Origin of the sequence: Nocardia mexicana NBRC 108244 (assembly GCF_001613165.1) — a bacterium.
Lineage (GTDB): Bacteria > Actinomycetota > Actinomycetes > Mycobacteriales > Mycobacteriaceae > Nocardia > Nocardia mexicana.
The window spans coordinates 1-164995 of the sequence record NZ_BDBV01000045.1; the positions used below are offsets into that span (position 1 = coordinate 1).

Here is a 164995-nt window from a genome sequence, read left to right on the forward strand (position 1 = left end):
CCAGCACGGCCGCGAGCGCCGCCGCGACGAGCACCCGGCACAGGTCGGTCCGCGCCGCCCGAACCAGCCACGCGCCCAGCCCTATTCCGACAACGACCAACCCCGCAGCGAGCACAAGCCCTACCCGCCACCCGCCGACAATCGCCACAATCGTTGCGCCCCAGCACACCACGGCCGACGGCAGCAGCCGCACATCCACCAGCGTCGGGTCGACGATCGGCCCCCGATCACCCGGAAGTTCCGCACCCTCCACCGAATCCCCCATCCGTCGGATCCGCCTTCGCGGAGATCCCGGGCGCTACCCGTCCACAGCGAAGACCCACTCTCGAGTTGCGAAGCCTGCCAACCGTCACGTCAGCCTGTGTCGTCGATGCGAACACGCGAGTCGATCGGGTCCGCCCGCGCCCGTCCAGCGGTGTGGGCGGGATCGGCGGCCCACGGCCGCAACCACTCCGGCGAGCACCAGCAGGTGATAGCGGCGGATGCGCACCCAGCGGATCAGCAGCCACGACACCAGCGCGGTCAGCGGCACGTCGACGCCACACCCGCCGATCGCCGTCTCGCGGCCGTCCTCGCTGCGCACCGGCACCGGCGCGACTGACAGAGTCGGGAGCGACCGACGAATCCGCGCAGCACGACATGCCTGCTGCGCGGCACGGGTGCGGCCGATGTCGTCGCTTCGGGCCCGGCGGCCGATGGAGCGATCCGGCGTATCGGCTTGTCGCAGTGGTCATACCGTCACCAGGTTGCGGAGGCGGGCCAGGCGGGAAGGGCCGATTCCGGTGACCTCGGCCAGTTGGTCGATGCTGGTGAAGCGGCCGTGTTCGGTGCGCCAGGCCAGGATGGCGAGGGCGGTGGTCGGGCCGACTCCGGGGAGGGCATCCAGCTCGGCCTCTGTGGCGGTATTCAGATCGACCTTGGCCGCGGGGCTCGAAGATGCTGGGGCGCCGGGACTTCCGCCGGGCGCCGCGGGCCGCTGCCCGCCCGGGACGACGACGCTGCCCAGCCGCGGCGGGCCCGGTTGCGGACCCGCCGAGCCGACGACGACCTGATCGCCATCGGCCAGGCGTTGAGCCAGATTGAGCCCGCCCAGATCGGCGCCGTCCTGCGCCACCGCGACCGCGAGAGCGTCGGCGACCCGGGAGCCGGGCGGCAGGTACAGCAGTCCGGGATGCTCGACCAGACCGATCACGCTCACCACCAGTTCGGCCGATCGCCCGCTGGGCGGCGCGGGGCTGGGATCACCCGTCGGCGGGGCAGGCGGGACCGGAACGGTCGCCGTAGTCGCGGCCCCGGCGGCGGTCCGGACCGCCGGTAACGGCGGAACAGGTTGTGCCACAGGACTTTCCCTGTGCACCGCGGTCGCCGCGAGCAACAACGCGACCAGCCCCACCACACCGAGCACCAGCAGACCTCTCCGACCGGGATCGAGCCGGGTCCCGCGCAGCCGTTCGGGAATCAGCCGCTCGTGCCACCGCGCATCCCGATCCGGAGGCTCCCGCAGCCAGTGCGGAGTGCGCGGGCCCTCGACCTCCGCGCCCCGGCCACCTACGGTGAAGTTCCGTTTCGGCCCCTCGGCCGTACGAGGCCAGTCGTCCACATCGCGCCCCCGGCCCGGCCACTCCACGTCGCGAACCCGATCACCCGCGTCGTCGCCAACCACACGCCGCTGGTCCCGCCCCTCCCGCTCACGAGCCCAATCGCCCGCACCATCTCCGGCAGAGCGCTCCGGATCGAGCTCCTCCCACCCAGGACCCCGGGGATCCCCATCGTCCCGGCCCGAACGTCCCCCACCGGAATCCACCCACCCGGGACCCCAGCGACCCGCATCATCCCCAGCCGAACGCTCCCCATCGGGATCCACCCGCCCGGGGCCCCAGCGATCTGGATCGTCACGGGCCGATCGACCCGGGTCCACCCCGCCGGGATCCCAGCGACCCGCATCGTCGCCGGCGCGATACTCCCCGTCGGGATGGTCGGCCTCGAGTTCGTCGACGTCCCAGCGGCCGCCGGGGATGGATCGCGTGCTGCGTGGCTCCGATGCGATGGCCCCGAGCCGCTCCCGCATCCGCCGCCGCTCCTCGTTTCGCGCCATGCGGTCACCGTAGGCGCCGAATTCTCCGAGACCTCCCCGCCGACAAGGGCTTTCGACAGACCTGGGGACAACCGAGCGGCTGTGGAGAACCCCGCCCGTGGCATCCCGGGCCTGTCACACCCTCCTGCTATCCGCGCCCATGCGGCGTCAACCGGGCCTGGCAGGCCAGGGAACTTCCATGGACGTTCGGCGCAGCAAGGGCCCCGCCTCGCGAAACAGGTCTCAGTCGGCTGGACGGTGGGCGTAGTGGACCGTCCTGGCGGTCAGCAGGAAGACGTCGGTGCGTTTGTCCACGAACTCCGGGTCCTCAGGATCCAGCAGGCGGTCGAGGGTTGCCAGGTCTTCGGGGTCGAGTGACTCCTCGTGCATGTGGCGGCTGCGCTCGAGCCACTGCCGGACCGAGCGGCGCGGGCCGCCGTCCAAAGGAGCGGGTCGATCCACCAGGAAGCTGCGGCTGTGCGCGTCGACCAGCCCGGCGGCGCGCAGCAGGGCGGGCCAATCCTCGGCCACCGCAACCGAATCGGGTAGTTCGGCACGCATCCGGTCGAAGCGCTGCGCCATGGCCGCGTCCAACCGGACCTGCAGGCCGGGACGGCCGAATCCGAGGTCGCGCGGCAGCCATCGCGCCGGGAGCCCGCCCTCGGTGATGGCCAGCACGCCGCCCGGACGCAGCAGCCCCGCCATCCGGGTGAGCGCGTCCAATTGATCCCCGACGTGGTGCACGACGTTCGCCGACCACACCAGATCCGCCTCGGGCAGTTCCGCCAGCCCCGCCGGGAATTCCGCCGCCCGGGTGTGCAGCCGGACGCCGAGCCGTTCGGCCCGCTGTTCGGCGATCTTCAGCAGCTCCGGGGTTCCGTCCACGGCGATCACCTCGGCGTCGGGGAAGCGCTGCGCCAGCAGGCACGCCGCGACGCCGGGCCCCGAGCCGATGTCCAGGATCCGTTTCGGCTCCAGCTCCGCGATCCGATCGAACGCGGCGTGCAGGTAGGGGCTGTACGCCTCGCCCTCGTCCACCAGCATGTCGGCCATGGCGGCCCAATCGAAGTCGTCGTCGTGGTTCATGATTCGACCATGCCGTCGAACACCCCGGGTGGGCAAACTTTGTTGCCGATTCGGCAAACGTGTCGCGGCGTCAGCCGCAGCCGCCCGGCACGACCAGCACGCCCACCGCGCCCGGCCCCAGGTGCACGGCGAGGGTGGGCCCGAACTCCGCGGTGACCAGCTCGCGGATGTCGGGGATGAGGTCGGTCAGCTGGGCCGTGAGGGTGTCGGCGGCGTCGGGGGCGCCGAGATGCTGGACGGCCACGGTCGCGCCGTCCTCACCCGCCGCATCCACCGCGGCGGCCACGAGTTTCGCGTACGCCTTGGACCGCGTCCGCGCCTTCTCCCGCAGTTCGAGACGGCCGTCGACGATCTGCAGGATGGGCTTGGTGACCAGCTCGGTGCCGAAGAAGGCGGCGGCCGAGCTGAGCCGCCCGCCGCGACGCAGCTGCTCGGTCCGGTTGACCACGATGAACGCGCGGCCGCGGGCGGCGGCCGAGGTGGCGGCGTCGTAGACGATCTCCAGCGCTGCACCCGCCCGGGCTCGGCGCGCGGCCGCCAGCACCGGCAGTCCCGTACCGAGCCCCGCGCTGAGCGAATCCACCAGACGCACCCGGTCCGCGGCGTCCATATCGCGGATCGCCTGCCTGCCCGCCTCCCAGGTGGCCGACAGCTGACGCGAAATATGCACGGCGACAACGCCGTCGCCGCCGCTGCGGGCGAGCGCCCGTTCGTAGGCCGCGCACAGCTCACCCGGTGACGGAGCCGAGGTGGTCACCGTCGAGGACGTGTAGTCGATGGGCTCGTCGTCGACGCCCTCACCGAGCGCGCGATCATCGACCAGCACATGCAGCGGAACCACCAGAATGCCCAGGTCCGCCACGAGCTCGGCGGGCAGGCTGGCGGAGGAATCGGTCACCACCACGACGGCCATCGGCTACCCGGCCTCTCGCGGCCCGCGCCACGACTCGGCAAGCGAGCGCACCGCGATGTCGGCCAGTGGCGGCGCCGCGGGGCCGCCGCGCGGTGCGGAGGCGGGGCGGAGTCGGTTCATGCACCGCCCTCGGGGGCATGGACTTCCGCCAGCACCTTCACCATGGCGCGGGCGACGGCGGTGTGCCCCTCCCAGCCCCAGTGGATGCCGTCGGGGTTGGATTCGCCGGAGAAGATGTTGTCGCGCACGGCGTCTGCCAGATCCACCAGCGGCACACCGGATTTCGCCGACCAGTCGCGCAGGGCGCGGACCGCGGGCTCGCGGCCGGCGTGCACGCGGCCGTAGGCCTCGCAGTCGTGCACCGACGGCAGTACACCGACGAACGGCAGGTCGGGACGCAACTGCGCCACGGCATTGCGGGCCTGCTCCAGGTAGTCGACGCTCACCCGGGGCGGCAGCGCCACGGGCCTGCCCAGCTTCGCCAGCCGCGGCTGCAGCCACTGGTAGCCGCTGCGGACCACGCGCCGCAGCCCGGGCGGGCGCAGGTAGCGGATCTGCTCGCGGAGCGCGGTCGGCAGCGGCGACGGCAGCGAATCCATGCCGCCGGTGGCGAAGACGACCGCGCCCGCGCGCGGCACCGCCGCCCACACCCGCGGGTCGCCGATCAGCGCCCAGTAGCCGTCGCGACAGGTCCAGCCGATCCGGGCAACCAGCTCGACGTCCCAATCCAGCTCGGCCGCAACGAGGTTCGGCCAGATCCGGGGATCGTCGGCGGCCAGCCCGCCCTTCGGGCCGAAGTACGCCAGCGAGTCCGCGATCACCACCAGCACCGGGCGGTCGGAGCCCCGGGTGGTGGTGATTTCGTCGCGGGGCTGCGGATCGGGCGGTGTCGCCCGATCGTCGGCGCCGGAATCGGCTGGGCCGGATGGGGTCACGTCGACTTTCCTCCGAACAGACGTTTCATCGCTCGCTTCAATCGACCACCACCGGCCTCGCCCGGCGCACCGGAATTCGGGGCCGGTGCAACAGGATCCGGCTGTGCCGGTGGCTCGGCCGATGCCGGTGCCGGGGTAACGGGATCGCCGCCTGCCGCAACCGAATCCGCTCCGGTCTGCTCGGGCCGCGCCGCCTCGTCGGCAGCGTCCGCCGCCGAGTCCTGGTCGTCCGCGGCGGAAGTAGCGGTCTCGGTGTCGGCGCTCTCTTGCTGCTCAACCGATTCCACCGGCTCGACCGTTGCCGCCGCACTATGCTCGTCGACCCCGGCATCGGCCGCCTCGGGTGCCGCCGGGGAGGTAGCAGTAGTCTTCTCGGCCGTTGTGGCCTCGGCTTCGGGGGACTTCGCAGCCGACTCTGCCACGTCGGAGGCGGCCACGGCAGCCACTTCGGCGCCGGACTCGGCCCCAGCGTCCGCCTGTCCGTCGACCGACTCGGCAGCACCAGACCGGTTGTCGGCACTGTCCTGCCGAACAACCGATTCCACCGACTCGGCACCCTCGGCGACGCCTGTCTCGCTCCCTGCCGCTTCGGCACCACTGGACTCGGTGTCGGCGCTCTCTTGCTGCTCAACCGATTCCACCGACTCGACCGATGCCGCCGCACTTTGCTCGTCGACCCCGGCGTCGGCCGCCTCGGGTGCCGCCGGGGAGGTAGCAGTAGCCTTCTCGGCCGTTGTGGCCTCGGCTTCGGGGGACTTCGCAGCCGACTCTGCCACGTCGGAGGCGGCCACCTCCCCGGTAGCCGCACCATCAGCAGGCGCCGCATCTTCGCTACCGGCGTCGGGGTCGGTGGACTCCTGTCGCGCAGGCGATTCCGCGGTCGACGCCGCAGCGGCATCCGGCCGCTCGGCCGACGCCTCGGCCCGCGCCGAGTCGCTCTGAGCAACCTCGATAACCTCGGCTGCCTCGGCACCGCTATCGGTCTCGGCGTCGGCCGCCGCAGCACCACCGGTCTCGGCGTCGGCACTGCCTTCCTGCGCAACGGAATCCGTCGTCGCATCCTTTTCGGCGACTTTGGCGCTGCCGGTTTCCTGCTCGACCGGTTCCACCGGGGTCAGCGGGCCGCCGAACAGGACGTCCGGGAGGTGCCGGACCGGCATGTCGGAGGCCTTGCGGAACAGCTCGTCGGGGACCGCCCCGCCACGCTCGAACTCCGGCTCGGCTTCCGGCTCCGATTCCGGCTCAGCCGGTTTCGGCTCAGCCGGTTCCGGCGCCGGACCACCGAACAAGGCATCCGGGAGGTGCCGTACGGGCCCCTCGGACGCCTTGCGGAGCAGTTCGTCGGATACCTGCCGGACCGGTTCGTCCCGGTCGTCGGAGGACTTTTCAGAGGACATCAGGTGCTACCTTTGCCGCCGCGTTCCACACATCCAGCCGCCACCCGGGCTGTTCGATGCTCGGACCGTGGCTGCTCAGCTGCACCCAGCTGGTATTGGCCAGCCCGCCGAGCACGGGCCAATTCCGCTGAGGCAACTCCAGCAGCGCAGCGGTCAGTGCCGCGATCAACCCGCCGTGCGCGACCAGGATGATGGTACGGCCGGGCCAGTCGGCGCGCGCGGCGAACAGCTCACGCACCACCGGCAGCGCGCGGGCGCCGACCTCGAGTTTGCTCTCGCCGCCCGGCGGGGTGAAATCGGCGTTCAGCCGCCAGGTCTGCCGTGCGCCGGGATATCGCTCGTCCACATCGATGTGGGTCAGCCCCTCCCACTCCCCGAGGCTGGTCTCCCGCAACCGGCGGTCGCGCACCACCTCGAGTCCGGAGTGGTCGGCCAGGGCCACGGCGGTGTCGTAGGCGCGCCGCAGATCCGAGGAGACGAGGGCGATGGCGTCGTGGCCGACCAGTTCGCGGGCGGCGTCCTTGGCCTGGCGGCGGCCCAGCTCGCTCAGTTCGGTGTCGGTCTGCCCCTGCATGCGCTCGACGGCATTCCATTCGGTCTGTCCGTGCCGCAACAGGATCAGCCGCCGCACCCCGGCGTGTTTGCCGGTCCGGACATTCGATTCAGCAGGGCGGAGCTCGGTGTCTCCGGGCCCCAGGCTCACTCGGCGGCCTCGGCGCCGTCGCCGCGCGGGCCTCCGATCCCCTCGACCGGAACCTGCGGGCAGTCCTTCCACAGCCGTTCCAGCCCATAGAAATCGCGCTCGTCGCTGTGCTGGATATGCACGACGACCTCGACATAGTCGAGCAGCACCCAGCGCCCCTCCCGGGTGCCCTCGCGCCGCACCGGCTTGTGCCCGGCCAGCCGCAACTTCTCCTCGACATTGTCGACGATCGCGTTGACCTGCCGCTCGTTCGGCGCGGACGCGATCACGAAGCAGTCGGTGATCACCAGCTGATCGGAGACGTCGAGCACCACCACGTCGGAAGCCAGCTTCTCGTCGGCCGCGCGCGCAGCGATCTGCGCCATGTCGACCGCTTCGACAGTTGCTGTCACAGGGCTACCTTCCCGTTCCCTCCCGGCACGTACAGGTGCCGTTTCGATATGTACTGCACGACCCCGTCCGGAACGAGGTACCACACCGGCCGCCCCTCGGCGGCACGGCGACGGCATTCGCTCGACGAGATCGCCAGGGCCGGGATCTCGATGACGGTGACCGCATCGGCCGGCATGTCCCGCAGGTGTTCGGCGAGGTGGTCGATGTTCAACTCGTACCCCGGACGGCTCACCCCGACGAACTTCGCCAGCTCGAACAGTTCCGCCCAATCGTGCCACGTCAGTATGTTGGCCAGCGCATCCGCACCCGTGATGAAGTACAGGTCGGCGTCGGGATGCTGGGCCTGCAGGTCACGCAGGGTATCGACGGTGTGGGTGTCCTTGCCGCGATCGATGTCGACCCGGCTGACCGAGAACCGTGGATTCGAGGCGGTGGCGATGACGGTCATCAGGTACCGGTCCTCGGCGGGGCTGACCTTCTTGCCCGCCTTCTGCCACGACTGCCCGGTCGGAACGAAAACTACTTCATCGAGGTCGAAGCGCTGCGCGACCTCGCTGGCTGCCACCAGGTGCCCGTGGTGGACGGGATCGAACGTCCCGCCCATCACGCCCAGTTTGCGTCGCCCTTTTTCTTGCACGAATGCCGAGCTTACTGGGACGGGTGCACCGTTCCGGTCACCGTGTCCGGGCACGCCGCGCGAGGGCGACGATCACGCGTCGCAGCCCCGCCGATGCGCGGGCGGCGGCCGCGGAGCCGAGCAGGTCGGCACACAGCTCGCGACTTTCGGGGTCATCGGCGACCAGGCGTGCCCCGGCGGTGAATTCCCGTGCCGCCGCGCGATATCGGTGCATGGCCAGCAGGCATTCCCCGAACTGTTCGTGCAGGATGGCGATTTCGGGGGCCGGGTAGGGAATGTCGGGGTGCGCCAGTGCGCGCCGGTAGAGGGCGGCGGCCTCGCGGTGGCGGCCGGCGCGATAGTGGGTGCGGGCGGCGACGAGGGTGTGGTGGGCGGCGTCGGCGACCGACAGGCCGTGCCAGCTGTCGGCGGCGCGGACGGCGGCCGCGGCGAGGTCCAGGTCCCGGCCGGGCTGGGCGGCGACGGCGGTGACGATCAGCGAGTGCAGCCGGGCGAGCTGTTCGACCGGCAGCGCGGCCGGGGCGAGCACCGCCGCACGCCGCAGGGCCGACTCTGCGCTGGCCGGATCGGTGGACAGCCGGGATGTGGCGAATTCGAGCAGTGCCGCTATCTCGGCACACGGATCCTCCCCGGGCGCCGCCGCAATCCGCTGCGGATCGGCTGGACGGTGGGCGGCATCCCGCGGTCGGCTCGGCACGCGCGAATCGTCGCCCCCGGCGCTTGCGGCGCGCTTAACAAGCGCTAATCCTCAGGCCGTGGGGCGCTTCGACTTCGGCAGTTTCGCCACCACCGCGTCGTAGGAGATATCGACCAGCTCCCGCAATTCGTCAACAGGGACCGCGCCACCGGTCTTGACGGAGTTCCAGCCGTAGCGGCCGATGTACGCCGAGGCGGCCACCTCGTCGGGGTAGACGTGCACGAGTTCGTCGGCCTCTTCGCGGTTGCGGCCGCACTTCAGAGTCACCGAGTCCGCGCTCACGAATGCGAAGATCTTGTCCCCCACCTTGGCCACGACATCGCCCTCCCAGGGCTCGTCCTGCCAGGCGCCGGGCTTCGACAGGCAGTACTGCAGCAGATCCATCGCGTCTCCTTCCGCCGGGCCTCGATCACACCACGTCGGGGTGACACATCGGCCGGGAGCGAGGTCGCAGCCTACCGCTCACACCGGCAGCAGGCGGCCGACGACGGCGGTGAGCTGCTTGGCCGAGCGGCACTCGTGCATCTCGATCACCTCGGCATAGCGCTTGGCGGCGGAATCGCCTGTCCCCCACATCTTTTCCGCCTCCGGATTGAGCCAGTAGGCGTGCTTGGCGACCTGGACGAGCTGCCGCAGAGTGTCGAGGGCCGGATCACGGTAGTTGGTGCGGGCGTCGCCGAGGATCAGCAGCGAGGTCCGGCTGGTGACCGCGTCGGGCCAGTTCTCGGCGAAACCCTCCAGGGCCGAACCGTAATCCGAATGGCCCTCGACGCCGACCACCTTCGCCTCGGTGAAGATGCGCCGCGTCACCTGGTCCAGCGGCGTCACCTGGTCGAACAGGTGCGTGACCTCGTCGACGCGGTCCACGAACGCGAAGATGCGGACCCGGGAGAACTGCTCGCGCAGCGCGTCCACCAGCAGCATGGTGAAACTGGAGAAACCGGCCACCGAACCCGAGATATCGCACAGCAGAACGAGATCCGGCCGGCCGGGCCGGGGCTTGCGGGCGGCGAGCTTGATCGGGACGCCGCCGGTCGACATCGATTTGCGCAACGTCTTGCGCAGATCGATCTCCCCGCGGCGCGCGCGGCGGCGGCGCGCGGCCAGCCGGGACGCCAGCACCCGCGCCAGCCGGTGGCTCGAGCGGCGCAGCTCGCCCAGCTCGTTCTCCGAGATGCGCAGGAAGTCGGCGTCCTCGGCCTGACGCTGCACGCCGTAGGTGGCCACGCGGTCGCGGCCGATGCGCTCGGCGACCCGGCGGCGAGTCTCGGCCTCGACGGTGGCCCGGAAGTCCTTGACACGGCGGCGGGCGGCGCGGCGGGCGATCTCGGAGTCGAACTCCGACGGCCCGGCGTCCGAATCGTCGAGTCCCGCGGCCAATCCCGCGAGCAGCTTGCTCACCAGCAGCTCCGGCTGTACCTCCTTGAGCGTCTGGTACGCCGAGAACGAGGGCCCGTTCGCCGACCGGTACTGGCCCATCTGCTCGACCATCTGCGCGGCCAGCTCCTGCAGCTGTCGCGTGCGCTCACCCGACGGATCGGCAACCAGCAGCTCCGCCAGCATCTTCCGCAGCTCGATGATGTCGACCTCGCCGTCCGGCTTGCGCGGGATCTCGACCTCCGCCGCCCCGGCACGCTCGCCCTGCGCCGCCGGGAACCACAGGTCGAACAGCCCGTCGAAGGTGGCGCGCTGGGAGGTGCGGCGCAGCAGCGCGCAGGCCAGGCCCTCGCGCAGCATCTCCCGGTCCATCAGGTCCAGCACCGTGAGAACCTGTCCCGCATCGACGGTTTCCGACGGTCCGACCGGAATCCCCCTGCCGCGCAACGCTTCCACGAAGCCGACGAGGTGACCGGGAATCCCGTGCGGCGCAAGCAGTTCGCCGTCCGGGCCTGCTCCCCCTCCATGTCCCCGGCGTGCTCCCCCTTCATACTCCCGGCGTGCTTTCGGCCGGGATCCATCGGAAGATCCCGGCCGAAAGCGTGCCGGGAATGCGGAGTTGCGTGCCGGGCCGGACGACGGGTCGCGCTTGCCGGACATCGGTCAGGCCAGCTTCAATTCGGCCAGCGCGCGCTGGTGGTCGCTCTGATGCTTGAGTACGACGCCGAGGGTGGCGCGGACGGTCTTGTCGTCGAGATCCTTCAGGCCCAGGGCCAGCAGCGTGCGGCCCCAGTCGATCGATTCCGCGACCGACGGCAGCTTCTTCAGCTGCATCCCGCGCAGCACGTGCACGACCCGCACCAGCTGCGCCGCCACCGCGGGCTTCAGTTCCGGCACCCGACTGGCCAGGATCTTGCGCTCCAGCTCCTCGCCCGGGAAGTCGATGTGCAGGTAGAGGCAGCGGCGCTTGAGCGCCTCGGACAGCTCGCGGGTGGCGTTGGAGGTGAGCACCGTGAACGGGCGGCGCGCGGCGGCGATGGTGCCGAGTTCGGGCACGGTGACGGCGAAGTCGCTGAGCACCTCGAGCATCAGGCCCTCGATCTCGACATCGGCCTTGTCGGCCTCGTCGATCAGCAGCACGGTCGGGTCGGTGCGCCGGATCGCGGTGAGCAGCGGCCGCGACAGCAGGAACTCCTCGCTGAACACGTCGGCCTTCGTATCCTCCCAGCCGTGTTCGCTGGATGCCTGGATGCGCAGGATCTGCTTGGCGTGGTTCCACTCGTACAGCGCCCGCGCCTCGTCGATGCCCTCGTAGCACTGCAGCCGCACCAGCTCGGCCCCCGCGACCTGCGACACCGCGCGCGCCAGCTCGGTCTTGCCGACACCGGCCGGGCCCTCGATGAGCAGCGGCTTGCCGAGCCGATCGGCCAGGAACACCGAGGTGGCGGTGCCCTTGTCGGCCAGGTAGCCGGTCTTCGCCAGTCGCGAGATCACGTCGTCGACCGACGCGAAGATGGGCTCGTGCGTTGCGGTCTGCACCTTTGCGCTCCTTCTCCGGAGCGGTCGGCCGCTCCCGTACAGCTCTACCGGCCCGCAGGCCGCGCGCGCCTATGCACCGTATAGAACACTCGTGATCGACGGTACACAGCCGCAGCCACACCGAGATACCCCACCAGCTCTCGACGCACGCCTTACGTGTTCCCGCACCCGTTGCAAGGCCCTGAACGGGGTGCGCGAACACGTACGGGGTGCGGGATCAGACCGGGCGGGTTTGGCCGTCGCCCCAGACGACCCACTTCGTCGAGGTCAGTTCCGGCAGGCCCATGGGGCCGCGGGCGTGCAGCTTCTGGGTGGAGATGCCGATCTCGGCGCCGAAGCCGAACTGCTCGCCGTCGGTGAAGGCGGTGGACGCGTTGACCATGACCGCGGCCGCATCCACGCGGGCGGTGAATTCGCGCGCCGCCTGCAGGTCGGCGGTGACGATGGCCTCGGTGTGGCCGGTACCCCAGGTGTTGATGTGGTCGACGGCCGCGTCCAGGTCGGCGACCACCTTCAGCGCGATGTCCAGGGTCAGGTACTCCTCACCCCAGTCCGCGTCGTTGGCCGGGGTCAGGCCGGGCAGGTCGCCGTGCACCGTGACGCCGTGCCGCTCCAGCGCCTCGATCAGCCGCGGCACCGCGATGGCGGCGACGGCATCGTCGATGAGCACGGTCTCGGCCGCGTTGCACACGCTGGGCCGCCGCGTCTTGGCGTTGAGCAGGATCGACTCGGCCATGTCCAGGTCGGCGCCGGCGTGCACGTAGACGTGGCAGTTGCCGGTCCCCGTCTCGATGGTCGGCACCTGCGCGTCGCGGACCACGGCATTGATCAGCCCGGCGCCGCCGCGCGGGATCACCACGTCCACCAGCCCGCGCGCCTGGATCAGGTGTGTGACGCTGGAGCGGTCCTCGCTGGGCAGCAGCTGCACCGCGTCCTCGGGAAGGCCTTGTGCGGCAAGCGCTTCCCGCAGCACCGCGACGAGCGCCGCATTGGAGTGGGCGGCCGAGGACGAGCCGCGCAGCAGTGCGGCGTTCCCGGACTTGAGCGCCAGCCCGAAGGCGTCGACGGTGACGTTCGGCCGCGCCTCGTACACCATGCCGACCACGCCCAGCGGCACTCGCACCTGGCGGATGTCCAGGCCGTTCGGCAGCGTCGAGCCCCGCACCACCACGCCGACCGGGTCGGGCAGGCCCGCGACCTGACGCAAGCCGGAGGCGATCCCGTCGATGCGGGCCTCGGTCAGGCGCAGCCGGTCCAGCAGCGAATCCGCGGTACCGGCGGCGCGCGCGGTCTCGATGTCCTCGATATTCGCGTCGAGCACCCGGTCCTTGGCGGCGAGCAGCGCATCGGCGGCGGCGTGCAGCGCGGTGTTCTTCTGTTCGGTGGTGAGCTGGGCGAGCGTCCGCGACGCCACCCGGGCCCGGCGCGCCGAGTCGTGCACCACCGTGCGGACGGTGTCCTGATCGGTGGCAGTGGGAGCAGTCATGGCTGAATCCTAGCTGCGACGCGGGCGTCTCGGTTGAGGGCGGTGGTGGGGACGAGGCGGGCGTACTGACCGGCGGAGTTGCGATCACCACCAGGACTGGACAGGTAATTAGCTAATTTGCATAATGGCTGAATGCTGGATGTGGATCTGGTGAAGGCACTCGCCAGCGACAAGCGACTGCAGGTGCTGCGGTGGCTACGGGATCCGGAGGCACACTTCCGCCCGCAGACCGACGGCGACCTGGTCCGCGACGGCGTCTGCTCGGTATTTCTCGCGGAGAAGCTCGGCGTCAGCCAGCCCACGTGCGCGCAGCACCTGAAGGTGCTCAGCCAGGCGGGCCTGATCCGGGGCACGCGGATCAAGCAGTGGGTGTTCTATCGGCGCGACGAGGAACGGATCGCGCAGGCCAAGGCGATGCTCGGCGGGGAATGGTGAAAATGTCCGGCGCACAGTCGATTACCCCGCACGACATTCGCGACACACTCGCGGTGATCAGGCCGCACGTCCGCCGCACCCCCGTGCTGCGGGTGCCGCTCGCGGATCTGGGCGGGCCCGCCGGTGCGATCACCCTGAAGCTGGAGCAACTGCAGCGCGCGGGCTCGTTCAAGGCGCGGGGCGCCTTCGCCAACCTGCTGCTGCGCGAGGTGCCCGCGGCGGGAGTGGTGGCGGCCTCGGGCGGCAACCACGGTCTGGCGGTCGCGGACGCGGCCGCGAGCCTGGGTGTCCCGGCGAAGATCTTCGTGCCCGTGATCTCGTCACCCGCGAAGATCGCCGGAATCCGTTCCCGCGGTGCGGATCTCGTGGTGGCCGGAGACCGCTACGCCGACGCCCTGGCCGCCGCCGACAACTGGGTCGCCACCACCGGCGCGCTGAGCGTGCATGCCTTCGACCAACGCGAAACCCTGCTCGGTCAGGGCACCCTCGCCGCGGAGCTGGCCGACCAGGAACAGGTGGACACGGTCCTGGTGCCGGTCGGCGGCGGAGGCCTGGTCGGCGGCATCGCGGCATACTGCGCGGGCTCGGTACGGGTGATCGGCGTGGAGCCCACCGGCGCGCCCACGCTGACGGCGGCACTGGCCGCGGGCCGTCCGGCGGATGCGCCGACCGAGAGTATCGCCGCGGATGCGCTCGCCCCGAAACGCGTGGGAGAGTTGGTGTTTCCGCTCGCCCGCGACCATGTCGACCGCGTTCTCCTGGTCGAGGACGGTGATATCCGCCGCGCCCAGCACGCGCTCTGGGACGCCGTCCGGCTCCATGTCGAGCCCGCGGCCGCCACGGCATTGGCTGCCGTGCTCTCGGGAAGCTATCGGCCCGAGCCTGGTGAACGTGTCGCGGTGGTACTCAGCGGAGCCAACACCTCTCGAGGAATCGGCGGCAACGGCGAGGACACGACCCGCAACGATGCGGCGGTCGGCTGCGATACCGGCGCCGAGCCGGAGACCGCGTCGGCGTAGTCGGCGCCTCGACCCCGACGTAATCGGCGGCCCGACCCCGACGTAATCGGCGGCCCGACCCCGGCATAGTCGGCGGCCCGACCCCGACGTAATCGGCGGCCGACCCCGGCATAGTCGGCGGCCCGACCCCGGCGTAGTCGGCGGCCCGACCCCGGCGTAATGGGCGGCTCGACCCCGGCGTAGTCGGCGGCTCGCCCCCCGGTGTGGTCGGCGCTCGACGCAGCGCACACCGGCTGCTCCGCGACGACGCCGGCAATCCCGGGCGTGGTCCGGGGTCGCGGCTACTGTGCTGGCATGGCGCGAATCGTGGTGGTGGGCAGCATCAACATGGATCTGGTGACGACGACCGGGCGGCGGCCGGCGCCCGGGGAGACCGTGCTGGGGCGCGGGTTCGAGATGGTGCCGGGAGGGAAGGGGTCCAATCAGGCGATCGCGGCTCGGCGGGCGGGGGCGGAGGTCGAGTTCGTCGGAGCGGTCGGGGACGATCTGTTCGCCGCCGAGCTGCGCGGGGTACTGGACGATGCCGGTGTCGGGTCGCGGCGGCTGCGGTCGATACCGGGGCCCAGCGGGGTCGCCGCGATCGTGGTGGATGCCGCGGGGGAGAACAGCATCATCGTGGTCGGCGGGGCGAACGCCGCCGTGAGCGAACTCCGCGACGGGGACCTCGAGGCCATCGCCGAGGCCGATATTCTGCTGTGCCAGTTGGAGATACCTGTTCCGACCGTGCTCGCCGCCGCCCGCCACGCACGCGCCCACGACACGGCGGTGCTCCTCAACCCGTCTCCCGCGCAGGATCTTCCGCCCGAGTTCTGGGCCGCGGTCGATATTGCCGTGGTGAACGAAGGCGAAGCGGCACAGCTGGGTTCGGTGCTCGACGACGTCCCCCACCTGGTGGTCACTCGCGGCGCGAAGGGCGCCACCTATCGCGGGCCCGAGGGCGAGACCAGCCATCCCGGCGTCCCGGTCCAGGCGGTCGACACCACGGGTGCCGGAGACACTTTCACCGGCGCATTGGCCGCACGCTGGCACGAGGGACCGGACGCCGCCCTCGCGTGGGCATGCACTGCCGGGGCGCTCGCCACGACCAAACTCGGTGCCAGCGCAGCGATTCCGAGCCGAACCGAGATCGCGGCCGCGCTCTCGGCACGACCATCGGACGAGTAGGCGCCCCGGCGTTCGCCGGGACACGGGCAGCCGCTCCGTTGCGGCCACCGTCATCGGGGCTGCCCACGCAGCGACCGTGGAGCCGTTGCGGCTCAGCGGAACTGGTCGGCGTTCGCGGCGGCCCACTCCGCGAAGGTGGTGGCGGGGCGGCCGGTGAGATCGGCGACGGCGGTCGTCGCGACCTGCGGATTGTCGACCATCGAGGCGAGGCCGTCGACGTACCATTCGGCGAACTCGCCCATCGTCGGCTGCAGCATGCCGATCGCCTCCGCGCGGGACACGGTCAGGAAGGACAGGTCGCGACCCAACGCGGCACCGAGTTGGCGGACACGCTCTGCCCTGGTGAGGGTTTCGGGTCCGGTCAGGGTGTAGGTGACGCCGTCGTGGCCGTCCTGCGTCAGGACCGTCGCGGCGACGCGCGCGATATCGTCCATCGCGATGGGGGCATTCGCCGACTCCGGATACGGTTCGCGCACGGCGCCGGTGGCGCGCACCTGATCCGCCCACATCGCGGTGTTCTCCGTGAATTCACCCGCGTACAGATGCGTCCATGCCAGCCCCGACTTCTCCACGGCCTGCGCGATCGGCTGCCAGTCGGTGCTCTCGTCGCCGGACAGGTCGACGATGCGGCGGATACCGGCCTGCCGCGCCAGGTCGACGACCTCGGTCACGGTTTCCAGCACGGGCGCCAGATACATGCGTTCCACGCCCTCGAATGCCGCGGGTAGCGACGACACCCGGCGTAGGTAGCCGCGCACCACCTCGACGCCCTCGGGTAGCCCGGCCCGCTCCGGGTGATTGGACAGGGCGCGAACATCATCCGCGCCCAGTGCGAGTAGGTGATCGACCACTTTCCGACCGATGTTCCCGGTGGCTCCGGTGACCAGAATCTTCATGGGGCACAGAGTAGTTGCCGACCACCCCGGGAAGCACATACCAAATTCGCCCGACCTGGCGGAAGGTTCAGCGGCACCGGGTTGCCGTGGTGGGTCCGCGCCAGCGTCGCGGGGGCAGGCCGTGGACGCGACGGAACAGTCGGGCGAAGTACCCGGCATCGGAAATTCCTACGCGCCGGGCGATTTCGGCGACGGGCAGATCGGTCTCGGCGAGCAGGCGGCGGGCCTCGGCCATGCGGCGCTCGATAATCCAGTCCTGCACGGTGCGGCCGGTGCGGCGGCGGACCACGGTGGTCAGGTGGCCCGGCGTCAGTCCGACCGCTCCGGCCACGTCGCGCAGCGACAGCGGCTGCCCGTGGCGTTCGTCGATCACCTCGAAGACCTCCGCCAGTAATGGTTCGCCGCTGCGGCGAAGATTTCCCACCACATCCGCAGCCAGCCGTGCCAGGTCGATGAGCAGGAGCGTCACGTGCGCCGAGACCGCCTGCCGGTATCCGTCGCGCCGGTCGGCGAGTTCGGTTTCGATGGCCGCGATGATGGCGCCCCACAGCGTGACGCTGTCCGGCGGCATCGCCAGCTCCAGCACTCCGCTCGTGCGCTCGTGCAGAAACGGGAACAGCAGCGGGTGTGAGCGCCACGCGGGCCACGGCGTCCGACCCTCGCCACCGAGCGCCGCCGGGTCGAAGAAGACACCGACGCCACCTTCGACTATCCGGACGGAGGCGACGTCGACGACCTGTCCGGCACCGATCACGAATACCGCCCCGGCCTCGGCGACGAACCACAGCGCCGGAAATTCGTGGATGTGCGGACGAATTTCGACCTGCATGTGCCGATCGAAACGAAGGATCGACACCGGCGGCGTCACCCCGTCGGCTCGGTAGTCGAACACCGGCACGCCCCGTCGGTGGCGCACCATCCGCGTGACTTCTCCCATCTACCGAAGATAGTCCTGTTTCTGCCGACAATCACCCGACTACGGTGGGACGACGCAGATCACCATGGAGAATATGACCGAACATCGTCCACATTCCGTCACACACGCCATGGGAAACCGGCACGACTACCTGCCCGCGGCCGGCCGCGACGGCCTGCTGCCCGTCTACGACCTGATGAGCCGCGCATTCGGGGCACCCGGGCTGCACAAACGGCTGATCGTGCAGGCCGAACTCCGCGACGACCACAGAATCCTCGAAGTCGGGTGCGGCACGGGCAATCTCACGCTGCGGGCGAAACGCACGCGGCCGGGCGCCGAGGTGATCGGTGCCGATCCCGATCCCCGCGCCCTCGCCCGCGCCGAGCGAAAAGTGCACGGGCTGCGTGGGATTCGCTTCGAGCACGCCTATGTACAACAGCTCCCCCACGAAGACCGAGAGTTCGACCGGGTGCTGTCGTCGCTGATGTTCCATCACCTCGACGCCGACGCCAAGACGGCGATGGCCGCCGAGGTGCTACGGGTGCTGCGTCCCGGCGGGCGGCTGCACCTGGCAGACGTGGGCGGGCCGATGACCCCGGCCGACGGTCCGGCGGCGCGACTCATGTTGCGTACCGGCCACATCGACGACAATCTCGGCGACGCGATCCCCCGGCTGCTGCGCGAGGCGGGCCTCGACTGCACGGTGGTCGCCTCCCACCGGCACCGCCGCCTGGGCCGCGTCACGTACTACCGTGCCACCCGCCCGGAGTGAATCAGAGCCCCGCCCTCCAGTCCCGGCGAAAAGCGCGCCGGGAATGCGAGAAAGTACGCGCGCTGGGAATGCGAGAAAGTACGCGCGCCGGGAATGCGAGGAGGGACGGCCGTGCTATTTGTCGGTGTACTGGCCGACGAGGGCGGACATCTGTTCACCCACCCGTTCGAGGGGGGCGACCGAGCGGGTGGCCAGCGACATCACCACTGCGCCCTCGATCGCGGCGACGATCGTGGTCGCCAGCGACAGCGCGCGATCGGGGGCGACCTGCTCGGCGCGCAATCGCTCGGCGAGGATCTGCTCCCAGTCGGTGAAGGTCTCCCCCGCCGCATCCGCCGCATCCGATGCCTCCGCGCGACCCAGCGCCGCCGCCACAATCGGGCAACCGGCCGTGAAATCGCTGGTCAGCAGGGCCTCACGCCACATCGACGGAAATGCGGCCACGCAGGAGGCCAGGTCGGCGCCCGCCGTGAGGGTGCGAATCATCGCGCTCGCCGCCTGTCCGGCGCTGCGAGTGGCCGCGGCGACCATTTCGGCCTTGCCGTCGGGGAAGTTCAGATACACCGAGCGCCGCGAGATACCACTGTGCGCGAGCAGCTGCGCGATGCCCGTGCCCGCGACGCCGTTGCGGCGCATGAGATCGACGGTGCTGTCGATCAGCCGCTCCCGAGCCCCCATGATGCATCCCTCCTTCCGGTTCGGGTCCAGCCTACCTTGCCCTAGACCGATCGGTATACTAGCCTCCAGCTAAACCGATCGGTTTACTGCGACGGAGGAGCATCACGATGGCGAGCCTGCACGACCCACTGTCCCTGCCCTGCGGTCGGGTATTGCCGAACCGGATCATGAAGTCGGCGCTCAGCGAGGGCCTGGGCGCGGCCGACCTGGGGCCGGACGAGCGGCTGCAGCGGTTGTACCGGCGGTGGGGTGCGGGCGGCTTCGGCCTGATCGTCACCGGCAATGTGATGATCGACCACACCCAGCTCGGCGAGCCCGGCAATGTCGCCATCGAGGACGAGCGGCACCTGGACCGGCTGACCCGATGGGCGAAGGCCGCCAAGGACGGCGGCACCCCGGTTTGGATGCAGCTGAACCACCCCGGGCGGCAGGCCAATCCGCTGGCCACGCGGCGTCGCCCGGTGGCGCCGTCGGCGATCGCGCCCGATATCCCGGGCCTGCCTGCGCCCCGCGCTCTGACCGAGTCCGAGATCGCCGACCTCATCACGCGTTTCGCCACCGCCGCCCGGGTCGCCGAGGCCGCGGGATTCGACGGCGTGCAGATCCACGGTGCGCACGGCTATCTGGTCTCGCAGTTCCTGTCGCCGCGGTCGAATCAGCGCACCGACGGCTGGGGCGGCGACCCGGAGCGGCGCCGCAGATTCGTGATCGCGATCGTGCGGGCGATCCGCGGCGCGGTGAGCCCGGGATTCGCGGTGGGCATCAAGCTCAATTCCGCCGACTTTCAGCGCGGCGGATTCACCGAGGACGAATCGCGCGCGGTGATCGAGGCGCTGTCGGCGGAGCAGCTGGATCTGATCGAAATCAGCGGTGGGAGTTACGAATCCCCCGCGATGATGGGTCGGCCGCGCACGGCCGCGGCGAGCACCCGGGCGCGGGAGGCGTACTTCCTGGAGTACGCCGAGACGGCGCGGCGCTCGGCGGGAGCGGTGCCGCTGGCGGTGACCGGCGGGTTCCGGTCGAGGTCGGCGATGGGCGAGGCCGTCACCTCGGGCGCCTGTGAGATGGTGGGAGTCGGGCGACCCGCCGCCGTCATCCCTTCGGCGGCAAGCGATCTGCTCAGCGGCCGGACCGATGCGCTGCGGCCGCCGATCATCTCCCTCGGGCTGCGCGGGCGGCTGGCGACGAGCGCCGGCCTCAGGGCCTTCGACGGCGCCCTGGACCTGCAGTGGCACACCGACCAGCTGCACCGGCTCGGCGCCGGGAAGGATCCGGACCCGGCCCGCTCACCGTGGCTGACGGCGGCGACCATGGTGCGGCACCACGGATTCGAGGCGTTCCGGCCCAAGCGGAATGCCGGTGGGGCGGCCCGGGCGACGGGGGCGCGCAATGCGGACGCGCAGGCGCGCAAGTTCCGCATCGAGCGGACGGTCGGCCGCTACGTCGCCAACCCGGCCTTCCGGGCCCTGGATCGGCTCGGCGTGCGGTCGACCTTCGCCACCGAACTGGTGACCACCGGACGCAAGTCCGGGCAACCGCGCCGGGTGCCCGTATCCGTGCTGTTCGACGACGAGGGCGCGTGGATCATCTGCCAGCACGGAATGCGTTCGGGCTGGGGCAACAACGTGCGCGCCAACCCGGAAGTCCGCCTGCGGCAAGGTGATCGGTGGCGCACCGGCACCGCCGAACTGCGCCCCGACGACGACGTGGTCGCCCGCGCCCGCGCCTTCGCCCCGCACCCCGCCCTGGCGCCCCTCACCGCCGCCACCTTCGCCACCCTCCAAACCACCCCGGTCTCCGTCCGAATCACCTTCACCGACAACAACTCCGCGGCAGCAAGCTAGCGTCGCGACACCCTCCGCCTTCCGGCATGCTTTTGGCCGGAATCCAGTCGCACGGTGTAGATCCCGGCCAAAAGCGTACCGGGACAATGAGTCACGGCGGGCCGTGAGAGTCACGGCGGGGCGCGCGGGTGGTGGCGGGCGTAAGAGTTCGGGCCTGGGTCAGAGGTGGGGGCGGACGAGGATCTGGATGTGGTCGTCGGGGTGGCGGAGGGAGTCGATGGCGCCTGCTACGCCGTCGAGGCCTACCTCGGCGGTGATGAGGGAGGCGGCGTCGAAGGTGCCCTCGGCTATGCGGTGCAGGGTGCGGGCGTACTCCTCGTGCGGGTAGACCATGCACATCTGGAGCTGGATGTCCTTGTACAGGCCGACGATCGGGCGGATCACGTCATCGGTCATGACCGCGCCGATCTGCAGGATCCTGGTCTCCCGCGGCACTTTGTACATCAGGTCGTTGATCATGCCGGGGACCGCGGCACAGACCCACACGTGCAATCGCTGTCCGGGCGAGGCGAGTTCGCGCCACACCTCGATCGGGTCCTCCACCGCCGGGTCGACCACGCGGTGCGCACCCATGCGCAAGGCCGCCTCCCGCCGCAGTTTCGACGGTTCGGAGGCGACGATCGGCGCCACCCCGCGCTCGGCGAGCGCGGCCACGGCTCCCAGACCGACCGGGCCGCAGCCGATCACCACACCGGTGCCCTCCGGCCCGATACCGGTGCGGGCGACATTGCCGAATCCGACGGCCAGCGGTTCGGTCAGCGCCGCGACGTGGGCGGGCACGTGTTTCGGGATCGGCTCCAACGCCATGGCCTGCAACACCATTCGCTCGCCGAACCCGCCGGGGAACTCGTTCGAGTATCCGACCCCGTGGATACCGCCCGTGGTGTCCACGGCCCACGGCAGTGCCACCACGTTCTGGCCCGGCACGTGCGGGGTGTCCGGCCCGGCAGCGATCACCCGGGCCGAAAGCTCGTGTCCCAGTATCAGATCCCGGCCCGGATCGAACAGGAACGTCGGCACGCCGCTGTCGCGGGAGGCCTGCAGGAACTCGTCGGTGTAGTCGAGGGCCTGCTTGTCCGAGCCGCAGATCCCGCAGGCTATCGTCTCGACCAGCACCTGCCCGGGGCCGGGCACCGGATCCGGCACCTCGTCCACCACGAGGCGGCGATCGCGCATCACGACGGCACGCATCCTCACTCCCCTTTTGTCGGCCGCTCGGCCGAAGCCAGTGCCGCACCGTGCTTTTCGAACGCGGCCTGCACTCCCGCCCGCAGGCCGGTCATCAACCGTTCGCTGTTGGCGTTGGCCCAGTCGAGTGAGGCCGTCCGGTTCCGGTTGGCGCGGGTGAAGTGCGGGACGACGTGTTCGGCGAACAACCGCACCGACCGCCGGGTGGCCTCCGGGTCGGCGACGTTCAGCGCCAGAATCAGGAATGTGCCGAAGCCGCCGGACTTCTCGGCCAGCGCCTCGATGGCGGCGATCGCATCGTCCGGGGTGCCGATGGTGGCGCGGCCGAAGGCCGGGAAGCCAGGGCCGATCCACTGCTCCACGGCCGCCCGGGCGGTGCCACCCCACGGCATGTCCATACCGCTGAGCTTCTCGATGTAGTTCACCAGGTGCCCGATGCCCCACTCCGCCTCGCGCAGCGCCTGTTCCCGGGTTTCGGCGATGTGCAGCGGCGCGACGAGCCGCCACCTGCCGCGGTCGACGACGTGTCCGTTGTCGGCCATGGTCTGCTCGTAGACCTGCCAATTCGGCAGCAGGGCCTCGTATCCGCTGGGATCGGACGCCGCCAGCGACAGCAGGCCCGCCCCGTGCCGACCGGCCAGCACCGCCCCGGACGGCGAGATCGTGGACGCCACCGCCATCTCCAGGCCGTCCTGCTGATACGGCAGCAGTTGCAGGCGAGCGTCGTTCAGCTCGAACCAGTCCGTCTTGGCGGTCACCGTGTCGCCGCGCAGCAGCGGCACGATCACATCCATGGATTCGTGCATCATGTCGCGCTGGCGGGCCGGTGCGACGCCCATCATCGCCGCGTCGGAGGCGAGCTGGCCGGGGCCGACGCCCATCATCACCCGGCCCATGGTGAGGTGATCGAGCAGGGTCAGCCGATCGGCCAGCATCATCGGCTGGTGGTACGGCAGCGAGTTGACGCCCGTGCCGAGCCGGACGCGCCGGGTGCGCTGCGCCGCCGCGGCGAGGAAAACCTCTGGGGCCGAGACGATTTCCAGGCCCGCGGAGTGGTGCTCGCCGATCCACGCCTCCTCGTAGCCGAGTTCGTCGGCCAGCTCCACCAGCGCCAGGTCGCGATGGATCTGCAGGGTCGGGTTGCCGTCCAGCGGGTGGTACGGCGCGATGAAGAATCCGAACCTGGTGGGTCCGGGGACGCTGGGCTGGGTCATGATCGGCGCTCCTTTGCGGGTATTCAGTTGGCGGCGGCGGTCAGCCGCGGTTCCACTCGTGGCCCCAGTAGCTGTCCGCCGTCATCTCCTCGGCCACGTAGTCGTCGCCGACAAGCATTCCCTCGCAGCCGAATTCGAGATCCCAGCCGCCGGGTGTGCGGACGTAGAAGGAGATCATCTTGTCGTTGGTGTGCCGACCGAGGGTCGAGGAGAGGTGGTAGCCCGCCGCGGTCACCCGGTCCAGCGCCCGCCCGACGTCGTCGAGCCGGTCCACCTCGACCATGATGTGCACGATGCCCGGCCCCTCCGCCCGGGTGCCGGGGATCAGCGCGAGGCTGTGATGGCGCGGGTTGACGCCGAGGAACCGGATCCAGATCGGGTGGTCCGGCGGGCCCACCCGGAACGAGCCGCGGGCGTGGAAGTCCAGGACGTCGGTGTAGAACCGGCGGGCCGCTTCCAGATCGGGCACCGGCAGCACCACGTGCCCCAGGCCCAGCTTGCCGGTGACGAACCGGGCGCCGAACTTCGTCAGCACCGGGCTGTGGTCGAGCAGCGGCCCGTGGAACACCTCCACGGTGAACCCGGACGGGTCGGTGAAGCTGATGGCCTCCTCGACGTGGCGCTGCCCGGCCTCCGCGAGAGACAGTGCGGTAACCGCGATTCCGGCCTTCTCGAGCGTCTCGCGCACCAGTGCCAGCGATGCGGCGTCGGCGACCTGCCAGCCGACGGCCAGCACCTCGTCGCGCTCGCCCGGCACGAGTTCCAGGCGGTAGGTGTGCTCGTCGGTGCGCAGGTAGATCGAGTCCGGGTCGGGGCCGGACCCCTCGGCGAAGCCGATGGTGTCGAAGGCGAACGTGCGCCAGGCATCGGCGTCGGCGATCCCGGCGCGCACGTAGCCGAGAGAACTGAAGGCGGGCATGGTGACAACTCCTCGAAATCGTGGATCAGGAATAGGTGACGGAGACGTCGCCGCTCACCGGAATCGACTGGCAGGCGAGCACATACCCGTCGGCCATATCGGCCTCCTCCAGTACCTCGTTGCGCCGCATGCGCACCTCGCCGGAGACGACCCGGCACACGCACGCGCTGCAGGCACCCTCGCGGCAGGAGTACGGCGCCTCGAGCCCCTGGGACAGCAGCACATCCAGCAGGACCTGCTTCCTGGGCCAGTCGAACCGATGCCGCTCGCCGTCGAGTTCGACAGCGACGGTGGCAGTGTCGCCCCCGGGTGTCGAATCCTCGGCGGCCGGATCATCCGGCTCGAACGGATTCCCCTGCAGCGACACGAACTTCTCGATGTGGACGTGCTTGCGGTCGACGCCGAGCACCGCCATCGCGGCACCGACGACGTCCATGAACGGGCCCGGACCGCAGACGAACACCTCACGGCCGCACCAGGGTCGGGTCAGCTCCGCGATCTGCTCGGCCGACGGCAAACCCTGCACGCTCTCGAGCCAGTGCACCACGCGCAGGCGGCCGGGATGGGTGGCCGCCAGCCCGGCCAGCTCGCGGGCGAAGATGACCGACCGCTCGTCGCGGTTGGCGTAGACCAGGGTGCAGTGCCCCGCCCCCCGCGCCAGCACCGATTTCAGGATCGACAGCATGGGCGTGATCCCGGAACCGGCGGCGAACAGCAGCAGATCGGTATCCAGCGAGGCCGGAACGAACAGGCCCGCCGGTGGCAGCGCGTCAAGGCTCATTCCCTCGACCGCGTTGTCGCACAGCCAGTTCGAGCCGTAGCCGTCCCGCGTCCGCTTGACGGTGACCTGCAGCGGCCCGCCCTCGTGCGGCGCGCTCGACAGCGAGTAGCAACGGCTCACCGATCCGGTCCGGTCGCTCGGGATGCGCAGGGTCAGGAATTGCCCTGGCCGGTAGGCGAATCGGTCCGCATGCTCCGAATCGGGAGCGAGTACCAGCGACACCGCATCGGGCGTCTCGCGCACCACGCGAACGATCCGCACGGTGGCGATACCGGCACGCACCGGTTCCGCGACCGTTCCCATTCGATTCACCAGTTCCATTCCTTTGCAATCACTTCCGGGCGTTCAGGTGTGCGCCAAGGTGCGGCCTCGGGTTCGCACGTCCTGCTCGCGGGAGCTGACGGGCAACTCCCCCGACCGCACGGCGGCGTCGATGCTCTCGCGGAGCGCGGGGCACGTATGCTCCCGCTCGCTCGCCGCGGCGAGGCCGGTGCACGCCGCCCGGGCCGCCGCGCTCCACTGCACGCTGGTGTGCTGCGGGCTGTACTTCTCCACGAGCACGCAGGTCCCGCAGCTACGGCACGAAACAGATTCCATGACAGCTACTTTCAGACCTGGGCCGCGGCGCGCTTGGCAAGGTTCTCGGCCACCTCGGCCTCCCACACCGTGACCGCGCGCGTGGTGTCCACCTCGAATTCGAACCGCGCGGTCATCTCCTCGGCGACATCGGCGACATCGGTATAGAACTGCTGGTACCAGCGTCGCAGCTGATAGACCGGGCCGTCCTCCTCGCACAGCAGCGGATTGTTGATGCGGGTCTTGCGCTGCCAGATCGCGATGTCCTGCTCGAATCCGGTGCCCATGCCGCCCGCGAACTTGGCGGCGATCTCCTCGGCCTCGGCCCGCGGACGGTCGGTGGGCAGCTTGACGATCATGCCGTACTGCAGCACGAACCGGTCCGGAGTGACCGGGTAGTGGCAGTTGATCAGGATGCCCTCCACGGTCAGCCCGTCGCTCTCGCTGCGCAGGTGGTCGATCATGTAGGAGGGGCCGTAGTACGAGGCGTCGGAGTGCAGGGTGTTCTTGCCGCCCAGCGCCTTCGCGGTCTCACCCATGGTGTCCTCGCGCGAGACCGACGTCATGTACTGGCTGGCGACATGACCCTCGAAGACGTTCTTGAAGAACGTCGGAAAGCCCAGGTGCACATAGAAGAAGTGCGCCATGTCCACCACGTTGTCGACCACCTCGCGGCAGTTGGAGTCGACGACGATCTGCTTCCAGGTCCAGTCGGTCCACTCGTCGCTGAACGCGCCCTCGATCCGCGGGATGGTGATGTCGGCCGGCGGCGCCTTGCCCTCCGGGTCGTTCCACACGAACAGTTGCCTGTTCTGCTCCAACGTCTTCCACGCCTTGGTGCGTGCCAGCGGCGGTACCCGGCGCGCGTACGGAATACCGGTGCAGCGGCCGTTGCCGCCCCACCGCCAATCGTGGAACGGGCATGCCAGCGAGTTGCCCTTGACGGTACCGTCGGCCAGATTGCCGCCCATGTGCGGGCAGTAGGCGTTGAGCACGTTGAGGTTGCCGTCCTCGCCCGCGAATACCACCAGTTCCGTGCCGAAAGCCGTTATGGTGTGCGGTTTTCCGTCCCGGAAGCTGTCCGCCAGCCCGAGGCAGTGCCAGCCGCGCGCGTACCGCGTGGTCGGCCCGCCCGCATCGATCACTCGCACTTCGCTGTCGCCGGTCATTGTTCCTCCGATCCGATTACCGCCCCTGCGCGCCCGCTCACGTCGCGAGGGCTGTCCTGATTTCGATGCTTGCCGCGGGCCCCGGCGGCCGACATTCGCAGTCCCACTGGCCGGGAGGTCGTCACCGCGCCCCCAGCCGTTCGAATGCCGAGCGGTAGAACAGCAGCGGCGGCGCGTCCGAATGCTCGTCGAGCGCGGTGACGCGGGCGATCACGATGGTGTGGTCGCCGCCGTCGAACTCTCGCTCGAGCTCGCAGTCGATACTGGCCAGCGCGCCGGACAGCCGCGGCGAGCCGTTCGCCGAAGGGGCCCAGTCGATTCCGGCGAACTTGTCGGTGCCGCTGCGGGCCAGCCGTCGACAGACCTCCTCCTGATCGTGAGCGAGAATGTTGACGCAGAATCGCCCGGCCGCGCGGATGCGCGGCCACGACGTGGACGTGCGCGCGGGGCAGAAGCACACCGCGGGCGGTTCCAGCGACAGCGAGGAGAACGACTGGCAGCTGAACCCCACCGGCCGATCGCCGTCCAGGGCGGTGAGCACCGTGACGCCCGTGCAGAATCGGCTCAGCACGGCCTTGAAGGTTGTGTGCGCGACCCCGAGGGTCGGCCCGTCCGCCTGCAGCACCGCGACTCCCTTATTTCGATCAGACATATAGCTGACAGTCATCAGAGCAGGTGAGCCCGCGGACCGGTCAATACGCAGGTCCGGTGACCGGGAAACAGATCGGTAGGACGTACGTAGTTCCACCGATTCGCGACCCGTATGTCACGGGCCACTGTGACTGGTGACACAAATTATGAATCCGAACATGCCTAGTCGAAATACTTCTAGACTGCATATGAACCAACGGAGGAACATATGACCGTCACCGTGCTGCCCTCCGCGGAACGCACCACTCCCGCCCCGCACCACGCGGCGGACACCCGGACGGCGGACCGCGGCGGCGCCATCCCGGTCTCGATGATCGAGCGGATGACCCTGATCCTCGACGCGTTCGATGCCGCCACTCCGACGCTGACCCTACTGGAACTCGTTGAGCGGACGGGACTTCCGCGCTCGACGGTGCACCGCATCCTGGACCAGATGATCCGGCTGCGCTGGCTGGCGCACACCTCCGGTGGCTACCGGCTCGGCATGCGCACCCTGGAGCTGGGCGGACTCACCGCCGACCACAACGAGATTCGCGACGCGGTCGGCCCGCTGCTGCACGAATTGTCCCAGCGCACCGGCATGGTCGGTCACCTCGCGGTGCTCGACGGCCGCGATGTGGTCTACCTGGACAAGGCGGGCGGCCGGTTCGCCGCCGCGCTGCCGACCCGGCTGGGCGGCCGGATGCCCGCGCACGCAACGGCTCTGGGCAAGGCCATGCTGGCCGCCCTGGAGCCCACCATCGCCGAGGCCGCGTTCCGCTCCCGGCTCCCCCGTCTGACGCCGCGCACCCTCTGCGAACCCGACGCGCTGCGCCGCGAGCTGGGCCAGATCCGGCTGCGGCAGGGCGTGGCGGTCGACCGTGAGGAGGCCGTCGCCGGAATCGCCTGTGTGGCAGCGCCGCTGCGGGCCCGCGGCGCCGCCCCGGCCGCCCTGTCGCTGTCCGGGCGGGCCGACGCGATGAGTTTCGACCGGCTCGCCAGGGTCGTGCTGGAGGTGGCGCACGAGGCCGGGCGCACGCTGTTCCCGCGGCGGGCGCGATGGCGCTAGCCCGGTCCCGGAACATGCCCGAGCGATATAGTTCGCCGATGACCTCCGGTCCCGACCTGCCGACGACCTCCTGGGCCGTGCTCGGAATGCTCTCACACGCCGAGGAACTGTCGGGTTACGACCTGAAGAAGTGGGCCGACTGGAGTCTGCAGTTCTTCTACTGGAGTCCCTCGTTCAGCCAGATCTACGCCGAGCTCAAGCGGCTGGAGAAGCACGGCTACGTCACCTCGCGCGCGGTGCTGTCCGAGGACGGCGTGCGCGGCAAGCGGATGTACGCGATCACGGCGAGCGGGCGGGAGGCGGTGGCGCACTGGGTGAATCATTCACCCGTCGAGGCACCGGTGCTCAAACACAGTGTCATGCTGCGGACCTGGCTGGGCCATCTCGCCGAGCCGGATCGCCTGCGCGAAATCCTCACCGAGCACATCGATTACGCCGAGCGGATGCGCCGCCGGGCCCAGGCCGATGCCGAGGGAGCCGACACCAACCCGGACTGGGCGTATCCGAGTGCCGTGCTGCGGTGGTGCGTCCGGCACTACGAGGCCGAGCAGGAGTTCGCCCGGGACCTGCTGGCGGACCTGGGCAAGCTGGAGAAGCGCGGCGGTTCTCGCCGCAAGAAGGGTTAGATCCGTCGAATGCGTGCGAGCCAGGCCACCGTATCGATGATGCCGTCCTCGGATTCCAGGCCGAGCTTGTCGACATCGTCGGCGACCAGTCCGGTGACCCGGCCGCGGTAGGTGCTGGGCCGCAGGTCCTCCAATTCCCATCCGTCGCCGAAGGATTCGCGGATGAGCGTGTCGCTGATGCGGGGACCGATGCCCGGTTCGGCGTTCGACAGGGCCAGCACGTGCACATATCCGCCCGGCTTGCACAGGGCGTGCAGGCCGCGGACGTAGTCGGCGCGCGCCTCGGGATCCTCGCCGAAGACATGGAACAGCGCGCTGTCGACGATGGTGTCGAAGACGCCCAGCACCGTGCCGCTCTCGGGCTCACGACCCACGCGTACCGCGTCGACGACCCGGAATTGCGCTGTGGGGACGCCCTTCTCGGCGGCATTGCGCTGGGCGTAGGCCACGGCGCTGGGTGACAGGTCGACGCCGAGCACGTCGTAGCCGAGCCGGGTGAGCATGATGGTGTGCTCCCCAGCGCCGCTGCCGGGGTCGAGTACCCGGCCGGTGATCCGCCCCTCGCGCTCCAGCGCCACGATCGCGGGCTGCGGTTCCCCGATCACCCAGGGGGCCGTGTCATTGTCGTAGACAGTGTTCCAGAACTCTGCGGTCTGCGTCATGCCCCCACCCAACACCCTCAACCACACTCGAGGTCAAGTCCGGCCCCTCCCGGGGAGGGCGGGTCCCACTGATCGGTACTTCACCTGGCTGTTTTGGTGTCGGCATATTTCTATCAGGCATATAGGAGGTGGTCGCGATGGCCGAGGGCCTGAATTCCGTTCCGGAGGCGGTGGCGGCGCTGGGCGCCGGTGGCGCGGTGCTCGTCGTCGACGATGCGGAGCGGGAGAACGAGGGAGACCTGGTGCTGGCCGCGGAGCGGGCCACGGCGGCGAACGTCGGTTTCCTGGTGCGCCACACCAGCGGGGTGCTGTGCGTTCCGATGGCGGGCGCGGACCTGGACCGGCTGCTGCTGCCGCCGATGACGGCGGTCAACGAGGACCCCAAGGGCACCGCGTACACCGTGTCGGTGGATGCGGCCGAGGGCGTCTCCACCGGCATCTCCGCCGCCGACCGCGCGCGGACGATGCGGCTGCTCGCCGATCCCCGCACCTCCCCCGCCGACCTCACTCGCCCCGGGCACGTGTTCCCGCTGCGCGCCCACCCGCGCGGCGTGCTGGGCCGCCCCGGCCACACCGAGGCCACCGTGGATCTGCTGCGGCTGGCCGGGATGCGGCCCGCGGGCGTCATCGGCGAGGTGGTCAACGACGACGGCTCGATGGCCCGGCTACCCGAACTGCTGACGCTGGCCCGGACGCACGGCATTCCGATCGTGTCGATCGCGGATCTCATCGCGCACCGAAACCGCTTCGAGGACACCGTCACCCGGCTCGCCGAGACCCAGTTGCCCACGCGCTACGGCGAATTCCGGGTGCTCGGATATCGCGACGACGACGAGACGGAACATCTGGCCCTGGTGTTCGGCGCCCCCGCGGGTTCGGGCGCGCTGGCCCGGCTGCATTCGGAATGCCTCACCGGCGACGCCTTCGGCTCGCTGCGCTGCGACTGCGGCGCACAGCTCGACGCGGCGCTGCGCGCGGTGGCCGCCGCGGGCCGGGGCGTGGTGGTGTACCTGCGCGGGCAGGAGGGACGCGGTATCGGTCTGCTGAACAAGCTGCGCGCCTACGAATTACAGGACGAGGGCGCGGATACCGTCGATGCCAATCTCCGGCTCGGGCTGCCGATCGACGCCCGCCGGTACGGCGCCGGCGCCCGGATCCTCGCCGACCTGGGCGTGGAATCGGTACGCCTGCTGAGCAACAACCCCGCCAAGCAATCGGGGCTGGAAGCGCACGGCATCACGGTCGCCGAGCGAATCCCCTTGCAGACCAAGCCAACCGAACACAACGTCCACTACCTCCGCACCAAACGCGACCGCCTCCGCCACCAGTTCGCCGATGCCGACCTCGCCACCGCCAACCGCTAGCGCCCCGGGAGCGCAACATCATTCCCGTGGATTCCGGCCGAAAGTGTGCCGGAAATGCGAAGGGGGCCGCTGCTGTCGGAATGCCGCGGCCCGTCGCTCACGAATCGTGCTCGGCCAGCCACCTTTTCGCTCGGGTGGGCGAGGCGCGCGAAAGCCAGGCGTCCTGCACGACCTCGGTCAGTTCGTCCAGGCCCAGCTCGCCGATCCGGCTGCCTCGCACCAGGACCGACGGGTGGCCGTCGAAGTGCGGGGTGGTGAAGAACGGCGAGTCCGGGTCCTGGACGAGCGCGAGCTTGTCGGATTCCGAGGGGACCCAGAACACGATCACGTCGGCGAATCGCTCACCCGTATCCGGGTCGAACGCGTCCGGGCGCGGAGTCCGGAAGAACACGAACGACTTTCGCCCGACCTGGTAGACCGGGTTGCCCTGCGGGCCGTATTCGACCGTCACATGCGGCATGGCCCCGGCCAGGTCGTGCACATCGTCCACCCGTGCGCGCCGCGCCATCGGCGATCCTCAGTCGGCCAGTCCGGCAAGGAGTTTGCGGGTGCGGGCCGCGGCGTCGCCGCCCGCGAACACGGCACCGTAGAACTCGGTGGCGCCCGCCTCGAAGATCGCCCGCACGCGCGCGGCCACCTGCTCCTCGGTGCCGATGATCGCCAGATCGGCCGGGCCCTCGGCGCCCTCTCGGTCCATCATCGCCCGGTACGACGGCAGCGTGCCGTAGGCGCCGAAGACCTCGGCGGCCTTCTCCCGGGCGGCGTCGGCCTCGTCGGTGACGAGCACCGGCAGCGCGGCCACCACCCGCGGCGCCGGACGGCCCGCCTCGGCAGCGGCGGCGGTGATGGTCGGCGCGATGTGCTCGCGGATGGTCGCCGGGCCGGTCATCCACAGCACGGTGCCGTCGGTGCGGCGGCCGGCCAGTTTCAGCATCTGGGTCCCCATCGCCGCCACCAGCACCGGCACCCGGCCCTCGTTCGGGACCGACAGGGCCAGGTTGGCGCTCAGGGTCTCACCGGAGTAGGAGACCGGCTCGCCGTCCAGCAGCGGCAACAGCGCCGACAGGTACTCCTTCATGTGCCGGGCGGGGCGGCCGAAGTCGTAGCCGAACATGTTCTCGATGACGATCTGGTGCGACAGGCCGATCCCCAGGGTGAGGCGACCGGGCCCGGCCGCCAGCGCGGTCGTGCGCGCGTGCTGGGCCATGGTGCCGGGATGCCGCGGGTAGGTGGGCACGACGGCGGTGCCCAAATCGATACCCGGCACCTGGCTACCCGCGACGGCCAGCGCGGTCAGCGCATCGATGCCGAAGATATGCGACAGCCAGGCCGAGTCGAAGCCCTCCTCGGCGGCCTGCGCCAGGTCGTCGGTGATCCGGCGCAGCGCGTCGGGTCCGGTCGGTTCGTTGAGCAGGATGCCGATCCGCACTGCGAGCCTCCTAGGGTCGGGTGTCCGTTCGATCATCCAGCCTATGCCCGGCGCCGCGGCCGCACGCCGCGTGCCGCCATAGCCGATGTGGTCCGCGCGCGACCCAGGTCACGATAGTGTTACCAACCATGGCGCGGCGTGTCTCCGGAAACCTTCCCGCCGAGGTCACCAGCTTCGTCGGCCGCCGCGACGAACTGGCCACCGCCAAGCGGCTGCTGCCCTCGACGCGGGTGCTGACGCTGCTCGGTCCGGGCGGCGTCGGCAAGACCCGGCTGTCCCGGCAGGTCGGCGAGGTGATGGCGCGCGCCTTCCCGGACGGCGTGTGGTTGGTCGAGCTGGCCGATGTGCACGATCCGGACCTGGTCACGCTCAGCGTGGCCGAGGCCTTGCAACTGCGGGACGACACCACCGCACCGCTGCTGCGGCTCACCGAGTTCCTCGCCGACAAGCGGCTGCTGCTGATCCTCGACAACTGCGAGCACGTGATCGACGCCTGCGCCGAGCTGGTCGGGCGGATCGTCGGCAGCACGCCCCAGGTCCGGGTGCTCGCGACCAGCCGCGAGGTGCTGGGCATACCCGGCGAGCAGGTGATGCCGGTCCCGCCGCTGGCGATCGCCGACCCCGACAGCGACGCGCTGCGCCTGCTGGTGGAGCGGGCCACCGCGGCCAACCCCGGGTTCGAGTTGACGCCCGCCAACCGCACCACCCTCGCTGCCATCTGCCACCGCCTCGACGGCATTCCGCTGGCATTGGAGCTGGCGGCCTTGCGATTTCGGGTGTTCACCCCCGAGCAGATCCTGGACCGGCTCGACGACACCATGGAGCTGCTGACCGCCGGCCCGCGCACCGCACCGCAGCGGCAGCAGACCATCGAGGGCGCCATCCGGTGGAGCTACGAACTCTGCACACCGCTGGAACAGCAGCTGTGGCAGCAGCTTTCGGTGTTCGCCGGTGGGTTCGACATCGATGCCGCACAGGCGGTGGGCGCACTGCCGGGCGGCCCGCCGGTGCTGGTGGACACCCTGACCGGGCTGGTGGACAAGTCCGTGCTGACGCTGCGCTACGACGGCGCGGCCGCCAGATACTCGATGCTGGAACCGATCCGGCAGTTCGGGCACGACCGGCTGACCGAGCGCGGCGACGACCACGCGGTGCGGGCCCGCCACCGCGACCACTTCCGCGAACTGGCACTGCGCGGGCAGCGCGCGTATTGGACGAGCGCGGACCTGGACTGGTTCCGGGAGCTGGCCCGCGAGCACGCGAATCTCCGTTCGGCACTGCAGTTCTCGCTCGTCAACGCGCCGCAGCTGGCGCTCGAGACCGCGACCGTGCTACGGCCGTTCTGGGAGCACTACCGGTTCCTGTCCGAGGGCTACCGCTGGCTCACCGACGCGCTGGCGCGCAACCCCGAACCGACCTGGGAGCGGGCCCGCGCGCTGTCCTCGGCGGCCTCGCTGGCGGCGCTGCTGTCGGACCGGGAACCCGCGGCGCGGCTCGTGGACGAATGCCTGGCGGTGGCCACCGATCTGGGCGCCGACGACATTCTCGCCGAGGCGCGGCTGGACGAGGCGCTGATCGCCTTCACCGACGGCGACGCCGCCACCGCGCTGACGCTGTCCGAGCAGGCCGGGGAGCTGTCGCGGCGGATCGGCCATCACGCCACCGAGATGGACAGTCTCGCCTTCGGTTTCATGTGCGCGACGCTGCTGGAGGACGAGCGCTCCACGGCGATCGCGGAGCGCTTCCGCGCCGTGACCGAGCGGCACGGCCCGCATCTGCTCGGCGGCCTCGCGCTGTGGGTGATCGGCATCGACCACTGGCGGCACGGCAATCAGGAGGCGGCGGCCGACTACATGAGCCGGACCGTCGAGATATTCGCCCAGTTCGACCGATGTGTCTGGCTGGCTTCGGCATTCGACGGGCTGGCGTGGTCCGCGGCGGCGCGCGCGGAGACGGAGCGGGCGGCCCGGCTGATGGGCGCGGCGGAGACGCTGCAGCGCAGCACGGTGCGGCTGGCGCACGCCATCACCAGCGCGGTCGGTGAGAAGGTGCGGGCGCAGGTGCAGGAGTCGCTGGGCGAGAAGGGGTTCCGGGCGGCCTTCGACGGCGGCGCCGCGCTGTCGCTGCCCGCCGCCATCGATTACGCCCTCGACCGCGAGCCCTCGGCACCCGAGCCGGTGCCGGTCGCGCGACGGTCGGCGCCGAGGGACACGGCGGCGCTGGATGTGCTCACCCGCCGCGAGAAGGATGTCGCCCGCCTGGTCGCGGCCGGGCACAGCAATAAGCGCATCGCCGCCGACCTGGTGATCTCGGTGCGCACCGCGGAAACCCACGTCGAGCACATCCTCACCAAGCTCGGCTTCACCTCCCGCACCCAGATCGCGGGGTGGGCACGGGATCACGGGCTGTAGGCGCTCAGGCGCCGGTGCTGCCGTCGATGCGTTCGCGGAGCAGGTCGGCGTGGCCGTTGTGGCGGGCGTACTCCTCGATCATGTGCAGGTATACCCAGCGCAGGCTGATGCCCTGTGCCGAACGAGGGTGGACGAAGGTGTGGTCGAGCGGGAGGTGTGCGACGGACTTGTCGGCCAGTTCGAGTTCGGCGCGGTAGCGCTCGAAATCGGCCTGCGCATCGGCGGTATCGACATCGTCGAACTCACCGTCGATGTTCTCACCGGTGGAGTAGTAGTACCGCAGATCCTCACCGGCGCAACGCTTGCGGAACCAGGAGCGCTCCACGTCTGTCATGTGCCGCACCAGCCCGAGCAGCGACAGTGTCGACGGTTCGACACTGCGCAGCCGCAGCTGCTCGACGGTGAGGTCCTGGCATTTCACCAACAGGGTCTGCCGTTGGAAGTCCAGCCAGGACTGCAGCAATGTGCGTTCGTCGCCGACCTTCACGGTCATATCGCGGGGCCGGTCGATCCGTGGCGCGGTCCAGGTCATGATTCCGACGGTACCTACGGCATCCGAATTACAGGCCGTGGGTGAGGAAGTCGAGAACGGCGCGCTCGAAGGCGTCCTTGCGCTCGACCTGGACCCAGTGTCCGCAGCGGGCGAAGGTGCGCAGGTCGGCGTTGGGGAGTTGGCGTGACGGGAGCAGGCTGCCCTCGACCGGCGTCACCCGGTCGTCGCGGCCCCACAGCATGAGGACCTCGTGCCGGAGCGTGCGCAGGCGCGCCCACAACGGCACCGGGTCGGCCAGCGCCGGATTGTAGAAGGTCGCGTAGGCGTCGGCGAGCGCCTTGGTCTGCTTGGGATCGGTGGCCGCGGCACTGCGGGTGGCGATCAGTTCGTCGGTCAGCACCGACTCGTCGAACACCATGGTCTTCAGCCAGTCGATCGCGCGCTCGCGGGTCGGATCGGCATTGAAATCCAGCAGCCGCCGAATCCCTTCGGACGGTTCGGGTCCCAGCACGTTCACGCCGACACCGCCGGGCGCCATCAGCACCAGCCGATCGGCCCGGCCGGGATGCTCGAGTGCCAGCAGCGCCGCGACCGCGCCACCCATCGAATTGCCCAGCAGGTGCGCCTTCTCCAACCCGAGCTCGTCCAGCAGCCCGAGCACGGCGTCGACCGCGATCCGTAAATAGTTGCGGTCGTAGGTTTCCGGGCGCTCACTCGCACCGAAGCCCGGCTGGTCCAGGATCAGGCAGCGGTAGTGCTCCGACAGCACGGGCAGGTTCGCGCCGAAGTTCGCCCAGCCCGAAACACCGGCCCCGGAACCATGCAGCAACACAAGAGGGGCGCCCGAACCCGCTTCGTGGTAGCGCAATTTCAAGCTTGCCCCGGCACGCTGCGCACCCCCATACTCCCCGGCACGCTCCGCACCCCCATATTCCCCGGCACGCTCCGCACCCCCATACTCCCCGGCACGCTTTTCGCCGGGGACCACCACCCACCGAGTCGTGCTCTCGGCGCTCAATTCGTCACTCCCCGAACCCATCACAGCATCCTGTCCTCGACCTCGAGCCCGAACGCGCCCTTGCCGAACATCGCCAGCGCGCGCTCGACATCATTGATGACGTGCACGCTACCGGCGTGCGCATCGCGCCAATGACGTTCTATCGCATGGGGTTTGCGAATGGCATGCCCGCCGGAGTTCTCGAACAGCAGGTCGATGGCGTAGAGCGCCCGCTCGGTCCCGCGCACCTGGTCGCGGCGGCTGCGCAGCCGCAGCTCGAACGGGATCTCCTCCCCCGCCTCGGCATAGCGCAGCTGCTCGGACATATTGCGCTCCAATTGCAGGACGGCCGCGTCGATTTCGGACGCGGCGCGCGCCACCCGCACGTGCGCGAACGGATCGTCGGCCACCTTCTGCCCGCCGTAGGACAGCCGCACCCGCTCACGCTGGCGCTCGATATGGGCGTCGTAGGCGCCCTGGGCCGCGCCGATGATCGGTGCGGTGATGGTGTTGGAGAACACGCTGCCGAACGAGATCCGGTACAGCGGTGCGGGATTGGCCTCCTGGCCCGGTCCGCGCAGCGCGGCCTGCTCGGCGGCGCTGTAGGCCCGGTGGGCGGGAAGGAACGCCTTGTCGATGACGACGTCGTTGCTGCCGGTGCCAGCCAGGCCGGACACCTCCCAGTTCTCCTCGATCCGGTAGTCGCCGCGCGGCACCAGGATCGTCAGATAGTCCATGCCGCCCTGATCGTTCGGCGTCAGCGCGCCCAGGAACGCCCACTGGGCGTGGTCGCAGCCGGAGGAGAAGTTCCAGCGGCCGCTGACCTCGTAGCCGCCGTCGACGACGGTCAGCTTGCCGGTCGGCGCGTAGGACGACGACACCAGCGTGTCCGAGTCGGCGCCCCAGACGTCCTCCTGCGCCTGCAGCGGGAACAGCGCCAGCTGCCACGGGTGCGCGCCCAGCACCGACGACACCCACGCCGTGGACGGGCAGGCCGTCGCGATCGCGCGGATCACCTCGTAGAAGGCCACCGGCGAGGACTCGTCGCCACCGAACCGCGAGGGCTGCAGCATCCGGAACACGCCGGCCTCGGTCAGCTCCCGAATCGTCTGCTCCGGCACCCGCCGCTGCTCCTCGGCCGTCACGGCCCGCTCCCGGATCGCCGGAAGCAGATCCCGGACCCGATCGAGCACCTTGTTAGTCATTGCGGCTGTTCCTCCTGCGTCCTCCGGGCCACGCCCTCACCGTCCCCCGACGCTATGCCGGTGGTCTCGATCCCCGCTCGCACCAGTCCCGATGATCGGAACCGCCCCGGCCTGGGCGGTCACGGATCCCTCCGCGACGGCAGCTCTTGCCGCGAGTAGTCGAATCGTGTCCATCCAGACCGGAATCCGAATCCATGCACAACCCGACGCTTATCCACACGTCCCCTGTTCGCCCAGTTCGACGTAGCGGGCGACCGAGACCGGTGCGGCAGCCTCGGCGACATGTACGGCATCCGAACTCGCGCACAGCTTCTGGGAGAGGGGATCGCCTCCTCCACCCTCGATGATCGCTCCCGTCGTGGTATCTACACCCGATTGCTGCCCAGGATCTACTGCGTCGACAGGTTGACCACGCTGGCGCGCTGCGCGGCGGTAGTGGCTTGGATACCCTCGGCAACGCTGAGCCACCGCACCGCCGCGTGGATGAGAAGTATGGTTCCCGAGCCGGAGATCATCGAAGCAACGGTGCCGCGCCGCATGCATCGCAGCACACCGGACTGGTTGCGTCTCTACAGACGTGATCTGCCGCCGGGAGCCATCGACGAGTCGTGGGGACTACCGATCACCAGCCGCGCGGTGACGTTGCTGGATTGTGTCGCCGTGCTTCCGAACCTCGCGGCCGATCAGCTGGTGGACAGCTGCTTGGGTCGCACTGTATACCCGGAGGAGGTGCTCGAACTGGTCCGTTGCGGAGCGCACGGTGCGCCTGCGCTGCGTCGGCAGTTGAGAGAAGCCGCCTGCAGAGCGGTGTCGGAACCGGAGCGACTGTTCGCTCGCGCGATGGCCCGCACCCGGATCCGACTGGAGCCGAATCATCCGGTCGGTCCGTATGTATGTGACTTCGTCCACGAACGATCCCGGACGATCATCGAGATCGACGGTCGTGAATTCCACTCCGAACACGATGTATTCCGTCGTGATCGACGCCGTCAAAACTGGCTGGTCCTGCGGGGCTGGCTGGTATTGCGGTACGCCGCATCGGATGTGTTCACCGATATCGATCGGTGCGTGGACGAGGTGGTCGCCGTCATCAGGAACCGACGACGGAAGGCTTGACCGGCCTGGGCGGTCACAGATCTGCTCGAGATGGCACCATCCGTCGCACGGACACGGATCGTGTCCGCCCAGGCCGAGTGCTCAGTTGCCCGGCTTGTCGAGCAGCTTGGTTTTCAGTGCGTCCACCGTTCCACCGTCGACGCCCAGACCGTCGGACAGGAAGCGGTCGAACGAGCCGTAGGACTGTTCGGCCTGGTCGAAGGCGGCGTCGAGGTAGTCGCGCTGTACGCCGAGGATCGGGTCGAACAGCGACGGGTCGGTGACCAGGCCGCGCTGCACGAGGGCGTCCATCGTGGCCTTGTTGCTCGCCGCCAGGTAGTCGTTGGAGGCCAGGTAGTCCTTGTAGATCTGGCCCTTCGGCACGCCGAGCGCCGACATCAGGATCGCGGTCGTCCAGCCGGTGCGGTCCTTACCCGCGGTGCAGTGGTACAGGACCGCGCCGGGCGCGGCGGCGATTTCCTTTATCGCCGTGGCGAATTGGCCACGCGCCGTGGGATCGGTGATCATCCACCGGTAGTAGGTGCGCATGAAGTCGGCGGCCTTGCCGTCGCCGAGCTTCTCCTGCTGCACCGCCGGTCCGCCCGCGACGATATTCGAGACGTACAGGTAGAAGTCGTTGTTCGGATCCCAGATCGGCAACGGGGAGTAGGGAATCGAGGCGGGCAGCTTGTCCGGGTTGGCCTTCACCTCGTTGGGGCTGCGCAGGTCCAGCGCCTTGCCGATGTTCAGCGATGCCAGCCGCTGCTGGTCGGCCGCGGTCAGCTTGTCCAGCGCATCGGTGCGATAGACCAGCCCGTAGCGGATCTTGCCGCCGCCGTGCTGGGTCGGGTACCCGCCGATGTCGCGGGCGTTGGGGGCCGAAATCCCCAGGGACTGCTGCTGTCCCGACTCGGCGGGCGCGGTGTGGACCAGCGGTGCCGCCAGAACGGATCCGGTGGTTGGGAGGACGGCGAGAAATGCGGCGGCCAGCCCGGCCACCGATCCCCGCAGGACATGCGAAATCGCCACTAGCGGTTTTCCTTTCCTCGTCGAGCCGCCGGAATCGGTGCGGCTCGAGGTCATTCGGCGAGCAGGGTGACGGTGCCCGCGGCGCCGTCCACGCGTACCTTCTGCCCGTCCTGCAGCGCGGTGCTGGCGGTCTTGGTGTCCACGACGCACGGAATCCCGAACTCGCGGGCCACGATCGCGGCGTGGGAGGCCGCACCGCCGATATCGGTGACCACGGCCGCCGCGTAGGCGAACATCGCGGTGTGCCCGGTGTCGGTGACGGCGGCGACGAGAATGTCCCCCGGCTCGATATCGTCGTCGAGCGACAGCATCCGCTTCACGGTGCCCTCCACGACGCCGGGGCTCACTCCGAGCCCGCTGAGGCTCGCGCCCACCTCCAGCGCGCCGGTGGCGGCCTCGGGCTCCCAGCGTCCGAGCACCAGATCCGGCATGCGAATCGCCTGCAGCCGGGCCCGCTCCTCGCGGCGACGCGCCACCCGCTCCCGCAAATCCGCTGGTACCCAGAGGATTTCGTCGAGCGTCAGAAAGGCGGCATCGTCGATGTCCGCGAGCTTTCCGGCGCGGGCCAGCCGGGCGGCCCGTTCGCGAGTGGCCATCCGCAGGCAGTTGGTGATGCGCACGACCGCGTCCCGGGCGCGCTCGCGGTACACGGTGGCGCCGACGGCCATCTTCGCGGTGCGGCCGCTCGGCGGCGGCACCGGATCCCGGTGCGGCGCAGGCAGGTCCGCGGCACGGGCGGCGGCGCTGACCAACAACTCCGGCCGGTCGCCGAAGGTCGGGTTGAGCAGTTCGCACTCGCCGGGGCCGCGGTGGCCGACCTTGGCCAGTTCCTCGTCGAGGGCCGCGGCGAATTCCGGCGATTTCTCCCGTGCCGCGCTCACCCGGCCGTCGCGGGCGACCTCGTGCAGCCCGGCGTCCTTGCGGCACAGCGCGGCCAGCCGCTCCACCGCCAGCATCGGCTTCGCCGACTCCAGGCGGTTCAGGTCGATCTTCACCTCGCCCTTGTGCGTGGACGTGGCCGCGCCCGTCATCATCACGCCGATGGACGCGGCCTGCCACGCCTGATTGAGCCGATCACGCCACAGCAGCGCGCGGGCGTGCAGCTGCTCGTCGGTGAGATCGCCGATCTCGGTGCGCGACAGCGCTTCCGCGCGCGAGGCCGCGTTGATCAGCTCGGCGGTCGCGCGATAGTTCAGCGCGGTGGCCAGCACGCGGCCGGTAGCGCGCAGCGTCCCCAGCCGGCCCGCGAGACCGCTCGGCATCGGCGGGCGGCCCTTGGGCTGCAGCGGTACCTCCGGCGGAATGGCGCCGTACACGTCCTTGCGGATGGTCGCCTCGTCCCAGCCCGGCATGTTGTCTGCGGCCAGCACTCCGATGGAGGCGTTGATGTAGAAGCTGTGCCCCAGCACGGTGGTCACGCGGGACACCCAGTGCTCCAAGGCGATTCCCTCGAGGGCGATCATCCGCCCCATCGCCTCGTTGCCCAGCCGGATCGCGCCCGCCTGCAGGTCGATGGTCAGCGGCGTCATCGGGCCGGGCAGCGCCTCGGAGGTGTTGGTCGCCGTGTGCACCGGGATGCGGGCGTCGACGCGATCGTCGAATTCGCCCTCCAGCCCGTCCGGCGCCGCGTTGTCGAGGGCGTGGCCGTCGTAGGTGGTGGCGCGCGCGGGAATCACGTGCGCGGGCAAGGGGATCGCGCCCGTACGGTCGCGGAAGCCGCTGCCGTGCCGCCGTCGCCCGGACAGGCCGCGCGCGATGTCGTCGACCACCTCGCGGGCGGTCCATCCGCAGCGGAATCCCCACTCCGCGTATGCGGCAACCGGTTCCAGCACGGGCGGGCGCGCCGGCTTGTGTCCCGGCAGCCACGGCGCATAGCGCACGCCCGCCGCGCGGAGGATGCGGCGGGCGTCGTCGCCGGATACCGTTCCCGGCGCGGCCAATTCGACGAGGCCGGTGCGCTGCGTCCCGGCGGCCAGCACCAGGAATCGCTCCAGGTCGTCGCTGTGCAGCAGCTGAAAGCCCTGGGACCGACGCGATCCCAGCAGCGTCTCGAGCAGCCGCCAGCTGCCGCGGCGCAGATCCCGGCCCGCGACCAGCGCGGTGCGCACCACCAGGGCATCCGAAGCCGACACCGCGGGCGCGTCGTGGTCCGCCGATACCGGCACCACCAGCCGCACCCCGGCCTCGCGTGCGGCGGTGGCCACGGTCGTGACCGAGGCGGCCGACAGGTGGATCACGCAATCGCACCCGGACAGCGCGCGGGCGAGGGCGGGCGCATCGGCCGGATTCCCGACGATCATGTCGACCCGCGGATCGACGTATCGGTGACGGCGAGCGTCGATGCCCACCACCTCGTGGCCGGCGGCCGACAGCATGCGCGCCACCGCGCGCCCGCTCGGCTCGGTTACTCCGGTGACCAGGACCCGCATCTACTTCTTCCTCCTCCGGGCGCGCACCCATGGAACGTGACGCCGTTCACACACCATCGCCACCGGGTACGCGCCGGACGGGCCCGAGTCCCGGTCAGCGGGAGTGCGGGGTTGTTCATCGGGACCGCCCGGGCGGCGATAATCGCCCGCCTCGGCGAATCGTGACCGCGCGGGCCGGGTGGCATGTCAAAATCGCGATGGTGCACGAGATATGGCGGCTCGATCAGGCGCGTACCCGCTCCATCAGCCCGGAGAACCCCACCGGGGCACCGGGTGCGGGTGGCCGCGCGACCACCGGCACCGGTGCCCATGCGGCCCGTGACCTGGGCATCGGATGGAAGGTCTCCCCGTCGATCGACCTACCGGCGGGGGCCACGGCCACACTCGCCGATGTGGCCGGGCCCGGCATCCTCCGGCATTTCTGGCTCACCACCGATCGCAGCGTCCTACAGCAGCTGACGCTGCGCATGTACTGGGACGCCGACACCGAGCCCGCCATCGAGGTCCCGCTGGGCGCGTTCTTCTGCAACGCCTGGGAGGAACTGGCCCTGGTGAATTCGGAGATGGTGGTGGTCGCGCCCGCGGGCGGGCTGAACAGCTTCTGGCCCATGCCGTTTCGCGCCCGCGCCCGCGTCACGCTGCACAACGGCAGCGACCGGCAGGTGCCGGTGTACTACCAGCTGACCTATCTGGAGCAGGAGGTGCCGCGCACCGCGGGCTATCTGCACGCCCGCTGGGAGCACCGAAACCCGCTGGGCAGCCCCGCGATTCACACCATCCTGGGCGATGTGCCGGGGCCGGGCCGCTACGTCGGCACCTACCTGGCGATCGTGCCGAACGCGCCCGGCTGGTGGGGCGAGGGTGAGGTGAAGTTCTACCTCGACGGCGACACCGAATTCCCGACCATCTGCGGCACCGGCACCGAGGACTACGTGGGCGGCGCCTGGAATTTCGACCTCGGCGGCAGCTACCGCACCTACTCCACCCCGTATCTCGGATTCGTCCAGGCCCTGCCCGCCGACCAGATCTACGAGCCGCACCAGAAATTCGGCATCTACCGCTGGCACGTCCGCGACCCGATCTGCTTCGACCGCAGCCTGCGCGTCACCGTGCAGGCGCTGGGCTGGCGCGACGACGGCCGCTACCTGCCGCTCGAGCAGGCCGATATCGCCACCACCGCGCTGTGGTACCAGCATCGATCGGTCACGGGCCGTCGCCAATCGTCGTGAAACCGGACATCCGCGGGTCCGGTCGAGGCAAGGTGGAGCAATGCGTGCGTTGGTGATCGACAAGCCCGGGCAGTTCTCGGTGACGACGATGCCCGACCCGGCGCCGGGCCCGGGAGAGGTGGTGGTGCAGGTCGGCGCGGTCGGGATCTGCGGAACCGATATGCATATCGTCGCCGGGGAGTTCCCGCCGACGCCGTATCCGATCGTGCCGGGCCACGAATTCGCCGGTGAGGTCGTGGCGCTCGGCGGCGAAGGGACCGACGGCGTACGGGTCGGGGATATGGTCGCGGTCGATCCCTCGCTGTTCTGCGGGCACTGTCACTTCTGCTCGATCGGCCGGGGCAATCTGTGCGAGAACTGGGGCGCCATCGGCGATACCGTCGACGGCGCGATGGCCGACTACGTGAAGGTGCCCGCCGCCAACTGCCATCGCCTGCCCGGCCACGTGTCGGCCGTGCACGGGGCGCTGGTCGAGCCGCTGTCGTGTGCGGTGCACGGCTTCGATGTGCTGCCGCGGCAACTGGGTTCGCACTATCTGATCTACGGCGCGGGCACCATGGGGCTGCTGATGCTGCAGCTGGCCCTCGCCGCCGGGGCGGCATCGGTGTCGATGGTCGACATCAACGCCGCGCGGTTGGAGGTGGCGCGGACGCTGGGCGCCGACGCGGCCGTCGCGGACGCCGACGAACTCGATCGCCCGCAGGGCTGGGAGATCGTGATCGACTGCACGGGTGCGGTACCCGCGATCGAGGACGGGCTGGCGCGGGTCCGGCGCGGTGGCACCTTCCAGCAGTTCGGGGTGGCTCCCGGTGACGCCCGGGCCGCGATCTCGCCGTTCCGCATCTACAACGACGAGATCACCATCGTCGGGTCGATGGCGGTGCTGCACAGCTTCGGCCGGGCCGTCGACCTGCTGGGCGAGGGCGTGATCGACGCCGACACCATGATCACCCACCACTTCCCGCTCACCGAGTTCGCCGAGGCGCTGGAGACGTTCCGATCCGGGGCGGGCCGCAAGATCCAGATCCGGCCGTCGTCGCGGGAGCGTGCCTGATGCTGGTAGCCGGGATCGACAGCTCCACCCAGTCGTGCAAGGTCGTCATCTGCGCCGCCGACAGCGGAAAGGTCCTGCGGCACTGTCGGATTCCGCATCCCGACGGAACCGAGGTGCCCGCCGAGGCGTGGTGGCGCGCGCTGCGGTCGGTCACCGACGGGCTGCTCGACGGGGTCTCCGCCATCGCGGTGGCGGGCCAGCAGCACGGGCTGGTCGCGCTGGACTCCGAGGGTGTGCCGGTGCGAAAAGCGCTGCTGTGGAACGACACCCGATCGGCGGCGGCCGCCGGTGACCTGGTCGCCGAGTTCGGCGGGCCGCAGGCGTGGGCCGAGGCCGTGGGCGTCGTGCCGCTGGCCGCGCACACGGTCGCGAAACTCCGCTGGCTGGCCGATCACGAACCCGAGCACGCGGATCGCGTTTCGCGGGTGCTGCTGCCGCACGACTATCTGACCTGGCGGCTGCGCGGGGGCACCCCCGACGTCGAGCCGACGACCGACCGCGGCGACGCCTCCGGCACCGGGTACTGGTCGCCCGCCACCGGGGAGTACCGCAAAGACCTTGTCGCCCTGGCCTTCCGGGATCGACTTCCGGAACTGCCGCGGGTGCTGGCGCCGTCCGAGGCGGCCGGGCAGACCCCGGACGGGCTGCTGGTGGCGGCCGGTACCGGCGACAATGCCGCCGCCGCACTGGGTTTGGGCATCGGCGACGGCGATGTGGTGGTGTCGCTCGGCACCAGCGGCACGGTCTTCACCCGCAATCCGCGGCCGAGCGCCGACGCCAGCGGTGCGATCAACGGATTCGCCGATGCCACCGGGGCTTTCCTTCCGCTGGTGTGCACGCTGAACGCCGCCCGGGTGCTCGATCGCACCGCGGCGCTCGCGGGAGCCGGGCTCTCCGATCTGGAATCGCTTGCCCGGCAGTCCGTTCCGGGCGCCGGGGGCCTGACCCTGCTGCCCTATCTGGCGGGTGAGCGCACCCCGAACCTGCCCGAGGCCACTGGCTCGCTGCACGGCTTGACCCTCGACAACATGGCCCCGCACCACCTGGCTCGCGCCGGTATCGAGGGAATGCTGTGCAACCTCGCCGAGTCGCTCGATCGCCTGCGCGCCGACGGCGTCGAATCCCGGCGCGTCCTGCTCATCGGCGGCGCCGCCGCCAACCGCCTCGTCGCCGAGATCGCCGCCCAGATCTTCGAGGTCACCGTCGAGGTCCCCGAGCCCCAGGAATACGTCGCCCTCGGCGCCGCCCGCCAGGCCGCCTGGGCCCTCGCGGGCACCCCCGAACCTCCGGTGTGGTCACCACCACCCGCCCGAGGATTCCGCGCACCACCAAACGGCACCGGCCAAGAGATCCGCACCCGATACCACCACGTACAACAACTCATTCACCGGCACTAGCCGCGCCTTGGATGCAGCCGACATCGGTGCCGCCGACCCGGACCGGCCTCAGCGGACATGATTCGGGCACGCGCGGCAGAGAATGCCGAATGGCGGCGATTTATGACCGCACAGGCCGGTGGGCCGCACCTGGAGACGCCACCCTCCCCGTGTGGGTCGTTGCGGTACTAGGTTTATGTACCCGATGAGCACGGACGAAGTGGCGGCGGCCGAGCGGCTGGTGCGCGAGAGATTCCCCGAGGCCCGCGCGGCGTGGCTGGGTGGAAGTACCGCGACCGGAACTGCCACGACGACATCGGATCTGGATATCACCGTGCTGCTCGCGGGGGCACCGGCGCCGTATCGGGAGTCGTTGCATCACGGCGGGCGGCCCGTTGAGTTGTTCGTGCAGACCGAGGCCTCGTTCGAGCACTTCAGGGCCGCCGAATGCCGACGACGCCGACCCAGCTCGCTGCGCCTGATCGGCCAGTCGGTGGTCCTGGTCGACCGCGACGGCAGCGGCACGCGGCTGCGCGAACAATGCCTGCGGCAGCTCGCCGACGGTCCGAAACCATTGGCGGAGGAGGAATTACGCACCGCCCGCTACACGATCACCGACCTGCTCGACGACCTGATCGGCGCCGTGGACGCGAATGAGCGGTTACTGATCGCGGCCACCCTGTGGCCACGCGTGGCCGACCTCCTGCTGACGGGCCACGGCCGATGGAGCGCGGACGGCAAGCGACTGCACCGGGAACTGGCCGCCTTCGACCATGACCGCGGCACCGATTACGCCGGGACACTGGCCGATTCGGTGCGTGCCGTCGCGGGCGGTTCCACGGCACCAATGATCGCCACCGTCACCGAGGTGCTGAACCTGTTCGGCGGCAGACTGTTCGACGGATACCGGCTGTCGGGCCCGGCCTGACGCCTCGACTGCGCTCGAGATCGCGAAAAGGCCGGCGCCGCCACGACATCTCGTATCCGGAGCTACACCTCTTCGCAGCCTTTCATCCGGTCACCACCTCGTGGCGCCCCGCCCGATATGTGCGGCGGTACTCGCTGGGCGCGATACCTACCTCTCGGCCGAAGTGAATGCGGAGGTTGGCGGCGCTGCCCAGGCCGCAGCGGTCGGCGACCAGCTCGACCGGGAAATCGGTGGCCTCCAGTAGTTCCCGGGCCCGCAGGATGCGCTGGGAGTGCAGCCAGCGCAGCGGTGTGACGCCCAGTTCGGCGTGGAAGCGACGGGCCAGAGTGCGTTCGCTCATGCCCGCCTGTTTCGCGAGATCGCCTATCGTCAAAGGCTTCTCGAGGCGTTCCAGCGCCCACTGCAGGGTGGCGGCGAGCCCGGGATCGGTGGCGTCGACCGGAACCGGGGACCGCAGATACTGCGCCTGCCCACCCGCGCGATGCGGCGGCACCACCATGCCGCGGGCGGCGGCATTGGCGGTCTGCGACCCCAGGTCCTTCCGAATCAGATGCAGGCACAGGTCCATTCCTGCCATCGTGCCCGCGCTGGTGAGGATGCGCCCGTCATCGATGTAGAGCACGGCGGGATCCACGTCGAGGTGGGGATAGCGATCCAGCAGGGCACGCACATGTTTCCAGTGCGTGGTCGCCCGCCGCCCATCCAGTAACCCGGCGGCGGCGAGCACGAAGGCGCCCGAACACAGCGCCGCCACCCGCGCTCCGGCCTCGTAGGCGGCCCGCACCGCATCGACCAGATCGGGCGGCGGATCGAGACGGACATCGGGAGTGGCGGGCACGATGACGGTGTCGGCGGCGATCAGGTCGTCGTAGTCGTAGTCGGTCCGCGTGACGAACGGGTCGCGCAGCATCGCGTGCCGGGTCCCCCGCGGACCGCACAGCCGCAGGTCGTACCAGCGCGCGGGCTCCACACCGTACGGGGGCTCGGAGAACACCTGGTAGGGAATGGCCACCTCGAACACCGGCTGCCCCGGCGCCACGGCGACGGCGACAGTTCCCGGACTGCTGTCGGTCATGTCGGAAATCTAGCGCATATTGGCAAACCTGCCACTCGCGGCCCCGATGTCGCGGCCAGATAGTGACAGTCATGACCAGTACCGCGCTCCGGCCACCGCAGTCCCTCCCGGTCACCGCGTCGCAGCGCCGGCGGGTGCTGGCCGTCGCGGGCATCGCCCAATTCCTCGCCATCCTCGACCTCTTCGCGCTCACGGTGGCCTTCCCGACGCTGCAGACCTCGTTCGGCACGGCCTCCCCCAGCGCGGTGTCCTGGGTGCTCAACGCCTACACGATCGTGATGGCGGCCCTGCTCGTGCCCGCCGGGCGACTCGCCGACGACACCAGCCGCAAGCGCGGATTCCTGTTCGGCATAGCGCTTTTCGGGCTGTCGTCGATCGCCTGCGGCGCGGCACCGAGCCTGGGCGTCCTGATCGCCGCGCGCGTGGTGCAGGCGGCGGCCGCGGCACTGCTGGTGCCGACCGGCCTGGGACTGGTGCTCCCGGTCTTCGACAAGAAGGAGCATCCGACCGTCATGGGCATCTGGACGGCGATCGCCGCGGCGGGCGGCGGCAGCGGCCCGGTGATCGGCGGGCTCCTGCTGCAGGCGAGCTGGCGCTGGATCTTCTTCCTCAATGTGCCGTTCACGGTGGTGGCGTTCGTCCTCGGCCTGCGGGTGCTGCCGGAGATCCGCCAGCGGGCCGGTCGGCGCCTGGACCTGGCCGGCGCGGCCCTGATTCTCGCCGCCACCGCGGCCCTCACGACCGCATTCGTGCAGGCCGCGGACTGGGGGTACACCTCGGCCGGCACCGTGGGGGCGCTGCTGGCCGCGATCGGGCTCGGCGTACTGTTCGCGTGGCACGTGCGCCGTCATCCGGATCCGGTGGTGAGCCCGGTCGTGCTGCGGCACAAGATGTTCCGTGTCGCAACGCTCGGAATCTTCTGCTACTACCTGGGTTTCGCGGCGCTGATCCTGGAGGGCACGCTGTTTCTCACCCAGCAGTGGCACTATTCGGAGCTGCGGGCCAGCCTCGGCATCGCCCCGATCCCGATCAGCTGCCTGCTGGCGTCGCCCTTTTCGGGGCGGCTCGTCGCCCGGATCGGCGCCCGGGCCTCCGCCGCGCTCGGCGGCGCCGCCCTGGCCCTCGGCGCGGTGTGGTGGGCGCTGCTGGCGGGCGGCTCGGCCGGATACGCCGTGGCGTTCCTGCCCGGCGCCCTCCTCGCGGGTGTCAGCACGACCCTGCTGCAACCGCCGCTGTTCGGCGCCTCGGCGCTCCTGCCCGCCGATCAGCTGTCACTGGGTTCGGGCACGCTCATGATGGCGCGCCAGACCAGTTCCGCGCTCGGGGTGGCGGTGCTGACGGCCATTCTCGCCCACACCACCGTGCCGGGCCTGGGCGACTACCGCGCGGGGTGGGCCTATACCGCGGTTACCGGCACTCTGGCAGCGGTTGCCGGGCTCGCTTTCCGGACCGAAAAGCGCAGTTCCTGACCGCAATTGCGATCGGATCCCGCCGCGCATGCGCGTACCGCACCGGCGCGGCCCGTCAGCGCACCTTCAACCCCGGCCAGCCATAGCGAATCGGACCACCGGCGAGGCCCGCATGACGCGCGGGCGCGGGCTGCTCCGAGCCGGGGGCGTTCACCGATCCGGGGTTCTGTGCGGCGTGTTCGCGGCGCACGGCGTCCATATCCATCCACTGGATGGTCTGCACGGCGTCTTCCAGTTCCGCGGCGGTCTGGAAGCCGAGTTTCGTGTAGACCAGCAGGCCCTCCCGGAAGCCCAGCAGCGTGGGCAGGCTGGTGATCTGCGCGGCCGCCGCGAGCGCCTGCTGCGCCTCGGTGTCGACCGTGCCGTGCAGGATCTCCGGATGCTGGTTCGACGACTCCTCGTAGATCGGCGCGAACCGGGTACACCAGCCGCACCAATCCGCCCAGAAGTCCACCAGCACGATGGGACTGCGGGCCACGGCCTGGTCGAAGTTCTGCTGCGTCAACGCGTGCGTTGGCATGCGGTCCTCCCGGTGACGCTCGGATTCGCCGACATGTGCCCGGATTCTTCCATGCAGACCCGCGCCGAGTCATCTGCCCTGCGCATTACTCGCGAAAGCGCAGCGGTGCGAGGTGTACGCCACCCTGGTCCCAGCCCGCGTGGGTGACCCACAGCCGCTCCCCGTCGTCCACGACCTCGGCGGCGTGCGCCCGGATATGGCCGGACTGGTCGGCGACCGAGAAGTGCAGCGGATCGTCGCCGCGGAAGACGTCGGTCCCGGTGTAGCGGGGGCGCGGGCCGATGAACAGGTACCAGGAACCGTTGTGCCGCAAGACGAAAGGCGATTCGGTCGGACCGGCGCCGGTACCCGTGCGGGGATCGGTGTAGGCGATGGCGCGGTCGCTCCAGCTCACCAGGTCCGTGCTGGTGCGGTAGGCGACCACGTGGTGACCGCCCTCCGGGTCGCTGGTCGCGCAGTAGTACATGACCCACCGGTCCTCCAGCCACAGCACCATCGGGTCCCGCGCGTCGTAGCCGTCGTGGAACAGCGGACCGTCCGGGTGCCGGGTCCAGGTCGTCAGATCGGTGGAGGTGGCCAGGTTCATGGCGGTGGCGGTGCGGTCGGATCCCCCGCCGTCGTAGAACATGTAGTACCGGTCCTCGGCGCGCAGGACGTACGGGGCCCACAGGTGGGTCTCGCCGTACTCGGGGTCGGCGGTCAGCGCGGGCGGCTGCTTCGTCCACGGGCCGTGCAGCAGATCGGCCGTGGCGTGGGCGAATTCGTTCTCGTCCCAGGGATCGGCCGGTTCGGCATGGGTGATGCCGAACAGATGCCAGCGGCCGGACTCGTCACGAATCAGCGTGTGGTCGTTGATATACCAGGGTTGCGCCTCCCCCACGCTCGGGTCGTAGATGTGATGGAACCGGCCCGCACTCACTTGCATACCGTCAACCGTGCCGCCCCCGGCCGCCCGGCACACTCCGACACGCCGGGATATCCGAGGTTGCGAGGATATCCCCGCGAATCGGGGTACGCCGTCGACATGGGACGCCGCCTGGGAAAACATCCGAAGCGCACGCCGTTCTACGGAGTGCTCATGATGCTGACGGCCATGATCAGCGGGCTGTGGGTGCAGAACATCCCATCACTGCCGCTGCGCGTCGTTATCTATGTGGCGCTGTTCGTCCTCGCCGCGGCGGGGTTCTTGATGACCTTCCGCGACTACTCGTAAGAACCTACCGCCGACGTGGTCCAAGGGCTCGCCACCACAACGAGCATCGGTATTCCCGGCATGCTTTCGGCCGGGATCCATCGACAGCGCGGGGTGGATTCCGGCCAAGAGCACGCCGGAAATACGAGGGTGCGCACGCTAGGGGTGCGGGGCTGCGCACGCCAAGGGAACGAGGCTGCATGCCCGGGTATGAAGCTGCACGCTGGGTATGAGGTTGCACGCCGGGTGCGAGGCTGCACGCCGGGTGCGAGGCTGCACGCCGGGTGCGAGGCTGCACGCCGGGTGCGAGGCTGCACGCCGGGTGCGAGGCTGCACGCCGGGTGCGAGGCTGCACGCCGGGGTACGGGACTGTGGTGGGTCAGCTGGTGGTGAGCACGGCACGCAGCTGCGCAAGGTCTGTGGACGAAAGTCCTTGGGCGCGCAACCATTCCGCTGCTCCTCCGTGGTCGGCGTGCAGGTTGTGCAGGAAGCGCATCATGGTGTCGGCGTCGACGGCGAGGATGCCGGTGCCCGCCGATGGGAGGCCGTGGTACGAGGGGAGGGCGTCGAGCCGGTCCCGCACCCGCTGCATGCGTTCGTTGGTGAGTTCGTAATCGGCGGCGATGGTTTCGGCGGGCACACCCACGGCATCCAGGAGTACCGCGGCCAGCACACCCGTGCGGTCCTTGCCCGCGGCGCAGTGGAAGACCACGGCGTGGCGGTCGGAGTCGGCCATCAGCCGCGCCGCCGCCACGAGTTCGCCCGCGCTGCCCGCCAGCAGCTGTCCGTACAGCTCCACCAGGTCCACCCGTGACTTGTCGGGCACCAGATCGCGTGCGGCCAAGGACGATTGCGGCGACTTGCGCACCGGCAGGTTCGCGACCCGCACCGGCGCAGCGGCCAGCGGTCCGTAGCCCTCGCGTTCCACCTCGTCGGGCAGCCGCAGGTCGATGAGGGTGCGCAGCCCGATCGGCCCCAGCAGCGCGGCCAGATCGGATTCGCTGGCGTGCTGCAGCGTGCTGGACCGGTAGGCGACGCCGAAACGCGTGGCGCCACCGCCGGTTACGGGCAGTCCACCCAGGTCCCGGACATTGTCGATGCCCTCGAAGTCCACCCATCGCCGCGCCGCCGCGGGGCGCCCGGTGTCAGTGCGCACGACCGGCCGCCGCCTCCTCGGCCCGGCTCAGGCCGCACAGCCCGATCAGGTCCTCGTGCAGTTCGAACCACACCGTGTGATAGCTGTCCAGCACCGGACGCGCCACCCACGCGTGGTCTCCGGCGGCGATGCGTTCGACGGCGACCTCCAGCCGCTCCCCGTAGCGGTCGAGGCGCGGCGCGAGGGCGGCGAACCGCCGGGTCAGCGGGCGCACCCGCCGGTGCAGGTCGGTGAGCCGGTCCAGCACGGCCGCATCGTATTCGGTGTCGCCGTGGTCGTTGACCGTGTCCGGGTCCTTCATCTGCCAGGCGGTGACGATCTCCTTCAACTCCGCGTTCACCACACAGAAGTCCTCGTAGGCCGCGGCGACGGCGGCGCGGTCGACGCCCGAACGCTCCTGTGCCAGTTGCCGTTCCAGCTCGCCGCGCCCCTCGGGCGTGAGCCGCACACCGGCGGGCGTGCTCGCGCACAGTCCGCGATCCACCAGATCCGCACAGCGGATCTCCAGTTCGGCCGCGGCGCAACCCAGGCTGGCGGCGGCGGTCTCCTCGCGCACGCGACCCTTCACGCCGATCAACCTCAGCAGGTCCAGCTCGCTGACCTCGCGCGATTGCCGCTGCACCACAGTGGTTTCGGCATCCGTACCGTCGAGCCGGTCGGCCAGCCGCTCCGGATCGACGCCCGCCCACCGCGCCAGCTGCCGCACATCGCCGAGGGTCGCGGGGTCGACGGCCTTCCCCGCGACCTCCCCCGCCCACACCACACCGGCACCGCCGTCGACGGTGACCGTCCGGCCCACCAGGGCCGCAACCACTCCGGCGCCGCAGCCGACCACGCACGGACGCCCGAGCTCACGGCTCACCAGCGCCGCATGCGAGGTCGCGCCCCCGAGTTCGGTGACGACGGCGCGCGCGGCGATCATCCCGTGCAGGTCGTCGGGGCTGGTGGTGGGCCGGGCCAGGATCACGTCCTCGCCCGCCTGCGCGCGGGCCTCCGCCTCCGCCGGATCGGTCATCACGATTCCGGAAGCCAGTCCGGGACAGGCGGATTCGCCGCGCGCCAGGGCCGGGCCGTCGTGGTCGACCGAGGACGGGCGCAGCACCGCGCGAACCTGGTCCGCGGTGATGCGGGCCAGGGCCTGCCGCGGTTCGAGCAGCCCCTCTCCGGCCATCGCGACCGCGGCCCGCAGCGCCGCGCGCGGCGACCGCTTCGCCGGACGCGATTGCAGCAGCCACAGCGTGCCCGATTGCACGGTGAACTCGATGTCCTGGATATCGCGGCCGTCGCGTTCCAGCAGATCGGCCGCCGCGAGCAGCCGCCGGTGCGCCTCGGGCTGGCTATCGCCGAGTTCGGCCAGCGGCCGCGGCGTGACGCGGCCCGACACCACGTCCTCACCCTGCCCGCCGACCAGCCATTCGCCGTAGGCCGGGCCGTCGCCGGTATTGGGGTTGCGGCTGAACAGGACCCCGGTGCCCGAGCGGTCGTCCAGATTTCCGAACACCATGGCCTGCACCGTGACCGCGGTGCCGAGGGTGTCCGGGATATCGCGATTGGCCCGATAGGTCCGGGCCCGCTGGGAATCCCACGACCGGAACACCGCAATGATCGCCGCACGCAGTTGCTGCCAAGGATCGTGCGGTACCGCGCCGTTCGGGTCGCCGAGTACGGTCTCGCGATACTGCGCCAGGAACCGCTCGTGGGTGTCGTCGGCGTAGGCGGGATTTCGAGTCTCCACCGCCAGCGCCTGCGCGACATCGGTATTGATGCCGAGGTTCAGGACGGTATCCATCATGCCCGGCATGCTGACCGCCGCCCCCGAACGCACCGAGACCAGCAGCGGTTTGCGCACCGAGCCGAAGGTGCGCCCGGTGCCGTGCTCGAGCTCCGCGATGCCGTTGCCGATCGCGCGCCAGAGCGCATCCGCGATCTCCCCGCGCTCGGTGAATTCGGCCCACGCGTCCGTGGTCAGCACGAATGCGGGCGGCACGGGCAGCCCGAGGCCGCGCATGTGATTGATGCTCCAGGCCTTGCCGCCGATGTGCTCGCGCGGCAGCGCACACGTGCCGTCGAGCCCGACGACGGTCCCGGCCGCGCTGTCGCGTCGGTGGGCAAGCTCCGCTCCTGCGGTCATATCACTCCTTCGTCGTCGTGGAATCATGGGTTCGCCCAGCGCATCCTTCGGCTGTCAGGCGCCCGCGACGCCGGTCGTAGGACGAGAGTGCCGCGCGATCGCCCGCGGCCAGTACCGAAGGTCCCGCTCAGCAGGATGGGCGGACCCCCTACCGGTCGGCGAAATCCACCCGATCGACGGCCCACCGGCGCCCCGCGCGGCTATGCTCGGGCCGGGTCGGGAGACACGACCGCAGAGGAGCGACGACCATGCGGCGAACGATCAACCGAATTCTGCTGGGCCTCTGTGCCGCCGGACTGGCGAGCGTGGCATTCGCCGGACCCGCTGCCGCGTATCCGGTCGGGCCGTGGGGCGTGGAGGGGCCCTGTAAGGGCCGGGAGCCGAACCAATGTCCGTTCAGCCACTCGGAAGACGGCCTGACCTGGTCCTATCGCGGCGTCAGCTGGAACTACGACAAGTACGGCGACTTCGTGTGCAGCTCGGACCAGTTCTGGTGCGGGCCGCTGATGGTGGTGGTCCGCGCACTGCCACCGACACCGTTCGGAGCGTGGCTGCCCGGCTGAGTCCCGGATCCCGCTGGCCGGGACTCGCCGTGTGAATGGCGCGGTGCCCGGCCCGGCGTGCGGCAGCATGGGGTTCATGGACCGGCCGGAAGCGGTATCGACCGGCGGTGATGGGCCACCGGCCGACGCGCGGACGATTCCGGGACTACTCGCGGACCGGGCGCGGCGATATTCGTCGGCGGTGGCCATTTCCGGGCCGGACGGCCGGATGACCTACGCCGAATTGCACCGGGCGGCAATCGATGTCACCCGCGCGGCCATGGCCGTCGGCCTACGCCCCGGCGATCGAGCGGCGATCTGGGCGCCCAACAGCGCGCGGTGGATCGTGACGGCGCTCGGGTTGCTGGGCGCGGGGGCCGTGCTGGTGCCGGTCGGTACCCGGCTACGCGGGCCGGAGGCGGCCGAGATCCTGGCGCGGACCAGGTGCCGGGCGTTGTTCACGGTGCGCGGATTTCTGGGCATCGACTATCTGCGGATGCTTGACGAAACTGGTTGTGAATTACGCGATCTCGAGACTTGCGTGCTTTTCTCCGACAGCACCGGCGACTCGCCGACACCGGTCGATGGCGGCCGATCACCAGCGGTGCCCAGAGGCACCTTCTTGGTCTCGTGGTCGGAGTTCATCGAGAATGGTTGTGGCACAGCGCTGGACGATGCCGAGGGTCGCGCTTCGTCCGTGGCACCCGAGGCGATCAGCGACATCCTGTTCACCTCCGGCACCACCGGGGCGCCGAAGGGCGTGCTGGCCACCCACCAGCAGACCCTCGCCGTGTTCCACCGGTGGGCGACGGTGGTCACCCTGCGCCATGGCGACCGGTATCTGCTGGTCAACCCGTTCTCACACACCTTCGGCTACAAGGCCGGAATCATCGCCTGCCTGCTGCGCGCGGCGACGATGGTGCCCGTAGACCGCTTCGATCCCCGTCGGTTCGGGCACACGATCGAGCGCGAGCGAATTACCGTCCTGGCGGGCCCGCCAACGCTTTTCGGTGATCTGCTCGAGTCCGGGCAGCGATGGCCGACGGTGCGGCTGGCCGGGACGGGCGGGGCCGCGATCCCGGTCTCACTGGTCGAGCGCATGCGCCGCGACCTGGGAATCCCGCAGGTGTTCACGGCGTACGGCCTCACGGAATCGGTCGGCGTGGTGGCTGTCTGCCCGCCGGACGCACCCGCCGAGCTGGTCGCCACCACGGTGGGAAAACGGCTGCCGGACTCGGAGATTCGCATAGTGGGACCGGACGGCGAGCCGATGCCGCCGGGCACACCGGGCGAGATCGTCGTCCGCGGCCCCAACGTGATGCACGGCTACCTCGACGATCCCGACGCCACCGCGGACGCGATCGACGCCGCGGGCTGGTTGCACACCGGCGATATCGGCGTCCTGGACGGCGACGGCTACCTGAGCATCACCGACCGCCTGAAGGACATGTTCATCGTCGGCGGGTTCAACGCCTACCCGGCCGAGATCGAGCGAATCCTGCTGCGGCATCCCGATATTCGCGATGCCGCCGTGGTCGGAGTCCCCGATCCCCGGCTCGGTGAGGTAGGTGTCGCGTTCCTCGTGCCCGCCGATCCCGCCCGCGTCGACGCGTCCGCGATTCTCGATTGGGCTCGCACCCGATTGGCCGGATACAAGGTCCCGCGCGGGGTCCGCTTCGTCGACGCCCTCCCCCGCAATACCGGAGGAAAGGTCCGCAAGAACGAATTACGTTCCCTGCTGGCGGATTCCGAGCGTCCGGCCGATTGCTGACGGCCGCCCCTAGCCCTCCGGGTAGAAGACGAACAGTGTGCAGCCGGTCGTGGTCGCGGGCACGTGCCAGGACCCGGCCGGAGCGTGCAGGAACGTCCCCGGCGGGTAGTCGCGGGCGCCGTCGTTGAAGGTGCCCGCGACCACGTAGACCTCCTCGGGACCGGGCTCGTGGACGTCGCGGTCCGGCCACGACGTGCCCGGGTCCATCTCCAGCACATTGGCGTGCGCTCCGGAGGCGCCCTGCCACAGCGGACGGACCCGAATCCCCGGGAAGATCTCGCGGACAGGGGCGTCGGTGACGGCGACGGAGGTGTAGCCCTCCTGGTCGAGAATCTCGGATTGCATAGCTGTCACAGTGCCGCACGCCACGACACCCGAACAGTGTCAGGAAAGACGTCATGGGGTACTTTTCTGCCATGCATCGTGTAGTCGCCCTGGTGCGGCCGGTGCAGTCGACGTTCGAACTCGGCTGTGCCGTCGAGGTCTTCGGCACCGAGCGGGCCGGGGTGCCGCAGCACTACGAATTCGAGGTATGCACCGAGACGCCCGGCTTGGTACCGACATCGGCGGGGTACTCGATCTCGGTGCCGAAGGGCCTGTCGGCGCTCGCCTCCGCCGACACCGTACTGATCCCCGGCTGGACCCCGGCGGAGACACCGCTGCCGCCCCGCGTGCACCGCGCGCTGGTGCGGGCGCACGCCCGCGGGGCGCGCCTGGTCACCATCTGCTCCGGCGTGTTCGCGCTGGCCCGCACGGGGCTACTGGACGGCCGCTCCGCCACCACACACTGGGCCCGAGCCGCACAGCTGCAGCGCGAGTTCCCCCGAGTGCGCGTGGAGCCGGACCGGCTCTACGTGGACCACGGCGACGTCGCCACGAGCGCCGGCGCGGGCGCGGGGATCGACCTGTGCCTGCACCTCGTCCGGGAGGACCACGGCGCCGCCCATGCCGCGCTCCTCGCGCGGCACATGGTGCTGCCGCCGCACCGCGAGGGCGGCCAGGTCCAATACGCCACGCCCGTACCGCCCTCGGACGCGCTGGGCGGACTCCTCGACTGGGCCGGGGCACGCCTGGGAACACCGCTGTCGGTGGACGACCTGGCCGCGCACCTCAACGTCTCGTCCCGCACCCTCGCCCGGCGCTTCGCCGATCAGCTCGGCACCAGTCCGGGCGCCTGGCTGCTATCGCGCCGCGTCGCCGAGGCCCGCACGCTCCTGGAACAGACGGACCTGCCGGTCGACGCGATCGCCACCCGGGTCGGCCTCGCCTCGGCGGTCAATCTGCGGCGCCGCTTCCGCGCCCAGGTCGGCACGACCCCGGGCGCGTACCGGCGGGCCTTCCGGACCGCATAACGAAACCGTCCCGCCCGACACTGCCCCGGCGCCTTCGCCGCGTGCCCGGTTTCAGCCAAATTTCCGATCCGCGTACGTGTTCCGGAGAAATAATCGAAGGCCGGGCACCCCCGGGAATATCCGGTGGCATGGCCCACCCGGCGGTACCGTGGCCTCAGTGCCGGATGTTTCGTCGACGCCCGTAACGGCATACGTGCCATACCGTCCGAGAGGGAGTGCCGCCGTGGGGAGACCGCTGACCCAGCTCGAAATGCTCATCGAACTCGAACCGATCGCGGAGCAGAACCTGAACCGCCACCTGTCGCTGGCGAAGGCCTGGCACCCGCACGACTACGTGCCCTGGAACGACGGCCGCAATTTCGCCGCGATGGGCGGGACCGACTGGGACCCGGAGCAATCGCGGCTGTCCGAGGTCGCCAAGGCGGCGATGATCACCAACCTGCTCACCGAGGACAATCTGCCGTCGTACCACCGGGTCATCTCCGAGAACTTCTCCGAGGACGGCGCCTGGGGGACCTGGGTCGGCCGCTGGACCGCCGAGGAGAACCGGCACGGCATCGTGATGCGCGACTACCTCGTCGTCACCCGCGGCGTCGACCCGGTGGAACTCGAGCAGGCCCGAATGCTTTCCATGACAACCGGTTTCGATCCGCTGGCGGCGGTGCAGGAGGCCGATGTCGATCCGGACCGGCTCCACAACGCCGGCTTCCTGCACGCCATGGCGTACGTGACCTTCCAGGAGCTCGCCACCAGGCTCAGCCACCGCAACACCGGCAAGGTCTGCAACGATCCGATCGCCGACAAGATGCTGCAACGCATCGCGGCGGACGAGAACCTGCACATGATCTTCTACCGCAACATGTGCGGCGCCGCCCTGGACCTGGCGCCCGACCAGGCCCTGGACGCAATCACACTGATGCTCACCAACTTCCAGATGCCCGGCGCGGGCAACCCGAACTTCCGCCGCCACGGATCCCTGATGGCCAAGCACGGCATCTACGACATGCGCCAGCATCTGGAGGAGGTCGTTATGCCGGTCCTGCGCATCTGGAAGGTCTTCGAGCGCAACGACTTCACAGCCGAGGGCGAGCAAACCCGTGAGGAGCTTGCCGCCTTCCTCGCCAAGTACGAGAAGGACACGGCCCGATTCGAGGAGCAGAGAGACCGCATCGCCGCCCGCAAGGCGGCAAAGTCCGCGTCGTCCTGAATCCAGCGGCCCGGTCGCCCGAGCAACGGCGACCGGGGCCGAGTCACGACCGGAGCGCTAGGTTCGGAGCGAACCCGCCGGACGGTCGTCATCGAGCACGCTGGTCGCGGTCGAACCGGGGCTCCGGATCGCCCCCACGACAAGGACGGTCACCATCGCCAGCAGGCCCGCGCACACCATCACGGTCGCCGTCGACGAGGCATCGACGACCCGACCGCCCACCAGCGCCCCCATCGCCAGGGTCGCCTGAAACGAGGCTGTGAACAGCACGGATGCCGCCTCCGGGGCGTGCGGCGCCGAGCGGGCGAACCAGGTCTGCGAACAGGCCGGAACGGTGCCGTAGGCCAGCCCCCACACGATCAGCAGCACGAGCGCACCGGCCGGCCAGCGGCCGAGCACCGGCAGCAGCACCGTACCCACCGCGATCAATCCAGCGCTCGCGGCCAGTGTCCCGCGCAGGCTGCGCGCCAGCGTGCGGCTCGTCGCCAGCGTCCCGGCCACGCCCGCCACACCGTAGACGAGCAGGAACCCGCCGACGGTACCGTCGTCCACTCCGGTGGTATCGCGGAGGAACGGCGCGAGGTAGGTGTAGGCCGCGAAGTGCGCGACGACAACGAGCGCGGTCACGACCAGCCCCGTCCGCACCCCGGTCCCCGGCTTCCGCAACAGCCCCAGAAGCACTGCGGCACTGGTCACTTGAAGCGCGGGCAGCCGCGGCAGCGTGCACCGCAACGCGATCGCCCCCGCGACCGACAGACCGCACAGCACCGCGAACGGCAGGCGCCACCCGAACGCCTGGCCCAGCTGCGTGCCCAGCGGCACGCCCAGCACCGATCCGACGGGCACTGCCGCGAAGAAGATCGCGGTCGCCGCCGTCACGGCGCCGGGCGGCACCAGCCGCGGCGACAACCCGGCGCCGATCGACCAGTACCCGCCGATCACCAGCCCGACCAGCGCCCGCCCCACCAGCACCAGCCAGAACGCGGGCGCGGCGAGGCAGAGCAGGTTGGCGAGCGCCAGGATCAGCAGGAATACCACCAGCATGCGGCGGCGATCCAGGCGCCTGGTGGCGACGGTCGCCAGCGGGGCGCTCACCAGCGCGGTCAGCCCCGGCAGGGTCAGCAGCAGCCCGCCGACACCCGAGGATACGGCGTAGTCGGCGACGATCGGATTCAGCAGTCCGACCGGCAGGATCTCGCTGGTGACGATGACGAAGATGCCGAACGACAGGCACCACACACCCGCCCAGCGCGGCGGCGAAAGCCGTTGGTGCCGTGAGCTTTCGATAGTGACGGACACAATGTCCCTTCCGGTTGTCCTGGATTCGTCTGCGTGGCGCCGACATCCAGTACACCGGCGGCATCCGAGTGGATCCGGCGGGTTTCGGTCGTCAATCGTGGACCGCCGTCCCTAGGACACTTCCTTCTTCATCTGCGCGGTGAGCAGCACCTGATACCCGGACCCGAAGATCCTCGGCAGCCAGTCCATCGCCCGCGCATCCGCGCCGACGAGGATCTTGGCCTTGTTCTTGCGGATCCCGGCCAGGATGGCCTCGGCCGCCCGCTCCGGCGTGGTCTTCGCCAGCCGGTCGAAGTTGGCCGCCAGCGCGTCGCGGTCACGGTCGCCGCCCGCGCGCGCCTTCCACGCGATGCCGGTCTTGATCATCCCGGGATGCACGGAGCTGACGCCGACGCGGTGTCCCGCGATCTTCATCTCCTGGCGCAGCGCATCGGTGAAGCCGCGCATAGCGAATTTCGTTGCACTGTACGCACTTTGGCTCGGGCAGGCGGCGAGCCCGAACATGCTGGACACGTTCGCGATATGCCCGTCACCGGAGGCGATCACGTGCGGGAGGAACGCCTTGGTCCCGTGCATCACACCCCAGAAGTTGATGCCGACGATCCACTCGAAATCCTCCCAGCTGAGCTCCTCGACATTCGCCGTCAGCGAGACACCCGCGTTGTTCACCACCAGGTTGACCCGGTCGAAGTCGGCGACCACCTCCTCGGCGTGCCGGTACACCGCCGCGCGGTCGGTGACGTCGAGCCGGTAGGCGCGGGCCCGGGCGCCCTCCTTCTCACACAGCGCCGCGGTCTCGGCGACGTTGTCGAGGTTGCGGCCCGACAGCGCCAGCCGGGCGCCGCGCCGTGCCAGCTCCAGCGCCAGCGCCCGGCCGATTCCCGCGCCCGCGCCGGTGATCACGGCGGTCTTGTCCTGAAATGTCTGCACCGCGAATGTCCTTGTCCTACTCCGGCTCCCGAGAGCGCGGAACTCAGTGGGTGGTGAAGCCGCCGTCGGCGACGAATTCGGAGCCCGTGCTGTAGCCGGACTCGTCGGAAACGAGGAACAGCACCAGATTCGCCAGCTCCTCCGGGGTTCCGGCGCGTGGCAGCGGCTGGTCGTGGAACATCGAGTTCGAGCGGGTCGAATCCGCGGTCATCTCGGTGGCCACCACGCCCGGATGCACCGAATTGACCCGAATACCCAAGGGGCCGAACTCCTGTGCGGCGGCCTTGGTCATGCCCCGCACGGCCCATTTCGACGCCACATAGCCGAGGATGTTGGTGAAGGAGATGATGCCGCCGATCGAGGAGATGTTGACGATCGAGCCGCCTCCGGCCCGGCGCATCGACGGCACAACGGATTTCATGCCGAGGAACACGCCGAGCTGGTTGACGTCGATCACCCGGCGATAGTCCGACTCGGACAGGGTCTCGATCGGGTCGACGTGCACGATTCCGGCGTTGTTCACCAGCCCCGACACCGGACCGAACACCGACTCCGCATGCGCCACGACATCGATCCAGGCGGCCTCGTCGGTGACGTCGTGCGGCAGGAACACCGCCGACGAACCCAGTTCCGCCGCAACGGCTTTACCCTCGTCGACGAGCACGTCGGTCAGCACCACCGACGCGCCCTCCGCGACGAGCCGCCTGGCGAACGCCGCCCCCATCCCCCGCGCCCCGCCGGTCACGATGACCGTCCTGCCGTCGACCCTGCCCATCGTCAGTCCTCACTCTCGTCGTGCTTCGCCGGAGCCGGTGTCGCGCCGCGGGCGAGATGATCGGCGGCGATGTAGCCGAAGGTCATGGCCGGGCCGATGGTGGCGCCCGCACCGGCGTAGTCGTTACCCATGACGGCGGCCGAATTGTTGCCTGCCGCATACAATCCCGCGATCGGCCGACCGTTGTCGTCGAGCACCCGCGCGTATTCGTCGGTGACCAGGCCGCCCTTGGTACCCAGGTCGCCGGGCACCATCTCGACCGCGTAGAACGGGCCGCGCTCGAGCGGCGCCAGGCACGGGTTCGGGCGCACGGTCGGATCCCCGTAGTAGCGGTCGTAAGCGGAGTCGCCGCGGCCGTAGTCCTCGTCGCGCCCGCCGCGGGCGAAGCCGTTGAACCGCTCCACGGTGGTGGCCAGCGCCGCCGCCGGAATCCCGAGCCGCTCGGCCAATCCGGCCAGCGTATCGGCCTGTTTGATGATTCCGGCGTCGAGGTATTTCTTCGGGATCGGCTGCCGGGGGAAGTTGCCCAGGAACAGGTACCGGTCGCGGAAGCGCTGGTCCATGAGGAAGTACGCTGGGATGTGGCCGACACCGGCGGCGTGCTGCTCGTACATGCGGTGCACCACGTTCACATACGGCGCCGATTCGTTGACGAACCGCTCACCGGCGTGATTGACCATGATGCCGCCCGGCTGCGCCCGCTCGGCCAGGCAGAAGAACGGCGGTCCGTCCGGATTGCGCACCGACGGACCCCACCAGGCGTCGTCCATGAGATCGACTGCGCCACCGGCCTTCTGGCCCGCGACGATGCCCTCGCCGACATTCTCGGTGGCGCCGACGGTCCACTCCGTGGACTGCGGACCGGACAGATACTGCCTGCGCATGTCGAGGTTGTGCTCGAAGCCGCCCGCCCCCAGCACGACACCGCGGCGGGCGCGGATGATCACCGGGGCACCTTGATGTTCCGCGCGCACCCCGACCACGGCGTCGCCCTCGACGATCAGTTCGGTGAGCGGGGTACTCAGCCAGACCGGCACCCCGGCGTCGCGCAGCGACAGCCACAGCCGCGCCGCCAGCGCCTTGCCCAGGCTCAGCGGCAGCCGCCCGCGCAGCTTGTTCGCCACCGCCTGCAGGCCGACCTTGACCGCGGTGCGCTTACCCGCCCAGGTGCGGGCGATCATGTTCAGATCGTGGAAATCGCTGACGGTGAAGGCGATTCCCTTCGGACCGGCCATGGTCGGCTGATTGATCTTGTGCAGATCCCCGCCGAGCAGCCGCCCGTCGATCGGCGCCGGTTCGATGCTGCGGCCCTGCGCCAGCCCGCCCGGAAACTCCGGGTGGTAGTCGGAGTAGCCGCGGTCGTAGACGAAATCCCAATACCGGCTACGCGCACCTAGACAGCGCATCATCTCCGGCCCCTGATCCAGGAACGCGCGCTGCTTCACCTCCGGAACACGATCACCCACAACGGCTTTCAAGTACGTGCGGGCCAACTCCGGACTGTCGGGAACGCCCGCCGCCCGCAGCACCGGGTTGTTCGGGATCCAGATGCCGCCGCCCGACCGCGCCGTGGATCCGCCGAAGCTGCGGCTCTTCTCGATCAACGTCACCGACAACCCGCGGTAGGCGGCGGTCAGCGCGGCGGTCATCCCCGCCGCGCCGGAGCCGACCACCACCACATCGAACTCGAATTCCTGTGTCATCCGTCCTTCTTCGCGTCTGTGGGCGCGACCGCGGCCGCCGGGCCCGGAGCGGCACCCGTCTCGACGCTATGGCCGCCCGGCGGCCGCGACATCGAGCGGTCCCGACCAGCGGGACTTCCGGCTGACCTCCACGAATCCGGGACGGACTATTTCGAACAGGAACAAGGAGGCGCGGATGAAGTTCTCGATGATCTTCGAGGCTCAGATGACCGACCCGACGGCCGCGCACGAACGTCAGGTGCTGCACGACTGTGTCGAGCAGGCGGTGCTCGCCGACCGGATGGGGTTCGACACCGTCTGGGCGGTCGAGCACCACGGGTTGAAGTGGTACGCGCACATGAGCGCCCCGGAGATCTTCCTGACCTGGGTCGCGGCCCGCACCGAACGGATCCGCATCGGGCACGGCGTGGTGTGCATGCCGTTCAACTTCAATCATCCGGTGCGCGCGGCCGAGCGGGCCGCCATGCTCGACGTGCTCTCCGGTGGCCGCCTCGAGCTGGGCGCGGGCCGCGGCGCCACACCGGTCGAAACCTCCATGTGCGGAGTGGATCCCGACCGCACCTACCGCGAGGTCGAGGAGGCGCTGCGGCTGATCGGCACGGCCTGGCAGGACCCGGACGGCGAATTCTCCTACCACGGCGAGCTTTTGGATATCGATCCGCACGCGCTGCTGCCACGCCCGGTGCAGCTGCCGCACCCGCCGCTCTATATGGCGTGCACCAAGAAGGACACCCTGAAGCTGGCCGCCGACTACGGAATCGGCGCGCTGGTATTGGGTTTCGCCGGTGTGGAGGAGATCGCGGAGCTGCGTCGGATCTACGACGAGGCGATCGCCGCACGCACCGGCGCGCGTTTCGTCTCCACCGTCGTCAACGATCATTTCGCGGCGCTGTGCCCGACGATCGTGCTCGACGATCGAGACCGGGCGCAGCAGATCGGCGCGCGCGGGCAGCGCTTCTTCGCGCAGGCCATCAAGCACTACTACGGCGCGGGCCCGATGCCGGACGAGGCGGTGGATCCGGCGGTCGACGAACTGGCCGCGATCCGGGCGGCCGCCGATGAGCACGTCGCCTACCTGCACGAAGCCAAGATCCCGGTGAAATCCGGCGCCACCGCGATCTTCAATGCCGAGCACGCCTACGGCAGCCCGGAGAACGCCATCGCCTACGTCGAGCGGCTGCGGGCCGCCGGGGCCGACGAGATCCTGTGCCTGATCCAGATGGGCACCGTGCCGCAGGAAGCGTGCCTGGAGACCATCCGGCACTGGGGCGAGAAGGTCATCCCCCACTTCCGCAACAAGTAAGCGCCACACCATGATTGGACAGAGGAGTTACCAATGACCGACCTGACCGGCAAGGTCGCCATCATCACCGGCGCCGCACGCGGCCAGGGCGCCGCGGAGGCACGGCTGTTCGTCGCACGAGGCGCTCAGGTGGTGCTCACCGACGTGCTCGAGCCCGAGGGCAAGGAGCTCGCCGAATCCCTCGGCGAGACAGCGCGATTCGTGCGCCACGACGTAACTGCCGACGACGACTGGAACGCGGCGGTGTCGGTGGCGCTGTCGGAGTTCGGCCGGTTGGACGTGCTGGTCAACAATGCCGCCGTCTACACCGCGAAACCACTCACCGACACCACCCCCGAGGAGTTCGAGCGAATCCTGCGGGTGAACCTGGTGGGCGCGTTCCGCGGCATCCGCGCGGTGAGCGCGCCGATGGCCGACTCCGGCGGCGGCTCGATCGTCGATATCTCCTCCCAGGCCGGGCTCGAGGGGCTGATGGGCCACAGCGCTTACGGAGCATCAAAATGGGGGCTGCGCGGACTTACCAAGACCGCCGCACTCGAATTGGGCCCCAAGGGAATTCGGGTCAACTCCGTCCATCCGGGACCGATCGCGACGCCGATGGTCCCCTACCTCACCACCGGGCCGGGCAGCTTCCCGACACTGCCGCTGCAGCGCACGGGGCTACCCGCCGAGGTCGCCGACCTGGTCGCCTTCCTCGCCTCCGACGCATCGGCCTACATCACCGGCGCCGAGATCGCCATCGACGGCGGCCTGGCCGCGGGCAAGTTCATCCCACCGGACCTGCGGCAGTAGCAGCCGAAGACACTTGCAGGAGCGCCACAATGCCCATGACACCGCAGACCCGGGCCGTCGTGGACGCCGCAGCGGCGGCGTTTCCCCGGCTCGGCACCGAGGTGGTCGATGCCGCCGAGGCTCGACGCCTGCTGGCGGCCCGACCGGCGCCGCCGAGGGAACCGATTCTCGTTGCGGCGGTGGACAACCGGACCGTGCCCGGACCGGCGGGCGCACCGGCGGTTCCGGTGCGACTGTACCGGCCGCTCGACACCGTGGGTCCCCTGCCGATCGTGGTGTTCTGCCACGGTGGCGGTTTCGTCATCTGCAGCCTCGACAGCCACGACCGGTTCTGCCGGTCGATGGCCAATGCGACCGGCGCACTGGTGATTTCGGTGGACTACCGGCAGGCGCCGGAGCACCGGTTCCCGGCCGCCGCCGAGGACGCCTACGCCGCGCTGTGCTGGGCGGCCGAGCACGCGGAATCCCTCGGCGGCGATCCGGCCCGCATCGCGGTCGCCGGTGACAGCGCGGGCGGCAATCTCGCGACCGTCACGGCACTCATGTCCCGCGACCGGGGCGGCCCGGACATCGCCTTCCAACTGCTGATGTACGCGATGCTCGACCCCGCCTGTGACACCGACTCCTATCGGGACAACGCCGAGGGCTACTTCACCACCGCCGCGCACCTACGCTGGTTCTGGACCCAGTACCTGAACGGCGACCGCGACAACCCATACCTGAACCCGTTGCGCGCCAACGTATCCGGACTTCCACCCGCCCACATGGTCACCGCGGAGTTCGACCCGCTCCGAGACGAGGGCGAGGCCTACGGACAGCTCCTGCGGCGGGCCGGTGTCGAGGCGGACATCCACCGCTACGACGACACGTTCCACGGCTTCATGAGCATGGCCGACCACCTCCCCGCCGCCCGGCGCGCCAACACAACCGCCTTCGCGGCCCTGCGTTCCGCCCTGTCTGCGAATCCTCGCTGACGGACTACACGGTCCGCTGCGATTCCCGAATATCGTTGCGCCCGTTCGGCACCGACAGCATGTTGGTCCGAACGCCTGCTCTTGAATGATGAGAACGACCAGGGGGCTCGCGCGGGCCCGATATTCAGGTGCGCCGCGTATGTCCGATCCCTACCGTGGTTGACGAGAGTCACAAGAGAGGATCGAGACATGTTTCCCGTCGAGCTGTCCGGCACCCGGGCGCGGACGTTGATGTGGGCCCACGAGCACGAGGTCGACCCGGCCGCGCTGCAACAGCTGCGCGCCCTCGCGCGAATGGAATGGGTGCACGGCGTCCGCGTGATGCCGGACGTGCACGTCGGCAAGGGTGCCACGGTCGGCTCGGTCATCGCGATGCGCGACGCGGTCGCACCCGCCGCGGTGGGTGTCGACATCGGCTGCGGCATGGAGTCGGTGCGCACCTCGCTGACCGCCGCCGACCTGCCCGACAGCCTGCACTCGCTGCGGTCGCGGATCGAGGCTGCGGTGCCGGTGGGGTTCTCCGCGCACGAGGGTCCGGTCGATGTCACGCGGTTGCAGGCCGAGCTCGCCGGTCCGCGGGCCTCGCTGCGGACGGGCTGGGAACGGTTCTGGGGTGCGTTCGGCGATCTCGATTCCGGCGTGCAGTCGCGAGAGTCCAAGGCGCACAAGCAGATGGGCACCCTGGGAGGGGGCAATCACTTCGTCGAAGTCTGCCTGGACAGCGAGGATCACGTGTGGATCCTGCTGCACTCCGGTAGCCGCAATATCGGCAAGGAACTGGCCGAGCGGCACATGAAGGTGGCCCGGGCACTGCCGCACAACCGGAACCTGGTCGATCGCGATCTGGCCGTATTCCTTTCCCGCACATCGGAAATGGATGCCTACCGACGCGATCTGACCTGGGCGCAGGAGTACGCGGCCCGCAACCGGGCGGTCATGCTGGCCTTGGTGTGCAAGGCGGTACGCGACGAATTCGCCGCGCTACCCGTGCATTTCGAGCAGCCGATCTCGTGCCACCACAACTACGTGGCGGAGGAGGTCATCGACGGCGTGCCGATGCTGGTGACCCGCAAGGGAGCGGTCCGGGCCGGCGCCGGGGACCTGGCGCTGATCCCCGGGTCCATGGGCACCCGCTCATATGTGGTGCGCGGCAAGGGAAATCCGGCCTCGTTCCAGTCCGCCTCGCACGGGGCGGGGCGCCGGATGAGCCGCAATGCCGCCAAGAAGCAGTTCACGGTGGCCGACCTGGTGGCGCAGACCGAGGGCGTCGAATCCCGCAAGGACGCCGGTGTGATCGATGAGATCCCCGCCGCCTACAAGGATATCGACGAGGTCATCGCGGCCCAGCAGGACCTGGTGGAGGTCGTCGCGACACTGCGGCAGGTGCTGTGTGTGAAGGGGTGAGCCCCGCAGCGGCGAGTCTCGGTCGACATCGGGCACCCCGTCGTTCCGGCGAAAGCAGGGACGACGGGGCCGCCCGGCGGAACGGCGCACGTGAACGACGGGCGGCCTACTTTCGCCGCACCACCCCCACCAGCCCCGCACCCAGCAGCATGAACCCCGAAATGAGCGCGAACCCGTAGGTGACCCACGCGTGCAACGCGACCAGCAGCGCGTCGTTCACCCACGGCAGATCGGCGATGAGGCCGAAGGTCTCGTCCGGGTACAGGATGTGCAGCACGCCGGGGAGAATGCCCCACACCAGGCCCGCGACGGCGGTGCCGAGCGGCGAGTAGGCGGCGAGCACGACCACCAGCATCAGCAACAGCGAACCGCCCACGATCTCCAGGGCGGCCGTCCAGCGGTCGGTGACGGCGCCGACGATCACCCAGTAGCGGATGTCGGCACCGCCCTTGGCGGCGAATGCGATACCGATCGGCGTCAATACGAGCCCGAACAGCACACCTGCCAAGGTGCGACCCGCCCCGCCGCGGTTCTGGAACTGCGCCCCCGGCGGAGCCCAGCCCGCAGGTGACTCGAACTTGTTCGGCATCGCCCCGTCCTCCCTGCATACCCGCGGTGCCACGAGACGTCGTCGTCTCTGCACCGCCCATTGTCCTGCCTGAGTCGGAAATATGTCCGACCGGAGGCGGAAATCGCTCTCGGCGTGGCACTTCCTGCCGTCGTCGCTGGTTAGCATCGGGTATGAGTTCGACCGATGTGACCTCCGAACCGCCTGCCATCGCCGGAGTACGGCGCCGTTTCGTGACCGCGCGCGGCGTCCGGTTCCACGTGACCGAGGCCGGTCCGGCGGACGGGCGGCCGGTGGTCGTGCTGCACGGCTGGCCGCAGCATCACTACGCCTACCGGCACCTGCTCGCCGATCCGCCCGCCGGGCTGCGGATCATCGCCCCGGATCTGCCGGGCTACGGCTGGTCGGGCCCGCCGCCGCACCGCTGGGCGAAGGAGGATGTCGCCCAGGACGTGCTGGCGTTGCTGGACGAGCTGGGTGTGTCGCGGGCGCTGCTGGCGGGGCACGACTGGGGTGGCTACGTCGGCTTTCTGATGGTGCTGCGCGATCCCGGGCGCTTCGACGGCTACCTACCCCTCAATATCGCTCACCCCTGGAACACGGCGCGGACGATGGCACCGCACTTCTGGCGGTTCCTGCTGTATCAGCCGCTGGTGGCGGCCTTCGGGGTGCCGCTGCACCGCCGCACCCGCTTCATCGACCGGGTCTTCCGGCTGAGCGTCAGCGACGGCGGCGAGTTCACCCCCGAGGTGGTCCGCGCCTACAGCGACAGCTTCCGCAACCCCGTCGCCGCCCGCGCCGCCACCGACACCTACCGCACCTTCCTGCTGCGCGAGATCCCCGCGCAGCGCCGCCCCGAGCGCCGCCGCGCCACCCTGCCGATCCGCGCCCTGTTCGGTATCGACGACGGCGCCATCCACCGGTCCCTGGCCGCCGCCGACACCGCGATCGCCGACGACTACACGGTCGAATACGTCTCCGGCTGCGGGCATTTCATCCCGGAGGAACGTCCGGATCTGGTGCGCGCGCGGCTGCTGGAGCTGGCTGCGGCCACCGAGCGCCACAGCGCGTAGCGGCACCGGTGAATTTCGGCTGCCCGAGGCGTCTGGAGTGGTGAACTCGTCATATTCCGAGCGGAGGTCATCATGCAGAAGATCGTCACCAATCTCTGGTACGACACCGAGGCCGAGGAGGCCGCCACCTACTACTGTTCGCTGTTTCCGGATTCGAAGATCACCGACATCCAGTACTACTCCGAGGGTGGTCCCCGCCCGGCCGATCTGGCGATGGTGGTCGACTTCGAACTGGCGGGCCAGCGGTTCACGGCCATCAACGGCGGCGGCGACTACAACTACACCCACGCCATGTCGCTGCTGGTCAACTGCGACAGCCAGGACGAGGTCGACCGCCTCTGGGACGCGCTGCTCGCCGACGGCGGCCAGGAGGTCCAATGCGGCTGGCTCAACGACAAGTACGGCGTGCCGTGGCAGATCTGGCCCGCGGAGGCCAACGACCTGATGAAGGGCGACCCCGCCGCCGTCGAACGCGCCCTGCAGGCCATGTACACCATGAAGAAGATCGACCTCGCGGCCATGCGAAAGGCCTACGAGAACAGCTGACCGCCCCCGAAATCGCACCCCCGCACATGTTCCCGCACCTGTAGGAGACGCACCCAGCGCACACTCGCGCACCCAGGGAAGACGCACCCGCACACATTCCCGCACCCAGGGGAGACGCACCCGCACACATTCCCGCACCCGTTGCACCTCGTGCAGCGGGTGCGGGAACGAATACGGGGTGCGGGAGGCCGTACAGCCTCGCCCGTGTCGGTGGCGTCCGGCACGATGGAGCGCGTGACTACGACCGATCTGCGGGAATCCGCCGAGGGACTGCTGCATGAGCTGGCCGGGCCGCATGCGCGGCTGCGGGAGGACCAGTGGACGGCGATCGAGGCGCTGGTGGTGCACCGGCGCCGGGCGCTGGTGGTGCAGCGCACCGGGTGGGGCAAGTCGGCGGTGTACTTCATCGCCGCCAAACTGCTGCGCGCGGCCGGGCGCGGGCCCACGGTGATCGTGTCGCCGCTGCTGGCGCTGATGCGTAACCAGGTGGCTGCGGCACAGCGCGCCGGCGTGGTCGCGGAGACCATCAACTCCGGCAATGTCACCGACTGGGACGAGATCCACGCCCGGGTGGCCGCGGGCGAGGTCGACGTGCTGCTGGTGAGCCCGGAGCGGTTGAACAATCCGGACTTTCGCGATTCGGTGCTGCCGAAACTGGCCGCCGACGCCGGGCTGGTGGTGATCGACGAGGCGCACTGCGTCTCCGACTGGGGGCACGACTTCCGGCCCGACTACCGCCGCATCCGGACCCTGATCGCCGATCTCGGCAGCGATATCCCGGTGCTGGCCACGACGGCGACCGCGAACGACCGGGTGGTGACCGATGTCGCCACCCAGATCGGCGGCATCCGGGTCGGCGAAGCGAGTGACGACGAGCCGCGCGACGACACCGGCACGCTCGTGCTGCGCGGCACGCTGGACCGCGAATCGCTGCATCTGTCGGTAATCCGCATCGAGGACGCCGTACAGCGCACGGCCTGGCTGAGCAAGCACCTGCACGAGCTGCCCGGCTCCGGCATCATCTACACCCTCACCGTCGCGGCCGCGCACGACCTGGCCGACGTGCTCACCTCGCACGGGCACCGGGTCTCGGCCTACACCGGCCAGACCGACCCCGCCGAGCGGGAGGTGCTCGAGCAGGCATTGCTGGACAACGAGGTGAAGGCGCTGGTCGCCACGTCCGCGCTCGGCATGGGCTTCGACAAGCCGGATCTCGGATTCGTCGTGCACGTCGGCGCCCCGTCCTCCCCGATCGCCTACTACCAGCAGGTCGGCCGCGCCGGTCGCGGCACCGATCGGGCCGAGGTGCTGCTGCTGCCCGGCCCGGAGGACCGGCGGATCTGGAGCTATTTCGCCTCGGTGGCATTCCCCCGCGAGCACATAGTGCGCGCGGTGCTCGACGCGCTCGACCGCGAGCGCCCGCAGTCGACGGCCGCGCTGGAACCACTGGTGGAGCTCAATCGCTCCCGGCTGGAGATGGTGCTGAAGGTGCTCGACGTGGACGGTGCGGTCCGCCGGGTGCGCGGCGGCTGGGTCGCGACCGGCGAGCCGTGGGCCTACGACACCGAGCGCTACGAGCGCCTCGCGGCGGCGCGCGAGGCCGAACAGCAGGCGATGATCGACTACCAGGCGACCACCGGCTGCCGCATGAACTTCCTGCGCGGCCAGCTCGACGATCCGGGCCTGACCGACACAGCGTGCGGCCGGTGCGACAACTGCACGGGCACCCGCCACGACACCGCGGTCGACACCGGAGAGCTGGACGCCACCCGCGCCCGGCTGGACCGTCCGGGCATCGACCTGGCCCCGCGCAAACAGTGGCCGACCGGCATGGCCAAGCTCGGAGTCCCGTTGTCCGGCAAGATTTCCGACGGTGCGGAGACCGGCCGGGTGCTGGGGCGGCTCAGCGATCTCGGCTGGGGTCAACGCCTGCGCACCCTGCTCGACGGCCCCGACGGCCCGGTGCCCGACCAGGTCTTCGACGCGTGCATCGCCATTCTGCGCGAATGGAATTGGGCCGACCGCCCCACCTCGGTCATGGCCCTCGAGTCACCGGCGCGGCCCCGGCTGGCCGCCGACCTGGCCGCTCGGCTGGCGCACGTGGGCCGCCTGCGCGATCTCGGTACCCTGTCGTCGCGCCCCGACCGCCCACCGGTCTCGGCCGCCAACTCCGCCCACCGCGTCGCGGCCCTGTTCGATTCCTGGGAGGTCCCCGACCTCACCGGCCTCGACGGTCCCGTCCTCCTGGTCGACGCGCTCACCGACACCGGCTGGACCATGACCCTGGCCGCCCGCGCCCTGCGCCAGGCCGGGGCGCCTGCCGTACTGCCGTTCGCCCTGGCGACACCGAGCTGATCGTTCGCGTGCCGAAGCATGATCGAGTGGCTATCGTCGGACAGGTGGCCAGCAAGTCTGCGTCGCCCGCGATCGAATTGACCGTCGGCGAGCACACGGTTCGCGTGTCGAATCCGGATCGGGTGTATTTCCCCGAGACCGGGGCGACCAAGCTCGATCTGGTGCAGTACTACCTGAGCGTCGGCGACGGGATCGTCAACGCGCTGCGGGACCGGCCGTGCATGCTGCACAGGTTCCCCAAGGGCCTGCCGGGCGGCAAGGTGCATCAGAAGCGGGTGCCGGCGGGCGCGCCGGACTGGCTCCCGACGGTCCGCGTGTATTTCCCCCGCTACGGCCGCACCGCCGACGAACTGTGCGTGAGCCAGCTCGCCGACGTCATTTGGGCGGCGCAAATGTCGACCGTGGAGTTCCATCCGTGGAACTCGCGCCGGTTCGACACCGAGAAGCCCGACGAATGGCGGATCGACCTGGATCCGATGCCCGATTGCCCGTGGTCACGGGTGCAGCGCGTGGCGGGCGTCGTGCGGGAGGTGCTCGACGAGCTCGGAGCGGTCGGGTGGCCGAAGACCTCGGGCGGCAAGGGTTTACACGTCTACGTGCGCATCGCGCCGGAGTGGGGCTTCCAGGACGTGCGCCGCGCGGCCCTGGCCTTCGCCCGCGAGGTCGAGCGCCGGCTACCCGACGACGTGACCACCACCTGGTGGCGGCGCGATCGGGACCCGAAGCTGCTTTTCATCGACTACAACCAAAATGCCCGCGACCATACGATCGCCGCGGCGTACTCGGTGCGCGGCGTGCCCGAGGCCACCGTGTCGACCCCGGTGCGCTGGGACGAGATCCCCGATATCGAGCCGCGCGACTTCACCATGGCCACCGTGCCCGACCGCTACGCGAAGCTCGGCGACCTGCACGCCGGGATCGACGACGCGGTGTTCGAACTCGACTCCCTGCTGGAGTGGGCCGACCGTGACCAGGTGGAGGTCGACCTGGACGAGGACGCACCCGAGGAATGACGGCATCGGCCCAGGTAGCCGGGCTCGACCAGCGATCACGCCGATGCATCCGGTCGGCCGTCGACGTCTGCCGCCCTCAGAACGATCGGGGAACTTCCACCCGAAAGCAACCCGATACAGTGCACATGGCCCGGGACACCAGGCGTTCGAACCTGATCGCACAGCGGCACCCGGCCCGAACACCCGCTCGACCGCGAAGGAGATCGCTATGACGTCGGTACCGATTGCCCTCGGACCCGCACGGACCACCTTGCTCGAACAGGCGATAGCAGCGGGCGGCGGGACGGTCGCTGATCTGGACTCGGCCCGGGCGCTGGTCTGGGACGGCGAACCCGACGGATTCCCGGAGCGGCTGCCGGACGGCATCGAATGGGTGCAGCTGTTCTCCGCGGGCGTCGAGGAATGGTTCGACTCCGGTGTGTTCGAACGTCATCCCGGCGTCGTGTTCACCTCCGCCGCAGGCGCTTTCGCCAACAGCGTGGCCGAGCACGCCCTGATGCTGCTGTTGGCGGGTGTGCGGTATCTGCCCGAGCACATCCGGGCCCGCAGCTGGCGTCAGGCCGAATTCTTCCCGCACGTGGGCACGCTGCGCGGCGCCACGGTGACCATCGTGGGCGCGGGCGGCATCGGCCGCGAGCTCATCACCCTGCTGCATCCGTTCGGCGTGCGGGTGATCGCCGTGAACAGGTCCGGCACACCCGTTTCCGCGCCCGGAGTGGTGGAAACCGTTCCGGCGCACCGACTGTCGGAGGTGTGGCCGCGCACCGACCACGTCGTGGTGGCCGCGCCCGCCACCGCGGACACCCGCCATCTCGTCGGCAAGGCCGAACTCGCCCAGCTGAAACCGACGTCATGGGTGATCAATATCGCCCGGGGCAGCCTCGTCGACACCGACGCCCTCGTCCAGGCCCTGTGCGACGGCACCATCGGCGGTGCGGGCCTCGACGTCACCGACCCGGAGCCGCTCCCCGACGGCCACCCACTGTGGGATCTTCCGAATGCCATTGTCACCCCGCATGATTCGAATCCGCCGCACCTGCGCACCGCGGCCTTCGCCGACCACGTCACGGAGAACATCCGCCGCTTCGTCTCGGGCCACGACCTGATCGCCCGCATCGACATCGTCGCAGGGTACTGAGCGACGGCCGACCGCCCGGCGACCACCCGGTGCCGCGTCCAGGACGGCGAAACCGCGCTACCTCCCTTCCGCCACACCCCTCCGTCAGTCCGCACGCCCCCTCCGTCATTCCGGCACGCCCCCTCCACCATTCCGGCACACCCCCTCCATCATCCCGGCACACCCCCTCCGTCATTCCGGCACGCTTTTGGCCGAAATCCAGCCACACGGTGTGGATCCCGGCCAAAAGCACGCCGGGATGACGGGGGCGCGTTACGTCATGCCGGAGACGGCGCGCTGGTATCGACCGACGAGGGCGTGCACGGCCTCCACCAGTTCCGGCGAGTCCACTACCTCGAAATCGGCATCCAGCATGCCCAGGTAGAGGGCCAGCAGCTGCGGATTGTCCGAGCCGGGTTCGAAGGCACACCGGTCGTCGCCCAGTGGCTCGATCTCGGCCGGAATCGGCAGCCGCTCCCGCACGTGGGCCGCGGGTGCGTGCACCACCACGCGGGCGCGGAACTGCCATGTGGCCTCGCCGATTCCGCGCACGACGCGGGCGGAGATCTCGTCGTCGGGCGGTAGTTCGCGCGGCGTGAAGCGCGGCCCGGCCGGTGTGCGCGGCCGCATGCGATCGACCCGGAAGGTGCGCCAGTCGCCCCGCTCAGGATCCCAGGACACCAGGTACCACCGCTGCCGGTGATTGACCAGCCGATACGGTTCCACCGACCGGCGGGTCACCGCGCCCGCATACGTCCGATAGTCGAAGCGCAACTGCTCGTGGTCGCGGCACGCACCGGCCACCGTCGTCAGTACATCGGGGTCGACCTGCGGACCGCGAAACGGCACCGGCAGCGCGTGCTGGAACGCCCCCACGCGGTGGCGCAGCCGCGACGGCAGCAGCTGCTGCAGCTTGGTCAGCGCGCGCAGCGAGCTCTCCTCCATACCGGCGACGGAACCGCTTGCGGCCGTGCGCAATCCGATGACCACGGCGACCGCCTCCTCGTCATCGAGCAGCAGCGGCGGCAGCGCGCCGCCGACGCCGAGCCGATAGCCGCCGTCCACTCCCGGCCGGGCCTGCACCGGATAGCCGAGCTCACGCAACCGATCGATGTCCTTGCGGACGGTCCGGGTGGTGACGTGCAGCCGGTGCGCCAGTTCGGTGCCGGTCCAGTCGCGCCGCGCCTGCAGTAGCGACAGCAGTCGCAGCAGTCGCGCCGAGGTCTCCAACATGATTCAAATTTTATCCGGAAACTAGGAACGAACCGTTCCGCAATCCTTCGTATGGTTTCCCCAGTGATCACGACAGGGTTCGTGGTTCGATGCGACAGCCAGAACGGAGTCACCCTCATGAACAACGACATTCGGCCCTTCCGGATCGATATCCCCCAGTCCGAGCTCGAGTACCTGCGCGACCGGCTCACTCACGCGCGCTGGGCCGCCACCCTGCCGGGGGTGGGCGCCGAGCGTGGCATCACCGTGGACCACCTGCGCGACCTGGCGGAGTACTGGAGGAACGAATTCGATTGGCGCGCACAGGAAGCCCGGCTCAACTCCTTTCCCCAGTTCACCACCGAGATCGACGGCCAGCGCATCCACTTCCTGCACGTGCGTTCCGACCGTCCGGACGCCACGCCGCTGGTGCTCACCCACGGCTATCCGAGCTCGTTCGCCGAGTTCGCCGACCTGATCCCGCTGCTCACCGATCCGGCCGACGGCCCGGCGTTCCATGTCGTCGTCCCCTCGCTGCCCGGTTACACGCTGTCGACCCCGTTGAGCGACACCGGATGGACGATGTCGCGCACCGCCCGCGCCTGGGTCGAATTGATGCGCCGGCTCGGGTACGACCGGTACGGCGTGCACGGCGGCGACGTCGGGGCCGGTGTGTCGGGAGCCGTCGCCGGACTGGACGGTGAGCATGTGACCGGCGTGCACGTGGTGACCGATCCGATGACGGCCGCCGCCACCGCCACCTTCCTCCCCGGCATGGCCGACAGCCTCGACGCGAACGATCCGATCGACAAGCTGATCCTGACCCGCATGGAGGAATTCCGGCGCGACGACTCGGGATACCTGGCCATCCAGAACAGCCGCCCGCAGACCATCGGTTACGGCCTGGCCGATTCGCCGCTGCTGCAATTGGCCTGGGTCGCAGAGAAATTCGACGAATGGACCGCGCTGCCGATCGACCGCGACCGGTTGCTGCTCACCACGGTGAGCCTGTACTGGTTCACCGGTTCGGGTGTCGGCGCCGCCCACACCCTCTACGAGCAGGCGCATTCGTCGGACTGGGGCGCCCCGCCCACCGTGCCGCAGGGCTTCGCGGTGTTCGGCGCCGACGAGACCGTGCGCCGCGTGGCCCCCGCCCCCGCAGACGCGCACTGGACCGAATTCGACCACGCCCTGCACTTCCCGGCCATGGAAGCACCCACCGACCTGGCCCAGGACCTGCAAAAGTTCTTCGGCCCCTTGAAATAACGCGCGGGGCAAAAGATCCGGCGGTGCTCCCGGCGCGGGGCACAAGATCCGGCGGTGCTCCCGGCGCGGGGCACAAGATCCGGCGGCGCTCCCGGCGCGGGACAACGGACCGGCCTCGCTCTGTTCGAGCGAGGCCGGTTGGCGTGCCCGGTAGGCTCACGACGACAACTGCTATGCGATAGGCAGGTTCGTGATGAGCCCCGACCGGGAAACGGCTACCTTCGTGTTGATTCATGGCGGGGGCGGCAGTTCGTGGGACTGGCACCTTGTGGTCCCCGAACTGCGAGCGCGTGGACACGACGTTGTCGCCGTGGGTCTGCCGATCGAGGATCCGGCGAAGGGGGTGTCGGAGTACGCCGACTCGGTGATCGCCGATATCGGCGATCGCTCGAATGTCGTTGTGGTCGCGCATTCCTACGGCGCCCTGACCGCGGCGGTGGTGTGCTCGCGGATCGACACCGAGCTACTGGTCCTGGTGAGCGGAATGATCCCGGTGCCGGGCGAGGCGCCCGATGCCTGGTGGTCCGAGGCCGGATACGACGGCCGGGGCGTCGCGATGGACACCCCGGAGCAGATCGTCGATGTCTTCATGCACGATGTCCCGGCCGATCTGGCGGCCGAGGCACTGCGGCGCGAACGCAGCGACGCCGGAACCAAAGGCGGCGAACCGATCCCGCTCGAGGAATGGCCGAAGGTCCCGACGCGCTTCCTGCTCTGCCGCGACGATCGTTTCTTCCCACCGGAATTCATGCGGCCGCTGATCCGCGACCGGCTCGGCATCACCCCCGACGAGATCGAGGGCAGCCACGGCGTCATGCTCAGTCACCCCCGCCCCCTCGCCGAACGTCTACATCGCTACTGGACCGATCTTTAGAAATCCCCTGTCGCACAGCGGATTCTGCTCAACGTGCCAGAATCCAATTCGCCACGTCGGTGACGAGTTCGGGGTCGACGTGTCCCACCGCTTCGTAATCCGCCGGTGTGGATGGCCCGGTGCCGGGGCAGAGCATGTGGTTGAGGGCGTCGTAGATGCGGATCGTCACGTCCGGCCGGTCGGCGAGGCCCCGCTGCCAGCCGATCAGGTCGTCGGCCACGGTGATCTGGTAGTCGCGTCCGCCCTGCACGATGAACATCGGCTTGGCGACCTGCACCGCGGTCGCGACCGGATCGTAGGCACGCAGGTCCAGCCAGTAGGCCCCCGATGCCCCGAACGGCAACTCGGACGGTGGCGTCGTCACCGACAGCTCCGGGCTGTCGACGACCTTCGCCTGCTCGGTGAAGGTCGCCAGAAGCCGTGCCGCTTCCTCGTTTTCGGGATCCAGTGAGACGAGGTATCGCATCACCCGTACGCACGCCACGTGCATCGGCTGCGTGTCCCCGGCCATCACGACCAGACCGGCCACCGACGGAGCCGTCGCCGCGACGCGCGGGGCGAACTTGCCGCCCATGCTGTGCCCGACCACGAAAACCCGTGCGGTGTCCACTTTTTCGTGCCGTTGCAGCAGTTCGACGGCCGCCACCGCATGGGGCACGTACTCGTCGGTCGGAGTGAAGTCCGGCCGCCCGAAGACACCCTGATCCACGAAGGTCGCCTTGTCGAAGCGCAGCACGACGATCCCCCGGGCGGCCAGGCCCCAGGCAATATCCTTGAGCGTCTTGTTCGGGCCCGCCGTCTCGTCGCGATTGAACGGCCCGCCACCGGCCAGCAGCACCACGGCGGGGTGCGGGCCCGGCGTGCGCGGCACGGTCACCGTGCCCGGCACCGCGAACGGTCCGCCGTCGAGCGTCACGTCCCGTTCGTCGAAGGAGTCCGGATCCACGTATCCGGGCGGGCGCCATGCCTCGGACCCTGTGATCGGCTGTTCGATTCGTTCCATCACGCCCTCCCGGCGACACCCAACGTTCTCAACTTTGAGAAAGGTATCACGGATGCGAACATCACTGCATGGACGCGATCGAACTGCTGGCCCATCCGGTGCGGCTGCGCATCGTGCACGCGATGTCGAGCGGGCGGACGCGCACCACCGCCGAGTTGTGCGCCCGGCTGCCCGACGTCTCCAAGGCCACCGTGTACCGGCACGTGGAGCTGCTGGTCGCGGGCGGAATCCTGGAGGTGGCCGAGGAATACCGCGTGCGCGGCGCCGTGGAGCGCCGGTACCGGCTGCGCCGTGAGAACGCGGTGATCGATGCCGAGTCGGCCGCCGCTGCCAGGCCCGACCGGCACCGGCAGATCTTCGCGGTCGCCATGGCGACGCTTCTGGCCGAGTTCAACGCCTATCTCGACCGCGACGGCGCCGACCCGGCCGCCGATCTGGTCGGCTACCGCCAGTCCTCGGTGTGGCTGAGCCGCGACGAGCTCACCGCGCTCATCGCGGATCTGCGCTCGGTCATCGCGCCCCGGATGGCGAACCGATCCGCTCCCGGCCGCTCACAATATCTGCTGAGCCCGGTGCTGTTTCCGATCGGCGACGGCACGGACGACACCGAACCCGACGCGAACCCCTGACGGCACCCGCCGCGGTCACCGCGTCCCCGAATCCTTCGATGCTCGCTCGAAAAGCCGAGCAGCACAGGCGAATCCCAGCGCGGCCAGCGCGACGCACCACAGTACGGCGAACAGCCCGGCGGACCCCACGGGTGTGCCGGTGAGCAGGCCGCGGACGACACCGATCACCGGGGTCGCGGGCTGGTGTTCGGCAAAGCCGCGCAGCCAGCCGGGCATGGTCGCGACCGGGACGAAGGCGCTGCTGATGTAGGGGATGAACATGATGGCGTAGGTGAATCCGCCTGCCGCCTCCGGATTTCGGGCCAGCAGGCCGAGCGCGACGGCGATCCAGGTGACGGCATGAACCAGCAGCACGACCATGCCGAATACCGCGAGCCACGCGAAAAAACCTGCGCGGGGACGGAATCCGAGCATCAGCGCCACGAGGAACAGCACGCCGATCACCCCCAGATTGCGCACCACCCCCTCGCCGACATGCCCGGCCAGCAGCGCCTGGCGAAAGGCGGGCAGCGTCCGGAACCTGTCGATCGCCCCGCCGCGCACGTCCTGCGCGACCGTGGTGGCCGTGATCGAGGCCCCGAATCCCGTGCACAGCAGCACGATTCCCGGCACGACATACGCGATATAGGGCATGTCCACCTCGATCGCGCCGCCGAACACATACACGAACAGCAGCATGATCAGCACCGGCAGCAGCACCGAAATCAGCAGCGTATCCCGGCTGCGCACCGTCCGCCGCAGACACCGCCGCACCATCACCCAGCTGTCGGTGCACACCGTCACCGGGCGGCCGCCTCCACGATGTCGGCCGTGCGGGTCGTCGCGTCCGAGCTCGATTGCAGCCGGGCCGCAAGCTCTTTCACGCGCTGCCCGACCTCGGGCCGCAGAATGTGACGCACCCCCTCCGCGAGCCGCTCGCTGTCGAGCTTCCGGAAGCTCACGTGCGCGCCCACCCCGAGGCGTTCCACCTGTCCGCCCCACATCGGCTGATCGAACGACACCGAGCACACCATGGTCGGCAGCCCGGCGCGCAGGGTCTCGAAGGTGGTCCCGATGCCGCCGTGGTGGACGGCGGCGGCGCACAGCGGGAACACCAGGTCGTGGGCGAGCGGGCCCACCACCCGGATGCCGGGCCCGGTTTCGGCGTTCGCGGCGTCGAGATCGCTCCAACCGGCGCTGACCAGTGCGCGCAACCCCTGCCGATCGCACACCTCGCGCACCATCGCCAGCACGGCGTGGGTATCCCGGATCGGCATGCTGCCGAAGCCGAAATACACCGGCGGCGCGTCCTGCCGCAGCCACGAGACCAGGTCGCTGTGATCGGCCGCCAACTCCCCGATCGCCTCGCGCGCGGACCGCTCCAGCGGCAGGAAACCGACGAACGGCCGCCGCCGATCCCACTGCTCAGGCAGCCCGGGGACCAGCGCCGCATCGTAGATCTGCACCTCGGGTACGCCGTCGCGAGCCAGCTCGGCCGCGGTGCTCGCGGTGCTGCGCGGCAGCCGCAGTTCGGTGCGCAGGCGATTGAGGTAGCGCATGAACACCACGCGCCGCAGATTCTCCGCCAGCGCCCAGGTGGCCCGGTTCACCGCGGCGGGCGGGCGCCACCGCGGCGGCAGCGCACCGGGGAACGGATAGGCGGCGTTGCTGCGGCAGGGAAAGCCGTGCAGCGATACCATCGGCACCCCCATCGCCTCGGCGACCGCGTGCGCCCGATCCTCGGTGAGCATCGTGGCCACGATCAGGTCGGCGTCGGAGCACACCTCGATCACCTCGCGGTTCATCCGGTCGGCGTAGTCGGCCATCTGCTTGCCGACCAGCTGCATGAGCCGGAAGCTGCTGCCCGCGGCCAGCGCCCGCTGCCCCTGCTCCGAGGAATACAGCTGCTGTACGTCGGGCCCGCAGGTGTGCGCGTTCAGCCCGGCCCGGGTGGCGAAGTCGACGAGATTCGGCGGCGTGCCCAGCCGCACCTCGTGACCGCGTCGCCGCAGCTCCAGACCGAGCGCGACCGCTGGCTGCACGTCGCCCCGCGTACCGGTCAGGGGAATCGCCACTCTCATACGCTGTCCTCTCCGGTGCCGGCCCGGCCCCGCGTGATCGAACTTCGCTCCTGCAACCCGCTACCGCCGTAGGGTGAGGCCGTGCACATCGCGATGTTCACCGATTTTCACCCGGCCACGGTGGGCGGGATCCAAACTTCGGTGAATTCACAACGTCGCGCCCTGCAGCGCCTCGGACACCGCGTCACACTGTTCACCGTCCCCGGTCCACCGTCCCACGACCCGGACATGCGATCACTGACCCACGACCCGGACGTCTTTATCTTGTCCGGGTTACGCGGCGTCCTGGTCAACGGCTACCCGATGGTCATACCGACCAAGAGCAACAATCGGTTCATCGACGGCGTGTTCGCCGCGCGCGGCCCGATCGACGTCGTGCACGGGCACACCACCTACGGCGTCGGCATCCTGGGCGTGCGGGCCGCACGACGCCACGGACTGCCCCTGGTGCAGTCGGTACACAGCCGCGACGACGCCTTCATCGAACACACCTCGCCCGCGCCGTACCTCACCGCGCTCACCATGCGCGGGCTGCACGGACTGTTCCTGCGCGGCTCCGCGCGGGCGCCGCGCCTCGACGAGTCCCGCGCCGCGTACCACGCCTGGCGGACGGTGGTCGGCCACGCCGCCGCGGCGGACGCGGTCGTCGTCCCGTCCCACCACTTCGCCCGCCGCCTGCGCGCCCACGGCCTGGATCGCCCGATGCACGTGGTGTCCAACGGAATCGACGACGAACTCCTCGCGAACCTCGGTCCATCGGGTCCCGGCCCGCCGGACAACGCCGAGGATGGCCCCGAGCCGCCGCACGACCCCGAATACGCCGAACACCCTCGGCGGCAAACCTTTTCAACCCTGCGACACCCGGCGACCACGCCGGAGGCGGAGACAACAGTGGACAAGCCCCGAACCGGCGAGCACCCCGCGACCACCGGCGACGCCGCGCCCGCACCGCTGCGCGCACTGTGGTGCGGGCGGCTGTCGGCCGAGAAGCGGCCGCTCGCGGCCGTCGAGGCGGTGGTTCTCGCCGAGAGCTGCGAACTCGACATCTACGGCGGCGGAGCGGAATTCGACAAGGTCCGGGAGATCGCCGACGCGGCGGGCGGACGCATACGACTGCACGGCGAGGTGAGCCAGGCGGAATGTCTCGCGGCCATGCGCGAACACGATGTGCTGCTGTTCCCGTCGAGCGGTTTCGACACCCAGGGCATGGCGCTGCTGGAGGCGGTCGTGGTCGGCCTGCCGGTGGTGTACTGCGATCGCGATCTGGCCGAGTCGATTCCCGAGGGCGGCGGGGTGCGTACGCACGGCCCGTCGCCCACCGCGATCGCCGAGACGCTGCGGGAGCTGGCGACCGACCGGGACCGGCTGGCCGAGATGCGCGAAAAGCTGGCCGTGCAGGCCGATACGGTCCGGCAGTCGCAGCAGACCGAGAAGATGCTCGAGGTCTACGAGGAGGCAAGCGCACGGACGGGGCCGCCCCGCCCCGAATCCGAAATCCCCACCGCCCCGGGCGCACTCCCGCTCCTCGGCCACAGCCTGCACGTCCTGCGCGATGCCCTCGGGTTCGTCACCTCGCTCAGCCCGCTCGGCGAGGTGGTGCGGGTGCAGCTGGGCCCGCGACCCGCCTACGTGGTGACGACCCCGGAGCTGATCCGCGAGGTCGCCTTCGGCGAGGCCGGTGAGTTTCACCGCGAGGAGCTGCGGGAAGCGATGCACGAGATCATCCACGAGGCGTCCAACGTGCTCAGCGGCACACCGCACGAGCTGCGCCGCCGCCTCGTCGCCCCGGCGCTGCGGCAGCGCCGCCTGGTCGAATATGCCGGGGCCGCAGCCGATATCGCCGAGCGGTGGGCGGACGGGCTGCGGGCGGGCCGGTCCGACCTGATGGACGAGGCGCATCGCGTCGTGCTCGACACCATTTCGGCCACCCTGTTCACCGCCGATTTCAGCGCGGACGCGAAAGACACTATCCGCGAGCATATTCCGTGGCTGCTCGGGCAGGTGATCCAGCGCGCCGCCCTGCCCCCGGCGGTGCGCCGCCTGCGGCCGCTGGCCGACCGGCGCTTCCGCACCCGCGCGGAGCGGATGCGCACGGAGATCGGCGCGGTCGTCACCGAATACCGCCGCCGCGACAGCGATTTCCACGATGTGCTGTCCGCGCTCATCGGCCACACCGACCCGGAGACCGGGGCGCGGCTGTCCGACGAGCAGATCATCGACGAACTGCTGCTCATGCTCGCCGCGGGCATCGGCTCGACCGCGTCGACGCTCGGCTGGCTGTGGCACGAGCTCATGCGCAATCAGGAGGTGGCGGCCCGGGTGCGCGCCGAAATGGACGAGGTGGTGGGCGCGGGTCCGGTCCGCCCGGAACATGCCGGGGCCCTGCCCTACCTGCGGCAGGTGCTGCAGGAGACGCTGCGCATGTGGGCGCCGTGGGTCAGCACGCAGACCGCGGCGGCCGAGGTCCGCGTCGGTGCGTTCGCGCTGCCGCCCGGCGCGACGGTGGTGTTCAGCCCGTACATGATTCACCACGACGCACGCTGGTTCCCGGATCCGGAGACCTTCGATCCCGACCGCTGGTCGCCCGGCCGCGCCGAGGCCATCGACCGCGCGGCCGTCCTGCCGTTCTCGGTCGGCCCCCGGCACTGCCCGGGCAGCAACTTCGCGATGATGACCATCATCCTGCAGACGGCGGCACTGCTGACGCGCTGGGAGACGGTGCCCCAGCCCGGTTATCGGGTCCGCCCGTCCAGCCGGGATTTCGTCGCCGCGCCCGCGCGGCTGCCGGTGGCGCTCCTCCGGAGGCAGGCGCCCGGGACGTAGGCTCTACACCGACCGCGAACCACCCCCGACCCAGGGAGTCGTGATGGCGTTCGGCCTCCCCTTCCCGCCGCCGATTCCGGTGGTCCGGGCGGTGGAAGCACTGCGCGACACCCTCGGCCGGGCCTATCGCCGGCTCGCGCCGGGGCCCGCCACCCTGATGGAGCTGCTCGCCGCGGGCTGGCTCACCCAGGCCATCCACGCCGCCGCGGCGCTCGGTATCGCCGATGCGCTCGCCGGGGGGCCGCGCACCCGCGCCGACCTGGCCCGCGCGGTCGGCGCCGACGAGGACGCACTGGCACGCCTGCTGCGGCTGCTCACCTCCTACGGAATCTTCACCCGGCGCCGCGACGGCCGCTACGCGCTCACGCCGGCCGCCCGGGCGCTCTGCCGCGACGCACCGGTCTCGCTGCGCGACGCCGCGCTGTTCTTCGGCTCCGAGACCCACCGCGCACACTGGTCCCGGCTCGCCGACGCGGTGCGCACCGGGACACCGGCGACCGGCACCGCGTCCTTCTTCGAATTCGCCCGCGCCGACCGGGAATTCGGTGCACTGTTCGACCGCGCGATGACCAGCATCGGCTCGCTGACCGCCGAACCCGTCGCCGCCACATACGATTTCGCCCGATTCGGCACCCTCGTCGATATCGGCGGCGGGCAGGGCGCGATGCTGGCCGAGATCCTGTCCCGCGCTCCACGCTCGCGCGGCATCCTGTTCGATCTGCCGGAGGTGCTGGCCGACGCCGCCGCGGGCCTCACCGAAGCCGGTGTGGCGGACCGTGTTTCGCTGCGTGCCGGGTCCTTCTTCGATGCCGTGCCGCCCGGCGGCGACGCTTATCTGCTCCGGCACGTCCTGCACGACTGGCCCGACGAGCGGGCAATGCAGATCCTGCGCACCGTGCGCACCGCGATGTCCGGCGACGCCCGCCTGCTGATCGTGGAACTGCTCCTCCCCCGCGACGGCGGGCCGCATCCGGGGAAATTCGTCGACCTGGAGATGCTGGTCCACAGCGGCGGCCGCGAACGCACCGAGACCGAGTACCGCAACCTGCTGGCCGCCGCCGGATTCGAGGTCGGCCGCGTCGTGCCGACCATCTGCCCGGAGTCGGTCATCGAGGCTCGCCCGAACTGAACGGCGTGGTCAGAGCAGGGAATCGTCCGGATCGACGAATTCGACACCGGTGATGATGTCCGGCTCGATGCGCACGATGTGATCGCGCGGGCCCGGCAGCCATGGTCGCAGCAGCCCGCGGTACCGCTCCAGCTCGTCCGGATCGGTCACCACCTCGGCGGTTCCGGTGACGATGACGCACCAGCCGCGGTGGGTGCGCTCATCGATGGTGTCGGCCTCGTAGGCCACCACCTGCCGGTCCGGGCTCACGGCGGTGCCGCGGTTGGCGTGGATGACGATCGCGTCGTCATCGACGATGTGGTTGACCGGGCGGATGGTGGGTAGCGCATAGCGGGCGAACACGATCCGGCCGAACCGCACGCGCGCCAGCAACCGTAGCGACTCGGCATTGGTCAAGTCGCGCGGAACCTGCTGCGCGGGAGCGCCCATATCCATCATTATCCGTTCGCGCTCGCCGTCGCGCAGGTGTGCGGTGGGAAGGCTCGACGGCCGCTGCTGCCGTGGGTGCTCCTCGGCTCGGCTGGTCATTGCGCTGTATGCCCCGCTCGTCGTGTCCCGTGTGCATGAGGGTCCTAACGACTTTCCCGTAATCCCCCCGGCCCAAACGGAAATGTGCCGAAAAACAGGCTGTCGCGCTCAGCTCGCCCGCACCCCGGTCGTCTGCTGCACCAGGTCGGTCCAGCCGTCGGCCAGCGAGGCCAGCAGGAACCAGGCGGCGTGCACCCGCTCGTCGCCGACATCCTCGACGCTGCGGAGCAGGTGGCTGGCGCGCACCTGGGCGGCGGCCATGGCGTCGACGGCGGCGCCGAGGGACTGCGCGCGCGGGCGGGCGACCGTGTGCGCGGCCACCCAGTCGTCGATGTGTGCGACGAGTTCGCCACGGCGACCGTCGATTTCGTCGGCCCGCCGCGGATCGCGGCGGCGTTCCAGATGGAGTTCGGCGAGGGCGCGCGCACAGCGGGTGACCGCGTGGTCGCCGGGTACGTCGCCGATGTGGCCGAGGAATGCGGACAGCAGTTCGTGCCAGTCCGGTAGGACGGGGGCGGGGCCGTCGGATCGCCATCGCCCCGTGCTGCGGCGGCGAACGACGGCGCGCCCGGCGGAGCGCGCGATCACGGGACCGGCGGACGGCCGTTCCATGCCGTCCGGTTGCGGCACGTACATCTCGGTGTACCTCCAAGCGGCGAACGGGCGCACCCGGCGCCGCACGCGGACGCCGGACCGCGAGCCCGGCGCGGCAAGGGCGGACCGCGCCGGATCCGGCGCGCCGCTCTCTGCGAAGGGGACATCTCCTTGCGGCGCCGGGTGCACTGTCCAGCATGCGCGTTTCGCCCGGCCCTCCCACTGCCCTTTCAGTGGCTCTGCGGTGACCATCGGGTCGGATCAAGACAGCACGAACGCCTGGGTGATCAGGGCGGCGTACAACGTAAGAACAAAGATGACGGCGGGTGCCAGGGGGTACGGCGGGTGCGACGTCTCCCCGCGGTCGCCGCGCGCCGGGGTCCCGGAGGTGAATGCGGCATCCGTGCCTCCGTCCGCGTGCCGGGTCGCGCCACCGTCGGTGCGCAGCAAGGAATCCGCGTTCGGCGAATCACCGCCCGAGGCGAACCTGAACGCGCCCCACAGGGGAAACACCAACAGCACCAAGGGGATCCAGGCAATCACGGCCCTCGGAGCGGAATACTCCCACGGCCGCACCAGGATCAGATCGCATGCCACCGCCAGCACGGCGCACAGCACTCCCGCCACGGCACTTCCGGTGGGGCCCAGCGCATTCGAGTAGAGCATCTCGCCCGGACGTGGCTCGCGCGCGGTCTTGCGGGCGAATTCGAACTGCAGGAAGGCCCCGGCGAAGACCACCGCGACCGCCGCTGCCGCCCAGCCGGATCCGACCTGTCCGGTATCGATCGCCGACGCCACGACATAGCCGATGATGAACAGCTGCACCGGATAGGTGACCGCCAGGTTCACCATGACGGCATCGCGCACCGTGGCCGACAGCCGCTCCAGCCCCCACAGCAGCAGGCCGTAAACCAGTGCGGCGGAGATCATTACGGCCGACCGTACCGACAGGGCCAGCGAGCCGCCTACGGCCACCACCGCGATCACCCCCATCGCGACTCGCAGCTCTCGCGCACTCACCGCACCGGTCACCAAGGGCCGATCCGGGTGGTACTCGCGGTCGTAGTCGAGATCCTTCTGCTCGTCCACCATGCGCAGATACAGCAGCACGATCGCCACCACCGCAATCCGGACGACGGTGGCGCCGCCCGGCCGCCACTGCACGCCCGATGCCAGCGCGGCCGTCCCCTCCACGGCGAGGGTGAACAACACCGCATACAGCAGGTAGTGCGGCTCATACCGCACCCGAGTGAACCTGGCGAGACGCACCACTGCCGAGGCAACGCCCCGGCGGTACCCGGTCGTACCCGTATCACTGTTCATGCGCTGCCCGTTCCACAGCGTCCACCACCGTCATCCCGGCACGAACTCACGACTCCCATCGATCCCACATCGTCACCTCCGCCGCGGGCCGTCGCGGCGGCGCGGTATCACGGCCGGGCCGCAGCCGGGCCACCGGCAGCAGCGCCACCTGGGTGACCTGGTCGAACGGCAGGCCCAGCAGCCCCGCCACCTCCCGCTCGTACGCCAGGTGCGCGGTGGTGAGGCAGGAGCCGAGTCCCCGGGCGTGCAGCGCCAGCTGCAGGTTCCACACCGCCGGGTACACCGAACCGTAGAAGCTCGCCAGCATCCGCTCGTCCGTGCCCGGCGGCCGCCCCATCGCACACACCAGCACCAGCACCGGCACCTCGTGCAGATGCTCGGCGAGATGGCGTGCCGAGGCCAGATCGGCCAGCTGGTCCGGGCGCGGTGTGCGCCCGGACATGTTCTGCTCGAAGCCTTTCCGGTAGTACTGCGCGATCCCCCGGCGGCGCTGTGGATCCTGCACGACCAGGAACCGCCACGGCTGGCGATTCGACCCGCTCGGTGCGCAGACCGCGATGTCCAGGCAGTCCTGTACCTCCTCGCGGTGCACCGGTCGCGACAGATCCAGCCGCCGCCGGAACGACCGCGTCGTCGTCAACAGGTCGGTCACTCGCACGAAAGCTCCTCCCGCCCCGCGAATTCGAGTTCGATTCGCGCGGCCACCGCACCGCTCTGACGAATGTCGCATCGGATAGTGGGCGGCGCCAATTCGATGATCTCCGCGGTGCATTCGGCCCCGCGATCCAACTCCACGAACCTGTCGAAGGCACTGGCGATCCGGCGTAATCGGGGCGGGCGCGGCATCAGCATGGCCGACGCCGTCTGCCGGGCGGCCTCGATGAGCAGGCTCCCGGGCACATGGTCGAGCGGGTGATCGAACAGGAACGGATGCGCGGTGTCGGCGGCGAGGGCGGCCGCGGCGACGGCGCCCCTGCGCCGGACCGGCGCGATCACCACATTGCGCCGGTTCTCCCGCGCCACCGCCGCCGGGGCGGCGCGCTCGGCATGCGCGGGTGCGCCGTGAAATGGTCCCAGGCCCAGGCTTTCCCGGAACTCGGCCCGCAGCCTGTCCCACCGCCGCGGCGGTATCCAGGTGAAGGATCCGTCGACGGTCATCATCGGGACACCGCCGCAGTCGATCTCGAGCACCATGTCCAGCCCGCACACCACGCCCTCGCGCAGATGCCGCCGCGTGATGTCGACGGTCATGACCAGGTCGGCCGGGGTCCGGCCGATCGCCCAGGCATCGCTGTCGGTGGCGGCTCCGTTGAAGGTGCGCACGATGAACGCCATATCCGTTGGTACGCCGAAATATTCGTGCGTTAGCGCGATCGCCGCCTGTCGTGCGGCCTCCATCACCAGCAGCGGATCGTAATGGGCGGCAAGCGGTTCGGCGTGATCGCCGTAGTAGGCGTGCATGCGCGGCAGCTGCGCACCGGCCACGAACTCGTCCGGGGATACGGCGTGCAGCGATGTGACGAAGACCTCCGACACCGCGCAGCGGTGTGCCAGCAGGCGGGAGATGGTGCGCACGTGGCTCGCGGCCTGCACCGTCGCAGTGTCCGTCGTCATGGTCGACCCTCCAACCAATCGTGCGCGCCGACCGGCCGCAGCGTCTGCGGTCCGGTGCCGGTGCGCATGGGAAGTACCTGGGATCCGAGTACGATCACCGACCACGCGTCCATGGCCCGATCGGCCGCCCACGCCCGGCGCAGCAGCCGTGCGCAGTCCTCGTCGGACTCCGGATCGAATCCGTCGGGCGCGCCGCCGAGATCGGCCAGAATCCGATCCAGCGCGCAACGGCGGTCGAAATCGCGTGCGGGCGTGTGGAAGTAGAGGTCGTCGGCCAGCGTCGCCGCATGCTCCGAGCGGTCGATGCCGGTGCACACCTGCGCCAGCACCCGCGAGCGCGTGCGCTCGTCGAAGTAGATCGCGAACTCGCGCAGCACATCTGCCGGATCGTCGGGCGAATGCACCAGATTCAGCAGATAGCTGTCGCGTCCGAGCAGGTGGCGCAGCTCGCCGGGGCGGCGCTTGCGCGGATCGGTGGCGCCCTTCGATGCGGTCAGCCGCACCGGTGTCGGCAGTTCGCGAACGGGGCCGGAGACCACGAGCACCAGCGCATCCGAGATCTCGACCAGCAGGTCGGCCAGCCTGCGGCGCTCCGGCGAGGCGATATTCCACGCGAAGTACCACAGGGCCCGCACGAAATGCCGGTCCGCGGTGAGAGTCCGGGCACTGACGACCCGGAATTCGTTGTCCCGCAGCCAATCCAGGGTCGGTTGAACCGCACGAGCCACGATCGCGTCGGGCTTCACCAGCAACATCGAATGCTCACAGGCGAATTTCGCCGCATCCATCCCGATCTCGTCCAGATGCGCAACGCACTCCTGCACATAGGTGTCGCCGATATACGCATCCGCCTTCTCCGCCGACGGAGTAAGCGACGCCATCAGCTCACGCAGCCCTTCGGTCATGGGCATCCACCCCGATCAGCCCCACTCGGCGCAACACCCGCCACCCAGGCACGCTCCCCACCTACACTCCCGGCACGCTCTCCACTCACATTCCCGGCACGCCGGAATGGCTGGGGCAGGGCTGCCGCATCGGGTCCGGCGTGCGCCGCGAGTACCTCCTCGATCGATGGCAGCGGGGTGCCCAGGTAGCCGGACTCCAGGCAGTAGTCCAGAAGCAGGCGTAGGTAGTCCTTGCCGGTGGCGGGGGCCGGGCGGCCCAGCAGCGCATCGGTATTCGCCGTGTCGAACCGCAGTCGGCGCGCGAAATAGCTCGTGTAGAGCGCACCGATGCGCAGGTAGTACTCGCGCTCGACCGGATCCAGGTCCGCCACCGCGAACGACGCCGCCGGTACGAAGGTCGCCACGTGGAAGGACGGGTACTCGGCGAGCACATCGGAAACCTCCCGCAGCGACAGGGTGTCACGACCGACGGCGTGGAAGGTGCGACCGTGGACCGCGCCGATATCTCGGACGACCGCGGCGACGACATCGGCGACATGGTCGACCGGCGCCAGCGCCAGGGTGGCGTCGTAGCGGCCCGGCAGCGATCGCAGCTTGCCCTCCACGATCAGCTTCACCACCGTGTACAGATTCTTGTAGTCGCGGATCGCGCCGGTGCCGACGGCGCCGGTGACGATGCCGGGGCGCACGATCGCCCACCGCAGCCCCGGAGTCCCGCGCACCAGCCGTTCCGCGCGGAACTTGCTGTCCTCGTAGCCGTTTCCGAATTCCTGTCCGGCGTCGAGATCGCCCTCGGCGACCGTCCCGCCGCGCATGCCGCAGACATAGGCGGTACTCACGTGCACCAGCGGCACGTCCCAGCGCAGCGCCAGGTCGATGGCGTGCGCGGCGCCGCGCACATTGAGTTCCTCGTACTCCTCGGCGGTGGCATCGAATGCGGTGGTGGCCGCGGCGTGCACGACCACTCCCACCCGCCCCGCCAGCTCGGCCTCGGTCTCGGCGGACAGGCCGAAGCGTGGGCGGCGGACATTGCCGGTCACCGACACGACCCGATCGACCGATCCCCCGTCGTTCCGCAGGATCTGCGAGTTCCGGTGCAGCACAGTGGTTACCGGGGTCCCGGCGGCAACCAGCCGGGCCGCCACCTCGGCGCCGACCAGCCCGCTGGCCCCGCTGACGAGCACCTCGCACCGCCCGGTCACCGAGCGCTCTCCTCGATCAGGGCCACCACATCGCCGACCCGCCGGACCCCGGCCAGCTGTTCGGGCCGGTAGCGCGGCAACTCGAAGGCGCGCTCCAGGACCACGGTCAGCTCCATCAGGCGCAGCGAATCGAATCCGAGGTCCTCGACGAGCCGCCGATCGTCCTCCCCGGCGCGCGGTTCGGGGGCCATCGCCTCGATCAGCTGCCGAATCCGGTGCGCCACATCGCCGTCCACGGTGGTCATCGCGGTCCTCCTTCCCGCAGATGCGGTTGCCTACCGCCGGAGGTCAGCAGATCGCGGGCCTCGTCCAGCGGCAGATCGGTATCCAGGTAACCGGCGACGCGCAGCCAGTCGTAGCTGATGTCCAGGGTGCGGCGCCACTGCTCCCGCGAGTCGAAGGAGGCCGGAAAGTCGTTGCCGCCGACGTGGGCGCGCACCCGGGCCACGAGATCGTCCAACCGAGCCAGCTCGGCCAGGGGATCGTCACCGGCCGCGAGCGTCTGCGAAAAGCATACGCGCCCGGCCGCTTCCACCGCCCCGGGCAACTCCGCCCGGCCGCCCGCCGCGTCCGGCAGCAGGCGGGCCAGCGTCCGGGCCGGAGCGACGTCGGCGGGAAGCGGCTGTATTCCATAGGCGGACAACAGCATTCGCACGCACATCGCCACCAGTCGATGGGCCGCGATATCGGCGACCGCGCCCTGGCCGCCCTTCACCGCCCCGACCAGATCCTCCCTCGCGTTCTCCAACACCACGTTCGACCACACCAGGTCGAGCGCACAGGCGGTGAACCGCGAGGCGGGCAGCGGTGACAACGTGGCGATCGGCTCGGCATCCTCCGGCCCCGCCTCGCGGGCGGCTCCCGCCAGCCCGAGCGCGGGCACGGACCGTCCCGGCACCGGGGTGTAGGGCCGCAGCGGCTTGCACATCGCCAGCGCCGGCGTAATCGAACCACCGCCGCGCCACTGCAGGCCCACCAGCCCGAGCCGCACGAATTCGGCCAGCTCGGCCCCGATATCGGTGCGCTCGAGCACCTCGGCCACCGACCGCCGCAGCACCACCGACCGCCAGGCACGCCCACCGCGTTCGGACAGCACGAACACGTCACTGTCCCCGCGGATCACATGCACCCGCTCCCCGATACCCCACGTCGTCACCCCGGGCACCCGGGCCAGCACCACCTGCTCCGGGTCGTCGGCCACATCGACGACACCGAATTCCGCTGCCAGAGCCAATATTTCAGAGAGCGATGCGGACCGCCCCAATGCTCGATACCGAGTGATCAATTCCGAGTTCGGCCCTGCCACCGTGCATTCGGACGTGTTTCCGGACATCGGTTGCGGGTGGGCATCCGCACCGGTCATCCGGGCGGATGCAACAGGATCGGCGATCCGGTCCAATTGCTCGGGCAGCCATTTCGTCTCGACATAGGTTTCGCCCCGGCGGGCCGCCCACGCCTTCACCGCCTGCAGCAGCCCGTCGCGGGCCCACGCGTCGGCTTCTTCCTGCTCCCCCATCGCGTGCAGGGCGACCGCATAGCGCAGCGCCTGTCGGGCCCGCTCGGCCCACCAGTCGCCGAGAATCCGCGCGAACTCGTCCGGCGGGAGCAGCGACCGCAATTCGGTGATGTCGGCGCCCTCCGGACCGCCGCGCAGGGCGGTGCCGTGCAGGAACCGCTGGCAGCGGTTGAGTACGTCCTCGTCCAGCGCCGCCGGGCGCTCGGCCCGGGCCACCCGCTCCAGCTGAGCGCGCAATTGCCCCGCCGACCGGGTGCGCACCTCGACGCGCCGCCCGTCGATGAACAGCACCGTGGGCAGCGTCGGCAGTTCCTCGACGCCGCAGGTGACAACCAGGAAGTCGACGTCCGAGCCCGCGTTGCCGAATCCCTCGGCGAGCGACCCCTCGAGCAGCATCGCCGAATTCTCCGCTACCGCAACCTGGTTCAGGGCCCGGTCGAGCAGCTCTTGTGCGGCTTCCACAGACAGCACCGGCGACTGTTGTGCGCCGCCACGCATCGGGCCGGGCGGCCCGGTTCGGTCCCCCGCGTCCTCGTGCACCTCGGCGCCGTCCAGGCCCCCGTCGCGGAACAGCTGCCACATATGCCTGCGACGGGGCTTGCCGCTCGATGTGCGCCGGATGAACCCGCGCGGCCCGGTGACGATCGTGGCGGTCTGCGCCGGTCCGAGGGCGCCGCGAACGATGCTGCGGGCCTGGGCGATCCAGGGCCCGGGCGCGGTCTCGGCGAACAGCGCGACCCCCTGCGCCCCGGTTTCGGTGAGCGCGACCGCCGCCAGCTTGCCCTTGGTGATCCCGGTTTCGCGCGCCACCCGCGATTCGATGTCCTCCATGAACACCGACCGCCCCCGCACCTTCAGGCTCGACCCCATCCGCCCGAGCACGAAAACCTCGCCGCGATACCGGAATCCGGCGTCGCCGGTAGATAATCGACCGTCCTCGATGCGGGTGCCCCCGCCCGCCGTCCCGGTGTAGCCCAGGGCCACCGAATCGCCGGTCACCACCATCTCGCCGAGCGTTCCGTCCGGCAGCTCCCGCCCGTCCTCGCCGACGACCCGGACGATCGACTCGGCGGTCGAGTATCCGAGCCCGGTGATCCAGCCCGGCCCCGTGACCCAGCGGCCGTCATCGAGGAACGCCTCGTCCACCACCTGGATCGGCCGCCCGAAACGCAGGCTCGCGGTGTCCAGGCGCAGGGCGGTCAGCGGCCGGTTGCGGGCCGAGGAGGTCACCATCAGCGTCGCCTCCGCCAACCCGTAGGCGAGGGTGAACGCGCGGGCGGAAAAACCCTGGGGCCCGGCCAGTTCCGTGAACGAGGCCAGGTCGGCGACCTCGACCGGTTCGGAGCCCACCGCCAGCGCCCGCCACCCGGACAGGTCCAGCTCCGCGATCTGCTCGGGCGAAACCCGGTGCGCCACATAGCCGAGCGCGAACGACGGCGACGGCGAATGCTGCGCGTGGGTCATCGCCCGCAGCCATCGCACCGGATCGCGGATGAACTGGTCGGGGCGCATCAGGTACAGGTCGCCCTGATTGGTGACGGTGGTGAAGAACGCGCCCACCAGCCCCATGTCGTGGTACAGCGGCAGCCAGGACGCCATCGCCTCCCCGGCCCGCCAGTCCACGAGCCGCGTGATCATCGCGACATTGTTGGCCAGATTCCGCCACGACACCCGGACCCCGCGCGGCGTTCCGGTGGATCCGGAGGTGAACTGCAGCAGCGCACACTCGCCCGGAGCACCGAACTCCCGCTCGGCCACCGGTGCCGGTTCGCCGATCAGCACCGGCTCGTCGGCGCGCCCGGCCTCCGACATCGCCCGGCGCACCAGCGCTTCCAGATCCGCCGACGTCACCACGACGTGCGGCCGCGCCTGCCGCAGAATCTCCGCGACATGCGAAATGTATTGTGCGAGATCGCCGAACGTCGGCGGCGCGACCGGCGTGAAGACCCCGCCGCAGGCCCACACCGCGTAGAACGCCGCCACACAGGGGAATCCCGTCGGCATGATCACGCAGGCGCCGGCACCGCCGACGAGCCCGGCCCCGCGCAGCTGCGCCGCCACCGCCCAGGCCAGGTCGGCCAGTTCCCGGTAGGACCGGAACTCCCAGCCGTCCGCCTCGTCGGCGAGGTGGATGCCGGTGCCGTCGGCGGGATCCACCAACCAGCCGCGCACCCTCGCGATGTCGTCGTCACCCTGCATGCGGATCGTCTCCTTCGGCCAGCACGGTGAGAGTTCCACCGGTGCCGTCGACCCGAACCCGCATACCGGTGCGAATCCTGGTGGTGGCATCGGGCACCTGCACGACCGTCGGCACACCCAGTTCCCGGGCGACGATCGCGACATGGGTGAGCGGGCTGCCGCGCTCTATGACCAGCGCCGCGGCCGAGGGCAGCGCCGCCACCCAGCCCGGATCGGTGCGGTAGGTGACCAGCACCCCGCCCGCGACATCCCGCGGTTGATCGACCACGACCGCCGTCCCGGTGGCGACCCCCGGCCCCGACGGCATCCCGGTCAGCACCGCTCCGGCCGTGGCGGCGGGCATGTCGGTGACCGGCACCCAGCCCTGTGCGGCCAGTTCGGCCCGCCCGAACCCCGGGCCGCGAGTGACGAAGCGCGCGGGCGCGACCAGCCGGGAGTCGCTGGCCCGCTGCTGCTTTCGGGCCGCGATCGCCCCGCGCAGCGGCCCGGTGTCCGCGCCCTCGTAGCAGCCGCGGAGCTCCTGCACCGTCAGCTGGAATACGTCGGCGAAGTCGTCGATGACGCCCCGGGCGACCAGATCCCGGCCCATGACCCGGATCATCCGCTTCACCATGCCGAAGGCGCGGGTGCGGCAGAACCGCAGCCGCTCCCGGTGCGCGGCGCAGCGCCCGACCTTGCGGCGCAGCCGCTCGTACAGCACGCGGCGCACGCCGCGCAGATGCGCGTCCAGGTAGGCGTCCGCCTCGCCGCCGCGCCGCGACCGTTCCTGCGGCAGCGCACCGCGCAGCAGGACGAACAGGCTCGCCGGATCCTCGCGCAGATCCGGTGTCTCCAGCTTCAATTCGTCGATGCTGCGGTAGCCGTAACGGTCGACGTAATCGTCCACGAGCGTCAGGAATTCGGCGTGTCCGCCCGCCTGCAGCTCCGCGCGGATGCGCTCGGGCGCCACCTTCTCGACGACCGCGCGCAGCTCCGGATCCGACCGCACCGTCTCCGCCATCGCCGCCATGGCGCGGGCCGGTTCGGCCGATTCCACATCTTCCCCCGGACTCGCGGCCGCGTACAGGAACCATTCCGGCGCCTTGGGCAACAGCAGTCGAGTCAGGACGTACAGCAGGCCGGTGAGGGTCAGCAGGATGGCGTCGAGCACCATCAGCGGGCCCCAGCGCCGGACCAGTTCGCTGTCCAGTTCGCGATAGCGGGCGTAGGCCTGCTCCCCGGTCAGCCCGGCGTCGTCGACGGCGTCGAATTCGTCGTAGACGCGGTAGAACTCGGTCAGGAACCGCCGCATCATGGCGTCGATACCGACGATGCGGCGCAGGTAGGTCGCCGTGGTCACGGTGCGCGACCGCAGTCGCGCCAGCGGATTGGCAAAAGTGAAGGGGCGCAGCGTTTTCGCGATCTCGTCGGGCAGCGGCTCCGCCACGCCGAGCGCCGCCTCCAGCACCCGGCGGTTGAGCGGATAACCGGGCGCGATGCCCACCATCCGATACCAGTGCAGCAGGTTGTAGTACACGCGGCCGTGAAAGGTGCCCAGCAGCACACTCGTCCAGGCGTCGGTCTGGCGCAGCTGTCGCGGCGGCACCCGCAGCGACTCCGCGTAGCCGCGGTAGACCCGGCCGTAGATATCGGCGGCCGTCGTGAACGTCAAGGGTGAGGTGAGACCGTTGAAGCTCTCGATGATGTTGGAGTTGTCCCAGATTCGCAGCTCCCCGGCCTCGAGCTCCTCACCGGCGCCGCGCAGCCGCGCACCCACCGCGGTGGTGATCGGTCGTGCCTGCAGCACCCACGGGCGCTGCTCGTCGATCGCCCATTCGATGTCCTGCGGTGCGCCGAACGCCGACTCGATCCGGCGGCCCAGCTCGACAAGCTCCGCCACCTCGGCGTCCGACAGCGCCGCCCGCGCACCCTGCTCGGCCGCCACCGGCACCGCCGCGCAGCCGTGCTCGCCGTCGGGCCGGTACGCCGTGGCCTTCTCGCCCCGGGTCGATTCCACGACCTGTCCCGAAACCTTGTCCACCACAAGCGAATCGGCGTCGACCGCGCCGGAGACGAGGCCCTCGCCCAGGCCGTAGACGGCGCCGATCACGAGCTCGTCCGGGGCGCCGGTCATCGGGTTGGCCGTGAACAGCACGCCCCCGGCCCGGGCCGCGACCAGCCGTTGCAGCACCACCGCGGGCGCTGCGGGCAACGGCAGGCCGTGCGCGAACGCGTAGCGGATCACGCGCTCCGAGCACGCCGAGGCCCAGCAGGCCAGCACCGCGGCGCCGACCGCCTCCACACCCCGCCGATTCAGCAGCGAATCGAACTGGCCCGCAAACGAATACCCCGCCCCGTCCTCCACCGCCGCCGAGGAGCGGACCGCCACCGCCACATCGCCGAGCCGGGCACAGGCATCCCGGACGCGGTCGGCGACCACCGGCGGCAGCGGCGCCGTCAGGATCCGCTCGCGCAACGCGGCGCCGCGCCGCAGGGCCTGATCGATATCGGTCGATTCGGCGAATTCCGCTGCGGCAGCGACTATTTCGGATCCCATCAGCTGAAAGAGCCCTGATTCCAGGGTCACCCATTCCGGCACCCGGAAGCCCGCGTGCCGCAGCCGTCGCAGCCCGCGCGCCTTACCGCCGTAGGCCTCGGCGTCCTCGGTGTCCTCGGTGTTCGGATCCAGCACGTGCACGGCATCCTCCCGTTACAGGCACGGGCGCCGCCTGCGCGGCGGTTGCGCCGCGGGTTCTGCCACGGTATATCTGAAACATTCAACTTTCGGACGCCCCTCGGCGGGGCAGCCCGGATTACTCTTGGTGCGCAGGCGGTCACCACGGTGTTGTTCGGATATATCGAGTGTCATCCAGGTGCGTTAACGTGCGCACCCCACGGATCGAGGATTTCGGATCGTCTGGCCGCTCGCGTGGCACCCCGCTACGCTACGAGGGGCTTGACGATCGGTGAAGGGTGTTTGTCGGCGTGAGTTGGTCTTTCACACCGGACGAGTTCGCACACATCTGGCGCGAGACCGACCTGGACCGCCATCCGTTCCCGCTCCGAATCCTCGAGACTCCCCGCACCGAAGACGAAGCCGGTACCCTGCGCCGCATCCTGGAGACCCGCCTGCCGCTGCGCTCGGACCCCGACCTGTCCGCCTGCCTGCGCATTCTTGCCGCGCCGCACACCCGGGTGGTGGCGATCGGCGGCCGGCACACACCCGGCAGCGAGATCCGCGCGCTCGGCGCCGCCGTCTTCGACCACGCCGTGCTCGCCGTGCAGGATCCGGGGGGCTGCCCGGGCTTCGGCGGTCGCGTGCACATCTCGATCGGGCACAGCGCCAAGCTCGGCGCCCGGATCGCGGGGCTGCTACCCGACGCGCCACCCGGCCGCGAACCGGCCCGTTCGGCGGCGACCGCCGCGGTGCGCGACGAGGAGTCCGTGGCCACCACCCGGCCGCCGGTCCCGCGCATCCGGCGCCTGCTGCTCAAACCGCACACCGCCGAGGGTCATATACGCATCGAATCGCGCCTGGACCGCGACGATCCGCCGACCCCGGTCTACTACACCTGGATCGACGTCGCCGACGACGGCCGCTACCTGATCCGCGCGGGTGAGGAGGTGCACGTGGTACCCGCATCCGCCCAGCAGATCGCACAGCATCTCCAGAAACGCATACCCCGGTGAGCGCCCGCACGAGCTGACCGGAAACCGGCTAAGCGATTAGGCTGAGTCACGACCGACCGATCCGTAGGGGGTGCGCATGACGATCGAGGCGAGTCAGGCCGACATCGCCAGATTTCTGCAGGCGGCGCAGAGCGGCACCGTCCGATTCGATCCGGACGCGGCGCGGCGCTGCGCCGAGCTCTACGACCAGCAGATCGAGCGCCTGCGCCACCTGCAGCAACGCCTGGAATCGGCCTCCGACCTACACGGCTTCGGGGGATTCTTCTCGGCAGAGCAGCTGCAGGCCGGATTCGCCCGCAAGGCACGGGATACCGTCGCGCTGCTCGACCAGCACATCGCCGCCTCCTACCGGATGAAGGAGGGATTCCTGATCAGCGCCGGACTGTACGACGAGGCCGAGGCCGCCAACGCCGCCGCGCTGCGCGCGCTCCCATCGAGGGCGGCCCGATGACCGCGGAGTTCCGGTACGGACCGCGGCCGCGCGAGACCGACCCGGAATACATCAGCGCGATGGAGCATTTCGAGTCGATGCCGCACGAGCAGATCCACGCCGGCACCCAGCAGATCGACGCCGGGGAGATCCTGCAGGCGTCGCTGGCGTGGCTGGAGGGCGCGGGCACCCTCACCACCTCCATGCCGCTGACCGGCGGCAACGTCGACCGGGCGATCGATGCCGCCGGCTGGGAGGGCGCCGCCGCCGAGGCCGCGCACGCCAGCGGCCGCGCGCTGGCCGAATCGGTCGAGGAACTCGCCGCGGTCATGGGCGAGGTGGGCGCGCGCCTGGGCGCGCTGGCGGCGGCGGCCGAGGCCGTGAAGCTGGCCGTCGTGGCGCCCGGCAACTCGGGCCCGATCGGCGCGATCGCCCGAGTGCTGGAGTCCGCCCATGTCATCGACGCACAGGTGGCGCAGGAGGCGCTGCGCCAGGAGGCGCTGCTGGCGATGAACATGATCTACAAGCCCGCGTATTCGGTTGCGGGCACCGGGGTTCCGGCACTGCCCGACCCCCCGGCGCTGCCCGGCGCGGTGCCCGGTTCGCCGTATCCCGCTGCCCCGCAATCGGTTCCGCCGCCGTCCGGGAACGGTCCGGACCGGTCACAGGATTCCATCCCGGATCAGCAGCCCGCACCCCCGGCGCCCGGACACCCCACGCCGGACAAGCCGCAGCCGCCCACCACTCCGGGGCAACCGCCCGCGACCCCCGAGCAGCCACTATCACCGCCCCCTACGACCCCGGGACAACCACCGACGGCTCCCGGACAGCCCGCGGACCCCGCCCCCGCGCCGAGCCCTGCACCCCAATCCCCCACGCCCGCAACGCCTTCCCCCAGCCAGCCCCCTACCACCACGGCACCTCCCACCCCCGACCACTCCCCGGCGCCCGCACCGAATTCACCCGCCGCACCCCAACCTCCCACCGGCACAACGGTTCCGGCACCTCCACCAGCTCCGGAGTCCTCGGCACCTCCCCCGGCGACACCCGCCCCACCACCTCCCCATTCCCCGACACCCGAACCCTCCACGGCCCCACCACCTCCGGCCCCACCCCCGGACCAACTCCCGCCCGGCCCACCCCTCACCGACGAGGAGGGCCAACCCGGAGTCACCGGCCCCATCCCCGAAGAATCCTCATCCCCCAACACCCCCGACCAACCCGGCGTCAGCCCACCGAGCAAGTGACGCCGCAGCGGCTCCGAGTCCTGGTACCACGACTGGTACCATGATTGGTACCAGTCAGGCGGGAGGAGAATGTGATGGCCTTTGCGGCGCGACTGCCCGAGGATCTCGACCATTGGCTGGACGAAACCGCACAGCACGAGAGGCGTTCCAAGAACGCCATCGTCGTCGCGGCCCTGGAGGAGTACCGGCAGCGTCGAGATATGGCGCACGTCTTGGAACTGGCTCGGAAAACCAATCGTGACCACGCAGGCCTGATCGAGCGTTTGGGTGATGCGTGAGCGTTCGGTACCTGAGCGCCGAGGACATCGTTGCCATCGGTCGCACGACCATCGGTGACCACCTCATAGTCCGCGACCATGGCCTGGTGGCCTCGGCGGCCGCGCGTCCGGCGACCGTCACATTCGGTGTCGATCCGTACCCGTCGCTCCCCGAAAAGGCCGCGGCACTCCTCCATTCGCTGACAACATCGCATCCGTTCGTGGACGGCAACAAGCGCATCGCCTTCGTCGCGACCGATGTCTTCCTGCAGCTGAACGGCATGTGCTTCGACCCCGCAGCCGAAGACGAGCTTTTTGTCATGATGTTGGACATCGCCACACATACGACGGCCGACGTACCGGCCATCGTCAAGCGGATCACACCGCTTCTACGGCCGATCTAGCCGTCTGCGGCCCTACACCTTCACCAGGTCGTCGGCGTGGATCACCGGGCGCTGCATGCCTTCCGGGAGTTCGGTGGTGGAGCGGCCGGTCATGGTCTGTAGTTCGGTGCTGTCGTATTCGACGACGCCGCGGGCGACCACACGGCCGTCGGGGGCCACCAGATCGATGACGTCACCGCCGTAGAAGCGGCCGCGCACGCCCGTGATACCGGCCGCGAGCAGGGAGCGGCGGCGGTGCGCGACGGCCTGCACGGCGCCCTCGTCGAGCAGTACGGCGCCGCGGCTGTCGGCGGCGTGCCGGACCCAGAACTTGCGGGCCGACAGGCGGACCGGGCGCGCGGCGAAGGCGGTGCCGACGGAGGCGCCGGTGAGCGCGGCGGCCGCATCCGAGGCCGCGGCCAGCAGCACGGGGACACCGGCGTCGGCGGCCAGCCGGGCCGCCGACAGCTTCGAGGCCATGCCGCCGGTGCCGAGCGCCCCGCCGCTGCCCGCGATCACGCCGTCGAGGTCGGCGCTGCTGCGCACCTCCGGGATGAACGCCGCCGCACCCTTGCGGGGATCGCCGTCGTAGAGCCCGTCCACATCCGACAGCAGCACCAGCGCATCCGCACCGACCAGGTGCGCGACCAACGCGGCCAGCCGATCGTTGTCACCGAACCGGATCTCCTCGGTGGCGATGGTGTCGTTCTCGTTGACCACGGCGACCGCGTGCAGCGACCGCAGCCGATCCAGCGTCCGCTGCGCATTGCGGTGGTGCTCGCGGCGCGAGAAGTCCCCCGCCGTCAGCAGCACCTGACCGACGGTGCGCTCGTAGCGCGCGAAGGAGGTCCCCCAGGCGTGCGCCAGCGCCAGCTGCCCGACGCTCGCCGCCGCCTGCTTGGTAGCCAAATCCTTTGGCCGAGAAGACAATTTGAGCGGCGCGATACCCGCGCCGATGGCGCCGGAGGACACCACCACGACGTCGGACCCGGCCCGCATCCGCGCCTCGACGGCATCGGCCAGCCTGTCCAGCCGCCCGGTGTCGAGCCCACCCTCCAGACTGGTCAACGCCGACGACCCGATCTTCACAACCACACTGCGCGCCGTAGCGACCGCCCGCCGCGCCTCACTCAACTCGCGCCCCGAATCAACCTGCGTCATACCCGAACTCACTCCCACAAGAACCCCCGCCACGCATTCCCGCACCCCTTGCGCATTCCCGCACCCTCCCCAGGGCCTTGCGAGGGGTGCGGGAACTGGTAGGGGGTGCGGGAATTGGGGCTCACGGCCGGTCCTCGTCCTCCGAGACCAGGCCGCGGCGGACTCGGGAGGCGTGCTTGCGCTCGGCCGCCGAGATCCGCTCGGTCTGGTCGATGCGGGGGTCGGTGCCGCGGCCGGTCATCACGGTGTCGACGCCCGCGGAGATCTGCGGTTCCCAGTCGAAGCTGATGTCGCCGATGGTCACGGGGGCGCCGGGCTCGGCGCCCAACCGCGCCAGCTTCTCCTCCACGCCCAGGCGGGCCAGCCGGTCGGCCAGATAGCCCACGGCCTCGTCGTTGTCGAACTGGGTCTGGCGCACCCAGCGCTCGGGGCGCTCGCCGCGCACGATGAAACCGCCGGGCACGTCGGGATCCACCTCGACGGTGAAACCGCTCTCGCCCTTGACCACCGGCCGGATCACCGGCCGCTTCGGCGCCGCCTTCGGATGCGCCTCGCGGTACTCGCGAACCAGGTCCGCGAGCGCGAAACTCAACTGCCGCAAGCCTTCCCGGCTGACCGCCGAGATCTTGAACACCGGCCAGCCGCGCGCGGCGAACTCCGGGGTCACCATATCGGCGAGCTCGTCGGCATCGGGTATGTCGGTCTTGTTGAGGATCACCACGCGCGGGCGGTCCGCCAGGTCTCCGAGCCCGGCGTCGGCCTTCAGCGCGGGCTTGTACGCGGCCAGTTCGGCCTCCAGCGCGTCCACATCCGAGATCGGATCGCGGCCGGGTTCCAGGGTCGCGCAGTCCACCACGTGCGCCAGCACCGCGCACCGCTCCAGGTGCCGCAGGAAGTCCAGGCCCAGACCGCGGCCGTCGCTCGCCCCGGGGATCAGTCCGGGCACGTCGGCGATGGTGAAGGTGGTGTCCCCGCTGGACACCACGCCCAGGTTCGGCACCAGCGTGGTGAACGGGTAGTCGGCGATCTTCGGCTTGGCCGCGGACAGCACCGAGACCAGCGACGATTTCCCGGCCGACGGGAAGCCCACCAGCCCGACATCGGCGACAGACTTCAGCTCGAGGACGAGATCGCGTTCCTCGCCCTCCTCGCCGAGCAGCGCGAAGCCGGGCGCCTTACGCGCCCGCGACACCAGCGCCGCGTTGCCGAGCCCGCCGCGCCCGCCGCGCGCGGCGACGAACCGGCTGCCGCCGCCGACCATATCGGCCAGCACCTCGCCGTCCGGGCCGATCACCACGGTGCCGTCCGGCACCTTCAGCAGCAGTTCGCCGCCCTGTTTACCGTCCCGGTTGCCGCCCTCGCCGGGCTTTCCGCTGCCCGCCTTGGCGTGCGGGTGGAAGTGGAAGTCCAGCAGGGTGTGCACATTGGGGTCGACCTCGAGGATGACGTCCCCGCCGTTGCCCCCGTTACCGCCGTCGGGACCGCCGAGCGGCTTGAACTTCTCCCGATGGACCGACGCGCACCCGTGGCCGCCCTTCCCGGCGCGGACGTGCAGCACGACGCGATCGATGAACTTGGACATGGACCTGATCATCCTCCTTCTCGAACGGTCGACTGGTCCTGAAGACACGAAAACGGGCCAGGGTGTTCGTCACCCTGACCCGCTTCGAAGTTGTGGAAGGCTCTCCGGCGCGGCTCAGGCCTGCGCCGGCTCCGGAACCACGATGTTGACGGTCTTGCGGCCGCGCTTGCTGCCGAACTGGACCGAGCCCGCCTCGAGGGCGAACAGCGTGTCGTCGCCGCCGCGGCCGACGTTCACGCCCGGGTGGAAGTGGGTGCCGCGCTGGCGGACCAGGATCTCGCCGGCCTTGACCGTCTGGCCGCCGAAGCGCTTGACGCCGAGCCGCTGGGAATTGGAATCGCGACCGTTGCGGGAGCTGGACGCACCCTTCTTGTGTGCCATTGCTGAGACTCCTCCGAGTGGGGGCCGGGCGGCCCGCCTACTTCAAACTTCGGTGCGGTTACTTGATGCCGGTGACCTTCAGGACCGTCAGCTTCTGACGGTGGCCCTGACGCTTGTGGTAGCCGGTCTTGTTCTTGAACTTGTGGATGCGGATCTTCGGGCCCTTGGTCTGCTCGACCACCTCGGCGGACACCGACACCTTGGCCAGCTTGTCCGCATCGGTGGTCAGCTCGGCGCCGTTCACGACCAGCACCGGCGACAGCGACACGGCAGTGCCCGGCTCACCCTCGAGCTTCTCGACCTTCACCAGGTCACCGACCGCGACCTTGTACTGCTTTCCGCCGGTCTTGACGATCGCGTACGTTGCCATCGGTCGGCTACCCTCTTCCTCTACTAGTGCTCGGCACTGTGCTCACGCGGCCGGACTGCCGGATCGCACCGGAGACCGCCGCACGTCTGGTCTGGTAATCACGCCGCCTCGGTGCCTGGTGGGTTCTCGTATGGAACCGGCCCTGCTTTGCAGCAATCAGGCGACACAGCGCAGTGCTGTCACCGGGCAGCGACTGTCCAAGATTACAGGACGCCCACCCGCCCAACCAAACCGGCCCCCGCGCCCTGATCCCCACACGTCCATCACATCGGCCGGACACGACGCAGGCCCGCACCGGGTCGGTGCGGGCCTGCGGTCGGTCTGCGCTCAGTCGGACTGTTCCGGGGCGCCCGCGGCCCTACCGGCCGACCGGCGGCGCGGGCGGCTGCGCGGCGGCACCTCCGGCGCGGGGATGTCGGTGAGGTCGACGGACGGGGCCTGCTGCTCCGTGCTGGACAGCACGAACACCGCGCCCTCGGCATCGGTGCTGGGCGCCGCGGTACTGCGCGCCACCCGGCGCCGCCCACGGCGAGCCGTGTCGGGCGCCTGCTCACCTGTCGAGGCGGCAGTCCCGGATCCACCACTCTCCGCCGGTGCCGTGCTACCCGCTGGCCCGCCGCTGACCGGCGCCGCGGCAGTACTCGATCCCGCACCCGAGGGTTCGGCGCTCGATGATGCGCCAGCGTCCGATGATGCGGCACGGCCTGCCGACACAACCGTGTCCGAAGACGCAGCTGTGCTCGGTGCACCAGCGGCCGAAGTCGCAGCAGGATCCGAAGACGCCGCAGCCTCCGAGGCAGCAGGCGCGCCCGATGTAACTCCCGCTTCCCGGGCGGCAGCAGTGCCGGACGGCGCGGCAGCATCCGAGGAAGCGGTGGTGCCCGACGTTTCAGCAGCCGCGGTATCCGACAGCGCGGCGGTGCTCGACGCGTTGGCGTCGGCCCCGGCAGCAGCGGTCGACGGCACACCCGAATCCGACACGGCAGCAGCGCTCGATGACGCACCTGCATCCGACTCGGCAGCGGTGCTCGATGACACACCCGCGTCCGATGCGGCAGCTGTACTCGATGCCGCGGCAGCGGTATCCGGCAGTGCAGCGGGGCTCGACGCACCGGCTTCCGACCCGGCGGCCGACGGCGCCGAGGCGCTTGCGGAGTCCGCCGATTTACCGGCCACTTCGGCCCGGTCCGCGCTGCGGTCGCTCCCGCGCCGTGCCCGGCGCCGCGAGCGTGTGGCAGTTCCCGAGGACTCGCGGCTCGACGCACGGTCGGTTCCGGCGTCCGGTTCCGCCTGCGTCCCTGCCGAACTCGCCGCGCCGGACTCCGCCGTCACGACCTCGAGCTCGGCCTCGGTGACCCCTTCGGCCTGGTGCGCGGCCATTGCCAGCGCGACCGGATGCGCCCGCTTGGCGGCCGCGTCCTCCTCGTGGTCCCCGTCGACATGGGCGGCCGTGCCGTTGGTGGCGGGCGCCGCGGCGGGCTTGTCCTTGTCCTTCTCTTTGTCCTTGCGGCGGCGTCGGCCCTCGCGACGGCCCGAGCTCTCCTCGGTGGGCGCGGTCTCGACCGGGTAGTTGTGCACGAGGATGCCGCGGCCGTGGCAGTGCTCGCAGACGGTGGAGAACGCCTCCACCAGTCCGGTGCCCAGCTTCTTGCGGGTCATCTGCACCAGGCCCAGCGACGTCACCTCCGACACCTGGTGGCGGGTGCGGTCGCGGCCGAGCGCCTCGGTCAGACGGCGCAGCACCAGATCCCGGTTGGATTCCAGCACCATGTCGATGAAGTCGACGACGATCATGCCGCCGATATCGCGCAGCCGCATCTGCCGCACGATCTCCTCGGCGGCCTCCAGGTTGTTGCGGGTGACCGTCTCTTCCAGGTTGCTGCCGCCCGCACCGGTGAACTTGCCGGTGTTGACGTCGATCACCGTCATCGCCTCGGTGCGCTCGATGATCAGCGTGCCGCCCGAGGGCAGCCACACCTTGCGATCGAGCGCCTTGGCCAGCTGTTCGTCGATGCGGAAGCTGCCGAACACATCGACATTGCCGTTGTCGTACCGCTCGACTCGCGCCAGCAGATCCGGCGCCACCGTGCGGATGTAGCTCTCCACGGTCGTCCAGGACCGGTCGCCCTCGATGACCAGCTTGGAGAAGTCCTCGTTGAACAGGTCGCGGATCACCTTGACCAGGAGATCGGGCTCCTCGTACAGCGTCTTCGGCGCGCCCGAGCCGTTCTTGGACTGGTCCTCGATGGTCTTCCAGGTGGCCTGCAGCCGCTCCACGTCGCGGGCCAGCTCGGTCTCGCTGACGCCTTCGGACGCGGTGCGGATGATGACCCCCGCGTCCTGCGGGACGATATCGCGCAGGATCTCCTTGAGCCGCTTGCGCTCGGTATCGGGCAGCTTGCGGCTGATACCCGTGGAGCTGCCGCCCGGCACGTACACCAGGAAGCGGCCCGCCAGCGAGATCTGCGTGGTCAGCCGGGCGCCCTTGTGCCCCACCGGATCCTTCGACACCTGCACCAGCACCGTGTCACCGGGCTTGAGCGCCTGCTCGATCTTGCGCTCCTTGCCGCCGAGCCCGGCGGCCTCCCAGTTCACCTCGCCGGCGTAGAGCACGCCGTTGCGGCCGCGGCCGATGTCGACGAACGCCGCCTCCATGCTGGGCAGCACGTTCTGCACCTTGCCCAGGTACACGTTGCCCACCATGGACGCTTGGCCGGTGCTGGTCACGAAGTGCTCGACCAGGATGTTGTCCTCGAGCACCGCGACCTGGGTGGTGGCGGACGCGTGGTCGTGCTGGTCGGGGAAGACCTTCTCGCGCACCACCATCACCCGGTCCACCGACTCGCGGCGGGCCAGGAATTCGGATTCGGTCAGGATCGGCGGCCGGCGGCGGCCGGCCTCGCGTCCGTCGCGGCGGCGCTGGCGCTTGGCCTCGAGGCGGGTGGAGCCGCTGATGCCCTGCACCTCGTCGCTGGCCGCGCGGCGCTTATTGCGCGGCTCGCGCTCGTGCACGACGGTATTCGGCGGATCGTCGTCGCTCGGCTCGGTGCCGTCGGCATCGTCGCCCGCCTTGCGCCGCCGCCGACGACGGCGACGACGGCTGGAACCCTCCGGCACGCCGCCCTCGTCCGCGCCGTCCTCGGTGGCGTCGCCGTCCTCGGAGCCGGACTCGGCCGAGTCCCGGTCGGTGTCGTCGGAGTCGTTGTCGTCCGAATCGTCGGAGTCGGCATGCTGTTCGCCGCGTCCCCGGCCACGCCCGCGGCGGCCGCGGCGACGGCGGCGCGAACGGCCACCGTCCTCGCCGTCGTCGCGGGACTGGTCGTCGTCCCACGCGCCGGATTCGGACTCGGTCTCGGCCTCGTCGGCGGCGACGCTGTCCTCCGGCCGCTGCTTGGCGGGCTTGTCCTCGACGGGCTTGTCGGGCTTGTCCTCGACGGGCTTGTCGAGCTTGTCCTCGGTGGTCTGCGACTGCCGCTCGACGCGCCGCTTGCGCCGCATCTCCTGGGCGGCGGTGGCGTCCGGCGGCAGGAACAGCGGGGTGGCCAGCACGGCGGGCGCCTCGAACACCACCGGCTCGGGGGCGGGCGGTTCCGGCGCATGGAAGGGGCTGGTGAACAGCGACTGACTGGGGTGCGGCGGTTCGGCGGAACCGGGCTGCCCGGACGACGCCGCGCCGTGGGCGACAGTCCCGGCGGAGGCCGACACCGCCTCGTCGGCCTCGGCCGCAGTGGTCCGAGCGGGCGCGGCGGCTGCGGCGCCAGAGGTCGCCTCGCCTGCGGCTGTCCCACCGGACGCCTCGGCCGCCCCGGCGCTTTCAGCTGCCGCCGCCCCAGCGGTTGGTTCGGTCGCGGTCGTCCCAGCCGACGCCTTCGCTGTCCCGGCGTTCGCTCCAGCGGCGGACGTCCCCGGGTTCGCTCCGACTTCGGCCGTCCCGGCGTTCGCTCCGGCAGCGGACGTCCCCCGGTTCGCTCCGACTTCGGCCGTCCCGGCGTTCGCTCCAGCTCCGGACGCCCCTGAGTTCGCTCCGGCAGCGCCGGTCGCCGCAGACACTTCGGCTGCGGCCGTTCCGGCGGTCTCCCCAGCGGCAGGCGTCCCCGCAGTCGTCCCGGTTGCGGTCGGCTGCGCCGAAGTCGGCGCAGTCCCGGTAACCCCGGACCCGGCCGTCGCCGCGGCGGGACCGGATGCCCCCGCCTCCTCGTCCGGAACGAGCGCGTCCCGGACCGATTCGGCGACCGTGCGGTCCAGGTTCGACTGCGGGCTGCGGGCCTCGGCCCCCAGTTCGGTCAGGTGGGCCAGGATGCGTCTACTGGTGGTCCCCAGCAGCTTCGCCAGCGCATGGACCCGGATTCGTTCGGGCAACTGCGCCGCCTCCCCTGCCCCGGCCGCCTCGTTCGAGGCGGGTTCACCATTGCTCTGCGACGTATCCTGCGGCTCTTGATCGGCCACGAAATCTCCTCGGGCCCCCGGGCGCGTCCCTCCCGTACGGGGAGTGACGCGGCCGACGCGGGGGCACTGTCCGTTCGCCTCACACCGCGGGGGCGCAAGGTCCTGTGGTCTCGCCCCGCGTGCCCCGTTATCACCTTGTCGTTCGTCGGTCGGGCTAACTGGTCACGCGGCGCCTGGCTGTTGGCTTCGACACCGGGACTCGAGCGCTCATCCAGCGTGCCGCCGGACAGCCGAGTCTTGGAACCGTCCGGGGGCAGCGATGATCGGCGTCGAACCGCGATGCCATCGGGTGCTTTCGCCACCCACCGCAAACGGCGAGCGTCGATCACATCCACTGTCAGTATCCCATACCGTGCGCCGGGCCTCCGCCATCGACGCTCTCCTACGGGGGCTCCGGGCCCGTCCGGCCCAGGCCCGCGGCGCACTGACACGGGTTTGCGCCCCGCCGCCGGAGCGGCCGAATTCGGCGCTCGGCGCGGTATCGCGGACCGGAACCGGGGATTGCTACTGGGTGAGTTCGGGGAACCAGAGCGCGATCTCGCGCTTGGCGGATTCGGGCGAGTCGGAACCGTGGACGAGGTTGAACTGGGTCTCGAGGGCGAAGTCGCCGCGGATGCTGCCCGGCACGGCCTTCTCGACCGGGTCGGTCCCGCCGGCGATCTGGCGGAAGGCGGTGATGGCGCGCGGACCCTCGAGGACCGCCGCGACCACCGGGCCGGAGGTGATGAACTCGATCAGGGAGGCGTAGAACGGCTTTTCGGCATGCTCGGCGTAGTGGGCCGCGGCGACCTCCTCGGAGACCTGCTTCCGCTCCAGTGCCGCGATCTTCAGTCCCTTGCGCTCGATGCGGGTGATGACCTCACCAATCAGGCCCCGGGCCACGCCATCGGGCTTGATGAGTACCAACGTCTGCTCAGTCACGGCGACACTGTAACCGTCCTGCGCACGGTATTCCGAACCGAAGCCGTCAAGAACCCTGCTGCATGCGCTGGCTGGGCAGCATTCCCTGATCCATCCGGCGCTTCACGTCCGAGCGCAGCACCAGGATGAACGCCCAGACTGCGGCGAAGATCACTCCGACGGCCAGCATCGACGCGTGGATGAACCCGCCCAGCAGCACCAGCACCTGCAGGCTCAGGTTGAACGGCACCGCCCACGGCCGCCGCTGCAGTCCGGCACCGACGATCATCAGCACCGCCAGGCCCACCAGGAAGATGATCGACCAGGGGCCGAGCCCGCCACCGACGGCCGCGACCACCGGCAGCGCCAGCAGCACGGTGATGGCCTCGAGAACGAGCGACCCGGCCATGACGCCGCGCAGCCCCTTCCACGGATCGGTGGCGGGGGGCGGTACGGCCTTGTCGGTCATGCGGGATCCTTTCCGAACAGGGAGCGGGCCGCCCCCGCGGTGACGACCGAACCGGTGATCACGATCCCCGCCCCCGACACCGGCTCCCCGGATTCCCCGGCCTCCTCCGCGATGGCGATCGCGGATTCGACGGCGTCGGCGAGGGTGGTGGCGGTGACGACGCGTTCGTCGCCGAAGGTCTGTACGGCCAGGTCGGCGAGGTCGTCGACGGCCAGGGCGCGCGGGGAACCGTTGGTGGTGACGACGATCTCGTCGAACACCGGCTCCAGTGCCCGCAGGATACCGGCGGCGTCCTTGTCCGACAGCACCGCGACCACACCGACCAGCTTGCGGAAGTCGAACTCGTCGGTGAGCGCGGCGGCCAGCGCCCGAGCGCCCGCCGGATTGTGCGCGGCGTCGAGGAAGATGGTCGGCGCGCTGCGCATGCGTTCCATCCGGCCGGGGCTGATCGCGGCCGCGAATCCCGCTCGGACGGCGTCGATGTCGAGCTGCTTCTGCGCGCCCGCGCCGAAGAACGCCTCCACCGCGGCCAGCGCCACCACCGCGTTGCGGGCCTGATGCTCGCCGTGCAGCGGCAGGAAGATCTCGTCGTACACCCCGCCCAGGCCCTGGATCTCGAGCACCTGGCCGCCGACGGCGACGCGCCGCGACAGCAGCCGGAACTCCGCGCCCTCGCGGGCCACCGCGGCGTCGGTCTCGACGGTGCGCCGCAGCAGCACCTCCATCGCCTCGGGCTCCTGCTCGGCGATGATGGCCACGGTCTCGCGCGGGACCAGCGGATCCTCCGTGGCCTTCTTGATGATCCCGGCCTTCTCCCCCGCGATCGAGGTGAGATCCGGGCCCAGGTAGTCGGTGTGGTCCAGCCCGATCGGGGTGATGACCGCGACCTGGCCGTCGATGACGTTGGTGGCGTCCCAGGTGCCGCCCATCCCGGTCTCCACCACCGCGACGTCCACCGGCGCCTCGGCGAAGGCGGCGTAGGCCATGGCGACCAGCACCTCGAACTTGCTCATCCGCGGGCCGCCCGCCGCCTGCGACTGCTGGTCGATCATGTCCAGGTACGGCTGCAGCTCGCGATAGATCTCGACGTAGCGGGCGGGGCTGACGGGCTCGTTGTCGACGGCGATGCGCTCGGTGGCCAGCTGCAGATGCGGGCTGGTGAAGCGGCCGGTGCGCCGGTGCAGCGCGCTCAGCAGCGCGTCGATCATGCGGGTGACCGACGTCTTGCCATTGGTGCCCGCCACGTGGATGGCCGGATACCCGTGCTGCGGAGAGCCGAGCAGATCCATCAGCGTGGCGATGCGAGTCAGCGACGGCTCGATCTTGGTCTCGCCCCAGCGCTGGTCGAGTTCGGCCTCGACCAGCGCCATTTCGGCGAGATCCACCGGAGACGGGCCGGAGTGCAGCCGCTGCTCCCCGCCGCGCTGCCGCTCCGGCTCGGCGTTCGCGCCGTCCTCGCCCGCGCTCACTCGCCCGCCTTGCCGATCTCGTCGAGCCGGGCGCCGATGCGCGCCACTTCGGATTCGGCGACCTCCCGGCGGGCGCGGATCTTGGCCACCACCTCATCGGGCGCCTTGGCCAGGAAAGCCTCGTTGCCGAGCTTCGCCGTGGTGCCCGCCAATTCCTTCTGCGCGGCCGCCAGATCCTTCTCCAGGCGGCGGCGCTCGGCGTCGAGGTCGACCGTGCCGGAGGTGTCGAGTTCCACGGTCACGGTGGTGGCCGACAACCGGACCTCCACCGACGCGGTGGCCGAGAAGCCGTCGCCGGGCTCGGTCAGGCGGGCCAGCGACGCGATCTCGGCGTCGAGCCCGGTCAGGTCGGCGGTGTCGACGCCGATCAGCCGGGCCGCCACCTTCTGCTTGTCGGTGAGGCCCTGATCGCTGCGGAAGCGGCGGATCTCGGTGATCAGCTTCTGGGCGTCGGCGATGCGACGGGCGGCGCGTTCGTCCGCGGCGATGCCGGAGCGCTGCGGCCACGCCGCGACCACCACGGACTCGCCGCCGGTGAGGGCCCGCCACAGGGTCTCGGTGACGAACGGGATCACCGGGTGCAGCATGCGCAGCAGCGCGTCCAGCACGCTGCCGAGCACCACGCGGGTACTCGCCGCCCGCTCCTCGGACTCGGCGAACTGCACCTTCGCCAGCTCCAGGTACCAGTCGCACAGCTCGTCCCACGCGAAGTGGTACAGCGCCTCGCAGCCCTTGCCGAACTCGTAGCGGTCGAAGGCCGAATCCACCTCGGCCCGAACCTCTTCCAGCCGATCCAGGATCCAGTGATCGGCGTCGGTCAGGGTCTCCCGGGCCAATCCCGTTTCCCCGGCATGCTCCGACCCCTTTTCCCCGGCATGCGTTTGGCCGGGGACAGCGCCGTTCATGAGCGCGAACTTCGTCGCGTTGAACAGCTTGGTGACGAAGTTGCGCGACGCCTGCACGTGCGCCGGGCCCACCGACAGGTCGCTGCCGGGCTGCGCGCCGCGGGCGAGGGTGAATCGCGTTGCGTCGGCGCCGTATTCGTCGATCCAGTCCAGCGGATCGATGCCGATGCCCTTCGACTTGGAGTACTTGCGGCCCTGCTCGTCGCGAATCAGGCCGTGCAGGAACACATCCCGGAACGGCACCTGCGCCGACCCCGAATCCTTGCCCGCCGTAATGGCCGGGTCGTCGTCGACGAACGTGCCGAACATCATCATCCGCGCCACCCAGAAGAACAGGATGTCGTAGCCGGTGACGAGGACGCTGGTGGGATAGAACTTCGCCAGCTCGGGGGTGGCGTCGGGCCAGCCCATGGTGGAGAACGGCCACAGGCCGGAGGAGAACCAGGTGTCGAGCACGTCCGGGTCCTGCACGTAGCCCTCCGGCGCCTGCTCGTCCGGTCCGACACAGACGATCTCGCCCTCGGGGCCGTACCAGATCGGAATGCGGTGGCCCCACCACAGCTGGCGCGAGATGCACCAGTCGTGCATGTTGTCGACCCAGGCGAACCAGCGCGGCTCCTGGCTCGCCGGATGAATCACGGTCTCGCCATTGCGAACCGCGTCCCCGGCGGCCTTGGCCAGCGATTCGACCTTCACCCACCACTGCATCGACAGTCGCGGCTCGATCGGCTCGCCGCTGCGTTCGGAGTGGCCGACGCTGTGGATGTAGGGGAACTTGCGGCCGACCACGCGCCCCTCGGCCTCGAGCCGCTCGCGGATCTTCGCGCGCGCCTCGAACCGGTCCATGCCGTCGAATTCGGTTCCGGTACCGGCGATCCGGCCGGTCTCGTCCATGATCGTCGGCATCGGCAGGTTGTGGCGCAGGCCGATCTCGAAGTCGTTGGGGTCGTGCGCCGGGGTGATCTTCAGTGCGCCGGTACCGAATTCGGGATCGGTGTAGTCGTCGGCGATCACCGGGATCTGGCGGCCGGTGATCGGGTGGTAGAGGGTGGTGCCGACGAAATCCTTGTAGCGCTCGTCGTCGGGGTGCACGGCGATGGCGGTGTCGCCGAGCATCGTCTCGACGCGGGTGGTGGCCACGATCACGTGCGGCTCGTCGTCGTTCAGCGAGCCGTAGCGCAGCGACACCAGCTCGCCTTCGCGGTCCTCGTACTTGACCTCGATATCGGAGATGGCGGTGCGCAGTTCCGGCGACCAGTTCACCAGCCGCTCGGCGCGGTAGATCAGCCCGGCGTCGTAGAGCCGCTTGAAGATGGTCTGCACCGCGCGCGAGAGGCCGTCGTCCATGGTGAAGCGGTCGCGGCTCCAGTCCACGCCCTCGCCGAGGCGGCGCATCTGCCCCTGGATGGTGCCGCCGGATTCGCGCTTCCAGTCCCAGACCTTGTCGATGAACAGCTCACGGCCGAAGTCCTCCTTGGACTTGCCGTCGACGGCGAGCTTCTTCTCGACGATGTTCTGGGTGGCGATCCCGGCGTGGTCCATGCCGGGCAGGAACAGCACCTCGCAGCCCTGCATGCGCTTGCGGCGGGTGAGCAGGTCCATGAGGGTGTGGTCGAACGCGTGCCCCATGTGCAGGTTGCCGGTGACGTTCGGCGGGGGCAGCACGATCGAATACGGCGGCTTGCTACTGGTGGCATCCGCGGTGAAGTAACCGGCGCCTACCCAGCCCTCGTACAGGTCTGCCTCCACCTCGCTGGGATTCCAGCTCTTGGGGAGGGCGTCGGCACGATCACGTGGGTTCTCAGAGGCTGTGCTGGTCACCGTGAGATTCTAAGGACTGGGGCTAGACAGTCGAAGAGCGGGGTTTTCGGCGGATGAGGGACACCGAAAACCCCGCCCACGACATTCAGACTACCGCCGATTTCCATGACCCCGGCCAATCCATATGCAATTCTCAGGTTTTGCCCGAATCCGTTGCGTGGGTGCGGCTTTGCCCCTCAGCTCCGGTTCAGGAAACAGCCCGAATCTCCGGTCGCCAGTGTGTGCCGAAGCACAAAAAACAGGCACTGGTTCAGTCGATTGTGGAATCTTCCTCCACCAGGTCCGTATTCAGCGCGATGGCGGCCGCCGAGGCGGCACCGGCGGCCGTGATGACCTGCGCACCCGGATTGGTGACATTGCCCGCGGCCCATACACCGGGGACGGAAGTGCGTCCCGAGGGATCGGTGACCGCCCATCCGGTCTCGGCCACCGCGCAGCCGAGGGCGGACAGCACGGCGTTGTCGGGGACGAAGGTCGGCGCGACGAATACCGCCGCCCGCGGCACCGCGCTGCCGTCGGCCAGTTCGACCCCGCGCAGCCGGTCGTCCTCGACGGCCAGCCGCGCCACCTTGCCGTCGACGATGCGCACACCGCGTCCGGCGATGCGGCGGCGCTCCGCGTCGGTCAGCGCCATGGTGTGCGGGAAGAACACGACGTCGTCGGACCACTGCGGCAGCAGCAGCGCCAGGTGCACCGCGCGGGCCAAGGCACCCGGTTCGTCGCCGCCTATCAGTCCCAGCGGCTGGTCGGCCACCTCGTAGCCGTGGCAGTACGGGCAATGCAGCACGTCACGGCCCCAGCGCTCGCGGACACCCGCAACCTCCGGCAGTTCGTCGCGCAGGCCGGTGGCCACCAGCACTCGCCGCGCCCGCAGCGTCCGGCCACCGGCCAGACGGAGCTCGAACTCCGCACCGGAGCCCGCCGCGCCGATCACCCGATCGTCGACCAGCTCGACCCCGTACCCGGCGACCTCGCGCCGCCCGACGGCCAGCAGCTCGCCCGGCGGCATCCCGTCCCGGGAAAGAAAGCCCTGCATATGCTCGGCCGGGGCGTTGCGCGGCTGTCCCGCGTCGACCACCGCCACCCGCCGGCGCGACCGTCCCAGCACCAGCGCCGCCGACAGCCCGGCCGCGCCGCCACCCACGATCACCACGTCGTATCTCGTCTCACTCATGATCGCAACGGTGCCGAACCGCGGCGGATTCGGCAAAGAACGTTGCCGTTTCCGGGACAACCCCGAATCCGCTCCCGCGCCGCAACTCCGGGCACGAAATCAGGGTCATCCCTGTTGCAGAACGGGATTTCGGCCGGGACGCTGTAAGAGGTGAACCCTCCGCTCGAAGCCGGCCAGCTGCGCTCCCCCGAACCGCATGTCGTCACGCCCGATACGGTGCACGATCTGCGGGGCCGCGACGTCGACGAATTGCGCTATCCCGCAACGGCGGCCGTGATCTTCACCGGGGTTCCGGGCGCGGGCAAGAGCACCGCCCTGCGCAGGCTGTTCGGCGATGTGGGCACGGCGGTGGAGGCGGTCGAGCACAGCGGCGCGACGCTCGTGGACTCGCAGCAGTCACGCAACTGGTGGCACCGCCGCCTGGGGCGGCTGCCCTACGCGCTGTGGTTGCCGATCGTGCACCTCACCCACTACCGCCGCATCCGGCGCGCGCTGCACGAGGCCCGCACCCCGGTGGTGGTGCACGACTGCGGAACTCGCCGCTGGGTTCGCCGCCTGATCGCTGCCTGGGCCGCGCAGGGCGGCCGGGACGTGCACATCATCATGATCGACGTCCCCGCCGAGGCGGCGCGGGCCGGTCAGCGCGCGCGAGGCCGACGCGTGAGCAGGATCAGCTTCGTGCTGCACTACGCCCGCTGGCGGCGGATCGTCGGCCGCGTCACCACCGGCACCGCGCCGCGCCCCCGCCCCGCCTCCGTGGTCGTTCTCGATCGCGCGACGGTCTCCGGGTTGCGGGCGATTTCGTTCATTTCCTGAGTGCCTCGAATCCGAGCCTCGCAGGGCGAGGATTGCGCTGGTCATTCGGCGGAACCCATATTTCCAATGGCCGCGATCGGCGGCCTCGGCGTTGCTATCGTCTCGCCATGTCCGTCCGCGTTGCCCCCGTCACACCGGCGGAGCTGAGCGCGGACGATCAGGAACGGCCCGCGCGACCGCTGTCCGGAATTCCGGAGCGCGTGGTCGCCGTCGGCGCGTTCGCGCTCGCGGTGCTCGCGCTCTGGCAGGTGTTCCGGCCACTGCCCCAGGGCAGCCAGTACTACCTGGTGCTGTTCCTGGCGGGGGCGCTGCCGCTGGTGTTCGTGTCGTACCGGTCCGGGGCGCGGTGGCTGGATCGGCGCGCGGGGCCGGGCCCGCTCGACTGGGCGCTGGCCGTGGTCGCGCTGGTGGTGTGCCTGTATCCGGTGCTGCCGTGGGCGATCGGGACCGGCGGCGGCGGATACGACGCGTTTCTGGACCGGCAGGGGCTGCTCGAGCCGGTCGACGTCGTGATGGGCGCGGTGCTGCTGCTGTTGATTCTGGAGGCGTGCCGCCGCACCACCGGATGGGTGCTGCCCGGGGTGTGCCTGCTGTTCCTGGCCTACGGGTATTACGGCGGCCTGCTCCCGCAGCACTGGACCATCGCCCACGCCGGGCTGAACTTCGATCAGATCGTCGACGCCCTCTACAACTCCGGCAGCGGTTTCTACGGCACGCCGCTGGACGTCGCGGCGACCTACATCGTGCTGTTCACGATCTACGGCGCGGCACTCGAATTCTCCGGTGCCGCGCAGTATTTCGTGGATCTGTCGGTGGCGTTGTTCCGGCGTTCCCGCAGCGCCGCCGGGCGTACCGCGGTCGCCTCGGGATTCCTGCTGGGCACCGTTTCCGGTTCCGGCACCGCGACGGCGGTCAGCGTCGGCGCGGTGACCTGGCCCATTCTCCGGCGGGCCGGATACCGGCCGGAGCAGGGTGCGGGGCTGCTCGCGGCCGCCGGGGTGGGGGCGATCCTCTCGCCGCCGACGCTCGGGGTCGCGGCGTTCATCGTGGCCGAGTACCTGAACGTCTCCTATCTGACCGTGCTGGGCTGGGCCACCATCCCGACGCTGCTGTACTACCTGGGAATTCTGCTGGCGGTGGAGATCGACGCCCGCCGCCTGCTCGCCTCGGGCGCGCTGCGCGATCCCGGCAACGCCGCACCCGCACCGCACTCGGCGCACGAACCCGGCGACACCCCGGGTGCACCGCGATCGGCGCACGACCCCACCACTGCCCCGGCCGCGCCGCGATCGGCGCACGATCCCACCATTGCCCCAGCCGCGCCGCCGCGATCGGCGCACGACCCCACCATTGCCCCAGCCGCACCGCCGCGATCGGCGCACGACCCCATCATTGCCCCAGCCGCGCCGCCGCGATCGGCGCACGACCCCATCATTACCCCAGCCGCGCCGCCGCGATCGGTGTGGAAGCTGCTGGGGCTGTTCGGGTATCACTTCCTGTCGCTGATCGCGATCGTGGTGCTGTTGCTGATCGGTGTCAGCGCGACCCGCGCGGTGGTGTACGCGACCGTGCTCACCTTCGTGCTGGCGGTCGCGGATCGTCTTGTGCGCCGCAGGATCTCCCCCGCCGAGACCCGAATCTCCGTGGGCGGGTTCGGCACCGGGCTGCTGCGGACGCTGTCGGCGGGGGTGCGCTCGGCACTGCCGGTCGTGGCGGTGTGCGCGGCGGCCGGGGTGATCACGGCCATGACCACCAAGACCGGGCTCGGCGCCCAACTCGCCTCGCTGCTGATCGAGGTCGGCTCCGCGCTGTCGGACAATGCGAGCGTGGTACTCGCCTGCACGGTCGTGCTGGCGGCGGTGGCGCTGGCGCTGCTGGGCCTGGCGGTGCCGGTGACGGCCTCATTCGTGATCGGCTGGGCGATCATCGGCCCGGCGCTGATCCAGCTGGGGGTGCCCGCGCCCGCCGTGGCCATGTTCACCTTCTACTACTCGGTGCTGTCGGAGGTGACGCCGCCGACGGCGCTGGCCGCGGTCGGCGCCTCGGCCATCACCGGCGCCCGCGCCGTCGCCGCCATGTGGCAGGCGCTGCGCTACGCGCTGCCCGCGTTCCTGGTTCCCGTGGTGTTCGTGCTGACCGACTCGGGTGAGCACCTGCTCGGGCGCGGTGCGGTGCTCGACGTGCTGGCGGTCTCGGCGGTCACCGCGCTCGCGGTGGCGGCGCTCGCCGTCGCCACGGGCGGGTGGATGTACGGCATCGGACCGGCGGGACCGGCGGCCCGGATCCTCGCCGCCGCGGCCGGGCTGACGCTGCTGTATCCGAGCCCCTTCACCGCCGCCGCCGGATCCGGCCTGCTCGCCGGGTCGGCCGCGGTGGCACTGCTGACGCGGCGCCGGTCGGCGAACCGCGTGTTTCCCGCCGGAGGAGAGTGACATGAGAAGAGCCGCAATCATTGTCGTCGCGGTCGCGGTGTCGGCCGCACTGCTCAGCGGATGCGGTGGCAGGCGCGACAACGCCAGCACCGACTCCGGCGGGACGGTGACCTGTGAGGTGTCGCAGGAGGCGCGGGTCGGCATCGCGACCGGCAATGCCACCGGCGTCTACTTCGCGCTCGGCAACGCCTACGCCGAGCAGCTGGCGGCGGCCACCGACGGCAAGGTCAAGGCCACCGCCGCGGAGACCGGCGCCTCGGTGCAGAACATCCAGCAGCTGGTCGCGGGGACCTATCAGGTCGCGTTCTCGCTCGCCGACACCGCCGCCGACGCCGTGCTCGGCACCGGCAGCTTCGACGGCCGCAAGCAGCCGGTGCAGGCACTGTCACGGATCTACACCAACTACACGCACGTGATCGTGCGCGAGGGCGCCGGTATCAATGCGGTCGCCGACCTGCGGGGCAAGCGGGTGTCCACCGGATCGCCGAAGTCCGGCACCGAGGTGATCGCGAACCGGCTGCTGGCCGCGGCGGGCCTGAACCCGGATACCGATATCGCCGCGCAGCGACTGGATCTCACCAAGACCGTCGACGGGATGAAGGACGGCTCCATCGACGCCATGGTGTGGTCCGGCGGCCTGCCCACGCCCGGCGTGACCGACCTGTTCACCACCGCCCGCGACCGCGTGCGATTCCTCGACATCGCCGGTCAGCTCGGCGAGATGCGCAAGGTCAACCCCGGCTACGAACAGGGCGTGATCCCGGCTGCGGCCTACGGCCTCGCCGCCGACGTCCCGACCATCGTCGTCCCCAACCTGCTCCTGGTCCGCGACGACCTCGACGCCAACCTCGCCTGCGTCCTCACTCGAACCCTGTTCGACCGCAAACCCCAACTGGAGCAAGCCAACCCAGCCGCCAAGGGCATCACCCGCGAAACCGCCCGCAACACCGCCCCGGTCAACCTGCACCGAGGTTCGGAGGTAGCCCTCGGCTGAGGTGTTGGCGAGGACTACGGCACCAGGATCTGTTGGGCGGCGGGCAGGGCGCGGAAGGTCGCGGGTAAAGCTCCAGCCGGGTCGCCGTCTGCGGTGACCGGGGCGTTCGGGGCGGTCAATGTGATTGTGGCGGCTCGGTATTGGGTTACCGCCGGGTGGTCGATGCGCTTGCCGGACGAGAGCGCGGGGAGCATGCGGAGCATTTCCAGGCGGGACATGACGCCGACCACGGTGAGGTCGAGCAGGCCGTCGTCGACGGTGGCGTCCGGGCAGATCATCATGCCGCCGCCGTAGGTGCGGGTATTGCCGACCGCCACCATGACGGCGTCCGTCTCGACCACGGTGTCGCCGGACTCCCCTGGCGCACCGGACAATTCGATCCGGTACGGCACCGCCAGTCCACCCGCGAGCTCGGCGAGGGCGGCGAAGGTGTAGCGCAGCGAGCCCTTGGGGCGGCGCATCCGGTTGGCACGCAATGTCACCCGGGCGTCGAATCCGGTACCGGTCACCGTCGCGAACCGCAGCGGCCCGCCGTACTCGGCTGTCACCATGCCGGATTCGACCGTGCCGAGATCGATCGACCGGGTACGCCCGCCGAGCACGATATCCGCGGCCGCGACCGCGTCGTCGTCGGGAATGCCGAGCTCGCGTGCCAGATCATTACCGGTGCCGCCGGGCACCAGCCCCAGTGGCACATCGGTTCCCGCCAGCGCCTGCAGGATCAGGCAGACCAGACCGTCGCCTCCGGCGCATACCACGGCATCCGGCCGGTTCCCGCCGGAAACCGCCTCGCGCACGAGGCGCGCCGAATCCGCCGCCGTCTCCCCCTGCACTTCGGTCACGTCCACACCGCGCTCGGCGAATCGCGCGCGTGCCGTGGTGGCAGCCGTCAGCCCCCGGCCTTGGCCGGACAGCGGGTTGGTCACCAGCAGCACCGAGTCGATCGCGCTCATGCGGTCTCCTCCGGCGGGATCAGCTTGCCGGGGTTGAGGATTCCGGCCGGGTCGACCGCCTGCTTGACCGCGGTCAGGACCCGCACGCCCAGGTCGCCGATTTCGTCGGGCATCCACGGGCGGTGGTCCTCGCCGATGGCGTGGTGATGGGTGATGGTGCCCGACGCCGCGACGATGGCATCGCCCGCCGCCCGTTTGGCCCCTAGCCACTGGGCGATCGGATCCTCGAGCTGCTTGGCCACCACGGTGAAGTAGAGCGACGCGCCGGTCGGATAGGTGTGCGAGATGTGGCACATCACCAGCGCCGGAGTGCCCTGGGCGGACAGCGAATCCGTCAGCGCCGCCGTCACCTTCGCCTTGAGCTCGGCCAGATTCGACCAGCTGGTCGCGGTTTCCAATGTCTCGCAGAGGATTCCGACGTCCAGCAGCGCGTCGCGCAGATAGGGTGCCGCGAACCGGCCGTGCTCCCACTCCCGCGCCGGTTGCTCACCCAGCGGGGAGCCGCCGGCGGCTTCGAGCAGGGCGCCCGCCTCGGCACCGCGCGCGGCGACATGGGCCGCGGTGCCCTCGAACGTGGTGATCGCCAGGCATCCGGTCACCGGGGCGCCGCCCACGTCGGCGGAGCGGGCCAGGTTGAGCCCGGTCTCGGCCTCGTCGGACAATCGCAGCACGGTCGGCGCGGCGCCCGCCTGCACCACGGCGCGCAGGGCGGACGCGCCGGTGGCGAAGTCCGGGAACGACCAGGCTTGGTACGCAACGGTTTCCGGAGCCGGATGCACCCGCAGCGTCACCTCCGTGATCACGCCCAGCGCGCCCTCCGATCCGGCGAACAGCTCGCGCAGGTCCGGACCGGCCGCCGAGGCGGGGGCGCGGCCGAGATCCAGTGTGCCGCTGGGCGTTGCGATCCGCAGCCGCTGGATCATGTCGTCGAAGCGGCCGTACCCCGCCGACGCCTGCCCGGACGAGCGGGTCGCCGCGAAGCCGCCGATGCTGGCGAACTCGAAGCTCTGCGGGAAGTGGCCGAGCGACAGGCCGTGCCCGGCGAGAAGTTGCTCGGCCTGCGGGCCGGTGAGCCCGGCGCCCAGGGTGACGGTGCCGCTCACCGCGTCGATATCGGTCATCGCGTCGAGCCGCCGGAGATCCACGGCGACAACGGAATCGAAGCGGCCGCGCGCGGGGTCCACGCCGCCGACCACGCTGGTGCCGCCGCCGAAGGGCACCACCGCGATTCCCGCCTCGGCGCATCGGAACAGCAGCGCCTGTACCTCGTCGTGATCGGCGGGGAAGACGACGGCGTCGGGGGCGTCCTGCGGGCCCTCGGCGCGGCGGCGCAGCAGATCGGGGGTGCTCTTGCCACCGGCGTGCAGGAGCCGGTCCCGGTGGTCGACCGACACGTGACCCGCGTCGACCACCGAGGACAACTCCGCGAGCTGGGCCGCCGTCAGCGTCGAGTCGCGAAGCGGCACATCGCCCTCATCGCGACGAGCCACCGGCTCACCGGACACCCCGAAGACCTGCGCCAGCAGCGTGCGGATCCGCTCCGAAAGCGGCGCGTGACCGGCCGGAATGCCCCAGGCGTCCCATACCATACTCGGGCGCGGCGCCGACCCGCCCGGCATTCCCGACGAAGACGTCTGCTGCTGTGTGTCGACCATGCGTTACAGTGTGACATAAGATGTCAAGCAGTAACGAAGGACTCGGCCGACCGGCACGGTCGCGCCCACAACCCGGTGGTGACGTTGCGATGCACACGACCGATGCCGACGAGCTGTCGGCCATCGACCTGGCGATCCTCGACGCGGGACGGGCCTGCGTCGAAGAATTCGGGGTGCGCCGCACCACCCTCACGGAGGTGGCGCGGCGCGCCGGAGTGAGCCGCCCGACGGTGTACCGGCGCTGGCCCGATACCCGCTCGCTGATCGCCCAGCTGCTGGTGCGGGAGATGCGCGGCATCGTCGGACGGACCATCCCCACTGGCGGTAGCGGACGCGCCCGCCTGGTCGAGGGGGTGGTGTCCGGCGCGGCCACACTGCGCGCGAATCCGTTGTTCGCCAAGATCTTCCGCACCGATACCGACCTGATGCTGACCTATGTCTTCGGCCGCCTGGGCCGCAACCAGCGGGAGCTGATCCTGCTGTTCGCCGCCGTGATCCGCGAGGGTCACCGCGACGGCTCGATCCGCGAGGGCGATCCGGAACACCTGGCCACCATGCTCCTGCTGATCGGCCAGTCCGCGGTCCAGTCCGCCGGAATGGTCGGCAACCTCCTCGACGAGCAGCACCTCGACGCCGAACTGGCCCGCGCCGTCGACGGCTACCTCCTCCCCGAAGACGGAGAACGCCTCGCATGAACCGAAAGCCTCGTGAACGGGTGGAAACCAGGTGATGGGAGTACGGAATGAGTAGTGCGCGTGGTGGGTTCGGGGATTCCGCGCTGAATGCGGGGCGGCGGAGTAGAGAGTTGCAGGCGCTCGGGGACGGTGGGGATATCGATGTGCTGGTGGTCGGGGGCGGGGTCACCGGGGCCGGGGTGGCGCTGGACGCGGCGGCGCGGGGGCTGCGAACCGTGTTGGTGGAGAAGCACGATCTGGCGTTCGGGACCAGCCGGTGGAGTTCCAAGCTGGTGCACGGCGGGCTGAGGTACCTGGCCGGCGGCGGGGTCGGCATCGCGCACGAGAGCGCCGTGGAGCGCGATGTCCTGCTCACCACCACCGCACCGCACCTGACACGGTCCATCCCCCAGGTGGTTCCGCTGCTTCCCGAGGTCGGACGGATCCAACGGGCCCTCGTGCGTACAGGTTTCGTGGCCGGAGATGTGCTGCGACGCACGGCCGGCACACCGGCGGCGGTGCTGCCGCGTTCGCGCCGGGTCGCGGCGGCCGAGGCATTGCGGCTGGCACCGACGCTGCGCCGCAACGGTTTACGCGGCGGGCTGCTGGCCTGGGACGGGCAACTGGTGGACGACGCGCGGCTGGTCGTGGCGATCGCCCGCACGGCCGCCGCGTACGGTGCGTCCGTGCTCACCCGGGTGGCGGCGCGGCAGGTCACCGGAGAGTCGGCCCAGCTGTGCGATGCGCTCACCGGCGAAACCCTCACCGTGCGAGCGCGTTCGGTGATCAATGCCGCCGGGGTATGGGCCGACCGGGTCGACGAGAGCATCGAGCTGCGGCCGAGCCGCGGCACCCACCTGGTCTTCGACGCCGCCGCGTTCGGCGGCCTCACCGCCTCGCTGACCGTGCCCATCCCCGGCAGCACGAGCCGCTTCGTCTTCGCCTTCCCCGCCGCACACGGACGGGTCTACCTCGGTCTCACCGACGAGGACGCCCCCGGCCCGGTGCCCGACGAGCCACGGCCGACCGACGGCGAGATCGACTTCCTGCTCGATACGGTGAATACCGTGCTACGGGAACCCTTGCACCGCAGCGATATCCGGGGCAGCTTCGCCGGACTGCGGCCGCTGCTGCGCACGGGCGGCGACGACACCTCCGACATCTCCCGCGAGCACGCCGTACTCCACTCCCCCGGCGGTCCCGTCACCGTCGTCGGCGGCAAGCTCACCACCTACCGGCAGATGGCCGAGGACGCCGTCGATGCCGCCGTGGCCCACTCCGGATTGACTACGACCCCCTGCCGCACCAAGCGAATTCCGCTGGTGGGTGCGGTCTCCGGCGCCGCCCGGGACCGCATCCCGGCCGCGCCGTTGCTCATCGAACGCTACGGCACCGAAGCCACCGGGATCCTCGAACTGATCCAGCGGGATCCGGCGCTCGGCGAGCCGGTGGCACCCGGAATCGACGTGCTCCGTGCCGAATTCGCCTACGCGGTCGCACACGAGGGCGCACTGGACGAGGGCGACCTGCTCGATCGGCGCACCCGCATCGGGCTTATCGAGGACGACCGCGCGGCGGCCCTGCCCGCGGCACGCCTCGCGGTCGCGCCCACCCGCACCTGACATCGCCACCGCCGGAAGGCCGTCATCGAGGGCGCGCGAACATGTCACCGACCGGCGGTATGGTCGGGCCATCGATCAGACGGTGAAAGGAATCCCGATGGCCTCGGTATACAAGGAGATCGTCATCCAGGCGCCGCCGGAGCAGGTCTGGGCGGTGCTGGCGGATTTCGCCGAGGGCCCCGTCCGGATGGCGCCCGGTTTCGTCACCGAAAGCCGGGTGGAGAGCCCCGATACCCGGGTGGTCACCTTCTCCAACGGCACCGTCGTGCACGAACGCCGCATTACGCTCGACGAGGGGGCCCGCCGGTTCGTCTACTCCGTCTACGGCGGGACGGTTCCGATCGAGCACGACAATGCCTCGTGGCAGGTGTTCCCCGAGGGCGAGGGCGGCACCCGGTTCGTATGGTCCCGTGACCTGCTCCCCGACGCGCTCGCCGAACCGTTCGGCGCCAGCATGGAATACGGCATGAAGGTCTTCAAGGAGACGATGGAGTCCCGCCCCGAGTCCTGAGGCCGGTGGGGCCGGGCCAGGAGACCAGTGCCCGGCCCCTTCCGGCTCAGGACTTGTTGCCGCCCAGGCCGAATCGCACCCCGGTGGGGTCGGCGACGACGGCCATCCGGCCGTACGGGGTGTCCTCGGCAGGGTGTTCCACCGAGCCGCCCAGATCGACCACGGTCCGCACCGCGTCGTCGACGTCCTGCACGCCGAAGGAGACCTCCCAGCCGCCCGGCGCCCCGGCGGGCAGGAACCCCGACCCGTCCATCACCCCGGCCAGCATCGGCGTCTCGGAATGGATTGTGGTGTACCGGAATTCCGGCCCATCGGCGACCGTGAACGGGTCCTGCCAGCCGAACACCTCGCCGTAGAACTTCAGCGCGTCCGCGTAGGCGGGAGTCTTCAGCTCGAACCAGGACGCCGCGCCGACATGATCGGTCCAGGTGCCGCCGCCGACGATGCCGATCGCACCGAATCCGGTGTGCACGCCCGGCTGCCACACGCCCACGCCGGCGCCGGTCGGATCGGCCAGGATCGCCATACTGCCCAGGTCCCCCACCTCCATCGGGGGCAGGATCACCCGTCCACCGCGTGCGGCCGCGGCATCGGCGGTGGCCTGTGCGTCGGTGCTGGCGAGGTAGACGGTCCACTGGTCGGGGGCGCCGTCGCTGCCGTCGTTGCGCATACCGCCCGCGACGGCATTGCCGTCCTTGCGGAAGGTGATGTACCCGCCGAACTCCTCGGCCTGCTCATGGGTCCAGCCGAACAGCCGGCCGTAGAAGTCGAAGGCTCGGTCGGGGTCGGAGGTGTACAGCTCGGTCCAGCAGGGATCACCGGGCTTGAAGGTGTAGGACATCGTGGCTCCTCGGTAGGTTTCGGCACGCTCACCACCTCTGACGGCACCGGCCCGGCAAACTCATCGGCCGCGAGACAGCTATCTCGATTCGAACCCGACCCTTGACCTGAACATAGATTGAGGTTCGAGGATGGGGACATGAGCGATACGAGAACGGCTCTCGTCACGGGAGCCTCGGCAGGTCTCGGACGCGCGGTCGCGCTGGCGCTGGCCGCCCGGGGCTGGGACCTCATCATCACCGCCCGCCACCTCGAACCCCTGGCCCAGGTGCGGGATGCGACCGGCGCCGTCGCGGTGGCCGGGGACGTCGCCGATCCCGCACACCGCCGCAGCCTCGCCACCGTGGTCGGCGACGCGCCCCGGCTGGACCTGGTGCTGAACAATGCGAGTGCACTCGGACCGAGTCCGATGCCGCGCCTGGCCGACTATCCGACGGCCGAGCTGGCCTCGGTGCTGGACACCAATGTGATTGCGCCACTGGCGATTCTGCAGCTGGCATTGCCGAAACTCCGCGCGTCGGGAGGCGCCGCCGTCGATATCAGCTCCGATGCCGCGGTCAACGCCTACGAGGGCTGGGGCGGGTACGGCGCCTCGAAGGCGGCCCTGGACCACCTCACCGCGACCTTCGCCGCCGAGCATCCGGACCTGCACGTCTACAGCTTCGACCCGGGCGATATGCGCACGGCCATGCACCAGGCGGCGTTCCCCGGCGAGGACATCTCCGACCGCCCTGAGCCCGAGACCGTCGTCCCCGGGCTGCTGCATCTCATCGATACCCGACCACCGAGCGGGCGTTATGTGGCATCCGAACTACCGGTCGCGCGCTGAATGCCCCAACCCGACGGCACGAACCTGCCGCGCGGCGATTCACGCGCCGAACCGCTCCGGACACGACCGCCGTTCACGCCAGAGGAATCCGGAAGGAACCCCCGGAGGAACCCGGCTACAACCCCCGGCCCGGAGCAATGAAAAGAGGTACAGCACAATGACTGTCACACTCGACGAGTTCACCGTTCCCGCCGAACGCGCGGCCACCGCGCCACCCGAAGCGCGCGGCTCGGCGCGTGACGGGGTCCGGCTGCTGGTGTCCGATCGCGGCGTCCTCACGCACGCCCGCTTCCGGGAACTACCGCGCTTCCTGCGGCCGGGCGACCTTGTCGTGGTGAACAATTCGGCCACACTGGCCGCCGCCGTCGATGCCCGCTACCTCGGACACCCGGCGGTCCTGCACTTCGCGACCCGGCTGGACGACGGTGGTTGGGTCGTGGAGCTGCGGTCGCCGGACGGCGTCCCGTTCACCGCCGCGAATCCGGAACCCGCTGCGCGCGTGGAGCTCCCCGGAGCTACGGCGGTGCTACGCGGACCGTGGCTACCGCCCGCACGCCGCCTGTGGATCGCCGATATCGACGCCGCGGTCCCCCAACTGCTGGCCCGCCACGGTCGCCCGATCACCTACTCCTACGTGACCCAGCGCTGGTCACCGGACTACTACCGCACCGTCTTCGGCCGCGAACCCGGCAGCGCCGAAATGCCCAGTGCCGGAAGACCGTTCACCGACCGCCTCGTGACCGACCTGGTGACAACCGGCGTCACGCTCGCTCCGATCACCCTGCACACCGGCGTCTCCTCCCCCGAGGCGGGCGAGCCGCCGAGTCCCGAACGCTACGCGGTTCCCGAGAACACCGCCCGCCTGGTGAATTCGACGCGCGCCACCGGCGGCCGCGTGATCGCCGTCGGGACCACGGTCACCCGCGCCCTGGAATCCGCCGCCGATCCCTCCGGCCGCTTGCACCCGGCCTCCGGCTGGACCGAAGTCGTCCTCGGCGCCGCCCGCCCGGCCCGCGTGGTCGACGGCCTGATCACCGGCTGGCACGAACCGGGCGCCTCCCACCTCGAGCTGCTGCAAGCCGTCGCCGGGACCGAAACGGTGCGCACCGCCTATCGCACCGCCCTCGACTCCGGCTACCTCTGGCACGAATTCGGCGACACCGCCCTGCTCTTCACCCCCAGTGGGTAGCGTTTGTGAACTTACCGGCGTACGCTCCCCCCATGACGGAGTGGCAGCCCACGGCATGCATCCTGTGCGAGTGCAATTGCGGCATCCAGGTCCTGGTCGGGCCGGACGGCCGATCCTTCGACAAGATCCGGGGCGACAAGCTGCATCCCGCCTCCGCGGGCTACACCTGCAACAAGGCGCTGCAGCTGGATCACTACCAGAACGGGCGCACCGGCCGCCTGACCGCGCCGCTGCGGCGCCGATCCGACGGTAGTTTCGAGGAGATCGACTGGGACACGGCGATTTCCGAGATCTCCGAGCGGCTGACGCGGATCGGGGCCGAATACGGCGGCGAGTCCATCTTCTACTACGGCGGTGGCGGCCAGGGCAATCACCTCGGCGGCGCCTACGCGCCGGCCACCATGGCCGCCTACGGCATGCGCTACCGCTCCAGCGCGCTGGCGCAGGAGAAGACCGGCGACTTCTGGGTGGGCGCCCGGATGGCGGGCCATCCGGTGCGCGCGGATATCGAGCACGCCGAGGTGTCGCTGTTCGTCGGCAAGAATCCCTATCAGTCGCACGGCTTCCCGCGGGCCCGCTCGGTGCTCAAGGAGATCGCCCGCGACCCGGAACGCGCCATGATCGTGCTCGACCCGGTGCGCACCGAGACCGCGGAACTGGCCGACTTCCACCTGCAACTGCGCCCCGGCACCGATGTCTACCTGCTCACCGCCATGGCGGCGATCCTGGTGCGCGACAACCTGGTCGCATTCGACTGGCTCGCCGACCACGCCGACGGACTCGACGAGGTGCTCGCGGTGCTGCGCCAGGTGCCGATCGAAAAGTACTGCGCCACAGCCGATGTCAATCTCGACCTGGTCACCGCCGCGACCCACCGTATCGCCCGTGCGGAGTCGGTGGCCGCGCTCGAGGACCTCGGCGTCCAGATGAACCGCTATTCGACCGTGGTCAGCTACGTCGAGAAACTCGTGTGGCTGCTTACCGGAAACCTCGGCAAACCCGGTACCCAGTACGCCTTCTCGGGCCTGGCCGCGCTCGGCCACGACCGCGGCCACCCGGCCGACTCCGGCCCGCGCAGCCCCGTCGTGGGCGCGCGGATCGTCAGCGGCCTGGTGCCCTGCAATGTGATCAGCGAGGAGATCCTCACCGATCACCCGGCCCGCTACCGCGCCATGTTCGTCGAGAGCGCCAATCCCGCTCACTCCCTGGCGGATTCGGCGCGCATGCGGGAGGCGCTCGCCGCGCTGGACCTGGTGGTCGTCGTCGACGTGGCGATGACCGAGACCGCGCGACTGGCGCACTACGTGCTGCCCGCCCCGACCCAGTTCGAGAAGTACGAGGCCACGTTCTTCAATTTCGAGTTCCCGCGCAACATCTTCCATCTCCGCCACCCCGTGCTCCCCGCCCCGGAGGGGGTGCTGCCGGAGCCGGAGATCCACGCCCGGCTGGCGGAGGCCGCGGGGGCGGTGGGCGAGGACGACTACGCCCCGCTGCGGGAGGCTCTCGCCCAGGGCCGCGAGGCGTTCGCCATGGCCTTCCTGGGCATCCTCGCCGACCGGCGGAAGGCGAAACTCGCACCGGTGCTGCTGTATCGCACGCTGGGCCCGACCCTGCCCGACGGCGCCGACGCGGCGGCGATGCTGTGGGCCGCGGCCTACAACTGCGCCCGCAAGAACCCCAGGGGCGTCGAACGCGCCGGTTACGGAACGGGCCTGGAGGCCGGCGAACGCCTGTTCGAGGCCATCCTGACCGGTAAGCACGGCGTGGTCATCACCGACGACGACGTCGACGAGACGTGGAAACGCCTGCGCGACGGCCGGGTTCAGCTGCACATCCCCGAACTCCTCGAGGTCGTCGCCACCCTGCCCGAACCCGACGACCAGGACGAGTGGCCCTACGTCCTGGCCGCCGGGGAACGCCGCGCCTTCACCGCCAACACGATCATGCGAGATCCGCACTGGCGCAGGCGCGACGGCGGCGGCGCCCTGCGGATCAGCGCAGCCGACGCGCAACGACTGGGCCTGTCCGCGGGCGACCGGGTCCGCGTGACCACCCGCCGCGGCACCACCGAGGTCGAGGTCGAGCCCACCGACCGGATGCGTCCCGGCCACCTGTCGCTGCCGAACGGCCTGGGGCTCACGGTGTTCGATCCCGACGGCACCGTGCTGACCAGTGGCGCGGCCCCCAACGAACTCACCGAGTACGACTCCCGCGACGAGTGGGTCGGCACCCCGTGGCACAAGTACGTCCCCGCCCGGATCGATACCGTAGACGCATGAAACGCACCACCTTCGCCACCTGGCCCTGCTCGGTCGCCCGCACCGTCGATCTGATCGGCGACTGGTGGACGCCGCTGGTGCTGCGCGAGGCCTATTACGGCACAACGCGTTTCGACGACTTCGAGCGGGTGCTCGGGCTCAGCCGCAATGTCCTCACCCAGCGCCTGACCCGGCTGACGGAGGAGGGCATGCTCGACCGGGTGCGGTATCAGGACCGGCCGCCCCGCTACGAGTACCGCCTCACCGACAAGGGCCGCGACTTCTTCCCGGTCCTGCTGGCCGTCATGCGCTGGGGCGACCGCTGGGTCGCCCCGGAGGCCGGGCCGCCGGTCGTGCTGCACCACGACGACTGCGATCACGACACCCACGCCGAGGTGGTGTGCGCCCACTGCCGCGAGCCACTCCGGCACGGTGAGGTGTCCTCGCAGCTGGGCCCCGGCTTCCCCGACCGGCATCGCGAAAGCGCCTTGGCCACCGGACGATTCACGACCTGATCAGTCGTCGTGGCCGTGCGGGCTCTCGTACGGCTGGTTCATGGTGTTCTGGAACTGGATCGCGGCGGCGACGGCCACCGGGACCCCGAGCAGTGCGGCGCCGATGATGGCACCCATGCCGCCGAGCACGGCGGCGCCGGCGAGGCACCCGGCGATGACGGTGAGGCCCCCGGCATCGAGGACGGGCGCACCGAATACCGCACCGGCCACGGCGCCGATGCCACACCCGGCGGCCAGTCCGATCAGGCCGCCGGCCATCGTCCCGACACCGGTCGCCAACCCGAACTCGTTGACGGCCGCTTCGATCGCCTCGTTGAACCGCTCGGTGTGCGGGTCGACGTCGATATCGTCGAGGCCCATATCCGGCGCGGCGGCCGCGGGCGCCGCGGCGGCCTTCAGCGCCGCCGGCTCGACGGCGAAGGCATTGCCGCCCACCACATTTCCGGCCGCGTCCCGGACCTGGAACAGGCCGCCCTGGGTGATCAGGGTCGCCGCCCCCGTCTCGATCACCACGGACTGATCCAGCGTATTGCCGGTGTAGTGCACGCCCGGCATGATTTCGGCGCGCACGGTGTGACCGTCCGGCGCCGAAGGTTCGGCGACCGCCGTCGCCGACCCGATTCCCAACGCGCCGACAACCATCACCGACATGACGGTGGCACGAGTGATCCTGTTCAATTTTTCCCTTGTCTCTGCGGCACTGATTACTTCCGGGGTTTCCCGGGGCAGAAATTTAAGGGAAACGATTGTCATTACCCGCTGTTGGGAAGCGCTGCGCGGCGAACGACGTCAGACCCGATCCTCGAGCTTCGGAACCAGGCGTTCGAGCATCCCCTCCAGCAGCCGCTCCTCCTCCGGAGCCAGCTCCGCCAGCGCCTTGTAGGCGCGGACCTGCGACCCACGGATCTGCGCGGCCAGCTCCCGCCCCTCCTCCGTCGCGGCGAGGTACTTGACCCGCCGGTCGGACGGATTCACCGTGCGCCGGACCAGCCCCCGCGACTCCATCCGGTCCGCGACACCGGTCAGGTTGGACGGATCACACGCCAGCCGCCCGGCCAGCACCCGCATGGGCAGCTCGTCCGGCGGCTCGTTCAGCGCCAGGAGCAGCTTCGCCTGGGTCAGCGTCAGCCCGTGATCCTCTGCGGCGGTGAGGAAGTCGTGCAGGTACGCGGAGACGAATCGCGAGATCAGCAATGCGAGCGTGCTCTGCGCTGTGGTCGAGCTCATAGGGGCGATCCTACCGGTGCGTTTGACAACCGCGATCATTGAATCTTTAGATGCTTGAAGACTTCAAACATATGCGCGTTCAAGCTTCTGGGAGGTATCCGAGATGGAGCGAAAGGGCTCGCTGCTGACCGGCGTCCTGGCATTCGCGGCGATGATCGTGACGGTGATGCAGACCCAGGCGGTCCCGATCCTGGGTCTGATCGCCACCGACCTGCAGGTGTCCACGACCTCGGTGAGCTGGGTGACCACGGCGACGCTGCTGTCGGCGGCAGTGTGCACACCGCTGCTGGGCCGCATCGGCGACCTGTACGGCAAGAAGCCCACGCTGCTGGCGGTGCTGGTGGTGGCCGCCGTCGGCTCGACGGTGTCGGCGCTGGCCGATTCGCTGGGCGTGCTGCTGGTCGGCCGGACCCTGCAGGGCGTCGCGACGGCGATCTTCCCGCTGGCGCTGGCGATGCTGCGCGAGGAGGTCCCCGCCGCACGCCTGCACCACGCGATGGCGATCGTGAGCGGCACGCTGGGCTTCGGCGGCGGCCTCGGCCTGGTGGCGACCGGCCTGCTGACCAAGGGCGCCGATCCCGACTACCACGTCGTGTTCTGGTTCACCGCCGGGCTGGCGGTGCTGGCCCTGATCGCGGCCGTCGTCGCGGTGCCCGCCACCGGGAAGCGGCATCCGGGCAGCGTGGACCTGCCCGGCGCGATCACGCTGGGCGGCTTCCTGATTCTGCTGCTGCTGCCGATCTCGCAGGGTCACGAGTGGGGCTGGACGTCGGCCGCCACGCTGGGCTGCTTCGCCGGGTCGGCCGTGCTCGCGGTGGCGTGGGTGGTCACCGAGCGCAAGGTTGCGGCACCGCTGGTGGACCTGAAGATGTTCACCCACCGCCCGGTCCTGTTCACCAACCTGGCCGGCATGTTCGTCGGCTTCTCGATGTTCCTGCTGTTCATGGGCATCTCGTATCTGGCCCAGATGCCGAAGCACCTGGCCGGGTACGGATTCGAGGCGTCGATCCTGCGCGCCTCCGTGGAGTATCTGCTGCCCACCGCGCTCGCGTCGATGGCCGCGGCCCCGCTCGGCGGCATCCTGGTCGGGCGGTTCGGCGGGCGCTGGGTACTCGCGCTGGCCGGGCTGGTCGGGCTCGCGGGCTTCGCCTGGCTGGCGCTCGCCCACGACGCGACCGCCTCGGTGATCTGGGGCGGCGTGGTGGTCGGCGCGGCGATCAGCCTGGCCTACGCGGCCATGCCCGCCCTCATCGCCGGTGCGGTCCCGCATCACCAGAGCGGCATCGCCAACGGCATCAACTCCATCTCCCGCACCGTCGGCAGCTCGCTGGGCAGCGCCATCATCACCACCCTGCTCACCGCGAAACTGCTTCCGCACCTGCCGATCCCGCAGGAGGGTCAGTTCACGGTCGCCTTCTGGGTCGGCGCGGGCGCCTGTGCCGCAACGATTCTCGCTGCGGTGTTCGGACTTCGCCCCGAAAGCCACACCACGGCAACGAAATCCGCCGATCAGACAGCGAACACGGAGCCTGCGACGGTCGGCTGAGCTCAGCCGATTCCCATCCGCAATGCGCGAATACGCTGCGTCGAACAGAATGCGACGCAGCGTATTCGGGCGCAACGGCTATCACACGGAATTCGAAGCTGCCGGAAAGCCCGGCACCAGCATGCGTTCTGTCTCGAGCTGCCCAGTCATCGCCATTGACCGGGCGCGCCCGGGCCGGGAACACGGTGGTGGAATCGATCGCCCGTGGTCTGCTGCCATCCCGCGGGTGCCGCCGAGACCGATAGACCACCGGCCGCCACATTGCTCGCGGCCAGCCGGTGCGCGCCGTACACGATCAGCGCCCAGGCCAGGCAGGCGAACGCGGCCGTGTGCAGGAGCGCCCGGACGACGTTCCAGACCACCCACTTGGTCTCGAAGGCGTCGCGAATCGCCTGCGGGTCCGCCTGGCTCGGATCCCCCGCCGCGGCGAGCTGATCGTTCAACGGGACGTTGGCGGCGCTGGTCACCACGAAGGCCACCAGGTACAGCACCAGCGCGGCGATGAGCCAGGGCAGCGTGGGCCGACCGTATCCACGCCAGGCCAGGAATGCGGCCAGCGCCAGGAGAGGAATCGAACCCATGAAGGGGATCATGAAGGCCGGATTGATGATGGCCTTGTTGATGCCCTGCATCGCCTCGACGAACGTCCGGTCCGACGAGCGGCCCAGGCCGGGCATGACCGCGTAGGCGAACCCCGCGAACAGCCCGGCCATGAGCCCGGTCGAGACGATGGCGGCCAGCAGCGTGCTCGTCTGAAGGAGTTTCAAGGTTGTCGTCCTTTCCAGGAGGCGACCACACCCTCGGGCGCGCCACCATACACTCTATGTGTAGTGGTTTAAACGTAGTACTACAATTGAAGTGGTGTCAAGATCCCGGCGCAGGACGACGCAACCTGGTCATTCGACAGAGGCGCGGCCCGGTCGGTCGAATCTAGCGTTCTTCTCGGCCGATCCGACCGAGAAGGAGACCGAAATGTCCGAAAATCCCCTGCGCCTGGCCGTGCTCACCGCGAGCATCCGCGACGGCCGCTTCGGCCCGACCGTGGGTACCTGGTTCGCCGCGCACGCCAGCGGTCACGCGGAACTCGAGGTCGACCACATCGACCTGGCCGACCATCCGCTCCCGCCGGTGCTGAGCCAGCGGCCCGATCCCGCGATGGACGAGGTGACCCGCCGGCTCGATGCCGCCGACGCCTTCGTCGTCGTCACCCCCGAGTACAACCACAGCTTCCCGGCCTCGCTGAAGGCGCTGATCGACTGGCACTACACCCAGTGGCAGGCCAAGCCGGTCGGCTTCGTGTCCTACGGCGGCATGGGCGGCGGACTGCGCGCCGTCGAGCAGCTGCGCCTGGTGTTCGCGGAACTGCACGCGACCACGGTGCGTGACACCGTCAGCTTCCACAACGCCTGGGACAAGTTCGGCGACGACGGCGCCCTGCTCGACGGCGGCGCCGAGGGCGCGGCCAAGGGCATGCTCGATCAGCTGGTGTGGTGGGCGCACACGCTGCGCGACGCCCGCGCGACCCGCCCCTACGTGGGCTGACGGAAGCCCTCGGCGTCGAGCACCGCGCGGCGGCGTCGAACGCGGCGCATAGAGTCGATACGTGTTCTACGGTCGCGCCCAGGAAGTCGCCGAACTGGAGGAGTTGCTCAACCGGGCACCGGGAGGCCGTGCCGCCACCGCGGTGGTCCGGGGTGAGGCGGGGATCGGGAAGTCGCAGCTGCTGGACCGGGCGGCGGCCACCGCGGCCGACCAGGGGTATCGAGTGCTGCGGGTGACGGGTACCGAGGCCGAGAGCGAGCTGGCCTACGCCGGGCTGCACCTGCTGCTCGGCCGGGAGCGGGAGCGCCTGGACGCGGTCCCCGAGGCTCAGGCCGAGGCGTTGCGCACGGCGCTCGACACCGGGGCGTCCGGACAGGCCAATCGGTTCCTGGTCGGCGCGGCGGTGCTGGCCCTGCTGGCCGACCTGGCAGACGACCGGCCGCTGCTCTGCGTGATCGACGATGCGCAGTGGCTGGACCGGGCCTCGCTGGAAGCCCTGCTGTTCGCCGCGCGCCGCCTCGACGCCGAACCACTGGTGCTGCTCTTCGCCGTCCGCGACGATCTGCTCCCCGAACTGCACGAACTGCCCGGCGCCCAGCTGGCGCTGTGCGGACTGGAACCCGATGCGGCGGCGGCGTTGCTCGGTGCTCGCCATGCGGACCTACCGGCCGCCGTGGTGCAGTGGACACTGCGCGAGTCGAAGGGGAATCCACTTGCGCTGCAGGTACTTCCGTCTCTGCAGCGCACCGACCAGATGTACTCCTCGCCGTTCACCAGCGCGAAATCGTCCACGCCGCACCGGATTCAGCGGGCCTTCGCGGACCGCATCGCCGCACTGCCGCGTTCGACCCAGGATTTCCTGCTCGTCACCGCCGCCGACGACACCGCGGATCCCACGGTGGTCCTGGCCGCCGCCGCGGCGATCGGCGCCGGGCGGACCGATCAGGACCTCGCCGAGGAGGCCGGACTGCTCCGGCTGCAGGACGGGCGAATCACCTTCGGCCACCCGCTCATTCGCGCCGCCGCCTACGATATCGCCGCCCCCGCCCAGCGCCGCGCCGCACACGGTGTCCTCGCCGCCCAGCTCGACGGCGGCAATGCCGACCGCCGCGCCTGGCACCTGGCCGCGGCCGCCACCGAACCCGACGAACAGGTCGCCGCCGCGCTCGACGACACGGCTCGCCGCTCCCACACGCGCGGTGGCCTCGCCGAGGCCACCGCCGCCTATCGGCGCGCCGCCGAGCTCAGCCCCGCTCCCACCGACCGCTGTCGCCGCCTCGCCGCCGCGGCCGCCGCGGCAATCGACCTCGGCGATCTCGACCATGCGGGAACGCTGGCCGATCAGGCGACGGCGCTGACCACCGACCCGGCGATGCTGGCCGAGCTCACCGGCGTGCAGGCCGAGGTCGCCCGGGAACAGGACCGGCCGCAGGCCGCCTACCGATCACTCGGTGCCGCAGCGTCGTTCGTTGCCACCCAGAATCCGGCCGCGGCCGGGCAGTTGCTGTTCCAGGCGGCGGACGCCGCCTTCGCCGCCGGTGACCTGCCTGCCGTCGAACACACCGCGGAGCGCGCGGAACAGTGGGGGCTGCCGGGCGCCGATCGCGTCCGGGCGCTGGCCGAATTCGTCGCGGGTACCAATCCGGGACTCGGCGACGGGTCGGCCCGGGGCATCACCGCACTGCGCTACCTGCTGGACGGACTGGACCCCGATCGACTACGCGAGCGCGCGACCCTGGCCTATCGGCATCTGCTGATCGCCGACTTCACCACCACGCGCAACCTGTCCGCGGCGCTGGCCGACGAATGCCGCCGCCGCGGCGCGGTCGGCGTCCTGACCCGGGCGCTGTGGGTGCAGGCCCGCGCGGAGTTCATTCTGGGCCGTTTCACCTCGGCCGCCGCGACGGCCACCGAGGGCCGCCGGCTGGCCGCCGAGACCGGGCAGCGCATCATCCACATCAATCAATCGGCCACGCTGGCGATGGTGGCCGCGGCGCGCGGTGACGAGTCCGGCTGCCTGGCGCTCACGGCGGAACCGCTGGCCCGCGACGTCGCCCCGGCCAATATCCACGCCGCCACCGCGCTGAGCCTGCTGGATCTCGGACTCGGTCGCCCCGACGCCGCCGTGGACCGGCTCACCGCCCTGCTGGCCGGTCACAATCGGCACGGCGCCATCGCCGCCATCCCCGACCTGGTCGAGGCGGCGCACCGGACCGGTCGCCCGGACGAGGCACGAACCGCCTTCGACTGGTACCGCACCTGGAGCGAGCACGTCGACCGGCCCTGGTCGCGGGCGCTCGCCCACCGGTGCGCGGCCCTGCTGGCCGACGACGACACCGCCGAAACCCATTACGCCACAGCGCTCGAGCTGCACCACACCATCGCGGACTTCGGCTTCGACCGGGCCCGGACCGAACTCCTGTACGGCGAGTGGCTGCGCCGCGTGCAACGCCGCGCCGACGCCCGCAGTCACCTGCGGGTGGCCGCCGAGACCTTCCGGCAGCTCGGCGCCGCGCCGTGGGCCGACCGCGCCGAGGGCGAACTGCGCGCGACCGGTGAGACCCGGGCCACCAACTCTGCCGGGGACGTCCTGAACCGCCTCACACCCCAGGAGCTGCAGACCGCGCAGCTGGCCGCAACGGGGCTGTCCAACAAGGACATCGGCGCCCAGCTGTTCCTGAGCCCCCGCACCGTCGGCTACCACCTCTCCAACGCCTACCCGAAACTCGGTATCACCTCGCGCCGCGAACTGGCGGCGGTATTCCGCGGCAACGCCTGAGCGGTCAGCCGACCCGCTGCAGCGCCTTCTCGCGGCGCTCGGCCAGCTTCGACCCCGCCTCCCGGCGGGCCATGCGGCGCAACACCATCGGCGCCACGATCATCCCGACGACGGCCCAGGCTCCGAGCACACCGATCGTCTCCAGGTGCCGCCAGGACTCGCCGATCTCGAGGTCGACCGCGCCGTCGGGGAGCAGCGCCGAGCGCATCCCGAGGCCGAGCCAGTAGATCGGGCCGATCTGGGCGATCCACTGCACCCATTCCGGCATTGCCGTGAGGGGGTAGAAGATTCCGGAGATCGCGATCATGCCGAGGATCGGCAGCGTCAGAATTCCCTGGCTGCGTGCGCTGGTGAACACCGATCCGAGGATGGCCCCGAGCGGCAATGTGGCGGCCAGGCCGAGGGCGAGCACCCAGGTCAGGGTCAGCCACGAGCCGGGCCCGCCGATCGTGAGGCCGGAGATGATGAACAGGCCGGGGACCAGGAAGATCGCGAGGTCGATGAGCAGCCCGCCGGACACCGAGATGATCTTGCCGACCAGATACCCCGGCATGCCGTGCGGTGTCGCCTTCGCCCGCAACAGCGTTCCGTCCTCGCGGTCGGCGGTAAGCAGCTGGCTCATGGTGACCATGGCCATCGAGGCGTTCATGCCGAGAATGCTCGGCAGGACGATGGTGCCGAGCGTGAAGTCGCTCTGCCGGAACGACACATCGCGCAGGAAGAACAGGGTGATCAGCATCAGCACCGGCCAGAAGAAATGATTGAACAGGTCCGCACCGTTGGTGACCGACTGCCGCAGCTCGATCACCCCGCGGGACCAGCCGGTGCGCAGGGCCGTGGCGATCGGGTTCATCAGGCCACCTTGCCGAGCTGGTGTGCCGACTCCGCGCGCGGTCCGGATTCGGCTCGGCGCACGAGCGACAGATAGGTGTCCTCCAGCGAGGACCGGTGGATCTCGAGTTCGGTCACCGCCTCGCCGTGCTGCCGGAACAGATCGAAGGCGAATCGGGTCGAATCGGGGGTGGACCGTGTGAAGTGCCGCCCGTCGAGGGCCCAGCGCACCTCGTCGGCGCCCGCGATCTGATGCGCCAGCTCCGCCGCGGTGCCGTCCGCGACGATCCGCCCGCCGTTCAGGATCACGATGCGGTCGGCGAGTTTCTCGGCCTCGACCAGGTCGTGCGTCGTGAGCAGGATCGCCGTCCCGCCGGAACTCGCGAGTTCCTGTATGAGGTCGTGGAATTCGCGCCGGGCCTCCGGATCGAATCCCACCGTGGGTTCGTCGAGGAACAGCAGTTCGGGGCGCCCGACCAGGCCGATCGCCACGTCCAGCCGCCGGCGCTGCCCGCCCGAGAGCATCCTGACCTTCTTGTCCGCGTGCTCGGTGAGACCGACCGCGGCGATGAGATCGTCCACGTCCCATGGGCGTCGAATCAGGTCGGTGGAGTGGCCGGTGTAGTAGGACCCGAGGTGCGAAAGTAGTTCGCGCACTCGCCATTTGCCGTGATCTCGCCAGGACTGCAGGACGACGCCGACTCGCGCCCGCCAGTGCTCGTCGCCGTGCGCCGGGTCGGCGCCGAGGACGGTGACACGACCGGCCGACCGCATGCGAAAGCCCTCCAGAATCTCGATGGTGGTGGTCTTCCCGGCGCCGTTCGGCCCGAGCATCGCCACCACTTCCCCCTCGTCCACCCGGAAGCTCACATCGTGCAGGACGTCGTTCGAGCCGTACCGCATTCGTAGCCCGTCGACCTGCAGTACGGCTTGATCGTTTGTCGCCATCCGCTCATCCTTCGTTCTCGGCCAAACAGTGTGGATGCGTGCGCGCGCAGCACAAGCAACCGTAGTTGACTAAATTCTCCTAGTCAACGCGAGTTGCTTAGTTATCCATCCGACCCGCTCAGGTCGGAATCGGGCGGTCGGTGACGACCTGCTTCATGACCAGCGTGGAGTTCAGGCGCTGCACGCCGGGTAGCGCCGCGAGGACGTTGTCCTCGAGTTCCGCGTAGGCCGCCAGGTCGCGGGTCCGGACGCGCACGAGATAGTCCGGATCGCCGAACAGTCGTTGCGCCTGCAGCACATTGGGGACCGCGGCGAGGGCGTCCTCGAAGGCGAGCAGGGTGTCGCGGTCCTCCTGCCGCATCGTCACGAACACCAGCGCCTCGAAACTCAGCCCCAGCGCGTCGGGATCGACGAGCGCGCGATAACCGCGAATCACGCCGTCGCCCTCCAGTTCCCGCAGGCGCCGGTGGGTCGGCGACACGCTCAGGCCGACCCGGGCGGCCAGGTCGGTGATGCTGAGCCGCCCATTGCGCTGCAGCTCGGCAAGAATCTTCCGGTCCACGGCATCCATGGGCGAGAATCTTCCACGCGCCACGCACTGACGGGCAAGATTCGGAACCACATTCGGCGGCATCGGGAATAGCTTCGACTACATCGTCCTCGCGCCGAAAGGACACGTCCGTGAATCCCGATCTGCTGCTGGGCTTCTGGGGAGTGACGTTCCTGCTCATCGTCGTTCCCGGGCCCGATTGGGCATTCGTGCTGGCGTCCGGTGCCCGCGATCGGCGAGTGATCCCGGCCGTCGCGGGACTGCTGCTCGGCTATCTGGGACTCACCATCCTGGTGGCCGCGGGAGTCGGTGCGGCCGTAGGTCGTTCGGCTCCGCTGCTCACGGGGCTCACTCTCGCGGGTGCGGGCTACCTGGTCTGGCTGGGTGTGTCGGTGCTGCGCAAACCCGGTGCCCTGCAGCCGGTTTCCGGACAACCCGGAACCGATGCCTCCGCCCCGCTACGCCGCGTCCTCGCCGGGGTCGGTGTGAGCGGCCTGAACCCCAAGGGACTGTTGGTCTTTCTGGCCATGCTGCCGCAGTTCACCGATCCGCACGGCCGCTGGCCGCTCCCGGCGCAGCTGGCCGCCCTCGGCCTGGTCTTCGTCGCCACCTGCGGAATCTTCTACACGGTCATGGGTTTCGGCGCCCGCACGGTCCTGTCGGCCGGGCCCGCGGCGGCACGGACGATCTCGCGGATCTCCGGTGCCGCCATGATCCTCGTGGGACTGCTGCTCCTGCTCGAACGCTTCCACTGAGCGCCTCAGCGCCGGGTGAGCGAGACCGCGCTCTCGACGTGGGTCAGCTTCTGGGGGTTGCGGACGAAGTAGAGGCCGGTGATGCGGTCGCCCTCCATGCCGACCGTGATGACCCCGTCGATCTCGCCGTCGAGGCGCACCACCAGCGCCGGACTGCCGTTGGCCACCGCGAGTTCGGTCGTGAAGGAGACGGCGAACTTGGCGGGACCGCGGGTGAGCAGGCGGGCCACCCGCTCGGCGCCGCTGACCGGCCGCAGCAGGGCCTGTTTTACGCCGCCGCCGTCACTGACCAGGACGACCTCCGGGGCGAGCACGTCGAGCAGCCCCTGCGGGTCCCCGGTTTCCAGCGCCCGGCGGAACGACTCCAGCGCCGCCCGGGTCTCGCTCGGCGAGACGACCGCCCGCGACCGGCGGGCATCGACGTGCTGCCGGGCGCGGTGCGCGATCTGCCGGACGGCCGCGGTGCTCTTGTCGACGGCGGCCGCGATCTCCTCGTAGCTCACGTCGAAGACCTCGCGCAGCACGAATACGGCGCGTTCGGTCGGCGCGAGCGTCTCGAGGACGAGCATCAGCGCCATCGACACGCTCTCGGCCAGCTCGACGTCGTCGGCCACATCCGGCGCGGTGAGCATCGGCTCGGGCAGCCACTGACCGACGTAGGACTCCTTGCGCCGCTTCATGGTCCGCAAACGGTTGAGCGCCTGCCTGGTGGTGATCCGGACCAGGTAGGCGCGCTGGTCGCTCACCCGCGCCAGGTCCACCTCGGACCACCGCAGCCAGGTCTCCTGCAGCACGTCCTCGGCGTCCGACGCCGAGCCGAGCATCTCGTAGGCGACGGTGAACAGCAGATTGCGATACGAAACGAAGACCTCGGTCGCGGGATCGGCGCTCACGACTCGCCCTCCCGGCCCTGATCGCCGTCGGCGTTCGAGCATGCCTGCACGGCAAGGTCCTTTCGTCGGTGGTCGTTCGATCCAACACGACACACCTCCCGGCGACGCATCCGGCTCAGCCCCGCGGCTCGAGGACGAAGCGACCTCGGGCGGTAGAGGCGGTGGCGATCCACAGCGCGATGTTCATGAGGTTCTCCTTCTTCAGGTGTTCGACCTGAAGACACCGCGCGACCGATCGCTGTGACAGCCGGTGGGCCAGGTCACTACCCGCCGAAGACGTTGCAGCCGTAACCGAGGTGCACGCCGAGGCCGACGCGCAGGGCCAGGCTCGCCGGGGGCAGTTCGGCGGGCTGGCCGTCCTGGACGGCGGTGAGGAGATGCGGGCCCTGGGTGGCGGGCACCCATCCGCTCAGGGCGTAGCCGCCGACCGGCTTGATGCGGCCGACCGGAACGCCGTTGTCGAAGAAGGTGACCGGCGCGGACGGATCGTCCACGAAGGCCTGCAGCGTGTAGTGGCAGCCCGTGCCGTAGTTGGTCGCCATCCCGAACGCCATATCCGGTGTGGCGCCCAGCCGGGTGACCGAGGCCTGCGCCGACTGCGGCATCGCCAGGCCGACGACGGCTGCCGTACCCAGTAGCCCCGCGCTCACCGCGGCGCGGACGCGCCGGCGCCGGGTGGCCGGAACTTCGCTGCGCTCTCTCATGTCCATCCTTGTTCGTTCGCCGTGCGCCGGGCATGGGCCCGGCAGCATTGATCCTCGCGCGAGATCGGCATCGGGGAGGGGTGAATCGCCGAGGTTTGTGTCCATCGCCAACTCCGAGCGCCTTCCCGCGGCCCGCGAACCGTCCGGCGTAGGCTCGGAATTTGTCGAACAGCACCGCCGGACCTGCCCGGTCGGACCGGATGAGCCGTGGCACGCGTTGACAGGGAGGACGGGAGACCATGCACCGCAAGGCACCGACACACGACATCGACGAGGCCGAGCTCAGCGTCACACCTCCGAAGCACGAGGCCGCGGGCATGACGGCCGTGGCGGTAGCGCTGGAGCGCGGCGTCGAGGAGATGGGTCTCGTCCGCACCGGCCGCACCCTCGCCCGCCTCAACCAGCGCGACGGCTTCGACTGTCCCAGCTGCGCGTGGCCCGACCCGACCGGCACCCGCCGGGTCGCCGAATTCTGCGAGAACGGCGCCAAGGCGGTCGCCGAAGAGGCCACGCTGCGCACCGTGACGCCCGAATTCTTTGCCGCCCACCCGATTTCGGAGCTGGCGACCAAGTCCGGCTACTGGCTCGGCCAGCAGGGCCGCATCACCGAGCCGATGGTGCTGCGCCCCGGCGACACCCACTACTCCCCCATCCCCTGGGACGACGCCTACCGACTGATCGCGGAGTCGCTGCGCGGGCTGGCCTCTCCCGACGAGGCCGTCTTCTACACCTCCGGCCGCACCGCCAACGAGACGGCCTTCCTGTATCAGCTGCTGGCCCGGTCCTTCGGCACCAACAATCTGCCGGACTGCTCGAACATGTGCCACGAATCCTCCGGCGCCGCGCTGACCAGCTCCATCGGCATCGGCAAGGGTTCGGTGACGATCGACGACTTCCCCCGGGCGGACCTGATCCTCATCGCCGGGCAGAATCCCGGCACCAACCATCCGCGGATGCTCAGCTCGCTGCAGCACGCCAAGAAGCACGGCGCCCGGATCATCGCGATCAACCCGCTGCCGGAGGCCGGGCTGCTCGGCTTCCGCGATCCGCAGACGGTCAAGGGCTACACCACCGGCCAGCGCATCGCCGACGACTTCCTGCAGATCCGGCTCGGCGGGGATATGGCGCTGTTCCAGGGCCTAGGCAGGCTGCTGCTGGAGGCCGACGACCGCGCCCCGGGCTCCGTCGTCGACCGTGCCTTCGTCGACACCCACACCGCGGGCTTCGCCGAATACGAAAAGCAGCTGCGCGCGGTCGATCTGGCCGTGGTCGAGGAGGCCACCGGGCTGAGCCGCGACGAGTTGGAGCGCACCGCGCGGCTGCTCGCCGAATCGAAGGCCACCATCGTGTGCTGGGCCATGGGCCTCACCCAGCAGCGCCACGGGGTGCCCACCATCGAGGAGGCCACCAACCTGCTGTTGCTGCGCGGCATGATCGGCAAGCCGGGCGCGGGCGTGTGCCCGGTGCGCGGCCACTCCAACGTGCAGGGCGACCGGACCATGGGCATCTGGGAGCAGATGCCCGAAACCTTCCTCGCCGCACTGGATTCGGAATTCGGCATCACCAGCCCCCGCGAGCACGGCTGGGACACCGTCGACTCCATCCGCGCGCTGCGCGACGGCCGGGCGAAGGTGTTCTTCGCCATGGGCGGCAACTTCGTCTCCGCCACCCCCGACACCGCGGTCACCGAGGCCGCGCTGCGCAGTTGCGAACTGACCGTGCACGTCTCGACCAAGCTCAACCGCAGTCACGTCGTGCACGGCGCCACCGCGCTCATCCTCCCCACCCTGGGCCGCACCGACGAGGACCTGTCGCCGAGCGGCGCCAAACAGCGTGTGTCCGTGGAGGATTCGATGTCGATGGTGCACCTGTCGGTGGGCCGGTTGCAGCCCGTCGGCCCGCAGCTGCGCAGCGAGGTCGCCATCGTGTGCGAGCTCGCCCGGGAACTGCTGGGATCCGACCATCCGGTGCCCTGGGACGAGTTCCGGCGCGACTACGACCGCATCCGCGACGCCATCTCCCGGGTCGTCCCCGGCTGCGCCGACTACAACGCGAAGGTGCGGCAGCGCAACGGCTTCCAGCTGCCCCACCCGCCGCGCGACACCCGCGAATTCCGCACCGCGACCGGCAAGGCCAACTTCGCGGTCAACGAGCTGCGCTGGCTGCCGGTGCCCGAGGGCCGCCTGATCCTGCAGACCCTGCGCAGCCACGACCAGTACAACACCACCATCTACGGCCTCGACGACCGATACCGCGGCATCCATCACGGCCGCAAGGTGGTGCTGGTACACCCGGACGACATCGCCGACCTCGGCTTCGCGGACGGCCAACTGGTGGACCTGATCTCGGAATGGACCGACGGCACCGAACGCCGCGTCACCGGATTCCGCCTGGTCGGCTACTCCACGCCCCGCGGCAATGCCGCCGCCTACTACCCCGAGACCAATCCCCTCGTCCCCTTGGACCATGTCGCCGAGCGGTCCAATACCCCGGTCTCCAAAGCCGTCACCATCCGCCTGGAACCCAGTACCGAATGATGTTGCACAGCAATCCCACCTCTCCGGTGAGCGAGAACCGCAGGAGGGCTTCCTCGTGAGCAGAGTTACCGCACGACGGAAGACGATCCGCGTCACGCCTACCGGGCGTACCCAGCGCCCGGACACGCTGGCGGTCGAGGAACCCCTGGAACTACGCGTGGACGGGCAGTCGCTGACCGTCACCATGCGCACCCCGGGCGGCGATATCGACCTCGCCCACGGATTCCTGTTGAGCGAGAACATCATCGGCGCGCGCGAGGACATCGTCTCGGCCCGCTACTGCGCGGGCACCGATGAGAACGGGCACAACACCTACAACGTGCTCGACATCCAATTGCGTACGCCCACACCGATCCTCGCCCGCAGCTTCCTCACCACCAGCGCCTGCGGGCTGTGCGGCAAGACCGCCCTCGACGAGGTGCGCACTCGCACCCGCTTCCCCCTCCCCGCGGACGGGCCGGTCGTCGACCCCGACGTGCTCGCCGCGCTGCCGGACGAACTGCGCTCGCGCCAAACGGTTTTCGACGCCACCGGCGGCCTGCACGCGGCCGGGCTGTTCACCACCGACGGCACGGCGCTCGCGGTGCGCGAGGATGTCGGCAGGCACAACGCGGTCGACAAGGTCATCGGCTGGGCGCTGCGCGAGGGCCGCATCCCCGCCCACGACCTCGTCCTGGTTGTGAGTGGCCGCGCCTCCTTCGAACTGGTGCAGAAGGCGGTCACGGCGGGCATCCCCGTCCTCGGCGCCGTCTCCGCCCCCAGCTCGCTGGCCGTCGACCTGGCCGCCGACTCCGGCCTCACCCTCGCCGGATTCCTGCGCGGCGACACGATGAACATCTACACCGGCGCCCACAGACTGGGACTGGGTGACTCCATCGCCGCGTCGAACGGTGCTACGCTGCGCGATTAGAACACGTTTCAATTCGGCGGGAGTTTCCATGGCAGCGCAGCAGATCCGCGAGGCGGTCGAACGGTACGTACAGCTGGTCGAGACCGGCCCGACCGCGGAAATCCTGGCGCTCTACGCCCCGGATGCCGTCGTCGAGGATCCGATCGGCAGCGACCCCCGCCGCGGACACGCCGCCATCGGCGAGCTCTACGACGCGCTCGCACAGGTGCAGCGCAAGACCGAACTGCACACCCTCCGCATCAACGGCAACCACGCCGCGGTGTCGTTCACGCTGGTGACGGAGGCGGGTGGCTCCCGGATGACGCTGTCCCCGATCGACGTGATGGAATTCGACGACGACGGCCGGATCACCGGTATGCGCGCCTACTGGGGTCCGGACGACATGCAGGTCGACAAGATCTGACGCGTACGGAACGCACAGGGCCGCAGCGAGTCTCGAGCTCGCTCCGGCGGTCCGCGGTTCCGAATCGCGGTGAGCGCAACCCGTGTCGACAAGTCGTGCGCCTCGCTAATGTCTCCTGGTCGGATGATGTTGTGGAGGAGTGCGCGTGACCCTCGAGTCGGCCATTGATGTCGATACCTCGCTGCACCCGCTCGACGACCCGGTTCGGGGATCGCTGCGTGGCGAACACCGCCGGTTCGCGAGCTGGGTGGGCCGGATCGGGCGCTACGACCCGGAGGTCGCCCGGTTCGTCGGCCATCCGGCGGTGCTGGACGCGCAGGACTGGGCCGATCTTGCCACGCTCCTCGGACCCGGTGGCAGCACCGGACTGCGCGGTCCCGACCATGTGCCGCCCGACGGCTGGACGGTCCTGGACAAACTTCCGTCGGTGCAGATGGACGGCACCGGGCTGCGCGTCGCCCACGACCCGGAGTTCGAGGTGCTCACCGCCGCGGACGTACCCGAGATCCTGGAGCTGATCGCCCGCACCGAGCCCGGGCCCTACGCGCCGCGGACCATCGAGATGGGGACCTACCTGGGCCTGCGGGTGGACGGCCGGTTGGTGGCGATGGCGGGCGAACGCATGCATCCGCCCGGCTGGACCGAGATCAGCGCCGTCTGCACCGACGCCGAATTCCGTGGCCGCGGCCTCGCCTCGCGCCTGATCCGCGCGGTCGGCGCGGGCATCCGGGCCCGCGGCGAGACACCGTTCCTGCACGCACTCGCCCGCAACACGACGGCGATCAGCCTCTACGAAACACTGGGCTTCACCCTGCGCCAGCGCTCCGCCCTCACCATCGTGCAAGCACCCTCGGATCTCAACTGATACGTGCTGGCGAAGAGGATCCCGGCCAAACATGCCGGGAATACAAGGACGTAGAACCAGCACTCCCAGACCTATCCGGCCCCCCACCCGACTGCCCACCATCCTTCCGTCGTGCCGTCCACCCGCCCCATTCCGACGTGCCGACCACCCGCCTCATTCCGACGAGCCGACCACCCACCTCACTCCGGCGAGCCGACCACCCGCCTCACTCCGACGTGCCGACCACCCGCCTCACTCCGACGTGCCGACCACCCGCCTCACTCCGACGAGCCAACCACCCGCCTCACTCCGACGAGCCAACCACCCGCCTCATTTCCGGCGTGCTTTTGGCCGGAATCCACCTTGTACACACCGAATGTCCGGTTTACCGTGACAGCAACCGGTATGGGGCGGGCGAACGGAGGATCCGATGCGGATCTCGGTGCAGCGGGCGGGCGACAACCTGCGGGTGCGGATGCGGTTGGACGTCAATCGGCGGCGGTGGCTGATCACGAACATCTCGCTGTGGGTAGCGGCGGTGATCGGCGCGGTCACCGGCCTGTGGGCGATCTTCGCGCCCGCCGCCTGGTATCGCAGCTTCCCGGGGCTCGGCCTGAACTGGATCGCCGCCGACGGACCCTACAACCACCACCTCTCCGGTGATGTCGGCGCGTTCTTCCTGGCGATGGCCGCGGTGACGGCGGCGGCCCTCTACTTCGGCGACAGCCTGCTGGCGCGCGTCGCCGGACTCGGCTGGCTCGTATTCGGCGTCCCGCACCTCATCTACCACATCGCCCACAAGCCCGCCGAATTGTCCACGGGCAGCTACACTCTCAGCCTCATCAGCTCCGCCCTACTCCCCGCCGTGGGCCTGGCCGCCATGCTCGCCGCCCCCCGCGAGCGCGTCCAACTCCGAGACCCGGCCCCCTGGACCATCCGCCTCCGCCGCCGCCACTGACCCCGACGCGCCTCCCCGCCACTGACCCACACACCGCTACCTCCCCTATCCCGCACAGCCACTCGTCCGGCCCCGCGCAGCCACTCCTCCGGCCCCGCGCGGCTACCCTCCGATCCCGCGCGGCCACTCCTCCGATTCCTGCGCGGCCACTCCTCCGATCCCGCGCGGCTACCCTCCGATCCCGCGCGGCTACTCCTCCGATCCCCGCCCGTGGCTACTCCCGATCCCGCACGGCCACATCCTCCGATCCCGCGCGGCCACTTCACCCATCCCCACACGGCTCTTTCGTGTGGGGCGATGATTTTGGGGGCACGGAGCCGTCGTAACAAGTGAAGCCGCCCAGGCGATTTCCGGACAAAGGGATAAAGGTTCAACGGCGAACCACGGGGGGTCAATGGCGATCCCCGTCCACGGGCGCGGCCGGTGCTCCGGCCGTCACCGATTCCGATCCGGAGCCGGCGCCGTCACGCAGAGGTGACGCCCCCGCCGGCGATCTCCTCGCGAGGCAGGGCGGCGAGGGTGATGAGGGAGTTGAGGAAGCCGCGACGGTCGGCGGCCGGCAGCCGACCCAGCAGCCCTTCCTCCATGGCCTGGATGTCGGCCTGGGCCGCGTCGGCCAGGGCCCGGCCCTCGGGGGTGAGGGCCAGCAATTTCGCCCGCCGATCCGCGGGATCGGGCCGCCGCTCGATCAGCCCGCGCTCCTGCAGATCGTCGAGGATCGGAATGATGCGGGTCTTGTCCGCACCGATCTCCTCCGCCAGCACACCCTGACCCCGCGCGGGTCCGCGCCCGAGCGCCAGCAGCACCGAGTACGCCCACATGCTCACCCCGTGCGATTCCAGGATCGGCCGCTCGGCCGCCATCAGGCCGCGGGCGAGCGGCGCGATCATCGCTGCCAGATCCGGACGCTCCGTCTTTGCCATGCGGACAAATTTACGCGGTTCCAGATAATAAGCATGGACATACGATATGCATCAGCTTATGATAAGCTTATGTCTGATATTCGTGAACCGCACCGGCGCGCCGTGAACTACAGCGTCGACATCGTCGCCAACCTGACCCCCGCCGACCTGGATCGGCCCACCCCCTGTGCCGCCTGGAAACTCTCGGACCTGTTGGCCCACATGACGGTTCAGCACCGCGGATTCGCGGCGGCCGCCCGCGGCCACGGCGCCGACCTCACGGTGTGGGAAACCGGCCCGCTCGCCGACGATCCGGCCGCGGCCTACGCCGAGGCCGCCGCCGATGTCGTGGCCGCCTTCGCCGAACCGGGCGCGCTGGACCGGACCCTCGAGCTGCCGGAGTTCGGGCCGGGATTCACCGCCCCCGGCAGCATGGCCATCGGCTTTCACTTCATCGACTACGTCGTGCACGGCTGGGACGCGGCCCGCGCGCTCGACCTGCCGTACGTCCTCGACGACGAACTGGCCGAACCCGCACTGGAGATCGCACTCGGCGTCCCCGACACCGAACAGCGGGAGCAGCCCGGTTCGCCCTTCGCGCGGGCACTTCCGGCCGCCGACACCGACACCCCGCTCGACCGCATCCTCCGCGCCCTCGGCCGCTCCCCCGACTGGACCCCGTAATCTAGTGTGTCCAGCGCCACACTTCTTCCGCCCCGCGGCCGGTTTCGAGGACGAGCGCGGCGGCATTCGGCCAATGGCGAGATCCGAGCCCCGTCTCTCGCCTCGGCGCGGTGGACCCGGGCACGGCATGGCCGGCGACGAGTTCAGCGCTGAACCGGAGGACCGACGAAGTTCCTCACCGCGGGGGCGGCCCGACCACAGCCGTCCCCGCTTCGGGCACCGTGGTGGCCGTCACTTCCGATACCCGTCACGTCCGGCGATGGTCTCTCGTCCAAGGGATAGCACCCCGCAGAAGGAGAGAACCATGAGCATCACCCGCATTCCCGCCGTCGCCCCCGAGCAGGCCGGACTCCTCACCCGGCTGCTGTACCGCTACAGCAAGCGCCGCTTCGGCGAGGTGCCGGAGCCGTTCGCCGTGGCGGCCAACCACCCGAAGCTCCTGGCCGCCAGCGCGGTACACGAGGGCATGGTCGAGAAGGCCTGCGCCGCACTCCCGTCCGAGATTCGCGAGATCGCGGTCTACCGCGTGGCATGGACGGTCGGCTGTTCGTGGTGTGTCGACTTCGGCGCCATGCTGATGCGCCTGAGCCACCTCGACGTCGACAAGCTGGAACACATCGCCGACTATGAGACCTCACCGTCCTACAGCGACGACGAGCGCGCCGCCATCGCCTACGCCGATGCCATGACCGCCACCCCGACCACGGTGACCGACGAACAGGTGACCGACCTGAAGAAGCGGTTCGGCACCGCGGGCGTCATGGAACTGACCTATCAGATCGCCCTGGAGAATTCGCGCTCCCGCACCTACTCGGCGCTGGGCATCACCGCGCAGGGCTTCAGCACCGACTCCTGCCGCGTGCCCTGGGCATAAAAAGCCGTCAGCCCATCGCTGTACAGCGATGGGCTGACGATCGGAGGAAAGACTAGGCCGACTTCTCGCGGCGCTCGGCGGGCTGGCGCTTGCGGGGGACGATGGTGGGCAGCACGTTGTCGTTCACGGTGTCGGCATTGACGACCACCTTGGCGACATCGTCGCGGCTCGGGATGTCGTACATCACCGGCAGCAGCACTTCCTCCATGATCGCCCGCAGGCCACGGGCCCCGGTGCCGCGCAGGATCGCCTGGTCCGCAATGGCTTCCAGGGCGTCGGTGGTGAACTCCAGGTCCACGCCGTCCATTTCGAACAGCCGCACGTACTGCTTGACGAGCGCGTTCTTCGGCTCGGACAGGATCTTGACCAGCGATTCCTTGTCCAGGTTGGTCACCGACGCGACGACCGGCAGGCGGCCGATGAACTCGGGAATCAGCCCGAACTTGATCAGATCCTCGGGCATGACGTCGGCGAAGTGGTCGGTGGTGTCGATCTCGGCCTTCGACCGCACCTCGGAGCCGAAACCGATGCCGCGCTTGCCGACTCGGTCCTGCACGATCCGCTCCAGACCCGCGAACGCACCGGCCACGATGAACAGCACGTTGGTGGTGTCGATCTGGATGAACTCCTGATGCGGATGCTTGCGCCCGCCCTGCGGCGGCACGCTGGCCTGGGTGCCCTCCAGGATCTTCAGCAGTGCCTGCTGCACACCCTCACCGGAGACATCGCGCGTGATCGACGGGTTCTCGCTCTTGCGGGCGATCTTGTCGACCTCGTCGATGTAGATGATGCCGGTCTCGGCGCGCTTGACGTCGTAATCCGCGGCCTGGATCAGTTTCAGCAGGATGTTCTCCACATCCTCGCCGACGTATCCGGCCTCGGTGAGCGCCGTCGCATCCGCGATCGCGAACGGGACGTTCAGCATCTTGGCCAAGGTCTGCGCCAGGTAGGTCTTACCGCAGCCGGTCGGGCCCAGCATCAGAATGTTGGACTTGGTCAGCTCCACCGGCTCACCGCGGCCGTCGCGACTCTTGTCGCCGGCCTGGATGCGCTTGTAGTGGTTGTAGACCGCGACCGCGAGCGTGCGCTTGGCGGTGTCCTGGCCGATTACGTAGTTCTCCAGGAAGTCTCGGATCTCCGCGGGCTTCGGCAGCTCATCGAGCTTGACCTCGCTGGACTCCGCCAGCTCCTCCTCGATGATCTCATTACACAGATCGATGCACTCGTCGCAGATGTACACCCCTGGTCCCGCAATGAGCTTCTTGACCTGCTTCTGGCTCTTTCCGCAGAACGAGCACTTGAGCAGATCGCCGCCATCACCGATGCGCGCCATCTCGTGGGTCCCTACTTCCTTGTCCGCGTGCAACCGTCTGTCCGGCTGCCGACAAGCCGCCTTCCGAACAACGCTACCCGTCGCACATCGATCAGTTCTGCTCCGATCGGATATCCACAATTTCCGGCAGTGTTGCTCGGGCCCTTCGACCGTGCCGACAACCTATGAGCAAAGGTCCCTAGAGTGACCGTACCCGGTAGATACGACGGAGGTCGACAACTTGGGCACGTTTCTCGTGTGAGCCTCCCGCCGGTAACGGCTCGCGGTGCATCCGATCGTGCTCGCGCTGCGACATCGCGACGCGCCTGAGCCGAATCGACGGGAGGCCCTGTGCGTCACTTCTTCTGGGCACTCAGCTTCCGGTACTCGAACACCTGGTCGATGATGCCGTACTGCACGGCCTCCTCGGCGGTGAGGATCTTGTCCCGGTCGGTGTCCTTGCGGATGGTGTCGGCGTCCTTGCCGGTGTGGCGGGCCAACGTGGTCTCCATCTGCCGCCGCATCCGCTCGATCTCGGCGGCCTGGATCTCCAGATCCGACACCTGGCCCTGGATGCCACCCTCCAGCGACGGCTGGTGGATCAGCACGCGGGCGTTGGGCAGGCAGGCCCGCTTGCCGGGCGTACCGGCCGCCAGCAGCACCGCGGCGGCCGAGGCGGCCTGGCCCAGGCACACCGTCGCCACGTCGGCGCGCACGTACTGCATGGTGTCGTAGATCGCCATCAGCGCGGTGAACGAGCCACCGGGCGAGTTGATGTACATGGTGATGTCGCGATCGGGATCCAGCGACTCCAGCACCAGCAGCTGCGCCATGATGTCGTTGGCCGAGGTGTCGTCCACCGTCGCGCCGAGGAAGATGATGCGCTCCTCGAACAGCTTGTTGTACGGGTTGGACTCCTTGACGCCGAAGCTCGAGTGCTCGATGAACGACGGCAGGATGTAGCGCGACTGCGGGCTCGCCGGGGCTACACCGGACAGGCCGGCACGGGGTTCGATGTGTGTCATCTTCGTCTCCAAAAGTCTCGAATCGATGAGCTAGCTGGCGGAGCCGTTGGCCTGGCTGGCGTGCGTGATCACGTTGTCGATGAAGCCGTACTCCAGGGCCTCGGCGGCGGTGAACCAGCGGTCGCGGTCGGCGTCGGCGGTGACCTGCTCGAGCGACTGGCCCGTGTGCCGCGCCTGCAGCTCGTTCAGCTCACGCTTGGTGTGCGCGAACTGCTCGGCCTGGATGGCGATGTCGGCGGCGGAACCACCGATGCCCGCGGACGGCTGGTGCATCATGATCCGCGCGTGCGGCAGTGCCGAGCGCTTGCCCGGGGCGCCCGCGGTCAGCAGGAACTGACCCATCGAGGCGGCCAGACCGAGGCCGTAGGTGGCGATATCGCACTCCACCAGCTGCATGGTGTCGTAGATGGCCATACCCGCCGTGACGGAACCGCCCGGGGAGTTGATGTACAGCATGATGTCGCGCGTGGGGTCCTCCGCCGACAGCAGCAGGATCTGGGCGCACAGCTTGTTGGCGATGTCGTCGTCCACCTGCGTGCCCAGGAAGATGATGCGTTCGCGCAGCAGACGCTCGTACACCGAGTCACTGAGGTTGAGCCCAGCGGTCGGGGATGTCATGACCGGTCCTGCCTGGTTGATTGTCACGGATACCTGCCCTCTCTCACCGGCTCGGTGCTCGCAAGCACAGCCTTTAATGATTCGCTGACACAAACCCTAACGAAGCAGGGCGGCACCGAACTCCCGGTACCGCCCTTACTTCGCTTACGGCAGAACCCGGCCGACGCCCGGCCCTGCCGCGCACGCAACGTCGGCACCCGTCACGAGGCCCCTGCGCTGCGGTTGCATTCGATTATTCGGCGTTCGCCCCGGCCTTGTCCGACTCGGCCTTGTCCGACTCGGCCGGCTCGGCCGCCGCGGGCGCCTCGTCGGTCTCGGCGTCGTCGGGCGAGCCGAACATTTCGGCGGTGTCCACGGTGTTGCCGTCGGTGTCGGTCACCTTGGCCTGGCCCACGACGGTGGCCAGCGCCTTGCCGCGGCGGACGTCGGCGAAGACCGCGCCCAGCTGCCCGGCCTGCTGCACCTGCTGGATGAACTGCTCGGGCGACATGCCGTAGCGCTGCGCCTGGAACAGGATCCGCTCGGTCAGCTCCTGCTGGCCGACCTGGGTGTTCTCCGATTCGGCGATGGAGTCCAGCAGCAGCTGGGTCTTCACCGAGCGCTCGGCGGCCTCCTTGGAGTCCTTGTCGAACTCCTCGCGCGTGGTGCCCTGCGCCTCCAGCGCCTCGGCGAACTTGTCCTCGTCGTGGTCGAAGCCGTGCACCGCGTCGTGCAGCACGGCGTCGATCTCGCCCTGCACCGCGCCCTCGGGCAGCGGCACCTCGGTCTTGTCCAGCAGCGCCTCGAGGACCTTGTCCCGGATCTCGCCCGCCTGCTGCACCTTCTTGCCCTGTTCGACCCGCTTGCGCAGGTCGTCCTGGAGCTCGTCGATGGTGTCGAATTCGCTGGCCATCTGGGCGAATTCGTCGTCGGCCTCGGGCAGCTCGCGCTCCTTGACCGAGTTCACCTTGACGGTGATGACCGACTCCTTACCGGCGAACTCACCCGCGACCAGGGTCGAGGTGAAGTCCTTGGACTCCTCGGCCGCCATGCCGATCAGGGTCTCGTCCAGGCCCTCGATCAGCTGGCCGGAGCCGACCTCGTGCGACAGGCCGGTGGTGGAGGCCTCCTCGACCGGCTGGCCGTCGACGGTGGCCGCCAGGTCGATGGAGACGAAATCGCCGTCCTGGACCGCACGTTCGACGCTCTTCAGGGTGCCGAAGCGCTGCCGCAGCGACTGCAGCTGCTGGTCGATGTCCTCGTCGGCGACCGAGATCGGATCGACGGTGACCTCGATGCTGGAGTAGTCGGGCAGCGAGATCTCGGGGCGGACGTCGACCTCGGCGCTGAACGCCAGCTCCTCGCCGTCCTCGATCTTGGTGATCTCGATCTGCGGCTGGCCGATGACCTTCACCTCGGAGGTGGTCACGGCCTCGCTGTAGCGCGCGGGCAGGGCGTCGTTGACGACCTGCTCCAGGACCGCGCCGCGGCCCAGGCGGGCCTCCAGCAGCTTGGCGGGCGCCTTGCCCGGGCGGAAGCCGGGGATGCGCACCTGCTGGGCCAGCGCCTTGTACGCCTTGTCGAAGTCCGGCTTCAGCTCCTCGAAGGGCACCTCGACATTGATGCGGACCCGGGTCGGGCTCAGCTGCTCGACGGTGCTCTTCACGGACATGCTCCTTGTTCGTTGTTCTCTGGTTGACGTCGTCGGTCCCCCCGATCGCATCCCGACAAGACTAGTCGACCTGGTTAAGTGGCCCGAAATCCGCCCTAACCCACCTTGACGGCGTCGGTGACGAAGACCAGCGTCTCGTTCGGCTTGATACCCCTGCCGCCCTTTCCGTAGCCCAGATCCGGCGGGACGATCAGCAGCCGCCGCGTGCCCTGTGTCACGCCCTCGAGGCCCTGGTCCCAGCCCGGGATGACCTCTCCGGCACCGAGGGTCAGCTGGAACGGCTCGTTGCGATCGAAGGAGCTGTCCAGCTTCTTGCCGTCCGACCAGCTGACCAGCGTGTAGTTCATGGTCAGCGGCTGTCCGGGCGCCGCGGCCGGGCCGGTGCCCGTGACGAGATCCTTCACGATGAGCTGCTGGGGCGGATCGCAGTCGGTGGGGATGGTGATGGACGGGGCCTCGCCGTATCCACCCGTGGTCTTCACGTCGTCGGCGGTGCATTCGCGGCCGTGCTTCGCCTGCGGCGCGGCCTGCTGCGATGTCGGATGGGGAGCGGCCGACGCGGACTGGGTGCCGCTGTCCGACTTGTCGTCGTCTCCGCACGCGGCCAGCGCCAGCACCGCGGCCGCGACCATTCCGGTCGACACGATCCTGCCCATCATGCGCATGCCGCACACTCCTCACGGTCGTCTCGGGCCGTCACCCGGCCGGGCGGCCCCACGCCGCCGCGCCGAACCTACACGCACCCACCGCCCCTGCGCGCACCGCACTTCCCGCACCCCCTGCTCGTTCTCGCACCCCCTGCAATGCCCTGGAAGGTATGCGGGAACTCGCACGGGGTGCGGGAGTTGGTGTGCCGCGGGTCAGGAGGGAGGGGTGAGGCCGAGTGCGCGGGTCAGGTGGGTGATTTCGGTGCGGTAGAGCTTGTCGGGGTTGGTGGTCTGGGCGCGGAGGTGGCCGTGGATTTCCAGGGAGACCAGGCCGTGCAGGTGACCCCAGATACGGAGGGCGAGGGCGACCGCAGCTGGGGGGAGGTCGGGGAATTCGGCACGCACGAGCTCGACGAGGTGCGCGTCGAAGTCCGACCACTCGAAACCGTTGTCGGCGTATCCGCTCGCGGCGTAGGGCCAGGCGCCCGCGGCCAGGCCGGTCAGTCCGGCGCATACGCGGTGCGCGGCCTCGGGCGCGGCACCGCCGTCCGGCGCTCGGTAGCCGGGCACCGGGTCGCCGTAGATCAGCCGGAAACCCTCGGTGTTGGCCAGCGACCACTCGCGAAAAGCGCACGCCCAGGCCATGATTCGACCTGCCGGATCATCGGCCGGGCATTCGTCGCGAGCCGTGATCACCGCCCCGGCGAGTTCGTCGTACACGTCCCGGATCAAGGCCGTGACCAGGTCGTCGCGGGTCGCGAAGTAGCTGTAGACCGCGTTCGGGGTCATGCCCATCTCCCGGGCGATCGCCCGCAGTGTGATCGCACCCGGACCGCCCTCGGCCAGCAGCCGCAGCGCGGTGTCCTTGATCTCCGTCGTCGTCTCCGATCGCCGACGTTCCCGCCGGGTCGGCGCTGCACTGCTCACGCCGCCGACTTTACATGGGTGTGAGATTACTCCACGTTGCACAAATACTTCACGGCGTATAGTTTTCTCACGCCGTACCATTCCGAACGAGGAGAGCCATGTTCATCGGCATCATCGGCGCCACGGGCAATATCGGCCAGAAGGTCGTCACCGAGGCGCTCACCCGCGGTCACCACGTCAACGCGTTCACCCGCGACCTCGCCCGTGCCACCACCACCCACCCGAATCTGACCTGGACCGAGCTCGACGTGTTCGACAGCGCGGCCGTGGCGGCGCAGCTGCCCGGGCTGGACGTGCTGATCAGCGGCTACCAACCCGGCAATGCGGCAAGGGATTTCGCGGACACCGTCACCAGATCCATCGCCGATCCGGGCACGCACGTCGCCGTGGCACGGTCGCTGCTGAACGCGCTCGCCACGCATCCGCGCACGCGCCTGCTCGTGATCGGCGGCGCGGGCAGCCTGGAGGTCGAGCCGGGCCGGGTCATGGCCGACGACGAGGGGCTGCCCGGTCTGCTCGAAAGCATCGGGCTGCCGGGGGAATACGCGGCCGCGGCGCGCGGCGCGCGCGACGGGCTGGACGTGCTGCGCACCTCGAATCGCCGGTGGACCTACCTGAGCCCGGCCATCGAGGTAGCGCCCGGCGAACGCACCGGCCGCTACCGGATCGGCACCGACCAGCCCGTGACCGACGCCGACGGCCGCAGCCGCATCTCCTTCGACGACATCGCCGTGGCCCTGCTCGACGAGGTCGAGGTGCCACGATTCATCCAGCGGCGCTTCACGATCGGCTACTGATCCCGTGTACCGGGCCACCGGCTCGCTGCGGCATCAGGGGCACCGGTGCGTGCAGTCAGCGCGTTCCGTCGAAACGCCGCTGGGCGGCGGTGATCTCGGGCGCGCTGTCGCCGATCCACTCGATCAGCGCGCACAGATGCGCGGCGCCCGCGGCACCGAGTTCGGTGAGTTCATAGGAGACCTTGGGCGGTTTGGCCGGCTCGACGGTGCGCTCGACCAGGCCGTCGCGGTCCAGTACCCGCAGCGTCTGCGACAGCATCTTCTCGCTGATGCCGTCGATGCGATCGCGCAACTCGTAGAAGCGCAGCGGGCCGGGGCGCAACGCCGCCAGCACCAGCAGGCCCCAGCGGCCGGTCAGGTGGTCCAGGATCTCGCGGGTCGGGCAGTCGCGGCGAAATACCGTCTCGAAATCTCGCGCCGCACCATCCGCATGCTGGGAACCAACCGCCATGCCATGAGCTTACCCCGAGGTATGCCCTTACATTTCGAAAGTCCCTGACCTACCGTCGGTTCCATGGTTGCCCTACGCGTCGACGTCTGGTCCGACATCCTGTGTCCCTGGTGCTACATCGGAAAGCGCAACTTCGAGACCGCGCTCGGCGAGTTCCCGGACCGCGACAGGGTCGAGATCCGCTGGCACAGCTTCGAACTCGACCCCGGAATGGACCGGGAACCGCAGCAGACCCTGCTCGAACGCCATCATCGCGATCTGGGCGGCACCATCGACGACGCCCGCGCCCGGCTCGCCATGGTGAGCGACCTCGCCGCACAGGCCGGGCTGGCCTACGACCTCCCGAATGCCGTGCCGGTCAACAGCTTCGACGCCCACCGGCTGACCAAACTGGGCGACGCCACCGTGCACGGCGACGCCGTCCGGGAACGGGTGATGCGGGCATACACCGGCGAGCGAGCCGTCCTCACCGACCCGGAGACGCTCGTGCGGCTGGGCGCCGACGCGGGAATCGACGCCGAGGCCGTCCGGAACATGCTGAGCGGCACCGATTTCGCCGATGCGGTCCGCGACGACGAGCGGCTGGCGGCCCGCTTCGGCGTCTCCGGCGTGCCCACCTTCGTCTTCGGCGAGCGCTACGGCATCTCGGGCGGACGGCCACCGGGGGACTTCCGCCGCGCACTCGAGCAGCTCGGCTCCTCCGATCCGACCGGCGCGACGCCGTCGTCGAGCCGCCCGTGAGCCCACGCCCCCCGCATAGCACTCGTCAGCTGTGCAATCGCAAGCTCGGTCTCCGTCGGGTCACAGCGACGGCGGGACCCGCGGCAGTACTACGGTGAACGTCGCACCCGCGCCCGGCTCGCTGTCCACGCTCACGCGTCCGCCGTGCGCGGTCACCAGAGCCTGCACGATCGAAAGTCCCAGTCCGGTACCGCCACTCGCGCGGGTGCGCGAGGAATCGGTGCGATAGAAGCGCTCGAAGACCCGGGCGGCGGACTCCGCCGAGAGTCCGGGACCGCTGTCGATCACGTCGATGCGGACCTCGTCGGCGCCCGGCGTGAGCCGCACCGTGACCGGGGTTCCGGGCGGGGTGTGGGCGAGGGCGTTGCCGAGCAGGTTCGCCAGTACCTGCCGCAGCCGGTCGGCATCGCCGTCCACCTCCAATGTGCCGGTGCCCGAGGCGATATCGAGGGCGATGGCGTGGGTCGGCGCACCGGATTCGTCCAGGGCCGCGGCCTGGGCGCTGTGCACCGCGTCTCCCGCCACCGAGAGCAGGTCCACCGGCTGCCGCTGCAGCGGGCGCTGGGCGTCGAGCCGGGCCAGCATCAGCAGGTCCTCCACCAGCAGCCCCATCCGCTGCGCCTCGGCCTCGATGCGTTCGAGCACCAGCCGCGGATCCTGGCTCGCCCCTTGGCGATACAGCTCGGCGAAGCCGCGAATGGTGGTCAACGGGGTGCGCAGCTCGTGGCTGGCATCGGCGACGAACTGCCGCATCCGCGCCTCCGAGCGCCGCGCCGCCTCCTCCGACGCCTCGGTCGCCGAGACGCCGTGCTGGATCTGGGTGAGCATCGAATTCAGCGACTGCGCAAGGTGATCCACCTCGGTGTCGACCCCGCGCACCGGCACCCGGCGGCTCAGGTCGCCGCCCGCGATGGCGGCCGCGGTCTCCTCCACCTGCCGCAGCGGACGCAGGCCGCGCCGCACCACGAAGTATCCGCCCGCGGCGAGCAGCAGCAGGGCGGCCGCGCCGGTGCCGACCTCGAACATCACCAGCCGCGAGACCGTGTCGCGGTTGTCGGTCAGCGGCAGCGCGACCGTTGTCGAGCCGTCGTCGTTGGCGACCGACAGCACCCGCCATCGCGTCGACGAGCCGTCCGCCGAGCCGACCGTCACCGGGGCTCCGACCGGCACGTCCGACAGGTCCGGACCGTCCGTCGGCTGCCGCATACCGGTGTTGTAGGGCTGGCCCTCCGGGGATTTGCGTAGTTCGTAGAACTTGCGCGGCTGATCGGTCGACGCGGGTTCGCGCAGCGGCGGCACCGGCAGCTCCGCGGGCACCCAGATGGTGCCTCGATCGGAGGTGACCTGCTTCATCGGACGCGGCTGCGCCCAGCTGTTCGCCGCATCGCGCAACTGCTCGTCGGTGCGCTCGGTCAGCGACCGCGACAGTGCCGAGGTGACCGCGATACCCGAGGCCACCAGCACCGTCGCCGCCAGCAGCACCATGGCGACGACCAGTCCGATCCGCAGCGGGACCGCCGAAATGCGCCGAACCAGCGCCGCCCGCACGGTCAACGTCGCATCCGCGTTCGTCCGGCTTCGGGACACACTCCGCTGCTCACGCACCCCATCTCTACCGGGCCGAGCTGGGAGATCGCTGGAGGCGGGCTGGGTGTTTTCTCCGCGCCGGGTCAGGCGCCGTTCAGATGATCGGCGAGGCGCGGCAGGAAGGGCCGCTGACCGGCGCCGAGCTTCTCGTGCGCCGTGGCCAGATCGAACCATCCGGCACGGTCGATCTCCGGGAACTCCTGCACCCTCCCCGACCGCGGCGGCCACTCCATCTCGAACGTCCCCGGGATCACCTGTGCCGGATCCAGATCCCCCTCCACCGCCCACACCCGGACCTGTTTCTTCCGCCGGCCGCTGCCGTACTGCACCTCCCCCAGCGCGATCCACTCGCCGTCGGGGACCGGCAGCCCGAGCTCCTCGGTGAATTCGCGACCGGCGGCCGCCCGGTCCTCCTCGGCGTCGGGTTCGTACTCGCCCTTCGGGATGGACCAGGCGCCGAGATCCTTACGCGACCACAGTGGTCCGCCCATATGCCCGAGCAGCACCGTGACCTCGGGAACACGGCGGAAGAGCAGGACCCCGGCGCTGTATTTCATGCGCCCCAGTCTGCCGCACCCGCGCTCGGAGGCCGCCGCCGTGTCTCTCACGCCGCCCGCCTGATCTGCTCGAACAGCGCCCGCATGTGCGGCCCGATCTCGGCCAGCTCCACGAACGGCACCCCCGCCGCCGCACCGTCGAGGTACGCGAATCGCATCTGCCCCGCCATATCGCCCTGCTGCACCACCTCGATCCCCCGCGTGGCCGCATCGCGCAGGGCCCGGTCGAAATCCTCCGGCTCCGTGCAGATGTGGTGCAGCCCGGGACCGCTGCGCTCCAGGAACTCGGTGTAGATCGATGCGCCGCGGACCGGCTGGATCAGCTCCAACTGCATATCCCCGCGGTAGGACAGCGAGATGTGCGCGGTGAAGTCCGCGGGTTCGCCGCGATAGGTGCAGCTGTCCGGCCCGAAGCGCACATCCGGCATCCGGCTCCACGCGCGGATCCCGAAACAGGTGCCCAGAAACCCTTCGGCCGCTTCCACATCCGCCACCACCCACGCGATCTGGGTGATCGATTCGCCCGCGAGGCTCACGCGGGACTCGAGGTCCACCATCCCCGCAGTCAATCATCGAGCGATGACACCGGGCCCCGGAGTCCCGGTGGACGGACACCGGCGGATCACGAGCGCCGACGCCGCCCGATTGGTCCGATTTACCAATCAGGGGAATAACGGGCTCGAAAACCGTTCCGCGACACCGATACTCCCCCCAGTGGTGACAGCCGGATTCGCCGATCACCCTAGGCTGGTTCCATGACCGCCTCGAGCACACCGTGGTCCGGCCGACCCGAGGCTCGACCCGCCGGACAGCCCGAAACCGCGCCCGCACCCGATGGGGCTCGGCCGGATTCCGCGAAGCCCTGGGGCTTCCTCCACGTCGGCCTGCTCATCGGAATCGCCATCGTGACAATACTTCTCGTAGTCATGTTCCAGAGCATGTTCTCGACCAGACCTACCGGTCCGAAATCACCCGCGGCAGCCCCCACCACCAGCGCCCCCGCCGCCGAGGCTCCGAAGGCCCAGGCGGGCCCCGCCGCTTCGGGGCCCCGTTCCGGCAACGGGGTCACCTTCGGCAAGGTGATCACGACCGACGGGTCGACGCTGCAGATCAATGGCATTTCCGGGGTCAACACCATCGTGCATACCGACGACCGGACGAAGGTCTACCTGCTGTTGGGATCACAGGTGGCCGACGTGCGGCAGGGGGCCGTGGTCATGGCTTACGGCCACCGGGAGAAGGACGGTTCGATCACCGCGAATCGGATCGTCGGCATCTCGATCAGATAGCCGACCGTGGGGCGCGTCGATGTTCCCACAGGCGGGACTGATCGATCGGCCGCACGGCGCTGACCGGCACTTACACTCGGCACATGCAGCCGACTCCCTGGCGCGGGAGCAACACCGCGAGCGACCCGGCCGTCACACCCGACACGCGGCAAGAGGTGGCGAGCACGCGGCCCGAGGTGGCGAGCCGTCACCCCGACCTCAGACCGTATCTGCTGGTCCTCCGCGAGAACTGGGGGTACAGCATCGCCGTGGTCGGCGGCATCATCACGCTCGTACTGCTGTTCCAGCCCTGGCTCACCGCGCGCGGCCCTGCCGGGACTGCCTATACCAACGCCTTCGGGCGCATCACCGCGACCAACAACCTCATGAACGCATGGTCGACGCACGGCCCGGCCCCCGCGCGGATCCTGGGAATCTGGGGCCTGCTGGCCAGCGGAGCCATCATCCTCATGTGCGTCACGGCCATCGCCAACCTGCGCCGGCGATCCGACTCGATCGCCCGGATAACGGTGATCTCCTCGTTGGCCGTCGCGGTTTTCGTCCTGCTCGCCCTGGTCTACATCAACACCAAGGCCCCAGATTTGAAGGGTATGACCTCACGTCGATACGACCTCGGCGGCCAGATCGGGTCGATGATGACTTGGGCTTTCGGCAACGGCCGCTTGGTGATTCCCGGGATGGGCAAATCCGCCGAGTTCTCCAGCGCCAGTCTCAGCCCGTGGGCGCTGCTGGCAGGGGCCACGGCGATCACTTGCGCGGCCTTCACCTGCATCCAGTGGATTCGCGAGCATCCGGGCAATTCCTTCCGGTGGCGGTCCCCGTTCGTCATGGAGCGCACCAAGGATTCCGGTCGCGGCGAGAAAGATCCGGACCACAGCGAGCGGAGCCGCAGCGAGAAAGATCCCGGCCGCGGCAAGACGGAGCCGGATCCCGGCGGGAAGGATCCGGATACCGATGAGAGGGACCCCGACCGGACCGACTGACGGCTCCCAACGGCCGAATGCGCCAGGGCCGCAGGAACGTACGAGACCTCGGGTCGGGATGACAGGATTTGAACCTGCGACCCTCCGCTCCCAAAGCGGATGCGCTACCAAGCTGCGCTACATCCCGTGCAGGCCGGCGAACAGGCCCCTGCCAGAGCGGGCGACGGGAATCGAACCCGCACCATCAGCTTGGAAGGCTGAGGTTCTACCATTGAACTACGCCCGCACGCATACGACACCGATGGGATCGCCACGATGTCGTCTGCGCCTAGGACTGTACCGAACCGCACTTCGGAAACGCCAATCGACCGCCCCGGGCGCCACCGGTCGACTACCGGACCGGACACCCCTACGCCACAGCGCGCGACGCGCCGATCACGCGAATCGGTCTCGGCGACGCGACTCGGGCCGCAGCGGTTCGCTCCGATCCTCTCTCACACGGCGTGGCGTCGCGAACACGCTGAACACGCCGCCCGCGACACGCGGACAGACCTGTAACACCGGCCGCTCTCCACCGATCACACAACCGATCGCCATTCGCGAGATATCGGAACAGGTTGTAAAACACCATTTTTCGGTGTCGAGTGGCTTGC

General features: G+C 70.0%; 153 protein-coding genes, 2 tRNA genes and 1 pseudogene. 64 read left to right on the forward strand and 92 right to left on the reverse strand.

The window, feature by feature from the left end; genetic code table 11:
• The 15 genes and pseudogenes from NM1_RS17900 to NM1_RS17975 form a co-directional block, all read right to left on the reverse strand.
• Window positions 1-265: pseudogene (locus NM1_RS17900) on the reverse strand (hypothetical protein); the annotation flags it as partial.
• Between the two features lie 84 nt (window positions 266-349).
• On the reverse strand, window positions 350-589 hold the full coding sequence (locus tag NM1_RS17905; protein ID WP_068020956.1) for a hypothetical protein: 240 nt from the start codon (window positions 587-589) through the stop codon (window positions 350-352).
• 141 nt (window positions 590-730) lie between these two features.
• Window positions 731-2095, reverse strand: coding sequence for a ComEA family DNA-binding protein (locus tag NM1_RS41230; protein ID WP_246010807.1), 1365 nt, complete (start codon window positions 2093-2095; stop codon window positions 731-733).
• A 222-nt stretch (window positions 2096-2317) separates the two neighbouring features.
• Window positions 2318-3160, reverse strand: a complete 843-nt coding sequence (locus NM1_RS17920) for a class I SAM-dependent methyltransferase (RefSeq protein ID WP_068020960.1) — start codon at window positions 3158-3160, stop codon at window positions 2318-2320.
• A 70-nt stretch (window positions 3161-3230) separates the two neighbouring features.
• Window positions 3231-4073 carry a DegV family protein gene (locus NM1_RS17925; protein ID WP_068020962.1) on the reverse strand — a complete coding sequence of 281 codons (843 nt, stop codon included), beginning with the start codon at window positions 4071-4073 and terminating at the stop codon, window positions 3231-3233.
• 116 nt (window positions 4074-4189) lie between these two features.
• A complete protein-coding gene (gene octT / locus NM1_RS17930; RefSeq protein WP_068021209.1) occupies window positions 4190-4933 on the reverse strand; it encodes a diglucosylglycerate octanoyltransferase in 744 nt (247 codons plus the stop codon).
• 71 nt (window positions 4934-5004) lie between these two features.
• Window positions 5005-6168, reverse strand: a complete 1164-nt coding sequence (locus tag NM1_RS17935; RefSeq protein WP_157123956.1) for a hypothetical protein — start codon at window positions 6166-6168, stop codon at window positions 5005-5007.
• Between the two features lie 226 nt (window positions 6169-6394).
• Window positions 6395-7036 carry a histidine phosphatase family protein gene (locus tag NM1_RS17940; RefSeq protein WP_068020964.1) on the reverse strand — a complete coding sequence of 214 codons (642 nt, stop codon included), beginning with the start codon at window positions 7034-7036 and terminating at the stop codon, window positions 6395-6397.
• Window positions 7037-7104: 68 nt separating this feature from the next.
• On the reverse strand, window positions 7105-7500 hold the full coding sequence (gene rsfS, locus NM1_RS17945) for a ribosome silencing factor (RefSeq protein ID WP_068020965.1): 396 nt from the start codon (window positions 7498-7500) through the stop codon (window positions 7105-7107).
• The gene (nadD, locus tag NM1_RS17950; RefSeq protein ID WP_084519745.1) at window positions 7497-8138 is read right to left on the reverse strand and encodes a nicotinate-nucleotide adenylyltransferase; all 642 of its coding nucleotides are present in this window, start codon (window positions 8136-8138) and stop codon (window positions 7497-7499) included. The genes rsfS and nadD overlap by 4 nt, the downstream gene beginning before the upstream one ends.
• Before the next feature lie 37 nt (window positions 8139-8175).
• Window positions 8176-8835: a hypothetical protein gene (locus NM1_RS17955; RefSeq protein ID WP_068020969.1), complete on the reverse strand. Its 660-nt coding sequence runs from the start codon at window positions 8833-8835 to the stop codon at window positions 8176-8178.
• 51 nt (window positions 8836-8886) lie between these two features.
• Window positions 8887-9219, reverse strand: coding sequence for an MmcQ/YjbR family DNA-binding protein (locus tag NM1_RS17960; RefSeq protein ID WP_068020971.1), 333 nt, complete (start codon window positions 9217-9219; stop codon window positions 8887-8889).
• A gap of 78 nt (window positions 9220-9297) precedes the next feature.
• Window positions 9298-10710, reverse strand: coding sequence for a vWA domain-containing protein (locus NM1_RS17965; protein WP_068021211.1), 1413 nt, complete (start codon window positions 10708-10710; stop codon window positions 9298-9300).
• A gap of 165 nt (window positions 10711-10875) precedes the next feature.
• On the reverse strand, window positions 10876-11751 hold the full coding sequence (locus NM1_RS17970) for an AAA family ATPase (protein ID WP_068020973.1): 876 nt from the start codon (window positions 11749-11751) through the stop codon (window positions 10876-10878).
• A 217-nt stretch (window positions 11752-11968) separates the two neighbouring features.
• Window positions 11969-13237 carry a glutamate-5-semialdehyde dehydrogenase gene (locus NM1_RS17975; protein WP_068020975.1) on the reverse strand — a complete coding sequence of 423 codons (1269 nt, stop codon included), beginning with the start codon at window positions 13235-13237 and terminating at the stop codon, window positions 11969-11971.
• A 132-nt stretch (window positions 13238-13369) separates the two neighbouring features.
• On the opposite strand from NM1_RS17975, the gene NM1_RS17980 reads away from it, so the two are divergent.
• The 3 genes from NM1_RS17980 to NM1_RS17990 all read left to right on the forward strand — a co-directional run bounded on the left by NM1_RS17980 (window position 13370) and on the right by NM1_RS17990 (window position 15855).
• Window positions 13370-13672, forward strand: a complete 303-nt coding sequence (locus NM1_RS17980) for an ArsR/SmtB family transcription factor (protein ID WP_068020977.1) — start codon at window positions 13370-13372, stop codon at window positions 13670-13672.
• 2 nt (window positions 13673-13674) lie between these two features.
• Window positions 13675-14691 (forward strand): serine/threonine dehydratase, encoded by a 1017-nt coding sequence (locus tag NM1_RS17985; RefSeq protein WP_068020979.1) that lies wholly within the window; start codon window positions 13675-13677, stop codon window positions 14689-14691.
• A gap of 294 nt (window positions 14692-14985) precedes the next feature.
• Window positions 14986-15855, forward strand: a complete 870-nt coding sequence (locus NM1_RS17990; protein ID WP_068020981.1) for a ribokinase — start codon at window positions 14986-14988, stop codon at window positions 15853-15855.
• A gap of 92 nt (window positions 15856-15947) precedes the next feature.
• On the opposite strand, the gene NM1_RS17995 is transcribed toward NM1_RS17990, so the two are convergent.
• Window positions 15948-16751 carry an NAD(P)H-binding protein gene (locus NM1_RS17995; RefSeq protein WP_068020983.1) on the reverse strand — a complete coding sequence of 268 codons (804 nt, stop codon included), beginning with the start codon at window positions 16749-16751 and terminating at the stop codon, window positions 15948-15950.
• Between the two features lie 67 nt (window positions 16752-16818).
• Complete coding sequence (locus tag NM1_RS18000) at window positions 16819-17688, reverse strand: helix-turn-helix transcriptional regulator (protein WP_068020985.1); 870 nt, start codon at window positions 17686-17688, stop codon at window positions 16819-16821.
• Window positions 17689-17761: 73 nt separating this feature from the next.
• On the opposite strand from NM1_RS18000, the gene NM1_RS18005 reads away from it, so the two are divergent.
• A complete protein-coding gene (locus NM1_RS18005; protein ID WP_068021213.1) occupies window positions 17762-18439 on the forward strand; it encodes a class I SAM-dependent methyltransferase in 678 nt (225 codons plus the stop codon).
• Between the two features lie 114 nt (window positions 18440-18553).
• Here the strand turns inward: NM1_RS18005 and NM1_RS18010 are convergent, their stop codons facing one another.
• Complete coding sequence (locus NM1_RS18010; protein ID WP_068020987.1) at window positions 18554-19117, reverse strand: TetR/AcrR family transcriptional regulator; 564 nt, start codon at window positions 19115-19117, stop codon at window positions 18554-18556.
• A 107-nt stretch (window positions 19118-19224) separates the two neighbouring features.
• Here NM1_RS18010 and NM1_RS18015 point away from each other — a divergent pair, with 107 nt between their 5' ends.
• On the forward strand, window positions 19225-20961 hold the full coding sequence (locus tag NM1_RS18015; protein ID WP_068020990.1) for a nitroreductase family deazaflavin-dependent oxidoreductase: 1737 nt from the start codon (window positions 19225-19227) through the stop codon (window positions 20959-20961).
• Between the two features lie 159 nt (window positions 20962-21120).
• Here the strand turns inward: NM1_RS18015 and NM1_RS18020 are convergent, their stop codons facing one another.
• The 7 genes from NM1_RS18020 to NM1_RS18050 all read right to left on the reverse strand — a co-directional run bounded on the left by NM1_RS18020 (window position 21121) and on the right by NM1_RS18050 (window position 27460).
• Window positions 21121-22152 carry a zinc-binding dehydrogenase gene (locus NM1_RS18020; protein WP_068020992.1) on the reverse strand — a complete coding sequence of 344 codons (1032 nt, stop codon included), beginning with the start codon at window positions 22150-22152 and terminating at the stop codon, window positions 21121-21123.
• A gap of 2 nt (window positions 22153-22154) precedes the next feature.
• Window positions 22155-23363 (reverse strand): LLM class flavin-dependent oxidoreductase, encoded by a 1209-nt coding sequence (locus NM1_RS18025; protein WP_068020995.1) that lies wholly within the window; start codon window positions 23361-23363, stop codon window positions 22155-22157.
• A gap of 40 nt (window positions 23364-23403) precedes the next feature.
• Window positions 23404-24282, reverse strand: a complete 879-nt coding sequence (locus tag NM1_RS18030) for a VOC family protein (protein WP_068020997.1) — start codon at window positions 24280-24282, stop codon at window positions 23404-23406.
• 25 nt (window positions 24283-24307) lie between these two features.
• Window positions 24308-25366, reverse strand: a complete 1059-nt coding sequence (locus tag NM1_RS18035) for a ferredoxin--NADP reductase (protein ID WP_068021216.1) — start codon at window positions 25364-25366, stop codon at window positions 24308-24310.
• Window positions 25367-25408: 42 nt separating this feature from the next.
• Entirely contained in the window at window positions 25409-25660 is a 252-nt protein-coding gene (locus NM1_RS18040; RefSeq protein WP_068020999.1) for a hypothetical protein, read from the reverse strand.
• An 11-nt stretch (window positions 25661-25671) separates the two neighbouring features.
• On the reverse strand, window positions 25672-26808 hold the full coding sequence (locus tag NM1_RS18045) for a 3-ketosteroid-9-alpha-monooxygenase, oxygenase component (protein ID WP_068021000.1): 1137 nt from the start codon (window positions 26806-26808) through the stop codon (window positions 25672-25674).
• Between the two features lie 121 nt (window positions 26809-26929).
• Window positions 26930-27460, reverse strand: coding sequence for a flavin reductase family protein (locus tag NM1_RS18050; RefSeq protein ID WP_084519759.1), 531 nt, complete (start codon window positions 27458-27460; stop codon window positions 26930-26932).
• A gap of 207 nt (window positions 27461-27667) precedes the next feature.
• Here NM1_RS18050 and NM1_RS18055 point away from each other — a divergent pair, with 207 nt between their 5' ends.
• Both NM1_RS18055 and NM1_RS18060 read left to right on the forward strand, forming a co-directional pair.
• Window positions 27668-28507, forward strand: coding sequence for an IclR family transcriptional regulator (locus tag NM1_RS18055; RefSeq protein ID WP_068021004.1), 840 nt, complete (start codon window positions 27668-27670; stop codon window positions 28505-28507).
• A gap of 38 nt (window positions 28508-28545) precedes the next feature.
• Window positions 28546-29133, forward strand: a complete 588-nt coding sequence (locus tag NM1_RS18060) for a PadR family transcriptional regulator (protein ID WP_084519747.1) — start codon at window positions 28546-28548, stop codon at window positions 29131-29133.
• Here NM1_RS18060 and NM1_RS18065 read toward each other — a convergent pair.
• Complete coding sequence (locus tag NM1_RS18065) at window positions 29130-29795, reverse strand: class I SAM-dependent methyltransferase (RefSeq protein ID WP_068021009.1); 666 nt, start codon at window positions 29793-29795, stop codon at window positions 29130-29132. The genes NM1_RS18060 and NM1_RS18065 overlap by 4 nt on opposite strands.
• 137 nt (window positions 29796-29932) lie before the next feature.
• On the opposite strand from NM1_RS18065, the gene NM1_RS18070 reads away from it, so the two are divergent.
• Window positions 29933-31159, forward strand: a complete 1227-nt coding sequence (locus NM1_RS18070) for a bifunctional 3,4-dihydroxy-2-butanone-4-phosphate synthase/GTP cyclohydrolase II (RefSeq protein WP_068021218.1) — start codon at window positions 29933-29935, stop codon at window positions 31157-31159.
• 97 nt (window positions 31160-31256) lie between these two features.
• Here the strand turns inward: NM1_RS18070 and NM1_RS18075 are convergent, their stop codons facing one another.
• Window positions 31257-31667 carry an MmcQ/YjbR family DNA-binding protein gene (locus tag NM1_RS18075; RefSeq protein WP_068021011.1) on the reverse strand — a complete coding sequence of 137 codons (411 nt, stop codon included), beginning with the start codon at window positions 31665-31667 and terminating at the stop codon, window positions 31257-31259.
• Between the two features lie 9 nt (window positions 31668-31676).
• Complete coding sequence (locus NM1_RS18080; protein ID WP_068021013.1) at window positions 31677-32588, reverse strand: LLM class F420-dependent oxidoreductase; 912 nt, start codon at window positions 32586-32588, stop codon at window positions 31677-31679.
• 128 nt (window positions 32589-32716) lie between these two features.
• Between NM1_RS18080 and NM1_RS18085 the strand changes: the two genes are divergently transcribed.
• On the forward strand, window positions 32717-34999 hold the full coding sequence (locus NM1_RS18085; RefSeq protein WP_068021015.1) for a LuxR C-terminal-related transcriptional regulator: 2283 nt from the start codon (window positions 32717-32719) through the stop codon (window positions 34997-34999).
• A 4-nt stretch (window positions 35000-35003) separates the two neighbouring features.
• On the opposite strand, the gene NM1_RS18090 is transcribed toward NM1_RS18085, so the two are convergent.
• The 3 genes from NM1_RS18090 to hsaA form a co-directional block, all read right to left on the reverse strand.
• Window positions 35004-35531 carry a DinB family protein gene (locus NM1_RS18090; protein WP_068021017.1) on the reverse strand — a complete coding sequence of 176 codons (528 nt, stop codon included), beginning with the start codon at window positions 35529-35531 and terminating at the stop codon, window positions 35004-35006.
• 28 nt (window positions 35532-35559) lie between these two features.
• Window positions 35560-36324 (reverse strand): alpha/beta fold hydrolase, encoded by a 765-nt coding sequence (locus tag NM1_RS18095; protein WP_246010808.1) that lies wholly within the window; start codon window positions 36322-36324, stop codon window positions 35560-35562.
• A 206-nt stretch (window positions 36325-36530) separates the two neighbouring features.
• Complete coding sequence (hsaA, locus tag NM1_RS18100) at window positions 36531-37694, reverse strand: 3-hydroxy-9,10-secoandrosta-1,3,5(10)-triene-9,17-dione monooxygenase oxygenase subunit (protein WP_068021021.1); 1164 nt, start codon at window positions 37692-37694, stop codon at window positions 36531-36533.
• Window positions 37695-38186: 492 nt separating this feature from the next.
• Here hsaA and NM1_RS18105 point away from each other — a divergent pair, with 492 nt between their 5' ends.
• Entirely contained in the window at window positions 38187-38810 is a 624-nt protein-coding gene (locus NM1_RS18105) for an endonuclease domain-containing protein (RefSeq protein WP_169814284.1), read from the forward strand.
• Between the two features lie 81 nt (window positions 38811-38891).
• On the opposite strand, the gene NM1_RS18110 is transcribed toward NM1_RS18105, so the two are convergent.
• Window positions 38892-39818: a tyrosine-protein phosphatase gene (locus NM1_RS18110; RefSeq protein ID WP_246010809.1), complete on the reverse strand. Its 927-nt coding sequence runs from the start codon at window positions 39816-39818 to the stop codon at window positions 38892-38894.
• A 50-nt stretch (window positions 39819-39868) separates the two neighbouring features.
• A complete protein-coding gene (locus tag NM1_RS18115; RefSeq protein ID WP_068021025.1) occupies window positions 39869-42247 on the reverse strand; it encodes a PEP-utilizing enzyme in 2379 nt (792 codons plus the stop codon).
• Window positions 42248-42444: 197 nt separating this feature from the next.
• Here NM1_RS18115 and NM1_RS18120 point away from each other — a divergent pair, with 197 nt between their 5' ends.
• The 4 genes from NM1_RS18120 to NM1_RS18135 all read left to right on the forward strand — a co-directional run bounded on the left by NM1_RS18120 (window position 42445) and on the right by NM1_RS18135 (window position 46834).
• The gene (locus NM1_RS18120; protein WP_068021221.1) at window positions 42445-43476 is read left to right on the forward strand and encodes a glycoside hydrolase family 172 protein; all 1032 of its coding nucleotides are present in this window, start codon (window positions 42445-42447) and stop codon (window positions 43474-43476) included.
• 40 nt (window positions 43477-43516) lie between these two features.
• Window positions 43517-44530 (forward strand): zinc-dependent alcohol dehydrogenase family protein, encoded by a 1014-nt coding sequence (locus NM1_RS18125; RefSeq protein ID WP_068021028.1) that lies wholly within the window; start codon window positions 43517-43519, stop codon window positions 44528-44530.
• A complete protein-coding gene (gene xylB, locus NM1_RS18130; protein ID WP_211339349.1) occupies window positions 44527-45927 on the forward strand; it encodes a xylulokinase in 1401 nt (466 codons plus the stop codon). The genes NM1_RS18125 and xylB overlap by 4 nt, the downstream gene beginning before the upstream one ends.
• Before the next feature lie 184 nt (window positions 45928-46111).
• Window positions 46112-46834, forward strand: coding sequence for a nucleotidyltransferase domain-containing protein (locus NM1_RS18135; RefSeq protein ID WP_068021223.1), 723 nt, complete (start codon window positions 46112-46114; stop codon window positions 46832-46834).
• A gap of 82 nt (window positions 46835-46916) precedes the next feature.
• Here the strand turns inward: NM1_RS18135 and NM1_RS18140 are convergent, their stop codons facing one another.
• A complete protein-coding gene (locus NM1_RS18140; RefSeq protein WP_068021032.1) occupies window positions 46917-47909 on the reverse strand; it encodes a GlxA family transcriptional regulator in 993 nt (330 codons plus the stop codon).
• Window positions 47910-47980: 71 nt separating this feature from the next.
• Here NM1_RS18140 and NM1_RS18145 point away from each other — a divergent pair, with 71 nt between their 5' ends.
• Window positions 47981-49378, forward strand: a complete 1398-nt coding sequence (locus NM1_RS18145) for an MFS transporter (protein ID WP_068021034.1) — start codon at window positions 47981-47983, stop codon at window positions 49376-49378.
• Window positions 49379-49433: 55 nt separating this feature from the next.
• Here NM1_RS18145 and NM1_RS18150 read toward each other — a convergent pair whose 3' ends face one another.
• On the reverse strand, window positions 49434-49898 hold the full coding sequence (locus NM1_RS18150) for a thioredoxin family protein (RefSeq protein ID WP_068021036.1): 465 nt from the start codon (window positions 49896-49898) through the stop codon (window positions 49434-49436).
• Window positions 49899-49983: 85 nt separating this feature from the next.
• Complete coding sequence (locus tag NM1_RS18155; protein ID WP_068021039.1) at window positions 49984-50823, reverse strand: family 43 glycosylhydrolase; 840 nt, start codon at window positions 50821-50823, stop codon at window positions 49984-49986.
• Window positions 50824-50922: 99 nt separating this feature from the next.
• Here NM1_RS18155 and NM1_RS18160 point away from each other — a divergent pair, with 99 nt between their 5' ends.
• Entirely contained in the window at window positions 50923-51111 is a 189-nt protein-coding gene (locus NM1_RS18160) for a hypothetical protein (protein ID WP_068021042.1), read from the forward strand.
• Window positions 51112-51469: 358 nt separating this feature from the next.
• Here the strand turns inward: NM1_RS18160 and NM1_RS18165 are convergent, their stop codons facing one another.
• Complete coding sequence (locus NM1_RS18165; protein ID WP_068021044.1) at window positions 51470-52246, reverse strand: tyrosine-protein phosphatase; 777 nt, start codon at window positions 52244-52246, stop codon at window positions 51470-51472.
• Window positions 52236-54377 (reverse strand): pyruvate, phosphate dikinase, encoded by a 2142-nt coding sequence (locus NM1_RS18170; RefSeq protein ID WP_068021045.1) that lies wholly within the window; start codon window positions 54375-54377, stop codon window positions 52236-52238. Before NM1_RS18170 ends, NM1_RS18165 begins: the two co-directional genes overlap by 11 nt.
• 248 nt (window positions 54378-54625) lie before the next feature.
• Here NM1_RS18170 and NM1_RS18175 point away from each other — a divergent pair, with 248 nt between their 5' ends.
• Entirely contained in the window at window positions 54626-54940 is a 315-nt protein-coding gene (locus NM1_RS18175) for a hypothetical protein (protein ID WP_068021047.1), read from the forward strand.
• Between the two features lie 76 nt (window positions 54941-55016).
• Window positions 55017-56690, forward strand: a complete 1674-nt coding sequence (locus NM1_RS18180) for an AMP-binding protein (RefSeq protein ID WP_068021225.1) — start codon at window positions 55017-55019, stop codon at window positions 56688-56690.
• A gap of 9 nt (window positions 56691-56699) precedes the next feature.
• Here the strand turns inward: NM1_RS18180 and NM1_RS18185 are convergent, their stop codons facing one another.
• Complete coding sequence (locus tag NM1_RS18185) at window positions 56700-57035, reverse strand: cupin domain-containing protein (protein WP_068021049.1); 336 nt, start codon at window positions 57033-57035, stop codon at window positions 56700-56702.
• 71 nt (window positions 57036-57106) lie between these two features.
• Between NM1_RS18185 and NM1_RS18190 the strand changes: the two genes are divergently transcribed.
• Together NM1_RS18190 and NM1_RS18195 are read left to right on the forward strand one after the other, a co-directional pair.
• A complete protein-coding gene (locus NM1_RS18190) occupies window positions 57107-58042 on the forward strand; it encodes a GlxA family transcriptional regulator (RefSeq protein WP_068021227.1) in 936 nt (311 codons plus the stop codon).
• 223 nt (window positions 58043-58265) lie between these two features.
• Window positions 58266-59249: an acyl-ACP desaturase gene (locus NM1_RS18195; protein WP_068021051.1), complete on the forward strand. Its 984-nt coding sequence runs from the start codon at window positions 58266-58268 to the stop codon at window positions 59247-59249.
• Between the two features lie 57 nt (window positions 59250-59306).
• On the opposite strand, the gene NM1_RS18200 is transcribed toward NM1_RS18195, so the two are convergent.
• From NM1_RS18200 to kstD, 4 genes are all read right to left on the reverse strand, one after another.
• Complete coding sequence (locus tag NM1_RS18200) at window positions 59307-60548, reverse strand: MFS transporter (RefSeq protein ID WP_211339336.1); 1242 nt, start codon at window positions 60546-60548, stop codon at window positions 59307-59309.
• 111 nt (window positions 60549-60659) lie between these two features.
• A complete protein-coding gene (locus NM1_RS18205; RefSeq protein ID WP_068021055.1) occupies window positions 60660-61478 on the reverse strand; it encodes an SDR family NAD(P)-dependent oxidoreductase in 819 nt (272 codons plus the stop codon).
• A gap of 43 nt (window positions 61479-61521) precedes the next feature.
• Window positions 61522-62253 (reverse strand): glucose 1-dehydrogenase, encoded by a 732-nt coding sequence (locus tag NM1_RS18210; RefSeq protein ID WP_068021056.1) that lies wholly within the window; start codon window positions 62251-62253, stop codon window positions 61522-61524.
• Between the two features lie 2 nt (window positions 62254-62255).
• Entirely contained in the window at window positions 62256-63956 is a 1701-nt protein-coding gene (gene kstD, locus NM1_RS18215; RefSeq protein ID WP_068021058.1) for a 3-oxosteroid 1-dehydrogenase, read from the reverse strand.
• Window positions 63957-64131: 175 nt separating this feature from the next.
• On the opposite strand from kstD, the gene NM1_RS18220 reads away from it, so the two are divergent.
• The 4 genes from NM1_RS18220 to NM1_RS18235 all read left to right on the forward strand — a co-directional run bounded on the left by NM1_RS18220 (window position 64132) and on the right by NM1_RS18235 (window position 68429).
• Window positions 64132-65259: an LLM class flavin-dependent oxidoreductase gene (locus NM1_RS18220; protein ID WP_068021060.1), complete on the forward strand. Its 1128-nt coding sequence runs from the start codon at window positions 64132-64134 to the stop codon at window positions 65257-65259.
• Between the two features lie 33 nt (window positions 65260-65292).
• The gene (locus tag NM1_RS18225; RefSeq protein WP_068021062.1) at window positions 65293-66051 is read left to right on the forward strand and encodes a glucose 1-dehydrogenase; all 759 of its coding nucleotides are present in this window, start codon (window positions 65293-65295) and stop codon (window positions 66049-66051) included.
• Window positions 66052-66080: 29 nt separating this feature from the next.
• A complete protein-coding gene (gene lipP1, locus NM1_RS18230; RefSeq protein WP_068021064.1) occupies window positions 66081-67025 on the forward strand; it encodes a LipP1 family hormone-sensitive lipase in 945 nt (314 codons plus the stop codon).
• Window positions 67026-67214: 189 nt separating this feature from the next.
• Entirely contained in the window at window positions 67215-68429 is a 1215-nt protein-coding gene (locus tag NM1_RS18235) for an RtcB family protein (RefSeq protein WP_068021066.1), read from the forward strand.
• Between the two features lie 106 nt (window positions 68430-68535).
• On the opposite strand, the gene NM1_RS18240 is transcribed toward NM1_RS18235, so the two are convergent.
• Window positions 68536-69018, reverse strand: a complete 483-nt coding sequence (locus NM1_RS18240) for a hypothetical protein (RefSeq protein ID WP_068021068.1) — start codon at window positions 69016-69018, stop codon at window positions 68536-68538.
• Between the two features lie 167 nt (window positions 69019-69185).
• Between NM1_RS18240 and NM1_RS18245 the strand changes: the two genes are divergently transcribed.
• The 5 genes from NM1_RS18245 (at window position 69186) to NM1_RS18265 (ending at window position 75122) form a co-directional block, all read left to right on the forward strand.
• Entirely contained in the window at window positions 69186-70070 is an 885-nt protein-coding gene (locus NM1_RS18245) for an alpha/beta fold hydrolase (protein ID WP_068021229.1), read from the forward strand.
• 72 nt (window positions 70071-70142) lie between these two features.
• Window positions 70143-70616: a VOC family protein gene (locus NM1_RS18250; RefSeq protein ID WP_068021070.1), complete on the forward strand. Its 474-nt coding sequence runs from the start codon at window positions 70143-70145 to the stop codon at window positions 70614-70616.
• Between the two features lie 225 nt (window positions 70617-70841).
• The gene (locus NM1_RS18255) at window positions 70842-72971 is read left to right on the forward strand and encodes a RecQ family ATP-dependent DNA helicase (protein ID WP_068021231.1); all 2130 of its coding nucleotides are present in this window, start codon (window positions 70842-70844) and stop codon (window positions 72969-72971) included.
• 44 nt (window positions 72972-73015) lie between these two features.
• Window positions 73016-73984: a non-homologous end-joining DNA ligase gene (ligD, locus tag NM1_RS18260; protein WP_068021233.1), complete on the forward strand. Its 969-nt coding sequence runs from the start codon at window positions 73016-73018 to the stop codon at window positions 73982-73984.
• Between the two features lie 208 nt (window positions 73985-74192).
• A complete protein-coding gene (locus NM1_RS18265) occupies window positions 74193-75122 on the forward strand; it encodes a D-isomer specific 2-hydroxyacid dehydrogenase family protein (RefSeq protein WP_068021071.1) in 930 nt (309 codons plus the stop codon).
• A gap of 252 nt (window positions 75123-75374) precedes the next feature.
• On the opposite strand, the gene NM1_RS18270 is transcribed toward NM1_RS18265, so the two are convergent.
• Entirely contained in the window at window positions 75375-76334 is a 960-nt protein-coding gene (locus NM1_RS18270) for a helix-turn-helix transcriptional regulator (protein WP_068021074.1), read from the reverse strand.
• Between the two features lie 117 nt (window positions 76335-76451).
• Between NM1_RS18270 and NM1_RS18275 the strand changes: the two genes are divergently transcribed.
• A complete protein-coding gene (locus NM1_RS18275; RefSeq protein ID WP_068021077.1) occupies window positions 76452-77579 on the forward strand; it encodes an epoxide hydrolase family protein in 1128 nt (375 codons plus the stop codon).
• Between the two features lie 193 nt (window positions 77580-77772).
• The gene (locus NM1_RS18280) at window positions 77773-78453 is read left to right on the forward strand and encodes an alpha/beta hydrolase (protein ID WP_068021079.1); all 681 of its coding nucleotides are present in this window, start codon (window positions 77773-77775) and stop codon (window positions 78451-78453) included.
• A gap of 28 nt (window positions 78454-78481) precedes the next feature.
• On the opposite strand, the gene NM1_RS18285 is transcribed toward NM1_RS18280, so the two are convergent.
• Window positions 78482-79456, reverse strand: a complete 975-nt coding sequence (locus NM1_RS18285) for an alpha/beta hydrolase family protein (RefSeq protein WP_068021081.1) — start codon at window positions 79454-79456, stop codon at window positions 78482-78484.
• 68 nt (window positions 79457-79524) lie between these two features.
• On the opposite strand from NM1_RS18285, the gene NM1_RS18290 reads away from it, so the two are divergent.
• Window positions 79525-80085: a helix-turn-helix domain-containing protein gene (locus NM1_RS18290; protein WP_068021082.1), complete on the forward strand. Its 561-nt coding sequence runs from the start codon at window positions 79525-79527 to the stop codon at window positions 80083-80085.
• A 15-nt stretch (window positions 80086-80100) separates the two neighbouring features.
• Here NM1_RS18290 and NM1_RS18295 read toward each other — a convergent pair whose 3' ends face one another.
• Together NM1_RS18295 and NM1_RS18300 are read right to left on the reverse strand one after the other, a co-directional pair.
• Window positions 80101-80868: an ABC transporter permease gene (locus tag NM1_RS18295; RefSeq protein ID WP_484203090.1), complete on the reverse strand. Its 768-nt coding sequence runs from the start codon at window positions 80866-80868 to the stop codon at window positions 80101-80103.
• Entirely contained in the window at window positions 80865-82145 is a 1281-nt protein-coding gene (locus NM1_RS18300; RefSeq protein WP_068021084.1) for a glycosyltransferase, read from the reverse strand. Before NM1_RS18300 ends, NM1_RS18295 begins: the two co-directional genes overlap by 4 nt.
• A gap of 81 nt (window positions 82146-82226) precedes the next feature.
• Here NM1_RS18300 and NM1_RS18305 point away from each other — a divergent pair, with 81 nt between their 5' ends.
• Window positions 82227-84968, forward strand: coding sequence for a cytochrome P450 (locus NM1_RS18305; RefSeq protein ID WP_068021086.1), 2742 nt, complete (start codon window positions 82227-82229; stop codon window positions 84966-84968).
• A gap of 43 nt (window positions 84969-85011) precedes the next feature.
• Entirely contained in the window at window positions 85012-86097 is a 1086-nt protein-coding gene (locus NM1_RS18310; RefSeq protein WP_068021088.1) for a methyltransferase, read from the forward strand.
• 9 nt (window positions 86098-86106) lie between these two features.
• Here the strand turns inward: NM1_RS18310 and NM1_RS18315 are convergent, their stop codons facing one another.
• From NM1_RS18315 to NM1_RS18360, 10 genes are all read right to left on the reverse strand, one after another.
• Window positions 86107-86625: a pyridoxamine 5'-phosphate oxidase family protein gene (locus NM1_RS18315; protein WP_246010810.1), complete on the reverse strand. Its 519-nt coding sequence runs from the start codon at window positions 86623-86625 to the stop codon at window positions 86107-86109.
• A gap of 108 nt (window positions 86626-86733) precedes the next feature.
• Complete coding sequence (locus tag NM1_RS18320) at window positions 86734-87261, reverse strand: DUF4254 domain-containing protein (protein WP_174556887.1); 528 nt, start codon at window positions 87259-87261, stop codon at window positions 86734-86736.
• Window positions 87262-87480: 219 nt separating this feature from the next.
• Window positions 87481-88464, reverse strand: coding sequence for a hypothetical protein (locus tag NM1_RS18325; protein WP_068021090.1), 984 nt, complete (start codon window positions 88462-88464; stop codon window positions 87481-87483).
• 124 nt (window positions 88465-88588) lie between these two features.
• Window positions 88589-89200: a nitroreductase family protein gene (locus NM1_RS18330; RefSeq protein WP_068021092.1), complete on the reverse strand. Its 612-nt coding sequence runs from the start codon at window positions 89198-89200 to the stop codon at window positions 88589-88591.
• Window positions 89191-90156 carry a ScbA/BarX family gamma-butyrolactone biosynthesis protein gene (locus NM1_RS18335; protein WP_068021095.1) on the reverse strand — a complete coding sequence of 322 codons (966 nt, stop codon included), beginning with the start codon at window positions 90154-90156 and terminating at the stop codon, window positions 89191-89193. Before NM1_RS18335 ends, NM1_RS18330 begins: the two co-directional genes overlap by 10 nt.
• Window positions 90153-91061: a nucleoside-diphosphate kinase gene (locus NM1_RS18340; protein ID WP_068021097.1), complete on the reverse strand. Its 909-nt coding sequence runs from the start codon at window positions 91059-91061 to the stop codon at window positions 90153-90155. The genes NM1_RS18335 and NM1_RS18340 overlap by 4 nt, the downstream gene beginning before the upstream one ends.
• Window positions 91058-92263, reverse strand: coding sequence for an SDR family oxidoreductase (locus tag NM1_RS18345; RefSeq protein ID WP_084519752.1), 1206 nt, complete (start codon window positions 92261-92263; stop codon window positions 91058-91060). Before NM1_RS18345 ends, NM1_RS18340 begins: the two co-directional genes overlap by 4 nt.
• Window positions 92260-92508 (reverse strand): acyl carrier protein, encoded by a 249-nt coding sequence (locus NM1_RS18350; RefSeq protein ID WP_068021100.1) that lies wholly within the window; start codon window positions 92506-92508, stop codon window positions 92260-92262. Before NM1_RS18350 ends, NM1_RS18345 begins: the two co-directional genes overlap by 4 nt.
• Window positions 92505-95978, reverse strand: coding sequence for an AMP-binding protein (locus NM1_RS18355; protein WP_068021102.1), 3474 nt, complete (start codon window positions 95976-95978; stop codon window positions 92505-92507). The genes NM1_RS18350 and NM1_RS18355 overlap by 4 nt, the downstream gene beginning before the upstream one ends.
• A complete protein-coding gene (locus NM1_RS18360) occupies window positions 95968-98649 on the reverse strand; it encodes a phosphoenolpyruvate synthase (protein ID WP_246010811.1) in 2682 nt (893 codons plus the stop codon). Before NM1_RS18360 ends, NM1_RS18355 begins: the two co-directional genes overlap by 11 nt.
• Before the next feature lie 293 nt (window positions 98650-98942).
• On the opposite strand from NM1_RS18360, the gene NM1_RS18365 reads away from it, so the two are divergent.
• From NM1_RS18365 to NM1_RS18385, 5 genes are all read left to right on the forward strand, one after another.
• A complete protein-coding gene (locus tag NM1_RS18365; RefSeq protein WP_068021107.1) occupies window positions 98943-99647 on the forward strand; it encodes an ESX secretion-associated protein EspG in 705 nt (234 codons plus the stop codon).
• Window positions 99648-99723: 76 nt separating this feature from the next.
• The gene (locus tag NM1_RS18370; protein WP_068021109.1) at window positions 99724-100098 is read left to right on the forward strand and encodes a hypothetical protein; all 375 of its coding nucleotides are present in this window, start codon (window positions 99724-99726) and stop codon (window positions 100096-100098) included.
• Window positions 100095-101324, forward strand: a complete 1230-nt coding sequence (locus NM1_RS18375; RefSeq protein WP_068021111.1) for a hypothetical protein — start codon at window positions 100095-100097, stop codon at window positions 101322-101324. The genes NM1_RS18370 and NM1_RS18375 overlap by 4 nt, the downstream gene beginning before the upstream one ends.
• 74 nt (window positions 101325-101398) lie before the next feature.
• Window positions 101399-101602 (forward strand): ribbon-helix-helix domain-containing protein, encoded by a 204-nt coding sequence (locus NM1_RS18380; RefSeq protein ID WP_068021114.1) that lies wholly within the window; start codon window positions 101399-101401, stop codon window positions 101600-101602.
• Complete coding sequence (locus NM1_RS18385; protein WP_068021116.1) at window positions 101599-101985, forward strand: type II toxin-antitoxin system death-on-curing family toxin; 387 nt, start codon at window positions 101599-101601, stop codon at window positions 101983-101985. Before NM1_RS18380 ends, NM1_RS18385 begins: the two co-directional genes overlap by 4 nt.
• Before the next feature lie 12 nt (window positions 101986-101997).
• Here the strand turns inward: NM1_RS18385 and proB are convergent, their stop codons facing one another.
• The 10 genes from proB to NM1_RS18435 form a co-directional block, all read right to left on the reverse strand.
• Entirely contained in the window at window positions 101998-103098 is a 1101-nt protein-coding gene (gene proB / locus NM1_RS18390) for a glutamate 5-kinase (RefSeq protein WP_068021240.1), read from the reverse strand.
• Window positions 103099-103246: 148 nt separating this feature from the next.
• Window positions 103247-104707, reverse strand: a complete 1461-nt coding sequence (gene obgE / locus NM1_RS18395; protein WP_068021118.1) for a GTPase ObgE — start codon at window positions 104705-104707, stop codon at window positions 103247-103249.
• 114 nt (window positions 104708-104821) lie between these two features.
• Window positions 104822-105088 (reverse strand): 50S ribosomal protein L27, encoded by a 267-nt coding sequence (rpmA, locus tag NM1_RS18400; RefSeq protein ID WP_068021120.1) that lies wholly within the window; start codon window positions 105086-105088, stop codon window positions 104822-104824.
• 58 nt (window positions 105089-105146) lie between these two features.
• The gene (gene rplU, locus NM1_RS18405; protein WP_068021122.1) at window positions 105147-105458 is read right to left on the reverse strand and encodes a 50S ribosomal protein L21; all 312 of its coding nucleotides are present in this window, start codon (window positions 105456-105458) and stop codon (window positions 105147-105149) included.
• A gap of 327 nt (window positions 105459-105785) precedes the next feature.
• Window positions 105786-109904, reverse strand: coding sequence for a translation initiation factor IF-2 N-terminal domain-containing protein (locus NM1_RS41235; RefSeq protein ID WP_084519753.1), 4119 nt, complete (start codon window positions 109902-109904; stop codon window positions 105786-105788).
• Window positions 109905-110408: 504 nt separating this feature from the next.
• Window positions 110409-110825, reverse strand: coding sequence for a nucleoside-diphosphate kinase (gene ndk, locus NM1_RS18415; RefSeq protein ID WP_068021124.1), 417 nt, complete (start codon window positions 110823-110825; stop codon window positions 110409-110411).
• A 46-nt stretch (window positions 110826-110871) separates the two neighbouring features.
• Window positions 110872-111273 carry a DUF4233 domain-containing protein gene (locus NM1_RS18420; RefSeq protein WP_068021126.1) on the reverse strand — a complete coding sequence of 134 codons (402 nt, stop codon included), beginning with the start codon at window positions 111271-111273 and terminating at the stop codon, window positions 110872-110874.
• A complete protein-coding gene (gene folC / locus NM1_RS18425; RefSeq protein ID WP_425454306.1) occupies window positions 111270-112679 on the reverse strand; it encodes a bifunctional tetrahydrofolate synthase/dihydrofolate synthase in 1410 nt (469 codons plus the stop codon). Before folC ends, NM1_RS18420 begins: the two co-directional genes overlap by 4 nt.
• 59 nt (window positions 112680-112738) lie before the next feature.
• The gene (locus NM1_RS18430) at window positions 112739-115468 is read right to left on the reverse strand and encodes a valine--tRNA ligase (RefSeq protein ID WP_068021128.1); all 2730 of its coding nucleotides are present in this window, start codon (window positions 115466-115468) and stop codon (window positions 112739-112741) included.
• 250 nt (window positions 115469-115718) lie between these two features.
• Complete coding sequence (locus NM1_RS18435) at window positions 115719-116642, reverse strand: NAD(P)/FAD-dependent oxidoreductase (RefSeq protein ID WP_068021244.1); 924 nt, start codon at window positions 116640-116642, stop codon at window positions 115719-115721.
• Between the two features lie 150 nt (window positions 116643-116792).
• On the opposite strand from NM1_RS18435, the gene NM1_RS18440 reads away from it, so the two are divergent.
• From NM1_RS18440 to NM1_RS18450, 3 genes are all read left to right on the forward strand, one after another.
• On the forward strand, window positions 116793-117458 hold the full coding sequence (locus tag NM1_RS18440; protein WP_246010812.1) for an AAA family ATPase: 666 nt from the start codon (window positions 116793-116795) through the stop codon (window positions 117456-117458).
• 107 nt (window positions 117459-117565) lie between these two features.
• On the forward strand, window positions 117566-119890 hold the full coding sequence (locus NM1_RS41240; RefSeq protein WP_084519754.1) for a TRAP transporter fused permease subunit: 2325 nt from the start codon (window positions 117566-117568) through the stop codon (window positions 119888-119890).
• A 1-nt stretch (window position 119891) separates the two neighbouring features.
• Window positions 119892-120884: a TAXI family TRAP transporter solute-binding subunit gene (locus NM1_RS18450; RefSeq protein WP_068021130.1), complete on the forward strand. Its 993-nt coding sequence runs from the start codon at window positions 119892-119894 to the stop codon at window positions 120882-120884.
• Between the two features lie 14 nt (window positions 120885-120898).
• On the opposite strand, the gene NM1_RS18455 is transcribed toward NM1_RS18450, so the two are convergent.
• Window positions 120899-121837: a YegS/Rv2252/BmrU family lipid kinase gene (locus NM1_RS18455; protein WP_068021132.1), complete on the reverse strand. Its 939-nt coding sequence runs from the start codon at window positions 121835-121837 to the stop codon at window positions 120899-120901.
• Entirely contained in the window at window positions 121834-123426 is a 1593-nt protein-coding gene (locus NM1_RS18460; protein WP_068021248.1) for an FAD-binding oxidoreductase, read from the reverse strand. The genes NM1_RS18455 and NM1_RS18460 overlap by 4 nt, the downstream gene beginning before the upstream one ends.
• Before the next feature lie 155 nt (window positions 123427-123581).
• Here NM1_RS18460 and NM1_RS18465 point away from each other — a divergent pair, with 155 nt between their 5' ends.
• From NM1_RS18465 to NM1_RS18475, 3 genes are all read left to right on the forward strand, one after another.
• Complete coding sequence (locus NM1_RS18465; RefSeq protein ID WP_068021134.1) at window positions 123582-124187, forward strand: TetR/AcrR family transcriptional regulator; 606 nt, start codon at window positions 123582-123584, stop codon at window positions 124185-124187.
• A gap of 47 nt (window positions 124188-124234) precedes the next feature.
• The gene (locus NM1_RS18470) at window positions 124235-125788 is read left to right on the forward strand and encodes a glycerol-3-phosphate dehydrogenase/oxidase (RefSeq protein WP_068021136.1); all 1554 of its coding nucleotides are present in this window, start codon (window positions 124235-124237) and stop codon (window positions 125786-125788) included.
• Between the two features lie 97 nt (window positions 125789-125885).
• Window positions 125886-126299 carry an SRPBCC family protein gene (locus tag NM1_RS18475; protein WP_068021138.1) on the forward strand — a complete coding sequence of 138 codons (414 nt, stop codon included), beginning with the start codon at window positions 125886-125888 and terminating at the stop codon, window positions 126297-126299.
• Between the two features lie 46 nt (window positions 126300-126345).
• Here the strand turns inward: NM1_RS18475 and NM1_RS18480 are convergent, their stop codons facing one another.
• Window positions 126346-127140, reverse strand: coding sequence for a VOC family protein (locus NM1_RS18480; protein WP_068021140.1), 795 nt, complete (start codon window positions 127138-127140; stop codon window positions 126346-126348).
• Window positions 127141-127278: 138 nt separating this feature from the next.
• On the opposite strand from NM1_RS18480, the gene NM1_RS18485 reads away from it, so the two are divergent.
• The 4 genes from NM1_RS18485 (at window position 127279) to NM1_RS18500 (ending at window position 131930) form a co-directional block, all read left to right on the forward strand.
• Window positions 127279-127968: an SDR family NAD(P)-dependent oxidoreductase gene (locus NM1_RS18485; protein WP_068021142.1), complete on the forward strand. Its 690-nt coding sequence runs from the start codon at window positions 127279-127281 to the stop codon at window positions 127966-127968.
• 157 nt (window positions 127969-128125) lie between these two features.
• A complete protein-coding gene (locus NM1_RS18490) occupies window positions 128126-129157 on the forward strand; it encodes an S-adenosylmethionine:tRNA ribosyltransferase-isomerase (RefSeq protein WP_068021143.1) in 1032 nt (343 codons plus the stop codon).
• Window positions 129158-129189: 32 nt separating this feature from the next.
• Window positions 129190-131436: a molybdopterin-dependent oxidoreductase gene (locus tag NM1_RS18495; protein ID WP_068021145.1), complete on the forward strand. Its 2247-nt coding sequence runs from the start codon at window positions 129190-129192 to the stop codon at window positions 131434-131436.
• Complete coding sequence (locus tag NM1_RS18500) at window positions 131433-131930, forward strand: winged helix-turn-helix transcriptional regulator (RefSeq protein ID WP_068021147.1); 498 nt, start codon at window positions 131433-131435, stop codon at window positions 131928-131930. Before NM1_RS18495 ends, NM1_RS18500 begins: the two co-directional genes overlap by 4 nt.
• Here the strand turns inward: NM1_RS18500 and NM1_RS18505 are convergent, their stop codons facing one another.
• Window positions 131931-132575: a hypothetical protein gene (locus NM1_RS18505; protein WP_147288869.1), complete on the reverse strand. Its 645-nt coding sequence runs from the start codon at window positions 132573-132575 to the stop codon at window positions 131931-131933.
• A gap of 144 nt (window positions 132576-132719) precedes the next feature.
• Window positions 132720-133157, reverse strand: coding sequence for a MarR family winged helix-turn-helix transcriptional regulator (locus NM1_RS18510; protein WP_068021152.1), 438 nt, complete (start codon window positions 133155-133157; stop codon window positions 132720-132722).
• Between the two features lie 103 nt (window positions 133158-133260).
• On the opposite strand from NM1_RS18510, the gene NM1_RS18515 reads away from it, so the two are divergent.
• Window positions 133261-134703, forward strand: a complete 1443-nt coding sequence (locus NM1_RS18515) for an MFS transporter (RefSeq protein WP_068021154.1) — start codon at window positions 133261-133263, stop codon at window positions 134701-134703.
• Window positions 134704-134849: 146 nt separating this feature from the next.
• On the opposite strand, the gene NM1_RS18520 is transcribed toward NM1_RS18515, so the two are convergent.
• Entirely contained in the window at window positions 134850-135470 is a 621-nt protein-coding gene (locus NM1_RS18520; RefSeq protein ID WP_084519755.1) for an anthrone oxygenase family protein, read from the reverse strand.
• A gap of 205 nt (window positions 135471-135675) precedes the next feature.
• Here NM1_RS18520 and NM1_RS18525 point away from each other — a divergent pair, with 205 nt between their 5' ends.
• Both NM1_RS18525 and NM1_RS18530 read left to right on the forward strand, forming a co-directional pair.
• Window positions 135676-136245 carry an NADPH-dependent FMN reductase gene (locus NM1_RS18525; protein ID WP_068021156.1) on the forward strand — a complete coding sequence of 190 codons (570 nt, stop codon included), beginning with the start codon at window positions 135676-135678 and terminating at the stop codon, window positions 136243-136245.
• A 61-nt stretch (window positions 136246-136306) separates the two neighbouring features.
• Window positions 136307-139024, forward strand: a complete 2718-nt coding sequence (locus NM1_RS18530) for a helix-turn-helix transcriptional regulator (RefSeq protein ID WP_068021157.1) — start codon at window positions 136307-136309, stop codon at window positions 139022-139024.
• A gap of 4 nt (window positions 139025-139028) precedes the next feature.
• Here the strand turns inward: NM1_RS18530 and NM1_RS18535 are convergent, their stop codons facing one another.
• The 3 genes from NM1_RS18535 to NM1_RS18545 all read right to left on the reverse strand — a co-directional run bounded on the left by NM1_RS18535 (window position 139029) and on the right by NM1_RS18545 (window position 141374).
• On the reverse strand, window positions 139029-139877 hold the full coding sequence (locus tag NM1_RS18535) for an ABC transporter permease (RefSeq protein ID WP_068021160.1): 849 nt from the start codon (window positions 139875-139877) through the stop codon (window positions 139029-139031).
• Window positions 139877-140803, reverse strand: coding sequence for an ABC transporter ATP-binding protein (locus tag NM1_RS18540; protein ID WP_068021163.1), 927 nt, complete (start codon window positions 140801-140803; stop codon window positions 139877-139879). The genes NM1_RS18535 and NM1_RS18540 overlap by 1 nt, the downstream gene beginning before the upstream one ends.
• 118 nt (window positions 140804-140921) lie before the next feature.
• On the reverse strand, window positions 140922-141374 hold the full coding sequence (locus NM1_RS18545; protein ID WP_068021165.1) for an Lrp/AsnC family transcriptional regulator: 453 nt from the start codon (window positions 141372-141374) through the stop codon (window positions 140922-140924).
• A gap of 110 nt (window positions 141375-141484) precedes the next feature.
• Here NM1_RS18545 and NM1_RS18550 point away from each other — a divergent pair, with 110 nt between their 5' ends.
• Window positions 141485-142108, forward strand: coding sequence for a LysE family translocator (locus NM1_RS18550; RefSeq protein WP_068021167.1), 624 nt, complete (start codon window positions 141485-141487; stop codon window positions 142106-142108).
• 5 nt (window positions 142109-142113) lie between these two features.
• Here NM1_RS18550 and NM1_RS18555 read toward each other — a convergent pair whose 3' ends face one another.
• Window positions 142114-143043, reverse strand: a complete 930-nt coding sequence (locus tag NM1_RS18555) for an RNA polymerase sigma-70 factor (RefSeq protein ID WP_068021169.1) — start codon at window positions 143041-143043, stop codon at window positions 142114-142116.
• Window positions 143044-143264: 221 nt separating this feature from the next.
• A complete protein-coding gene (locus NM1_RS18560) occupies window positions 143265-143705 on the reverse strand; it encodes a hypothetical protein (protein WP_147288870.1) in 441 nt (146 codons plus the stop codon).
• 239 nt (window positions 143706-143944) lie between these two features.
• Between NM1_RS18560 and NM1_RS18565 the strand changes: the two genes are divergently transcribed.
• The 5 genes from NM1_RS18565 to NM1_RS18585 all read left to right on the forward strand — a co-directional run bounded on the left by NM1_RS18565 (window position 143945) and on the right by NM1_RS18585 (window position 149357).
• Window positions 143945-146242 (forward strand): FdhF/YdeP family oxidoreductase, encoded by a 2298-nt coding sequence (locus tag NM1_RS18565; protein WP_068021173.1) that lies wholly within the window; start codon window positions 143945-143947, stop codon window positions 146240-146242.
• 55 nt (window positions 146243-146297) lie between these two features.
• A complete protein-coding gene (gene fdhD, locus NM1_RS18570) occupies window positions 146298-147152 on the forward strand; it encodes a formate dehydrogenase accessory sulfurtransferase FdhD (RefSeq protein ID WP_068021176.1) in 855 nt (284 codons plus the stop codon).
• Window positions 147153-147180: 28 nt separating this feature from the next.
• Window positions 147181-147555 (forward strand): nuclear transport factor 2 family protein, encoded by a 375-nt coding sequence (locus NM1_RS18575; protein ID WP_068021178.1) that lies wholly within the window; start codon window positions 147181-147183, stop codon window positions 147553-147555.
• Window positions 147556-147700: 145 nt separating this feature from the next.
• Window positions 147701-148420, forward strand: a complete 720-nt coding sequence (locus NM1_RS18580; protein WP_068021250.1) for a GNAT family N-acetyltransferase — start codon at window positions 147701-147703, stop codon at window positions 148418-148420.
• A gap of 409 nt (window positions 148421-148829) precedes the next feature.
• A complete protein-coding gene (locus NM1_RS18585) occupies window positions 148830-149357 on the forward strand; it encodes a hypothetical protein (RefSeq protein ID WP_068021180.1) in 528 nt (175 codons plus the stop codon).
• 464 nt (window positions 149358-149821) lie between these two features.
• Here the strand turns inward: NM1_RS18585 and NM1_RS18590 are convergent, their stop codons facing one another.
• Window positions 149822-150280 (reverse strand): MarR family winged helix-turn-helix transcriptional regulator, encoded by a 459-nt coding sequence (locus NM1_RS18590; protein WP_068021183.1) that lies wholly within the window; start codon window positions 150278-150280, stop codon window positions 149822-149824.
• A 69-nt stretch (window positions 150281-150349) separates the two neighbouring features.
• Between NM1_RS18590 and NM1_RS18595 the strand changes: the two genes are divergently transcribed.
• Window positions 150350-150943: a TIGR03086 family metal-binding protein gene (locus tag NM1_RS18595; RefSeq protein WP_068021185.1), complete on the forward strand. Its 594-nt coding sequence runs from the start codon at window positions 150350-150352 to the stop codon at window positions 150941-150943.
• A gap of 310 nt (window positions 150944-151253) precedes the next feature.
• Window positions 151254-151817, forward strand: coding sequence for a carboxymuconolactone decarboxylase family protein (locus tag NM1_RS18600; protein WP_068021252.1), 564 nt, complete (start codon window positions 151254-151256; stop codon window positions 151815-151817).
• A gap of 52 nt (window positions 151818-151869) precedes the next feature.
• On the opposite strand, the gene clpX is transcribed toward NM1_RS18600, so the two are convergent.
• From clpX to NM1_RS18630, 6 genes are all read right to left on the reverse strand, one after another.
• Complete coding sequence (gene clpX, locus NM1_RS18605; protein WP_068021254.1) at window positions 151870-153150, reverse strand: ATP-dependent Clp protease ATP-binding subunit ClpX; 1281 nt, start codon at window positions 153148-153150, stop codon at window positions 151870-151872.
• Between the two features lie 335 nt (window positions 153151-153485).
• Window positions 153486-154154 carry an ATP-dependent Clp protease proteolytic subunit gene (locus NM1_RS18610; RefSeq protein ID WP_068021188.1) on the reverse strand — a complete coding sequence of 223 codons (669 nt, stop codon included), beginning with the start codon at window positions 154152-154154 and terminating at the stop codon, window positions 153486-153488.
• Window positions 154155-154184: 30 nt separating this feature from the next.
• Window positions 154185-154772, reverse strand: coding sequence for an ATP-dependent Clp protease proteolytic subunit (locus tag NM1_RS18615; protein ID WP_068021190.1), 588 nt, complete (start codon window positions 154770-154772; stop codon window positions 154185-154187).
• Between the two features lie 232 nt (window positions 154773-155004).
• Window positions 155005-156417 carry a trigger factor gene (tig, locus tag NM1_RS18620; protein WP_068021255.1) on the reverse strand — a complete coding sequence of 471 codons (1413 nt, stop codon included), beginning with the start codon at window positions 156415-156417 and terminating at the stop codon, window positions 155005-155007.
• 101 nt (window positions 156418-156518) lie between these two features.
• Window positions 156519-157088, reverse strand: a complete 570-nt coding sequence (locus NM1_RS18625; RefSeq protein ID WP_068021191.1) for an FKBP-type peptidyl-prolyl cis-trans isomerase — start codon at window positions 157086-157088, stop codon at window positions 156519-156521.
• A 195-nt stretch (window positions 157089-157283) separates the two neighbouring features.
• Window positions 157284-157997, reverse strand: a complete 714-nt coding sequence (locus NM1_RS18630) for a TetR/AcrR family transcriptional regulator (RefSeq protein WP_068021193.1) — start codon at window positions 157995-157997, stop codon at window positions 157284-157286.
• A gap of 98 nt (window positions 157998-158095) precedes the next feature.
• Here NM1_RS18630 and NM1_RS18635 point away from each other — a divergent pair, with 98 nt between their 5' ends.
• On the forward strand, window positions 158096-158794 hold the full coding sequence (locus NM1_RS18635; protein ID WP_068021195.1) for an NAD(P)-dependent oxidoreductase: 699 nt from the start codon (window positions 158096-158098) through the stop codon (window positions 158792-158794).
• 55 nt (window positions 158795-158849) lie between these two features.
• Here NM1_RS18635 and NM1_RS18640 read toward each other — a convergent pair whose 3' ends face one another.
• Window positions 158850-159245 (reverse strand): winged helix-turn-helix transcriptional regulator, encoded by a 396-nt coding sequence (locus NM1_RS18640; RefSeq protein ID WP_068021197.1) that lies wholly within the window; start codon window positions 159243-159245, stop codon window positions 158850-158852.
• Window positions 159246-159308: 63 nt separating this feature from the next.
• On the opposite strand from NM1_RS18640, the gene NM1_RS18645 reads away from it, so the two are divergent.
• A complete protein-coding gene (locus NM1_RS18645) occupies window positions 159309-159986 on the forward strand; it encodes a DsbA family oxidoreductase (protein ID WP_068021199.1) in 678 nt (225 codons plus the stop codon).
• Between the two features lie 60 nt (window positions 159987-160046).
• On the opposite strand, the gene NM1_RS18650 is transcribed toward NM1_RS18645, so the two are convergent.
• The 3 genes from NM1_RS18650 to NM1_RS18660 form a co-directional block, all read right to left on the reverse strand.
• Window positions 160047-161471, reverse strand: a complete 1425-nt coding sequence (locus tag NM1_RS18650) for a sensor histidine kinase (RefSeq protein WP_068021257.1) — start codon at window positions 161469-161471, stop codon at window positions 160047-160049.
• Window positions 161472-161656: 185 nt separating this feature from the next.
• On the reverse strand, window positions 161657-162130 hold the full coding sequence (locus NM1_RS18655) for an NUDIX hydrolase (protein WP_068021201.1): 474 nt from the start codon (window positions 162128-162130) through the stop codon (window positions 161657-161659).
• Between the two features lie 47 nt (window positions 162131-162177).
• Window positions 162178-162687, reverse strand: coding sequence for a VOC family protein (locus tag NM1_RS18660; protein WP_068021203.1), 510 nt, complete (start codon window positions 162685-162687; stop codon window positions 162178-162180).
• Between the two features lie 198 nt (window positions 162688-162885).
• Between NM1_RS18660 and NM1_RS18665 the strand changes: the two genes are divergently transcribed.
• Together NM1_RS18665 and NM1_RS18670 are read left to right on the forward strand one after the other, a co-directional pair.
• The gene (locus NM1_RS18665; RefSeq protein WP_114699437.1) at window positions 162886-163419 is read left to right on the forward strand and encodes a hypothetical protein; all 534 of its coding nucleotides are present in this window, start codon (window positions 162886-162888) and stop codon (window positions 163417-163419) included.
• Window positions 163420-163502: 83 nt separating this feature from the next.
• Window positions 163503-164402 carry a hypothetical protein gene (locus NM1_RS18670; protein WP_068021206.1) on the forward strand — a complete coding sequence of 300 codons (900 nt, stop codon included), beginning with the start codon at window positions 163503-163505 and terminating at the stop codon, window positions 164400-164402.
• A gap of 53 nt (window positions 164403-164455) precedes the next feature.
• Here NM1_RS18670 and NM1_RS18675 read toward each other — a convergent pair.
• Together NM1_RS18675 and NM1_RS18680 are read right to left on the reverse strand one after the other, a co-directional pair.
• Window positions 164456-164529: transfer RNA gene (locus NM1_RS18675), tRNA-Pro, on the reverse strand.
• 28 nt (window positions 164530-164557) lie between these two features.
• Window positions 164558-164628, reverse strand: a tRNA-Gly gene (locus tag NM1_RS18680).
• Between the last annotated feature and the right edge of the window lie 367 nt (window positions 164629-164995).

What these genes read in the sequence shown, in the direction of transcription:
- NM1_RS17990 (WP_068020981.1), top strand. Translation starts at nt 14,986, where the DNA reads ATGGCGCGAATCGTGGTGGTGGGCAGCATCAACATGGATCTGGTGACG.
- NM1_RS18535 (WP_068021160.1), bottom strand. Translation starts at nt 139,877, where the DNA reads ATGAACCCGATCGCCACGGCCCTGCGCACCGGCTGGTCCCGCGGGGTG.
- NM1_RS18375 (WP_068021111.1), top strand. Translation starts at nt 100,095, where the DNA reads ATGACCGCGGAGTTCCGGTACGGACCGCGGCCGCGCGAGACCGACCCG.
- NM1_RS41230 (WP_246010807.1), bottom strand. Translation starts at nt 2,095, where the DNA reads ATGGCGCGAAACGAGGAGCGGCGGCGGATGCGGGAGCGGCTCGGGGCC.
- NM1_RS18115 (WP_068021025.1), bottom strand. Translation starts at nt 42,247, where the DNA reads ATGCGGGTCCTGGTCACCGGAGTAACCGAGCCGAGCGGGCGCGCGGTG.
- rpmA (WP_068021120.1), bottom strand. Translation starts at nt 105,088, where the DNA reads ATGGCACACAAGAAGGGTGCGTCCAGCTCCCGCAACGGTCGCGATTCC.
- NM1_RS17925 (WP_068020962.1), bottom strand. Translation starts at nt 4,073, where the DNA reads ATGGCCGTCGTGGTGGTGACCGATTCCTCCGCCAGCCTGCCCGCCGAG.
- NM1_RS18065 (WP_068021009.1), bottom strand. Translation starts at nt 29,795, where the DNA reads ATGACGCAGACCGCAGAGTTCTGGAACACTGTCTACGACAATGACACG.
- NM1_RS18005 (WP_068021213.1), top strand. Translation starts at nt 17,762, where the DNA reads ATGACCGAACATCGTCCACATTCCGTCACACACGCCATGGGAAACCGG.
- NM1_RS18665 (WP_114699437.1), top strand. Translation starts at nt 162,886, where the DNA reads ATGACCGCCTCGAGCACACCGTGGTCCGGCCGACCCGAGGCTCGACCC.
- NM1_RS18255 (WP_068021231.1), top strand. Translation starts at nt 70,842, where the DNA reads ATGGAGCGCGTGACTACGACCGATCTGCGGGAATCCGCCGAGGGACTG.
- lipP1 (WP_068021064.1), top strand. Translation starts at nt 66,081, where the DNA reads ATGCCCATGACACCGCAGACCCGGGCCGTCGTGGACGCCGCAGCGGCG.
- NM1_RS18175 (WP_068021047.1), top strand. Translation starts at nt 54,626, where the DNA reads ATGCGGCGAACGATCAACCGAATTCTGCTGGGCCTCTGTGCCGCCGGA.
- NM1_RS17960 (WP_068020971.1), bottom strand. Translation starts at nt 9,219, where the DNA reads ATGGATCTGCTGCAGTACTGCCTGTCGAAGCCCGGCGCCTGGCAGGAC.
- NM1_RS18060 (WP_084519747.1), top strand. Translation starts at nt 28,546, where the DNA reads ATGACCTCCGGTCCCGACCTGCCGACGACCTCCTGGGCCGTGCTCGGA.
- NM1_RS18460 (WP_068021248.1), bottom strand. Translation starts at nt 123,426, where the DNA reads ATGGTATGGGACGCCTGGGGCATTCCGGCCGGTCACGCGCCGCTTTCG.
- NM1_RS18625 (WP_068021191.1), bottom strand. Translation starts at nt 157,088, where the DNA reads ATGCGCATGATGGGCAGGATCGTGTCGACCGGAATGGTCGCGGCCGCG.
- NM1_RS18455 (WP_068021132.1), bottom strand. Translation starts at nt 121,837, where the DNA reads ATGAGCGCGATCGACTCGGTGCTGCTGGTGACCAACCCGCTGTCCGGC.
- NM1_RS18610 (WP_068021188.1), bottom strand. Translation starts at nt 154,154, where the DNA reads ATGACACACATCGAACCCCGTGCCGGCCTGTCCGGTGTAGCCCCGGCG.
- NM1_RS17985 (WP_068020979.1), top strand. Translation starts at nt 13,675, where the DNA reads ATGTCCGGCGCACAGTCGATTACCCCGCACGACATTCGCGACACACTC.
- NM1_RS18340 (WP_068021097.1), bottom strand. Translation starts at nt 91,061, where the DNA reads ATGACCGAAGGGCTGCGTGAGCTGATGGCGTCGCTTACTCCGTCGGCG.
- NM1_RS18170 (WP_068021045.1), bottom strand. Translation starts at nt 54,377, where the DNA reads ATGACCGCAGGAGCGGAGCTTGCCCACCGACGCGACAGCGCGGCCGGG.
- NM1_RS18355 (WP_068021102.1), bottom strand. Translation starts at nt 95,978, where the DNA reads ATGCAGGGTGACGACGACATCGCGAGGGTGCGCGGCTGGTTGGTGGAT.
- NM1_RS17980 (WP_068020977.1), top strand. Translation starts at nt 13,370, where the DNA reads ATGCTGGATGTGGATCTGGTGAAGGCACTCGCCAGCGACAAGCGACTG.
- NM1_RS18055 (WP_068021004.1), top strand. Translation starts at nt 27,668, where the DNA reads ATGACCGTCACCGTGCTGCCCTCCGCGGAACGCACCACTCCCGCCCCG.
- NM1_RS18660 (WP_068021203.1), bottom strand. Translation starts at nt 162,687, where the DNA reads ATGGTGGACCTCGAGTCCCGCGTGAGCCTCGCGGGCGAATCGATCACC.
- NM1_RS18310 (WP_068021088.1), top strand. Translation starts at nt 85,012, where the DNA reads ATGGCGTTCGGCCTCCCCTTCCCGCCGCCGATTCCGGTGGTCCGGGCG.
- NM1_RS18380 (WP_068021114.1), top strand. Translation starts at nt 101,399, where the DNA reads ATGGCCTTTGCGGCGCGACTGCCCGAGGATCTCGACCATTGGCTGGAC.
- NM1_RS18300 (WP_068021084.1), bottom strand. Translation starts at nt 82,145, where the DNA reads ATGAGAGTGGCGATTCCCCTGACCGGTACGCGGGGCGACGTGCAGCCA.
- NM1_RS18320 (WP_174556887.1), bottom strand. Translation starts at nt 87,261, where the DNA reads ATGTACGTGCCGCAACCGGACGGCATGGAACGGCCGTCCGCCGGTCCC.
- NM1_RS18470 (WP_068021136.1), top strand. Translation starts at nt 124,235, where the DNA reads ATGAGTAGTGCGCGTGGTGGGTTCGGGGATTCCGCGCTGAATGCGGGG.
- NM1_RS18640 (WP_068021197.1), bottom strand. Translation starts at nt 159,245, where the DNA reads ATGGCGGTTGGTTCCCAGCATGCGGATGGTGCGGCGCGAGATTTCGAG.
- NM1_RS18435 (WP_068021244.1), bottom strand. Translation starts at nt 116,642, where the DNA reads ATGAGTGAGACGAGATACGACGTGGTGATCGTGGGTGGCGGCGCGGCC.
- NM1_RS18135 (WP_068021223.1), top strand. Translation starts at nt 46,112, where the DNA reads ATGAGCACGGACGAAGTGGCGGCGGCCGAGCGGCTGGTGCGCGAGAGA.
- NM1_RS18540 (WP_068021163.1), bottom strand. Translation starts at nt 140,803, where the DNA reads ATGGCGACAAACGATCAAGCCGTACTGCAGGTCGACGGGCTACGAATG.
- NM1_RS18265 (WP_068021071.1), top strand. Translation starts at nt 74,193, where the DNA reads ATGACGTCGGTACCGATTGCCCTCGGACCCGCACGGACCACCTTGCTC.
- NM1_RS18190 (WP_068021227.1), top strand. Translation starts at nt 57,107, where the DNA reads ATGCATCGTGTAGTCGCCCTGGTGCGGCCGGTGCAGTCGACGTTCGAA.
- NM1_RS18515 (WP_068021154.1), top strand. Translation starts at nt 133,261, where the DNA reads ATGGAGCGAAAGGGCTCGCTGCTGACCGGCGTCCTGGCATTCGCGGCG.
- NM1_RS18145 (WP_068021034.1), top strand. Translation starts at nt 47,981, where the DNA reads ATGACCAGTACCGCGCTCCGGCCACCGCAGTCCCTCCCGGTCACCGCG.
- NM1_RS18045 (WP_068021000.1), bottom strand. Translation starts at nt 26,808, where the DNA reads ATGACCGGCGACAGCGAAGTGCGAGTGATCGATGCGGGCGGGCCGACC.
- NM1_RS18210 (WP_068021056.1), bottom strand. Translation starts at nt 62,253, where the DNA reads ATGGGCAGGGTCGACGGCAGGACGGTCATCGTGACCGGCGGGGCGCGG.
- NM1_RS18655 (WP_068021201.1), bottom strand. Translation starts at nt 162,130, where the DNA reads ATGAAATACAGCGCCGGGGTCCTGCTCTTCCGCCGTGTTCCCGAGGTC.
- hsaA (WP_068021021.1), bottom strand. Translation starts at nt 37,694, where the DNA reads ATGACTAACAAGGTGCTCGATCGGGTCCGGGATCTGCTTCCGGCGATC.
- NM1_RS18335 (WP_068021095.1), bottom strand. Translation starts at nt 90,156, where the DNA reads ATGACGACGGACACTGCGACGGTGCAGGCCGCGAGCCACGTGCGCACC.
- NM1_RS18050 (WP_084519759.1), bottom strand. Translation starts at nt 27,460, where the DNA reads ATGTCTGATCGAAATAAGGGAGTCGCGGTGCTGCAGGCGGACGGGCCG.
- kstD (WP_068021058.1), bottom strand. Translation starts at nt 63,956, where the DNA reads ATGACACAGGAATTCGAGTTCGATGTGGTGGTGGTCGGCTCCGGCGCG.
- NM1_RS18670 (WP_068021206.1), top strand. Translation starts at nt 163,503, where the DNA reads ATGCAGCCGACTCCCTGGCGCGGGAGCAACACCGCGAGCGACCCGGCC.
- NM1_RS18185 (WP_068021049.1), bottom strand. Translation starts at nt 57,035, where the DNA reads ATGCAATCCGAGATTCTCGACCAGGAGGGCTACACCTCCGTCGCCGTC.
- obgE (WP_068021118.1), bottom strand. Translation starts at nt 104,707, where the DNA reads ATGTCCAAGTTCATCGATCGCGTCGTGCTGCACGTCCGCGCCGGGAAG.
- NM1_RS18025 (WP_068020995.1), bottom strand. Translation starts at nt 23,363, where the DNA reads ATGACCCAGCCCAGCGTCCCCGGACCCACCAGGTTCGGATTCTTCATC.
- NM1_RS18040 (WP_068020999.1), bottom strand. Translation starts at nt 25,660, where the DNA reads ATGGAATCTGTTTCGTGCCGTAGCTGCGGGACCTGCGTGCTCGTGGAG.
- NM1_RS18595 (WP_068021185.1), top strand. Translation starts at nt 150,350, where the DNA reads ATGTCTGATATTCGTGAACCGCACCGGCGCGCCGTGAACTACAGCGTC.
- NM1_RS18090 (WP_068021017.1), bottom strand. Translation starts at nt 35,531, where the DNA reads ATGACCTGGACCGCGCCACGGATCGACCGGCCCCGCGATATGACCGTG.
- NM1_RS18555 (WP_068021169.1), bottom strand. Translation starts at nt 143,043, where the DNA reads ATGCTCGAACGCCGACGGCGATCAGGGCCGGGAGGGCGAGTCGTGAGC.
- NM1_RS18525 (WP_068021156.1), top strand. Translation starts at nt 135,676, where the DNA reads ATGTCCGAAAATCCCCTGCGCCTGGCCGTGCTCACCGCGAGCATCCGC.
- NM1_RS18015 (WP_068020990.1), top strand. Translation starts at nt 19,225, where the DNA reads ATGGCGAGCCTGCACGACCCACTGTCCCTGCCCTGCGGTCGGGTATTG.
- NM1_RS18500 (WP_068021147.1), top strand. Translation starts at nt 131,433, where the DNA reads ATGAAACGCACCACCTTCGCCACCTGGCCCTGCTCGGTCGCCCGCACC.
- NM1_RS18350 (WP_068021100.1), bottom strand. Translation starts at nt 92,508, where the DNA reads ATGACCACCGTGGACGGCGATGTGGCGCACCGGATTCGGCAGCTGATC.
- NM1_RS18105 (WP_169814284.1), top strand. Translation starts at nt 38,187, where the DNA reads ATGGTTCCCGAGCCGGAGATCATCGAAGCAACGGTGCCGCGCCGCATG.
- NM1_RS18370 (WP_068021109.1), top strand. Translation starts at nt 99,724, where the DNA reads ATGACGATCGAGGCGAGTCAGGCCGACATCGCCAGATTTCTGCAGGCG.
- NM1_RS18085 (WP_068021015.1), top strand. Translation starts at nt 32,717, where the DNA reads ATGGCGCGGCGTGTCTCCGGAAACCTTCCCGCCGAGGTCACCAGCTTC.
- NM1_RS18240 (WP_068021068.1), bottom strand. Translation starts at nt 69,018, where the DNA reads ATGCCGAACAAGTTCGAGTCACCTGCGGGCTGGGCTCCGCCGGGGGCG.
- clpX (WP_068021254.1), bottom strand. Translation starts at nt 153,150, where the DNA reads ATGGCGCGCATCGGTGATGGCGGCGATCTGCTCAAGTGCTCGTTCTGC.
- NM1_RS18585 (WP_068021180.1), top strand. Translation starts at nt 148,830, where the DNA reads ATGCGGATCTCGGTGCAGCGGGCGGGCGACAACCTGCGGGTGCGGATG.
- NM1_RS18285 (WP_068021081.1), bottom strand. Translation starts at nt 79,456, where the DNA reads ATGGAACGAATCGAACAGCCGATCACAGGGTCCGAGGCATGGCGCCCG.
- NM1_RS18560 (WP_147288870.1), bottom strand. Translation starts at nt 143,705, where the DNA reads ATGAGAGAGCGCAGCGAAGTTCCGGCCACCCGGCGCCGGCGCGTCCGC.
- NM1_RS18075 (WP_068021011.1), bottom strand. Translation starts at nt 31,667, where the DNA reads ATGGCGCGGCGCGCACGGGTGGACGATGTGCACGACCTGGCCGGGGCC.
- NM1_RS18140 (WP_068021032.1), bottom strand. Translation starts at nt 47,909, where the DNA reads ATGACCGACAGCAGTCCGGGAACTGTCGCCGTCGCCGTGGCGCCGGGG.
- NM1_RS18280 (WP_068021079.1), top strand. Translation starts at nt 77,773, where the DNA reads ATGAGCCCCGACCGGGAAACGGCTACCTTCGTGTTGATTCATGGCGGG.
- NM1_RS18645 (WP_068021199.1), top strand. Translation starts at nt 159,309, where the DNA reads ATGGTTGCCCTACGCGTCGACGTCTGGTCCGACATCCTGTGTCCCTGG.
- NM1_RS18150 (WP_068021036.1), bottom strand. Translation starts at nt 49,898, where the DNA reads ATGCCAACGCACGCGTTGACGCAGCAGAACTTCGACCAGGCCGTGGCC.
- NM1_RS18220 (WP_068021060.1), top strand. Translation starts at nt 64,132, where the DNA reads ATGAAGTTCTCGATGATCTTCGAGGCTCAGATGACCGACCCGACGGCC.
- NM1_RS18000 (WP_068020985.1), bottom strand. Translation starts at nt 17,688, where the DNA reads ATGGGAGAAGTCACGCGGATGGTGCGCCACCGACGGGGCGTGCCGGTG.
- NM1_RS18420 (WP_068021126.1), bottom strand. Translation starts at nt 111,273, where the DNA reads ATGACCGACAAGGCCGTACCGCCCCCCGCCACCGATCCGTGGAAGGGG.
- rplU (WP_068021122.1), bottom strand. Translation starts at nt 105,458, where the DNA reads ATGGCAACGTACGCGATCGTCAAGACCGGCGGAAAGCAGTACAAGGTC.
- NM1_RS18575 (WP_068021178.1), top strand. Translation starts at nt 147,181, where the DNA reads ATGGCAGCGCAGCAGATCCGCGAGGCGGTCGAACGGTACGTACAGCTG.
- NM1_RS18450 (WP_068021130.1), top strand. Translation starts at nt 119,892, where the DNA reads ATGAGAAGAGCCGCAATCATTGTCGTCGCGGTCGCGGTGTCGGCCGCA.
- NM1_RS18160 (WP_068021042.1), top strand. Translation starts at nt 50,923, where the DNA reads ATGGGACGCCGCCTGGGAAAACATCCGAAGCGCACGCCGTTCTACGGA.
- NM1_RS17935 (WP_157123956.1), bottom strand. Translation starts at nt 6,168, where the DNA reads ATGCCGGTCCGGCACCTCCCGGACGTCCTGTTCGGCGGCCCGCTGACC.
- NM1_RS18180 (WP_068021225.1), top strand. Translation starts at nt 55,017, where the DNA reads ATGGACCGGCCGGAAGCGGTATCGACCGGCGGTGATGGGCCACCGGCC.
- NM1_RS18480 (WP_068021140.1), bottom strand. Translation starts at nt 127,140, where the DNA reads ATGTCCTACACCTTCAAGCCCGGTGATCCCTGCTGGACCGAGCTGTAC.
- NM1_RS18590 (WP_068021183.1), bottom strand. Translation starts at nt 150,280, where the DNA reads ATGGCAAAGACGGAGCGTCCGGATCTGGCAGCGATGATCGCGCCGCTC.
- NM1_RS18225 (WP_068021062.1), top strand. Translation starts at nt 65,293, where the DNA reads ATGACCGACCTGACCGGCAAGGTCGCCATCATCACCGGCGCCGCACGC.
- NM1_RS18155 (WP_068021039.1), bottom strand. Translation starts at nt 50,823, where the DNA reads ATGCAAGTGAGTGCGGGCCGGTTCCATCACATCTACGACCCGAGCGTG.
- NM1_RS18635 (WP_068021195.1), top strand. Translation starts at nt 158,096, where the DNA reads ATGTTCATCGGCATCATCGGCGCCACGGGCAATATCGGCCAGAAGGTC.
- NM1_RS18235 (WP_068021066.1), top strand. Translation starts at nt 67,215, where the DNA reads ATGTTTCCCGTCGAGCTGTCCGGCACCCGGGCGCGGACGTTGATGTGG.
- NM1_RS18315 (WP_246010810.1), bottom strand. Translation starts at nt 86,625, where the DNA reads ATGACCAGCCGAGCCGAGGAGCACCCACGGCAGCAGCGGCCGTCGAGC.
- NM1_RS18120 (WP_068021221.1), top strand. Translation starts at nt 42,445, where the DNA reads ATGGTGCACGAGATATGGCGGCTCGATCAGGCGCGTACCCGCTCCATC.
- NM1_RS18545 (WP_068021165.1), bottom strand. Translation starts at nt 141,374, where the DNA reads ATGGATGCCGTGGACCGGAAGATTCTTGCCGAGCTGCAGCGCAATGGG.
- NM1_RS18650 (WP_068021257.1), bottom strand. Translation starts at nt 161,471, where the DNA reads ATGGTGCTGCTGGCGGCGACGGTGCTGGTGGCCTCGGGTATCGCGGTC.
- NM1_RS41240 (WP_084519754.1), top strand. Translation starts at nt 117,566, where the DNA reads ATGTCCGTCCGCGTTGCCCCCGTCACACCGGCGGAGCTGAGCGCGGAC.
- NM1_RS18125 (WP_068021028.1), top strand. Translation starts at nt 43,517, where the DNA reads ATGCGTGCGTTGGTGATCGACAAGCCCGGGCAGTTCTCGGTGACGACG.
- NM1_RS18290 (WP_068021082.1), top strand. Translation starts at nt 79,525, where the DNA reads ATGGACGCGATCGAACTGCTGGCCCATCCGGTGCGGCTGCGCATCGTG.
- NM1_RS18485 (WP_068021142.1), top strand. Translation starts at nt 127,279, where the DNA reads ATGAGCGATACGAGAACGGCTCTCGTCACGGGAGCCTCGGCAGGTCTC.
- NM1_RS18070 (WP_068021218.1), top strand. Translation starts at nt 29,933, where the DNA reads ATGGCCGAGGGCCTGAATTCCGTTCCGGAGGCGGTGGCGGCGCTGGGC.
- NM1_RS18010 (WP_068020987.1), bottom strand. Translation starts at nt 19,117, where the DNA reads ATGGGGGCTCGGGAGCGGCTGATCGACAGCACCGTCGATCTCATGCGC.
- NM1_RS18465 (WP_068021134.1), top strand. Translation starts at nt 123,582, where the DNA reads ATGCACACGACCGATGCCGACGAGCTGTCGGCCATCGACCTGGCGATC.
- NM1_RS18495 (WP_068021145.1), top strand. Translation starts at nt 129,190, where the DNA reads ATGACGGAGTGGCAGCCCACGGCATGCATCCTGTGCGAGTGCAATTGC.
- NM1_RS18035 (WP_068021216.1), bottom strand. Translation starts at nt 25,366, where the DNA reads ATGGGAACGGTCGCGGAACCGGTGCGTGCCGGTATCGCCACCGTGCGG.
- NM1_RS18030 (WP_068020997.1), bottom strand. Translation starts at nt 24,282, where the DNA reads ATGCCCGCCTTCAGTTCTCTCGGCTACGTGCGCGCCGGGATCGCCGAC.
- NM1_RS18250 (WP_068021070.1), top strand. Translation starts at nt 70,143, where the DNA reads ATGCAGAAGATCGTCACCAATCTCTGGTACGACACCGAGGCCGAGGAG.
- NM1_RS18475 (WP_068021138.1), top strand. Translation starts at nt 125,886, where the DNA reads ATGGCCTCGGTATACAAGGAGATCGTCATCCAGGCGCCGCCGGAGCAG.
- NM1_RS17975 (WP_068020975.1), bottom strand. Translation starts at nt 13,237, where the DNA reads ATGACTGCTCCCACTGCCACCGATCAGGACACCGTCCGCACGGTGGTG.
- NM1_RS18565 (WP_068021173.1), top strand. Translation starts at nt 143,945, where the DNA reads ATGCACCGCAAGGCACCGACACACGACATCGACGAGGCCGAGCTCAGC.
- NM1_RS17995 (WP_068020983.1), bottom strand. Translation starts at nt 16,751, where the DNA reads ATGAAGATTCTGGTCACCGGAGCCACCGGGAACATCGGTCGGAAAGTG.
- NM1_RS18020 (WP_068020992.1), bottom strand. Translation starts at nt 22,152, where the DNA reads ATGCGTGCCGTCGTGATGCGCGATCGCCGCCTCGTGGTGGACGAGGTG.
- NM1_RS18510 (WP_068021152.1), bottom strand. Translation starts at nt 133,157, where the DNA reads ATGAGCTCGACCACAGCGCAGAGCACGCTCGCATTGCTGATCTCGCGA.
- NM1_RS18615 (WP_068021190.1), bottom strand. Translation starts at nt 154,772, where the DNA reads ATGACATCCCCGACCGCTGGGCTCAACCTCAGTGACTCGGTGTACGAG.
- NM1_RS18490 (WP_068021143.1), top strand. Translation starts at nt 128,126, where the DNA reads ATGACTGTCACACTCGACGAGTTCACCGTTCCCGCCGAACGCGCGGCC.
- NM1_RS18275 (WP_068021077.1), top strand. Translation starts at nt 76,452, where the DNA reads ATGAACAACGACATTCGGCCCTTCCGGATCGATATCCCCCAGTCCGAG.
- NM1_RS18270 (WP_068021074.1), bottom strand. Translation starts at nt 76,334, where the DNA reads ATGTTGGAGACCTCGGCGCGACTGCTGCGACTGCTGTCGCTACTGCAG.
- NM1_RS17920 (WP_068020960.1), bottom strand. Translation starts at nt 3,160, where the DNA reads ATGAACCACGACGACGACTTCGATTGGGCCGCCATGGCCGACATGCTG.